Annotated in this window: 152 protein-coding genes, 1 tRNA gene and 1 riboswitch (1 of these 154 only partly in view); of the genes, 83 read left to right on the top strand and 70 right to left on the bottom strand. The window is 56.0% G+C overall.

Translation table 11 applies throughout. The annotated features are described in order from the left end of the window. Window positions 1–48 precede the first annotated feature (48 nt). The 8 genes from CQ018_RS04055 to CQ018_RS04020 all read left to right on the top strand — a co-directional run bounded on the left by CQ018_RS04055 (window position 49) and on the right by CQ018_RS04020 (window position 9,324). Window positions 49–1,050, top strand: coding sequence for an ABC transporter substrate-binding protein (locus tag CQ018_RS04055; protein WP_258142388.1), 1,002 nt, complete (start codon window positions 49–51; stop codon window positions 1,048–1,050). Then, entirely contained in the window at window positions 1,022–1,858 is an 837-nt protein-coding gene (locus tag CQ018_RS04050; protein ID WP_105548630.1) for an ABC transporter permease, read from the top strand. Before CQ018_RS04055 ends, CQ018_RS04050 begins: the two co-directional genes overlap by 29 nt. After that, window positions 1,855–2,631: an ABC transporter permease gene (locus CQ018_RS04045; RefSeq protein WP_258142387.1), complete on the top strand. Its 777-nt coding sequence runs from the start codon at window positions 1,855–1,857 to the stop codon at window positions 2,629–2,631. Before CQ018_RS04050 ends, CQ018_RS04045 begins: the two co-directional genes overlap by 4 nt. Further along, window positions 2,628–3,479, top strand: a complete 852-nt coding sequence (locus CQ018_RS04040; RefSeq protein WP_105548629.1) for an ABC transporter ATP-binding protein — start codon at window positions 2,628–2,630, stop codon at window positions 3,477–3,479. Before CQ018_RS04045 ends, CQ018_RS04040 begins: the two co-directional genes overlap by 4 nt. Beyond that, complete coding sequence (locus CQ018_RS04035; RefSeq protein WP_105548628.1) at window positions 3,476–5,068, top strand: sulfatase; 1,593 nt, start codon at window positions 3,476–3,478, stop codon at window positions 5,066–5,068. Before CQ018_RS04040 ends, CQ018_RS04035 begins: the two co-directional genes overlap by 4 nt. Window positions 5,069–5,073: 5 nt before the next feature. Continuing rightward, window positions 5,074–6,093 carry a formylglycine-generating enzyme family protein gene (locus CQ018_RS04030; protein ID WP_258142386.1) on the top strand — a complete coding sequence of 340 codons (1,020 nt, stop codon included), beginning with the start codon at window positions 5,074–5,076 and terminating at the stop codon, window positions 6,091–6,093. A 130-nt stretch (window positions 6,094–6,223) separates the two neighbouring features. After that, window positions 6,224–7,741, top strand: a complete 1,518-nt coding sequence (locus CQ018_RS04025) for an APC family permease (RefSeq protein WP_105548626.1) — start codon at window positions 6,224–6,226, stop codon at window positions 7,739–7,741. Window positions 7,742–7,908: 167 nt separating this feature from the next. Continuing rightward, on the top strand, window positions 7,909–9,324 hold the full coding sequence (locus tag CQ018_RS04020; RefSeq protein ID WP_105548720.1) for an aldehyde dehydrogenase family protein: 1,416 nt from the start codon (window positions 7,909–7,911) through the stop codon (window positions 9,322–9,324). A gap of 163 nt (window positions 9,325–9,487) precedes the next feature. Here the strand turns inward: CQ018_RS04020 and CQ018_RS04015 are convergent, their stop codons facing one another. Beyond that, complete coding sequence (locus tag CQ018_RS04015; RefSeq protein WP_258142385.1) at window positions 9,488–9,964, bottom strand: Lrp/AsnC family transcriptional regulator; 477 nt, start codon at window positions 9,962–9,964, stop codon at window positions 9,488–9,490. A gap of 163 nt (window positions 9,965–10,127) precedes the next feature. Between CQ018_RS04015 and CQ018_RS04010 the strand changes: the two genes are divergently transcribed. Next, window positions 10,128–11,369: an MFS transporter gene (locus CQ018_RS04010; RefSeq protein ID WP_105548624.1), complete on the top strand. Its 1,242-nt coding sequence runs from the start codon at window positions 10,128–10,130 to the stop codon at window positions 11,367–11,369. Window positions 11,370–11,531: 162 nt separating this feature from the next. Here the strand turns inward: CQ018_RS04010 and CQ018_RS04005 are convergent, their stop codons facing one another. The 7 genes from CQ018_RS04005 to CQ018_RS03975 form a co-directional block, all read right to left on the bottom strand. Beyond that, window positions 11,532–12,572 (bottom strand): hemolysin family protein, encoded by a 1,041-nt coding sequence (locus tag CQ018_RS04005; RefSeq protein ID WP_105548623.1) that lies wholly within the window; start codon window positions 12,570–12,572, stop codon window positions 11,532–11,534. Further along, the gene (locus CQ018_RS04000) at window positions 12,569–13,888 is read right to left on the bottom strand and encodes a hemolysin family protein (RefSeq protein WP_105548622.1); all 1,320 of its coding nucleotides are present in this window, start codon (window positions 13,886–13,888) and stop codon (window positions 12,569–12,571) included. The genes CQ018_RS04005 and CQ018_RS04000 overlap by 4 nt, the downstream gene beginning before the upstream one ends. Window positions 13,889–14,089: 201 nt before the next feature. Further along, a complete protein-coding gene (locus tag CQ018_RS03995; protein WP_105548621.1) occupies window positions 14,090–14,677 on the bottom strand; it encodes a hypothetical protein in 588 nt (195 codons plus the stop codon). A 144-nt stretch (window positions 14,678–14,821) separates the two neighbouring features. Continuing rightward, the gene (locus CQ018_RS03990; RefSeq protein ID WP_105548620.1) at window positions 14,822–15,292 is read right to left on the bottom strand and encodes a hypothetical protein; all 471 of its coding nucleotides are present in this window, start codon (window positions 15,290–15,292) and stop codon (window positions 14,822–14,824) included. Between the two features lie 123 nt (window positions 15,293–15,415). Further along, complete coding sequence (locus tag CQ018_RS03985; RefSeq protein ID WP_105548619.1) at window positions 15,416–15,853, bottom strand: hypothetical protein; 438 nt, start codon at window positions 15,851–15,853, stop codon at window positions 15,416–15,418. A gap of 137 nt (window positions 15,854–15,990) precedes the next feature. Further along, complete coding sequence (locus CQ018_RS03980; RefSeq protein WP_105548618.1) at window positions 15,991–17,370, bottom strand: aspartate aminotransferase family protein; 1,380 nt, start codon at window positions 17,368–17,370, stop codon at window positions 15,991–15,993. 44 nt (window positions 17,371–17,414) lie between these two features. Next, window positions 17,415–18,908 carry a CoA-acylating methylmalonate-semialdehyde dehydrogenase gene (locus tag CQ018_RS03975; protein WP_105548617.1) on the bottom strand — a complete coding sequence of 498 codons (1,494 nt, stop codon included), beginning with the start codon at window positions 18,906–18,908 and terminating at the stop codon, window positions 17,415–17,417. 138 nt (window positions 18,909–19,046) lie between these two features. Between CQ018_RS03975 and CQ018_RS03970 the strand changes: the two genes are divergently transcribed. Next, window positions 19,047–20,696 (top strand): PucR family transcriptional regulator ligand-binding domain-containing protein, encoded by a 1,650-nt coding sequence (locus CQ018_RS03970; RefSeq protein WP_258142383.1) that lies wholly within the window; start codon window positions 19,047–19,049, stop codon window positions 20,694–20,696. Between the two features lie 156 nt (window positions 20,697–20,852). Here CQ018_RS03970 and CQ018_RS03965 read toward each other — a convergent pair whose 3' ends face one another. From CQ018_RS03965 to CQ018_RS03950, 4 genes are all read right to left on the bottom strand, one after another. Further along, window positions 20,853–22,139, bottom strand: a complete 1,287-nt coding sequence (locus CQ018_RS03965) for a dicarboxylate/amino acid:cation symporter (RefSeq protein ID WP_105548718.1) — start codon at window positions 22,137–22,139, stop codon at window positions 20,853–20,855. A 173-nt stretch (window positions 22,140–22,312) separates the two neighbouring features. Next, window positions 22,313–24,262, bottom strand: coding sequence for an acyl-CoA dehydrogenase family protein (locus tag CQ018_RS03960; protein ID WP_105548616.1), 1,950 nt, complete (start codon window positions 24,260–24,262; stop codon window positions 22,313–22,315). Window positions 24,263–24,406: 144 nt separating this feature from the next. Next, on the bottom strand, window positions 24,407–24,919 hold the full coding sequence (locus tag CQ018_RS03955) for a hypothetical protein (protein ID WP_105548615.1): 513 nt from the start codon (window positions 24,917–24,919) through the stop codon (window positions 24,407–24,409). A 74-nt stretch (window positions 24,920–24,993) separates the two neighbouring features. Beyond that, a complete protein-coding gene (locus CQ018_RS03950) occupies window positions 24,994–25,680 on the bottom strand; it encodes a metalloregulator ArsR/SmtB family transcription factor (protein ID WP_105548614.1) in 687 nt (228 codons plus the stop codon). 95 nt (window positions 25,681–25,775) lie between these two features. Here CQ018_RS03950 and CQ018_RS03945 point away from each other — a divergent pair, with 95 nt between their 5' ends. Further along, on the top strand, window positions 25,776–26,183 hold the full coding sequence (locus CQ018_RS03945; RefSeq protein WP_105548613.1) for a DoxX family membrane protein: 408 nt from the start codon (window positions 25,776–25,778) through the stop codon (window positions 26,181–26,183). 119 nt (window positions 26,184–26,302) lie between these two features. Here CQ018_RS03945 and CQ018_RS03940 read toward each other — a convergent pair whose 3' ends face one another. Beyond that, window positions 26,303–26,797 carry a hypothetical protein gene (locus CQ018_RS03940; protein ID WP_105548612.1) on the bottom strand — a complete coding sequence of 165 codons (495 nt, stop codon included), beginning with the start codon at window positions 26,795–26,797 and terminating at the stop codon, window positions 26,303–26,305. A gap of 236 nt (window positions 26,798–27,033) precedes the next feature. Here CQ018_RS03940 and CQ018_RS03935 point away from each other — a divergent pair, with 236 nt between their 5' ends. The 3 genes from CQ018_RS03935 (at window position 27,034) to CQ018_RS03925 (ending at window position 29,645) form a co-directional block, all read left to right on the top strand. Then, window positions 27,034–27,327: a cupin domain-containing protein gene (locus tag CQ018_RS03935; RefSeq protein ID WP_105548611.1), complete on the top strand. Its 294-nt coding sequence runs from the start codon at window positions 27,034–27,036 to the stop codon at window positions 27,325–27,327. Window positions 27,328–27,525: 198 nt separating this feature from the next. Beyond that, window positions 27,526–29,196, top strand: a complete 1,671-nt coding sequence (locus CQ018_RS03930) for an MDR family MFS transporter (protein ID WP_105548610.1) — start codon at window positions 27,526–27,528, stop codon at window positions 29,194–29,196. Between the two features lie 194 nt (window positions 29,197–29,390). Continuing rightward, window positions 29,391–29,645 (top strand): hypothetical protein, encoded by a 255-nt coding sequence (locus CQ018_RS03925; RefSeq protein WP_105548609.1) that lies wholly within the window; start codon window positions 29,391–29,393, stop codon window positions 29,643–29,645. A 184-nt stretch (window positions 29,646–29,829) separates the two neighbouring features. On the opposite strand, the gene CQ018_RS03920 is transcribed toward CQ018_RS03925, so the two are convergent. After that, complete coding sequence (locus CQ018_RS03920) at window positions 29,830–31,221, bottom strand: aspartate aminotransferase family protein (RefSeq protein ID WP_105548608.1); 1,392 nt, start codon at window positions 31,219–31,221, stop codon at window positions 29,830–29,832. Beyond that, the gene (locus CQ018_RS03915; RefSeq protein WP_105548717.1) at window positions 31,218–31,655 is read right to left on the bottom strand and encodes an Lrp/AsnC family transcriptional regulator; all 438 of its coding nucleotides are present in this window, start codon (window positions 31,653–31,655) and stop codon (window positions 31,218–31,220) included. Before CQ018_RS03915 ends, CQ018_RS03920 begins: the two co-directional genes overlap by 4 nt. Before the next feature lie 317 nt (window positions 31,656–31,972). Here CQ018_RS03915 and CQ018_RS03910 point away from each other — a divergent pair, with 317 nt between their 5' ends. From CQ018_RS03910 to CQ018_RS20215, 10 genes are all read left to right on the top strand, one after another. After that, the gene (locus tag CQ018_RS03910) at window positions 31,973–33,220 is read left to right on the top strand and encodes a spermidine/putrescine ABC transporter substrate-binding protein (protein WP_105548607.1); all 1,248 of its coding nucleotides are present in this window, start codon (window positions 31,973–31,975) and stop codon (window positions 33,218–33,220) included. Continuing rightward, window positions 33,220–34,437: a PotD/PotF family extracellular solute-binding protein gene (locus CQ018_RS03905; RefSeq protein WP_105548606.1), complete on the top strand. Its 1,218-nt coding sequence runs from the start codon at window positions 33,220–33,222 to the stop codon at window positions 34,435–34,437. Before CQ018_RS03910 ends, CQ018_RS03905 begins: the two co-directional genes overlap by 1 nt. Before the next feature lie 37 nt (window positions 34,438–34,474). Continuing rightward, on the top strand, window positions 34,475–35,593 hold the full coding sequence (locus CQ018_RS03900; protein ID WP_105548605.1) for an ABC transporter ATP-binding protein: 1,119 nt from the start codon (window positions 34,475–34,477) through the stop codon (window positions 35,591–35,593). After that, window positions 35,590–36,531: an ABC transporter permease gene (locus CQ018_RS03895; RefSeq protein ID WP_105548604.1), complete on the top strand. Its 942-nt coding sequence runs from the start codon at window positions 35,590–35,592 to the stop codon at window positions 36,529–36,531. Before CQ018_RS03900 ends, CQ018_RS03895 begins: the two co-directional genes overlap by 4 nt. An 11-nt stretch (window positions 36,532–36,542) precedes the next feature. Further along, complete coding sequence (locus tag CQ018_RS03890; protein ID WP_105548603.1) at window positions 36,543–37,340, top strand: ABC transporter permease; 798 nt, start codon at window positions 36,543–36,545, stop codon at window positions 37,338–37,340. Between the two features lie 158 nt (window positions 37,341–37,498). Further along, window positions 37,499–37,972, top strand: coding sequence for a MarR family winged helix-turn-helix transcriptional regulator (locus CQ018_RS03885; protein ID WP_105548602.1), 474 nt, complete (start codon window positions 37,499–37,501; stop codon window positions 37,970–37,972). 390 nt (window positions 37,973–38,362) lie between these two features. Next, window positions 38,363–38,599, top strand: coding sequence for a 50S ribosomal protein L28 (gene rpmB / locus CQ018_RS03880; RefSeq protein ID WP_105548601.1), 237 nt, complete (start codon window positions 38,363–38,365; stop codon window positions 38,597–38,599). Further along, window positions 38,599–38,766: a 50S ribosomal protein L33 gene (gene rpmG, locus CQ018_RS03875; RefSeq protein WP_007270730.1), complete on the top strand. Its 168-nt coding sequence runs from the start codon at window positions 38,599–38,601 to the stop codon at window positions 38,764–38,766. Before rpmB ends, rpmG begins: the two co-directional genes overlap by 1 nt. 2 nt (window positions 38,767–38,768) lie before the next feature. Then, complete coding sequence (gene rpsN / locus CQ018_RS03870; RefSeq protein ID WP_105548600.1) at window positions 38,769–39,074, top strand: 30S ribosomal protein S14; 306 nt, start codon at window positions 38,769–38,771, stop codon at window positions 39,072–39,074. A 116-nt stretch (window positions 39,075–39,190) separates the two neighbouring features. After that, window positions 39,191–39,385: a hypothetical protein gene (locus tag CQ018_RS20215; protein ID WP_146111812.1), complete on the top strand. Its 195-nt coding sequence runs from the start codon at window positions 39,191–39,193 to the stop codon at window positions 39,383–39,385. Between the two features lie 472 nt (window positions 39,386–39,857). On the opposite strand, the gene CQ018_RS03860 is transcribed toward CQ018_RS20215, so the two are convergent. Further along, window positions 39,858–40,496 (bottom strand): DUF1992 domain-containing protein, encoded by a 639-nt coding sequence (locus CQ018_RS03860; RefSeq protein WP_105548598.1) that lies wholly within the window; start codon window positions 40,494–40,496, stop codon window positions 39,858–39,860. Window positions 40,497–40,637: 141 nt separating this feature from the next. Between CQ018_RS03860 and CQ018_RS03855 the strand changes: the two genes are divergently transcribed. The 11 genes from CQ018_RS03855 (at window position 40,638) to CQ018_RS03805 (ending at window position 52,957) form a co-directional block, all read left to right on the top strand. Next, window positions 40,638–41,585 (top strand): SDR family NAD(P)-dependent oxidoreductase, encoded by a 948-nt coding sequence (locus CQ018_RS03855; RefSeq protein ID WP_181149711.1) that lies wholly within the window; start codon window positions 40,638–40,640, stop codon window positions 41,583–41,585. Window positions 41,586–41,907: 322 nt separating this feature from the next. Continuing rightward, window positions 41,908–42,192: an HU family DNA-binding protein gene (locus CQ018_RS03850; RefSeq protein ID WP_105548596.1), complete on the top strand. Its 285-nt coding sequence runs from the start codon at window positions 41,908–41,910 to the stop codon at window positions 42,190–42,192. A gap of 277 nt (window positions 42,193–42,469) precedes the next feature. Then, on the top strand, window positions 42,470–43,096 hold the full coding sequence (locus CQ018_RS03845) for a hypothetical protein (RefSeq protein WP_105548595.1): 627 nt from the start codon (window positions 42,470–42,472) through the stop codon (window positions 43,094–43,096). A 63-nt stretch (window positions 43,097–43,159) separates the two neighbouring features. After that, window positions 43,160–43,765 carry a copper resistance protein CopC gene (locus tag CQ018_RS03840; protein ID WP_105548594.1) on the top strand — a complete coding sequence of 202 codons (606 nt, stop codon included), beginning with the start codon at window positions 43,160–43,162 and terminating at the stop codon, window positions 43,763–43,765. Window positions 43,766–44,037: 272 nt separating this feature from the next. Further along, on the top strand, window positions 44,038–44,595 hold the full coding sequence (locus CQ018_RS03835; RefSeq protein WP_181149709.1) for a copper chaperone PCu(A)C: 558 nt from the start codon (window positions 44,038–44,040) through the stop codon (window positions 44,593–44,595). A 5-nt stretch (window positions 44,596–44,600) separates the two neighbouring features. Then, window positions 44,601–45,821, top strand: a complete 1,221-nt coding sequence (locus tag CQ018_RS03830) for a Dyp-type peroxidase (RefSeq protein WP_219843988.1) — start codon at window positions 44,601–44,603, stop codon at window positions 45,819–45,821. Window positions 45,822–45,926: 105 nt separating this feature from the next. Next, window positions 45,927–48,056 carry a bifunctional copper resistance protein CopD/cytochrome c oxidase assembly protein gene (locus CQ018_RS03825; RefSeq protein WP_258142382.1) on the top strand — a complete coding sequence of 710 codons (2,130 nt, stop codon included), beginning with the start codon at window positions 45,927–45,929 and terminating at the stop codon, window positions 48,054–48,056. Further along, window positions 48,046–48,846, top strand: a complete 801-nt coding sequence (locus tag CQ018_RS03820) for a hypothetical protein (protein WP_105548592.1) — start codon at window positions 48,046–48,048, stop codon at window positions 48,844–48,846. The genes CQ018_RS03825 and CQ018_RS03820 overlap by 11 nt, the downstream gene beginning before the upstream one ends. A 131-nt stretch (window positions 48,847–48,977) precedes the next feature. Then, window positions 48,978–50,933 carry an NHL domain-containing thioredoxin family protein gene (locus tag CQ018_RS03815; protein WP_105548591.1) on the top strand — a complete coding sequence of 652 codons (1,956 nt, stop codon included), beginning with the start codon at window positions 48,978–48,980 and terminating at the stop codon, window positions 50,931–50,933. Between the two features lie 264 nt (window positions 50,934–51,197). Continuing rightward, the gene (locus CQ018_RS03810; RefSeq protein ID WP_258142381.1) at window positions 51,198–51,692 is read left to right on the top strand and encodes a MarR family winged helix-turn-helix transcriptional regulator; all 495 of its coding nucleotides are present in this window, start codon (window positions 51,198–51,200) and stop codon (window positions 51,690–51,692) included. After that, complete coding sequence (locus CQ018_RS03805) at window positions 51,689–52,957, top strand: MFS transporter (protein ID WP_181149708.1); 1,269 nt, start codon at window positions 51,689–51,691, stop codon at window positions 52,955–52,957. The genes CQ018_RS03810 and CQ018_RS03805 overlap by 4 nt, the downstream gene beginning before the upstream one ends. A 53-nt stretch (window positions 52,958–53,010) precedes the next feature. On the opposite strand, the gene CQ018_RS03800 is transcribed toward CQ018_RS03805, so the two are convergent. From CQ018_RS03800 to CQ018_RS03785, 4 genes are all read right to left on the bottom strand, one after another. Continuing rightward, window positions 53,011–54,006, bottom strand: a complete 996-nt coding sequence (locus CQ018_RS03800) for a hypothetical protein (protein ID WP_105548590.1) — start codon at window positions 54,004–54,006, stop codon at window positions 53,011–53,013. Window positions 54,007–54,054: 48 nt separating this feature from the next. Further along, window positions 54,055–55,806, bottom strand: a complete 1,752-nt coding sequence (locus CQ018_RS03795; protein WP_105548712.1) for a helicase HerA-like domain-containing protein — start codon at window positions 55,804–55,806, stop codon at window positions 54,055–54,057. 99 nt (window positions 55,807–55,905) lie between these two features. Then, the gene (locus CQ018_RS03790; protein WP_105548589.1) at window positions 55,906–56,409 is read right to left on the bottom strand and encodes a GNAT family N-acetyltransferase; all 504 of its coding nucleotides are present in this window, start codon (window positions 56,407–56,409) and stop codon (window positions 55,906–55,908) included. A gap of 5 nt (window positions 56,410–56,414) precedes the next feature. Beyond that, the gene (locus tag CQ018_RS03785) at window positions 56,415–58,457 is read right to left on the bottom strand and encodes an FAD/NAD(P)-binding domain-containing protein (RefSeq protein ID WP_181149707.1); all 2,043 of its coding nucleotides are present in this window, start codon (window positions 58,455–58,457) and stop codon (window positions 56,415–56,417) included. Window positions 58,458–58,804: 347 nt separating this feature from the next. On the opposite strand from CQ018_RS03785, the gene CQ018_RS03780 reads away from it, so the two are divergent. The 6 genes from CQ018_RS03780 to CQ018_RS03755 are packed head-to-tail and all read left to right on the top strand — an operon-like array spanning window position 58,805 to window position 65,225. After that, window positions 58,805–59,875, top strand: coding sequence for an amino acid ABC transporter permease (locus CQ018_RS03780; protein ID WP_105548587.1), 1,071 nt, complete (start codon window positions 58,805–58,807; stop codon window positions 59,873–59,875). Further along, window positions 59,872–60,672, top strand: a complete 801-nt coding sequence (locus CQ018_RS03775) for an amino acid ABC transporter ATP-binding protein (protein WP_105548586.1) — start codon at window positions 59,872–59,874, stop codon at window positions 60,670–60,672. Before CQ018_RS03780 ends, CQ018_RS03775 begins: the two co-directional genes overlap by 4 nt. Before the next feature lie 45 nt (window positions 60,673–60,717). Then, entirely contained in the window at window positions 60,718–61,737 is a 1,020-nt protein-coding gene (locus CQ018_RS03770) for a transporter substrate-binding domain-containing protein (RefSeq protein WP_105548585.1), read from the top strand. A 32-nt stretch (window positions 61,738–61,769) separates the two neighbouring features. Further along, window positions 61,770–62,852: an LLM class flavin-dependent oxidoreductase gene (locus CQ018_RS03765; protein WP_105548584.1), complete on the top strand. Its 1,083-nt coding sequence runs from the start codon at window positions 61,770–61,772 to the stop codon at window positions 62,850–62,852. 13 nt (window positions 62,853–62,865) lie between these two features. Next, a complete protein-coding gene (locus CQ018_RS03760; RefSeq protein ID WP_105548583.1) occupies window positions 62,866–64,272 on the top strand; it encodes an NtaA/DmoA family FMN-dependent monooxygenase in 1,407 nt (468 codons plus the stop codon). Continuing rightward, window positions 64,269–65,225 (top strand): ABC transporter substrate-binding protein, encoded by a 957-nt coding sequence (locus tag CQ018_RS03755; protein WP_105548582.1) that lies wholly within the window; start codon window positions 64,269–64,271, stop codon window positions 65,223–65,225. Before CQ018_RS03760 ends, CQ018_RS03755 begins: the two co-directional genes overlap by 4 nt. Before the next feature lie 73 nt (window positions 65,226–65,298). Here the strand turns inward: CQ018_RS03755 and CQ018_RS03750 are convergent, their stop codons facing one another. The 8 genes from CQ018_RS03750 to CQ018_RS03715 all read right to left on the bottom strand — a co-directional run bounded on the left by CQ018_RS03750 (window position 65,299) and on the right by CQ018_RS03715 (window position 71,322). Then, entirely contained in the window at window positions 65,299–66,081 is a 783-nt protein-coding gene (locus tag CQ018_RS03750; RefSeq protein WP_105548581.1) for an amino acid ABC transporter ATP-binding protein, read from the bottom strand. After that, a complete protein-coding gene (locus tag CQ018_RS03745; RefSeq protein WP_181149706.1) occupies window positions 66,068–66,733 on the bottom strand; it encodes an amino acid ABC transporter permease in 666 nt (221 codons plus the stop codon). The genes CQ018_RS03750 and CQ018_RS03745 overlap by 14 nt, the downstream gene beginning before the upstream one ends. Window positions 66,734–66,799: 66 nt before the next feature. Beyond that, window positions 66,800–67,630, bottom strand: a complete 831-nt coding sequence (locus CQ018_RS03740; protein WP_105548580.1) for an amino acid ABC transporter substrate-binding protein — start codon at window positions 67,628–67,630, stop codon at window positions 66,800–66,802. Window positions 67,631–67,912: 282 nt separating this feature from the next. Further along, a complete protein-coding gene (locus CQ018_RS03735; protein ID WP_105548579.1) occupies window positions 67,913–68,839 on the bottom strand; it encodes an AEC family transporter in 927 nt (308 codons plus the stop codon). Between the two features lie 80 nt (window positions 68,840–68,919). After that, window positions 68,920–68,990 (bottom strand) — tRNA-Gly (locus CQ018_RS03730). Window positions 68,991–69,056: 66 nt separating this feature from the next. Then, window positions 69,057–70,265 (bottom strand): cation:proton antiporter, encoded by a 1,209-nt coding sequence (locus CQ018_RS03725; protein WP_105548578.1) that lies wholly within the window; start codon window positions 70,263–70,265, stop codon window positions 69,057–69,059. 14 nt (window positions 70,266–70,279) lie between these two features. Next, the gene (locus tag CQ018_RS03720; RefSeq protein ID WP_105548577.1) at window positions 70,280–70,762 is read right to left on the bottom strand and encodes a cation:proton antiporter regulatory subunit; all 483 of its coding nucleotides are present in this window, start codon (window positions 70,760–70,762) and stop codon (window positions 70,280–70,282) included. A 68-nt stretch (window positions 70,763–70,830) separates the two neighbouring features. After that, window positions 70,831–71,322 carry an SseB family protein gene (locus CQ018_RS03715; RefSeq protein WP_181149705.1) on the bottom strand — a complete coding sequence of 164 codons (492 nt, stop codon included), beginning with the start codon at window positions 71,320–71,322 and terminating at the stop codon, window positions 70,831–70,833. A gap of 110 nt (window positions 71,323–71,432) precedes the next feature. Between CQ018_RS03715 and CQ018_RS03710 the strand changes: the two genes are divergently transcribed. Continuing rightward, window positions 71,433–73,139, top strand: a complete 1,707-nt coding sequence (locus CQ018_RS03710) for a fumarate hydratase (RefSeq protein ID WP_105548575.1) — start codon at window positions 71,433–71,435, stop codon at window positions 73,137–73,139. Between the two features lie 132 nt (window positions 73,140–73,271). Here the strand turns inward: CQ018_RS03710 and CQ018_RS03705 are convergent, their stop codons facing one another. After that, on the bottom strand, window positions 73,272–74,546 hold the full coding sequence (locus tag CQ018_RS03705) for an Nramp family divalent metal transporter (RefSeq protein ID WP_105548574.1): 1,275 nt from the start codon (window positions 74,544–74,546) through the stop codon (window positions 73,272–73,274). Window positions 74,547–74,696: 150 nt separating this feature from the next. Further along, a complete protein-coding gene (locus CQ018_RS03700; RefSeq protein ID WP_105548573.1) occupies window positions 74,697–75,530 on the bottom strand; it encodes a D-alanyl-D-alanine carboxypeptidase family protein in 834 nt (277 codons plus the stop codon). Between the two features lie 182 nt (window positions 75,531–75,712). Between CQ018_RS03700 and dcd the strand changes: the two genes are divergently transcribed. Further along, window positions 75,713–76,294: a dCTP deaminase gene (gene dcd / locus CQ018_RS03695; RefSeq protein WP_105548710.1), complete on the top strand. Its 582-nt coding sequence runs from the start codon at window positions 75,713–75,715 to the stop codon at window positions 76,292–76,294. Window positions 76,295–76,389: 95 nt separating this feature from the next. On the opposite strand, the gene CQ018_RS03690 is transcribed toward dcd, so the two are convergent. Further along, window positions 76,390–77,421: a malate dehydrogenase gene (locus tag CQ018_RS03690; RefSeq protein WP_105548709.1), complete on the bottom strand. Its 1,032-nt coding sequence runs from the start codon at window positions 77,419–77,421 to the stop codon at window positions 76,390–76,392. A gap of 78 nt (window positions 77,422–77,499) precedes the next feature. Continuing rightward, window positions 77,500–78,837: an MFS transporter gene (locus CQ018_RS03685; RefSeq protein ID WP_105548708.1), complete on the bottom strand. Its 1,338-nt coding sequence runs from the start codon at window positions 78,835–78,837 to the stop codon at window positions 77,500–77,502. A gap of 245 nt (window positions 78,838–79,082) precedes the next feature. Here CQ018_RS03685 and CQ018_RS03680 point away from each other — a divergent pair, with 245 nt between their 5' ends. Genes CQ018_RS03680 through mnhG form a run of 6 tightly spaced genes read left to right on the top strand, consistent with a single transcriptional unit; the run spans window position 79,083 to window position 85,449 of the window. Beyond that, complete coding sequence (locus CQ018_RS03680) at window positions 79,083–82,070, top strand: Na+/H+ antiporter subunit A (protein ID WP_105548707.1); 2,988 nt, start codon at window positions 79,083–79,085, stop codon at window positions 82,068–82,070. Next, window positions 82,067–82,531 (top strand): Na(+)/H(+) antiporter subunit C, encoded by a 465-nt coding sequence (locus CQ018_RS03675; RefSeq protein ID WP_105548572.1) that lies wholly within the window; start codon window positions 82,067–82,069, stop codon window positions 82,529–82,531. Before CQ018_RS03680 ends, CQ018_RS03675 begins: the two co-directional genes overlap by 4 nt. Next, the gene (locus CQ018_RS03670; RefSeq protein ID WP_105548571.1) at window positions 82,528–84,156 is read left to right on the top strand and encodes a Na+/H+ antiporter subunit D; all 1,629 of its coding nucleotides are present in this window, start codon (window positions 82,528–82,530) and stop codon (window positions 84,154–84,156) included. Before CQ018_RS03675 ends, CQ018_RS03670 begins: the two co-directional genes overlap by 4 nt. Further along, window positions 84,153–84,782, top strand: coding sequence for a Na+/H+ antiporter subunit E (locus tag CQ018_RS03665; protein WP_105548570.1), 630 nt, complete (start codon window positions 84,153–84,155; stop codon window positions 84,780–84,782). Before CQ018_RS03670 ends, CQ018_RS03665 begins: the two co-directional genes overlap by 4 nt. Beyond that, on the top strand, window positions 84,779–85,042 hold the full coding sequence (locus CQ018_RS03660; RefSeq protein WP_105548569.1) for a monovalent cation/H+ antiporter complex subunit F: 264 nt from the start codon (window positions 84,779–84,781) through the stop codon (window positions 85,040–85,042). The genes CQ018_RS03665 and CQ018_RS03660 overlap by 4 nt, the downstream gene beginning before the upstream one ends. Further along, the gene (gene mnhG / locus CQ018_RS03655; protein ID WP_105548568.1) at window positions 85,042–85,449 is read left to right on the top strand and encodes a monovalent cation/H(+) antiporter subunit G; all 408 of its coding nucleotides are present in this window, start codon (window positions 85,042–85,044) and stop codon (window positions 85,447–85,449) included. The genes CQ018_RS03660 and mnhG overlap by 1 nt, the downstream gene beginning before the upstream one ends. Window positions 85,450–85,584: 135 nt before the next feature. On the opposite strand, the gene CQ018_RS03650 is transcribed toward mnhG, so the two are convergent. Then, window positions 85,585–85,845, bottom strand: coding sequence for a DUF4235 domain-containing protein (locus CQ018_RS03650; protein WP_105548567.1), 261 nt, complete (start codon window positions 85,843–85,845; stop codon window positions 85,585–85,587). A gap of 76 nt (window positions 85,846–85,921) precedes the next feature. After that, window positions 85,922–86,043, top strand: a riboswitch (TPP riboswitch). 52 nt (window positions 86,044–86,095) lie between these two features. Between CQ018_RS03650 and CQ018_RS03645 the strand changes: the two genes are divergently transcribed. Both CQ018_RS03645 and CQ018_RS03640 read left to right on the top strand, forming a co-directional pair. Beyond that, the gene (locus CQ018_RS03645; protein WP_105548566.1) at window positions 86,096–86,728 is read left to right on the top strand and encodes an ECF transporter S component; all 633 of its coding nucleotides are present in this window, start codon (window positions 86,096–86,098) and stop codon (window positions 86,726–86,728) included. Between the two features lie 19 nt (window positions 86,729–86,747). Then, window positions 86,748–89,111, top strand: coding sequence for an ATP-binding cassette domain-containing protein (locus tag CQ018_RS03640; protein WP_374954176.1), 2,364 nt, complete (start codon window positions 86,748–86,750; stop codon window positions 89,109–89,111). A gap of 99 nt (window positions 89,112–89,210) precedes the next feature. Here CQ018_RS03640 and CQ018_RS03635 read toward each other — a convergent pair whose 3' ends face one another. Further along, window positions 89,211–89,702, bottom strand: a complete 492-nt coding sequence (locus tag CQ018_RS03635) for an NUDIX domain-containing protein (RefSeq protein ID WP_105548564.1) — start codon at window positions 89,700–89,702, stop codon at window positions 89,211–89,213. A 9-nt stretch (window positions 89,703–89,711) separates the two neighbouring features. Further along, window positions 89,712–90,587 (bottom strand): aminodeoxychorismate lyase, encoded by an 876-nt coding sequence (locus CQ018_RS03630; protein WP_105548563.1) that lies wholly within the window; start codon window positions 90,585–90,587, stop codon window positions 89,712–89,714. A 132-nt stretch (window positions 90,588–90,719) separates the two neighbouring features. Here CQ018_RS03630 and cls point away from each other — a divergent pair, with 132 nt between their 5' ends. Continuing rightward, the gene (gene cls, locus CQ018_RS03625; protein ID WP_105548562.1) at window positions 90,720–92,210 is read left to right on the top strand and encodes a cardiolipin synthase; all 1,491 of its coding nucleotides are present in this window, start codon (window positions 90,720–90,722) and stop codon (window positions 92,208–92,210) included. Between the two features lie 9 nt (window positions 92,211–92,219). Here cls and CQ018_RS03620 read toward each other — a convergent pair whose 3' ends face one another. The 5 genes from CQ018_RS03620 to CQ018_RS03600 all read right to left on the bottom strand — a co-directional run bounded on the left by CQ018_RS03620 (window position 92,220) and on the right by CQ018_RS03600 (window position 97,649). Beyond that, window positions 92,220–94,259 carry a chorismate-binding protein gene (locus CQ018_RS03620; protein ID WP_181149704.1) on the bottom strand — a complete coding sequence of 680 codons (2,040 nt, stop codon included), beginning with the start codon at window positions 94,257–94,259 and terminating at the stop codon, window positions 92,220–92,222. Further along, the gene (locus CQ018_RS03615) at window positions 94,249–94,758 is read right to left on the bottom strand and encodes a low molecular weight protein-tyrosine-phosphatase (protein WP_105548560.1); all 510 of its coding nucleotides are present in this window, start codon (window positions 94,756–94,758) and stop codon (window positions 94,249–94,251) included. Before CQ018_RS03615 ends, CQ018_RS03620 begins: the two co-directional genes overlap by 11 nt. Window positions 94,759–94,850: 92 nt before the next feature. Beyond that, complete coding sequence (locus CQ018_RS03610; RefSeq protein ID WP_105548559.1) at window positions 94,851–95,471, bottom strand: LysE family transporter; 621 nt, start codon at window positions 95,469–95,471, stop codon at window positions 94,851–94,853. A gap of 79 nt (window positions 95,472–95,550) precedes the next feature. Then, a complete protein-coding gene (locus CQ018_RS03605) occupies window positions 95,551–97,047 on the bottom strand; it encodes a glycoside hydrolase family 1 protein (protein WP_258142380.1) in 1,497 nt (498 codons plus the stop codon). 143 nt (window positions 97,048–97,190) lie between these two features. Continuing rightward, the gene (locus CQ018_RS03600; RefSeq protein WP_105548705.1) at window positions 97,191–97,649 is read right to left on the bottom strand and encodes a MarR family transcriptional regulator; all 459 of its coding nucleotides are present in this window, start codon (window positions 97,647–97,649) and stop codon (window positions 97,191–97,193) included. Between the two features lie 108 nt (window positions 97,650–97,757). Here CQ018_RS03600 and CQ018_RS03595 point away from each other — a divergent pair, with 108 nt between their 5' ends. From CQ018_RS03595 to CQ018_RS03585, 3 genes are all read left to right on the top strand, one after another. Beyond that, window positions 97,758–99,905 (top strand): efflux RND transporter permease subunit, encoded by a 2,148-nt coding sequence (locus CQ018_RS03595; protein WP_105548558.1) that lies wholly within the window; start codon window positions 97,758–97,760, stop codon window positions 99,903–99,905. 258 nt (window positions 99,906–100,163) lie between these two features. Beyond that, on the top strand, window positions 100,164–101,984 hold the full coding sequence (locus CQ018_RS03590; protein WP_105548704.1) for a DEAD/DEAH box helicase: 1,821 nt from the start codon (window positions 100,164–100,166) through the stop codon (window positions 101,982–101,984). Window positions 101,985–102,256: 272 nt separating this feature from the next. Further along, complete coding sequence (locus CQ018_RS03585; RefSeq protein WP_105548557.1) at window positions 102,257–102,736, top strand: hypothetical protein; 480 nt, start codon at window positions 102,257–102,259, stop codon at window positions 102,734–102,736. Window positions 102,737–103,531: 795 nt separating this feature from the next. Here the strand turns inward: CQ018_RS03585 and CQ018_RS03580 are convergent. Further along, complete coding sequence (locus tag CQ018_RS03580; protein ID WP_181149703.1) at window positions 103,532–104,050, bottom strand: universal stress protein; 519 nt, start codon at window positions 104,048–104,050, stop codon at window positions 103,532–103,534. A 183-nt stretch (window positions 104,051–104,233) separates the two neighbouring features. Between CQ018_RS03580 and CQ018_RS03575 the strand changes: the two genes are divergently transcribed. Next, entirely contained in the window at window positions 104,234–104,584 is a 351-nt protein-coding gene (locus CQ018_RS03575; RefSeq protein WP_105548555.1) for a hypothetical protein, read from the top strand. 288 nt (window positions 104,585–104,872) lie between these two features. Here CQ018_RS03575 and CQ018_RS03570 read toward each other — a convergent pair whose 3' ends face one another. Next, complete coding sequence (locus tag CQ018_RS03570; protein WP_105548554.1) at window positions 104,873–105,538, bottom strand: response regulator transcription factor; 666 nt, start codon at window positions 105,536–105,538, stop codon at window positions 104,873–104,875. 37 nt (window positions 105,539–105,575) lie between these two features. Further along, the gene (locus CQ018_RS03565) at window positions 105,576–106,742 is read right to left on the bottom strand and encodes a sensor histidine kinase (protein ID WP_105548553.1); all 1,167 of its coding nucleotides are present in this window, start codon (window positions 106,740–106,742) and stop codon (window positions 105,576–105,578) included. Window positions 106,743–106,848: 106 nt separating this feature from the next. Between CQ018_RS03565 and CQ018_RS03560 the strand changes: the two genes are divergently transcribed. From CQ018_RS03560 to CQ018_RS03540, 5 genes are all read left to right on the top strand, one after another. Further along, the gene (locus CQ018_RS03560) at window positions 106,849–107,628 is read left to right on the top strand and encodes an ABC transporter ATP-binding protein (RefSeq protein ID WP_219843987.1); all 780 of its coding nucleotides are present in this window, start codon (window positions 106,849–106,851) and stop codon (window positions 107,626–107,628) included. Further along, window positions 107,625–108,965, top strand: coding sequence for an FtsX-like permease family protein (locus tag CQ018_RS03555; protein WP_105548551.1), 1,341 nt, complete (start codon window positions 107,625–107,627; stop codon window positions 108,963–108,965). Before CQ018_RS03560 ends, CQ018_RS03555 begins: the two co-directional genes overlap by 4 nt. Window positions 108,966–109,080: 115 nt before the next feature. After that, complete coding sequence (locus CQ018_RS03550) at window positions 109,081–109,842, top strand: DUF4097 family beta strand repeat-containing protein (RefSeq protein ID WP_105548550.1); 762 nt, start codon at window positions 109,081–109,083, stop codon at window positions 109,840–109,842. Between the two features lie 518 nt (window positions 109,843–110,360). After that, window positions 110,361–110,696 carry a hypothetical protein gene (locus CQ018_RS03545; protein WP_181149702.1) on the top strand — a complete coding sequence of 112 codons (336 nt, stop codon included), beginning with the start codon at window positions 110,361–110,363 and terminating at the stop codon, window positions 110,694–110,696. Beyond that, a complete protein-coding gene (locus tag CQ018_RS03540; protein WP_105548549.1) occupies window positions 110,671–110,997 on the top strand; it encodes a CopG family transcriptional regulator in 327 nt (108 codons plus the stop codon). The genes CQ018_RS03545 and CQ018_RS03540 overlap by 26 nt, the downstream gene beginning before the upstream one ends. Before the next feature lie 50 nt (window positions 110,998–111,047). On the opposite strand, the gene CQ018_RS03535 is transcribed toward CQ018_RS03540, so the two are convergent. From CQ018_RS03535 to CQ018_RS03520, 4 genes are all read right to left on the bottom strand, one after another. After that, window positions 111,048–111,431, bottom strand: coding sequence for a hypothetical protein (locus tag CQ018_RS03535; RefSeq protein WP_105548548.1), 384 nt, complete (start codon window positions 111,429–111,431; stop codon window positions 111,048–111,050). A gap of 218 nt (window positions 111,432–111,649) precedes the next feature. Beyond that, window positions 111,650–111,934, bottom strand: coding sequence for a putative quinol monooxygenase (locus CQ018_RS03530; protein WP_105548547.1), 285 nt, complete (start codon window positions 111,932–111,934; stop codon window positions 111,650–111,652). A 394-nt stretch (window positions 111,935–112,328) separates the two neighbouring features. Further along, window positions 112,329–113,333 (bottom strand): SDR family NAD(P)-dependent oxidoreductase, encoded by a 1,005-nt coding sequence (locus tag CQ018_RS03525; RefSeq protein ID WP_105548546.1) that lies wholly within the window; start codon window positions 113,331–113,333, stop codon window positions 112,329–112,331. A gap of 6 nt (window positions 113,334–113,339) precedes the next feature. Continuing rightward, window positions 113,340–114,506: a glycosyltransferase gene (locus tag CQ018_RS03520; RefSeq protein ID WP_181149701.1), complete on the bottom strand. Its 1,167-nt coding sequence runs from the start codon at window positions 114,504–114,506 to the stop codon at window positions 113,340–113,342. Between the two features lie 62 nt (window positions 114,507–114,568). Here CQ018_RS03520 and CQ018_RS03515 point away from each other — a divergent pair, with 62 nt between their 5' ends. Further along, window positions 114,569–115,243, top strand: coding sequence for a response regulator transcription factor (locus CQ018_RS03515; protein ID WP_105548544.1), 675 nt, complete (start codon window positions 114,569–114,571; stop codon window positions 115,241–115,243). Then, window positions 115,240–116,589: a cell wall metabolism sensor histidine kinase WalK gene (locus CQ018_RS03510; protein ID WP_105548543.1), complete on the top strand. Its 1,350-nt coding sequence runs from the start codon at window positions 115,240–115,242 to the stop codon at window positions 116,587–116,589. Before CQ018_RS03515 ends, CQ018_RS03510 begins: the two co-directional genes overlap by 4 nt. A gap of 242 nt (window positions 116,590–116,831) precedes the next feature. Here the strand turns inward: CQ018_RS03510 and CQ018_RS03505 are convergent, their stop codons facing one another. After that, window positions 116,832–117,938, bottom strand: coding sequence for an ATP-binding protein (locus tag CQ018_RS03505; protein WP_105548542.1), 1,107 nt, complete (start codon window positions 117,936–117,938; stop codon window positions 116,832–116,834). Between the two features lie 426 nt (window positions 117,939–118,364). Then, a complete protein-coding gene (locus CQ018_RS03500) occupies window positions 118,365–118,922 on the bottom strand; it encodes a dihydrofolate reductase family protein (RefSeq protein ID WP_105548703.1) in 558 nt (185 codons plus the stop codon). Between the two features lie 214 nt (window positions 118,923–119,136). Between CQ018_RS03500 and CQ018_RS03495 the strand changes: the two genes are divergently transcribed. After that, window positions 119,137–119,337 carry a hypothetical protein gene (locus tag CQ018_RS03495; protein ID WP_105548541.1) on the top strand — a complete coding sequence of 67 codons (201 nt, stop codon included), beginning with the start codon at window positions 119,137–119,139 and terminating at the stop codon, window positions 119,335–119,337. A 38-nt stretch (window positions 119,338–119,375) separates the two neighbouring features. Here CQ018_RS03495 and CQ018_RS03490 read toward each other — a convergent pair whose 3' ends face one another. Both CQ018_RS03490 and CQ018_RS03485 read right to left on the bottom strand, forming a co-directional pair. Beyond that, window positions 119,376–120,161 (bottom strand): GNAT family N-acetyltransferase, encoded by a 786-nt coding sequence (locus CQ018_RS03490; RefSeq protein WP_105548540.1) that lies wholly within the window; start codon window positions 120,159–120,161, stop codon window positions 119,376–119,378. A 454-nt stretch (window positions 120,162–120,615) separates the two neighbouring features. Further along, the gene (locus CQ018_RS03485; protein WP_105548539.1) at window positions 120,616–121,116 is read right to left on the bottom strand and encodes a hypothetical protein; all 501 of its coding nucleotides are present in this window, start codon (window positions 121,114–121,116) and stop codon (window positions 120,616–120,618) included. 438 nt (window positions 121,117–121,554) lie between these two features. On the opposite strand from CQ018_RS03485, the gene CQ018_RS03480 reads away from it, so the two are divergent. Continuing rightward, a complete protein-coding gene (locus tag CQ018_RS03480; protein ID WP_146111809.1) occupies window positions 121,555–122,529 on the top strand; it encodes a hypothetical protein in 975 nt (324 codons plus the stop codon). 85 nt (window positions 122,530–122,614) lie between these two features. On the opposite strand, the gene CQ018_RS03475 is transcribed toward CQ018_RS03480, so the two are convergent. Together CQ018_RS03475 and CQ018_RS03470 are read right to left on the bottom strand one after the other, a co-directional pair. Beyond that, window positions 122,615–123,106 carry a hypothetical protein gene (locus tag CQ018_RS03475; protein ID WP_105548537.1) on the bottom strand — a complete coding sequence of 164 codons (492 nt, stop codon included), beginning with the start codon at window positions 123,104–123,106 and terminating at the stop codon, window positions 122,615–122,617. 173 nt (window positions 123,107–123,279) lie between these two features. Next, window positions 123,280–123,786 carry a GNAT family N-acetyltransferase gene (locus CQ018_RS03470; RefSeq protein ID WP_105548536.1) on the bottom strand — a complete coding sequence of 169 codons (507 nt, stop codon included), beginning with the start codon at window positions 123,784–123,786 and terminating at the stop codon, window positions 123,280–123,282. Window positions 123,787–124,227: 441 nt separating this feature from the next. Between CQ018_RS03470 and dnaK the strand changes: the two genes are divergently transcribed. The 5 genes from dnaK to CQ018_RS03445 all read left to right on the top strand — a co-directional run bounded on the left by dnaK (window position 124,228) and on the right by CQ018_RS03445 (window position 129,299). Further along, on the top strand, window positions 124,228–126,072 hold the full coding sequence (gene dnaK, locus CQ018_RS03465; RefSeq protein WP_105548535.1) for a molecular chaperone DnaK: 1,845 nt from the start codon (window positions 124,228–124,230) through the stop codon (window positions 126,070–126,072). 14 nt (window positions 126,073–126,086) lie between these two features. Next, window positions 126,087–126,644 (top strand): nucleotide exchange factor GrpE, encoded by a 558-nt coding sequence (locus CQ018_RS03460; protein ID WP_105548534.1) that lies wholly within the window; start codon window positions 126,087–126,089, stop codon window positions 126,642–126,644. A gap of 169 nt (window positions 126,645–126,813) precedes the next feature. Next, window positions 126,814–127,785, top strand: coding sequence for a DnaJ C-terminal domain-containing protein (locus CQ018_RS03455; RefSeq protein WP_105548533.1), 972 nt, complete (start codon window positions 126,814–126,816; stop codon window positions 127,783–127,785). A 117-nt stretch (window positions 127,786–127,902) separates the two neighbouring features. Next, window positions 127,903–128,334: a heat shock protein transcriptional repressor HspR gene (locus CQ018_RS03450; RefSeq protein WP_105548532.1), complete on the top strand. Its 432-nt coding sequence runs from the start codon at window positions 127,903–127,905 to the stop codon at window positions 128,332–128,334. A gap of 50 nt (window positions 128,335–128,384) precedes the next feature. Continuing rightward, on the top strand, window positions 128,385–129,299 hold the full coding sequence (locus CQ018_RS03445) for an alpha/beta hydrolase (RefSeq protein ID WP_105548531.1): 915 nt from the start codon (window positions 128,385–128,387) through the stop codon (window positions 129,297–129,299). A 72-nt stretch (window positions 129,300–129,371) separates the two neighbouring features. Here the strand turns inward: CQ018_RS03445 and trmB are convergent, their stop codons facing one another. Both trmB and CQ018_RS03435 read right to left on the bottom strand, forming a co-directional pair. After that, window positions 129,372–130,229: a tRNA (guanosine(46)-N7)-methyltransferase TrmB gene (gene trmB, locus CQ018_RS03440; RefSeq protein ID WP_105548530.1), complete on the bottom strand. Its 858-nt coding sequence runs from the start codon at window positions 130,227–130,229 to the stop codon at window positions 129,372–129,374. Window positions 130,230–130,254: 25 nt separating this feature from the next. Then, on the bottom strand, window positions 130,255–131,751 hold the full coding sequence (locus CQ018_RS03435) for a polysaccharide deacetylase family protein (protein WP_181149700.1): 1,497 nt from the start codon (window positions 131,749–131,751) through the stop codon (window positions 130,255–130,257). A 196-nt stretch (window positions 131,752–131,947) separates the two neighbouring features. Here CQ018_RS03435 and CQ018_RS03430 point away from each other — a divergent pair, with 196 nt between their 5' ends. The 3 genes from CQ018_RS03430 to clpB all read left to right on the top strand — a co-directional run bounded on the left by CQ018_RS03430 (window position 131,948) and on the right by clpB (window position 135,800). After that, on the top strand, window positions 131,948–132,355 hold the full coding sequence (locus tag CQ018_RS03430) for a YccF domain-containing protein (RefSeq protein ID WP_105548702.1): 408 nt from the start codon (window positions 131,948–131,950) through the stop codon (window positions 132,353–132,355). Window positions 132,356–132,618: 263 nt separating this feature from the next. Next, window positions 132,619–133,086: a VOC family protein gene (locus CQ018_RS03425; protein WP_105548528.1), complete on the top strand. Its 468-nt coding sequence runs from the start codon at window positions 132,619–132,621 to the stop codon at window positions 133,084–133,086. A 116-nt stretch (window positions 133,087–133,202) separates the two neighbouring features. After that, entirely contained in the window at window positions 133,203–135,800 is a 2,598-nt protein-coding gene (gene clpB / locus CQ018_RS03420; RefSeq protein WP_105548527.1) for an ATP-dependent chaperone ClpB, read from the top strand. An 80-nt stretch (window positions 135,801–135,880) separates the two neighbouring features. Here clpB and CQ018_RS03415 read toward each other — a convergent pair whose 3' ends face one another. Continuing rightward, window positions 135,881–136,477: a septum formation family protein gene (locus CQ018_RS03415; protein WP_105548526.1), complete on the bottom strand. Its 597-nt coding sequence runs from the start codon at window positions 136,475–136,477 to the stop codon at window positions 135,881–135,883. Between the two features lie 195 nt (window positions 136,478–136,672). On the opposite strand from CQ018_RS03415, the gene CQ018_RS03410 reads away from it, so the two are divergent. The 3 genes from CQ018_RS03410 (at window position 136,673) to CQ018_RS03400 (ending at window position 138,490) form a co-directional block, all read left to right on the top strand. Continuing rightward, window positions 136,673–136,900 carry a DUF3073 domain-containing protein gene (locus CQ018_RS03410; RefSeq protein ID WP_105548701.1) on the top strand — a complete coding sequence of 76 codons (228 nt, stop codon included), beginning with the start codon at window positions 136,673–136,675 and terminating at the stop codon, window positions 136,898–136,900. A gap of 139 nt (window positions 136,901–137,039) precedes the next feature. Continuing rightward, window positions 137,040–138,008, top strand: a complete 969-nt coding sequence (locus CQ018_RS03405) for a Sir2 family NAD-dependent protein deacetylase (RefSeq protein ID WP_258142379.1) — start codon at window positions 137,040–137,042, stop codon at window positions 138,006–138,008. Between the two features lie 149 nt (window positions 138,009–138,157). Beyond that, on the top strand, window positions 138,158–138,490 hold the full coding sequence (locus tag CQ018_RS03400; RefSeq protein WP_105548525.1) for a hypothetical protein: 333 nt from the start codon (window positions 138,158–138,160) through the stop codon (window positions 138,488–138,490). 152 nt (window positions 138,491–138,642) lie between these two features. On the opposite strand, the gene purM is transcribed toward CQ018_RS03400, so the two are convergent. The 6 genes from purM to CQ018_RS03370 form a co-directional block, all read right to left on the bottom strand. Further along, complete coding sequence (gene purM, locus CQ018_RS03395) at window positions 138,643–139,782, bottom strand: phosphoribosylformylglycinamidine cyclo-ligase (protein WP_105548524.1); 1,140 nt, start codon at window positions 139,780–139,782, stop codon at window positions 138,643–138,645. Between the two features lie 17 nt (window positions 139,783–139,799). Further along, entirely contained in the window at window positions 139,800–141,350 is a 1,551-nt protein-coding gene (gene purF, locus CQ018_RS03390) for an amidophosphoribosyltransferase (protein ID WP_105548523.1), read from the bottom strand. Between the two features lie 63 nt (window positions 141,351–141,413). Continuing rightward, complete coding sequence (locus CQ018_RS03385) at window positions 141,414–141,740, bottom strand: hypothetical protein (RefSeq protein ID WP_146111808.1); 327 nt, start codon at window positions 141,738–141,740, stop codon at window positions 141,414–141,416. A 13-nt stretch (window positions 141,741–141,753) separates the two neighbouring features. Beyond that, window positions 141,754–142,131: a sterol carrier family protein gene (locus CQ018_RS03380; RefSeq protein ID WP_105548521.1), complete on the bottom strand. Its 378-nt coding sequence runs from the start codon at window positions 142,129–142,131 to the stop codon at window positions 141,754–141,756. 12 nt (window positions 142,132–142,143) lie between these two features. Next, entirely contained in the window at window positions 142,144–143,148 is a 1,005-nt protein-coding gene (locus CQ018_RS03375; RefSeq protein WP_105548520.1) for an asparaginase, read from the bottom strand. A 9-nt stretch (window positions 143,149–143,157) separates the two neighbouring features. Beyond that, window positions 143,158–143,772 (bottom strand): bifunctional 2-polyprenyl-6-hydroxyphenol methylase/3-demethylubiquinol 3-O-methyltransferase UbiG, encoded by a 615-nt coding sequence (locus CQ018_RS03370; protein ID WP_105548699.1) that lies wholly within the window; start codon window positions 143,770–143,772, stop codon window positions 143,158–143,160. A gap of 110 nt (window positions 143,773–143,882) precedes the next feature. On the opposite strand from CQ018_RS03370, the gene purD reads away from it, so the two are divergent. After that, complete coding sequence (gene purD / locus CQ018_RS03365; protein WP_105548519.1) at window positions 143,883–145,169, top strand: phosphoribosylamine--glycine ligase; 1,287 nt, start codon at window positions 143,883–143,885, stop codon at window positions 145,167–145,169. Then, complete coding sequence (locus tag CQ018_RS03360) at window positions 145,170–146,075, top strand: phosphoribosylaminoimidazolesuccinocarboxamide synthase (protein ID WP_105548518.1); 906 nt, start codon at window positions 145,170–145,172, stop codon at window positions 146,073–146,075. Window positions 146,076–146,164: 89 nt separating this feature from the next. Here CQ018_RS03360 and CQ018_RS03355 read toward each other — a convergent pair whose 3' ends face one another. From CQ018_RS03355 to CQ018_RS03340, 4 genes are all read right to left on the bottom strand, one after another. Then, window positions 146,165–147,973, bottom strand: coding sequence for an ABC transporter ATP-binding protein (locus CQ018_RS03355; RefSeq protein ID WP_105548517.1), 1,809 nt, complete (start codon window positions 147,971–147,973; stop codon window positions 146,165–146,167). Between the two features lie 5 nt (window positions 147,974–147,978). Further along, the gene (locus tag CQ018_RS03350; protein WP_105548516.1) at window positions 147,979–149,799 is read right to left on the bottom strand and encodes an ABC transporter ATP-binding protein; all 1,821 of its coding nucleotides are present in this window, start codon (window positions 149,797–149,799) and stop codon (window positions 147,979–147,981) included. A gap of 90 nt (window positions 149,800–149,889) precedes the next feature. Further along, entirely contained in the window at window positions 149,890–150,852 is a 963-nt protein-coding gene (locus tag CQ018_RS03345) for a metallophosphoesterase (protein ID WP_105548515.1), read from the bottom strand. Next, window positions 150,845–153,139: a transglycosylase domain-containing protein gene (locus tag CQ018_RS03340; protein WP_105548514.1), complete on the bottom strand. Its 2,295-nt coding sequence runs from the start codon at window positions 153,137–153,139 to the stop codon at window positions 150,845–150,847. Before CQ018_RS03340 ends, CQ018_RS03345 begins: the two co-directional genes overlap by 8 nt. On the opposite strand from CQ018_RS03340, the gene CQ018_RS03335 reads away from it, so the two are divergent. Genes CQ018_RS03335 through CQ018_RS03325 form a run of 3 tightly spaced genes read left to right on the top strand, consistent with a single transcriptional unit; the run spans window position 153,138 to window position 154,803 of the window. Further along, window positions 153,138–153,332: a hypothetical protein gene (locus CQ018_RS03335; RefSeq protein ID WP_105548513.1), complete on the top strand. Its 195-nt coding sequence runs from the start codon at window positions 153,138–153,140 to the stop codon at window positions 153,330–153,332. The genes CQ018_RS03340 and CQ018_RS03335 overlap by 2 nt on opposite strands. A 21-nt stretch (window positions 153,333–153,353) precedes the next feature. Next, window positions 153,354–153,830: a RidA family protein gene (locus CQ018_RS03330; protein WP_105548512.1), complete on the top strand. Its 477-nt coding sequence runs from the start codon at window positions 153,354–153,356 to the stop codon at window positions 153,828–153,830. A gap of 37 nt (window positions 153,831–153,867) precedes the next feature. Beyond that, complete coding sequence (locus CQ018_RS03325) at window positions 153,868–154,803, top strand: NUDIX hydrolase (RefSeq protein WP_105548698.1); 936 nt, start codon at window positions 153,868–153,870, stop codon at window positions 154,801–154,803. An 87-nt stretch (window positions 154,804–154,890) separates the two neighbouring features. On the opposite strand, the gene CQ018_RS03320 is transcribed toward CQ018_RS03325, so the two are convergent. Further along, window positions 154,891–155,568, bottom strand: a complete 678-nt coding sequence (locus tag CQ018_RS03320) for a Crp/Fnr family transcriptional regulator (RefSeq protein WP_105548511.1) — start codon at window positions 155,566–155,568, stop codon at window positions 154,891–154,893. A 206-nt stretch (window positions 155,569–155,774) separates the two neighbouring features. Between CQ018_RS03320 and CQ018_RS03315 the strand changes: the two genes are divergently transcribed. Further along, window positions 155,775–156,959 (top strand): MarP family serine protease, encoded by a 1,185-nt coding sequence (locus CQ018_RS03315; RefSeq protein ID WP_105548510.1) that lies wholly within the window; start codon window positions 155,775–155,777, stop codon window positions 156,957–156,959. A gap of 149 nt (window positions 156,960–157,108) precedes the next feature. On the opposite strand, the gene CQ018_RS03310 is transcribed toward CQ018_RS03315, so the two are convergent. From CQ018_RS03310 to acs, 3 genes are all read right to left on the bottom strand, one after another. Further along, complete coding sequence (locus tag CQ018_RS03310) at window positions 157,109–158,122, bottom strand: DUF2332 domain-containing protein (RefSeq protein ID WP_105548509.1); 1,014 nt, start codon at window positions 158,120–158,122, stop codon at window positions 157,109–157,111. Between the two features lie 70 nt (window positions 158,123–158,192). Then, entirely contained in the window at window positions 158,193–158,645 is a 453-nt protein-coding gene (gene aroQ, locus CQ018_RS03305; RefSeq protein WP_105548508.1) for a type II 3-dehydroquinate dehydratase, read from the bottom strand. A 142-nt stretch (window positions 158,646–158,787) separates the two neighbouring features. Beyond that, complete coding sequence (gene acs / locus CQ018_RS03300; RefSeq protein ID WP_105548507.1) at window positions 158,788–160,773, bottom strand: acetate--CoA ligase; 1,986 nt, start codon at window positions 160,771–160,773, stop codon at window positions 158,788–158,790. A gap of 373 nt (window positions 160,774–161,146) precedes the next feature. Here acs and CQ018_RS03295 point away from each other — a divergent pair, with 373 nt between their 5' ends. Beyond that, window positions 161,147–161,481, top strand: the beginning of a protein-coding gene (locus CQ018_RS03295) for a hypothetical protein (RefSeq protein WP_146111807.1). Its footprint extends 1,420 nt past the window's final position; only the first 335 of its 1,755 coding nucleotides appear in the window; the start codon lies at window positions 161,147–161,149; its stop codon lies off the right edge, out of view.

The raw sequence follows: 161,481 nt of genomic DNA, 5'->3' as shown, positions 1-161,481 counted from the left end.
CCCGCGGCACCGTCGTCGTGTTCCCCCCCCGCCCTTGCAGGAGCAAATATGAAAACTCTTATACGATCACTGACCGCCTTGGCAGTTGGAACCCTCGCGCTTTCACTGGCTGCCTGTGGCAGCGCAAACACACCGCAGGCCTCCTCGGTCGATGGCCTGAGCACGTTGAAAGTCGGAACCATCGGCATCACCTCCGATGCGGCCATCGAACTTGCCAAGAGCAAGGGCTTTTTCAAGGACGAAGGGCTCAACGTAGAAACCTCGGTGGTAGCCAACCCACCGGCGGGCGTCGCAGCAGCACAGAGCGGCCAGCTGGATTTGACCTATGCCCCCTCGATTCCGATGCTCAACGCCCTAGCCCAAAGGGTTAGCTTAAAAGCAGTTGCAGCGGCCGACGGTTATAGCGACGACGCCATGGGCGCCAGCGATCTAACCCTGATCGATGACACGGCATTGATCGTGGGCAAGGATTCGCCGATTACCTCGGTACGCGAGTTGGAAGGTAAGACTATTTCCCTCCCGGCCCGCAAGGCTCAGCTTGAGGTAACGATTGCCAGCGCGGTGAAGAAGGCCGGCGGAGACCCAGGCAAAGTCAACTGGATCGTGCTGGATTTCAACTCGGCAGTCCAATCCCTAGCCCAGGGACGCATTGACGCCGCGGGTCTGGTGGCTCCATTCACCAGCAAGGCCGTCGAAGCAGGAGGCAAGGTCGTTTCCTCGCCGGGCATCGAATTCTTTGAAAAGGGTGCCGTGGGTCTGTGGCTTGCCGGAGACAAAACCGCCAATGACAAGCCCGAACAACTACAGGCATTTGCGCGTGCGATCCATAAAGCTAACGCCTACGCCAATGAGCACACCGATGATGCACAAGAACTCGCCGCCAAAATCACCGACACCCCCTTGGACATCGTAAAGAACTCGACCATGACGTACTGGCCAACCGAAATTCGCCTCGAAGATCTCAAGCGCGTTGATAGCTCGCTCGCGGAGCTTGGCTACCTAGACAAAGAGGTGAACATCGATGACAGCCTCATCTTCGGTAATAAATAACCGCATCCCCGCCGGGGTACTGGTACTACCCAAGAGTGTCTCGCGTAGGGTCCAAGCAGCTTGGGGCATCGTTGGTGCACTGATCATGCTGGGCATCTGGCAGGTAGTTGCCATGGCTCAGGTCTTTGGCACGGCGGTACCAACTGTCGTTGCAACATTCGCCGAACTACTCTCCTTGCTAGGTACCTCGGCATTCTGGTCCGAGGTGGGAATCACGGTGCTGATCTCACTGGCCGGATTGACCTTTAGCGCAGTGCTGGGCATCTTGTTGGGAATCCTGATCGGAACCTCACCCGTGATCCGCGCCCTCAGCCTAGCCATCTTCGAGTTCCTCAAGCCGATTCCGCCAATCGTCATCCTTCCCCTGGCCGTGATGGTGCTGGGCCCAACCTGGCCCATGGCATTTGTTCTTGTCGCCTTCGGTTGCTCGCTGGCCATCGTCATGCAAACCGCCTCCGGGGTACAAGATACCGACCCGGTAGCCCTTTCCACCGCGCGTTCCTACGGAATGAAAGCGCTGGAGATCAAAACCCGTATCGTGCTACCCAGCGCCAGCCCCTACATTGGCACCGCGATGCGCGTTGCCGCCCCCACAGCACTTGTCATTACCGTGGTGGCAGGGCTCCTGGGTGGGGCACCGGGACTTGGCAAATCGATCTACCAAGCGCAGGCGGCAGGTAACACCGACACGCTCTTTGCGCTGGTCACGGTGCTGGGTCTGCTCGGACTGGTATTCCATGCGGTAAGCACCTGGACAGAGGCCAAGGCCCTGCATTGGCATCCATCCCATCGGGAGGTTTCACTGTGAAAAGCAAACTAGTTTTGATCATCCTTGGCGTGGCCAGTCCGCTGGTTGCCTTGGGATTGTGGTGGAGTGTTTCGGAGACCTCGACCAACAGTTTCTTCCCACCCCTGAGCCAGATTATGACCCGGTTTTCAGATCTGTGGCTCTTTGAGCATTTCCAGTCGGATGTGCTGGTGAGTATGGGCAACCTCTTTGCCGGATTCCTGATTGGTGGGTTGCTAGGCATCGTCATTGGTTTTGTGTTGGCGATGGTGCCGCTCTTGCGGTGGATGTGTGAACCGACCATTCACTTCTTCCGCGGGATCCCTCCGGTGGCGCTGATCCCGATTGTTATTACGTTGATTGGGTTTGGTTCCGAGATGCGCATTGCCAATATTGCCCTTGCCGCTTTCTTCCCCACGCTGATCGCCGCCATGGACGGGATCCGTGGCATCGACGGATCCCTGAAGGATGTCTGTTCGGTCTACCGGCTGACCCCCACCGAACGCATCACCCGGGTCTACTTGCCGGCCGCCGGACCACAGATCTTCTCCGGTCTGCAGGTCAGCTTGCAGGTGAGCTTCGTGGTCATGATTGCCTCCGAAATGCTTGGCTCGTCGCAAGGCATTGGCGCGATGACGCTGCTGGCCCAGCAATCATTCATGTCGGCAGATATGTGGGCAGGGATTCTCCTCCTTGGCGTGATTGGGTTCCTAGTCAATATTGGCTTTGAAGCAATCAAGAGCCGCGTCTTGAGCTGGCACCTTGGTTCGAAGCGATTGGAGCGTGCGGCATGAGTTCACTGCTTACCGATTCAACAACTATTTCAACGACTCGTCCAGGTTCGGAGGAACCCTTGAGCACTACCACCACCATCCCGCGCCTTGAAGTACAGGGTTTGGCCAAGAGCTACGGCTCGGGAGCCGCAGCGGCCCACATCATTGGTGACCTGACCTTCTCTATCAGTGCCGGAGAAGTCGTGTGCATCGTCGGTCCTTCCGGCGTTGGCAAGACCACGTTGCTCAAATGTCTGGCAGGGCTGCACCCGAGCACCGGTGGAAACATCAAGATTGATGGCAAGGAGATCTCCGGTCCACCGGCGGAAATGGCCTTGGTATTCCAGGACTACTCGCGTTCGCTCATGCCCTGGCTCAATGTACGCAAAAACCTTGAACTTCCCCTGCGGCACCTCAAGCTTCGGGCAGCGGAACTTGAAGAACGGTGCAGTACGGCATTAAACGCCGTGGGTCTGGCCGGTGCCGAGCACAAGTACCCGTGGCAGCTTTCCGGTGGCATGCAACAGCGCGTCGCCATTGCGCGCGCGCTGGCCTACCGCCCCGAAATCCTGATCATGGATGAGCCGTTTGCCTCGGTTGACGCGCAAACCCGATTCGAACTCGAAGACCTCTGCCTGAAGATTCGTGAGGATTTTGGCATGACCATCTTATTGGTCACCCACGACATCGATGAGGCAGTTTATCTTTCGGACCGTATCGTGGCCATTGGGTCCAAACCGGCACGCGTGCTGGAAGTCATTGATGTAGATCTGCCCGGCCCGCGCGAACAGATTGAAACCAGGGCGTTAGCGGAATTTGCTCAGCTGCGTACCCGCACACTGTCGCTGATCAGGCAGGAGCAGGCATGAAACCCAAGCAACCAAATATTGTTTTTATCATTGCCGACCAGCTACGCGCCGATCACCTAGGATTCTACGGAAATACCGAGGTACGCACCCCTCATTTGGATAAGCTTGCCCAAAGCGCCCAGGTCTTTGACCGCGCATTTGTGGCAAACCCAACGTGTATGCCAAACCGGGCAAGCCTGCTGACCGGCCGCTGGCCATCGGTTCACGGCACCCGGTGCAATGGCATCCCGCTGGATCCGGAAAGCTCAACGTTTGTGCGGTCACTGGCTCTTGCCGGGTACAACACCGCTGCGGTGGGCAAACTTCACCACCAAAATATGGGCTGGGACTTTGAGGAAGAACAAAGTGAACAAATTCAGTCGACAGATCCGGGATTACTAGATCCGAGCGTTGAACGTGCCTACGGTCGTGTCCGTGAAGCGGGCTGGGATCAGTGGGAAAACCGTGAGCGCCACGAACGCGGGCACGTGCAGATACCCGATGATTATTATGGGTATCAGGAGGTGGATCTGGTCATTGGGCATGGCGATGCACCGGGCGGTCATTGGGTGCACTGGGCCAGAGCACAAGGTGTTGAGCCGCGTGAACTCGGCGGACCACTGGCCAGCGAGCAACCCCCAACCGGGTGGGATCAGATCTACACCTCCTCGATTCCTGCACACGCACACCCAAGCACCTATGTGGGAGAACGTGCCTCCGAACGCATTATCGAGGCAGTGCAGGCCGAAGATCCGTTCTTCCTCTTTGTCTCCTTCCCGGATCCACACCACCCCTTCGCACCGCCCAAGGAATACGCGCAACGCTATAACCCCGAGGAGCTAACGATCCCGGTGGGATTCACCCAAGACCACAGCGCATCACCGGAACATATCCGCACCATGATCCACTCGCGCGGCACTCCAAACGACGATGCAACGATGGCCTTTGCCGTCTCGGAGGACCAATACCGGCGTGCCGCTGCCGCACAATTCGGGCTGATCGAGCTCATGGATGAGCAAATCGGTAAGATCCTTGACACATTGAAGCAGACGGGTTTGGAAGAAGACACGATAGTTGTTTTCACCGCCGATCATGGGGACATGATGGGCGCCCACGGGCTGATGCTCAAGCACTTTGTGCACTATGAATCGGTGACTCGGGTCCCGCTGGCTATCCATATCCCGGGTAAGAATCCCCACCGGCATGCGAAGGCACTAGTATCTACCGCAGATTTAGCCCCAACGATGCTTGGACTGGCGAAGGTACGTCCCTTCCATGGGATTCAGGGCAAGAGCCTGCAACCACTTCTTGCCGGGGAACGCGATACCGTCCGGGACGCAGTGCTGATTGAAGAAGATCAGCCGTTCTCGGTTCAGGGGTTACCCGCCCCGGTACGGATGCGCAGCGTGATCACCGCACAGGGACGATTGACCCAATACTTTGGGTCTGGGATTGTTGAGCTCTATGACCACAGAAACGATCCGGAAGAATTACACAACCTTGCAGCGGCTCCGGACGCGGCGGGACTCCAACGAGAACTTGAACAAGCGCTCCTTGGAGAACTGGCCCAGCTGTGTGATTCTGCCCCGTCACCAAGCGCAGCAGCCTAGCCAGCATGGAAACTAACCGCCAGCCGGGATCAGCCGGAACCGCAAACGGATGCTGTCAGCCGCAGCGTCCATCAGGTGTCCAAACAGCCAACAATCTAGATTCGATGCCCGAACAGCCCGGCAACGTTCCGGGCACCGTTTTCTTGACTGAAGTCAATCATGGGATTGAGCAAGCGCTGGTGCCCGGCGGTAGTTTCATGATGGGCGATAGTTTTGCCCAGGGGTATATTGCCGATGGCGAGATGCCGGTACACCGGGTACAGATCACCGCATTTGAGATGGATGCTGTAACAACCACCAACGAACAATTTGCTGAGTTTGTTGCCCAGACAGGCTATGTTACCGAGGCCGAACGCTTTGGTTCTTCGGCAGTATTCCATCTGGAATTAGGCGACGAGGAATCATGGCCCGGCGGCAGTTGGCGTTTGGGCGAAACTCCCTGGTGGGTCGTTGTCCCCGATGCCTCGTGGCGTCATCCCTTGGGCAATGTATCCAGCGCACCAATCGAACACCCGGTGGTGCACGTGAGCTGGAATGATGCACTTGCCTATTGTGCATGGGCGGGCCGAGCGCTGCCCACCGAGGCACAGTGGGAATACGCTGCCCGGGGTGGTCTGGAAGGAGCTCGCTATCCGTGGGGAGATGAACGTGAACCGGGAGGAAAGCACATGTGCAATATTTTCCAGGGTGTCTTCCCACGAGAAAATACTGCTGCGGATGGTTACGCCTCTACCGCCCCGGTGCGTTCCTATGAACCCAACGGGTATGGACTGTGGCAAATGGCAGGGAATGTGTGGGAATGGTGTGCGGATTGGTTCCTGCCGCGCTACTACAAACGCAGCGCTCTGGAGGATCCCGCGGGGCCACCCTTTGGTGAGGGACGGGTGATCCGTGGTGGATCGTTCCTGTGTCACGATTCTTACTGCAACCGTTATCGGGTTGCTGCACGGAGCAAGAACTCCCCGGATTCCTCGAGTAGCCACTGCGGGTTTCGTACCGTTGCAATCGATACGGAACGAGGCTGAGTCGAAGATGTGAGCCGGGCAATAACTCTGCACGATTTGCCAAGCACCAAACACGCAAAGCCAAGCCACACACGGCCCCACTAGCGCACGCTGGAAGAACACACATTCCAACGAGTAGGGAAACACCATCATGGCTGCACCCCCGCAATCCACGGCCGCTCAGGGATCGAGCCTGGGTAAACGCCGGCTAGGCGTACCCGCATTGGTCTTTATGATTATTGCGGCCTCGGCACCGCTGACCGTCGTCGGCGGCGGCGTGACAAGTAATTTCGCGGTAACCGGGGTGCTAGGAATCCCGTTATCGTTCATCGTGCTGGGCATCATCTTGCTGGTCTTCGCCGTGGGGTACACCGCCATGAGCCAGCACGTGCAAAACGCCGGGGCTTTCTATGCGTATGTTTCCCGTGGGCTGGGCAAAGCCGCAGGTGTTGGTGCAGCTTGGGTCGCACTGATTAGCTACAACGCCATGCAGATTGGCATCTATGGGATGTTCGGTTTTGCCCTAGCTGATTTCTTGGCAACCGACTTTGGTCTCAGCATCCCCTGGTGGGTGTGCGCGCTCTGTGGTTGGGCCATCGTGGGAATTCTTGGCGTGAATAAGGTCGACTTTTCGGCCAAGGTGTTGGGCATCGTCGTTGCCCTAGAGTTCCTTGTTGTGATTGTCTACGATGTGCTGGCATTGCGTGAAGCACCCGAAGGCATTTCTGCCCAGTCATTGGAACCAGCCAGCTTGTTCACCGCTGGTGTTGGTGCTGCCCTCGCCTTCAGCATTGCAGCGTTCATGGGCTTTGAATCCGGTGCCATCTACGGTGAAGAGGTCAAGGACCCACAGACCACGGCTCGCCGTGCAACACTCATCGCGATTTCTATTATTGGTGCTTTTTATGCGTTCTCTGCATGGTCGATGACCATAGGTGAAGGAGCTAGTGCCGTGGTTGAAAACTCTGCCGATGGACCGGGGATGGTCTTTGGTTTCCTCGCGACGCATACTCCCAGCTGGTTTGTCACCATGGGGAACCTGCTCTTTGTCACTAGCCTGCTGGCGGCCCTGATTGCCTTCCATAATGTTGTTTCACGGTATTTCTTCTCCTTGGGACGCGAAGGCGTCTTGCCGGAAGCATTGGCCAAAACCAATCCACGAACCCATGCCCCAATGATGGGTTCATTGACCCAGAGTGCACTGGCACTGGTAGTCCTGCTGGTCTTCGCGATTGCCGGTGCCGGAGCAGATGTCATGTTCCCAGTCTTTACCCTCTTTACCTGGCTGACCAACACCGGTGCCTTTGGGCTGGTGATGCTGATGGCATTGACCTCCTTTGCCGTCATTGGCTACTTCCGCCGCGAATCTCATGGGTTATCGACATGGACCACAACCATTGCACCGCTACTTTCCGGAGTATCCTTGGTGGTGCTCTTTGGCGCTATCGTGATGAACTTCGATGTGCTGATTGGACTTGAAGAAGCAAGCGCGCTGGCCTGGATTTTGCCGGCCGTTGTGCTGGTTCCGGGACTTGCGGGGGTGGCCTGGGCGGTTCGGCTCAAGACGCTGAAGCCCGCGGTGTATGCGCAGGTGGGCCGCGGCGGGGAGCCGCCCGAAGCTCAACCAGAGCCCCACCTCGATGAGGAACCCGAACGCATGAAGCGTTAAGCAGCAACGCCGCAGCTCTCAGCTGCGCAACCAACGAACGTGCGTTGCACCCCGCCGTCCCTCTAGCGAGTCTCTTGAGCAACCCGATAGCCTCGCGTGTGGGGGGCGCTTCTGAAATGTAAGAACAGAAAAGGAAAGTATCTGCCATGAGCACCGAAACGAACACCGTGGAAACCTACGCCACTGCCGAGGAACTTCTTGCAACGATCCAACCGGAAACCGGTGGCCGCGAGATGCTGGACCCGGCAACCGGGGAAATTGTGGGCCGCGCGCCGGAACATACAGTTGCCGACCTTGAAGCGGCAATCGGTGTTGCCCACGCGGCTCAGCCCGCCTGGGATGCACTGGGGCACGATGCACGCCGTGAATTGATGAACAAGGCCGCAGATGCCATCGCCGCAAACTCGGAGGCACTTGCCCATCTGCTTTCAAGCGAACAAGGCAAACCGCTCAACGGTCCCAACGCTCGTTTTGAGGTGGGCGGGGCCGAAGGCTGGTTGCGTGCCGCGGCAGCTTTTGACCTTGAAGCAGAGGTCATTGTTGATGATGGCACCACCTATGCGGAAATGCACTACCGCCCGTTCGGCGTGGTGGGTGCGATTGGCCCATGGAACTGGCCAATGATGATTTCCGTGTGGCAGTTGGCTCCGGCACTGCGCATGGGCAACACCGTGGTCATGAAGCCCAGCGAGTACACACCGCTGAGCGTGCTGGCTCTTGTACATATCATCAACCAGGTGCTGCCCGAAGGCGTACTGCACGTTGTGGCCGGCGGACGCGAAGTCGGAGCGCTACTGAGCACCCACCAGGATATCGACAAGGTCATGTTTACCGGGTCCACCGCTACCGGCAAGGCGATCATTCGTTCCTCGGCCGATACCGTGAAGCGCCTGACCCTTGAACTGGGCGGCAATGATGCTGGAATCGTGTTGCCCGATGCCGACCCGCAGGCGATTGCCGAGGGATTGTTCTGGGGCGCATTCATCAATACCGGGCAGACCTGCGCCGCGCTTAAGCGTCTCTACGTGCATGCCGACATCTACGAGGACGTCTGCACTGCCTTGACCGAGGTTGCCAAGAACATGCCCATGGGCGTGGGACTTGATGAGGCCAACGTCTTGGGTCCGCTACAGAACAAGGCACAGTACGACATCGTTGACGCACTGGTCAAGCAGGCAACAGGCTCGGGTGCCCGTGTGCTTATTGGTGCAAACCCGGTCGCCGAACAGCCTGGCTACTTCTACCCCACGACGTTGATTGCCGATATTGCCAGCGACAACCCGTTGGTGGTTGAGGAACAATTTGGTCCGGCGCTGCCGATCATCAAGGTTGACTCGATTGAGCAGGCCTTGGAGCTTGCCAATGCCGCGGATGTTGGTTTGGGAGCTTCGGTGTGGTCTGCCGACCGAGCTGCGGCGCGCAAGGTGGCAGCCCGCATGCAGGCAGGTACCGTGTGGATCAACAGCCACGGCGGTGTTGACCCACGCATTCCGTTTGGTGGGGCCAAGCAGTCGGGCTACGGAGTTGAATTTGGTGTTGATGGACTCAAGGCGTTGGGCCAGCCACAGGTCATCAACGGCTAACACAAATCCAAAAAATTGAGAGGACCGGGTTCTGGGAAATTCCCCCGAACCCGGTCCTCTTAGTTGTTTGCAAGGAAGCTGGACGGAAACTGACACGGGTGGCATCGGGCACAGAGCCGAAAGCTGTTCACGCTTGCCAGCTCGTGAGAAACGCTGAACACGATTATTGGGCAGGTTTAAGCAGGGCCCGCAGCAGCGGCTGAATCCGATAGGGGACGTGTTCCTTGAGAGCCAGCGATGTTTCGCTGCGAACCACCCCGCGGATTCGCAGAATGGATCTCAGGGTGCGGTGCAGATCTTTGGTGTCTTGAGCCACGACACGGCACCACACGTCCCCGCGTCCAGAGATCTCATGGACTTCAAGTACTCGATCCAGGGATCGCAACGCGGTGAGTACCGGATCGAGTTCCCGGTGTGCCACCTCCAGCGTGAGAAAACCCAAAACATCGAATCCGAGAGTGCTCAAATCCACGTCACGTCCACCGGAGCGAATCACATTCCGGCTCTCCAAACGGCGCATGCGTGAAGAAACGGTATTGCGTGCCACCCCCAAGGAATCGGCAATGTCGCCAATCTGGGTGCGCGGGTCCTCAAGCAAATGAAGAAGGATCCCGACCTCGATCTCGTCCAGTTCGTTCACGCTGCATCCCTTCAAGCTGATTCGGGAACAAAGTTTGATCATGGTGATCAGTAGTTACCCATTAGTTGAATTATAGGCATCAAGTTCTGCCAGAATTTCTGTGACAGTGCGTTGGGTGATCCTCAACGTGTGGTGCGCGAGCCAGAAATCCAGGAGAAGCGCAATGACGGTATTTAGTGAACTTGCCATGCGTCCACAGGCAGATATTTCCGCGGTCCGGGGTTGGAATGCAAGCATTCCTAGCCGACTGGTCCTGACAATCAGTGCCACGGCATTGTTGTTGGTGGGAGCGAACCTGGCAACACCTTTATATTCGTTATTGCAACAACGACTGGGGCTGGGTCCCTTTGCAGTGACCCTCACCTTTTCTTCCTACGTGATGGCCCTGATCTTGGGACTTGTGCTCTTTGGCCACTGGTCGGATCATCTGGGCAGGCGTGCTGCCTTGGTGCTTGCGGTTCTCGCGGGACTGGGCGGTGGCATCATCTTTGCAACAGCCGACGGACTGGGCGCGCTGATGGTTGGCCGTTCCCTGCAGGGCGTTGGGGTAGCCCTGGCCATTGGTGCAAGTGGTGCTGCTTTGCGTGAATTGTTACCCCGGCATCCGCGCTGGGCAAGTCGATTCACGTTGCTCGCTTCAACCGGCGGTGTTGCACTCGGCCCCATCATTGGTGGTTTCCTTGCCGCATACGGTGAGCCAACACGTACACCCTTCATCGTGCATGCAATGCTCATGGTTTTGCTGCTTATTCCGCTGTGTCTGGTTCGTGCGCGACCCGCCATAGCACCGACACCCGGTGAATTTGCAGTATTGAAACCGCAAAAACCGCGGCTGAGCCAAGCGGTCCGCTCACAATTTTGGGTAGCCTCGCTGGTTGGATTCCTCAGTTTTGCGCTCTTTGGCTTTTGCCTCTCGCTCGGCCCTGGCTACTTTGCCCAGTCAACCGGTGTGCACTCGGCCTTGGGCACCGGGACGCTGGCCACCCTGGTGCTGTTGGGATCTGCCGGAATTCAATTGCTGGCCCCGGCCCGTGCCGCAGCACTACCCGCAGCACTGATGCTGATGGCCGTATTTTCGGTACTCGTTGCTGTCGCTGCCAATTCCGGGATCTTGTGGATACTGGCTTTGGCCATGGTGGGTGCGGGATGCGCACAAGGGATTGCGTTCCAATCCGCCTTCCACCGGCTTTCGGCGAGTTTGCCCGCGCGGGAAAGCGCACGGGTGTTTAGCTCCGTCTACGTAGTGACCTATCTTGGTAGCGCCGTTCCTGTCGTGGGCCTTGGCGCTTTGACAGGGATTTTGGGCATCTCGGTTGCGGCATCATTGTTTATTTCCGTGGTGGCAGTCGGGTGCATGGTGCTAGCCGTGGTGGCTTGGAAAGTTTCTAAAACATCCCGTGCCTAGTTCAGCATGCTGCCGATTTTTTCTGCACACCTGCTCCTGCTTAAGCGGGGCAAGACCTCACTTCTGAAGCGCCTTCGGCTTCAAACGGCAAGCGGGGTCGGGCCGAGGAATTTCCCCGAGCTGACCCCGCTGTGGCAGTTTTAACTGACGTGTGCTGGATTCTTAGACGCTTGTAGCGTCCTGGACCTCGCCGACTAGTTCCTCAATGATGTCCTCTAGGAAGAGCACACCGGTGGTTTCTCCGTTCTGGTTGTGGACCTTGGCAACATGAGAGCCGGTGCGGCGCATGACCGCAAGGGCATCCTCGAGCTCACTAGAGCCCATGGTGGAGGCCAGCGCACGGATGCGTTTGGCTGGCACCGATTGGGTGAAGAGGCCTGAGCCCGTCAGATCCATGACATCCTTCAGGTGCAGGTACCCGGCAAGCTGCCCGTCCCCGGTAGTGAGGATATAGCGCGAGTATCCGTGCGTTGCAACTGCCTTCTGAATGTCGGCAGGTGTAGCATCGTGCGGCAGCAACACCATGTCCTTGAGGGGAACCTCAACATCGGCAACCTTCTTGGCCGTGAATTCGAAGGCGTTACTCAGCGTCCCGCTGGCATCGGTGAGCACACCGTCGCGGGTTGACTGTTCAACGATGCTTGCCACCTCGTCGAGCGTGTAGGCGCTTGTTGCCTCATTCTTGGGCTTGACCTTGAATAGCCGCAGCACTCCATTGGCAATGCCATTCAGCGACCAGATCACTGGCTTGACGATGCGGGCGACCAGCACCAGGGGTGGCGCCAAGATGAGGGCGGCGCGGGTGGGCACCGAGAACGAGATGTTCTTGGGAACCATTTCGCCGATCACCACGTGCAAGAACGTCACCAGCAGCAGCGAGATCACGAAGGAAATGATGCCGATGGCTTCGGCAGAAAGCGCCGTGAGTCCCAAGGGGATGGTCAGCAGGTGGTGAATCGCCGGTTCGGAAACGTTCAGGATCACTAAGGAACATACAGTGATGCCCAGCTGGCTGGTGGCTAGCATGAGCGTTGCATGTTCCATGGCCCAGAGCGTGGTCTTAGCTGCCTTGGAACCGGCCTCTGCCTTGGGCTCAATTTGTGAACGGCGGGCCGAGATCACCGCGAATTCGGCACCCACGAAGAACGCATTGATTGCCAAGAGCACCACCAGCCAGATGATGCCGGGTAGGGACTCGCTCATCGGGTGCTCTCCTGTGCGTTGGTGATCTGGGCGGGGGTGAATTTGAGGCGTTCAACGTGCGTACCAAGTACGCGTTCTACGCGTAGGGTTCCGTACTCCAGGGAAACCTCGTCACCGAGTTCCGGAATACGGTCCAGTTGATCGCTAATGAATCCGGCGAGGGTTTCATAGTCTTCGCCGTGCGGAACCTCAATGCCCGTGCGATCCAGGAGTTCATCGGGGCGCAGCGCGGCATCGAAGGTCATTGACCTGCCAGTCTTGATGACACCCAGTGAAATCTTGTCGTGTTCGTCCTCGAGTTCACCGACGATTTCCTCGACGAGGTCCTCCAGGGTCACGATGCCTGCGGTGCCGCCGTGTTCGTCGAACACTATGGCGATTTGCAGGCCCTGTTGGCGCAATAAGCCCAGCAGCGAGTCAACGCTTTTGGACTCCGGGATGCGCAGGGGAGCAACCATCAGCTCGCGTGCCAGAACGCTGGAGCGTTCCTCCGGGGTGATCGCGAAGGCCTGCTTCAGGTGCACCACTCCCAGCACGTCGTCGCGATCCCTGCCAATGACCGGGAAGCGGGAGAAACCGGAGGTGGTTGCGAGTTCGATGATCTCCTGTGCGGTTGCCGTACCGTCGATGGCGATCATGCGCACTCGAGGTGTCATGACGTCTTCTGCCGTGTGCTCGGAGAAACGCAGCGTGCGGCTCAGCAATGTTGCGTGGTCTTCATCCAAGACTCCCTCGAGTGCGGATCTGCGCACCAACGAGGAAAGCTCCTCCGCACTACGAGCGCCGGAGAGTTCTTCCTTGGGTTCAATACCGAAGGAACGGATGATGTTGTTCGCCGTGTTGTTGAACAGCAGGATCACCGGTTTGAAGACTGCGGTAAATAAGGCTTGGAAGGGAACCACAACTTTTGCTGTGGCTAGAGGGAGTGCCAGAGCGAAGTTCTTGGGTACAAGTTCACCGATGATCATTGAGAAGATCGTGGCCAGCAAGATGCCAATCACGGCGCCAACACCCGGCACCAACGATTCGGCAAGACCGAGGTCTATCAGCGGTTCGCGTAGCAGCGAGCTGATTGCCGGTTCGAAGGTGTAGCCGGTGAGCAGCGTGGTGAGGGTGATCCCCAATTGGGCACTTGAAAGATGCGTTGAAGTGATCTTTAAAGCCTTGATGGTGGGGCCCAGACGTTTTTCTCCGCGTGCCTGGCGTGCTTCAAGTTCGTGGCGGTCAAGATTGACCAGGGCAAATTCGGAAGCTACGAAGAGGCCGGTACCTACGGTGAGCAGCAGACCGATGCCGATCATGATCCACTCATACATTGGGGCGCCCCTCTCCTACTGGAACCGAGATATCGGTGAGTCGGGGGAGGGGCTTGGGCATATGCGTTGGGGGGTCGTCCATAGTCAAAATAGTCTACTGGGGCAAAACATGTGATGAGAAGGATATTACTTGTCCGAATGCTGCGTATTTGCCGTGAAGATTATGAGAATTAGGTTAACAACCCCGCCGGGCGGCAGGGCTTAGGTATCTTTGGAACGCTCGGCAAGGATGCCATCGGCAATGGTCTTGGACTCCGGGGTGTAGGCGTTCAGTATGCCGTCTTGTTGGGATATCCACCATTTGCCGCAAAGATGCGTGGTCTTGGTTTCCTGTCCCGTGGGCCACCAATCGGCCGAGAGTAATGGCGTCTCGTATTGGTTCTTCATGTATTCGGTCAGGTCCTTGTCCACTGCAATACCCTCGATCTTTAGCCCGGCGGCGATTTCTTCGGACGTTGGTTTTCCGGGTCCTTCGATGGTCTTGCATGCGGAGGGAATGGCACCGGCATAATCCATGCGGATCATGCGTTCATTTCCGGTGCTGCGGATAACTTCCTTGATATTGGTTGCCTCATCCGGGACCCAGCGGGGAAGCACCTGTTGTTGTTTCCCGGCAGCCCCGGAATCGAACTCATGGGTTGCTGTTTTATCGTACTTTGGACCAAGATCGATGGCACCACAACCGGTGAGTGCGAGCACGGCAAGTGCTGTTACCGAGGCAAGGAAAATGCCCTTGGCCTGGGTGGGACGAACTGAAGCGGCTGTTGCTGGGGTTGCTGTTTCTTTCATGTTTCAAGCTTATGAAGCGGGTGATCGGTGCTGCATCGGAGTACGGTCCCAGCTTGGGCGTGGGGCTCTCCGCCCACGGGCGCAGCGATGTGAGCTGGCGTGCAGTCCCACGGTAGCGGATCCGAAACCTTCGCCAAGATTGTTCTAGCGCAGTGCGATGTCTAGATCCTTTGCACTTCCAGAATCGGCATCGGCGAGATTCCCTTCAATCAATGGCTCATAGATATCACTGAGGTAAACGGAGAGGTTTTGATGTTCTACCCCGGCATCGGTGAGCAAAGTGACCTGTGCCCAGCTTCCGTTCCAGCCGGTGACCTTGACATCCTTAACCGCATACCGGGTTTCAATGTTTGTCACCAAATTGCTCTTGGAATTCTGCCACCCGACAAGCGCAATCCCCGAAGCCCCGAGAGCCAGGGCAATGCAAGCGATGCTGATGCCCGTTTGAATGCGTAGGTCTCGGCGGCGGGCGTAGGTTTGTAAACCATTGGCATCGGAACGGAACTTCTTCCATCTGAAGAATGCGCTAACTCCCATGGGGAAGGCAAAAATTACCATGATGCCGGCCACCGCCACGTAGAGCAGCGGGGTGAAGAAATCTACTGGCAAGTACATACCAATAGATTAGCCAAGGCGCAGCAATGCTACATCGACCTTTAGAAGTATTCTCGAGGCTTCGTCAAGGCTCTTGAAGAGGGATGACCGGTACCAGCGCGGTCAACGCAAGGTACGGCTCGGCTAGCCGACCGGGGCGCTGGTGGGACGGAAGCGCACCTGCCACATGGTATTTGGATCGGAACTTTTGGCAGTTGAAGAAATTGAAGCGCTAGGTAAATCCATGACGGTGGTGCTAAGGCCTGATTCACCGCAGGGGATAGATTCCTCAACCAGCGTGGAATTATCAGTGGAGATGATAAACGTTGTTTCCGCGGTGCCCTTGCAGGCGAAATCTACCGCGTACCAGCCGCCGGCAACTTCATGATTGGTGATGGTGGAACCCAGCATTCCGCCACCTCCAGCAAAATCGGCACGCCCATACTCATCGTCAAAAACCGTCTCAAGCCACTGCTGATACCCGTCGGGCTCGGCTTGTGGTTCCGGGGCACTGCAGCTTGTGAAAGTTGTTGATGCCAAGCAGAGTGCAAGTGCTGCGAGGTACCGTGAGGATTTCTTCATGACTCAAGCTAATCAGCTCAGCACGGTTTTGAACGTCAAGGACACCAGACTTAAAACGGACAGGGGGGTCCAGGTGTGAAAGAAAAAGTTTCTCTCACACCCGGGCCCCCCAAATGTTTTACCGTTGCGGTGCTCGCTTAGGCCTCGACGAAGCCGTCGGCAACCGTGAGTGCCTCATCAAGGATGGCAAGACCCGCACGCAGGTCCTCATCGGTGATGTTCAGCGGTGGAACCACGTGAATGCGGTTGAAGTTCACGAACGGCAGCACGCCGCCGGACTTCAACGCCGCGGTCACAGCGGCCATGGCCGGCGAAGATCCACCGTAGGGTGCCATGGGTTCGCGTGTTTCGCGGTTGGTGACAAGCTCGACGGCCCAGAAACAGCCCTCGCCACGCACATCGCCGACCGAGGGGTGCTTGGCCTTGAGCTCCTCAAGCGCCGGGCCGATGATATCGGTGCCCAGACGTGCTGCGTTTTCCACCATGCCCTCGTCCTTCATGGCATTGATGGTTGCTACAACCGCCGCAGAGGCCAGCGGGTGACCCGAGTAGGTCAGGCCGCCCGGGTAGACGCGTTCGCGGAAGGTCTCAAAGATTTCCTCCGAGATGGCCACGCCGCCCAGTGGAACGTACCCGGAGTTCACGCCCTTGGCGAAGGTGATCAGGTCCGGGGTGACATTCCAGTGGTTGATCGCGAACCACTTGCCGGCCCGGCCGAATCCGGCCATGACCTCATCGGCGATGAAGACGATTCCGTACTTGGTGGTTAGCTCACGCACACCCTCCAGGTAACCGGCAGGAGGTACGTAAATACCACAGCTGCCCGGAATCGATTCGAGGATCAGCGCAGCAATATTGCTTGGCCCCTCGAGCACGATGGTGTCTTCCAGGTGGCGCAGTGCGCGCTGGGTCTCTTCTGCCTCCGTGGTGGAGTTGAAGTAAGAGCGGTACGGGTAGGCCGGGAAGAAGTGCACCACGCCATCGGTGGCGTTATCCGAGGCCACACGGCGCGGGTCACCGGTGACGTTGACGGCCAGGTGGGTGCCGCCGTGGTAGCTGCGGTAGGCCGAAAGGACCTTGTGCTTGCCGGTGTGCACGCGGGCCATACGGATCGCGTGTTCGTTGGCATCTGCTCCACCATTGGTGAAGAAGATCTTGTTCAGGTTCCCTGGGGTCAGCTCCGCGATGAGGCGGGCGGCCTCCGAGCGGGCATCGTTGACATACTGCGGGGCAATGGTACAAATATTTGCTGCCTGTGCCTGAATCGCCGCAACGACCTTGGGATGCTGGTGACCAATGTTGGTGTTGACCAGTTGTGAGGAAAGGTCGAGCAGCTTATTGCCCTCGCCATCCCAAATGTAGGAACCCTCGGCCTTGATGATGGTCATCGGGTCGAATGGGCCCTGTGCCTGCCACGAGTGGAAAACGAATTCGCGGTCCAGATCGTGGGCAACCTTGCCGGCAGCAATCTGCTCGGCGGTGATCTCGGTGCTAACGGAGGTGCTCAAGTGAGTCATCCCTTTCTGAATTCTTAACGTTTTTCGAATGCTGCGCTTGGGCCTTAAGCGTTCTGCGGGAAGCCGAGGTTCAGGCCGCCGTGGCTCGGATCGAGCCAGCGTGAGGTGACTACCTTGCCACGGGTGAAGAAGTTGATGCCCTCGGAGCCGTAGGCGTGAGTGTCGCCGAAGAGCGAGTTCTTCCAACCACCGAAGGAGTAGTAAGCCATGGGTACCGGAATCGGCACGTTGATGCCAACCATACCGACCTGAATCTCGTTTTCGAAGCGGCGGGCCGCTCCACCGTCGTTGGTAAAGATCGCGGTGCCGTTGCCGTACGGGTTGGCATTGATGGTCTCGATGCCTTCTTCGAAGGAATCAACGCGCACCACGGAGAGTACCGGGCCGAAGATTTCATCGGTGTAGATGGACATATCGGTGGTGACATTGTCGAACAGGGTGGGGTTCAGGAAGAAGCCCTCGCCATCGGCATCCGGGTTGGTGATGCGGCCATCAAGCACCATGGTGGCACCTGCCGCTTCGCCGGCGTCGATGTAGCCGGCAACCTTGTCGCGGTGTGCGGCTGTGACAAGTGGGCCCATGTCGCAGCCGCGGGTTCCATCTCCCACGCGCAGGGTCTTGGTGCGCTCGGCGATCTTTGCCACGAGCTCATCGGCGATCGAGTCGATGGCTACAAGCGCGGAGATGGCCATGCAACGTTCGCCCGCGGCACCGAAGCCGGCGTTGACCGCTGCGTCTGCTGCCAAATCAAGGTCTGCATCCGGCAGGACCAGCATGTGGTTCTTGGCGCCGCCCAATGCCTGAACGCGCTTGCCGTGTGCGGTACCGGTTGCGTAAACGTACTGGGCGATCGGGGTGGAGCCCACGAAGGAAACCGAGGAAACGCGCTCATCGGTCAGCAGGACATCAACCGATTCCTTATCGCCGTGGACAACGTTGAAGACGCCGTCCGGAAGCCCGGCTTCCTTCCAGAGTTCTGCCATCCACTGTGCCGCGGTTGGATCCTTTTCCGAGGGCTTGAGTACTACGGTGTTGCCCGATGCGATGGCGATCGGGAAGAACCACATGGGGACCATGGCCGGGAAGTTGAAGGGGGAAATGATGGCCGAGACGCCCAGTGGCTGGCGGATCGAGTGGACATCGATCTTGGTCGAGGCATTTTCCGTGTAGCCGCCCTTGACCAGGTGCGGGATGCCGCAGGCGAATTCGACGACTTCCTGGCCGCGGGAGATTTCGCCCAGTGCATCGTCGAGGACCTTGCCGTGCTCGGCGGTGATGATTGCGGCGAGCTCGCCCTTGCGCTTGTTGAGCAGTTCGCGGTAGTTGAACAGGATCGATGCACGGCGGGTCAGCGAGGTGTCGCGCCATGCCGGGAATGCTGCGTGGGCTGCTGCAATAACCTCTGCGGTGGTTTCGGCACTGGCCAGGGCTACACGGGAGCTGATTTCTCCCGTGGCTGGGTTCATGACATCTGCGTAGCGGGAGTCGGCCGGGGCTTCGAGAGTGGCGCCGTTGGACCAGTGAGCGAGAGTCTGCACGAGGTGTGTCCTTTCAAGACAGTGGGGGTGGTGAAACTGTGGTTTCACGCTGGTACTGATTCAATTCTGTATCCCGCGTCACGCATGCGGCAGTGACAAGGTGTCAACTCTTTTGGCAAAGGCAATACACTGTGTCTTGTGAGTGTTGATTTGATCCTTGAAAGCCCGACTGTTCCGGGAGTATTGAGTGTTGCGCGCATTCTTGAGTTACCCGTGGTGCAGGCGGGGAGGCCAGAAGTTCTCAGTGGTCATGAATCGCTGGGGAATTCGGTGCGATGGGTCCACGTGACCGAGACAGCGGATCTTGCCGAGCTCCTGACCGGTGGCGAATTGGTGCTCAGCACCGGACTGGCCTTTGGTGAGGCGGGAACCGGAGCCGCGGCCTTCCTGGAGCAGGTGCACGATGCCGGAGCCGTGGGCATCATCGTTGAATTGGTGCCCGGGGTGAGCAGGAATATTGAGCGCAGCATTGCGGCCTTGCGCGTTGCTGCACAACACGTAGATTTTCCGGTGGTTCTTCTCCATCGGCGCGTGCGCTTTGTGGAAATTACCGAAGTGGTGCATCGGATGCTGGTCTCGGACCAGCTCGCGGCACTTGAACGCTCGCGTACCATCCATGAGGTCTTCACCGCGTTGAGCCTTGAAAATGCCACGGAAGAAGAAATTGTTGCACGAGCCGCGGAGCTCATTGGGGCACCAATCCTCCTTGAGGACGTTGCCCATCTGGTTCTAGCCTTTGCCGCCGCAGGTTCCGAAGAATCAGAGCTTTTAGGGCATTGGGCCAAGCGCTCCCGCAGGGTTGGATATCTTGAAACTACCGGGCGGGGCATGGGGGAGGAGAGCTGGCTACAAACTCCAGTGGGGGTGCGGGCCCAACGCTGGGGACGATTGGTGGCCCCGGTAAAAGTGCTCAATGACGATGACGCTGCAATGGTGCTAGAACGTGCCGGGCAAACACTGACAATTGCCAGGTTGGCCGGACGAGATCAGAAGGAACTCTTGCATCAGGCTCGGGCAGGTTTGCTCCACGAATTGCGTCAGGCGCATTCGCTAAGTGCCGATGAGGTGTTGGTACGTGCCATGGCCTTAGGACTGAATGATGTTGCCCATTATGTTCCAGTGGTCTTGCGCCTTGATACGCGCAGTGGGCAGACGCCCACCGGGTTACAGTTGCGGGAACGCGAATTACTTGATGCGTTGCTGAGCGTGTTGGATTCCGCGCGCGCCACGGCGCTCAGCGCCAGCCTGCAGTCCGGCCAGATTGGCATGGTGCTAGGAATTGACGCCCGGCAGCTTGAGGAACCGTTGTTGGAGAGAATATTTAGGCAATTAGCCAGGGAACAGATCAATGTTGACTGGTCCGTGGGTGTTGGGCACGGAAAACCCAGCGTCAAGGAGGCCGCACGTGGGCTTGACGAGGCGGTGCAAGTTGCCGAGATCGTAGCAACATTCGACACGCGGGCAAGGCCTTTTTACAGGTTTGCCGATGTCCGCCTGCATGGGTTACTTGCCGTATTGCAAGACGATATTCGAGTGAAATCGTTTGCCGAGGCCGAGCTCTCCGGGATCCTTGACCCGCTTGATGAAAGTTCCCTTGAATTACTCGAGCTCTACCTAAAGCATGGTGGCAATAAGTCCGCGCTGGCGCGGACCGGTTTTTTGAGCCGCCCAGCCCTCTACGCCCGTTTGGAGAAGCTCGAAGACAAGTTGGGTGTGAGTCTTGAGGATGCCGAATCTCGAACCTCATTGCATGTGGCATTACTTTGGCTCGGGCTGGGTAAGAAATAGTCAGGGGGGTTTCGCCGCTGGATACATTCCTAAGAAATGACTAAGGCCGTTCGGGCCACCCACATGGTGTGGGGCCCCGAACGGCCTTAGTGCTGAATCTAGCTGACCCAAAAACCCGCTAGCCTTCCTTGTTTCGGGAGGCTGAAGTGGTAAATGTTAGTTGCTTGGCAGCACGTGAGCTTCTACCTTGCTACCTGCGGCTGCTTCAACTGCCTCATCTTCCGGATCCTGTGCCTGAGTACCCAGACGACCGCGAGTGAGCTTGTTCATGATGATGGCGATGGCACCATCACCTGTCACGTTGGTAGCGGTACCGAAGCTATCAAGTGCAATGTAAGCAGCGAACATCAGGCCAACCTCGAGTTCACCGAAGCCGAGCATCTGTGAGAGCAGACCCGCTGCTGCGGCGATGGCGCCACCTGGAACGCCGGGAGCTGCGATCATCATGACGCCGAGCATCAGGATGAAGGGCAGGTATGCGCCGAAGGAAACGTCGCCGCCGGTGAGCAGGAGTACTGCGATGGAGAAGCAAGTGATCTTGACCATCGAGCCGGAGAGGTGAATGGTGGCGCACAGCGGAATCACAAAGCCTGCAACCGAGTTGGAGACCTTGTTCTTCTTGGTGGATTCCAGAGTCACCGGGATGGTTGCGGCCGAGGAAGAGGTGCCAAGGGCCGTGAAGTATGCATCGCGCATGTTCCACAGTGCCTTCAGCGGGTTCTGGCCCGACATTGCTCCGGCAATCGAGTACTGGACCAGCAGGATAACAATGCACAGGATGAACGAAACGACGGCAACAAGCAGGAACTTGGTGACGACCGTGATTGCCGAGCCACTTGCCGACAGATCCATGAAGATACCGAAAATGAACAGTGGCAAGGCCGGAACAATGATACGGCGAATGACCGATTCAATGATGGTGCGGAATTCAACTGCGCCGCGGAAAAGCACCTTGGAGTGGAAGGCCGTGAGACCAACACCAACGACGAATGCGAGTACCAGGGCACTCATGACACCGATGACCGGTGGGAGCACGATTTCTGTGGCCGAGTCGCCGGCACTGCCAACGATCGTAATGTATGGGGTAAAGCCGGAGCCGCCTTCTTCACCAAGTTCGGAAAGCCCACCGCCGGCCAATGATCCGGTGAAGAGCCAACGGCTCACGAAGTATGCGAGAAGACCCGCGATGACCGTCGAACCATAGGCGATGCCGGCCGTCACGCCGAGCCACTTGCCGGCGCCTTTGCCAAGTTCGGCGATTGCCGGCATGACAAGACCGAGAATAATCAGGGGCACGATGAAGCCCAGGAAGCCCGAGAAGATCGAGTTGTAGGTTAGGAAAACTCCGCCAAGCCAGATAGGCATGATCGGGCCGGTCAAAATGCCCAGAATGATGGCTATGACAATCCAGCCGAGCAATGGAATCGATTTCAGGAACTTCATGTGGTCCTCAAGGGTGACGGGAACAAGTACCGCTTGTGCGCGAGACAGAGTGGTGGCGCAGGTCACGCCTCAGCCATAGTAGACGCTTTGGATGATTCTCCGAAATCCATCAGGTGTTTGTGCCCGTTAGGCCGTGCCCGAGGGCTAGTCTGCACAGCCTGCGGCAGGCAATTTTATGAGCCGTAGGGACGGCGCTGATCCGGCAGATGATCTGCCGACCAATCTGCAATCCAGACTCCTGTTCCTTCGGAAGGATCGATGATTCCTTCCTCAAGCCATGCGAACTCTCCTGAAAGTACCTTCTTGGTCAACTTCTTGTCGGTCTTATCGCTATGTGACCAGAGTTCCTTGAACAGGGTTTCGCAGCGATGCTCGGCTTGTTCGCAGAAAGCAAGGGCCAAGAGTTCAGCGGAGTCTGCGTGAGCTGGATCGGTGCTGCGCATCATTTCAACCCGTGAAACACAGGCTGCCATGGCAAAAAGTTCTGCACCAATATCAACTACACGGCCCAAGAAAGCTTGGTGGGATTCCATGCCCGCCTGCCAGGTGGCCATGCCAGCAAATGTGTGGCGAGCGAGCCGACGCGATGCTCGTTCTACAAAGCGCAGTACCGGGGCAAGGCGTCCATTATCGGAATACGCGGTGGGCAACAAGCCCGATCCAATGGCCAGAGTAGGAAGCCATTTTGCATAGAAACCAGAGGCGCCAATGGCTGCCTTGGCCTTTGCCTGCAAATCCGCATCCTTGCTGGCCAGATCCCCGGCAGCCTTCAGGTGAGCATCAACTGCATCACGGGCAATCAAAAGGTGCATGATCTCGGTGGAGCCCTCAAAGATTCTATTGATCCGCAAATCCCGCAGTAATTGCTCAACCGGGACCGCTCGTTCACCACGGGCCCGCTGCGAGGCTGCGGTTTCGTATCCACGACCACCACGGATCTGCAGTAATTCATCGGCGATCTCGTAGGAAACTTCTGAAGAGAAAAGCTTGGCAAGGGCCGCCTCGATGCGTACATCTTTCATTCCGGCATCCGCAAGTCCCGCGGAAAGCTCAAATACCGCCTCCAAGGCAAAGGTGCTAGCCGCTATGTAGGCGATCTTCTTTCCCACTGCTTCATGCTTACCAACCGGCTTACCCCACTGCACCCGGGCATTAGACCATTCCCGAGCGATCTTCAACGACCACTTTCCAGCCCCGGCACACATGGCAGGGATCGAAAGTCTGCCGGTATTCAGAGTGCTCAGCGCAATCTTCAGTCCGGAGCCTTCCTTGCCTAGCCGGTTCTCCACGGGAACCTCAACATTATGGAAACGAGTTACCCCGTTCTCTATGCCTTTGAGGCCCATGAAAGCGTTTCGGTTTTCGACGGTGATTCCCGGTGCATCTGCCTCAACAACAAAGGCGCTAATGCCGCCACGGGCTATGCTGCCATCGGGTAGTTGGCGTTTGGGAACTGCGGCCATCACCACGAGCAGCTCGGCAACAACACCATTGGTGGTCCACAACTTCGCACCATTGATGCGGTAGCTTTTTCCATCCTCGGAAAGGGTCGCGGTGGTACCAAGCCGTGCGGGATCCGAACCCACGTCGTTTTCGGTGAGGAGGAATGCGGAGATCGCACCCGCCGCACAGCGCGGGAGGAATGCTTGTTTCTGTGCCTCGGTACCGAACATTTTGACCGGCTCGGGGACACCAATTGATTGGTGGGCCGAAAGAAGTGCACCCATTGACGGGTTTACGCTTCCCACCAACATCAGCGCCCTGCCATAATCGAGCAAGCTCAGTCCCAAGCCGCCGTACTCGAGGGGGATTTTCATTCCAAAGGCACCAATTTCGCGCAGCGCCGCAATGTAAGAATCGGGGATGCGCGATTCGGACTCGATACGAGCCGAGTCAAACGTTTCTAGGGTTGTGCGCAAGTTTTTGAGGAACTCGGATCCACGGGCTGCGCTGACTGGATCTGGTTGTGGGTGCGGATGGATCAATGACCAGTTGAAGTCACCCATATAGAGGCCCTTGGCAAAGCTTGGACGCTCCCAGCCTTTTTCGCGTGCGTCTTCGGCTACCTGACGGGCAACCTTTTCATCAACGTGTGCGCTGTGGGTGCGATCATCAATGCTCATGGCAGTTCCTCTTCCCAATGACGGAAGGCCTGACACTACTGGGTAACGCAGACCCTACGAGCTAGTAACCCCAGCCTAGCTTCGGAGGTCGATTGCCGGTAGGGGGGTGTGGGAGTTCCACCCGTTTGGTGCTGTGCTCAGGAACTACTCGGTGGTACCAGCCCGAAGAAGTCGATCCGCTACCAGTATGTAACCCTGGCTGCTCGGGATGAATTGCAACTCGTGAGGATCTGTCCATCCGGCTTGTTCAATGGTGGCCGCGTTGGCATCGTGGGTGTGAATTGTGGTGGCGATATCCACTATGGCAATGAGGCGATTGTCGCGACTCTGAGCATCAGTGAACGTGATTTCAACGCTTGAGTCCTTGATCTGGAAGCCTGAATCAAGATAGTCCTTGCGGGTATCACCGAAGCTCTCCTCGGCTATTGCCGCGCGGTATGTGCCTGATGACTCTGCGCTAGATGTGGTGTGTTTGCCCAAAAGCGTCTTGGCTAATTCGGTTTCGTAGTTCAGCAACTCGTTGGTGAGCTTCTTGCGCTGGGCCGTTGTGATCTCAGGAGAACTGGTGGATCCGTTGGAACCACTAGTGCAGCCGGTAACGGCGAGCGAGAGTGCAACAAGTGAGGTGAACGCGTGAAACTTGGAAGAAGCAGGCATGAACAATTCTTACACGCCGCATGATCTGTCGGGGGGGTATTGAGCTAACTCAAGGAGAGTTGGCAGGGAACTGTTTAGGCTTCGTGTGCTTGGGTCGAGAGCGGATCCAGCCGCACACAGCAGTGCCCATCTCGGCTGGGAGCTTCGAAACAGGCGGTGTAGGGGGCTTGGGTTCTTTCAACCACGGCGGTGAGTAGCTCGAGGTTCATCGTGCATACTGTGTCGCGGTAATTGGTGGAGAGCTGGTGGAAAGGGCAATCCAAGAGTCCTACCGAACCATTTTCGCGTTCCTCGGGTCGGTACCCGTGATCCGTGAGGGCTTGTTCGATGGAGTGTGCCTTGGTACCGATATCGTTCCCGGCTTCGCGGGCGACTTCCGCAAGGACAACATTTACCGGGCGGTTTTGAGCGCTCGAGCGTTCGATGGCTTTGGCCATGAGATCAGCGGCAAACGGGTATTCGCGGTGCGGAACACTTGCTGTGATTTCGCTCTGCGCAATGGAGTAAAGCTTTGAAGGCCGTCCGGAACCGGGGCCGCCCTTCCCATTGAGCCTACGGAAATCAACGGCGAGCAGGCCCTCATCGGCCAACCGATCAAGTTGAAATGCAACTGTATTGCGTGGCATTGAGAGAGCCGATGCGGCTTCGTCCCTGCCCACAGGTTCTTCTCGGGTTCGGACGAATTCGTAGACGGCATTGCGTACCGGATCGGCGAGTACAGATAGTGCGTTGAGTTCTTGACCCTTTGGAAGCAACCTCATGGAGTCAGTATAAATCTAAAACTAGTAACTGTTGACTTAGAAATTCCTGTGATTCTAAAATGAGGTATCACTACTTTAGAAAGAAGGTGTGGATCATGGCTACACACACGGTGAGTGCTCCAACGGAGGCATCCACCAAGCTCAACCACCAAGCATTCATGTTGTTGCGGACCATCTTTACGGTGGCACCGATCCTCTTCGGTCTTGATAAGTTCACCAACCTGCTGACCGACTGGACTCATTACCTCGCTCCCTTGGCCACCGATATCATCCCGGTGACCCCTCAGGTATTCATGTACGGAGTTGGCGTTATTGAAATCATCGCCGGCATCCTGGTGGCACTGCGCCCAAAGATTGGATCGCTCGTTGTTTGTCTGTGGCTGCTGGGCATCATTGTGAATCTGTTGATCGTTGGCAATTACTTTGATGTTGGGCTGCGCGACTTTGGGCTCCTTGTTGCAGCACTTGCCCTGAATCGACTCGCAATGGCGCGGGATCGGTGAGGGTAGCGAACTTTCCCGCAGCGAAAGTTTTACAAGCCAAAAAAGAGAAGAAGGTAGCTTGGTTTGCTCATTGATGAGCAAACCAAGCTACCTTCTTCTCACCCCTTGAAAGGGGCTGGCTACTTGGAGTCGCGCTTTGCCTGGCGCTGAGCGCCAGCGGCCTGGGAGGCGGCCTGGGAGCGTGGAGTTCCCGCCTTGGTATTGCGCCCAGAGACTTGTCCCGAGCTGACTCCATCGGAGTCTGAGCCTACGGAATCAGGTCCCGTTGAGTGACCAGATTGTGCCCGAGCTAAGCGTTCTGCCTTGAGCGCCTCGGCGGTTTCCTTGGCCACGGTGGCAAGTCGGTCACTGACCCGAGAGAGTGCCTCTTCGAAAATCTCGGCGCGTTGGGCGGACTTGCCGTGACGCGGCCGAGCTGCACCTCGAGCTCCTTCATCTATTACACCCGCTGCGGCCTTGCGGCGGTAATTTTTTGTGTGTTTCTTGCGAGCGCGGCGCACACGTTTGTGCAGGGCCAGTAGTTCATCTTCGTCCAGTAAAGCCAGTCGCACATCTTCGACTTCGCGGATTAGATCTCGTTCGTCGTCCTTGAGGATACCCAGAAGTGTTTCCAATTCGATGTCCTTTCCAATGCTCAGCTGAAGTAATGGGTGTGATTCAGACTACGTCGGAAACGAACAATGTATGGGATCTGGTTCTCATGTCCCACGTCATGAACGCGAGAGTTCTTGGAGCGTCGATGCGGAAGTTGTGAGGATGGAATGGAGAAGCCGTATTTACCGAGTTTCTCGGGCGTAGTAGGTCCGGGTACGTTTCTGCGCCGATTCCTCCATAAGTAAGAAGAGTAAACATGACATCTAACGCACGCACCTTGGCCCAGTCCACAATCCAAATCGATAACGAACGCGTCACCGTCACCGAATGGCGTTTTGCCCCGGGAAGCGAAACCGGTTGGCACGTTCATCCTGTTGATTATGTTGTAGTGCCAATGAGCAGCGGTGAGCTGGTGCTGGAAACTCGAGAAGAAACGGTGACCAATCAGCTCACTGCCGGGCATTCTTATACCCGTAGCGCGGGCAGCGAACATAATGTTTTCAACGCTTCCGAGACCGAATTCGTCTTCGTTGAAATCGAACTGAAGTGAGTCCCTGTATATGAGCTGTGTAGATGCTAGCCCCCGTTGTATCGAAGCTTGCGAACTGCAACTATTAGAGGGTGTTCATCAGCGGTCGCGTCAAGCGCAATACTAATCGGTGAAACCCAGATTCTCAGGATCTCTGACTGGACCCTGCACAACCTGGCCAATGTTGTGGGAACGGGAAGGGCCAAAACCATGGCTCATATGTCAGTGCAAGAGCTCAGCAGCGAAACCAGCCGCCAACGAAGCATCCTGCTGGTCTTTGCCGGCCTGATCCTGACAATGTTGTTGGCATCGCTAGACCAAACCATCTTTTCCACGGCACTGCCCACCATCGTTGGCGAACTCAACGGTGTGGATCGAATGCTGTGGGTCATCACCATCTACATTCTTGCCTCCACCATCATGCTGCCGATCTACGGCAAAATGGGCGACATCGTGGGACGCAAGGGACTATTCCTTGCCGCCATTAGTCTGTTCATTATTGGATCGATCGTTGGTGGATTTGCCCAGGACATGGATTGGCTCATTGCCGGGCGCGGTATCCAAGGTCTTGGCGGTGGTGGGCTGATGGTCCTATCGCAAGCCATCATTGCCGATGTGGTGCCGGCGCGTGAACGTGGAAAATATATGGGCATCATGGGTGGGGTCTTTGCCATTTCATCAGTAGCGGGCCCCTTGCTGGGCGGTTGGTTTACCGAAGAGATTACTTGGCGCTGGTGTTTGTGGATGAACATTCCGTTAGGGATTGCGGCCCTTGTTGCGGCAATCTTCTTCCTGCATCTATCTCCAGTTGAAAGCAAGAAACCCAAGATTGATATTGCCGGAATGCTCCTGCTCGCCATCGCTTCAACGGCCTTGGTGTTGCTGACCACCTGGGGAGGCACCACATACGCATGGACCTCCTCGCTGATTTTATCTTTGATCGCGGTAACGGTACTGGCCGGGGTGGTATTCGTAGTTGTTGAACGTCGCGCCCAAGCACCGATCATGTCGATGCATCTCTTCGCTCAATCCAACTTCATTCTCACCACCATTGCCGGGTTGATCATTGGCGTAGCAATGTTCGGGGCCCTCGCCTACCTGCCAACTTTCCTGCAGATGGTCACCGGTGCCAACGCGACTCAGGCAGGTCTGTTGATGATCCCCATGATGGGAGGCGTGCTGCTGACCTCGATCGGTTCTGGCGCGCTGGTATCCAAAACTGGACGTTATAAGTGGTATCCGGTGGTGGGTACCTTCATTGTTGCCGGGGCGCTTGCATTACTTTCAACCATGAATGCGCAATTGCCGGTATGGATCATCTGTAGCTATCTGGCCCTGATGGGCATTGGACTAGGCCTAGGCATGCAGATTCTGGTGCTAATCGTGCAAAATACGTTCCCACTGGCCGAAGTGGGAATGGCTACAGCATCAAATAATTATTTCCGGCAGATCGGGGCCTCAATTGGTACAGCAGTTGTTGGAAGCGTATTTGTCACCAACCTGGGTAACCTGTTGACCGAGCGGCTTCCGCAGGCGGCCGGAATGAATGCGGGATCCGAGAATTCATTGACACCTGGTGCCGTGCGCGCACTACCCGAACCCATTCGGAACATCATTGTTGGTGCCTATAGTGACTCACTGACCCCGGTATTCCTCTACATGGTTCCCTTGGTTCTACTTGCCGCAGTGATCCTGATCTTCCTGAAGGAAAAACCGCTTGCAACAACGCTTGATCGTGGGCGTGAAGCATTGGAGTCCGCGGAAATTGGGGCAGCGCCGAGTGCTCCAGAAACGGTTGATTTTTCCAAGGGACACACGGACAACAAGGTGCCCGACAATGAAGAATCAAAAATCCCTAAGCACCGGGCAAACTCGGAGAACGCGTTGTAGTCGCGAGTTTACAGAAGATCTTGATTTCGTGGAAGTAGCGTTCGGATGGGAGAAATGCGCTCAAATAATCGTGTCTAAGGCACTGCCGAGCTAGAAAATTGTTAGGTATCGAATAGCATGTTGACTTGTACCGTTGGTGGGGGAGTGCACAAGCGGATCCGGCCGAAAACCCATGACGAGGAGCAAAACGCACCATGGCTAAGAAACAGAAGTTTGGACCACTGGGAGTATTTTTCTTAATCCTGGCCATTTTGGTTTGCCTAACTCTGCCATTTGCCATCATGAGTGGTCTCCAAGAAGGAATATTCACCGGCTCCTTGAAATCAGCATTGAGCGGCGCGGTTCTCACACTGATGATCGGTGTGCTGTTCACCGCAATAACAATCTTCTGGGAGCCAATCTGGAATGTTCTTGTTGCAAAATTCAAAGGTGAGTCACCAGAAAAGTAGACGGCTACGCAGCGGTAATTTGTGGGCCCTATTCGAAGAGTTTCCGGCTACTAGCTGCGAAAATTCAAGGCGTGCTCGGGTCATACACTTATGGTCCAAGCACACAAGAGGGGGGCTGGGGCGAACGTGAAATAGCTAAGTCACGCTCGTCCCAACCCCCTCAAACACGGGACGTTGTCTCGGCTTAGAGGTGGTTCTCCGCCTCGGTCAGCACACCACGCAAGATCGACTCCATCTGGTCGAACTCGGCCGGACCCATGGTTAGTGGTGGGGCCAGCTGGATGACCGGGTCACCACGGTCATCGGCGCGGCAGTACAGCCCGGCATCGTAGAGTGCCGTGGAGAGGAAGCCACGCAGTAAGCGTTCTGATTCCTCGTCATTGAACGTCTCCTTGGTCTTCTTGTCCTTTACCAGCTCGATGCCGTAGAAGTAACCGGCTCCGCGCACGTCACCAACGATCGGAAGATCCTTGAGCTTTTCAAGCGTTGACTTGAAGATCGGGGCGTTGTCCTTCACTCGCTGGTTCAGGCCTTCGCGCTCGAAGATATCAAGGTTTGCCATGGCCACCGCGGTGGATACCGGGTGCCCACCGAAGGTGTAGCCGTGGTAGAAGGTAGTATCTCCGTGCTTGAACGGTTCGAAGAGCTTCTCCGAGGCGATCATGGCACCCAATGGTGAATAGCCGCTGGTGATGCCCTTGGCACAGGTGATAATGTCCGGAACGTAGCCGAAGTCTTCACAGGCAAACATTGAGCCGATGCGACCGAAAGCGCAGATGACCTCGTCGGAGACCAGCAGCACATCGTTCTCGTCGCAGATCTCGCGCACGCGCTGGAAATAGCCCGGCGGTGGCGGGAAGCAGCCGCCGGAGTTCTGTACCGGCTCGAGGAAGACGGCGGCGACAGAGTCGGCACCCTCGAACTCGATGGCCTCGCGGATGCGCTCGGCTGCCCAGAGGCCGAAGTCCTTCTCGTTGTCGGCGAACTGCTCGGGCGCGCGGTAGAAGTTGGTGTTCGGGACGCGGAAGGTGCCGGGCACCAGCGGCTCGAACGGGGTCTTCATATCCGGAAGCGAGGTGATGGCCAGGGCGCCCTGCGGGGTGCCATGGTAGGCCAGCGCACGGGAAATGACCTTGTGCTTGCCGGGCTTGCCCTGCAGCTTGAAGTACTGCTTGGCCAGCTTGAAGGCCGACTCGACGGCCTCGCCGCCACCGGTGGTGAAGAAGACGCGGTTCAAATCACCAGGTGCGTAGGCCGCTAGGCGTTCTGCTAGGTCGATTGCCGGTTCGTGGGCGTAGGACCATAGCGGCATAAAGGCAAGCTTTTCCGCCTGCTTGGCGGCGGCTTCGGCAAGCTCGGTGCGGCCGTGGCCGGCGTTGACTACGAAGAGTCCGGCAAGACCATCAATGTAGCTTTTGCCTTGGTCATCCCAGAGGGTGTGGCCCTCGCCGCGGGTAATGATCGGGACGCGGGCGCCCTCCTGCAAAGGGGAGTGGCGTGCCATATGCATCCAGAGGTGGTCGCGGGCAGCGATCTGACGATCAGTGCCACGCGGGGTGGTATTAACAATGCTCATCGGGTACCCCAGTTATATTCCTGTTTACGCAATGAGAGATACATGAACGTTTCCGTTTCGCGTACGCCCTCGATTGCCCGAATTTCAGTGATGATTCGCAATAGGTCCTCATCATTTGCGCAAATAACTTCCGCAATGATGTCCGAAGGCCCGGCGACTACAACGCAGTAGTCAACCTCCGGGAGTGCCGCGATTCGGTCGGCGGTGGCAATAATGTCACCCGTTGATCGAATTCCCAGCATGGCTTGTCGCTTGAATCCAAGCTGTAGCGGATCTGTTACCGCAACAACCTGCATGACCTTGCTGTCGACGAGTTTTTGAACCCGCTGCCGCACCGCCGCTTCGCTGAGGCCAACGGCCTTGCCAACGGAGGCATAAGAACGCCGACCGTCTTCTTGCAATTGCTCAATGATTGCCTTGGATGTTGCATCCATGGTGAATCCGTTGCCGGCGCCGGTGTGCGCGGAGTGGGTCACTGCTTATCGACCTCCTGATCGAGCGATGTGTCGTACAAAGAATGTTCAAAGTGGTGCAAACCACGTTGGTGCACCCGAGCCTATCCTGTGGGAATCAGTTGTGGAAGTGGTGTTACACGATGGATTTCGTTCTGATGGAAATTAACTCAATCGGAAACTATTGTTATGAACCATATTTTCTGACATGATCCAAGTCACACAATCGAATGTGCTGCTGGCCACGAAGCGCGAATTGTCCGGTATTCACATGATCGAAAGCTGAAGGGGAACCGGCCATGTCTAATCCAAGTCATCGTGAACTGCCTAAAGACCCAATGATTCGTTCACTGATCGTTCAAGCGCAGCGTGCACAGCTTTCACGCCGCAAGCTTCTGGCAGGTGCCGGAGGTCTGGGCTTGACCGGACTCTTAGCCGCTTGTGGAACCGGTTCAAAGGGTGCAGTCAGTGGAGGCGGCGCTACTGCTGCCGCGCCGGCTGTCACCGATAATTCGGCCACCGACAAGAACGTTTTCTGGGCCAACTGGACCCTGTACTTGGACTACGACGATAAGACAAAGCAGTACCCAACATTGCTGGAATTTACCAAACGCACGGGCATTGCCGCACACTATGTCGAAGACATCGATGGCAATGACACCTACTACGGAAAAATCCAGGGTCAGCTGGCGGCGGGACAAGATATTGGGCAGGACATTATTACCCTGACCGACTGGATGGCAGCACGCTTGATCCGCCAGGGTTACACACAAAAGCTTGATCACGCGAACATCCCCAATATTAAGAATCTGCTCCCAGCACTGAAAGATGTTGATTTTGACCCGGGACGGGATCAATCACTGACCTGGCAAAGCGGTTATGCGGGGATCGCTTGGAATAAGGCGAAATACCCCAAGGGACTACGTAACGTCTCGGACCTATGGAATCCAGACCTCAAGGGCCGCATCACTGTACTTGACGAAATGCGCGACACCATGGGGCTGCTTTTGCTAGGTGATGGTGTTGATCTTTCGGGTTCATGGGGAGATGCCGAATTTACCAAGGCCACCGAGACACTGACCAAGCAAATCAGTGACGGACAGATCCGCCAGGTCAAGGGCAACTCCTACAAGGAAGATTTCATCTCCGGTGACGCGATTGCGGGCATCGTCTGGAGCGGAGACATTGTTCAAATGAACTTTGAGAACAATGACCAGTGGGAATTTGTGCTTCCCGAAGCAGGCGGAACCCTGTGGAGCGATAACCTCATGGTTCCGCTTGGTTCACCACGTAAAACCAATGCCGAGAAGCTGATGAACTTCTACTACGAACCGGATATTGCCGCCCAGGTTGCCGCCTACGTGAACTTCATTTCCCCGGTGCAGGGCGCCAAGCAAGCGATGGAAAAGATTGACCCGTCTCTGGTAAATAATCCACTAATTTTCCCGTCCGATGCGGATCTCGCACAGGCGCATGCCTTCCGAAGCCTCAGTGCCGAAGAAGAAACCACATACAACGATCTGTTTCAAACAGCGATTGGAGCATAATGTCTCGCAGTGAGCATCAGCGTGAATCCCTACTACGTCTGAGCCGTGGAATTGCAGCAGCCCAGGTATCACGTAGGGGTGTCTTGGCGGGCGCTGGAGGGCTAGCCTTGGCTGGCCTACTTGCTGCATGCGGTACCTCTGGTGGCAACAAAGTCGCTGCACCATCGGCAGCGGCAGATCTTTCGGCCGAATCCAAGGTGGTGAATTGGGCGAACTGGACCTTGTATCTGGACTACGACGATAAGTCTAAGAAATACCCAACTCTTGAGCGGTTCAAGAAGGAAACCGGCCTCAAGGCAACATACGCCGAAGATATCGATTCTAACGATATGTACTACGGCAAGATCCAGGCCCAACTTGCCGCTGGCAAGGATATCGGACAAGACATCATTACCCCCAGCGACTGGATGTCGGAGCGACTGATTCGTCAGGGCTATGTGCAAGAACTTGACCATGCAAATATCCCAAATATTAAGAACCTGCTTCCAGAACTCAAGGATGTGCGCTTCGATAAGGGCCGCACCAGGTCATTGACCTGGCAATCAGGCTTTACGGGTCTTGCCTGGAATAAGGAAGTCTTCCCGCAGGGACTGAAGAACGTATCGGATTTGTGGGATCCGGCGCTCAAGGGCCGTGTCACGGTGCTTGATGAAATGCGTGACACCATGCCAATGCTGCTACTTGACCAAGGTGTAGATATTGCCGGGGATTGGGGACTTGACGAATACAACAAGGCCCTAGACGTCCTTGACGAGAACATTAAAAACGGACAGATCCGCCAGGTCAAGGGCAACTCCTACAAACAGGACTTCATCTCCGGGGATGCAATTGCAGGCCTCGTTTATTCGGGCGATATCACCCAGCTGAACTTTGAAGAGGGGGACAAATGGGAGTTTGTCATGCCAGAACGTAAGGGACTGATTTGGAGCGATAACTTCATGGTTCCCATTGGCTCGCCCCACAAGACCAACGCAGAGAAACTCATGAACTTCTACTACGACCCGGCTGTCGCAGCGGAAGTAGCTGCATATGTGAACTATGTGTGCCCGGTGGTGGGGGCCCGCGAAGCAATGATGGATATCGACCCAGAACTTGTCGATAACCCACTGATCTTCCCCACCGAAGAATTCCTGAATCTAGCGACCACCGAACGCGAAATGAGCGTTGAGGAAGAAACCGAATTCCAGAACCTATTCCAGCAAGTGATTGGCGCCTAACGTGAGTATCACAACCACACAGCAGGATCGAAGCGCAATGAACGTATCTTCTGGCGCCGACCTGCACCTACAAAACGTGACCAAGCGGTTCACCGAGTTCGCGGCAGTTGATGATCTAACCCTGACGGTACCCAGCGGCACATTCTTTGCCTTGCTAGGACCTTCGGGCTGCGGCAAAACCACTACGTTGCGCATGATTGCTGGCCTAGAACAACCGACAAGCGGCAGCATTAGCATCGGCGGCCAGGATGTCACCAAGCTTCCCTCGTTCCAACGCCAGGTCAATACGGTCTTCCAGTCGTACGCACTGTTTCCACACATGAGCGTGCTGGATAACGTTGCCTTTGGACTCAAACGCAAGGGAGCCAAAGACCACATGGCCAGGGCCAAGGCCGCGCTGGAAATGGTTGAGCTGCTTCATCTGAGTTCACGTAAGCCGGTTCAGCTCTCCGGTGGCCAGCAGCAACGTGTTGCGCTCGCCCGTGCCTTGGTGAACCGTCCTGCGGTGCTGTTGCTTGATGAGCCTCTTGGCGCACTAGATATGAAGTTGCGCCGGCAGATGCAGGTTGAACTCAAGGCCATCCAGACCGAGGTGGGCCTGACGTTCATTCACGTAACCCATGACCAAGAAGAAGCAATGACCATGGCCGACACCGTGGCCGTGATGAACAAGGGCAGAATCGAGCAGATGGGCGCCCCGCGAGACCTCTACGAACTGCCCCAAACGGCATTCGTTGCAAACTTCCTGGGCAAGTCGAACCTGATGCACGGTGAGATTGTTGAAGATCTTGGTGACGCAGTTGCAGTGAATGCCTCGGGGCACCGGCTTGTCATGCCAAAAAACCGTTCGGTGGCGCATAGCGGGTCGGCGATCGTGGGGGTGCGTCCGGAAAAGATGAGCATCCTGAACATGCCTGATGACTATTCACAGAGCGCCAACATGCTCACCGGCACCGTTCTTGATGCCTCATTTACGGGGGTGAGCACCGAATACCTCGTTGAGGTTCCGGGCATTGGAACCATTGCTACCTTCTCGCAGAACATGGGCCAACGTCCGGCTCAGCACGGCGATACAGTGCGTATGACGTGGGAACCAGAATTCTCCTTTGGTCTAGATGGTAGCGAAGCGACAACAGAGGGGCAGGAGGCGGTATGAGTACCACCGCTACCCGCGGCAGAAAAAAGAACGATGCCCCGGTAGATCTACGCAGTGAAGAGGAAATCGCGGCCGAAAAGCGGAAGGGACGCGTCGGCCTTTATTTGATCATCCCGGGCATGGCATTCCTTGCACTCTTCTTTGCCGCCCCGGTGTTGGTATTGCTTTCCATGTCGCTGTACAGCAAACCCCCGGGCGCGGAGATTGGTGAGTTTGTTCCTGCCCTGCAATTTAGCAACTACAGCACCGTGATTGTTGCTTACTGGGAAGTCTTCATTCGTTCCTTCGTCTTTGCCCTGATTGCCACGGTTGCAGCCCTATTGATCGGCTATCCCATGGCCTATCTGGTTGCCGTGCGATTGCGTGGACGCCAACTGATGCAAGGCATCTTGCTGGTACTGCTCATTGCACCGTTCTTCTCTAGCTTCATCCTGCGTACCCAGGCCTGGAAACAGATCCTCTCCGACGAAGGACCGGTGGTCACTGTCCTTCGAGCCATTGCGATCCTGCCACCGGATGGGCACCTGACTGCAACAGCGTTCGCCGTTGTCTGCGGTTTGACCTATAACTTCCTGCCGTTCATGATGCTGCCCATCTACGCAAACCTCGACAGGCTCGATACCAGCCTGCTTGAAGCTTCGGGAGATTTGTATGCAAGCCCGATGACAACGTTCTTCAAGGTCACCTTGCCGCTTTCAATGCCAGGCGTTTTTGCGGGAACCTTGCTGACGTTTATTCCAGCCGCCGGCGACTACGTCAACGCGGCCCTGCTGGGCAACAACAGAGACACCGCAATGATCGGCCAGATCATTGATTCACGGTTCTTCAAGGTAGTTGATTACCCGGGCGCTTCGGCTCTGAGCTTCATCTTGATGATCCTCATCCTGGCCCTTGTCCTGATCTACATCCGGCGCTTCGGCACCAAGGAACTCTTTTAGGAGGTTATGGCATGAGACAAACACTAGGACGCTGGTTTATCCCCGTCGCTGGAGGCCTAGCCTTCGTATACCTGTTGGTCCCCATCGCATACATCTTTGTATTTTCGTTCAATGATGCAGGGCGCACCAACCTCGAATGGCGTGGCTTCACCCTTGATAACTGGCAGAACCCCTGTGGTGCGCCAAACGTTTGCCAATCATTGGTCAACTCGCTACAAATTGGTGTAGTGGCAACAATTGTTGCAACGGTTTTGGGGACCTGTATCGCCATTGGTTTGGTGCGTTACAAGTTCAAGTTCCGCAATACGGCAGACCTGTTGATCATCTTGCCGCTGGCAACACCCGAAGTCGTCCTGGGTGCTTCGCTCTTGGCCCAGTTCCTGAACCTGGGATGGGAGCTTGGCTTCTCCACCATCGTGATCTCACACATCATGTTCTGTATGTCATTTGTTGTCGTCACGGTCCGGGCCCGTGTCTCTTCCCTAGATCCACGACTCGAGGAAGCGGCAAATGATCTATATGCCAGCCCGTTTATGACGTTCTGGAAGGTGACCTTCCCGCTGCTGGTTCCGGGCATCGTTGCCGCAGCACTGCTGTCCTTCGCGATGAGTTTTGATGACTTCATCATCACCAACTTCAACTCAGGTAATTTCTCGACCTTCCCGAAATTCATCTACGTTTCGGCCACCCGAGGAATTCCGGCACAGGCCAACGTGATCGGTTCGGCAATGTTTATCTTGGCCTTGGTGGTAGTTATTTCCTCGCAGGTTATTGCCTATCGTCGACGCAAGGCTCTCGCCGCAAGATAAGAGCTTGAACAAATTAGCAAGAAATACTTAAAGCCTTGGGGGAAGGGTCCTTCGGTTCGCTGAAAGTTAGCGGTGAACCGAAGGACCTTTTTTTGCAGTGAATGCAGAAACTGCTGGCTAGAGACGCTGGGGACAGTGCTTATGACAGGATGTTAGGTATGAGTGATCCGAAGTGGTTGAGCCCCGTTGAACGTGAAGCCTGGTTGGCGATGCTTTCGGTGACAACTCTTTTACCTGCAGCTCTCGATAGCGACCTTCACGTACAAGCCAAGATCACGCTTTTTGACTACGATGTGCTGGCAATGCTTTCCGAAGCCCCCGAGCGTTTTCTTCCGATGAGTGAACTAGCCTCGCGGACAAGTGCCTCACTCTCACGGCTATCGCATGTTGTAAAAAAACTTGAAGCACGCGGCTGGGTGCAGCGCAACCGATCGAAAGATGATGCCCGTGTCACCATTGCAGCGCTTACCGACGATGGCTGGGAAATGATTTACCAGTTGGCACCGCAACATGTTGCCTCGGTTCGCAAGCTGATTTTTGATGGCCTTGACGAACACGATGTATCCGAATTGGCCCGGATTGGCAGGAAAATCACTGCTCGGCTTGACCCGGAAAACTGGATTCTTCGCTGATCCACTGCGACTTCATCCACAGACGTGAGACAGATCGCAATTAAAGACACGCTTTTGGGTGCATACGATTTGGCCTCGGATGTGTTAATCGCCTAGAATAGTAAGGCGTTAAGTCGTGCATGCCCAAGTGGTGTGCGCGGTTACCCGTAAAACCGAATATCGTGGTCAATCGAGTAGGGAAAAGTACTCACCGACCACGAGGTTCACCGTCTTTCACGCTAATAAAGGCGCTTCGGTTGGTTCTCACCCAGCCTGGTTACCTTCAAAGTGTGCAGTAATAACGGTGTCACAACTGGTGGCGGGACTCTTATACGCAGATTCAGAGGCAGCAGTTTCCGCTGTATCTGTACATTGAGTACCGCCAATATTTACTACAACTGAGGAGTGATCATGGCAGCTGTATGCCAGGTGACCGGTGCAGTTCCGAACTTCGGACACAGCATCTCCCACTCGCACCGTCGCAACAAGCGTCGGTTCGACCCGAATATCCAAAAGAAGCGTTACTGGGTTCCGTCCTTGCGCCGCAATGTTACCTTGACCCTTTCGGTCAAGGGCATCAAGCTCATTGACGTCCGCGGCATCGATGCCGTAGTAACCGACCTGCTTGCGAAGGGTGTGAAGCTCTAGTGGCTAAGGATAAGGACGTACGTCCGATTATCAAGCTCAAGTCGACCGCCGGTACCGGGTTCACCTACGTGACCCGCAAGAACCGTCGTAACAACCCAGACCGTATGGTTCTGAAGAAATACGACCCGGTAGTCCGCAAGCACGTCGAATTCCGAGAGGAGCGCTAAACATGGCTAAGAAGTCAATGATTGCTAAGAACGAGCAGCGCAAGGTCATTGTTGAGCGTTACGCCGAAAAGCGTGCAGCCCTCAAGAAGACCCTCGTTGACCCGAACGCAACCGATGAGGCACGCGAAGAGGCTCGTCTGGGCCTGCAGAAGCTGCCCCGCAACGCATCGCCGGTACGCGTTCGTAACCGCGACGCCATCGATGGCCGCCCGCGCGGTACCTTCCAGAAGTTCGGTATCTCCCGTGTTCGCTTCCGCGACATGGCACACCGTGGCGAGCTTCCGGGCATCACCAAGTCTTCCTGGTAAATTCCAGAAGCTGTCAAAGGCCCCAACCGTAACGGTTGGGGCCTTTGGCCATTTAACAAGCATTCTACGGCCCAGAAACTCAACAAAAACGTACTCAAGGCGGGTATCCTCAAGGTATGGATACGATTTCCATCATCATGATCAGCGTCATTGTTCTGCTCTGTGTTTTATCCGTTGTCTACGGATTCCGCAGAAGCTTGGACCGGCGTGCAAACAAGCTCCAGCGTAATGACCCTGAGACTGCGAGGGCCCTACACGAAGCTCAACGCAATATAGACCTAGGTAAAGGCGGCCAAGGACGTCGTCTCTAAGCTGTGCAGTTCCAGCTGGGCTTTGAAGCAGGCCTCGTGCCGCCCAACGACTGTCCAATCTGCGTGAACTTGTGGAATCTGCGCGGTGTGCCTCCTACTAGACGAAGCAATATACGCTGCCGGTCATCTACAGAGTAAGCAATATTCATAGCGGTCAGCTGATATATCCGCTACGCTGACAAGATGAATTGGGCTTGGTTGGTCACCCTTGTATACGGCGTTGGAGTACTGATTAGCTGTCAACTTCTAGAGTTGAGCGGACTGCAGACCGTCAGCGTTTATGTGCTTAGCTTCATTCTCCTGTGGGCGGTCCGGTATTTTATGGAGCGTCAGATGAACGCGAAGCGGCTCGCGCACGAAGCTGCCCGGCGCGCACGGTTGAGTCTGACAGAGCTCAATATTGTGCACAACTACAAAGAATCCGCCTAGCGATCCCACCGATACCTACCGTGATACCAGCGGAAATTGGTGTTTAGCCGCGCTGGAAAAGACGCTTAAACCATGAGGCCTTGCTCGTTTTGACCTCAGTGGTGGTCGGCAAAACGGTAGCGGTTCGTAACCGGCGCCGCTGCTCCCAAGCATGCAGCTCAGCTGTAACATCGCGTAGTTTGGTGATGACCGGTGGACCGCCATTGAGCTGACGGCGGGCATTGATAATACGTGAGTTAAAATCATCGAGCAGCTCACGTACCTGCGCGGGAGAGTTCAAGGCATCCACTGTTGACTCAAGCTCCGCGTCCTCCTTACGGAGCAACAACGCAGGTGGTCCAACACCGCTAATCTTTTCTCGTTCCATCATGCCCTTGACCCACCAGTCGGGATCTTGATTGGTTCCAAGACCGGGAATCGGTTTACCCGCATAGGCCAGGTTATCGAAGTCGCCCCGAGCAAATGCCGCGTCAAGCGCGCTATTTGCCACTTCCCAGACTTCTTCTTCGGCGCTGTAATGAACGGTTGCAGGTAGCTTGTCGTTCTCCTCGGTGAAGCTACGCCCTGTGGCCTGCGCAGACTCATCTGTGGGCAGGGGAGTTTCTTCGAGTTCTCGGGCCAAACGGTATCTGGCGGCATTGAGTGTTGCATCTCGCTCGGAGTCTTTGTTCTGTGCTGCCATGATCTTTCCCCCCCTTGCTCTAAAATGCCTTGGTTTAACCCTAGCGAGTTCACGGTGTTGGGAACAATATCTGCGGCACAATCCACAGATTTGACCTACTTGAAGAGCACTCGTAAGCAAAGCCGAGTAGCTTTGTCTTTCATGAGCAACTCGTATTTCCCGCGCACAGCCCTCACCCAACCACCCCAGAATGGGGCCGGAAAACGCATTCTGGTCACCGGAGCCAACGCCGGCATTGGGTTCTGGACGAGTCTGCAGCTGGCACAACGCGGTGCCGAAGTCATCATGGCATGTAGGAATATGGAGAAGGCCGAACGCGCGGCAGCAACGATTCGCTCACTGCTACCGCATGCAACAATCAAGACGCTCAACCTTGATGTTTCAAGCCTTGAGTCGGTTGCTATCGCCGTAGATAAGTTACAAGGGCTAGAACGGCTCGATGTGTTGGTAGCTAATGCGGGCGTTGTCCATGCCCCGTCTAAGCGTAAGGAAAGCGTCGACGGGCTGGAACTTGTTGCAGCAACTAACTACTTTGGTCATTTTGCCCTCAGCGCCGGACTCTTGCCGGTACTTGAAAGAACTCCCGGTTCGCGAGTCCTAACGCTTGGATCCCTTGCAACATTATTGGTCAAACCACGCATCAATGATCTGCAATTGCGAGAAAACTATTCGAGCTGGCGGGCCTATGCACAGTCAAAAATTATGACACAATCCTTTGCCTTTGAGCTCGATAAGCGCCTGAAACGCTCGGGCAGTGGTGTGCGTAGTCTCTGCGCTCATCCCGGGTATTCGATATCGGGGCGGACCCCGTTTGTCGCGGGGATCAATGAACCAAATTCGGTCAAGCGCGTGATCGATGGCATCCAGGCTCCCTTTACACAGGGTAAAAATCATGGGGCCTGGCCAGTGGTTCGAGCGGCATTGGACCCACACACAATGGATGAAAACGGGCCAATATTCTTCGGTCCGCGGGCCCTAGTTAAGGGCTCGGCGGTGAAGCAGCGACCCGCACGTATCACCACCGATTCCGGCACCGCTCGGGCCATCTGGAGCGAAGCGGAGCAGGCCACCAAAATGAGCTTGCTCTAAGTCAGATTTTCAAAGATCTGCAGTTTTCCTGATCGGAAAATGCGATCGATCTACCGATGAATTCTGAGCAAAATGAGCCAAAAACACCGATGTTGGTTTTCCTCTCAAGGACCCTTCAAAACGTGCCATACGTCTCGCTAGGGGCTTAAAAGTTGCTGTTGAACGAGAAAAATTGGCAAAACTCAAAAAATTTCCCGGGAATTCGCCCCTTTTAGGGCGTTTCGCGGCTCAACATTTGGTAAGTTCTCACACAGAAGTCCCCGCGAATGCGAGGCGTCCTGAACCGAAACCGGTCGGGAAGAGAAGTCCAGGAGGACATACTTTGGCTATGAACCGTAGTGAACTTGTTGCAGCCGTCGCCGAGAAGACCGGCAACTCCCAGGTAGCTGTAAATGGCGTTTTGGATGCAGTGTTCGAGGTTTTCGTTGCACAGATCTCGCAGGGTGAAAAGGTCTCGATCCCGGGCTGGCTCGCAGTAGAGCGCACCGACCGTGCAGCTCGCACCGGCCGCAACCCGCAGACCGGCGAAGCCATCCAGATTCCTGCTGGCCACTCGGTCAAGCTGACCGCTGGTTCGAAGCTGAAGGCTGCTGTAACCGGCAAGTAATCTGCGACCTCGCAGAAACACTTAAGCCGCGCGTTTTTCGCCGTTTGATGACGGAGATGAACGCGCGGCTTTCGTCTTTAACACGTGAGATGAAAATCGAGACCCAAAGAAATTCTTATTCAAGATTCGAACTCATTGCGGAAATCAAGGAAGATAAGAGTCGGAAGATTCTTCCATCGAATCTCCACATAGAATTCTACGGTTCGTAGAATCGCGTAAGATGGAGCGTTGGGACGTGAAGAAACGTTCCCGCTCGAATAATTGGAAGGGATGAGGCATGAAAGATCATGGCCTGCGCATCATGCGTGGCTGGATCGGTGCGCTCATCTGCACATGCCTTGCCGCAGCCTCACATACCCTTGCCGATGGCGTTGCCCCACCCTTGGTGATCGTTGGGTTGGTCTTAGCTATCTCGGGCGTTATCTGCACAGCACTGGCGGCCGCCACATTCTCCTTGCTCCGAACCGCCCTTGCGGTACTTTTGAGCCAAGGCCTCTACCACTTAGTCTTTGGTCTTTTTGGGCATCATGCATCCGGTGGTCACGTGAGATCAATTGGTGGCACCGGGGTCCACGCAAACCATACGATGGCACTGAGCATTGAACCGTCTCTGGGTTTAAGCCCCGATCTCGGGGCCTCGGACGGACATCTCATGGTCGCCTCACACCTCGTTGCCGCGGTGCTCACCATCGCAACGCTGCGTAAAGGTGAATTAGCAGCAGCAACACTGCTAGATAGCATTTTGCTCTGTATCCCGCGCCGAATCCTCTATGCCCGGATCTGGCAACCCAGCTCCCCGCGTAGCACCCCGGTGCCAGCCTCGCCCGCCGGCATCATTCGTTTTGACTTCCTCTTCCCCGCACTGCGCAGACGCGGCCCTCCGGTAATCCTTGCCATCGCGTAATTGCCAATCGCAGGACACGACGGGATCCCCGGCTTCATGGCGGGGAGAACAGGATAGAAAACAATGAATTTTTCGACAAATCTTTCACGATCCAAGACACGTATTGTTGCGCTGATTGCCGCAGCGCTGTTGTGCATGATGACACTTTTGGGTGTCAATAGTGCCAGCGCCCATGACGAACTTGTGGCAACAACCCCTACTCAGGGTGCCGTGTTGGAGAGCTCGCCCAAGGAATTCGTGCTGACCTTTAGCGGTGCGCTGAAGCAAATCGGAACCATCATCAAGCTGCAAGATGCCAACGGGGAATCCGTTGAAACGGCTTTCACGATTGTTGGTCGAGACCTTACCGTCACACCGGTAGCTGCGCTTCCCAATGGTGAGTACTCGCTGGTGACTCGTGTGGTTTCCTCCGATGGGCATCCCATCGATAAGAAGCTGGAATTCAGCGTGAAGAACTCACAGGCTGTTACAAGCGCGGAACCAACACCTGCAGCAAACCAAGCACCGTCCGCAGAACCAACGGCGCAAGCCACAGCCGCACCGGTGGCCCCGGAGGAAGCAAAGACCTTCATGGGTCTACCCACCGGTGTGATTTGGGCTCTTGTTGGTGTTGTGGTGCTCGGCTCCGTAGCGATGGTTCTTGCCAAGACGCGCCGTACGGGCAAATAACACTCGCGCGCTTCTGGCTCGTTATCCCTCCCAAGCCCACTCACGTTGGGTCTGGGGGACTTCATTCATACCCATTTTTTGGGCGTTTCCTACGTGGACCGAATTTTCGGACTTAAAACGTACGTGAATTTTTGGTAGTAGCAAGAAATGTGCAACACCGAAAACTTCGCATGGAGAAACGACCCGACTAGCGGGTTCGGTACAAATCGCCCCCCTTGCGTGATCAAGGGATGTGGCGGCCAAACCCGCATCAATTTTCCTGGAGAATCCTCATGACTAAAAACATCATTTCAACCAAGTCCCGTTTGGCTCGCTTTGGCGGTGCTGCACTCACCGCCGCTTTGACCGGTGCACTTCTCACCGGCTGTGCAAGCACCGATAGTGCCGGAGCCAATCAGAGTGCCGGCTCGGTATCAACGGCCCCCGCAGTGCTGGTGCAGGAGGCCTGGGTTAAGGCCGGCACCGACGGAATGACCAGTGGTTTCGCCGAATTGAAGAACACCACCGAGAAAAACATGGAACTTGTCTCGGTCAGCTCGGATGCGGCAACCGATGTCGAACTACATGACATGATCGGTTCCGGCGGTGCCATGAGCATGGAGCCGCTCGATGGTCCGCTGGTGATTCCCGCACACTCGAGTGTGAACCTTGAACCCGGTGGCAAACACATCATGTTCATGAACCTCACCCAAGAGCTCAAGGCTGGTACCACCATCACGGTGGTGCTGAACTTTGCGGATCAGAGCACCCAGAGTGTTGATTTTGATATCAAGGACTTCAGCGGAGCGAAGGAATCCTACGCCCCAGCAGAAGACCACGGGAGCCATTGATCGCCGTGTCAAACAAAACAGTGAGCACTCCGGTACCCTCGCGCCGTGCGTTGCTCTTTGGTAGCGCGGCAACGGTTGCTGGAGCCGCTGCAGGTTTTGCTCTGGGCACCGGTAATGCCCAGAGCGCTCATGCGGATCAAGGCGAAGCACTCCATGGCCAACAAACCATCGAGTTCTATGGAACCCACCAACCGGGAATTGATACCCCGGCGCCGGCCTTTGTTTCATTTCTTGCCTTGGACCTGCTGCTTCCCGATGGCAGCAGCATGGTCGATCAACGCGAGATCTTGCGGCGCGTGCTCAAACTTATCAGTGCCGATGCGCATCGTTTGATGTCCGGGCGCGGCATTCTTGCCGATACCGAACCAGAACTGGCACAGAACCCGGCACGGCTGACCGTTACCGTGGGGCTGGGACCCAGGGCGGTGAAGATCATGAACGCCGCGTTGGTCCCGTCCTGGCTCAAACCGCTGGAAGCCTTTGATATCGACAAACTTGATGAGGCCTGGGGCCAAAGCGATCTTGTGATTCAGATATGTGGGGATGACAAGATGTCGTTGGCCCATGCGGCACGAGCCATCACCAAGGATGTACGCTCCATGGCCACGCTGCGCTGGGTGCAGGATGGCTTTAGGCATTCGCGGGGTTCACAAGATGAGGCTGCAACCATGCGAAACCTCTTTGGCCAGGTTGATGGCTCGGCAAATCCACGTGATGAGATGCTTGAACGGACTCTGTGGGGTGGCGAAAAATTGGAACCATGGGTTCGTGGTGGCACCTCGTTGGTCTTGCGACGTATCGAAATGGATCTGGACACCTGGGACCACGTCGATAGGCCGGGGCGTGACTTCTCGCTGGGCCGTAGACAGGACACCGGGGCACCGGTGACCGGCGGCGGGGAATTTGATGCTCCGGATCTGCAGGCCACCGATGAACTAGGCTTACCCATCGTCTCTCCGGACTCGCATGTGGCACGCTCACAGGCGCGGGAGGCCGATGAGAAGATCTTGCGGCGCGGGTATAACTACCTTGAGGGACAGCACGCGGGACTGCTCTTTGCTTCGTACCAATGCAATGTTGAGGTTCAGTTCCTGCCCATTCAACGGAGACTGGCCCAAGCGGACATGCTCAACGAATGGACTACTCCCATTGGGTCGGCAGTCTATGCGGTGTTACCGGGTTGTGTAGCCGGTTCCTATCTGGGTGCCGAGTTGTTCTCCGACTAGCAGCTGTGCCCTTCGTGGTGTGGAGAGGTGGCGTAGACCACCACCGCACCATGAAGGGTGCCGAACGGTGCGAGAATGTAGAAGCGTGGAAGTTGAAAGGACGACGTGAACAAATCACAGAACACCGAACTCCGGGAAGTTACTCAAACTGCCGGGGGTTCAGCTGGCCGAATTTGGCCACTGTTGACCCTTCCCGCAATCGTGCTGGGGCTGGTTGCCATAGTCGTTTCAAGTATCTTTGCCGGCACCGCTGCCCCCAGTGAGCTTGGTGATCCGGGAGCGTTTATCCGCTGGGCCCTACCCATCGCCAAGACCTTGCATCACTCGGCAATGTCAATCACCATTGCCGCGTTGGTCTTTGCCGCAGCAATCCTGCCCCGTTCAACTAAACCCAAACGTCCGGCAGCGGGCGAACACGATACCGATGGCGGTAAACCCCACCCGGCGTTCATTCGTGCGATGAACCTTGCCGCTGCCACCGGCATGGTCTGGACCGTCTCCGCTGCTGCAGTTTTGGTCTTTAGCTTCTGGGACCTGGTGGGTAAGCCCATGAGCTTTGACTCAACCTACACGGCAGCAATGCTCGACTTTGTCATGGAGATTTCCATCGGTCGAGCCTGGGCCTGGATGATCGTCATTGCCGCAATTACTTCCTCGCTTGCCTTTGGTGTGCGCTCACCTGCCTGGGTGGGCACCGCAGCGGCTTTCTCCCTAGTGAGCGTGCTGCCACTATCGCTGATTGGTCACGCAGCCGGCGGAGATGATCACTGGGGGGCAGTCAACGCCATGGGACTACACCTTGTTGGTGTTTCCTTCTGGTTCGGTGGCATCGGGGTGCTGGCCGCGTTGGCCCCGCTGCTACAAAACAAGGCTCCGGGACGATACAAAAAAACGGTTCCGGTGCTTGCCGGAACCGTCCTGCGTAGGTTCTCCGCAGTGGCAACGATTTCCATTATTTTGGTTGCCGGATCCGGAATTGTCAGCGCAACGATTCGCATCACCAGCTGGGACCAGCTCAATAGTCCCTATGGGTGGCTGGTCATTGCCAAGACCGTATTGACCCTTGGCCTTGGTGCGTTGGGGCTCGCACACCGAAACTATGTGATCCCTCGCCTTGAACAGGGAACCTTCTCCGTCTTGCGGGCGGCCTGGCAGGTTGTGGGTTTTGAGGCCATCTTGATGGCCGTGGTGATGTCCCTGGGCACGGTTCTTGCCCGTACCTCACCACCAACCCCGGACACCCCGCCGGAAATGCCGTCCCCGGCACGACTGCTCAGTGGCTACGATCTGCCCCCGGAACTGGTTGGCAGTAGTTGGTTGACCGTCTGGCGCCTTGACTGGTTGTGGGTAGCAGTCATCTTCTTCTTTGCGGTGCTCTACATTATGGCCACCATCAAGGTCCGCAGACGGGGGGACAAATGGCCCATCATGCGCATGGTGTCCTGGCTGGTTGGCCTGACCGCGCTGTTCTACATCACCTCCGGTGCTCCGGCCGTTTACGGCAAGGTACTTTTCTCCATTCACATGGTCGATCACATGGCATTGACCATGGTGGCACCGTTGTTCATGGTCATTGGTTCCCCGGTCACGCTGGCCCTGAAGGCATTACCCTCACGTACCGATGGCACCCGGGGGCCACGTGAATGGATCCTTGCGCTGATTCATTCGAAGTACTCGGCCGTCATCACCCACCCGCTATTTGCCGCGGCAAACTTTGCCGGATCAATCATTATTTTCTACAACACCGATATCTTTGGTTTTGCCCTGCGCCAGCATGTGGGCCACGAAATGATGAACGTACACTTCTTGATTACCGGGTACCTCTTTGCGCTGAGCATGATCGGTGCGGACCCGGTGCCGCGCCGGGCAGCCTATCCGCTGCGCCTGGTGATTCTGCTGGCGACCATGAGTTTCCATGCGTTCTACGGTGTTTCGCTGATGGGTTCAACGTCGCTGATTCAGGCCGACTGGTTTGGTAACTTGGGCCGGCCATGGGGAGATTCGGCCCTTGAGGATCAGCGCATGGGAGCCGCCGCCATGTGGGGCATTGGCGAAGTTCCAACACTGATGTTGGCCCTGGGCGTGATGGTTTCCTGGAGCCGGGATGATGCCAAGGAATCTAAACGTCAGGACCGGCAGGCCGACCGCGACAATGATGCCGAACTTGCCGCCTACAATGCAATGTTTGCCGAATTGAAACAACATGATCAGGAGATCGAACGACGTGGCCGTTAAGAGAAAGATCGGTGCTCTGCGCGCACTTGCCCTGACTGCGTCCCTGGGGCTGCTGCTTGCCGGTTGTGCGGCGGCACCCAAGGCAGGCGAACTACCCGAGGGGCATGCTCCCTTGCCCAGCAACAGCGCCTCCGCATCAGCCAGCAGCGATGGTAAGTCCGTAAGCGCCGCGCCCACTGATGAGACGGAGCTGAATGTTTCGCAGCTTGCCGTTGCCTCGGGAATTTCCATGGCAGCACGGCTGGGCTTTGATAAGGCCCGCATGATCGAGGGCGACGAACTCGAGGCACTGAAGTCGGCTCCCACCGATTCACTCAACGGTGTTGTGGTGATCCCCTCCCAGTGCTCGGAAGTCATTGAGTCGCTGAACTGGTCTCCCGTGCAAATGGGCGCCGAGGGGGCCCGCACCGATTTTATTAACGACAAGATTGCCGCCACGGGTTCCGTAGAGGTTGCAAAGATTACCGATAAGCCGGCGCTTGAGGCTCACTATGCAACGGTGCTGCGCATGCTCACCGAATGCAAGAAAATTTCCCTGCATGTAGAAACCGATACTGTCCCATTCACCGCCCAGAAACCGGCGGTCAAGGATGATCAGGCTGACTCCTCAATTCTGTGGACTCGGGCCAACCCGGGCCACGCAATGCGTCAGCAAGCTCTTGTGTTGGTGAAAACCAAGGGCGATTATGTGGCGATGGTTTCCTTCATCGCCCTTGATGGTCTCCAAGCTCTCGAATTTACGCAGATGGCTGCCGAAATTCTCAATGCAGCGCTGGCTCAGGCCCGCTAAAAGCTCTGATGGCCTGTGTGACCCGAGCAGAAAAAGTAGCATCGGGTCACGATGTCGGGTTACCGGGGCTAATGCTGGGATAATGGTATGTAGCAACAGCGTCAGCCGACAAGCTCAAGGAGTACCCCCCCATGACAGCGCCCTCGAACACCGGAACCGACTCGGTTCGCACCTCCTATAAGGTTCGTGCCTCCGAACTAGTGGGTAGAAACTGGTTGAATACCGGTGGCAAACAATTGGCCCTTGAGGACCTACGTGGCAAGATTCTGATCCTAGATTTTTGGACCTTCTGCTGTATCAACTGCCTGCACGTGCTCGATGAATTACGTCCCATCGAAGCCAAGTACTCGGATGTCTTGGTCACCGTTGGTGTCCACTCACCAAAGTTTGAGTACGAGGCAGATCCGGTGGCGCTTGCCGCAGCCGTGGAACGCTACGAGATTGAACACCCGGTGCTCGATGACCCGGAGCTTGTCACCTGGCAGGCCTACGCGGCCCGCGCCTGGCCAACGCTCGTGGTAGTTGACCCCGAAGGATACATCGTTGCCCACCTCTCCGGTGAGGGACATGCAAGTGGTCTTGAATCGCTCATTGATGAACTGATCGCCGAACACACCGAAAAGGGCACATTGCACCGCGGCGATGGCCCCTACGTGGCTCCTCCGGCACGCGAAGGAGATTTACGTTTCCCGGGCAAGGCAGTGGCCCTGGAGAACGGTAACTTCCTCGTTGGCGATTCGGGTCACCACCGCATCGTGGAACTGGGCAACGACCTATCCACGGTGGTACGCACCTTTGGGTCTGGGGTGAAAGGTTTTGCCGATGGCGATGCTTCAAACGCACAGTTCAACGAACCACAGGGTTTGACCCTGCTACCAACCGACCTTGCAACACAGCTTGGCTATCATGCTGTGATCGCAGATACGGTGAACCACCGTCTGCGTTCGCTGAACCTTGAAACAGGGATTGTTGGGACGCTTGTAGGCAATGGCGTTCAACGTCTGCTGGATGCCGATCAGGCACGTGCGGCTGCCGATGCAAGTGATGATTCGGAAGAATGGATCAGCGAGCTGGGCACCGATCCGCTGGGCACCTCGCTTTCTTCCCCGTGGGATGCCCTATGGAGTGATAAGGCTCAGGCAGTAATTGTTGCCATGGCCGGAACCCACCAGATTTTCTCCTTTGATCCGCAGACCCAGGCGGTGCGCGTCTTTGCCGGTACCGGGTTAGAGGGTCTTGCCGACGGAGCTCCGGGGGAGAGCTGGTTTGCTCAGCCCTCGGGTCTTGCCGCGGATCAGGATGGCAATATTTGGGTTGCCGACTCGGAGACTTCGGCGTTGCGCTGCCTTGTCCTTGCCGATGATGGAAGTGTTGCCTCGGTAGAATCCGTGATTGGTGCCGGCCTCTTTGACTTTGGTTTCCGTGACGGTGAAGCGAGTCAGGCGCGCCTGCAGCACCCACTGGGTGTTGCAGTATTGCCCGATCGTTCGATCGCCATTGCCGATACTTACAACGGTGCCGTGCGCCGCTATGACCCGGCGACCAGGAGCGTCAGTACGCTGGCACGCGGTCTCAATGAACCGGCAGATGTGCAGCTTGATGCCTCGGTGGAGGGCGAGCCGGTATTGCTGGTTGTTGAGACAAATAACCATCAGTTGGTGCGCCTGCCATTGCCCAAGGAAGCCCTGAATGTTGATGAGGGAGCGGCACAAACCCAGCGTCCCAAGACCAAGGTGACCGCCGGGAACCATGAGCTTACGGTGCGTTTCTCGGCTCCCAAGGGGCAGAAACTTGATGATCGTTGGGGAGACCCAACTCAGCTGAAAATTTCCTCGTCACCGGAGGAGCTACTGCTTGCCGGTGCTGGCACCTCCACCGGGTTGCAGCGCACCCTGGAACTGAACCCGCAGATCACCGAGGGCGTGCTACACATTACCGCTCGCGCCGCTGCCTGTGATGGTGAGCCCGGAGGCGAGATCCCGGATCATGCGGCCTGCCACCTGTACCAGCAGGACTGGGGAATCCCGGTAGTGATCGATGCCGAGGGCGAAAGCGAATTGGTCTTGGATTTGCGCGGCATGGACTAAAAATGTGCTGAGCAGCAAGAATAGTTGAAACGCGGCACGTGGCCCTCTGGGTCCGATCACACCGAACCAAATCGGTGAGATTGGACCCAGAGGGCCTTTGCTATGCGAAGAACGTTAGGTGTTTCACCAAAACCTATCGGGGGTATGTGACCGCGATTATGGCGGGAATATTCCGACCAAAGTATTGTTAGCAATGCTAAGTAACTAATGAGGTCGAAACCCAAGACGCCGCCCGCAGCCTAGGTGGTGCACCAAGGAGGATCCGTGAACGCACCGGATCGAGTGAACGAAACCGAGAATGAAACGAACAACGCAGAACCCGACGAAGCCAATTCGCTAAGTACCCTACCCGGAGACCTGGCAGCCGAACTACGCGTAGCTGTCATGAAAACCTCGAGGCGACTACGTCTTGAATCAAGCTCCGAAACGCTAACCCCTGCCCAGTACTCGGTGCTGGCAGCACTACGTCAGCAGAAGCACACTATTGGGGAACTTGCCCAACGCGAACAAATCGCGGCCCCCTCAATGACCCGCATCATCAAGAACCTCACCGAAGCCGGCTGGGTGACTCGAGCCGCAAACACCCAAGACGCACGCCAAGTACTGATCGAAATTAGCGCCGAAGGTACCCACACCTTTGTACAAGCCCGTGGACAACGCACAGCATGGCTGGCTCGCCGCATCGATCAACTCGACGAACAAGACCGCATGACCTTGGCCCGCGCAGCTGAACTGCTGCAAGAAATGAGTGCAGCATGAGCAAAATGTTTAGCGCACTGAAGATCCCCAACTACCGTCTGTGGACCGCCGGAGCCTTAGTCTCCAACATTGGTACCTGGATGCAACGCGTGGCCCAGGACTGGCTTGTCCTCACGGTGCTGACCAACCACGATGGAACCGCCGCCGGTATCACCACCGGGTTGCAATTCCTCCCCATTCTTTTCCTTGGCCCATTCGCCGGTGTCCTCGCGGACCGCATGAATAAACGCAAGCTCCTTGTCATCACCCAAAGCGCCATGGGATTCTTTGCCCTGTGCCTTGGCATCTTGGTCGCCACCGGAACCGCGCAGCTCTGGCATGTCTACGTCTTGGCGTTGGGCCTTGGTCTTGCCAGCGCCTTTGACGCACCCGCACGTCAAGCCTTCGTCTCCGAACTTGTCCCGTCCTCGGAACTGCCAAACGCCGTGGCACTAAATAGTGCCTCATTCAACCTGGCACGCCTTGCCGGACCTGGAGTCGCGGGCCTGCTCATTGCCGCTTTCGGCACAGCCCCAGCATTCTTGATCAACGCCGCAAGCTTTGTTGCAGTGATCTTCTCACTGGTCCGTATGCGCGCCGAACAATTCCAACCGGTCACCCTGGCCACACGCGAAAAGGGGCAGATCAAGGAGGGCGTCGCCTATGTGCTCAAACGCCCTGACCTTTTGATGATCTTTGGGCTGGCGTTTATGATCGCAACCTTTGGACTGAACTTCCAGCTCACCAACGCCATGATGGCAACGGATATCTTTGGTGTAGGCGCAGGAGAATTCGGACTACTTGGCACCATTATGGCAATTGGCACCCTTGGCGGTGCACTGCTGGCGGCGCGACGTGGAAAGCCTCGGTTGCGCTATTTGCTCGGTGGCGCGGTGGGCTTTGGTATTGCAGCAATCATTGCCAGCGTTATGCCAACGTTCTTCTGGTACGCGGTGATGATGGTTCCTGTGGGGTTGGCGTCGTTGACCTTCCTCAATAGCGCGAACACCACCATCCAACTTGGGGTCGATCCGGCCTACCGCGGACGCGTCATCGCACTGTACGTGGTAGTAGTCCAGGGTGGCACGCCGATCGGTGCACCACTTGTCGGTTGGTTGGGAACCGAGTTTGGTGCGCGTTGGTCGGTCGGTGGCGGAGCCATCATTTCGCTGATTGCTGGACTCATTGCCGTGGCGATTGTGTTGCATCAACGTCACCGCAAGCCACGCACGCGAGCCGAACTGAAACAGGCCGGCTACCGCCTAGTTCCCTCATTCGGCCACTAAAAACCTTGCGCAGGTGGTGCGTCGCCTCGATGCACCATTCGAGAGAATAATCGCTACTCGCTGGCCACCGGGGTGACCCGTACCTTCGTGGTACTGACCTTCAGGACAGCCGTAAAACCGAAAGAATCGTCAACGGACTTTTCGGTATATGCACCGGTGCGTAGATTTTGTTCGGTAAGATCCAAATGGGTTTTCACCGTCAGTGGCTTGAGCACCCAGCCACCATCATAGGAAACTACTTCTGCGGATGGATAATCGAGAATGCTCCAATGAATGGAATCCGAGTGCACTCGAGCAGACGTTGAATAACTCATGGGGCAGTTCGCTGGCATGAGCACCTGCTGGCTTGCACACGTATCTAGATATGTATTGATCTGCTTGTTGACCTCATCAAGCAGGGTCTTGGTAGGTTCGGTGCGTAGCTTCACCTTGGTGCCTTTTGCTGCAAGATCGGTCACCACAAGGCCTCGGGAAGACGCGGCAAAATGAGGGGTTTTAAAGCCCGTATTAATTACCGCCGGAGCAAAAACCGGGACAACTGCCGAACCCTTAGTCAGCGGTGCTGGAAGTGAATTGATGCTCACTTCATTTGTGGTATTTGCCGAAATTTGAACGGTCGGCAATGTTGAAGGGACAAACTCCCATTGGTCAAAGAACAACCATTGGCGCCCAGTTGAGCGCAGCTGGTAGTTGGTATGTTGTTCCACTCCATGGACCGTGTAGCTGGTGGGCACCACCACTGTATTCTCGGTTCCGGCGATTGATTCGGGCGAACCAATGGTGAAGTCTCTGATATCCGCACTTGCGGCCCGGAGCCCCGGACCATCAAGTAAGAGAGCGTTGCCCTTGGGCACGGTGGCCTGGAGTAATCCCAAGGCTTTGGCTCCATCACCGGCAACCAATTGTGCATGTAGTTGTTTAACCAGCTGTCCAGGACCAAATACCTTGTGGTTGACAAGAGTGATGACTGAAACTGCAGCCACGGCCAACAACACTAAGGTCGCTGCCCAGATGGCAGCGACCCGTGTTGGGGATAGTCGTTCGCTCATAATGCTCTAGGCTACCGGGAAAATTGGAGTATCTTGAACGCTGATGATCTAGCGGCGTCTGCGTTTCTTGGTACCGAACATACCCCGGAGTAGTTCGCTTCCAATCGCATTAGCAGCCTGCAATGCCATATCAAGCAGGGGATTATCCGGTTGTACGGGGGCCGGGGGAGTGCTCCGTTTCTTGGTCGTACCGGTCTTCTGGGTGGCCTGGGGCACTTCGAAATCGGGCATTGAATAATCCGCGGCACCGGGACCGGGCGATGTTGAGGGAAGCGAGGAGGGCTTGCCGAGAATTGATTCTTCAATCCTGCGAGCCTCTGCATCAATATCGGACTGAGTTTGCCCGGCCCCCGGAATACGGCCCCCCACCGACCCACCGGTAGGAACTGGCAGCGCAACACCTGGAAGCTGAGCTGCAGCATCGGGAGCCAACGAAGGTGCGACAGCTTTAACCGAGTTCAGCTTCTCGAAGGCAGATTCCCTGTCAACTGCCGTTCCATAGGCCTGCAGCAGTGCGGATTCCTTGATGATGGTGTTTACGGTTTCGGGGTTGGATGGCCCCATTGTTGACTCCGGGCTCCACATACGCGTCCACGCAACGGGTGTTGGTGCGCCCTTTTCATTCATTACCGTGACCACTGCTTCACCGGTGCCAGCCTGTGTCAGGGCCACCTCGAGGTCGTAGTTGCTGGTAGGGAAGGTAGAGATCGTTGCTTTCAGGGCCTTGGCATCATCAGGGGTGAAGGCGCGCAGTGCGTGCTGTACCCGATTAGCCAATTGTCCAAGGACATCTGAGGGAACATCCTTGGGAGTCTGGGTCACGAAGAAAACCCCAACGCCCTTGGACCGGATGAGACGCACCGTGGTGGTAATGGAGGTTAGGAATGCCTTTGAGGCACCACGGAAGAGCAGGTGGGCTTCGTCTAGGAAGAAAACAAGTTTGGGTTTTTCTTGATCTCCGACTTCTGGAAGTTCAGAAAACAGGTCGGCCAATAGCCAAATCATGAAGGTGGAGAAGAGCACTGGTTTTTCCATGAGCGTTGGAAGCTCAAGGCAACTAATAACACCGCGTCCATCGGGTGCAATGCGCAAGAGTTCCGAGGTCTCAAATTCTGGTTCGCCAAAGAATCCGCCCATGCCTTGGGCCTCGAGGGTGACAAGCTCACGCAGAATGACACCAGCGGTTGCCTTGGAAACCCCACCAAGGTTTTCAAGTTCGGCTTTGCCCTCATCACTTGTCAGGAATTGAATGACGGCGCGTAAATCCTTGAGATCGTAGAGCTCAAGATCTTTAGTGTCCGCATAGTGGAAGATCAGTTGTAAGCATGATTCCTGGGTTTCATTAAGCTCCATGATCCGGGAAAGCAATAATGGACCAAACGAGGAAATCGTGGCACGAATCGGTACTCCGACCCCGTCCCCACCTAGGGAGAAGTATTCGACGGGAAATGACTTCGCCGACCAATCCATTCCCACCGAGGCCGTGCGGGCGCTTAGTTTCTCGGTGGCTGTTCCCGGGGTAGAGAGCCCAGTCAAATCTCCCTTAATATCGGCAAGGAAGACCGGAACTCCATGACCGGAAAGTTGCTCGGCCATGAGCTGCAGGGTAATGGTCTTACCGGTGCCCGTGGCGCCGGCAACAAGCCCATGACGGTTCATCATGCGGACGGGTAAACGAACCTGTGCCTCGGGATAGAGCTGGTCATCGACGAGTGCCGCACCCAAATGAATTGCAAGACCCTCAAATGAGTAGCCTGCGGTGATGGTTTCTACATGCTGAGCCGGTGTCATTTTCGCCATGGTCATAGCCTACGACCGAAGATGGTTTTCCCTGCTGGGGCACGCCATATTCTGTTTTTGTGCAGCAACGTTGTCACATAATCGTGTACGTATATTTGACTAGTTCAACGATTTGGAAAAGGGCAGGTGCCCAAGGGTGTCGGGATCGGCAGCAAGATCAAAAAGTGGGGTGAAACCAGTGCGTAAATATAAGCCAACTGCCTCTGGCTGCCGTGGTCCGGTGGTCAGATAGATCCGGTCGTAACCTAGCGCCCGTGCCTCATCTTCCAAGGCAATAAGCACCTTTTGGGCCAGTCCCTGCCGACGAAATTGCGGATGCGTCCAAATGCGTTTGAATTCTGCAGCGCCAGAATCGTGTAATCGAAATGCTCCGCCGGCAATAATCTGTCCGGCACTTTGCAGTAATAACAAGGCACCGCGGGGTGCCCGAAAATCTGCTGCCGGGTAGCGAAACATTTCTTTTTGGGTGCCGCCAAAACGGTTTCCATAACGAGCCTCATACTCCGCGCTCAAACCTTCCAGGAGTGGAAGGGCACGCGGATCATCGAGAGAAACGCTGATAGTTTCCGTGCGGAGGCCACCGGAGCATGTAGCGGGGTTCATGGGAACTATCCTAAGTATCGGTGAACGGAATCTAGGCTTGCCAGCAAGGCAATAGCCGAAAGCTGTGGTGCACGAGAGAACACGGCATGGCTCTCGGGACGCATAGTGGGTTCGAGCTGTGCACCCGCCTGGGAGACCGCGGAAAGGATTTCTCGTGCCAAGGCATCGGAATCGCGAAAGGGAGCAGCATTTGAATGAGGACGCGAGAATGCTCCGGCACTGAATCCCGCAACCCCTGCTCCCACGGCGAAAAGCCAGGGACGAGTCTTACCTGCGCGGTCAATGATCCGATGGCAAGCATCAACCCGGATTTTTGTGCTATCTGAAGATTCTTGGCTAATAATTCCGCGGCGGCTCAGAGCCGCAAGCAGAGGGTCAGCGGTGGTAGCAAGGCTCGGAGTTGGCAGGCGTGCCTCGACTAACGCATGAGCACTCACGGGGTCCCCACCATATGCCGTCACGGCCGCGAATTTCCCGCTCTGTTCGTTAAAACCAAATCTAACGTCAGGTCCCAAGAACCGGATGAGCCCCACGCGTTCTAAAGCAAGCAACTGGTGTAGACGATCTGCCGGTGGACCAGAGTCCACGTAACTAAAGAATCCATGCCACCAGCCAGAAAGATCCACTCGACCGGTGGGTGTTAGCTCATCGAGTTTCACCACCTGACCCAAGGCCATATAGCTGCCAAGTAATCCCATGAAAAGTCCCAGTGTTTCCGAATGCTCACCGGAATCGCGTAACCGAAGATCGGAGTCGATGTGCTGCACGATCGTTTCATGGATGTGGGTGGCATCGGTGAACCGTGTTGTGGCAAATGGATGATCCAATGCCTCAAAATCGAGCCTGTAGCGTGCCTCAGGAATGGCCAGGATCTCTAGGTCGCTGCGTTCGCGGCTGTACCAATCCACCCGTGCAAAGCCTTCTTCGAATTCTTCCCAGCTCAAGGTCACTCGGTGTGGATGGGCAGTGAATAATTCTCGGTAATAGGAATAGGCAGCATCCTTGGCCACCAAGGGCCAGAGATGAGCACGAAAATCGAGTAGCGAATGGCTAAGCAGGAGCTCTTCGATTGCTTGGCGGGTGAGGAACCGTTGCCCGGCACCCGTTGTTCCCTGAAGGGATCCTCGAATCTTGGATCGGTAGGGAACACCGCGCCGCGAACCGACAAGTAAGCGTGGCTCGCGACCCGATGGCACATACCTCAAGGTGCCATCCGCCTGCCGATCGAAGCATCCACCACGTCCTTCGGTGAGCAGCACAAAGAGGTCAACGAATGCCAGCCCCATGCCGGAGACCAGCACGTCTTGTCCCGGTTTCAACTTCGTAAAGTCACTATCTGTTGTGTAGGCCGGAGGAATATAGGTCAATCGTTCGGGGTCTTTGGCAGCGGCGGCTTCAAGAGCCAGCGATACGGAATTAGGCCGAGCCTCAACATGGCCTTGCGCCAGCAACACGATATCTGCGCTCAAGTGTTGCCCCGAGGCCACCTCGATGAGGTGCCGATCTCCGATGTCACTTTCTAGAATATTGCTCACCGTATCCCGATGAAACTCTACGTGCAGGTGCGGATCCTTTGTAGCGATAATGCGTTCAAAGAACCACTGTAGGTAATGGCTTTGTAATCTGCGCGTGGGAAAACTATCGGCCCGCAGTGCTGTGATCTCGGTCAAAAGTTCGGGTGTATCGGCTCTGATGGCGGCGGCGCTTTGCCGATGCGATCCGGCACGTAGCTGGCAGACCCACTCCCACAGGGAAGGCCCGGGTATGGGGGGACCAGCGCATTGAACGGATTCGTCGGTAAACATGCTCACATCCATGGCCATTGAGTTCAGCTTCAGCAGCCCCGATTGTTCGGTACGCCAGATTCTTCCGGCACCTACCGGGTAGGGATCGACAAGATGGACCTGCAGTGGTGGTTGGGGGCCGGCATTGCGATTGGCAATGAGGCGCTCAAGTACCAGGGCTGCTCGTGGGCCGCCGCCGACAAACAACACGGTTGTTGGTGTGTGGTGCTGGGGGAAACCAGCAAGGTTCGAAAGACGTCCCATAAGAGTCTCCTTTAGATGGCGTAGACGCATGTTGCTCGTTGTCTCGACGTAACACTTGCGGCAATTTGTTCTCAGGTTAGGTGCCGAAATTCGGGTTATGAAAGCACTACTGTCACGAACCGTTAAGTTGTGCCACACCGTGTCACCCAACGTCATAACTCGTCATCTGAAACGGGGCACAAGGCACCAATATTGCTTCGCATGGCGAGAGGTTTCCTTCGAAGGAGCAGCGTTTGAACGCGGTTCGCGCGGGGATCTAACGTGAGGTTTCTAGAAGGCAGCGGAGCACGCTGAACTTCTTAACTCCCTGCCGGCCTGATCCGGAAAATTCGTGAAGGAGGTGGCACATGGGTGCCGCACAGCAAACCACAGAGCTAAGCGCATCGAAACAAGATGATGAGCAGGACCAAAGGTCACAGCCGCACAAGATAGCAGAGCAGCCCATCACCGAGAACACCAAAGACCCAACGGATCGTCCGGGTTCTGGTTCTTCCACCGGGCTTGAATATGCGGCACTGCGCCCGGGTATTATTCCGGCTGCCCACCCGGGTCGCTGGATTGGCACAGTAGTAGTAGGCATCGTGTTGGCAGCGATTCTTTATTCGTTAGTGACCAATCCACGCTGGGAGTGGAACGTCGTTGCCCAATGGTTCACCGCCGAGTCTGTCATCCGTGGGTTGGGCGAAACCCTGAAACTGACGCTCATTTGTGGGGCTTTGGGCTTTGTCCTCGGATTCGTCTTGGCGCTCATGCGCTTATCCGACTCCCCACTGCTCTCCTCGGTGTCATGGACCTTCTCCTGGATCTTCCGATCCACCCCGCTGCTGGTCCAACTGCTGCTTTGGTACAACCTCGGATACCTCTACGAGAAAATCTCTTTGGGCATCCCCTTTACCTCAATCACCTTCTTTGAAGTCAACACCACCACCTTGATCAGCCAATTTGCCGCAGCAGTATTGGGGCTAACACTGAATCAGGCAGCCTACTCGGCCGAAATTATTCGCGGCGGAATCCTCTCGGTTGACCAAGGACAACTCGAAGCCGCTGCGGCATTGGGCATTCCACCGTGGCGTCGCTCCACAAGAATCGTGCTGCCACAAGCTATGCGCGCCATCCTTCCCACGGCCTTCAACGAAATCATTGGCCTGGTCAAGGGCACCTCAATTGTTTATGTACTTGCCTACGGCGAACTCTTTTACACGGTCCAAGTCATCTACGCCCGAACCCAACAGGTTTTGCCGCTACTGCTGGTGGCCACCTGCTGGTACATCGCGATCACCTCCGTGCTCTCGGTAGCCCAGTACTACATCGAACGCCACTACTCCAAGGGAGCAGTACGCACTCTGCCCCTTACACCGCTACAAAAGCTGCGCCGCTTCTTCACCCTCCGCACCCAAAACACGATTGGAACCCGATGAGCACCACCACCAAAACCACCCGCGGGCTGGTCACCATCCGGGACGTCCACAAATCCTTTGGCACCAACCAAGTACTCAAAGGCATCAACCTCACCATCAACCCCGGTGAAGTCGTCGCAATTCTGGGTCCCTCAGGATCTGGAAAATCAACATTGCTGCGCACCATCAACCACCTAGAAAAGCTTGATAGCGGAGTCATCCGCATTGATGAGGAGCTGATCGGCTACAGGATTCGTGGCTACCAACTCCAAGAACTACGTGAAAAAGAGGTCCTGCGCCAACGCACCGAGGTGGGCATGGTCTTTCAAAACTTCAATCTTTTCGGGCATCTCAGCGCCCTAGAAAACATCATTGAAGCACCAATTTATGCCCAAGGTCAGAACCGTTCCCAAGCCATAGAACAAGCAATGAACTTGCTCAAACGCGTGGGACTGGCGGAAAAAGCCGATGCCTATCCACGACAGCTCTCCGGGGGACAACAACAACGAGTAGCAATAGCACGAGCCCTCGCCTTGAACCCCAAGGTAGTGCTCTTTGATGAACCAACCTCGGCGCTAGACCCGGAACTGGTAGGCGAGGTGCTCGATGTCATCAAAGCGCTCGCCGACGACGGAACGACGCTGATTATTGTCACCCACGAGATGGGCTTTGCCCGAGACGTTGCTGACCGAGTGGTCTTTATGGATGGAGGATACCTCGTTGAGGAAGGCACCCCAGCAGAAATCTTTGGCGACCCACAACACCAACGCACCAAGGATTTCCTTTCCAAGGTCATCGAACCGGCCTTCCACCTTTAACCAATGCTCGGGCACAGCACCCCAAAACACGCAAGGACTCGCACCATGAACACAGCTCCAAAACTACCGGTAACTCAGACCAAGATCGTTACGCTCGAGAATGCTGCGGCGCTGGGTCTGGCCGCGGCATTAATCCTCGGATTAGCTAGCTGCGCCGATCCCACAACAACAGCCAATGCGCAAAATCCCACTGCGGGAAGCATCGAAGGGCAAGGCACCGTTTCATACAACACCGCACCAGAGCAGGATCGTATCCGCTCAACCAAGGATAAAAAACTCGCCGCAAACGTTCCTGCACTCATCGCTCACGATGGCAAACTCACCGTTGCCACCAGTGCCGGTTCTGTTCCGCTGACCTTCCACGCAAGCGATAACTCCACGTTGATCGGCACCGAAACTGATATCGCTCAATTGGTCGCCGACAAACTCGGCCTTGAGCTGGATTTGAAACTGACAAGCTGGGAAAACTGGCCACTGCAGACAGATTCGGGGGCGGTTGAAGTGGTCTTCTCCAATGTTGGAATCAACACCGAACGAATCAAAAAATATGATTTTGCCTCATACCGGGCAGCCTATATGGGATTTGAAGCGAAGAAAGACTTTGCTGGAAACGTTGCCGGGGCTAAAGACATTTCCGGCAAAAAGGTTTCGGTGGGAGCCGGAACCAATCAGGAAAAGATCCTGATCGCCTGGAACAAGGAACTGACCGAGTCCGGAAAGACGCCGGCAGAACTTGCCTACTATTCCTCGGACGCCGATACCATCCTGGCACTATCTTCGGGACGCGTGGATCTAAACTTCGCTCCCTACCCCACCACCGTGTACCGCGAACACACCCGTGATGACACCAAAGTTGTCGGCAAGATCAATGCTGGCTGGCCCAATGAAACGTTGGTCGCCGCAACTTCTAAACGAGGTAATGGGTTAGCCGAACCAATCTCCGAAGCTATTAATTCCTTGATCGAGGAGGGCAGCTATGCCAAGGTTTTGGATCGCTGGGGTCTGAGCGAGGAAGCAATCCCCACATCGAATGCTGTCACCAAGGAAAACTACACAGGCAACTAACCCGGTTTCACCCGAGTAAAGGAGACGAAAACATGAGTACACACGATAGGAGCGACTCGTTGCTGATCCTTGAAGCTGACGGGGTCGGATCTCATCCGGCAGCGTGGCGCTACCAAGAAAACCCCAGCAACGCCCTAGATATTGTGCGGCTTGCCCGCGTGGTGCTCAGTGCCGAATCGGAGGGTTTCCATGCCGTGAGCTTTCAAGATTCGCGAGCGGTTGCCGTTCAAGGACCTAGGGGAGGCCTTGATGCGATCCAACGTGCGGCCTATCTGGGAGCGGTGACTCACAGCATTGGTTTGCTTCCGGTCATTGATGCGATTTACACCGAGCCATTCCACCTTGCCACCCAATTGGCCGGGCTGGACTCGATTTCCGGTGGTCGTGCCGGATGGATTGTCCTAGCCGAAGGCACCGAGCAACAAGGTGCTGCCGTTGGACGTGATGCGCTTGCCGTCGAACAGCTCGCCGGCGAGATTGCGGATGTGGTGCGTGTTTCGCGCAGCCTGTGGGACAGCTGGGAAGACGATGCGGTGATCAAGGATGTAGCAACAGGCCGCTATCTGGATAGAACCAAGTTGCACTATACGGACTTCATTGGAAACCGCTTCTCGGTAAAAGGGCCAGCCATCAGCCCACGCCCGATCCAGGGTCAGTTGCCGGTGCTAGTGCCCGAAACACTTGCCACCCAAGGACACGACGCTGTACTTTTCACTGCACCAGATCTTGACCAATTACTGACTGCCACAGGTGCCTCAGCGGGTGCTCGAATTGCAGAACTTGAATTTGTTCTTGACGCTGCAGGGGAATCTGCAGCCTCCCGCTTAGCTCAACTCAATGCTTGGGAAAACTGGGATAGTGAGCGCGCTCGTTTTGTGGGAAGCGCCGAAGAGCTCATCACATATTTGCGTTCCTTACTGCCGCTGGTGGCCGGGGTGCGCTTACACCCGGCAACGCTAGAGATCGATGCCGCCGAATTCTCGGAGCTAGTCCTTCCCGCGCTTCGCAGCACAAACCTATTGGCAGATCTTTCAACCGGTGCCACGCTGCGTAGCACTTTTGGACTACCACCTGCCAAAAACCAGTTCGCCCATCTCGCAACAAACGCCATCTAAAGGAGAATCCAGCATGAGTAGTCAACAGAACACCAAGCATCAGTTGCGCTTGGGAGTCTTCTTCCAAGGCGTGAATTCAAGTACCGTCTGGAAAACACCGGAGGCCGGCTCACAAACCGACTTTGCATCATTCCGCAGGCTCGTCCAAACCGCCGAACGCGGAATCTTCTCCGCCTTTTTCCTTGGCGAGGGACTGCGGCTACGTGAACACCTGGGACAGATCCACGACCTAGATGTTGCCGGACGCCCCGATGCGCAAACCATGCTCGCGGCGCTGGCGGCTGTCACCAAGAACATTGGATTGGTGGCAACACAGAACACCACTTATAACGATCCAGCAGATCTGGCACACCGACTAGCCTCACTGGATTTGATCTCCGGTGGGCGTGCAGCCTGGAACATTGTCACAACCGATAATTCCTGGACCGGGGAGAACTTCCGCCGCGGTGGATATCTAGCTCACGAAGATCGGTACACCCATGCCGAAGACTTCGTTAAGCTTGCCAAGCGCATATGGGACTCGTGGGGAACAGAATCGATTGCACGCGACGCCAAAGCTGAAGCCTGGTTGACCGGGCAGCATCCGGATCCCGTGGTGCATCAAGGTCAACATTATTCAATTCGCTACACCTCGCGGCTGCCGCGCAGCAGCCAAGGGCGCCCGGTACTATTCCAAGCTGGGGATTCGGCCGAAGGCCGGGATTTTGCTGCACGTCAGGCAGATGTTATTTTCTCGGCACACGGTGGGCTGGAGGCAGCCAAAACCTTTAGGGAAGATATCAAGGCACGCACCCTGAAGGCCGGTAGACCTGTCGGTGCTGTGAAGATCATGCCCGGTGCAGAATTCATCTTGGCTCCAACGCCACAAGAAGCCGTCGAAAAACAATGGTGGGTCAAAGAGCATCAGATCGGGCCGCAACAGGCCATCGCGTATCTTGAACAGTTCTGGGGCCAATCATTGACTCAACTGGATCCCGAAGGTCCGTTGCCGGACTTTGATCCACAGATCATCGCCTCCGATGTCACCCGAGGTAGTGGATTCCAGAATGCCAAGGCCATTGAACTGACTCGCGCCTGGCGTGCACAAGCCCGCGACGAAGGACTAAATGTTCTGCAATTTGTGAGGGCAAAGTCGGGCCGGGTGGGCGGTTCTTTTGTTGGTTCCTATACCCAGGTCGCCGAACGCCTCGAAGAATATGCCGCAAGTGGGGCGGTCGATGGTTTCAATATCACTCCATGGTTAGTCCCGACGGGGCTTGATGACGTGGTTAACCATTTGGTTCCCGAATTACAGGAACGCGGGATCTATCCAAGTGAATATGCTGGGCAAACGTTGCGTGAAAACCTGGGCCTGGCTAGGCCCGAGACTTCAACATTGCCCCGCAAGAACGGAAATACCTGGATTGAGGTTGCCGTATGAAAAGCGTCTCGACGCTCTCCTGGGGAACCACGTCACTGGTGCTGGCACTGAGTCTGAGCGGATGCTCGGATCCGGGAACCACTCAGAGTGCTGCAGCAGCCAAAGAACCTAGCGGATTCAATCTGAGCCCCGAACAACACCGCACACCCGCAGATCCGGTCCCAGCTGCGCTGGGCCGCGTTCCCGAAAGTATCAAGAAGGACGGGAAACTGAGCATTGCTGTGGCTCCGGGGTCCGCTCCACTGATGCTTTTTGCCACAGATAATAAAACTGTCATTGGGTCGGAAGCCGATATTGCTATTGGCGTGGCGCAAAGCCTCGGCCTTGAACCCGAACTTATTCCGGTGGCGTGGGCCGATTGGCCGTTGGGGCTGGAAACGGGCAAGTATGAGGCAATGGCAAGCAATATCACCGTGACCGAAGCGAGGAAGAAGAAATACGACTTTGCAACATACCGTGAGGACAAGCTTGGTTTCTATGTCCCCAAGGATTCAAAAATCACTAAGATTTCCGAACCCAAGGATGTTTCCGGGCTACGGATCGTTGTTGGCTCGGGAACTAACCAAGAAAAGATCTTGCTGGCTTCGGATGAAGAAAATAAGGCGAAGGGCCTGAAAGCAGTAGATTTCCAGTACTACGACGATGATTCGTTGGCGACCATTGCCTTGAATTCAGGGCGGGCAGATGCTTCGTTTGGTCCCAACGCTACGGGAGCGTATAAGGCAGTCACCGATTCAAAGACTCGTTTGGTGGGCCTCTTGCCAGGTGGGTGGCCACAGACAGCAAATATTGGACTGACCGTACGCAAAGATAGTGGACTTGCCGAGGCTGCCCAAGCCGGTATCGATGGGTTGATCGATGCGGGGCTGTATCAGGAAATTTTGGATAAGTGGTCCTTGGGCGATGAAAGCATCGAGGCTTCTGAGCTTAATCCAGAGGGGCTCAAGGATTAGTCAGGGGGAGTAAAACAGTGGTGGGTACCCGAAGCCGGGTACCCACCACGTGGTGAAACAAAATGAGTAGAAGTTAGAAGGGGTTAAGGAGCCGATGGACGAATTGTTGAGTGCGGATATTTTGGGGGGCTCGCAAAACAATATCTGGGTGACCTCGTTCAACAACAACACCCTGATCCATGAAGACCACCTCATCGGCAACCTCGCGGGCAAAAGCAAGCTCGTGAGTCACCAAAACCATGGTCCAACCCTCATCGGCCAATTCCTTGATCACGCGCAGGACGTCACCGACCAGTTCCGGGTCAAGCGCCGACGTTGGCTCATCAAAAAGCAGCAATGATGGTTTCAGCGCAAGTGCTCGCACAATTCCCACACGCTGTTGCTGTCCTCCGGAGAGCTGGTGCGGGTAGGCATCACGTTTTTCGGCTAATCCAACTCGGTCTAAAAGCTCGGTAGCTTCGGTGATTGCCTCGCTCTTCTTACGCTTTTGAACCTGTACGGGTCCCTCGATGATGTTTTCAAGAACCGTTTTATGTGGAAACAGGTTGTAGTTCTGGAAGACCATGGCGCTTCGCGTGCGCAAGACTTGCGCCTTTTTCTGCGTCGTGGCGGAATCAAAGGTGACGGCAGGGCCACTCTCGAAGGACACGGATCCGGCGTCGGGGATTTCAAGGCCGTTGAGGCAGCGTAGCACCGTGGTTTTGCCCGACCCGGAGGGGCCAATGAGTGCCAGGACCTCGCCCTTGCGTACGGCCAGGTCGATGGATTTGAGGACCTGATGCGTTCCGAAGCTTTTTTGCAGGCCGTCGGCACGCAGCAGTTCGGGGGTGTCTGCTGAGGGTCTAGTGTGCGACATAGCGGTCGAGCCGTCCTTCCAGACGCGATTGGCCGGTGGAGAGCACCAGACAGATAACCCAATAGACGAGGGCTGCCTCGGTGTAGATGAGCATGAATTCCTGGCTGAATGCCGCAATTTCCTGGGCCTTGCGGAAGAGTTCGGTCACTAGGATCACCGATGCCAGCGAGGTGTCCTTCACCAGTGAAATAAATGTATTGGACAGTGGCGGGACCGCAACCCGGGCTGCCTGGGGCAGGATCAGCCGACGCAGCGTCGTGGTGCGGGACATGCCGATGGTATAGCCGGCTTCCCACTGACCTTTGGGCACCGACAGGATCGCTGCCCGGATGACCTCGGCGGCGTATCCGCCGACGTTTAGCGAAAACGCGATGATGGCACTGGGCCACGGATCGATGGTGAAACCTATGGACGGCAGACCGTAAAAGATCACAAATAGCTGGACCAACAGGGGAGTTCCGCGGATCACCGAGATGTAGGCCCGGGCGATGAACGACACCACGCGGTTAGTGCTTAGCCGCATCAGTGCCATGAGTAGGGCAATGGCAAGGCCCAGAACAAAGCTGATCAAGGCCAGCGGAATGGTTCCGAGCAGTCCTCCGCGTACGATGGGCCAGAAGGACTCAAGGAACAAGTTCCAATCAATGTTCATTGATAATTCTCCTTGGAAGGAAAGATGTTCCGGGCGTCCGAGGCCGGAGAGCCGGAGAGCTGGAACCTACTTGGTGACGTCGGCACCGAAGTACTTCTCGGAGATCTGGGCTAGTGTTCCGTCGGCGCTCAATTCTTTTAGTGCCGAGTCCACGGCCTTGACTAGGTCTTCGCTGCCGGTGCGGAAGGCCGCGGCGCTCTCGGACTTCTCTGTGGTTTCGACCGCGATCTTGATGCCCGGATCATTCTTAGTCTTTTGCGAATCCAAGTAGGTCAGTTTGTCGTTGATTGTCGCATCAACACGCCCCTGTTTAACCAAGGTGACGGCCTGGGCCCAGCCCTCGACCGCTTGGACGTTGGCTCCGGCATCCTTGGCCATGGTGTTCCAGTTGCTGGTCAGTGACTGCGCGGTGGTCTTGCCTTTGAGATCGGCAAAGGAGGTGATATCGGTGTTGTCAGACTTGGTCACGATCACCCCGGTGCTCACCGTGTAGGGGGTGGAGAGGAGGTATTTGTCCTTGCGCTCGGGGGTGATGGAAACCTGATTGAAGATGGTGTCGAAGCGTCCGGCCTGGAGGCCGGCAAAGATTCCGTCCCACTGGGTTTCCTCAAACTTGGCCTCGACGCCCAGTTTACTGGCGACTGCCGTGGCGATTTCTACATCGAATCCGGTCAGCGGGCCGGTTCCGCCTTCATGGAAGGAAAACGGCTTGTAGGTACCCTCGGTGCCGATCTTCAGCACGCCGGCATCCTTGACCTGCTGCAGGGTTAGCCCACCGGCAGTTGAAGCCGAATCACCTGAACTTTGAGTGGCCGAAGGGGTTGCTGTGTTTCCGCAGGCACTCATGGTGACGGCGAGCAGAGCGGTGGAGAGCAAGGCAATGATTTGGCGCTTCATTGAGAAGACGTTCCCTTCGGTTTACAAGATGTTCGTTCCGCACACCGTGTGCCAGAGAATCTGGTGTTGGTCTTTCGTTGGTGTGTGAACCTTGAAGCGACGCTAACACGGTGATGGCACCGGCGTAAGGGTTATGTTCCGAAGTAAGACGAAACGCAAATGCTCGGTAGTACCGAGTCGAGACATATTTCGCGGTCTAGAGAATATGACTAGGCGTTTTGTGAATATTCCCCATTTTGCGTAGAGAGAATTTAGGGAACCAAAATCCTCCGGAACCCGCGGCTAGGTCAGCAGCAAGGGAACCAACATCATGGCCGGTACAGCAACAATGGTAGTAAGCAGGACCGTGTCTTTGGCCTGAATGATTCCACGTTCGTAACGTGAAGCAGTAACGAAGATGTTTTGGGCTGTTGGCAGGGCGGCCATGATCACCACGATGAAGGTGTCTGTTTCATTGAGGTCGAAAATCCATGTGGCGCACATCCACGCAACCACTGGTTGAAAAACAAGTTTCAAGGCTGTTGCTACCAAGGTATCGGCGCGCCTGCCGCTGCTGGCTTCGAGCGGTTTGGAACCTACCAGAGAGATCCCAAAAGCTATGAGCATTGCCGGGATTGAGGCCCCTGCAATGAGTTCAATCGGATCGGCCAACGGTTGGGGTAGCTGCACCTCGAACACTGCACAGATCAAGCCCGCAAGTGAACCAACGATCATGGGGTTTTTTGCTGTTTGGCTCAGCATGGAAAATACCGTGGTCCGATGCCTTGAAGTGCTTGCATCAAGGATAGCTAGGCACACAGGGGAGAATAGCGCCAGCTGCCAGAGGATCACCGGTGCCGCATATTCCATGTTTCCCAAAACATACAGAGCAATAGGAAGGCCAAGGTTTGCCGAGTTCACCGTTGAGGCGCTCATCGCACCAATCGTTGTTTCGGTCAGGTCTCTGCGCAGCCACCACCGGGTCAGCACCACAAATGCCACGGCGGTGAGTACCGAGGAAATTGCTGCAACCCCAAGATAGGGGCCCAAGACCGCAGCCGGTTCAGAATCGGCAAGGGTAGTAAATAGCAGCGCGGGGCTTGCCACAAAGAAGGTCAGGCGGTTGAGCACGTAGCGTGCATTCTCACCAAGCACCCCGGTTTTTCCCACCAAGAAGCCAACGGCAATCACCGACCAGACAACGGCAAAACCAGAGAGGACTCCACTCATCTAATAGATTCCCTCTCCCCATGTTGAGCCAAACTTAACGCGTAAGGACCCGGCCACCGGCCGGGTCCTTACTCATCACGAGCGGGCGACGGGAATCGAACCCGCGTGTCCAGCTTGGGAAGCTGGCGCTCTACCATTGAGCTACGCCCGCGATGCGCCGAGAAGCCTAATGACCGCCCGGGCTAAAACAGCATATCCCAACGTAGGGGCAGATAACCTAATCCATCAGCGGAGTGTCATCGATGGTGCTGGGAATTGGTGTTTTTTTGCTACGTAGAAATGGTTTGCTCAGCGGCTCTACAACGCGTGTGGCAATGGGCCCCAGCACCGCTAGAAGCAACACATAGGCAGTTGCCAGAGCCGCAAGTTCACCGGTAATGGCTCCCGAAGCAACGGCCAATCCGGCGATGACAATCGAGAATTCACCACGTGCAATCAAGGCAACGCCGGCGCGCAAGCGACCCGGAATACCAATTCCTGCACGTTTGGCGGCCCAAGCACCGGTGGCGACCTTGGTCAGCGATGTCACCACGGCAAGTGCTATGGCCATCGGTAATACTGCGGGGATGGTCGTTGGATCGGTATTGAGCCCAAAAACAACGAAGAACATTGCGGCAAAAAGATCGCGCAGCGGTTCAAGAACCTTGGTTGCCGAATGTGCTGTTGAACCAGAAATGGCAATGCCCAGCATGAACGCACCAACCGCTGCCGAGACCTGCAATGCGGAGGCAAGTCCGGCCACCAGCAGGGCCGCACCAATGAGTTTGAGCAGGAAATTTTCTCGGTCCGAGGAATGTATAAGCCGCGAAATTTGTGGACCAAAGCGCAACGCAGCCAGCAAGACAAGGGTGATGGTTGCCAATGCGATTCCAACGGCTCGCAAACCACCCAGGAAGCTCAGCCCGGCAAGTGTCGCCGTGAGGACCGGAAGATAGACGGCCATGGCTAGATCTTCAAGAACCAAGATGGAGAGGACTACGGGAGTTTCACGGTTACCTAAACGGCCGAGATCCGAAAGTACCTTGGCAATAATGCCCGAGGACGAAACATAGGTGACGCCACCAAGAACCAGTGCCCCGGTAAATCCCCACCCCATGATCAGGGCAAGTGCCACGCCCGGGGTAAAGTTCAGGACCAGATCCACAACACCGGCTAGCCACGAACTTTTAAGACCCGTGACAAGTTCGCGAGCGGTGTACTCAAGTCCCAGCATCAACAACAGCAATATGACGCCGATTTCACTGGCAATGACACCAAATTCCGTGATGCCAGCAAGGTTGATGATTCCACCATTACCAAAAATTAGTCCGCCGACAAGATACAGCGGTACCGGAGACATCCCAATTTTGGCCGCTAGGCGCCCTAAAAGGCCTAAGCCCAAGAATACTGCGCCCAATTCAACCAAAATTAGTGCTGTCTCATCCATTGCGCGGAGTCCGCCTATCCGTCGTTAATGAGGTGGGCGGCGTTTTCGAGACCGGCGGAGGTGCCAACGATGATCAGCACGTCCCCTGCATTGAGTTCAAAGCCGGGGGTGGGGGAGGGGAACACCCTCCCGCTGCGGGAAATTGCTACAACCGATGCACCGGTACGGGTACGCAGGTGGGTGTCGCCTAGGGTTTGATTTACATACGGGCTTTCGTGGCTCAGCACGAATTGTTGGGTGTTGACACCGGGTAGATCGCGGTGTTGGTCGGTGAGCTGGGTGACCAATTGAGGTGCGCCAAGCATCGCCCCAATGGCACCTGCTTCTTCAACGCTCAATGGGATTGCCGCAGCGCACGCATCTGGATCTTCTCGTTGGGAAATGATCAATTGCATGGTTCCATCACGCAGGATCACCACGCCCACCCGGCGGCCCGACGCAAGGGTAATTTCACGCCGGACACCGAGGCCGGGCAGCGAGGTATCTTCAAAATTCATGCCTCAACTCTACGCCTGCTCAGCGTGTTCTTTGAGACGTACGGTTGCCACGAAGTACGTGGCGGAAGTTAGGCGCTGGTGCCCTTAAAAGTTCCATCGGCATTGAAGTCTTCACGAATGGTTTTGACGCCTTCGGCATCAATCTCAAAACTCAATGGGTGGCCCGGGTTAATGACAAAGCCGGTGTCAATCAGGGAGCGAGCAATGGTGGCCCCGAGTACCTGAACTCCGTAAGGTGCGGCATCGATGTAGGTGCCCGGGATACGCGAAAGGTCGGTAAATAGGGCAATGACCGGCTGCCCCGCAGCATTTTGCAGCAACATTGGCTGGGCGTTTTTGGTTTCGCCAGTGACCTTTTCACGGCTCAGGAAATAGACCTCGGCCCGCATGAAGGAGGCGATGACCTGGCCGCTGAGGGCCGGATCGTTCTGTCCGGCACGGATCATCATCTCAAAATGGGTGATCGGTTCATTGATGTCACGGGTGGTTTGTGGCTGTGTACCGGTGATGTTTTCATCGGTGGCGGACTCGGTCTTTGAATGCTGGTTCTCTTCGCTCATGCACCCAAGCATGTCTATATTGCGGGCACCGGCGCAACCCGATGTCCGGTTGACCGTGGAAGCGGACTAAACTAGGTAGATACGTTTTGAATCTTTTGCGAGGAAGCCTCATGCCCGAATTCCAGTACGAAGACCTGCTGCCCATTGGGGCGGACGAGACCACTTACCGCCAGATTTCCACCGAGGGTGTCCGCACCATCGAGGGACCGGGCGGCCGAACGTACCTTGAGGTTGACCCCGAGGCACTTGAATTATTGGCAACCACCGCGTTGCACGATATCTCTCACTACCTGCGTCCCGCTCACCTGCAGCAGCTACGCAATATCCTCGATGATGAGGAAGCCAGCCCCAACGATAAGTTTGTGGCACTAGATCTTTTGAAGAACGCAAACATTGCGGCCGGTGGCATCCTGCCCATGTGCCAGGACACCGGTACGGCAATTGTTATGGGTAAGCGCGGCCAACAGGTTCTCACCCAGGGTCCCGATGAAAAGGACCTTTCCAAGGGCATCTATGACGCCTACACCACGTTGAACCTGCGTTACTCGCAGCTGGCTCCGTTGACCACCTGGGAAGAAAAATCCACGGGAAACAACCTGCCAGCGCAGATCGAGTTGTACGCGGACACCACCCCGGGGAACGAAAACCAGTACAAGTTCCTTTTCATGGCCAAGGGCGGTGGATCGGCCAACAAGTCGTTCCTCTACCAGGAGACCAAGGCAATCCTCAACGAGAACTCAATGTTGAAGTTCCTCGATGAGAAGCTGCGCGAATTGGGCACCGCTGCCTGCCCGCCGTACCACCTCTCCATCGTCATTGGTGGGACCAGTGCAGAATTTGCGCTGAAGACCGCCAAATACGGTAGCGCCAAGTACCTGGATAATCTGCCAACTACCGGGGCTATGACCGGACGCGGTTTCCGCGATACCGATCTTGAAGAAAAGGTCCTGGAGCTGACCCGTAACTTCGGTATTGGGGCCCAGTTCGGCGGAAAGTACTTCTGCCACGACGTGCGCATCGTGCGTTTGCCGCGCCACGGCGCCTCATTGCCGGTGGCAATAGCAGTTTCTTGCTCGGCCGACCGTCAGATGCTTGCCAAGATCACCCCGGAAGGCGTGTTCGTGGAGCAGCTGGAAACCGATCCAGCCCGCTTCATGCCAGATGAAGAGCACCCGGCCATCACCGCACACGACGATGAGACCGACGGGGTTACCGGTACCGGTGGGTCCTCGGTGGTAAAGATCGATCTGAACAAGCCAATGGATCAGATCCTTGCCGAATTGACCAAGCACCCGGTCAAGACGCGTTTGTCACTGACCGGTCCGCTGGTGGTAGCTCGCGATATTGCTCACTCCAAGATCAAGGAAATCCTTGATGCGGGGGAAGAAATGCCGCAGTACCTCAAGGATCACCCGGTCTACTATGCAGGTCCTGCCAAGACCCCAGAGGGTATGGCCTCGGGTTCCTTCGGCCCAACTACCGCCGGACGTATGGACTCGTATGTGGATCAGTTCCAGGCGGCGGGTGGCTCGATGGTGATGTTGGCCAAGGGTAACCGTTCCAAGGCAGTGACGGATGCTTGTAACGAGCATGGCGGCTTCTACTTGGGTTCCATTGGTGGCCCCGCTGCTCGTTTGGCCCTTGATTGCATCAAGAAGGTTGAGGTCCTTGAATACGAGGAGCTTGGCATGGAAGCAATCTGGAAGATTGAGGTTGAGGACTTCCCAGCATTCATCGTCGTTGATGACAAGGGTAATGACTTCTTTGCCGAAACCTCGAAGCCTACCTTTACCGGTATTCCGATCCGCACCAAGTAAGGATGCCTTGATCCGCCTTGTGGGTCAAAGCTAAATTCATAAAATTGCGAAAGGTGCCGGTTCACTTGGTGAACCGGCACCTTTCGCATGTCCAAGAATATTCTCACGGTGTACGCTGCAGCGTCCTACACCTTAGCCCTGGATCGTCAAGACAATGAGCAGCACGTTCAATGAAATCAGTGCCAACGAAACCAGCGCGCCCGCGGCAGTAGTAAACCACTTGTTAGCGTGCGCTCCCATGACGCTGCGCCGGGCCGTGAGATTCACCAGAGGAATCAGCGCAAAAGGAATGCCAAAGGACAAAGCCACCTGAGAGACGATCAGGGCGAATGTTGGATCGATGCCGGCGGCAAGAATGATCAGGGCTGGGGTGAGGGTAATAAGTCTGCGGACGAGGATTGAAATTCGACGGTGTAATAATCCATCCATGATCTCGGCCCCGGCATAGGCACCGACCGCAGTGGAGGCCAGACCGGAAGCCAGCAATCCAACGGCGAATAATGTTGCAATGACCGGGCCCAAAGCATGGTTGATTGCCGCATGGGCACCCTCAAGAGAGCCGGTACCTTCAACTCCTGCAAGGTTTACCGCTGCTAACAAAAGCATTGCCACGTTCACCGATCCGGCGATCACCATGGCCACCGAGACATCCCAGCGGGTTGCCTTGAGCAATCGGGGAATGCTGTGAGCCTTGGGAGTGGAGCCGAACCTGTCGCGAGCCAATGATGAGTGGGCATAGATTGCGTGTGGCATGACGGTTGCACCAAGGATCGATGCGGCAAGTAGCACCGAGTTTGAATCGGCGAAGCGTGGAACCATACCACCGAGTACGTGTGCGGCTTCCGGCGGGGCAATGATGACTCCGGCGCAGAAGCCCACGGCTATCACGAGCAATAGGGAGATGACTATGCGTTCAAAGACCCAGGGGCCCTTGCGTGATTGAATCAGGAGCAATCCCATGGAAATTACCCCGGTAATGATTCCCCCTAGTAGCAGTGGCAAATCAAAGAGTAGGTAGAGGGCAACTGCCCCACCAATGACTTCTGCAATATCGGTTGCCATGGCAACGGCTTCGGCTTGTAACCAGTAAGCGATACGACCAGCTTTGGTTCCGAAGCGATCTCGGAGTGCCTCGGGAAGTGATTTTCCGGTGACGACACCGAGTTTTGCCGAAAGATATTGGACCAGCCAGGCCATGATATTTCCGCTAATGACCACCCAGACAAGTAAGTAACCGTATTGGGCGCCTGCGCTCATATTTGCCGCAACATTGCCTGGGTCAAGATAGGCAACGCCGGCTACGAGAGCTGGGCCGAGAAGCCAGAGGAGTCTTTTGGTCGGGGGTAGGGAAGTGGATCCCCGCGCGGTGTCGGCGGCAACATCGGCGCCGAGAATATTTTTAGGCATGTCTAAATCGTAGCTTATTTTAGGCGTGCCTAAAACAGTTTTGCGTGGGATAATTCCTCGTACGACGCACCAGTGAAGACCAGAAATGCCCGGTACCTCAGGAGGCACCAGACATTTAAGAAGAGCTGCAAATTATCGGAATACTAAAAATTACCGTGCGAAATCGTAGCCGACAGACCAGTCGCGGTAGGGAGGCAAGAAGCGAAGCACCATGAGCGATTCCCGCTGTTCCTTGATTTGGGCTTCGGTCAACGGCTTGATTTTTGATGCCTTGACCAACGCCGCATGATAATCCTCGAAGGTCTTAGCCTGAGAACTCTTCATCGCTTGCGCGTGTTCAACGCCAATATAGCGAAGGTGCCAAGGCTCGTACTTGTAGCCGGTGGTCTTTTCCCCATCCGCGGGATAGCGAATAATAAAACCGAAACGCTGCGCATTTTCGGCCAGCCACTTACCGCCAGCTGTTTCGCCAAAGCAAGCCTTAAGATCGCATGAGCTATTGGCTAGCCCTAGGTCAGCGGATAAACCAAGCTGGTGTTCACTGGTTCCTGCCGGGGCCGAAATGCGCGTCGCATAATCCAGGCCGTAGCGAGCCTTGTATTGGTTGAATAAGGATTTTTGACGCTCAAAGGAACGATAGGCACTCAGCATAGTGAGCGAATGACCATCTTTGCGGCCAGCCTTGAGCAAATCTTCCAAGGCAGTTGCTGCTCCATTGCGCAGCTGGTCACCCGAGCCTGCAACCGTACGTAAATCCTTGGGAAGGTAGTTCTCTGGTTTGAGCGGATTGGTTCTGCTGACCAATACCAGCAACGATGCCGGATCCTTGGTGAGTTCATCGGTGGTTGGAGGTTTTGTTTTCTTATCGCTTGAAACCACTGGGGCTAACTGCACGGCTGCCTGTGCCGGTGCGGCCCCAAGGGCACTCACCAACACGGTCATACCGAGAAGCAGGGCAGGAAGGCCGCGACGTAACGAAAACACATTAACCTTTCATGTGCCAAATAAAATCAGAGATCACTTTCAGGATAGCCGTTGAACCTTTGAAAAACTGCAGAACCGGGTCAAAAACACGAAGCTAAATCCGGTGGTGTGGAAAAGTCATTTGCAGCACAACCTAGCAATGGATGCCGGTCGGTGAGCATAAATGGGATATTTTGGGAGATGTGCTGATTTCTGATGGTGATATTCGACGCGAACTCGCGGCTGACCGTATAAAGCTTGACCCCTATGATCCGGAGATGATCCAGCCGGCAAGTGTGGACGTGCGGCTCGATAGGTTCTTCCGACTCTTCGACAACCACAAGTATGCCCACATTGATCCATCCCAGGATCAACCGGAACTGACTCGTTTGGTGGAAGTCGACCCCGACGAACCCTTCATCCTTCACCCGGGCGAATTTGTTCTCGGATCCACCTATGAGACGGTGACCCTTCCGACCGATATTGCTGCGCGGCTCGAAGGCAAGAGCTCGCTAGGCCGCCTTGGCCTTCTGACACACTCCACTGCCGGGTTTATCGATCCAGGATTCTCCGGTCACGTGACCCTTGAACTTTCCAATATGGCAACATTGCCAATCAAGCTCTGGCCAGGTTCAAAAATTGGCCAGCTATGTTTCTTCAAGCTTTCTTCCCCCGCTGAACACCCTTATGGTTCCGGCGCCTATGGAAACCGTTACCAGGGACAGCGTGGCCCCACGGCCTCACGTAGCCACTTGAACTTCCACAGGTCAACTCTGGAAAACTAAACCTCCAGCGCACAATGCGCACACAAAAATGATGGCATGGGCACCGAAATCGTTTCCCATGCCATCATTTTTTGTGTTTGGAACGGCTTGCGCCGCTAAGAGATCAAGCCCAAGGAGCGAACCAAATCTCTTTCCTCACGCAGTTCCCGAAGTGAAGTATCAATCCGTGCTCGCACACCGGTGGAAAGTTCGAGGTCTTGTTCAATCTGCCACCCGGACCCGGTACTGCGTACCGGGAATGAGCTAATCAATCCGGGGTCAATGTCATAGGAACCCTCCGAAACTATTGCGGCGGAGGTCCACGAATCTGCGGTACCCCCAACCCAATCGTGGATATGATCCACCGCAGCCGCAGCGGCGGATGCGGCTGAGGATGATCCACGAACTTCGATAATCTCGGCGCCGCGTTTGGCGACTCGTGGAATGAATACTTCCTCGAGCCACTGTTCAACGGAGGCCGTACCCCCAAGCTTCTGCGCAAGAGCCTGCACCAGCGGTATCTTGTTGCCGTCCGGTTGACGTAGTAAGCCATGTGAAATATCTGGAACTTGAGCGGCCGAATGGTTTCCCCAGATAGTCACGTTAGAAATTGAGTAGACCGGCACGTTGAGCGTTGCCGCCAATTGTGCAAGGGCTCGGTTGTGATCCAGTCTTGTCATTGCCGTGAACCGTGAGGCAGGGACATCCGGAGCATGTGCCGAAGCGATCAATGCATTGGTGTTCGCGGGGTTTCCAACGACCAAGACTTTAACGTCATCGGCGGCATAATCGTTGATAGCTGCACCCTGCGGCCCAAAAATCGCACCGTTGGCTTGCAATAAATCACCACGCTCCATCCCTGGGCCGCGTGGTCGGGCACCAACTAGTAAAGCAATGTTGGTTCCATTAAAGCCGGCGGCAGCATCGGTGGTGACGGCTATTGAATCTAGGGTTGGAAATGCGCAATCCTGGAGTTCAAGAGCCGTTCCCTCGGCTGCCTTTTGGCCGGTAGGGATTTCAAGGAGTTGTAGACGTATAGGTATTTCCGGTCCCAGCATGGCTCCAGAGGCAATCCGGAAGAGAAGGGCATAACCAATTTGGCCACCTGCGCCGGTGACTGTGACAGTAACGGGGGAAGAAGGACTCATGGAATCATCGAACCATGAGCTACCCATCGATGTCACTGCTTTGGTGGTAGACGTCGAGTAGTTCCCCCTAAACGATGGCTAATTCTGGGACGTATGGCCCAGTAAACGCGGTGCGCGGACCGGCAAAAGTAGTAGGAACCCAACAAAGAGCACCGCGATAATCCCTAGGATTCCGTAGCGTTGGGCCTGTTCTACGTGCGGAGCCGCAAGAGCAATTGCAACAGCGAATAGGGTGGGGGCCAAGAAACTGACAGCACGCCCGGTGGTTGCATAGAGACCAAAGAGTTCGCCTTCTTCTCCCGCCGGGGCCAACCTTGCCAAAAATGCACGGCTCGAAGACTGTGCGGGTCCCACGAAGAGGCACAACAACAAGCCAAAGACCCAGAATCCGGTGCCTGTCTGCGAGAAGAAAACACCCATTCCCGCAATAATGAGGCCAATCAGTGAGCCACTAATGACGTTTTTCGGTCCAATCTTGTCATCTAACCAGCCGCCAATCATTGCTCCGATGGCTGCAACAACGTTGCCAACAATGGCGAAAATGATGACCTTGGTCAGCGGGAAGCCAAAGGTACCTGCGGCAATAACCCCGCCGAAGGTGAACACTGCTGCCAATCCGTCACGGAACACCGCACTTGCAAGGAGGAAGTAGAGGGTGTGCCGGTCTGTTCTCGCGATCGCTACGACCTTGCGCCATAGTTCTTGATAAGACTGCAGAATTGTAAAACGCGGTCCCCCAGGGGTACCAGGAATTTCGGGAACGGCAAAGAGTACCGGCAAACCAAAGCCCAGGAACCACACGGCAGAAAATACCGCTACCAGGCGCAGGTTCAAGGCGTTCTCTTCTGAGGCTCCAGCCCAAGGGAATAGGGGAGTGACAAGTGTGAACAGGACTATGGCCAAGGCAACAATGCCGCCGAGATAGCCCATGCCCCACCCGAAACCAGAAACCTTGCCCACGGTGGCAGGAGTGGAGATTTGCGGAAGCATTGCGTTGTAGTTCACCGAGGCGAACTCGGAGAAAATCGAAGCCAGAGCGATGAGCGTGACCCCAAAGATTAAGAATCGCGGTTCGGGAAAAACGAAGAAGCATGCTGCGGTCAGCACCGCCACGATGACAGTATTGACGCCAAGCCAGAATCTCCTCCGACCCCCGGCATCCGAACGTAATCCCATCACCGGTGCGAGCAACGCAATCGCCAAACCTGCAATTGCCAAAGCATTACCCAAAACCACCGAATTAGAATCGGTATTCCCAAATAAATCACTGGTTAAATACACCGTGAAAACAAAGGTTGTCATCACGGCATTGATTGCCGCAGAACCCCAATCCCACGAGGCCCATGCCAGTATGGTTTTAGTGATGACTTTCTGCCCGCTTGCGGGTGCTTGCGCGTTGCTTGGAAACTCGCTCATGGCTGCATCGTAGCCGTATTGGTGGCCCACAAGGTGAACCTGAGGCAGAAATTGATGCTTTTGTGTCGTAATCAAATATTTGTAAGTACGTTAACGTATGAGCGCTTCAGAGAATTCCCGCAGGTGAAAAGAGCCATTTACGGTCCGTAATTGCGCGGAAAAGTCCGTGCTGGCTGGTAAGATTGGGACTCTTACCTTGACCATTTGTTGCCAGATTTCTGGCCGCGCTGACCCCAGGAGAAGTGTTGCTCCTCGTCCTGTTCGCGCTCTTTGCCGTGGCCGGTATTGCCCCACTGATTTTCCGGAAACTTGGCCGTTCAACTTTCTATGTGTTGGCCGCTGTTCCTGCCGCTGCCTTTGTGTGGCTTTTAGTAAATTTCAAGTCATTTACCTCCGCACAGCAAACTGCTGCAAGCGGTGAACCGAATGCACCGCCTTCGGTCACGCATTCGTGGATTGGTCCACTGAACATTCACCTAGATTTCCGCATGGACGCATTAGCTGCGATCCTTTGCCTTCTGGTGTTGGGTGTTGGCGCATTGGTGCTCTTCTATTGTGCGCGGTACTTCAAGAACGAAGACCCACACATCGGTACCTTCGGTGCCCAACTTCTTGCCTTCGCCGGTGCCATGTTTGGTTTGGTGACCGCCGACGACATGATCATGTTGTTCATCTTCTGGGAAATTACCACGATCCTTTCCTACCTGCTTATCGGATTCAACAGAACCCGCATGAGCGCTAGGCGTTCGGCGCTGACGGCCTTGATGGTCACCACCTTTGGTGGGCTGACAATGCTCGTTGGTTTGGTCATGCTGGGTGAGGCCGCAGGAACCTATAGGATCTCCGAGATCTTGGCCATGGCGCCGGAACTCGTGGCAACCGGGACGTTCATTGACGTTGCAATTGTTTTGGTCTTGGTTGGTGCAGTCTCCAAATCTGCGCTTGTCCCATTCCACTTCTGGCTCCCGGGCGCGATGGCAGCACCCACCCCGGTATCTGCATATCTACATGCGGCGGCCATGGTCAAAGCGGGCGTATACCTAGTAGCCCGTTTCGCACCAGGGTTCAACACCACCTCCTACTGGGAACCCATGCTGCTGGTGCTGGGACTTGCCACGCTGCTCATCGGCGGCTGGCGTGCCTTGAAACAACACGACCTCAAACTGGTGCTGGCCTACGGGACCGTGTCCCAACTTGGTTTCCTGATCCTGATCATGGGGCTCGGAAACGCTAACGCAGCACTTGCCGGCATGGCCATGATGCTGGCGCACGGCTTCTTCAAGGCAACGCTGTTCTTGGTAGTTGGCATCATTGACCACAAATCCGGAACCCGTGACATACACCAGCTCTCCGGGCTCTATAAGAGTTCCCCGGTCTTGTTCGTCGTTGCTGCGCTGGCCGCAGCTTCAATGGCCGGGGTCCCACCCATGCTTGGTTTTGTTGCCAAGGAATCGGTCTACGAGGCACTGCTGGAATACGCGCATGGTCATGGAGTCTTAGGCAATGTCCTACTGGTTGCCGTGGTGCTTGGCGCCATCATGACCTTCGCCTATGCTGCACGCTTCCTCTGGGGAGGCTTTGCCAGCAAACCAGGAATGAGCCCAACCCCGTTCCCCAAGGTCCCAGCACTTTTCTTGGCCCCGCTGGTAGTCCTTACCGGCGCGACAGTTATTTTTGCGTGGATTCCGCAGGTACTGGAAAACATCATTTCTCCCTATATTGGGCTGTTCCCACCCGTTGAAAAGTCAATTCACTTAGGTCTCTGGCACGGCTTGGTCCCGGCCTTGGGACTCAGTGTGCTGACAATGATTGCCGGTTCTTTGCTCTTTATTGCCAGAGAAAAGATTTTTGCTTTCCAAAGCAAGCTTCCTGCCCTCTTTGATGCAGAACGGGATTACAAACACATAGTCAATGGCGTGGATAACCTGTCTATTTGGCTTACCGGTCGCACACAGCGTGGTTCACTTTCCTTCTACCTTGTCGTGATCCTGAGTGTTGCCTTGCTGGTTCCTTCGGGAGTTTCGCTCTGGTTCAGCACCCCGACACCCGGAAACTTTATTCCCTTTGATACCCCCGCCCAATTAGTGATTGGTGTCATCATCATCATTGGTGCCATTGGTGCGGTGCAGGCAAACCGAAGATTCCTTGCCGTGCTCATGGTGTCGGTGACCGGCTATGGAATGGCAGCAATCTTTGCGCTTCAGGGCGCACCGGACCTTGCCGTCACCCAGCTGCTTGTAGAAACCATTGTGCTGGTCGCCTTCGTGTTGGCACTACGAGCCCTGCCTGTTGAATTGTGGGCCAAGAACCCCACCGGTCACCGGCTAGGCAGAGCCCTCATTGGCATTGGCTTTGGTGCCTCAATGGTTTACATTGCTGCAACTTCAATGGCTTCACGGGTAGCCGATCCAATCTCCCTTGCTTATCCAGAACTTGCCTACACGGGTGGTGCGGGCAAGAACATTGTGAACGTCACCCTCGTTGATATGCGTGCTTGGGACACCTTTGGTGAAATTACGGTACTTGCTGCAGCGGCCACCGGTGTTGCCTCGCTGATCTTCGTCCGTGGACGTGGAGACTTTAGGCAGCGTGCATCAAATGTCGCCGAAGGCTCCGTTGACCATGGCTCCGAAGCCATCGGTACCGACGGCCGCAGCCGTGCGGGGCTGGCAGTTGCCCGGAAATTTGCAATCTCTTCGCGTGAATCTTGGCTTGTCGCCGGCCATACACTGGCACCGGAACGCCGCTCGATCACCTTTGAGGTTGTCACCCGGTTGCTCTTCCACACCATCCTTTTGGCCTCCATTTACGTGCTACTGACCGGGCATAATACCCCGGGCGGTGGTTTCGCCGGTGGTCTGCTTGCCGGGCTGGCGCTGACCATGCGTTACCTTGCCGGAGGCCGTGTAGAACTTGCCGAATCCACACCCATTAGCCCCGGCACCATGATGGGCTTGGGCTTGGGTCTGGCTTCGCTTAGCGCGGTGGCACCGTTGATCTTTGGTTTCCAAATGTTCTCCTCGGCGGCCATCGAATTCACCTTGCCATTGTTTGGCACCCACAAGTTTGTCACCTCAACAATCTTTGATATTGGCGTGTACATGGTGGTGGTGGGCCTCGTGATAGACGTGCTGCGCTCGCTCGGCTCGGAAATCGATGACCGTTCCGAGGGCCGGAGTCCCACAGATATTCACGACACAGTTTCAGGCGCCGATACGGGAGTAGGACGATGAGTACAAATGTCACCCTGCTCATAGTGATGGGCGTGCTCTTCGCTGTGGGAATCTACCTGTTGCTAGAACGCAGCATGACCCGGGTCCTGTTGGGCATTGTGCTGCTGGGTAACGGAGTGAACCTCCTACTGCTCTCAACCGCCGGAGCGCGCGGAAAGGCACCGATCTACGAACCGGGAATTGATCCCGGAGATTACACCGACCCGCTACCTCAAGCGCTCACGCTGACGGCGATTGTTATTACCTTCGCGGTCACTGCGTTCATGCTTGGCATCATCTATCGTTCGTGGGTGCTCTCCAGCGCCGACACCGTTGAAGATGATGATGAGGACTTGCGCGTTGGTCAGCAGTCGCCGTTCGACTTTGAAGAAGACTCACCAATCCCGGAAGACACTTCCGAATTCGATGGTGATGAGGACACTCAAGCAACAACTAAGAACCCAGGGGAGGCACGCGCATGATCGATGCACCATTGAGCGCAGTGTCATTTGCGCCGCTTGCTGTTGCTTTACCCATCTTTGGCGCGGCACTTGCCTTTATTTTGCGTCGCCACAAACGTAGCCAACGCCTCGTCACCATCGGGTTTTTGGTCATCACGCTGCTGCTTGAAATCTGGATGCTGGCAACGGTTTGGGATGGCGGCACCTACTCGATAACCCTGGGCGGATGGGCGCCACCCTTTGGCATTTCCATGGTTGTTGATGGTTTCTCTGCATTCATGCTTGTTGTCTCATCCGTGGTTTCCCTTGCGGTGCTGCTGTATGCAACAAGCCAAGGCATGGCGGACGGGGATGAAGACGGACCGGTTTCCGTCTTCCACCCCGCGTATCTGATTCTGGTTGCCGGAGTCTCTAATGCATTCCTTGCCGGAGACCTCTTCAACCTTTATGTCGGCTTTGAAATTCTGTTGACCGCCTCCTACGTGTTGCTCACTTTGGGTGGCACCAACGAACGAATCCAGGCGGGCACCACCTATGTGGTGGTATCCGTGGCATCCTCGGTGCTGTTCCTGATTGCCATTGCCATGATTTACGCGGCAACAGGAACCGTGAACATGGCCGATCTGGCGGTGAAACTGCCAGAAATTTCTGCCGGTACACAAATGGTGTTGCACGTGATGCTGCTGGTGGCCTTCGGTATTAAGGCGGCAGTCTTCCCGCTGTCCTTCTGGCTACCGGACTCCTATCCGACGGCTCCGGCCCCGGTCACCGCCGTGTTTGCCGGGTTGCTGACCAAGGTTGGCGTGTATGCAATCATTCGTACCGAAACATTGCTGTTCCCCGGTGGGGATTTTTCAACGCTGCTCATGGTTGCCGCGGGGCTCACCATGCTTGTAGGAATCTTGGGTGCAGTTGCCCAGACCGACATTAAACGTATGCTTTCTTTCACCCTGACCAGCCACATTGGTTTCTTGATCTTTGGTATTGCGCTGGGTAGCCAGCTGGGTATGTCGGCAACCATCTACTACGTGGCACACCACATTGTTGTGCAGACCTCGTTGTTCCTGGTGGTCGGGCTCATTGAGCGCCGTGCGGGAACCTCAAATATTGATCGGTTAGGTTCCTTGGCAAGGCTTTCGCCGATCCTGGCGGTGCTCTTCTTTATCCCGGGCATGAACCTTGGCGGTATCCCACCGTTCTCAGGTTTCCTAGGAAAGCTGGGACTGGTACAGGGCGGTGCCGAGCTGGGCAGCCCGTTGGCGTGGACCCTGATCGGGGTATCGCTGCTCACCTCGCTGCTGACCTTGCTGGCCATCGCCCGTGTCTGGAATAGGGCATTTTGGCGCAGGGCAGAGGACGCAACGGATCCAGATCCATTGCTGTTGGTCGGTGTTGAAGCGGCCCGCGGCGCAACCTACGACATCGTTGCCGATGAACCGGCAAGCCGTTATAGCGACCGCGGCAACACGGCACTGCTACCCAATGGCATGGTAGCCATGACCGCAGCATTGGTTGCTGTGGGTCTTGCCCTGACAATCTTTGCCGGACCATTGTTCGCATTCAGCGATCGAGCCGCGGCCGAAATCATTAACAGCGGAAACTATATTGAAGCAGTGCTTGGATCAACATCTCAGGAGGCACGATGAGCCCGGTAGAACGACTCAGTGATGCTAAAAATGAGAGTGGCCAACGTCAGCGCGCGACGCTGCGCCAAGAACTGCCGTTGCTGCTCTGGATGGTTCTTGTCTGGGGCGCGCTCTGGCAGGACTTTAGCCCGGGAAACTTGGTCTTTGGACTGATTCTCTCGCTCATAGTTGTCAACGTTTTTCAGCTTCCGCCGGTGATCCTCTCGGGCCGATTCAATATTTTTAGGGCAGTGACGTTTCTGGGACGTTTCCTCTGGGATGTTGTACTCGCAAGTTTTGAGGTCATGTACCTTGCAATCTTCCGTGGCCCAAAAACCAAGAGTGCGGTGATCGCGGTGTGTTTGCGTACCGAATCCGATCTCATCATGACCGGTGTAGGTCACGTACTGACGCTGGTGCCGGGCTCTTACGTTGTGGAGGTCGACCGACGTTCCTCGACTTTGTATTTGCATGTGTTAAACGTCAATGCGCCAGAGGATGCCGAGCAGGCTCGCCAGGACGTCATGGACATTGAAGCACGCTTAATCCGCATGATGGGAAGCAAAGAAGAACTTGAGGCCTTGAACGCTGAACCCAAACACACAAAATCTAAGACTAAAAAAATCAGCGAGGAAGGAAAACCATGAGTGTAGTCTTATGGATTTGCGGGACGATACTTTCAATTGCCGCGTTCCTGACAATCATCCGGCTGATTAAAGGACCTTCGATTCTTGAACGTGTGATTGCCACCGATGTCCTCTTACTCATTGTTTCGGCAGCGTTATGCATTGACATGACCGTCAACAAACACACAAATAACTTGGTCTTTGTGGTCCTTGCTTGCCTGGTGGGGTTCATTGGTTCGGTAACCGTCTCACGGTTCGTCACGGACCGGAGGAACGCCTAATGTTGGACACCATTATTGACGTTATAGCCTCGATTTTTATGATCCTTGGCTGTTTGATGTCCCTGGCCGCGGGCATTGGTATGCTCCGCTTTCCAGATCTACTCTCGCGGATGCATGCGGCAACTAAACCTCAGGTGCTAGGACTCTTCTTGCTGCTCGCCGCCTTGGGCCTAGAACTACGTAGCTGGGTGATTGTTCCGGTGCTGGCCTTGGCATGGATTGTTCAATTACTTACCGCACCGGTATCTGCTCATATGGTGGGCCGTGCCGGGTATCGAACCCGCCACTTGAAGCGGGAGACCCTGCTGACCGATGAGCTGGCAACTGTTGTTGCCGCAGCCGCGGCACGCGAACGCAAAGAAAACGGTGAAGACACCGAATCGAATCGTGCGGACTTCATCGACTAAAACAAGTTGTTGATTGTGCAGCGCGAAGGACAATTCAATGCCTGCGACAATAGATGCTAGAAATTCAGATTATGACGTTTTATGGAGAAGGACCCGAAGTCGCTTCGGGTCCTTCTCCATAAAATTGGGCGTGTGCTAGGAGTTCTTGGCGAACTTGGTGATTGCCTTTTGAGCTCCACGATCGGTTAGCACCTGAATGATCGCAGCTGTCACCGCCGAAAGGACGGCAAAGCCAATGGCCTGGCGCATTGTGGCCTCGGCTTGGGCTTCCTTGTTTCCGTGCTTGGGCGGTTGCTTACCGGTGAAACCAATCCAGACCTTGTCAACGATCTTGCCACCAACAAATCCTGCGGCGATAGTAATCGCCGGGCCGAGTAGTTTCATCAAGCTATTCATGGAGGTTCACTTTCGGTGTTTTGCGGCAACGTTACAGACCCAAGCATAGCGTGATGTACCATGACAGGACTGAAACAAATCACGACAGGGGAGCGCCGCGCGGTGAATTACCGCAAACGGCGCTGAGAGTGCGGAAGACCGCAGACCCTCGAACCTGCCCCGGCTAGTACCGGCGAAGGAAGTCGAGTTCTCAGGGGTGCGCACCATGCGTTTTCCCTTCCCCTCCTTGTATCCAAGGAGGATCAACACCATGAACACCATCACTCAGCCCCACGGCGGTAGTGCTACAAAACCCAAAAACAACAGCTGGCGTGTTGTCGACATCGTCATTGCCGCGGTCATCGCCGTGTCATCCGGTGTCATCTTCTGGGCCTGGAACAATACTCACCACGTCTTAGATTTCTTGTTCCTCGCCTTTCCGCCATCTTCGGCACTCCTTGCCGGCATGTGGCTCTTCCCCGCAGTTCTGGGTGGGCTGATTATCCGCAAGCCAGGTGCCGCACTTTTCTGCGAACTTGTTGCTGCAAGCGTCAGCTCCCTACTGGGCTCGGAATTTGGTCTCACTGTTTTTGCCTCGGGAATCATTCAAGGCCTGGGTGCCGAGGCAGTCTTTGCCGCGTTTAGATACCGTCGTTGGAACCTGCCGGTAGCCCTGCTTGCCGGTGGACTGACCGGACTGCTGGGCGGCATCAATGACGCATTTATCTTCCGCTGGTTCCCCGAATACACCATGAGCATGCAGCTGACCTACGTTGGCTTCATGACGGTTTCGGGCATTGTAATTGCCGGCTTACTTTCCTTCTTTGCTACCCGGGCATTGGCCAAGACCGGTGCACTTGCGGCCCTGGCTAGCCGCAAGGCAGCAACCGAATCTTTGCTGTAAAGGGAACCGAGCTAAATAAATGAAACCTACGTCAATGCTTAGTTCATCAATCGATCAGCAATCGAGCGCGGTAGGCCATGCGATTGCTATTAGCGCCACCAACTGGGGATGGCGGCATGCCGATCGCACTACCGCGGCACTTGCCGGACTGAATCTGCAGATCCCCGCGGGGCAACGTGTCCTGCTTGCAGGTGCCTCGGGTGCCGGAAAATCAACGCTGCTCTATGCACTGGCCGGGGTGCTGCACGAGGATGATGACGCATTCTCCACGGGTGAGTTGCTTATTGATGGGAAGAGTCCAGCACAGGGCCGGGGACTGGTGGGACTGATGCAACAAGACCCAGAAACCCAAGTGGTTCAGGCCCGCGTGGGTGATGATGTTGCCTTTGGTGCCGAAAACCTTGCAGTTCCCGCGTCAGAGATTCAACGACGTGTCCTTATGGCGCTTGATGCCGTGGGTCTAAAACTTGATCTGGATCATCCAACAAGTGCCCTCTCCGGAGGCCAAAAGCAGCGCTTGGCCTTAGCCGGGATTCTTGCGATGGGCCCGGGACTCGTCCTTCTTGATGAGCCTACCGCCAACCTCGACCCGGAAGGCGTGCTGGAGGTTCGTGATGCGGTGATTGCTGCTGTTGAAGCAACGGGTGCAACGCTGTTGATCGTTGAACACAGGTTGGATGCTTGGGCACCATATATGGACCGCGTACTTGTGCTAGAACCCGGCGGCGGAATTATTCATGATGGCACTCCGCAACAGCTATTTGCCCCGGGATCAGTGCGTGAGCAGCTCATCGAGGCCGGGGTATGGGTGCCCGGGTATGTACCGCAACTAGAACCACTTCCACCGCTTGATTCGCATGCCAAGGAGACCTTGATGCAAGCAATCGAGGTCTCGGTGAGTCGCAACAAGGGCTCCAGCGTGGCAGCTCAGGACATGAATCTTGAACTCGTTTCCGGCAGTGCATGGTGCATCCGGGGAGCCAATGGTGCCGGGAAATCCACTTTTGCGCTGACCTTAGGTGGTCTACTACCGCAGGCCTCAGGAAGCATTGCGGCCACAGAAAAATTAGGTACCGGTGCCAGTGAGGCCCGACCCTACGATTGGCGTGCCACCGAATTGGTGGGCAGGATCGGATCGGTATTCCAAGAACCCGAACACCAATTTGTAACTGCTTCGGTGCGTGAAGAACTTGCCTTTGGCCCACGGCTTGCCGTGAAACCCGGGACCAAGGAAACACTGTTTAGCCCCGAAGAAATCGAGGCACGTGTAGATGAGCTGCTGCGTAGATTACGCCTTGAACACCTGGCCGAGGCCAACCCCTTCACCCTCTCGGGAGGAGAGAAGCGTAGGCTTTCGGTGGCAACGGTGCTTGCCTCCTCACCGGCGGTGCTCATTTTGGATGAACCAACCTTTGGCCAAGATGCTAATACGTGGCGTGAACTTGCGTTGCTTTTACGTGAAGAATTGGCTCGAGGTACAGCAGTGGTCGCCGTGACACACGATCAGGCCTTTGCCCAGACGCTGGGTGCCGCCGAGTTCTTCATTAGCCCCGCACCTCGAGGCGCAAAAGAAACGCAAGGTAAGAGCGGCCTACTAGAGGCCGATATACGTGGTGGAACAAGTTTTCTCGGAACGGCTAACCCGCTAGCCAAACTTGTGGCGGTGGGCCTTGCAACGATTCCCTTGATTGCCAGCATGGACTGGGTCAGCAGTTCTCTGGTGGTTGTGGTGACACTCTTACTGCTTCCCTTGGCTGGATTGTCATTGCGCCGGTTCTTTTCTCGCGCCTGGCCACTCCTCGTTGCAGCACTTTTTGCCGCGTGGGGGACTGCCCTGGTAGGCAATGATTCGGGTGCTGTCTTAGTGAACCTTGGACTATTTACCATTACGGAAGGTTCCGCGGCCTCGGGAGCGGCTACGGGTATGCGTGCCTTTGCCATAGCCATCCCTGCGGTGCTGGTGCTTTTCACCACGGATCCCACCGATCTTGCCAACGCCCTTGCCCAAAAAGCCAAGCTGCCACATCGATTCGTACTTGGTGCTCTGGCGGGTATGCGGTTACTGGGACTCTTGATTGAGGAATGGACAACCCTGGGGATGGCTCGCCGAGCTAGGGGAGTGGGTAGTCGTGGTTCTGTGATTCAACGACTCAAAGCTAACTTGGGTCAGGTCTTTGGGCTCTTGGTTCAGGCGATTCGGCGAGCCTCTCGTTTAGCCGTGACTATGGAAGCCAAAGGTTTTGGTACAGAGTCACGAACGTGGGTCCGTGATTCGGTGTTTACCTGGAAAGATCTTTGGATCGTGGTATTTGGGGCGGGTTTAGCCACCGCGGCGATTCTCGCCTCGGTGCTCAGCGGGTCATGGAATCTTGTCTGGGGTTAGACCTCTGGAGTACCTGATTTAGCGAATTTCATCATGACGGTGGGGCCCGAAACAATGGCATGGTTGCTATTGTTTCGGGCCCCACCGTTCGATGAATCCTTAGTCGGTGAATCCAGAAGCACCGATGGGAACGAGCCTGCCATCTCGGTATCCTTCAAGAACTAGTCGTTCATGATCCGGGACCAGATCAGGCAACGCATCAAGGGTAAACCAGCGCAGATCCGCGCACTTTTCGGGTTCTTGGATGTGTGCGGTGCCGGTCCACCTGGCACAGGTGAAGAAGAAATCGACCCGTTGATCGATGAGCCGATCCCCACCGTTGCTCCGGTGCAAGGTCGTTAACGGGATAAGCGCGTCCAAAGCAATACCGATGCCTAGTTCTTCCCTGGCTTCGCGTATTGCCGCACCAAATACTGACTCTCCGGGTTCAACGTGACCTGCTGCCGCACAAGCCCAATACCCATCCATGAATCCGGTGTTCTGTCGGAGTTGTAGAAGCACTTGATCTTCGTGCAGCAAAAGAACATAGGCGGCAGGAACCACCGCGAAACTCCTCGCGTTGGTTCCTGCCGCCGAGATTTGTGAGCTCATGAGGTGGCGCTAGCCAATCGCATTAACCATTGCGGTGAGTTCGGCATGAAGCTGTGCATCCCGATTGATGGTGGTCCGATCGATCGAGTTCACCGGGGTCAGTAGTCTGACACTAGAGACAAGCCAAACGCCCTCGGCGTCCATGAGGTGCGCCGGGGTCAGCGGGCCGTAGCCTAACTCCCAGCCCGCAGCCTGAGCAGCTTCAAAGATGGCACCCTGAGTGGTGCCGGGAAGGATCCCGGTTTCCAAGGTGGGGGTGATCAATCGCTTGGCTGTACCATCACGGTGCGCGAGCAATACGGTAGAGGTGGGACCCTCAAGGACAATGTCATCACTGGAAATAAAGATGACGTCATCGGCACCGTTCTTCTTTGCATGACGCAGTGCAGCCATATTAACCGCATAGGAAAGAGTTTTGGCACCCATGAGCAACCAAGGAGACCGTTCGGCAACCGTCGAATCGTAGCCACGATCCAACAAAATGACATCGATGCCACTTTCGCGCTGGGCCCGTCCCAGCGCCGGGGCCTGAGAAACGGTGACCCAGCAGGTACCAGAATTATTTCCCTCATTGCCACGGGTAGCAATCAGTTTGACTACTGCCTCATCGCAGGGAATTACCGCGTCGAAGGCTTCAATAGCCGTGTTGATTGCCGCACGCCAAACAGCTTCCTCGGGGATCACCAGATCACAGGTGGCCGCGGAGACACGCAAACGGGCTAGGTGTGCATCGATCTTGCGGACTACCGATCCGGTATAGAGAGCGGATTCAAACACACCGTCTCCACGGGTGACTCCCTGGTCCAAGACCGAGAGCTGTGGGATTGTTGCATCGGCAACTCGGCCGGCGGGAAACTCGGAATCAAGGAACACAAGAGCAGTCATAAATACCAGATTACCCGTGGCTGCCAGCCGACACCGTGAAGCGAACCGAGTATGTAGCAATAAAGGTGCTGACAACCGGCCTACGGGTAAGCTGAGCTTCAAGTGAAAGCGCGCTTTGGCAAGGAGAACGTAATGGAGTTCGCAGGCAGCGCCCTGAGCATTGGTGCTGTCCTCTGGTCGGTCGCGGTAACACTCGAGGTGATGGTGCGCATCACCATGATTGGTATTGTTCCGGGCAACCGCAGACCCACAACCGCCATGGCCTGGCTCTTGGCGATATTTTTCATCCCGTTTGTGGGCCTGATCTTGTATTGGCTTTTTGCGAATATCAAACTTTCCAGGCGGCGTACCGAACGCCAAAAACGTGTCAACGATTCAATCCTTGAGGCAACCCAACATCTAGTGGGTGATGATGTGGTTCCCGATGCCCCAGAATGGGTGCTCTCGGCAGTAGCGCTGAATAAGTCACTTGGAGCCTTGCCGCTGCAAGAAGGCAACGCCGTTGAATTCATTACCGGGTACGCCGAATCCTTTGATCAGATGCGCCTAGAAATTGATCGTGCGCAACGTTATATTCACATGCAGTTTTACATCATGGGTGATGACCCACTCTATGTAAGTCCCATCATGGAGGCCCTAGAACGTGCCGTGGCCCGCGGCGTCAAGGTCAGGGTACTCTTCGATCATTTGGGGAGCATGCGCGTCAAGGGATATTTCCAACTGACCCGCAGGCTCACCGATGCCGGGATCCACTGGCGTCCCATGCTCCCGGTGGCTCCCTTTAGGCGTCAATGGCGCCGCCCAGATCTACGCAACCATCGAAAAATCTTGGTGATCGATGGGCAGGTCGCGTTCACCGGAAGCCAGAACATGATTGAACCCGGTTATAAAAGGGCCTCGGCGCACAAGATCGGAAGGCAATGGGTTGAACTGATGATTAAGGTCCGTGGCCCCTTGGTCACAAGCCTTGACGTTGTCTTTGCCACAGATTGGTCCCAAGAAAGCGATGAAGACCTGCTCCACGATTTGGCCGAGGTGGAACTTGCCATGAGCCAGACGCCCAACGCCGGCGAAGACATTGGACAGCTGGTTCCCAGTGGACCGGGCTTTGAGGCAGAAAATAATCTGCGGCTGTTCAACACCCTGATCTATTCGGCAACCGAACGGCTTTCAATCACCAGCCCCTACTTTGTTCCAGACGATTCGCTGCTCTATGCCATCACCACTGCTGCCCAACGCGGGGTAGAAGTTGAATTATTCGTCTGCGAAAAAGGAGACCAACCGCTGGTGCACCACGCACAACGCTCCTACTATGAGGTGCTACTGAAATCAGGGGTAAGAATCTACCAGTACCCGGCACCCATGGTGCTGCATTCAAAATGCTTCACCGTTGATGATGAGGTAGCGGTCATGGGATCCTCAAATATGGATATGCGCTCTTTTTCGCTAAATCTTGAAATCACCATGATGTTCTTGGGCTCGGACATAGTCAATGAGCTTGGAAAAGTTCACGACGGATACCGGGCTGTCTCCAAGGAACTCACGCTCACCGAGTGGGATAAACGCAAGCCCTTGAGCCGTTGGATCGATAACGCTGCACGGCTCTCCGCAACACTGCAATAGACTCCCTGATCAGGCAGGGAAAACCGAACCCAAGGCAGAGAGCACACCGAATGCCTTGGTACGTACCTCATCCCATTCTTCCTGGGGGGAAGAATCCGCGGTAATTGCCCCACCGACCCCAAGACTCAGATCCCAGGTGTCGGTTTCCTTGGCATGAGACATCACCAAGGTACGAATCACCACCGATAGATCCGTGGCACCGGTGGCAGAGAAATATCCAACTGCACCGGAATACAGGCCACGAGTTCGCCCATCTTCAAGCTCGTCAAGAATCCGCATTGTTGAAATCTTTGGTGCCCCGGTCATCGAACCGGCGGGGAACGCGGCAGCAATGGCCTCGGCACGCGAAGCACCGGGAAGCAACCGGGCATCAATCGTTGAAACCATCTGATGCACTGTCGCATAGGATTCAATGGCACATAAGCGGGGAACCGAAAGTGTCGCAGGATCGGCAAAGCGCGATAAATCATTGCGCAAAAGATCCACGATCATGATGTTCTCCGCACGATCCTTGGCTGAAGACTCAAGTTCTTGGATCAGTGCAGCATCTTCTGCGGCGCTCTTGCCCCGTGGCCGGGTTCCCTTAATGGGTTCGGCACGCATCCATCCATTGGCCGCAATAGACATGAAACGTTCGGGGGAAGTACTGGCTGCCGCCATGTTTCCAAAGCGTAGATAATGAGCGAATGGAGCGGGATTTGCGGCTCGCAACCTCACATAGTTCTGCCACGGCTCGCAGCTAATATTCTGGGCCCGCAGGGACGTGGTTAGACAAACTTCATAGCTATAGCCCTGCCGGATCTGTTCCTGTGCGGCGCGTACCTTAGCCAGATACCCATGCTGGTCATCATGCGATTCAAAGATTGGAGCCGGAAGCAACGGCCGAGGTAGTTCAACAGCGGCTGGCAACTGAGCCAACACCTGTTGAACCTGGCTGCTGAAAGCCTTCGGATCACCATCAGCTGCACACAAAAGATGCACCATCCCCACCTGATGATCAAGGATGATGACCTGGGCGGGACGGATTAGCGCGGCATCGGCAATGCTGCCACCGGCGGATGCCGTCGGGACGATATTTCTTCCCCCGGTTTCTCGTTTCAGCTCATACCCGAGATAGCCAAGCCACCCCGGAACAAACGGTAGTTCTAAAGTATCGGGTAGGAAGGCGCCGGTGTCCCATTGCTGAGCCAAGAACTCAAAAAATCCACCGGGTATTCTGGCGGTGGCCGTACCTTCGCGCAGGATTCCCTGCCCACCAGTATGTTCAAAGATGGCGCTCGACTCGGTATTTGCGGCACCCATAATACTGAAACGGTTTCGTTGCCGCGGGTCGCTAAAGGCAAGGTTGCTTGATTCGAGTAACACCGCGTAGTGGGAATCCTTGTAGAGCGCTTCAAACAATGCTGCCGTATCCGGAGAACCCTGAATTTGCTGGTGCACCGGTAGCTGTGCCGAGGCCACAGCACGTTCGAGTGCCAAAAATCTGTAGGCATTAGGTAGCGCACTTAGCGCTCGCAGGGCGTGGGGTGCTGCGCTCCCATCTGCACGGTTGTTCACTACAATATCTGCCTGTTGGGGTACCTGGTCCATGGATAGATAGGCATCTTCTTGGGCCGCCCAGCGATCCCAGTGTGCGGCAAAAACCTCGCCGTCGCGGTCTAAGGCACGGGATTTTCGAGTGTCATCTGGAACCTCAACCCAGATCAGGGCATCGAGCATGTCGCGCGCTGCTGCGCAGCCAGCACCGACACCTTCGATGATGATCACGGGTGCTGGTGGCAGGGTGGCTTCGGTCCCGGGAATGCTCTTGACCCAATCCCAAGTGTCCCATGTTGCGTGCTCGCCGCGGCGTAGTGGAGCCAAAACATCGGAAACGTAGGCGGCGGAGCCTGCTGCAAGGCCGTCCCATCCGGGATAGATGTCTTCGAGGTGGAAGATGGCTACGTCTCGGTGACGGCGTAGTTCGGTAGCGAGTTCCACGGCAAGCGTGCTTTTTCCAGCGCCGGAGCGACCGTCAATGCCGAGGATGAATGCGGGGTTAGTTGCCACGTGAGGGCATGGTGTGGGCGCGCACGTAGTCAAGTACGCCCGGTATTGCTGAGCTGATCATTTGCCAACAGAGCCGGAAATCTGCCGAGTCACCAAACCACGGGTCGTAGATTCCTTGTTCTTCATGCGTTGATTTGGCCAAGGACGCGTCGAAGGAACGCATCATGCGTAGTTCGGGGCGTTGCTCCGGAGCAATAGATTGGAGCATTTTTTCTAATGCGTGGTGGTGGTCCTCGTCCATGGCCAAGACCAGATTCATGCCGGTGAGTTCCTCGGGTGTGAGGAGCTGAGCAACATGTTCTTCGGCGTTGATTCCGTGGGATTGGAGGATCGCGGCGGCGCGCGGGTCAATGGGCTTATCGACTTCCCCATTGCTGGTGCCTGAAGACGAGACCATGACGTCGCTGATTCCTGCATCGCGCAGTGCAGTGCGAAGCATGTACTCGGCCATGGGAGAGCGGCAAATGTTGCCTGTGCACACTGTCATTATCCGAAACATGAATTCAGTCTAGGACGCTTGAGCCCCTAGTGACAGGCTCAAACGCGCCGGAAGCCGAAGGTTATCGGATTGTGCCCTGAAGTAGTTGGTAGTTAGTGAATAAATACCAGTAGCGCTGCAACAAAAATGAAGAGGGTGCCAAAGGAAAGGTTGAGGATTCGTTGACCGCGTTCTGTAGCCGTAAAACGGCTGAAACTCTTGGCCGTTGCCGCAAAAAAGAACCACATGACCAAAATATCGACAACAACGATTGTTCCAATAAAGACCAGGTATTGGGGGAGTGCTGGTTGATCTAACCTGATGAATTGAGGTGTAAATGCCAAGAAAAAGACAACTGCCTTGGGATTGAGCAAATTGACCCAGAGCCCGCGAGTAAACATTTTTAGTGCTGGCTCTTGCCCACCCATGGAAATTTCTTCGGCACTTTGTGGCTTGGCAAGGATCAACCGAACGCCAAGATAGACAAGGTATGCGGCACCGGCATAGCGGATTCCGGTAAAGATGATGGGGGAACGTGACACGAGTAGTCCAACGCCTGCTGCAACAATGACAACATGAACCAACAGCGCAGCCTGTTGGCCTAGAATTCCCCACATGGAACGCCTGAAGCCAGAGTTCAGCGAATTGGTCATTGTATTAATGGCGCCGGCACCCGGGGTGAAGCTAATGAGTGTGGAAGCGCCAAGCAGCGAAAGCCAGAGGGAAAGAGTCACCGCAACAGTTTATGTGAGCCATAACTACAATCTTGAATGCTGACATTTAGTGTCCCATCACGTGAGACATTCGGTGAGATTACGCAGGGGGAAGTAACCGGTGGGAACCTGCAATCCGGGAATACCAAAGGGCCGAGGCCTTGGGGATGCGAGCCAATGATTCGTAGTCAACGCGAACCACACCAAATCGTTTCTCATACCCCCAGGCCCACTCGAAATTATCCAAGAGGGACCACACGAGATAGCCGCGAACATCGGCACCTTGTTTCATCGCCCGGTGAGTGGCACGTAAATGTGCTTCAAGGTAGGCACCACGAGTGGTCGAATCATCAACAAACCCAGATTCGTCGGGCACATCATCGTAGGCCGCCCCGTTCTCGGTGATGATCATATGAATGCCGGCGGGTCCCACGTACTCGTCCTGAAGTCGCAGCAAGAGCCTTTCAAGCCCCTCGGGCTGTACTTCCCATCCCATTGCCGTTACTGGCAAGTCCCTTGCAATGGTGCGCACACGCTCGGAGCCCACATAGGGGCTGCGCCGCGGAAGCCCGCCGGGACCGGTTAGGAAGAGATCCTTCTCGGGTAGCAATGGTTGGATGGGTGCGGCGACCAGCATCCCGTTGTAGTAATTCACTCCCAGGACATCGATGGGTGCGCTAATGGTTTCAAGGTCACCAGACCTAATCCAAGCCGATAGTCCCGCAGCGTTCATATCGGCAAGGACATCCTTGGGGTAGCTGCCACGGAATATCGGGTCAAGGAAGACTCTGTTGAACGCTCCATCGATTGCCCGGGCAGCATCAACGTCCTGAGCGTCTGTGGGGTCGGCCGGATCTGCAACGGTGAAGTTCAAAGTGATGCCCAAAGAATGCTCACGACTGCTGAGTTCGCGCATGCGTTGTGTGGCTAGTCCATGGCCGAGGAGTAAATGGTGTGCGGCGGCAACTGCTTGGGACGGATCGGTGAGGCCAGGAGCATGTTCGCCGGCCGCATATGAAAGGAATGAGGAACACCACGGCTCATTAAGGGTGGTCCAATGCTTGACTCGGTCCCCGAGGGCTTGGAAAACTTCAACGGCGTAGTCGGCAAAGCGGTAGGCGGTTTCACGGTTGGCCCAACCTCCTGACTCTTGGACGCTTTGGGGTAAATCCCAGTGGTAGAGCGTGAGCCAGGGTGTTATTTCTTGCTCGAGTAACTCATCAACAAGCCGGGAATAGAAGTCAATGCCCAACGGGTTCAGCTCGCGATCTCCGGGCTTGATCCGTGCCCATGAGGTAGAGAACCTGTAAGTATCAAGGCCCAGCCGCTTCATTAATGCAACATCCTGCGGCATCCGGTGATAGTGATCTGCTGCTATTGAGCCATCATGGCCGCCGGAGATCGCTCCGGGAACTTTGCAAAAGGTATCCCAGATGGAATCTTCGCGGCCGTCCTCGGTGCTTGCGCCCTCGATTTGGAAAGCGGCGGTAGCCGACCCAAATCTGAAATCAGCTGGGAATTCCAACGTGGTGGCGGTTTTGTAACCGTAGGTCAGGGCGGAAAACCCGGCTGGCGGGGGAAGGCTGGAATCGGTCACGAGCGGTTCCTCACTTGTCCTGCACTGCCCGGGGCTGTTGGGCAGGCTTCTACCCTGAGCCTAGTACTCGTGGCGGATTTGAACCATGAAGAATCGGAAGTGAAAAAGAGTTCCCTGGGGGATGTTGGAGGGATACCCGGGCGTTATTCGCCCACTTTGCTCGCATTGTCCACGCCGGAGATGGCTTCGGTCATGAACTTGGTAATTAAGGCTATGTCGGACTCTGCGTAATTTGCGATGATTCCCATCATGCTTGCGGCAAGCGGAGCGAACATGAGTTGTCCTTCCGTTTTGGCTTTCTGGGTAATGCGTATGCGCACCACGCGGCGGTCATTATCGATCCTCAGGCGTTCAACGTGACCACTGCGTTCGAGTCGCTCGAGTAGCGCGCTGGTCGCTGGGGCACTCAAGCTGAGTTCACGCGAGAGCTCTCCCGGGGTTGGGGCATTCCCTGCCAGCATGAATCGGATGATGATTGCAATCGCATTCATATCGGTGCGATGGAGGTGATGCCGAGTTCCTGTTGACTCCACATACCGGTCGGAGGCCTGCACAAACTGCTGAAGCAGCAACAGCAAAGCGTGGGCCGAGGAAGAATTCATAAAGCCAATCATAAGTCCGAGGTTGCGGTAGTTCCATGATGGAAATATTATTTAGGGCAGGTACTTTGTTTTCATCTCGAGAAGTTCGCCATCGCGAAAAGGGAAACCATGGAGAAGCACGTTGCGGAACCAGTCGTAGCCACGACTCAGCCAGATTCATCCGGCAAGAACAAATTGGCGGTGAGCGGCAAGGCGCGTGCCTTAGTTGCGGTAGTTCTGGTCCTCGTATGGCTCGGTGTTGCCGGGGTGGGTGGGCCAACCTTCGGAAAGCTTAGCGAGGTGCAGACCACCGATCAGGCGTCATTCCTGCCAGCCTCGGCCGAGGCCACCCGGGCACTCGAATGGCAAGCAAAATTCCGCACCTCCGATGCGATTCCAGCAGTCGTTGTCATCGCTGGCGATACGGCCCTGGACCAGGCTGCCATTGCCAAGGTCGCCGAGTCGCTGAAAGACCTTCGGGATCTCGACGGTGAAATCATCGGGCCCTTCGCCTCGCAAGACTCACTAGCCGCCCAGCTGTTGGTGCCACTGAGTACATCCGGTGAAACCAAGGAAGCTGTTCAGGCGCTGCGCACCGAGCTTGATGAGCGGATCCCCGAGGGCACTCGCGCCTACGTGACGGGGCCTGCCGGGTTCAACGCGGACCTGGTGGAGGCATTCGGCGGCATTGACGGGGTGCTGCTGGGCGTGGCACTCTCGGCGGTGCTGTTGATCTTGTTGCTGGTCTACCGCTCGATCCTGCTGCCCTTCGTGGTCCTATTCACTGCCGTCGCTGCGTTGTGTGCGGCCATCGTTGCCGTGTACTTCATGGCCAAGGAAGGTTGGATCCGGCTGGACGGGCAAAGCCAAGGAATCCTCTCGATCCTTGTCATTGGAGCCGCCACCGACTATTCGCTTCTGTACGTTGCAAGGCACCGCGAGGCGCTGGCCCACGGGGCAACCCGTTGGGAGGCCACAACCATTGCCTGGAAACGTTCGGTCGAACCAATCCTTGCCTCCGGCGGCACCGTGACCGTGGGCCTGCTGTGCCTGCTGTTCTCCGACCTGAACTCGAACAAGGCACTGGGGCCCATCGGCGCCAGCGGCATTGTCTTTTCCATCATCGCGGCGCTGAGCTTTCTGCCCGCTGCACTGGGGCTGTTGGGGCGTTCGGCCTACTGGCCGTTCATACCAAAACCCGCCCGTCCATTGGGCCCCGAGGAACTCCCGGATGGACTCTGGGGAAACCTCGCAAGATTCGTGGGACGCCATCCGCGCCCGATCTGGATCATTACAGCGATTCTCCTGGTGGCTGGTGCCCTAGGAGTGACCCAGTTCAAGGCATCAGGGGTCCCGCAAAGCGACCTTGTCTTAGGGCAAACCGATTCTCGCGACGGACAAGTGGTCCTGGGCCAGCATTTCCCCGGTGGCACCGGCAGCCCGGCCTTCGCCATCGTTGGTAGCGGCACCGCCCAGGAAGCGCTTCCGAAAATCGAAAAGCTTGACGGGGTAGCTTCCGCCTATATCCAGGCCCCGGACGGGGGACCGGCGCTGGCGGATGCGGGGCGCAAACCCCAAGTTGTTGAGGGTAAATCGCTGATCTCGATCACCCTTGATGATGCCGCCGACTCGGATGCCGCCAAGGCAACACTTGTCGAGCTCCGAACCGCCATCCACGGAATGGACCCGGAATCCCTGGTCGGCGGCACCACGGCAACACTTAGCGACACGGCGACAACCGCCGAGACCGACCTAGTGAAGATCATCCCGCTGATCCTCGGTGCCATCCTGCTGATCCTGATGTTGTTGTTACGCTCCATCGTTGCCCCGGTATTGCTTGTGGCAACCACCGTGCTGTCCTATGGAACGGCGATGGGCATATCGGCCTGGGTATTCAACGGAATCTTCAAATTTTCTGGTGCAGATCCCTCGGTACCACTCTTTGGCTTCGTGTTCCTCGTTGCTTTGGGTGTTGACTACAATATCTTCTTAATGACCAGAGTCCGCGAGGAGTCAATGCTGCATGGAACACGAGCCGGCGTGCTGCGTGGGCTTTCGGTGACCGGCGGTGTGATCACCTCGGCCGGTGTGGTGCTTGCCGCAACATTCGCCGCCCTAGGCATCATCCCGATCATGTTCCTAGTTCAGCTCGGATTCATCGTTGCCTTCGGTGTCCTGCTCGATACCTTGGTGGTCAGATCGTTCTTAGTTCCGGCTCTCGTTTATGACATCGGCCCGAGGGTGTGGTGGCCAAGTGAGTTGGGAGCTAAAAGGTAACGGATCTCTCGTCCGGTCAACCTTGGTGTACTGATAAGATTGAAACTTGTGGATCGGTAATTCCTAAAGATTAGTTTCCTAGGGGTTCAGCGGTCCATGCGTCGACAGATTAGATTTCCCGGTCCGCCGTTCGATACATCTTTCTCTTTGAATGATCACGGTGTGCACCATGTGCGCTTTGCGCCATCTTGGCTCTCTCTTTCTTCGGCGACCACGCGCGCCGAAACCGTCGTGCGAAGCTTTGAGAGAAAGAACCACGTGAGTCCTTCATTCACTTCCCTTGGTGTGCCCGCAATCTTCGCCCAGGTCCTTGCCGACCAGGGAATCGAAACAGCATTCCCCATCCAGGAAGCAACACTTCCAACCACCCTCAAGGGTGGCGACGTCCTAGGTCGCGGACAGACCGGCTCGGGCAAGACCCTTGCCTTCTCGCTTCCCGTTGTCGCCCGACTGGCCGCTAACCCCAAGCCACGCAAGGCACGTTTCCCCCGTGCCCTGATCATGGCACCAACCCGCGAACTGGCAACCCAGATCGCCAAGGTTGTTGAGCCAATGGCCCAGGCAGCAGATTTGCGCACCGCAGTGGTCTTTGGTGGCGTCTCCCAGCTACGCCAGGAAAAGGAACTCAACGCCGGCGTTGACATCCTCATTGCCTGCCCGGGTCGCCTCGAAGATTTGCTCAAGCAACGCGTTGCAGATCTTTCCCGCGTAGAAATCTCCGTCCTTGACGAAGCCGATCACATGGCAGACCTTGGCTTCCTTCCGGTCGTCAAGCGCATCCTTGACCAGGCTCCGCGCGGTATCCAGCACATGCTCTTCTCCGCGACTTTGGATAACGGCGTGGACAAGCTGGTCCAGCGTTACCTGGATAACCCAACCGTGCATTCGGTTGACGCTCCTTCGGCCTCGGTGAACACCATGGAACACCACGTGTTCATGGTTTCAAACGACGACAAGAAGGAACTGGTCCGCACCCTGGCCTCCGGCTCCGGTCGTCGCATCATGTTCATGCGCACCAAGCACCACGCCAAGAAGATGGCCGTCTGGCTGTCCAAGTGCGGCATCCCCACCGTTGATTTGCACGGCAACCTGAGCCAGAACGCTCGCGACCGTAACCTTGCCGCATTCTCCGCAGGCGATGCCCGCGTACTTGTGGCAACCGACGTTGCGGCCCGTGGCGTACACGTTGACGGTGTTGAACTTGTTGTTCACATCGATCCACCGGCCGAGCACAAGGCTTACCTGCACCGCTCGGGCCGTACTGCTCGTGCCGGTTCGGACGGAACCGTTGTCACCATCGCCACCCCGGATCAGCAGAGCGATGTTAAGTCACTGTTGAAGGCAGCCGGCCTGAAGGTGCCGATCGTCAAGGTAACCCCAAACGCCCAGATCGTCTCCGACGTTGTTGGCGAGCGCGCAGAGCCGGTTGCTTATGTTGCACCGCAGCTGCGCAGCACTGCCACGGTCCGCAAGGACACCTTGAACGATTCGGATGCCGCGGGGGGCCGTGGCCGTCGTCGTGGCGGTCGTGGAACCTCCAAGAGCAATGCTCCGGCTCGCAGCAATTCCTCAGAAGCCCCGCGTAACCGCGATGAAAATCGTGGCGAGCGCCGTGCTGAAGGGCGGGGCTACGCGGCAACTTCAACCCGTAATAGCGTGTCCGAACGTCGCAGCGAAGGCCGCAGCGAAAACCGTGGCGAAGGTCGCGGCTATGCAGCACCGGGTGCTCGCACCGGGGAACGCCGCAATGATTCACGTGGCAACGGTTCGGCGCCTCGTGGTGGCGAACGCCGCGAAGACAGCCGTGGGGGCAACCGCTCGGATCGCCGTGCTGATATGCGCCAGGACGATCGCGATGTGGCTCGTCGTGGTGCCGGACGCGGTAACGCAACCGCTCGCAACAATGCGGGCCAGCGTCAGGGGTCGGGCGCAAGCTCACGCCCACGCGGTGGAAATACAGTTGGCGAAGCCCTAGGTGCTTCAAAGGTTGAAGCGGCGAACGGTGCAAGCCGTGGTGGCGGCCGCTCACGCGGTCCGCGCCGTGCCTCGGCACCGGCCTCGAACGGCCGCAGCTACTAAGACTTCAGCGTCTGGGCTTGAAAGTAACTAGCCCAAAAGCATGAGACCTAGTGGGTCGCGTGTACAAGGAAACTTGTGCAGGCGACCCACTAGGTGTTTAACGCCAATGAGTAGGGGCGAATCGACTCATCCGTTTGTATGAAGTGGGCCTTGTTGTCTGCCTTCGATCTCATCCGCAAGGGCCGGCAGGGGAGCGGTGCTTATTCATAGGCTTAGGTGTGTAAAGAGCCGACGGCAAAGAATTTGCCGACCGACCGAATTGGAATCACACAATGATCGAATCAGTACAGGACTTCGCCGCAACATTCCCGCCAGCACTGCAGTGGGTTGCAGTCATTCTTGCGGCAGCCATTCCCTTCATTGAGTCCTACTTTGGATCCGTCATTGGTGTGGTGCTTGGTATGAATCCGGTGCTTGCCATCCTTGCTGCAGTCATCGGCAATGTCGCTTCAATGCTTTTGCTGGTCAACGGCGCTCACTTGTTGCGCCGTTCGGTCACCAAGGGCAAGGAAGAAAAAGAATCAAAGCCAAAGTACGTGAAGCTTCGCGCCGCTTTTGACAAGTACGGGGTTGCTGGAGTGAGCCTCTTGGGTCAGGCGATCTTGCCGAGTCAGATCACCTCTGCCGCGTTGGTTTCTTTCGGCGCTTCGAAGAACCAAGTGATCTTCTGGCAGATCATTTCCATCATTCTGTGGGGTTCAGCTTTCGGTGCCCTTGCCTACTTTGGTATCGATGTAATGCTGGGCCGCTAGAACAAAATGCTGCACTATGGAAAAATAGCGCAGCTTATTGGTGCCCGAAGCACTTGGCTAAACTCTTTCAACGAGGCATCAGCAGTTGTCATTTTTAGGGACTAAATAGTGTCCCAGTTAGCGTACCTTCACCGGGCATTTTTGCGGGCGGGGTATACGGGACAGAAAAAATATCTAGTTTTCAAAGGAGCAGGTCGACTGGAGTTTTGCCCGCAAGAGGACCGGCTTGCGGGACACTCTCAAACAAACCCCGCAGAAAGTCACATTGCCACAGTCGAGCTTACTTTTGCTCGCAATTGGATAGGCTACTGCAATGAAATCACTATCGATTGGTGCAACTGTCCTACTCCTAGTTGCTGCGGGTTTTGCTTTTCCAGTCAATCCACTATGGGGTGTACTTTCGCTTGCTGCTGCGGTTTGTTCAGCTGCTACCTATCTCGTATACAGAAAACAGGCAAAAAGCACCCGCTAATTCTAGACTTCTCGATGCATTGGTCCCAGTGAGGGTTCCGCTTGCGGAGCTGTGTCCCCTTTCAGGGCAACCGACATCGAGGTGCGGTCAAAGGCAGCCGACGCCGTTTCTCAGCCCGCGTAAGTTCGGTCGACGGCTTCCTGGGCGCTTTTGTCTGGGGGAAACTCGATCTGAACACGATCTTCCGATGCTCGTGTTCCGGGTTTCCGCCGCGCAAGGCCGGAGCCATGATCAGGACCAGTTTTTCTGCGGCAAGATGCTGATTTATCCCGGAGATACAAGCATGAGCCCACAGGTTGGAAACCGTCAGTGGGTTGGAACAGCTATGGAACAGCTGAAGATGGAGGTGTCTTCGCGCTAGATGTCGGGACCAATACCACTGGAACCTGCGGATGGAGTAGTGCTCGCAGGACCATTGAGTTATGCCTGAACTGACCCAAGTTCCACGGAGTCCTTTTCTGATGGGCCCCGATAACCAATAGGGTCGCTTCAAGACGCTCGGCCACTTTGGCAAGTGCCCGTGCAGGATCTCCATAGGCTATCTTCAGGACCCACGGAACAGGTGCTTGAAGAAGTACATCCTCAAGACGCTGTTGCAAGTCGTCGACTTGTTTTCCGCCGAACTCATCGCGTTCTGTCTGGGGCAGACTGAAGAAATCCGTGTCATCGTCAACCATCTGTTCCCCCAAGGCAGGACACGAGATCACATAGACGCACACTAGATACTGCTTCAGCTCAGCAGCAAGCCGCACGCCCATCGAGAGCACACGCGGGTGTTGATGCGGTCGAACTCCAACCACTATCGCTCCGTGCAACAGGCCGTTGCCGTGGAACGTTGACATGCTCATCATCACCTCGTATTCGGCGGCTCGAAAAGCGAAGGGAAATCTGGCTCAATTCTCCTAGTGCTGGGTGCAGGTTGGCAAGGAACGGCCGCTGCCACTCGGTCAGCGCAGCGTTCCTTGACGGTGTTTACACCAGACGAGAAAATTGAGAGAAACGGTTCCTCTTGAAGGAGACTCGTCATGAAACAGAAACGGCGAAGAACGAATAGGTACTACGTTCAGCCTTTCTCACTCGGGCAGAACGCATGGCCTTTGACGATCAGGGAAATCCTTCGCATGTTCCAGTACGTGGGTATTGCCTGTTGGATCACCTTGATCCTGGTATTGGAGATATTTGCCGATCTTCACCCTGACTCTGCTGCCGCGAGTTTCGTGGGGTTCTTTGTCTTCATTCTATTATTGGTGCCGACGCTCCATGCGATACATCGACTCCTCCGGCCCTCCGACACGGAGATCGGTGAACGTTGGGCCTACATTTTGTCCCACCCGCAGGAGTATCCCGGTGAAGCGTCCGCCAACAGCCCGGATTGATGAGTCTTCTCTGAAGCAACCGAAGAAGTCATCACCTGCCTCTCCAAGTTATGTACCGTCAGTTCGACAATGTCGTGTCATGGAGAGTTCGCTCAGAGGAATCGGGAATCCCGCCGATGCTGAGTCCCACAGAGCCTTCCTCTTCTGAGAACGGGGGAGTTGTGCTGAAAACTTCTGTCAGTGACATAACTTGCAGAGTACTTCGTGGGTTAGCCAAGCTTCCAGGAGCGCCTTGTGCAGGCCACTGAGACGCTTAAAAAACAACCGGGATTACTTGGAGGAGCCGACCTAGTTGTATTCGAACCAGGTCAGGATCGCCTTGACCCGGCGGTTGTCTTGGCCAGGTGGCATCCCCAGTTTGAGAAATACGTTCGCCACATGCTTACTTACCGCAGCAGCAGAGAGAAAGAGTTCCTCGGCAATTTCCGCGTTGGATCGTCCCTGAGCCATCAGAGCCAAGACTTCCAATTCACGCGGAGTCAGCCGTGCCAAGGGGCCGTCTTCGGTGGCTGAATGGGTGATGTATTTGATGACCTCCGGATCAATAACCACCCCGCCTCCCGCGACCGTGTCCAGCACACGAAGGAAGTCCGCAATGCGACCCACCTTTTCTTTCAACAGGTAGCCCACTGCCCCGTCCGCGCCCGGACCTTTCAATAGTTCGCGCACATAGGGTCCCGTGACGTATGCGGAGAGTACCAGGATGGGCAGCCCCCGATGCCGGGAGCGCAGGTCGATTGCCGCGCGAAGTCCATCGTCGGTGTTGCCCGGTGGCATCCGCACGTCGGTCAGCACCAGATCCGGCAGTTCCGCATCGCGCGCGAGTGAATCGACGGCAAGGATGAGCTCCGTTGCGCTTTCACACTCACGAATCACCTCGTGACCGTTGGAAATCAAAATTTCTCGAATGCCGGCCCGCATCAACAGGCTGTCATCAGCCAACACAATTTTCATGAGGACATCCAAGATAGCAGGAACAAAGTCTGTAAAGTTACCAGGTGGGTTCGCACGGTGCCGAGACTGTCACTACCGTACCAGCGCCTGGTGGGCTGTTGATTTCGAGTTCCCCACCGATGCTGTGCATCCGTTCCCTGAGTCCCGCCAGACCCGATCCCGCAGCAATATCGACTCCACCGGAGCCTTCATCGCGCACCTGGGCCCAGACCCCAACGGCCCCACAACGCAATTCAATCCGGGCTTGGTTTACTTCCGCATGCTTGGCAACATTTGTCAGTGCTTCCGAGACGGAAAAGTAGATTGCCGCGGCCGTGGGTGAAGACAATAAGGAATCCTCGCCCGTTGCAGTGAATTCGATGCGCAGCGGGGAGCGTGCGGCGAGTTCTTCAACTGCGACTTTCAAGCCGAAATCGCTGAGTTCTCGGGGATGGATGTCACGCACCGTTTGTCGCAGGCGTTCTAACGCATGCTCGGCTTGCTCTCTTGCATTCGTGGCCTGAATGGCCAGGGAGCTTTCTTCCCGGGCCAAGGCCGCGGCCTCCAACATTCCCAGTCGCATTACGACCGCCATAAGTTCTTGTTGCGCCCCATCGTGAAGATCGCGTTCGATTCGTTGGCGTTCGGCTTCGAATGCTTGAGTCAATGAGGCCCGACTGCTGCCTAATTTCTCGAGTTTGGCGATCAAATCTTGCTCCGAGGAACTAAGGAACGCCTTGAGGCAGGCATCGCGTAGCCACGAAATTGCGGTCAGGATGACCACGGTTACGACCCCGAGAAGTAGACCTACCGGTACCGCGAGCCAGGCCTGTTGCGTACTGCCCGGCTTGAATGGTCCAACCATTGCTTCGATCCCAAAGGCCCAGAGCACCGGATTGAAAATGAGCACCGAGGTGCTGATGAATCCGAAGAACGAGACGATCAAGGAAATGGCGCACAATACAAGCGCGGTAAGAAAGATGGGCAGGTCAGTGCGCCACAGCGCCCAAACTCCTAGGCGATCCCGGATCCACGATCTCCAGCTTTGCCCAACCGGGCGCAGCGGCATGGCCTGGGCACCGCAAAATTGGGCACGATGTCGGTCGGCCTCGGCTACGGCGATTGCTGAAATTGGCAGGACGAGCACGCCGGCGAGTAGCACCGGAAAAGCCGCACCCGCAATGATCTCCGTGAGCACACGACGGCCCGAATGAAAGTGCGGCATTCACTCATCCTATCGACAAGCTCCCTTACTGAATGTAGAGCTAGCTCTACCGCCCTCGGGAGCTAATACCCGTGCCCTGACCCTAAAAACAGCGTTAGATAAGAACATGCCACAAAACTTTAAGTCACTGACCCCGTGTATAAGTTTGCGCGGGGTCAATATGGGGTTTCCCTCACCCGGACGTCGCCGGGAGACCACTCAAGTCCTTCACGACATCAGCTTGGACATTCCCGAGGGGCGCCTCACCGCGATCGTGGGACCTTCCGGCTCGGGCAAATCCACGCTGCTTCTGTGTGCTGCGGGACTTGAACAAGCAACCTCCGGGTCCGTCAAGGTTCTCGGCACCAACATCCTGGAACTGAACCCCCGTGAGCTCGCCGCGTTTCGCAGCGAAAACATTGGCTTCGTCTTTCAGGAATACAATCTCGTCAGCTCGCTGAGCGTCGAAGACAACATCGCACTTCCGGCACGATTGGCGGGCCACCGAATCCCACGCGCCACCGTCGCTGAGGCCATGAGCCGACTTGGCATCAGCAAGCTTGCCCGTCGCCGACCCGACCGTTTATCGGGAGGTGAACGTCAACGCGTAGCCATCGCACGGGTGGTGGCAAATCAGCCGCGGATTGTTTTCGCTGACGAGCCAACCGGTGCACTGGATCTCAAGTCCGGCCATGTCGTGCTTGACTGGCTGCAGGCATTGCCTGCCCAAGGGACATCGGTGCTGATGGTCACCCATGATCCCCACGCCGCAGCCCGCGCCGACCATGTGGTGGTTTTGGGCTCGGGCCGGGTACACCGGATACTCCCGGGTGGAGATGCCCAGGCAGTGGGCGAAGCTGTACTCGCAGCTCAAGCCGAGGACGAAACAGTTGGATCCGGCTCATGATCCGTTTGGTCCTTGCCGATATTCGCATGCAGGCGTCCATGTGGTTGTGGGCGCTACTGTGCGCAGTTGTTGGTGCTGCATGCGTCGCTGGCTCCCTCATTGCCATGTTCACGTCTATTTCTGCCGCTCAAAGCGCCGGCGATTCACGAGTAGTCTCGGCTTCAATTGCGCTGGGGGGAAATATAGTTTTCTTCACGGTGATTGCCGCCATGGGGATCATTTCTTCAACCGTCGGGCTGACCTTGACAACTCAACGCAGGGAGCACGCGCTGTGGGTGATCTTGGGGATTCCGCGCCATCGGGTCAAAGCAATTCTTCGCATCGAGCTCATAGTGTTGGGGCTTGTCGCCGGCACGCTGGCCATTGCGCCGGCGTATCTGGTCGCTGGCATCACGCTTAAACAATGGGCCGTAACCGGGCTCGATCTGAACAACGCCTCCGTGGCATTCCACGCATGGCATGTTTGTATTAGTCTGCTCGCCGGGATCATCCCTTGTGTGCTCGGTGGCTGGGGCGTGAGCGCAAGGGCTGCACGAACACCCGAAATGCGCGCTTTCCGTGACGCAACCGATTCAGCCGCCAAGCCCGGGATCGCACGCAGCATCTTCGCACTGTGTCTCCTTGCCGGTGTCGTTGGCATGTGGATTCCCGGGCTCGGACTGGAGCTCGTTGGTGGCTTGGCTCAACGAACTGCATTCGCCTTCGCCGGGAATTTGTTCCTTATTTGCCTCCTGCTTCTCATGGGTCCTTGGGTACTCACGCCCCTGATGAAGCTGTGGACCGCTTTGGTACCCTCGCGAAACGTGGCATGGCATCTGGCCGTGCAGTCGTGCCGAGCCCGTGCCGCACGAAGTGTCACCACCGTCCTGCCTTTCGCGCTCTCCCTTTCCCTCGTGGGGCTTTTCATCGTGATGGGAAACGTGATGCCAAACAGCACCGCAGGGATGGGGGATGTCTTGGTCGTTCTGGGCTGGGTCTTCGTCGTGGCCTGGGTCGGTGGTCTGGCAGTTATCGCTTTGGTGGGAAAGGAGCGAGGACGTGACTCGGCATTGATCAGCGTCGCCGGCGCCGGCCCCGGCGTCATTGCGCAATCAGCAATCCTTGAAGGCGTCATCTACGCCGGCACTGCCATAGCCTTCGGCGCGCTCACGCTCACCATCACCGGCTTCACCATCGCCGCAGGTGCCCGCATCGATGCCTTGAGCCTATTTGCAGGGATCCCATGGATCATACTTGGCACTCTTGCCCTGGCAACGCTCGTCACGACCTGCCTAGCCCTGGCAATCCAATCCGCACTAGCCACGCGAACTATCGCCGTACGAGCTCTTCGCACTTGAACCCCTCCATTGCGCGATGTTCAATGGCGAGCACGGTGTCGCAAACCATAACTCATCTCAAAAAACCACCCCCAAGATTCGTTTCACGAACTCATAGATCCAAAGGACCACACACATGACTAATCGATACCGAGCCCTGACCGCAATCCTCGCGGCCTGCACCATCGCACTGACCGCCACCGCGTGCAGCAGCGGTGATGATCTCGCCAATGCGCCCAAGGATTCAAAGACCTTCGAATTCACTGGCACGATTCTCACGGTTCAGTCCAATGCCGCGGAGCTAGAGCTTGTTCCGGCGGATATTGACGAGATCCAAGTGGAACGACAAATCAGTGGCTCTGTCAATGGCAACGCCCCCGCCTCGGACTGGGACATCGCAGGAAACAAGCTGACGCTTACGGCTGACTGCGCAGGGGTCTCTATCGGCTGCAAGGCCCGCTACTTAGTCAAGGTGCCCCGAAACACCGTGATCAGTGCCGAAAACACCAACGGCTCGATCAAGGCTTCCGAAATCAGCACAGATCTTATGGCAACTACGGGCAAGGGAGATATCCAGTTGAATAACTTCAGCGGCCAGAAGCTTGAATTGATCAGTGACAATGGAAATATCTCCGGAGACGGTGTCTTGGCACCTTCCGTGAATGCTACCTCGGAGAATGGTGACATTCAGTTAAGCTTCGGTGCCGTACCGGAGAACCTCGGAGTGAAAAGTAAGGACGGAAACGTCAAACTAGCCCTTCCTGAATCGGATTACCGGGTGGACACGAGGACAAAGAGTGGCAAGGTGACCGTAGCCGTCGCCGAATCCAGCGCGAGCCAGCATGCCATTGCGGTGGAGACTCGCAACGGTGACATCTCCATCAAGAGCGGCAAGTAAAGTTCACCCGCCCCTACCCCCCCTCCGCCTGTCCCGAAACTTCACCGCGCAGGCGGAGGGGGGGTAGGGGCGATGTCCATCCTCTTATAAGGGTGATCGTCAGCTCTTACACGATGCGAACCGTGGCTTAAGCGGATTACTGGGTTCCTGAGGAGCCCGGGAAGATGATTCACGAGGGAACGATTTTGTACTATGACGCATCCCCACCCGGACTGTCCGTAGAGGGTTTCGCTAGCGGGCGTATCAATCGAATCAAAAAGCTTTGATGGTTGTGCACTTGTCGTGACCCTATGCACATACCCTTCTTCTCAGCAGAAACTATTTGTCCCGCGGGGGCATCGGGACTTGTCATGTTCGAAGCAAGATTCCTCTGGTCAGAGTCGAAACTCTTAGCGATACTTGCCGCACCGTTCATTCTGAACCCCGGCACGTGGCCGTCTGTGAAAGATTGCTCATCTGACGACTAACCGCGAATATTGTCTTGCAATATTGCAGAGTATTGTGCGACAACATTAAGTATGGCGCTGATTTGGACACCCAGTGCGGCAAAGCATGGAATCGCACGAGAAGATGCGTTGCCTGCAATCTTGAACTACCAATATCGCGTCGAAGAATTCGATGAACCTCGAGCGGGTTCATCGGGCCGTCCTGACCTCTTTATTGGGAAAACCCGCGCTGCTTCCATGGTCCTGGAAGTCATGGCGGTCATTACCCCACCGGACGGTTTCGTTATCTTCCATGTCTTGAAGGCTAGAGATAAAATTCTGCACATTGCCGAAAAGGAGGCAAATGATGAGCACCAAGAAGGCCGCGGGCAGCCACGCAGACATGACTGCGCCAAACCAGCCAACTGACTACGAAGCACTTGCGACCTGGGCAGAAAATGCTGAGGTTTCCCCCAACGCACGCCTCACTAAGGCATCAGGGCCAGAAGCCGGGATGGCTCTCTTGGAAGCCGCCATGGGATCGTCTACAGCCGTGCGACGTGCTGTAGGTAAACCGTCTTTGAGCGAAAAGGGATCTTCGCCTTCTCGCTCCGTACGGTTGCCAGCAGACATGGATGCCCAGCTGGTAACCTTTGCCCAGCAGGCTCACATGAAGCCAAGCGAAGTCATTCGGCGGGCACTGAGTGAGTATCTGGCCAAGTCCTCATGATCTTCCTCCCGCGGAATGGGAACCGTGGAGTTGCCTTGTAGAAATGACAATCAGTTCACGGTCATGTGCGGAACGACGACGACCTGCACCGCATCTTCATAGATGACTCGCCCGGGATCCTCGCTGATCAGTCTTACAAACTGCACATCATGCCGCCTCAGCATTTCCAAGTACGGTTCGATGCGTTCAAGCAAATGCGTGGCGGTGTCCTTGAACCATGCCGCCGCTTGCGGGTTTACCTGCGGATCATAGACACTGGGATTTGAATCGGACGGATCAGGGTAGGCCAAATTGAACCAGTCGTTTCCAGCCCTCCAAGCGGTCCGTTCTTCGTCGTTCAGTTTTCCTCCGTGAGCGAGCCCGTTGGCAAGCCCAAATACACCGGTATGGAGCCCCTGGCGGTTGGGGACGTGCGCTTGGTACCGAACAAACACCTAGTTACCTCGATTTCTCTTATTCGCCTAAGTGGGGTCCTCTCAGACAATCAGATCCAGAAACCAAATGGCTGTGGTGAAACACAACTACTGACCAAGGTCCAGTCAGAAGCGACAGCCTTGCTTTGGCCGTCCCATTGAAGAATCCACCTACGGGACCGCCCACACGTCGTCCACCATTACTCCGCGATAGAAACAAACGCCGGTAGCTTCGTGAACTAGACCGCGCTGTTGAAGATCAGGGCTGGCGCTGCTATCTCCAGAGTTTCGAGCTTGTGCATGGCCTCAATGAAATGATCGGTCCGTGTGTGCGCGTCTAAATGCTCCTGCGAGAGCCACCGTTCCGCAAGCATGAGTTCACAACGATCATCACGAAGCTGAAGGAGCTCGTAGCTCACGCACCCGGGCTCTTTTAGGGTCGCGGCGACCAATACTTCGTAGACGGTGATGACCTCTTCGAGATTCTCGGCCGCAACCGAAGATCCCACCAAAACACTGATCATTCTTCTCCTACGTTCAAGGAAGTTAAGGGATGATGGCTGGTACATTCAGCCTTGCACAAGGCTACCAATAATGAAGTTGCCCCGATTGCATCTAGTGAGGTGTTCCTACCTCATCGATTTGGCCCGCCAAGAGAATTCTGTCCCGCAGAGCCTTCCCCCGTGCGGACGGGCAAGCACGGTGCAGTCGACTTCGAGTAGGCGATTAGCTGTGTAGGCGCTTTCACCTATAAACCGCGCTCCTGCTCAATCATTCTGTTCCCGTGGGGAAACACCCCAACAAGGCCAACGGCTCAGAATCAAATCCTTGATCGAGCCCGACCTCGCACGGGTGTTTCCCCGCGCCCACCATCGTTAGAGCTCCGGTAGCAAGAGCCAGCACGTCGGTGGAAGATCTCTAGGTGGCGTAGGAACTGGTGTTTGCCGCCGAGAGATTGTCCTTGATCCAATCCGAAGTCAACTGCAGCCCTTCGGAGAGGGTCACTTGTGGTTCCCATCCGGTGAGCCGACGAACCTCGGTATTATCCGAAATCAGGCGGTGCACTTCGCTTTTCTCCGGGCGGATCCGGGCTTCCTCCACCAAGATCCGGGCGTTGCTTCCGGAAACCTCGATAAGCTTTTCCACCAGTGCACCGATGGCGATCTCGTTTCCGGTTCCCAGGTTCAAGACCTGCCCGTTGGTTTCTCGCGATGCTCCGATTGCCATGAAACCCCGGGCGGTATCGGTGGCAAAGGTGAAGTCCCTGGTGGGGGTGAGCGAACCGAGACGGATTTCCTTTGCGCCGCCGTGCAGCTGCTGTAGCACCGAGGGAATGATGGCCCGCGCCGATTGTCGTGGTCCGAAGGTGTTGAACGGGCGGCAGATGGCGACCTCGGCTTCGAAGCTGTTCCAGTAGGACTGAACCAGCATGTCGGCGGCGATCTTCGAAGCCGAATACGGGGATTGTGGTTGAAGCGGGTGGACTTCATCGATTGGCGCGTACCTAGCCGTTCCATAGACCTCTGAGGTGGAGGTGTGGATCATCCTGCTGTTGAAGCGTCGGCACGCCATCAGGACATTGTGCGTTCCCGTGACGTTTGTCTGCACATATGCTTCGGGTGCCGTGTAGCTGTAGGGGATGCCGATCAGCGCGGCCAAGTGGAAGACATGGGAAGTGCCCTCCACCGCATCGAGCACACAGCCGCTGTCGCGGATGTCACCGGTGAGCAATGTGACCTGCGGGTGCTCCTGGTATGCGGCGAGGAAGCCCTTTTCCGCGTAGGGCTTGTAGTGGGTGAAAGCGCGCACATGTGCTCCTGCTTCCACGAGGAGATCTACCAGGTGTGAGCCGATAAATCCTTCGGCACCGGTCACCAGGACCGTACGGTTCTCAAAGGCCTTGGAGTAGTTGCTGTTGTTCATGGAGTTCTACTTTCGGTTGGAATGGTTCTTGATGAGGCTCAGTGCCCAGGTGGCCATATTTTGTGCTGCATGGCGGTGTTCGTCGGTTGAAGCCCGGGCCGACAGTGACCGAAGTGCTTCGGGTACCGAGAGTAGGTCGTCAATCAGGAGGGCCAGGTTTTTCCCGTCAATCTCGGCGTCCGCGACCATCACGGCAGCACCTTTGGCCACCATGGCTTCGGCGTTGTGTCTTTGGTGGTCATCGGCCGCCCACGGGTACGGGACCAAGATCGATGGCACGGCGTTTTGCGAGAGCTCGGCGATGGAGGCGGCCCCCGCCCGGCTGACGAATAGGTCGGCGGATTCATAGGCGTCGGTCATGTCTTCAATGTGCGCTATCAGATGCACCTTGGCTCCGGCGGGAAGAGCCGCAAGTTTTTCCGTTGCCCTATCGAAGTCCTTGCCACCGGTTTTAATCAAGAAGACGGTGTCGTCGGCCGTGATGCAATTTGAGGCCGCTTCCAGTGCCGCATTCGTGAGATTGACGGCACCGGCGCTTCCTCCGCTGACAACAATTAATCGGTCACTGGATCGCAACCCCAGACGATCCCGGAGTGGGTCGCGGCCACTTAGGGTGGCGGCCGGTGCGAGGTCTCGGATCGGCAGTCCGACGACTCGAACATCGTGCTGGGCACCTCGATTGCGTTCTTCGACCTCGGCGAATACCACTCCGAGGTTCTTGGTAAACGAGAGCGCAAATTTATTGGCCTTGCCAGGTATCGCGTTTGACTCGTGCAGCAACCGGGGAATGCCCGCGAACCGGGCCCCAAGCACCGCCGGCATGCTGGGGTAGCCGCCCATACCGATCACCAGATCCACCCGTTCCCGTCGAAATTTCACGGCACTTTTGACCGCGGAGGAGAGCAGGATGAAGGGAACCAGGAATCGCTTCCAGCCTTCCTGGCGGCTAAAGGGAATGACCTTGACCGGGGCAAAGTCATACCCGTTCCGGGGGATGAGCTCAGATTCCATGCCGCGAGTGGTCCCCGAGAACGTGATCCTGAGGTTCGGGTCAAGTGCACGCAGCTGATCCGCGATAGCCAAGGCTGGGTAGATGTGGCCACCGGTTCCGCCTGCCGCCATGACGACATGGATCGGCTGGCCGGATTCTGGTGGGTCGGTGAATTGATTCATGCTCATAGCTTGGCGACCAAATATTAAGAGTTTCTTAAATCGGCCTCGCTAAGCTGGGGGTTATGCAGAAACCGACAGTAGTGATGATTGTTGACGACGACGCAAGCGTGCGAAGTTCAACTAAGGCGTTGTTGGAAGCAGAGGGGTATGGCGTTCATACGGCCACCGACGGGCTTGATGCACTCAATCAGTTGAAGGATACCGACATTGATTTGCTCGTCGTGGATGTCACTATGCCGGTGATGGATGGTCTGGCGTTCTGCCGGGTATTCCGCGTAACAGGTTCCAGAACGCCGATATTGTTGTTGACCGCACGCTCGGAGATTGAAGACTGCGTTGCGGGCCTCGACGCGGGCGCCGATGATTACCTGACAAAGCCCTTTGACGCGCAGGTCCTCACCGCGCGGTTGCGTGCCCTGGGCCGTCGTTTGCCGCCGGTCATAGGTCCGCCTGCAGGGCTACGTCTGGACGAATCCACCTACACCCTTGAACGCGGTTTGCGGGTGATGAGCCTGAGCCGGACGGAGTTCGCCATCATCTCGGTGCTCGCGGAAAACCACGATACAGCCCTCTCACGAGCCCAGATCGGCGACGCCGTCTGGGGATACGATCTGGGGCCAGCTTCCAACACCATCGAGGTCTATATCAGTAGCCTGCGCCAAAAGCTTGAGGCGGACGGCTCACCGCGCATCATCAAGACCATCCGCGGTGTCGGTTACATGCTGAGTGAAAAGTGACGCTTCGGACCCGGATCGCGTTGGCGGTTGCCGCGGCCGTCGCCTTGGTGTCGGTGGTGCTTGCCGGTGGGGTCTATTGGCTGGCCTCCCATGAGATCCGGACAAACCAGGATGTCGCCCTTCAACGCGAATCGGCCAGGGTACTGGAGAACTACTATGCCACCGGGAAACTCGACGAAACCGAGGCCTGCAAATGGTTGACCTCACCAGCCTGCGCCGTGATCATCAGTCCAGATGGCACCCAGGAAAGTGCGGCAGGACCGAATTCCACGATGGTGCTCAACGACCAGATCCGCGACGCCGCCCGCGGAACCTCGCCGCGCTTCTTGAACACCCAGTCCTCGGAGGGAACGAAGCTCAGGGTCTATGTCAGGGAGCTCCCGGGCGAACGCGCGCTGGCGGTTGGGATGCGGGATGACCGCGTCCAAACGAGCGTGGAGCGGCTGGCCTGGTTCCTGACATTTCTCTGTTTGGGTGCCACCCTCGCGGGTGCAGGGGCCGGCTACCTGCTGGCCCGCCGGGGCATGAAACCCATCCAACGGCTGACTCGGAACGCCGAGGAAGTGGCGCGAACCAAAGACCCTACGGCGATCATCGATGTCACAAGAACTGATGAAGTGGGACAGCTGGCACTAGCGTTTGCCTCAATGCTGGGGGAACTCAAGCAATCACAGGAGCAACAAAAACAGCTCATCGCCGATGCATCCCATGAGTTGCGGACTCCGCTGACATCGCTACGCTCTAATGTTTCACTGTTGCGGCAACAACCACTATTTAATGATGAGATCTTCGTGGCCATCGATAACGAGGTGCTCTCCATGCAATCGACCGTGGAAGACATCATTGATTTGGCCCGGGGAGAGGACTCACTCTTCTTCACCGAAGGAATCCTGCTGGCCGAACTAGTACGGCATTGCTTAGAACTTGCCCGGCAACGCTTCCCCGACATCAGTTGGTCGCTCGAGATCTTGCCGGAGGCTGAGTTGTTCGATATTGACGGTGACCGAGCACTGCTGAGCCGTGCCATGGGGAATCTGCTTGAAAATGCGGGGAAATACACTCCGGGTAACGGTCGGGTGGATGTAGGACTTCGACTGGTTGGTGATGTCTTGAAATTGACGGTTTCAGATTCCGGGCCCGGAATAGCCCAAGAGGATCTCAAACGCGTGTTTGAACGTTTCTATCGTGCGCCAGACGCAAGGAAAACCGTGGGGTCGGGGCTGGGCCTTGCCATGGTGAAAGCGACTGCGCTACTTCACCATGGAGAAGTTGAAGCGATTTCGAGTACTTCGGGTTCTACGTTCGTGATAAGCATCCCGCGGTTCCTTTACTCGGATGTGCACTAAGACCGGATTGCCGCCGAACATGGTTTATCGCGCATCGGTGTCGCGCAAGACGATCCTGTTTCGGATGGAAGACCAGAGGTGCTTCTACGATGAGAGCCAAAGCGTTTATATTTGGATCGGTCAGTCAACGTGAGGAAAACGAGCACCCCGTTTACCAGCCGAGACTGGTCAAAAGACATTCTTGATACCATTTCAATGCGATCGGACCCTAGATAACGATTGGTTGCCAGCGAGATTTAGCATCAAATCCCGGCGATATACTCACGCAGGCCTGGGATAGCGAAGTCAATCAGTCCACGACCGGCAGGCTGGATAAGCCCAGCGTCGATGAGCCTAGCGCGATAGTTGCCAATGGTATTTTTTGCGTCTCCAAGTCGCCTACCGATCTCAGCAGTGTTTGACGGCCCAGTATCTTCAGACATTGCCTGCAAGAATTCGACATCTTTGGGCGATGCCGTGGCCAATGCCGCAGCTAGCACTACGCGAGTGTTTTTTCGATGCGCGGCAGCTAAAGCTAGATCAACGCCAGCCTCTGTCAGTGGAGTTTCTTTTGATTCTGCTACTTGCCATAAGTGGTATCCCACCAGTTGGATGAGGAATGGGTATCCTCCGGTGGACTTGGCTGCTTTCCGAATAAGTTTCGGAGAAATTGGGTGTTCGAGGCTTGCGAAAGTTTCTTGGTACGAATCCTCAACTTCGCGGATTGCCGTGGCATGCAAGTCGATTCGATCGGCTCTGCGGAGGAACGTTGCTACACCTTCATTGAGTAGATCGGATACTGCGGCAGGCAAACCGGCAAACAACAGGGCAATCGGCAGCCCTTGACGGATAAAGTGCTGAACGAAGGCGGCAAGCTGTGCAAGCTCATCGCGGTTGGCACCGTGAATCTCATCGAGGGTGATAACCAGCCCGGTGCGCTTCTCATCCAGTAACTGCAAGAGCTGTTCGCCTATTTGCCGCCAGCCCAATTGCTGTTCCGGAGGCAGCTGTGAAGTGATCGAGAAGCCGGCGGCTCCGATGCCGGTAATTCTCCGGCCTTTCGGCCCGTCACCGAGCTCTTCGGTTGCTGAGCGCATGGCTTCACCGATTCGGCCCATGAAACCTGTCGTTGCAGTCTCTGAGACCACCATCCATCCTCGAGCGCGCGCGATATCTTCGGCTTCTCCGAGCATGACGGTCTTGCCGATGCCTCGGGCTCCGGTAAAAATGGTGAGCAAGCCAGGGGCCCCGGAGCGGATCTGCAGACCATAGGAGAACTCGTCCAATAGTCCGCTTCGGCCGATGAGCTGTGGTGGCTCGGCTCCTGCTGTAGGACGGAAAGGATTCTGAGTTACTTGCTGACTGGTCACGACTTCTCCTGTGAATAGCTATGTACTCAGTGTACCTCTGTGTACCTTGTGTACTTCTGTGTACAAGGTGAGTAATGGTGTACTTACCGGTTCCATAAGTGAGGTTTGCTAGATAGCTCCAAGGGAGCGCTGACGCGGACAGAAAGGGCCGGTTGGAAGATTTTGCTCGAGGCATCCAGATAGAGTCAGACAGATCAGTTTCGGACGGTTATCCCAATGGCTTTGGGGGCTGAGGATAGCTCGGCCCCGTGCACATGACGTTGGCGAATACCCACGATCTAGATGTATTCCCAAGGCCAAGCGAAGCTCAGTAACCAGGTCTCATCCGAAGTTACTGGGGGGATATCTCGCCCGCTACCTATCTACCGTTCGCTTGAGGGGCCCAGAATGCTAGGACTAACAGAGTAAATCTGGTCGAGCCGACCCTCAGATGGGTCGGAACCGTAGGGCTGATACTCCCGAGCGGAAATCACGGCGATCCACGAGCTCGAGGCGAATGCGCTCGCGCAAACCGTGCAGCAACGAGGGCCCGTGTCCGGCGAGGACTGGTTGTACGAGGAATACATACTCGTCAATTAACCCCAGATCTGCCAAGGCCAGGGGGAGCGTCACACCACCTACGAAGAGCCCTTTACCGGGTAGTTGTTTGAGCCGTTCAACCGCTGGCCCTAACTTTCCTTGCACCAGCTCGGCGTTCCAATCGGCATCGTTCAACGTGCTGGACACGACGTACTTCTTCGCCCGATCTATGGTCTCGGCAAATGGGATCTCCCACTCAGACATCCAATCGGGCCATCTACCGGTGGGCGGCTTCCGCCATGCCGATTCCATCATCGAATAGGTTGTACGACCGAATAGCAGTGCATCTGCCCGCGCGAGTTCTGCGGTCCAATAGCTCATCGATTCCTCGTCCGGAGGAAGGCCCGCCTCGTGATGGCAACAGCCATCGAGCGTGATATTGATGGAATACCTCAGTTGTCGCATCTTCTTGTTCTCCCGTCGAAGTGCGCGGCGCGGCGGTGCATATTCGTCGCAGGTCCAGCACCAGCTTTGAGCAATATTCGATTCCACTTCAGTATCTCCGCTTGGCGTGCGCGCTGTAAACGGTAGTTTCAGGAGTGCTTGAGCCTCAGTCGTAGCAAAGAGCCCTCTACCTGACGCACAAACGTAGGGGGGTAGGGCAATCTTCTGGGATATCATGATCCGGCACCACGGGGGGCGCTACGACGGATGTCTATCCAAGCGTGGCTTCAAAAATCCTTGCGGCCGTGATGGGCAGATCCTTGCTGACTACTACCCACGGATCCGTGTTGTCGTGATGTCACCAGCAGGACCGGTGAGTATTCTTGCCGGTGAGCTACTGCCGCTTGCCTATGACTACAACTCCGAGCAGCACTAGTTTCGAATCAAGACTCGACGACTAATCCATGCACGATCCTATGGACGCCAGTATGAAGTGGTTGTAGAAATTTTGAGCAGACCGGAGCGTTCCAATATCGGCCGAGAAAATTCGGATGATTCACTATGCGCGAGGGTCTTGCCTTGGGCAATGGCCGATTGGGCTCGGGCAGCTGTCAGTGCCCGGTAGATTCCGCGTCCACGGTAGGGACTGAGCATGGCACCACCCCAGAAGCCCGCGAAGTCACTGTCTGGCACGGGTTCAAGGCGCCCACAGCCAACAATCTTCCCATCGGTTTCCGCCACCCAAAGCTCCATCCCGTCCTTCCGCGCCAAACGCTCCAGCATGGCATCGGCGGTGCGCAAATCGGTAGGCTCACCAAATGCCTCATCAGCCATGGCGCATGCGGCTCTTACATCTTCCTCAGACGTGACTTTCCGTAGCGTCACGTCCTCGGGTTCCGGGACATTGGTGCATAGTCCTTCTAACTGACCAACCATGATGGATTCTTGCGCACCGGGGGAGAACCCCTGCTGTAGCAAAGCCTCGATGAGCCCTGGCGTCATATCGTGCTGGCGAACCTTCCATAAGATCTTGGAGATCTCTGGATCGGTACCAAAATACTCGATGGCTCCGGTCACCAAACTAGACATGCCCTGAGATACGGTGTTGCTCAAATCCCGGTAGCTAACAAATCCGAGACCACCGGCAAATGTGGATAGACGTAGCTGACCGAGTCGTGTCATACGCAGTGCTGCCGGTGTTTCGGCATCAGTTCGTAGCTGTTCATCGTAGGCGCGGAGGTATTGCTTCCGGAGTGTCATTTCTGGAGCTTCTCAGGACTGTCAATTAGGTGCAAGAGCGTTCGAAAGCGGAGTTTCCTAGTGCCGGTGTATCTCCAAGCCTCTGAATGTTCGCATGGACCGAAAACAGGGTTCGCAATGAACCGACTTCCGTAAAGAGTTAACGTGACGAATTATTGGCAGTGGACCACTGTCTGATTGCAGAACGGCCAGAAGGAACGCTACGACCTTCTATCGGACCCCTCAGCGATCCAACGCGACGTTCAAAGTAAAAGCAACGATGAGGCTCAGAATGACGATCAGCTTTGGACTCATGTGATTAAGCGCGTCAGAACAACGGCTCCGAGGACAAACAGGAGCGCCCAATTACCTGCCTTTGACGACACCTTATGCGCAACCCGATGACAGACCCAGGCAGCGGTTTTGAATCCAGAAGATACTCCGCGCTCGCCATGTTCGTAGGTTGGGTGCCTACTTATGGTGCAATGTCTGTTGAAGACGACTGTGATGCCGGGTGTTCGGGCATTTCCGGGTATAGCTCGGGCGGCAGGCCAATGGTGAATCCGTCATCACGGACCCAATTGCCGTCCACTTTGAGCCAGTGAGCTTCGTCCTGGCTGCCGTCCGTCAAATGGACGGTCAGGTGGCTTCCAAACTGTTCACCAACCATTACGGTTACATTTTCTGGGGTTATACCGCGTTCGGCCAGCATCTTGCGCGTATTTGTAACCATCGAATCGTCCAGAGTTCCTCCAGGGAAAGGACTTGTAACGCGGCATACTCCATCTCGATCCGCGTCATAGGCGGCGGTCACCAGTCCCTTGCCGGCTTGTTCCATGGAATCTACTGGTTTGCGACCGTCGCAGGTATCGCCCGAGTAATCTCGGAACACGGAACACCCTGCTAAGAGACCGGCACATAACACTAGGCCGACTGCACCAATTCCAACCGACTTGTACTTATCCAATAAACTCATGCCCCACCGTTTACGTTCGATCGTCCAGATCATTGTCGCAGAGCCGCAAACTTTTTACCTCACAACCTTCGATACCTGACCTTACTTACTTCATCATTTGTTGGGGATCTTCACATGAGCGTTCTGATTTCTTCCTGTGTCTAAGTATTCCTGCGCACAAGTGGGGGAACGTTCTCTCTTGCAGGCCATTTTGCCTTAGAGCCGTGGACATCGAGAGTCTTGGCAAGCAGGTAGGTGAGGACTAACGTTGAGGTCAACACGTCATTCGATAGCTGTTGGAGATGGACTAGCGGGGTCGAACTTCGCTAAGACCCGAACCCAACTGCAGATCACGGAACTGCGTCATGCCGGTTGTTTCGGCGGTGGCAGTATTCGAAACAGAGTGGGGGAGCAGGCCAGACGATGCCCTACGGCTGGTACAGAGGTCGGGAGGATAACGTGAACAAGTTTGATCTGCGCCCGGACGCGAGCGGTGGTTTCGATTTTATGGTTGACGGCAAGTTCGTCAGGGAGATGGTTTTTGCTGATGAGGATCTAATACACCAGAACATCACGTTGTTGCGTCGTGGAATCTTTGACGGTGCAATACAAGAACAGCTAAGCGCTCTGAAGGGCGAGTTACCGGGAAAGTTCTTTCCGGAAAGGGTCTGGCTCTATTTTTGTCCGCAGTGCTACGACGAAGGCTGCGGCGGAGTCAGCGTAAATATCCACGTCGGAGTCGAACACGTGGTGTGGAGCGATTTCCGCTACGACGGCGAAGCAGACACTGTTGAGGAATCACAGTGGTTCGAGGAAGAAGACTCCGTCAAGGGTGTTGGACCATTTACTTTTGACCGAGCCGAGTACGAAGCTGCCCTCAACCGAACGGCTGATCAACTGAGTCGTGCCGGGGCGGCTTTCTGGCGTAGCACTGCCGAACTGGATCAAGTAAGCCTCGGATTGGAGCATCTGGTTTCTCGACGGAAACAACGAAAATCTCCGCTGGATCCGAAAGAAGGATTGCAGTGGACCATCGATGGCCGCCCACTGTGGAAGATCCTGGACGAAGCGGGGGAGAAAACAACGAGCCAGATCTGCACTATGCAATCTAGTCTGAGAAATTCCGTGGTTCAGGAACAGGACGGAGACTTCGTTGAGCAAGGCAGAAATATCATCCGGATCCTGCTGGGTGAAGAACTAGGGAACGAAGTTTCTCACCGGGTGCCACTGTTCGTTGGTGCCAGCCTTGATATTCTGAGCGGGGCTATCACCACCTGCGTTCAGCGCCATGAACAAAACGTCATCTGGAGTGATTTTAGGATCCACAGAGCAGGGTCAAGTGGTGATGTCCTTCGTTATAGTCCCGGCCTGATCTTTACTTTCAACCGCCAGCAGCACGATGCTGTGCTCAAGCGAATTCTAGAAAGCGTTTAGTTTCTAGGCGCGGCAATTCTCAGCGAGCTTTAGTGTACTGATAGATCCAGCACTGTGCCAAAACGGCTACCTCGTTGTCATCGAATTACGCGACCAGTGGTTTTCGTGCCGCTGCTTTGGCTTTGGTCATCACCGTGATGAAGGTTCCGAGTAGGAGCAAGACTGCGATTCCGCTTGCTATGTATAGCGGTGCTTCCAAGGCAAACGCCGCCTCGGAATTCCAGTCGTAGTAGGTATCGCCCACCGACATCATGTTGCTGAAAGAGGCAAAGAAATATGCGGGTGTACCCAACATGATGATGGCGGCCCACAGCGATACGCCTGCCCAAGCAGGCAAGGGGGATTTGCGAAATAGCATGAGGGCGCCCCAGCCAAGCGCAAGAAGGGTGCCTAATATTGCAAAGATTATTCCGGGTGTGGTGCTGTAGGGCTGATTTGCTGCCTGTATATCGGCGATCGCCGTTGCAATGGGAACTTGGCTTGCTGCGGCCACTGCCCAGTTGCTCATCAGCATTGCTCCGAAAACACCGTAGGCAATGATGATTATGACACCGAGGCCGGTTAGAAATATCCGCATTAAGAAAGGCTAGCAGTGGCGGCCTTGAAGTTTCCTAGTGGGGGGGATTGAGCGCGAGCCGACTAATCGGTTCTCATTGCAGGTATCCACCTGGTCACCTAGCTTGCTGGTCATTACCCAACCAGCAGGTGTCCTATGTAGGGACTCATTCTGTGTCAGGCCATGAACCCTGTTCACAGCGCAGTACTCCCATCAAACTCATACTTTCCGCGTACCCAAGCATGCTCTCGTTGATGTCCCTCTACTACGAAGCCCGCCTTTTTATAGGCGCGGATTGCCCTGAGATTCGAGGCAATGCATTGGAGATGAACGCGGAGTAAGTTACAATGCACGAAGGCAAATTCAATCATCTGTGAGATGGCGGCCGTTCCGATTCCTCTGCCTCGAGCCTCGGGAGCCAGAACAATGCCGATTTCGGCGTGACGAGCAAGATCGTCGAACTCGAAAAGTGAAATGCTGCCCACCGCAATACCTGCCACATCGATCACGAAGCGTACATTTTTGCTCGTGGTATCCGTATTCGCCCGGGTGAAGCTGGTCATGAAAGTATCCTTGGCCAGTGGCGCCGGAGAAGCGGGGCTGCGCTCTTCCCAGGTATTCAAATCGGCCGCGATGTGAAACAAGATTTCGGTGTCGGCTTCGGTGACGGCTCGAAGGGTGAATGCTGGTGGGTTGGACATGCTCAGGAGCGTACCAACCGATACCAATGATCCGATAGGGGCGGGCAGGGCGCAGTGGCACTTAATCGGTGATCTACCGAGGGCATATTTTTTGAGTGTTCAAAGCATGCATGAAAGCTAAGGATAGTTTTTTGAAGTGGGAGCGCTAGAGACTAAAAACCACGAAACCCGGTGGCTTGGAACACACTCTGCGAGGCCCTGCACTTCAATCTCTCACAGCGAACAGCGCTCACAGCAACTTCCAAGAATGCCGGAATCATGCGGTTCCTAAGGTTCAAAGTTGGTTGTTTTTTGCCAAAAGCAGCAAAGTTGAGTCAATTGCACTCAACTTTGAATTGACAGGATTTTGCCGCCGAGTAAACTTGAGTACAGAACGCTCAACCGGCCCATCCGGAGAAAAGCGTTGGTTCATATTCCCAGCATGATAAAAGGAGTACCCTCATGTCACGTGCCGTAGGTATTGACCTCGGAACTACCAACTCTGTTGTATCCGTCCTCGAAGGTGGCGAACCAACGGTTATCGCCAACGCCGAAGGCAACCGCACCACCCCGTCGGTCGTTGCCTTCTCCAAGGGTGGCGAAGTCCTGGTTGGCGATATCGCCAAGCGCCAGGCAGTTAACAACATCGATCGCACCATCGCCTCGGTTAAGCGCCACATGGGCACCGACTGGTCGATCGCCATCGATGACAAGAACTACACCGCGCAGGAAATCTCCGCTCGTACCTTGATGAAGCTCAAGACCGACGCCGAGTCCTATCTGGGCGAAAAGGTCACCGACGCGGTCATCACCGTTCCTGCATACTTCAACGATGCAGAGCGTCAGGCCACCAAGGAAGCCGGCGAAATCGCGGGCCTGAACGTCCTACGTATTGTCAACGAGCCGACCGCAGCTGCTCTTGCCTACGGCCTGGAAAAGGGCAAGGAAGATGAGCTCATCCTAGTCTTCGACCTAGGTGGCGGCACCTTTGACGTCTCCCTGCTCGAAGTTGGCAAGGACGAAGACGACTTCTCCACCATTCAGGTACGCTCCACCGCAGGAGACAACCGCCTCGGCGGCGACGACTGGGATCAGCGCGTAGTTGACTGGCTACTGGCTCAGGCAAAGCAGAAGGGTGCGGATTTGTCCAAGGACAAAATCGCCCTGCAGCGTCTGAAGGAAGCGGCGGAGCAGGCCAAGAAGGAACTTTCCTCGGCTACCAGCACCAACATCTCGCTGCAGTACCTCTCGGTTACCCCGGAAGGCCCAGTTCACCTCGACGAGCACCTCTCACGTGCCAAGTTCCAGGAACTGACCGCCGATCTGCTCGAGCGCACCCGCAAGCCATTCATGGACGTCATCGCCGAAGCCGGCGTGAAGGTCTCGGAGATCGCACACGTGATCCTCGTGGGCGGCTCGACCCGTATGCCAGCAGTTGCCGAACTGGTCAAGGAAATGGCCGGCAAGGAAGCCAACAAGGGTGTTAACCCGGATGAGGTTGTTGCAGTTGGTGCAGCACTTCAGGCAGGCGTACTGAAGGGCGAGCGCAAGGACGTTCTGCTCATCGACGTCACCCCGCTGTCCCTGGGCATCGAAACCAAGGGTGGTGTGATGACCAAGCTGATCGAGCGCAACACCGCGATCCCGACCAAGCGTTCGGAGACCTTCACCACCGCCGAGGACAACCAGCCTTCGGTTTCCATCCAGGTCTTCCAGGGCGAGCGCGAGTTCACCCGCGATAACAAGCCGCTGGGCACCTTTGAGCTGACCGGTATTGCTCCGGCTCCGCGTGGCATCCCACAGGTTGAGGTCACCTTCGACATCGACGCCAACGGCATCGTGCACGTTTCGGCCAAGGACAAGGGCACCGGCGTTGAGCAGTCGATGACCATCACCGGTGGTTCCTCACTGTCCAAGGACGACATCGAGCGCATGGTCCGCGAAGCCGAGGAGCACGCAGCCGAGGACAAGGCCCGCCGCGAGGCAGCCGAAATCCGTAACGCGGCAGAGCAGGCAGCTTACTCGGTTGACAAGCTCATCAAGGACAACGAGGATAAGCTTCCCGAAGAGGTCAAAACCGAGGTTCAGGCCGACGTTGACGCCCTCAAGAAGGCTCTCGAGTCGCAGGACAACGATGACGAGGTCAAGGCCGCGTACGAGAAGTTGCAGGCATCGCAGTCCAAGCTGGGCGAGGCAATCTACGCCAACACCCAGACCGAGGGCGCGGCAGCCGATGGCGAGCAGGCACCTAACGCCGAAGAAGACATCGTCGACGCCGAGGTCATCGACGAAGACGAAAAGAAGTAAGGGGCGCATCAACCATGTCTGAGCAGAATCACGACGAAGGCACCTCAAACGAAGAGGTAACCCCCGTTGACGAAGCACATGACTCGGGTGACGCGTTGAGCCAGGCCGAAGCCATCCTCAATGAGGCTGGCGCCGATACCGAGGCACCTGCGGCAAGCGATCTGGAAGCCGAGCTACGCAATGACCTGTTGCGTCTGCAGGCCGAATACGTCAACTACCGCAAGCGCGTTGAGCGTGACCGCGATGTTGCACGAGATGTCGCTATCCAGTCGGTGTTCTCCAACCTGATGCCGGTACTCGATGATATCGATGCCGCCCGTGCACACGGTGATCTTGTCGAAGGTCCCTTCGCCTCGATCGCCAACAAGCTCGACGCGGTGCTCGAAGGCCTTGGCCTGGAACGCATCGCCGAAGCTGGTGTGGAGTTTGACCCGAACATCCACGAGGCGCTGATTCAGCAGCCACACGCGGAAATTCCCGCCGATCACGTGGCTCAGGTGCTACGCACCGGTTTCAAGAAGGGCGATCGCATCCTGCGTGCAGCCCAGGTGATTGTTTCCCTCGGGGAGTAATGACCACCTAGGGTAGGTGCACTAGCACTACCTAGCTCCACGTTCTAACGGCGGGTCACCGATTGGTTCCTTGAATAAGGAATCACCGGAGGCCCGCCGTTGGGCGGTTGGGGCATAACCCCTAAAGACTTTTAGTATTGAAGAATAAACAAGAAAAAGGAGGCGCCTGATGGCAAGTCAGGACTGGGTCGAAAAGGATTTTTACGCCATCTTGGGCGTCTCCAAGGACGCTAGCGATGCCGATATTAAGAAGGCATACCGCAAGATGGCACGCAAATATCATCCGGATACCAACTCCGGTGATGAAACTGCCGAACGCAAGTTTAAGGACATTACCGAGGCCAACTCGGTGCTTTCTAACGCCGAAGACCGTCAGCAATATGACGCAATTCGTGCCATGGGATCCGGGGCGCGTTTCAGTGCCGGCGGACACGGTAGTGGTGGACAGACCAACGGAGGCTTTGAAGACGTCTTCTCCAACCTCTTCGGCGGCGGCGGCGGACATCGCGGTGCTCAGGGAGCACCTGACTTCTCCGATCTCTTCGGTGGCGGTGGCAGTGGCGGAGGCTTTGGTGGCTTTGGTCAGCAGACCCCACGTAAGGGAGCGGACCGCACCGCGAGTACAAGCATTTCCTTTTCTGGTTCCATCAACGGAACCACCATTGGTTTGCGCGAAGGCAATGGTGAAGTCATTGACGTACGCATCCCGGCAGGAATTAAAGATGGTCAGTCGGTACGCGTGCGTGGCAAGGGATCTCCTGGTGCCGCGGGTGCTGGGGATCTGATCGTCAAGGTCAGCGTGAAACCGCATGCGGTGTTCATCCGCGAAGATAACAACATTCGCATTCATGCTCCGGTGACTTTTGCCGAGGCAGCACTCGGTGGCCAAATCGAGGTTCCCACGCTCAGTGGTGAAAGCGTGAAAATGAAGGTTCCTGCCGGTTCGGCCTCCGGACGTACCTTGCGTTTGAAGGGCCGTGGCGTCAAAACATCAAAGGCAACCGGAGACATGCTGGTGACCTTGGACGTGGTGGTTCCGCAGAACCTTTCCAAGGAAGCCAAAGCAGCGGTTGAAGCATTCGCCGAGGCCACTAAGGAAGAATCTCCACGCGATAGCCTGATGGCGCGCGCCACGCTCTAATCTTTAACGCGGTGGGTTGCCAAACTTTCGAGTCATTGGTACCCACCGCGGCATGATTGAATCAAAGCAACCGGGTTTGATTTCGAGATTTTTAGGGCACGGAAGGATAGAAACATCATGAATAATGAGCGGCTCAGGCCAGTGTTTGTTATTTCCGTTGCCGCAGAACTTGCCGATATGCACCCACAAACCCTGCGCCAATACGATCGCATGGGACTTGTCTCGCCTTCACGGCAGGGTGGTAAACAGCGTCGCTATTCCGAACGCGATGTCGAATTATTGCGTGAGATCCAACGATTGTCCAAGGACGGGGTATCCCTTGAGGGGATCCGTCGAGTCTTGGCGTTAGAAAATCAGGTTGCCGCACTGCAATCGCGCATTAGTGAACTTAGTAAGGAAGTCTTTGCCTTACGTAGTGCCCACCAGAGCGCAGGACTGGGGCGTGTGTTTGCCGCGGGCACTAGTGGAGATGTTGTCTCCCTAACCCGTGGACAGCGTCCACGGGGACGCAGTCAGGCCCTAGTGATCTGGAACCCGCGCAACAAATAGCTCGATAGCCGCGTTGCCAGCTATTCGGGCAAGAATGGGAGGATAAAAAGTTGTTACCGCTTCCCTCCAGCTATGCCCGGCTACACGAACACGCCTTATTCCAATTTGATGCTCTCTGCACTATTCGTGGACGGCTACGTACAGCCCACCGTCAAGCCTTAGACGGTGCCGCACACGCACTACGACCCGGTTCCATGGAGCCGGCCATCCCACCGCGCAGACTGCTGTATCTAGATTTTTCGGGGTGCGAGCCACTTGCCGCAATTGCAGTTGGCGACCTTGATACCGCAACGCATGTGACCTGGCAGCTTTCCGGAACCGGCATCCGTGCCCGGAATGCCTTATGGGGCAGTGCCCGGGAAGCCGGTGAACTCTATCTTGAACAACGCAAGGTGGGAATTGATGCCCCGGCCGTGGTCGCATGGTTGGGATACCGGAGCCCAAACCTAGGTACCGCGTTACTCAACGCTTCGGCACGGCGCGGGGTCAAAGTTCTCTCTCGTGATCTAGAAATCTTTGCGGCCCTGCGAGGCGATCAACCACATCTGGCTCTTGAGGCGCACTCCTATGCTGCCTCTATGGCAGCTCAGGCCCTTGATGCTCGGGCGGATTTTGCGCATCGGGTAGATGCCTTGGTGACAATCGGGTCCGCTGGTTTCCCCAGCTACCTAACCAAGGACATCGGCAGAGTCGGGGTGCCAGCAGAACATCTATATACAGCGATTGCATCCCAGGACAGTCTGGCACGTTGGGGGCGGCTACTCTCGGGACGAAAACATCTTGCTGCCCAATGCTTTGCCGTCACAGCGCGTGAAGATCTAGGATTGGCGGGCGTAAGCGGACATAACACTTCACAATTCATTGCCGGTGATCCGCACTCTTTGCACGGGTACCGTGACCCCGGCACCACGTCGTTACGCAATATTGCGCTGATTACCACCGGGCAAATCCCGCTTGGGCCATGAAAAGCCGTTTAAACGTTCGTGTCCTCCGGGCATGAATGCTAGGAGGACACGATGATCAGACGCTGCGGTACGTTAGGAGACCTTGCGGTAGGTCAGATCGAAGATCAGACGCCCGGCCTTCAATGCCTTGGACTCAAAGCTGGTGAGCGTGCGTCCCACAAAACGTGGCGCCCAACCACCAAGCTCATCGATAAAGTCCGGATCCTGCTCATCTTTTTCCAAACCTAAGCGGCGGACCTTGGTCAGGTTGCTCTCTTCCTTAGCGAGGTTGCCCGGGTGCAGGTTTTCAAAGCTATCCGAGGCGTCAAAGATTTCACGCATTTGTTCGGCATAGTTTGACCAGTCGGTGGCCAAGCGGATGATGCCACCGGGAACCAAGACTCGCTCTAGCTTGGGTAGGAAATTTTCCTTGATCAGGCGGCGCTTGTGGTGACGGATCTTGTGCCACGGATCGGAGAAGAAGATCCAGATTTCCTCGGCGGAGGCTTCAGGAAGTAGCTTATCCAATGCCTCGGGTGCATTCGCCTGCACGGCGCGGACATTGTTCAGTTCACGGTTTTCAACGCGGACCATCAATGCTGCAAGGCCTGGACGGTACACCTCAACTGCGAGGAAATTCTTTTCTGGATTTTCCTCGGCGGCGTGTGCAACGGCTTCGCCGAGCCCCGAACCAATTTCAACAATGAGCGGCGCCTTGCGGCCATAGACGGTTTCCAGATCCAGCACGTTGCCTTCGGCAACCGAGGTATCTGTGCGATCTCGTGGTGGATCGATGATGAATTGATCTGACACACGCTCCCAGGCGTCTGCACGGCGCCCCTGCAGACGACTGCCACGGCGAACAAAGGAGACCGGTTCTACCTGGTAGAAGCTGGGGTCTTCGGCGGCGCGCCCGGTGGAGGGCGTCTTACGTTCTGCGGGAATGCTCATGGTTCAAGGTTATCGAACTTAGCGGCTACTTTTTCCCGCCGTTCTTGGCAGAGCCCTTCCCCGTCGAGGGAGCACGTGAGTAGGTTTCACCGGATTTGAGGTTTTCTTTGCCCAAGAGTTCACTGACGGTGACGAAGGTGTAGCCCTTGGCCTTCAGCTGGCTCAGAATGCGGGGGACCGCTGCCACAGTGCTTGCATGAATATCATGCATCAGCACTATTGAGCCGGGTCTCGTCTGGGAAATAGTCTCGGCAACAACCTTATCGGCGTTCCGATATTTCCAATCGAGGGTGTCTACATCCCACAGGATTACCGGTGCCTGAGCGAGCCTGTCGGTAATGGAATCGTGTGCTCCATAGGGTGGGCGCAGCAGGGAAGCCGGTTCGCCAATTGCCGCCGCGATAGCCTCGTTGGTGCGGTCAATCTCACTGCGGATCTTTGCAGAATTCAATGAAGGCAGTGAACGGTGATTCCAAGTGTGGTTGCCTACTTCATGTCCCTCGGCGATCATGCGCTTGAGAATTTCTGGTCGGTTCTTTGCATTGGGACCAACAACAAAGAATGTTGCCGGGGCATTTGCCTTCTTCAAATCGTCAAGCAGTTTTCCGGTTTTGGGCCCCGGACCATCATCAAAGGTCAACGCAACACATTTTGCCTTGCTGCAATCAACACGTTCGGTCTTAGCCGGCAGTGGGGGAGAAACACTGGCCGGTGATTCAGTGCTTTGCAAAGTCTCTAGCAGTGGAGCAACCGAGGAGATCAGCGAGCGCGGTGCGGGACTCATTGCGGCGTTTCGTGCCAACACACCGAGGGGCGAGAGCAGCGGCACGACGTTCTGCGAGGGGACCGTGACGGTTAATGATCCAGCCGAGCCAGGCGCGATGCTGTAGTCGTCGAAATCAATTGTTGCGTTTCCCTGAGCATCAAAGTTCACCGAATCTAATAGTTCGTTACTCATATTGACGAGATCTTCGGCAATGACCTCGGGATTTTTGGTTGCGGCAAGGGCTACGTATTCACGGAAGTCGTCCCATTGCTCTTCGCCAGCAAATAGATCACGGCTGCTGTGCATCGTGTTGTTGCTGGTATCAAACCATTGGGTGATAAAACTGTTTCCACCGGATGCTCCGGCAAACTCATAGGTTATGGTTTTGATGCCAATGATGTGTGTGGAGACTGCGCTGAGGTAGCTGCGAATATTCAGTTCGCCCGAAATTCCAGAACCTGCCGAAACGTCTTGAATATTGTTGCGGTCAAATTCGACCCTTTTTGATTCGATGAGTGCACGTTGCGCCTCGCCAACCGACGAAAGGGAGGCGACCTCGAAGTGCCGGGTGAAAATGTGGTGGTCTTCATCCGACTGATCAACCGAGTGCAAATCCGGAATCAGCGATAGCGGCAATGAATCTTTATATTGTTCATTTTCCGGTGTGGGGAGCACCCCCTCAGAACTTGAAATATCCAAGGGGGTAGTGGGAGAACCGGCAATTGGGGCGCATCCCGTGATGAGTGAAAGAGCCACGAGACTCGTAAGAATTTTGAAAAAGTTTTGACCAATTGCGTTCCGCATCCAACAAGCTTGCCTGCAATGGATGCCAGTCGACGAATCGAGAGGCCCCTCCGGAGCAAATCGTTATTAACTGTTATCAGGAAGGTCGGGGATGATTCAGGGTCATACCCCATAGCGCGGGAGGCCTCTGATGCGTGATGCTAGGTATATGCGCAATTCTCTTTCGACAATTCTCAACGTTATCTGGCTTGTCTTCGGCGGTATTTGGTTGGCTGCAGGATACGTGCTGGCCGGCATCATCTGCTGCCTCTTGATTGTGACAATTCCATTCGGGATCGCTTCCTTCCGCATTGCGCTTTATGCCCTATGGCCCTTTGGCCGGACAGTTGTCGATAGGGGCCCCGTAGGTGCGATGTCAACTATTGGAAACGTCATCTGGGTTCTTGTTGCCGGTATCTGGATTGCGATTGGTCATGTACTGACCGCCATCCCGATGTTTGTGAGCATCATTGGTATTCCACTGGGCATCGCAAACCTGAAGATGATCCCGATTTCCCTGATGCCGCTGGGTAAGGTCATTGTGCCTTCGGACCAGTACTTGCCACGTTATCGCTAAGACCCGATGTTCAATCCATTGATGCCCGATCAATAGCGGGTAGAAGAAACTATAAAGTGCCGCTGCCATAATTCTCCACGAGAGAGTTTGTGCAGCGGCACTTTGTTGTGTTGCAACATTCCTGCGCTCGAAGTGCTCATTCGTTGAATGCTCGCCGCGAAGACACAGGCGAACTGCCGCCGATAACCCCTTGTATGTGGCTCCGTAGGTTCATAGTCTGACCGTGTGCAAAGCGCACATTTTCGCTGGAGGTTGGCAAAAAGATGAAAAAACTAGTCACCTGTCTGTGGTTTGATCAGCAGGCGCTCGAGGCCGCACAGTTCTACACCCAACTATTTCCCAACTCCTCACTGTCAACCCAGGTGATGCTGGATGCGAATGGAAATCCCTCAGAAGCACCGCTGACAGTTGAATTTACGCTGAATGGCAACGACTTTGTGGGGCTAAATGGTGGTCCGATCTTTAGGTTTAATGAGGCTGTTTCCTTCCAAATCCTCTGTGAAGATCAAGCCGAAATTGATCATTATTGGGACGCGCTGACCGCTGATGGTGAAGAGAGCCAGTGCGGTTGGCTCAAGGATCGCTTTGGGGTCTCCTGGCAGGTAGTGCCCTCACGACTTCCCGAATTGATGAAACAAGAGGACCCGGAAGCCGCACGACGTGTTGTCGAAGCCTTCATGCCCATGAAGAAGTTGGATATTGCCACCCTAGAACGGGCCGCCCTTGGCTGAGATCTAGAAAGTTAGAGAAAATTTCTGTCATCGTGGGAATAGGTTCACCCATCCCAAAGTTGAGTTAGGTAGACTCAAGTTTGAGTTGACACTCCACTTACAGTGAAAGGAATAGTGTGGACACTAAATTTACAACCAAGAGCCAGGAAGCACTCTCCGCCTCCGGCATGAATGCCTCCACCGCAGGAAACCCGCAGGTGGAGCCCGTTCACTTACTCAAGGCCCTGATTGATCAGCGCGAATCCGTTGCTGTTGCCCTCCTCAAGGCAGCCGGAATTGATCCGGAGCAGGTCTCGGTTCAAACAAGCGCCGCCATCAAGGCACTTCCCTCCTCATCGGGAAGCTCGGTGGCCCAAGCCCAGTATTCCCGTGGCATCTTACAAACCATCAATGCGGCACAGCAGGCAGCCGAGGCGCTGGGAGATAGCTATGTCTCCACCGAACACCTGTTGCTGGGCCTCGGCGACGATACCGGAGCCGCGGGTAACGTATTGCGCGGTTTGGGTGCCACCCGCCAGGCACTCGAAGCCGCACTGCCCGGGATTCGTGGAGACCGCAAGGTCAACAACCCCGATCCAGAGAACACCTTCCAAGCCCTGGAAAAGTTCGGCACCGATATGACCGCGATCGCACGCTCCGGCAAACTGGACCCGGTCATTGGACGCGACGCGGAAATCCGTCGTGTCGTCCAGGTGCTTTCACGCCGTACCAAGAACAACCCGGTACTCATTGGTGAACCTGGTGTTGGTAAGACGGCAGTGGTCGAAGGACTCGCCCAGCGCATGGTCGCCGGGGACGTCCCCGAATCACTACGCGGCAAAACATTGATCTCCCTAGATTTGGGAGCTATGGTCGCCGGAGCCAAATATCGTGGCGAATTTGAGGAACGCCTCAAGGCGGTCCTAGAAGAGATCAAGGCTTCCGACGGTCAAATAGTTACGTTCATCGATGAAATCCATACGGTAGTCGGTGCCGGCGCCTCAGAAGGGGCAATGGATGCCGGAAACATGCTCAAGCCCATGCTTGCCCGCGGTGAACTGCGCCTCATTGGTGCAACGACGCTCGATGAGTACAGGCAAAACATTGAGAAGGACCCGGCCCTCGAGCGTCGCTTCGCACAGGTCTACGTGGGGGAGCCAAGCGTCAATGACACCATCGCCATCCTGCGTGGGCTCAAGGAGCGCTACGAGGCCCACCACAAGGTCACCATCGCCGACTCCGCACTGGTTGCCGCCGCAACGCTTTCCAACCGCTACATCACCGGTCGGCAGCTTCCGGATAAGGCAATCGACCTCGTCGATGAGGCGGCAAGCCGACTTCGCATGGAAATCGACTCAGCCCCCGAGGAAATCGACCAGCTGCGCCGATCCGTCGACCGACTCACCATGGAAGAGCTGGCACTTGCCGGAGAAACGGATCCTGCTTCGGTAGAACGCCTTGAAGCGTTGCGCGCCGATATGGCAGATAAGAAGGAAGAGCTAGACGGACTCAATGCTCGTTGGGAAGCCGAGAAGGAAGGGCTCAACCGCGTAGGTGAACTTAAGGTTCGCCTGGATGAGCTGCGCTCGCAGGCAGAAAAAATGCAGCGTGAGGGCGATCTTGAACGTGCTTCAAGACTTCTTTACGGGGAGATTCCCGCCCTTGAAGCCCAGCTTGCGGAAGCGGCAAAGGCCGAAGAAGAAGTTGGTGCCCGTGAACCCATGGTCGCCGAGGATGTCTCCGCCGATGACATCGCCGAAGTGATCTCCGCGTGGACGGGTATCCCGGCTGGTCGCATGCTTCAAGGTGAAAGCCAGAAGCTGCTGGACATGGAATCCTTCCTGGGTCACCGACTCATTGGTCAGCAAAAGGCGGTAACAACTGTCTCCGACGCCGTACGCCGTGCCCGCGCCGGAATCTCTGACCCCGATAGGCCCACCGGCTCATTCCTGTTCCTTGGTCCCACGGGTGTTGGTAAGACCGAGCTGGCCAAGGCGCTCGCCGATTTCCTCTTTGATGACGAACGCGCCATGGTACGCATCGACATGTCCGAGTACGCCGAGAAACACTCGGTGGCTCGACTCGTGGGTGCACCTCCGGGCTACGTCGGCTACGAGGAGGGCGGACAGCTCACCGAGGCCGTACGCCGCCGCCCGTACTCGGTGGTGCTGCTCGATGAGGTGGAAAAGGCTCACCCCGAAGTCTTCGACATCCTGCTGCAGGTGCTCGATGATGGACGCCTGACCGATGGCCAAGGACGCACCGTTGACTTCCGCAACGTCATCCTGATCATGACCTCCAACCTCGGATCCCAGTTCCTTGTGGACCAGAGTCTAGAAGCTGAAGCCAAGACCGCTGCGGTGATGAACATCGTCAATGCATCCTTCAAGCCCGAGTTCCTGAACCGGCTTGATGATGTGATCATGTTCGATCCACTGTCGCTCGATGAGCTGGGTTCGATTGTCTCGTTGCAGGTGGACACGCTCGCCGACCGTTTGGCTTCGCGCAGGCTGAACCTGGTGGTCGATGAGGATGCCCGCGATTGGTTGGCCTTCACCGGATTCGATCCGGCCTTTGGTGCTCGACCCTTGCGCAGGCTCATCCAGCGAGAAATTGGTGACAGGTTGGCCCGCGAACTACTTGCCGGTTCCATTCAGGACGGTGACACGGTAGTTGTAGGTGTCAACGAGCTCAACGATGGGCTGGTGCTTAGTTCCACGGGCGGACGCCAGTAGCTCCTGTATCTAGAAATGGTGCCGGGAATAGGGGAAAACCCTTATTCCCGGCACCATTTCGTTTGTTCATGGAAACTTCGCTAGGAGGTGATGCCCAGGGCATCGGAGGGAAGTAAGGAATTTTGAACGGTTCCTTCATTCAAGGCCAGGAAACAGGCTACGGTTCGGTCCCCGGTCTTCCACGTTTTTTCTGAAGGTCGAGAAAAATGGTACGACCAGGAAGCATCAATGCCACTTTTCGGGTCCAAGACAATTGCCTTGCACAGATCCTCGGAGCGACGCATCAAGGCGTCCGCTCCCGGGAACTGTGTTTCGGTTACTTCAAAGGAACCAATCATTTGAGCGTTATGAGAGGTGGCACAGGTAACGACCGTCACCGGGGCTAAGGCCGTGGCAAATCCTTGTAAGCAGTCACCGGTCTCTAATTGCTCCGGTGGAACGTCTAAAGCAATGACACCGTCGATACCGGGGTTTGGGTTTCTGCTCACATTTGGGGTGGGGTCCTGAGCCTGATTTGCTCCAAAGAATTTATCTGCCCCGTAGAGGACTATCAGCAACACGCCCATGGCACCAATCAACGCCCAAAGCGTTGTTGCCTGCCACCACGCGCGTTTTTGTGATTGGGCGCTACGGGGCGGAAGGGCTGCTTTTCCCTCTGGAAATGGCGGAACAGGCAAGCAAGCTCCCTTGCGGGTGGCAGTCGACTTGGTGGACAAAATAATACTCTACCGGCAGAACGGTGGTTCCGTGCAGGCACCCGCCGCGGAATCATGTTAACCTTGAATCACGAAAGAATTAGTCACATATTCTGGGGCCTCCAGCCTATTAAGGGTGGACCACCTCCAGATCTACTGAAAAAAGGGGGTCACGCCATGGGGCGCGGCCGTCAGAAGGCAAAAGCGACACGACAGGCTCGGGATATTAAGTACTATTCCCCAGCCACTGATTTGTCAGCCTTGGAACGCGAGCTTGGGAAGAACCGTGGTAATAATGCCGCGAGTCCAAGCCCTGCCGATGTACCTTACGAATCCGATTATTCGGATTACGAAGATAAGTACGCGGACGAGGAAGATGAGGACGACCAACGGCACATCTCTTGATGTGCCGACTCCCTGAAGTGACCGCAAAAACATCAGCGGTTGTGGTTTTTCCAGTAAGTGAAGACAAAGGCCGTGGCCATCGCGCAGGAAATGCGTTGGTGACCGCGGTCTTTGGCGTCGCTAAAAGAAGGCGGTAACTATGCTTCACGAAGGAAAACTCGGCATCGAGATGGCGCACCGCTCTGCCATTCGTTCCATCGAACGTGTGGTGGGGGAGAGCGCACCGCTTCAAGATCCAGACTTCGCCAGAGCCGGTATCCGCACCATGCTCGAACACGGCTCGGTGTTAGTGCTCACCGGGGCCGGAGTTTCAACTGACTCGGGGATCCCCGACTACCGCGGACCCCAAGGTTCACTGCACCGCCACCGACCGATGACCTACCAAGAGTTCCTGCATGAACCCTCCGCCAGACACCGGTATTGGGCGCGCAGCTTTGTGGGCTGGCGTCATATGACCCAGGCGGCGCCCAATCCAATTCACTATCGGCTGGCCCAATGGGAAGCCGAGGGCAAGATCAGTGGAATTGTTACGCAAAATGTTGATGGCCTGCATCTAGCCGCGGGCTCACGAAACGTGATCGCTCTGCACGGGGACATGGAATCCATTTCCTGCTTGGACTGTGGAGCCACCGAGGGGCGTTTGTCTCTCGATGCACGCCTTCTTGCTGCCAACCCCGGATATCTTGAGCGCGTGGATTTAGATCCCAGTCTGGTTAACCCCGATGGTGATGTGTCTCTTGATCAAGCGCATGTTGATGAATTCAGCATGGTTGGCTGCCTAAATTGTGGCTCGGTCGCGCTCAAGCCAGGTGTCGTCTACTTCGGTGAAAACGTGCCAGCGGAACGCAAGACACGTCTCAAGGAGCTGGAGGGCGCCTCCAACGCACTTCTGGTCATTGGTTCATCCCTTGCCGTCATGAGCGGGTACAAGCTGCTGCTTGACGCACGTAGTGCCGGTAAACATGTGGGGCTGATCAACGGGGGACCCACACGTGGGGATGCCAAAGCGGATTTCCGCTGGCGTACCAATATTTCCCCGGCGCTCGAAGAACTCGATGAACCAGTTGTTCTGGATACCGCGGCGCAACAACGTCAGCGGCCCATGTAACAAGAACCTTAGTAGGCCTTGCTGACAAGCAGGAAGTTCGTCAGCCCCCCGTCGCGTTGGTGCGGTTCTAGACGTTAAAAAGCTGAATGGCGGATGCGCAGCATGGGCCGAACCGCGACGAAAGAACACCATGACAGGGGCGATAACTCATGATCAACGACGAATCAGCGTCTCAGCTTAGATTCATTATTTTTTGCCTCAGAGCAGCAAAAATTACGCTCATCATCGGAGCTATCCTCTTCCTCATCGCCGGTGTCTTCGGGTTTTCTTCACCCGATATACGGAAAAGTATGATGAGCATTGCAACATATATTCTTATCCTCCCGATGGCGTTCGGAATGGGAGCCTTGAAGCTCTCCTCATCAATTGACGAAGACTCCTACCGAGATACTCCGCTTGATACGTCGTGGCGCTGGAAGCCATGGTCCATGGCCGGAATAGGCTTTGTTCTCGTCTTGGCCTCGGCCGGTTTTTCCGTGTGAATTAGCGTAAGAGAGCTCTTCTTCTCCAGCACCAAGGATTCTGCAGCGCACTCTTTGCTCGGTTGGGCTCCCGATATTCAAGGCATTAAAGACGTGGTGGTCTGCACCCAAAAGGATGCAGACCACCACGTCTTAGTTTGTGCGGGTATTAGCTATGCGAATGCGCCGCGCATCAGCACGCCGCCGCCATCAACACCCTTGGCGCCCTGGACGTAATCCGGACCAGCGGTCTTGGCGTCATCGGTGATGGTACCAACGGTGCCCATAACCCAAGAGTTCATGCCACGTGCGTTCAAGCGGGTGATTGCTGCATCGGCGATCGACGCATCAACGATCGCAACCATGCCAACACCCAGGTTCAGCGTACGCTCCAGGTCCGGCTGTGGAACCGAGCCAAGTTCGGACATGACCTTGAAGACCGCGGGAAGTTCCCAGCTATTACGCTCAACGGTGGCCATCAGACCCTGTGGCAGCACGCGTGCCAGGTTGGCCGCCAGGCCACCACCTGTGACGTGGCTGAAGCCATGTACCAAGATGTTTCCATCAACGTTGAAAGCACGGATCAGATCCAGGCAGTCCATGGTGTAAATGCGGGTTGGCTCCAGCAACTCTTCGCCCAGGGTGCGACCGAACTCCGGTACGTGGCGATCAAGTGCCCAGCCCGAGTGAGCAACAATGCTGCGCACCAGTGAATAACCATTTGAGTGGATACCCGAAGCTGCCATACCAATGACGACGTCACCGGACTTCACCCGCTCCGGGCCCAGCAGGCCATCTGCCTCGACGATGCCGGTAGCGGCACCTGCGACATCGTATTCGTGCTCGCCCAGCAGACCGGGGTGCTCTGCGGTTTCGCCACCGACAAGTGCGGTGCCGGCAATGGTGCAACCCTCGGCGATGCCGCGGACGATGTCAGCGATGCGCTCCGGAACTACCTTGCCGCAGGCAATGTAGTCGGTCATGAACAATGGCTCGGCGCCGACAACAACGATGTCATCGACGACCATGCCGACCAGGTCCTGGCCGATGGTGTGGTGGATGTCCATGGCCTGGGCAATAGCAACCTTGGTACCCACACCGTCGGTGGAGGTCGCCAGCAGTGGCTTCTTGTAGGTCAGGAACTTCGAGGCATCGTAGAGGCCGGCGAATCCGCCAACCCCACCAATGACATTTGAGTTGTGGGTTGCCTTAATGGCACCCTTCATGAGTTCGACGGCACGGTCTCCGGCCTCGACGTCAACACCGGCCGAAGCGTAGGTGATTCCAGAATTCTCAGGGGTGGCGCTTGTCATCTCTGATGGTCCTTTACTTAGTTGCGCGGTGTTTTGTCTTCGGCGGTCAGCGTGGACTCGAATTCCGCATCCGGGCCCGGCTCACATCCCGCCTGGTTGCTACGTTCAAGCAAGTTTTTGCCCCGAAGTGCGGTGCCCGGCAGGGGGATCGGGTATTCGCCGGTGAAGCAGGCCGTGCACAGACGCTCACGCGGCTGGTGGGTGGCGCCGATCATGCCGTCTTCGGAAATGTAAGCGAGAGAATCGGCGCCAATCGACTTGCCGATTTCCTCAACGGCAGCGCCGTTGGCCACCAGCTCGGCGCGAGTGGCAAAGTCAATGCCGTAGAAGCAAGGCCACTTTACCGGTGGGGAGGAGATCTTCACATGGATCTCCGCGGCACCGGCTTCACGCAACATACGCACCACGGCGCGCTGGGTGTTGCCACGCACGATCGAGTCATCGACCACGACCACGCGCTTGCCCTTGATCACCGGTTCCAGTGCGTTGAGCTTAAGTTTGATGCCCAGCTGACGCAGGGTCTGCGACGGCTGAATGAAGGTGCGGCCCACGTAGGCGTTCTTGACGAAGCCGTGTGCGAACGGGATACCGGACTGTTCGGCGTAGCCGATGGCTGCCGGGGTACCTGATTCGGGGACCGGGATGACAATGTCTGCCTCGGCGGCGTTTTCGCGGGCCAGCTGACGGCCCATCTCCACGCGGGATTCGTAGACCGAGCGGCCGTTGATTGCGGCATCCGGGCGTGCGAGGTAAACATATTCAAAGACGCAGCCGGCCGGAGTTGCCTCACCGAAGCGCTGGGAACGCACACCTTCTTCATCGATGGCAATAAATTCGCCGGGCTCAATTTCACGAATGAAGCTTGCGCCAACCGTGGCAAGGCCAGCCTGCTCGGAGGCTACAACCCAACCGCGTTCCAGACGGCCAAGCACCAACGGGCGTACACCGTGGGTGTCGCGTGCCGCATAGAGGGTGTGTTCGTCCATGAAGACAAAGCAGAAGGCGCCTTGGAGCTTGGGCAGAAGTTGGAGGGCTGTTTCTTCAAGGGTTTGGCCCTCGCCGCCGGAAAGCAGTGCCGTGACCAAAGCGGTATCTGTGGTGTTGCCCTGCGCGATTTCGCCGCGGACCTTTTCACCGGTTTCTGCCTGCTGGGTCTTGACCATCTCCATGAGTTCTGCGGAGTTAGTCAGGTTACCGTTATGAGCCAAGGCTACCGAGCCGGCGGCCGTGGGGCCGAGGGTCGGCTGCGCATTGGCCCAGTGGCTTGCACCCGTTGTTGAATAGCGGCAGTGGCCTACTGCCAGGTGGCCGGTCATCGAGTTTAGGGTGTTCTCATCGAACACCTGAGAGACCAAACCCATGTCTTTGTAGACATTGATTCGTGCCCCGTCACTCGTGGCCAAGCCAGCCGATTCCTGCCCGCGGTGTTGCAGCGCATACAGACCGTAATAGGTCAGCTTCGCTACTTCTTCGCCGGGAGCCCAGACACCGAAGACACCGCATTCATCCTGCGGGCCCTTCTCGTCGGGTAAAAGATCATGATTTAGGTTTCCGTCACCACGCGCCATAGACATTATTCTCTCATGGTCCAAGGGTCTTCAAGAGCGTGAAGTGCGCTCAAAGACATGCTTCTAGGCGTGTTCTGAGTCACCCGTCGGGGTGGCGAGGCCGCGACGGCCACGCTTGAGGGTGACGCGATCCACAATGAGGAAGATGATTCCCGCAAGCAAGACACCAACGACGGCGAACGCTACGCCAAGGAAACCGGCCACCGAGCCTCGAGTGAATTCGGCTTGTTCCGGGCCCATGAAGGCCGAGAGAACCCCGATGATGATGCCGATTGCTGCACCAACACCCATGAAAGGCCAGAACTTCGGGGATGAATGAACCACCACCTCAATGTTCTGTGGGCTTTGGGGTGTGGGTGTGGGTTCTGCTGGTTGCTGCATCGGTTCCATACCCTCAAGGGTACTAAACCAGCGGCAACTGCGCGGACAGGTCTGCCCGGAGCCCCGACGCGGTGACCTTTCCCGTGGCGAGCGCGGCTTCCCAAGAAATTTTTCCACTCACCAAGGTCAGCCAGATTTCCGCAGGCAGCTCAATAACGTTCGGGGGAGTGCCGCGGGTATGCCGCGGGCCGGCAATGCATTGGGTGACCCCAAAGGGAGGAACCCGTACCTCCACCGAGTTACCTTCGGCTCGGCTTGCCAGTTCCTCGAGCGAGTATCGCACCGCCATGGCGAGCACCGGGCGGGGCAACACTTCGGAGGGGTCCTGCTCGTAGGCGATCATCCAGCGTTTTAAGGCTGTGTGTCCCTCTGTGGGATTAATGCGTCTTTTGATGGCCATGAGAGTCGGGTCCTAATCCAGCAGATCCATCACTGTAGAGGAGAGGCGAACCGAACCGACGGGCACCCCACCGCCCAAGATCGGACGCGAAATTTTGCTCAGGATCGCTTCGAGCTGTTCGGTGCTAAGCGCTCCGGTGTGTGCCAAAAGGGTGAGGCCCAGAAGGTCCGCGCCGCGCCCCGATCCATCGAGCATCTTAATGGCGACCGCTGTTCCATTGGGTGCCCCAAGAACCAGGACGCCCTCGGCACCAAGCTTGGCAATGACACCCACATCTTCCATTACTACAGTGTTTGGCAGGCCGTGACCCTGAACCGCCCAGGGGTAGTCAAGCATGGCCGTGGCAATGGTGGTGGCCCGCGCGTTTGAATTCTTATTGCCGGGGCAAAGGGCCAGCTTGGAAACGGCGCGCGCCAACCCCACCAAAGAAATCACGGGTACCGGTGCCCCACACCCATCGACGCCTAGATGAGAAATCTTTTCGCCCGAGTACTCCTCAACAATCTCAATGACTCGCTTCTGGAGCGGGTGCTCGGGCGAAAGGTAGCTTTCGGTGTCCCAACCATTTTCCGTGCAGGCCCACAAGAATGCTGCGTGCTTGCCCGAACAGTTAAACGCGAGTCGTGACTTTGGCTCACCCTTGCGGATCATTGCGTGATAGGTCTCTTCATGTGCCGGCCACGCGGTGGGGCAACGCAAATCTGCTTCACTCAAACCCGCCTTGGCCAGCATTGCGGCGGCAATATCAAGATGCTCCTGGCTGCCAATATGGCTGGCACTTGCCAACGCCACTTCCGCTCCACGTAAAGGAACACCGCTTTGCATCGAGGCAAGAGCCTGGAACGGCTTAAGCGTGGAGCGCGGGTAGATGAGCCCTTGCGCATCCCCTAACGCTGTAAGGATTTGCCCGTCAGCGTTAACGACGACCGCGGCACCTCGGTGTCTTGACTCGATGAAGCCATTGCGTTCAACAACAATCAGGTCCACGGTCTGGGAAGCAAGTAAAGTTTCGGGCATTTACTCAGCTTAGTGTGCGTTGCGGCTCAGCAAAGCAACAATGAAATCCGAGTCTTCGCTGAACTCCCGCATATCCCAGGTGGAAAAGCGTGCAACGAAACCAAGCTGTGCGGCTTCGAGGTCTTTCTCAAATTGGATCAGAGAGTAAGTCTTTTCCAAAGAAAACCCGATCACGAGGCGCCCATCCTCAGCTAGGTGCCTTGCGAGGTTTTGCACTACAGCTTCGGAAGTTCCCGGAGCCAGGAAGGGCAGTACATTGCCGGTACAGATGATTGCCTCGAATACTTCGGGCTCAAGATCGTTGTCATTGAGTTCGAAGGTGGAAAGGTCCTGGTGTACCCAGCGGCTATCCGGAAAATCCTCGCGCGCCTGGGTCAATAGTTCAACATCAAGATCAATACCAGTGACACGATGAGAGCGCCGGGCAAGTTCGCCGCCCACGCGTCCGGTGCCACACCCCGCATCAAGAACACGTGCGTTGCGTTGAAGCAAGGCATCTACAAAGCGGGCCTCACCGTGCAGGTCTTTGCCCGCGGTCCTTAAGGTGGCGAAGGCCTGAATGTAATTCTTGGCTTGTTGCGGGTTATTGCGGGATTGTTTTTGCCAGAGGGTCTCTTCACTCATGCTTTGAGCATAGAACCGAAGAGCAAAGCATGGGAAAGCCATGAGTAATGAGTCGTACCTAATACGTATGCGAAGCCATGGCGCGTAGATAACCGGTAGGCTTAAGCCTCGTGAAGGTACTGGTTATTGGCCCCGGCGGCCGCGAACATGCACTGATCCGCGCACTAGCTGCGGACCCCTACGTCACCGACTTACATTGCGCACCGGGTAATGCCGGAATATCGCGCGATGTAACAACTCATCAAATCGATGCTCAAGACCCCGCAGCAGTGCTGGGGCTGGCTCGTGAACTGGGTTCGGATCTAGTTGTTGTTGGCCCCGAGGCGCCGTTGGCAGCGGGTGTTTCAGACGCGCTGATTGGTGCATCGATCCCTGTCTTTGGTCCTACCAAGGCGGCAGCCCAGCTTGAGGCCTCGAAGGCCTTCGCCAAGAACGTGATGGCGGAAGCCGGCGTTCCCACGGCCATGGCACGGGTTGCCACTAACACTGCCGAAGCAGCAGATGCCCTTGATGCATTTGGCGCTCCCTATGTGGTGAAGGATGATGGTCTTGCCGCGGGCAAGGGCGTTGTCGTCACTCATGACCGCGCCGAGGCACTTGCCCACGCCGAGACCTGCTTCGAGGCAGGCGGCACCGTGGTCATCGAGGAATTCCTTGACGGCCCGGAAGTTTCCCTCTTTGTTATTTGCGATGGCACCCACGCGGTTCCGTTAGCCCCGGCCCAAGACTTCAAGCGCATCTTCGACAACGACGAAGGACCGAACACCGGTGGCATGGGTGCTTACTCGCCGCTGCCATGGCTACCGGCAGGCTTCGTGGACGAGGTCATGGAACGCGTTGCCTACCCAACGCTGCGTGACATGGAATCCCGTGGCACCCCATTCACCGGTGTGCTCTACTGCGGGCTTGCCATCACCACCCGCGGTATTCGCGTGATCGAATTCAATGCACGCTTCGGTGACCCGGAAACCCAGGCAGTGCTTGCACGCCTGAAGACCCCACTAGGTGCCCTGCTTTTGGCTGCCGCTAAGGGCGAACTCGATGATGCAGAGCAGCTGCACTGGCGTCCAGAGACGGCTGTTGGTGTTGTCATGGCCGCAGAGAACTACCCGGAAGACCCCATTAAGGGCGCAACCATTGTGGGCATTGAAACGGCCGAAGCACTCGAGGATGTTTCAGTTCTTCACGCGGGCACCTCAACGAATGAGGCTGGTGAGGTCATCGTCGCAGGTGGCCGCGTGCTTGCCGTTGTTGGTTTGGGTACGGACCTACACGCCGCGCGCGATAAAGCATATGCCGGTGTTGCCGCAATCTCCTGGGATGGTGCCCAGCACCGCACAGATATTGCTTTGAAGGCCGCTAACGGCCTGATCACCGTCTCGGAAGGAACTAAGTAAATGTCAGGTTTGCAAACCGAAACCCTAGAGCTTGAGGGCTGGACCCACTTCTATTCGGGCAAGGTACGCGACCTGTATGTTCCGGAAGGTTCCTCATTTGAGGAGACCGACCGTGTGCTAGTTGTCGCCTCGGACCGGATTAGCGCCTTTGACTTTGTGCTGACGTCAGAGATTCCGGATAAGGGCAAAGTTCTAACCCAGTTGAGCCTGTGGTGGTTTGAACAGCTTGCTGAGATTCCTAACCACGTGATCTCCACCGATGTTCCGGAAGCCGTTGCTGGCCGGGCCATGGTGTGCAAGAAGCTTGATATGTTCCCCATCGAATGCATCGCCCGGGGTTACCTGACGGGTTCGGGTCTTGCCGAGTACAAGGTCAGCCAGACGGTCTGTGCCCTTCCATTGCCCGGTGGCATGGTTGATGGATCCAAACTGGATCCGGCAATCTTTACCCCTTCGGCCAAGGCTGAGGTCGGCGAACACGATGAGAACATCACGTTCGAAGAAACTGCTGCACGCATTGGTGGCCAGCAGGCCGCCGATCTGCGTGATATCACCCTTGGCCTATACCTCCGTGCCGAAGAAATTGCTCGTACCCGTGGCATTATTCTTGCCGATACCAAGGTTGAGTTTGGTATTGATGGCTCCAACGGTGAGATCACCTTGGGTGATGAGGTGCTGACTCCGGATTCTTCACGTTTCTGGGATGCCGAAACTTATGCACCGGGTCAGGCACAGCCGTCCTTCGATAAGCAGTATGTACGCGACTGGCTCACCAGCGCCGAGTCTGGTTGGGATAAGAACTCCGGGGAAGAACCACCGGCCTTACCGGCAGAGATCATTGAACGTACCCGTGAACGTTACATTGAAGCATACGAGCGTCTGACGGGCCTGAACTTTACTGCCTAAAGAACTGCGGCTCACAAAAATACCCTGTGATGATTGAATATCATTACAGGGTATTTTTGTATCATTCGGAATTTTGAGTTCGCTGGGGCTTAGACCATTGAGTCACGCCATGCCTTGTGTAATGCGGCAAACCGGCCTTCGGCACCGATCAGCTGTGCAGGGCTACCATCTTCAACAACATTGCCGTCGTGAACCACGAGCACCCTATCGGCGATCTGCACCGTGGAAAGACGGTGTGCAATGATCAATGCCGTGCGGTTACCCAAGAGCGTTTGCAAACCGCGCTGAACAGCGCGTTCGGAGGGGATATCAAGTGAACTTGTTGCCTCATCGAGGATCAGCACGGCTGGGTCGGCAAGGAAAGCACGCGCAAAGGAAATTAACTGACGTTGTCCGGCAGAGACGCGCCCACCACGCTTATTAACATCTGTCTCATAGCCATCGGGAAGCGCCTGAATAAATTCGTGGGCACCCACCGCGCGAGCTGCAAGAATGATTTCTTCGATACTGGCCCCGGGCTTACCCAAGGCAATGTTTTCGGCAACGGTCCCGGAGAACAAGAAGGATTCTTGGGTGACCATCACAATGTGGCGCCGTAGATCATCATTTGCCAGCTGGTTAATGGGTACCGAATCAAGGGTGAGTGTTCCGGAGCGTAAGTCATAGAATCTGGCGATGAGTTTGGCAAGCGTCGATTTTCCGGCACCCGTTTGGCCAACCACAGCAATGGTTTGACCAGCGGGAATATCTAGATCGAACTTATCCATGACGATTGGTCCGTCTCCATAGCCAAAGACGGCATCCTTGAATTCCAGATGGCCCGTGACCTTGCCGAGGGCACGTGGGGTTGCGGGTTCAACGACCGTTGGTTCTTCTTCCAAGAGCCCGGAGACCTTTTCCAAGGCGGCGGTTGCTGCCTGCAGGGATGAATAGAACATGGCAATGTTTTCAACGGGTTGGAATACCCGCTTGGTAGCCAAGAGCAAAGCAACAAGAACACCCACGGCAAGGGTGCCATCGAGAATACGGAAACCACCCCAGGCAAGTACCGCTGCAACGCTGAGGTTACCTACCAGGACTAAGCCCGGCTGCAAGACTCCGAACAGGTTGATGGAACGGATGGAGTTGTCGCGGTATTCACCGGCAACGTTTGCGTAGTTTGTATCGTTTGCTGCTTCCTTGCGGAATGCCTTGACCGCGCGGATACCGGTCATGGTCTCCACAAAGGTACCGATCAGCCGTGCGGAGACCACACGGGATTCACGGTAGACGGTTTCCGAGCGGCGCTGGTACCACCTGAAGAGCAAGGAAATGGGGATCAGCGCCAGAATGAGCACCGCCCCGCTTTTCCAATCAAGGACAAAAATAGATATCAGTGTGAAGGTAACAAATACACACGAAGAGACCAGTTGGGAGATGCCCTGGTCTAAAAGCTCACGCAAGGTTTCTAAGTCCGAGGTTTGACGCGAGATAATGCGCCCCGAGGTGTAGCTTTCGTGGAATTCAAGACTTAGACGTTGGGTGTGCCTAAAGACGCGCAGGCGCAGGTCTAAGAGCATTGCCTGAGAAATCTTGGCGGTACAGAGGATGTACCAGCCCATGAGGCTTCCGGCGAGAATGGCGCTGATCAGATAAACGCCACCGGTGTAGCCCAAGGCAACAAAGTTGCCCTGCTGAACTTGTGGCAGACCCCAGTCAATGGCCCACGCAATGATGATCGGAAATGAAGCACTTGCGGCATTGGAAATGACAACTAATAGCACCGTGAGTGCAAGCATTGGCTTTTGCTTGCTGGCCAGTTGGCCTAAAAGCTTCCAGGATCTGGCGCGTACTCGGGTGCGCTCAGATTTGGAAAGAGTGATTGCGTCTTCGTTGGACACACCCATATTTTGGCTCATGTCCGTTACGCTCCCTGAATCACGGTGTCGGCGTTTTCTTCTTCAAGGCTTGCAATGACAAACCTGTAATGCTCGTTGCGTTCTAATAGCTCCGAGTGTGTTCCAACATCATCAATGATTCCCTCGCGCAATAAGGCAACGCGGTCCGCCAGGGCCACAGTCGAGGGGCGGTGAGCCACAATCAGCGTGGTGGTTCCGGCAAGGGTGATGCGTAAGCGTTCGGTCACGGCTTCCTCGGTGCGTACATCTAGTGCCGAGAGCGGATCATCAAGTATCAGCACCCGTGGTTTTGCGGCGATGGCACGAGCCAAGGCGATGCGTTGACGCTGTCCACCGGAGAGGGAAAGGCCTTCTTCTCCAATCACCGTATCCAGTGAGTCGGGGAGCTCGCGGGCGAAGCCCGCCTGGGCCGTATCGATTGCCTCATCGAGCAATGCGATGGTTTCCTTCTCGGTTAGCTCCGGGGCTCCGAGCAAGACGTTGTCGCGGATGGAGGAGGAGAAAAGGATGGTGTCTTCAAAGGCGACTGCTACCTCACGGCGTAAGGCAGTCAAATCCCACTCACGGGTATCGATTCCATCGATAAGTACCGAGCCGGAGGTGACCTCGTAGAGCCGGGGGATCAGGTGCAGGAGTGTGGATTTTCCGGAACCTGTCATTCCCACAAGCGCCATGGTTTCGCCGGGGATAATATCCAAATTGATGTTTTGCAAGATGGAGGTGCTATCGGGTTTGGCATCGGGGAAGCGGAATTGCACATCGCGTAGTTCCAGGTGGCCGCGCGGTTGTTCGGGTGTGCGGGCGTTGGCGGGTGAAGCGATGGTGTTTGGGGTATCCATCACTTCAAAGTGTCTATCGAGTGCGGTCTTAGTTGTCAGTGTCATACCCAGTAGCATCCCGAGTCCCTCTACGGGCCCGGCAAGGACTGCTGCTGTGGCGAAGTAGGCAACGAGTGCGCCGACGCTCAGCTGGCCTTGTGCGGTCAGCCAGAGCCCGGCTACTAGGCCGGCGGCGAGGGTAATTTCTGGGATTGAAACGACGAAGAAGACGAAGTTTCCAAGTGTCCTAGCCTTGACGATCTCTGTGTCACGTAATTGTTTGGCCCGATTTTGGAAACCGTCGTACATGTATTTGCCGCGGCCAAAGGCCTTGATGACACGAATTCCGTGAACGGATTCCTCGACCGCGGTTGCCAAGTCTCCTGCCTGATCTTGGCTCAGACGGCTGGCCGCGCGGAAGGTATTGCGGAAATAGAAGGCCCGGATGGTGATGGGGATAGCCCCCACTAGGTAGATGGTTCCTAGGATCCAGCTACTTGAGAACATCAACACCAGGCCGGTTATGACGGTGACGGTAGCAACGATCAGCATCAATGCACCGAAGGCCAGCCAACGGCGCAGCAAGCTCAGGTCTGACATCGAGCGGGACAGTAGCTGGCCGGAGCCCCAACGATCATGGAAAGCCACGGGTAACTGCTGAAGGTGGTTGTAGAAACGCACGCGCATCTCTGTTTCCAAGCGTGCCGCGGGAGTGATGACGAATTGGCGGCGCAGGAACACCAATACAGCTTCGAGGATACCCAGCCCACCAACAAGTGCGACTGCTAACCAGACATCGCTTCCGCGTCCATCGGCATGTAGCACGTTGTTGACCAGCCAGGCAAGAACCTGCGGGATGGTCAAGGCAATAATGCCAGCGCTCAGTGCGCAGAGGAAGCCAAGGCTGAGCCGCGGCAGGATAGGTCTAACGAAGGGACCCAGCCGGCTTAGCGTCTGTCGTAGGGTCGGCACCCCGCTTTCGGGTGCATGTCCTTGTTGTATTGCCACGTTTCCGACCCCGCTCCAACCTCATCATCACCGAACAACAGTTACGTTACAGTGCGTGGTTGGGATTATTCAATCGGAGTCGGAAGCTCGTTATGCTTTGGCGGTCAGCGTCAGCAAAATTGCTTCGGGTGGGCAAGCAATACGGATTGGCGCAAAGCGTGAAGTTCCGATTCCGGCCGAAACATTCAGCGGAGCCGTGCGTCCCTCAAAATCCCAGTAGGTCAATCCGCGGGCACGCCACGTGGGTAGATCGCAGTTACTCACCAGTGCTCCATACCCAGGAATACACACCTGTCCGCCATGGGTATGGCCGGCAAGAATGATATCTGCTCCGGCCCCGGTGAACGCATCAAGAGTGCGTTGGTAAGGGGCATGGGTTAGCGCTATGCGAAGGTGCGGTGCCTGATCGGAGGTTGCCGAGCCGGCTGGCCACCCAGCAAAACGATCCAATTCAAGGTGTGGATCATCGACCCCGGTGAAATCTAGGCGGGTTCCGTGCAGTGGCATCGAATAGTTGCGGTTGGTCATATTGATCCATCCGGAAGCACCAAAGGCTGCATGCATCTGTTCCCACGGCAGCTTGTATTTAGGTGAGTTGCGTGGAACGTCGGTTCGTTTGGTTAGGTAGCGCAGCGGATTCTTGGGACGAGGTCCAAAGTAGCAATTTGAGCCAGGCACGAAGGCGCCGGGGAAAGCCATCAACGGCTTCAAAGCCTCAAGCAAGGAATCTAAGCCTTCAAGATGGCCGAGATTGTCGCCGGTGTTGATCACCAGATCAGGCTTTAGATCCGCAAGCGAGTGCAACCACCTGCGCTTGAGCTCCTGATTGGGAGCCATATGGATATCCGAGATATGCAAGACCCTGATCGGGCTCGAGCCTGCGGGGAGTATCGGCAACGACTCTTCACGGAGCCCAAAACGTGTGGCCTCGCTCATCCCGTAACCAATGAGTGCTCCGGCTCCGGCAACTGTGGCACCTACCGCCAAAGCGGCCCCACGCAAGGTGCGTGAAGCCGCTTCGGCTAGGCGATGTGTATCCGCCAATTTAGTCATCACTCTTCTTCGGCTTGGCTGGTTCCTTCTTAGCCGGCTTCGAATCCGACTTAGACTTCGATTTTGAGTCCGACTTAGATTTCGAATCGGACTTCGACTTCGAGTCCGACTTTGAATCTGACTTCGAGCTGGAATCCTCGGACTTCGGCTCAGCCTTAGGCTTTGGTGCCGACTTTGCAGAGCCGAATGACTTGCGCTCGTATTGCAAGACTGCTTCTTCCATGAAGTTCACCCACAGAGGGGCAGCGTAGGTTGAGGAATCTACTGCGTAAGGAGCACGTTTGTTATTGATCATGCTGCTTTGAAGCGTGTTCTTCTTTTCGGCTGCCTGGCTGTTTACACGACCGACCCATGACGCCGTCGAAATGCCAGTTGAATAACCAACAAACCAAGTTGAGGTGGAGTAGTCGTTAGTGCCAGTTTTGCCAGCAATTGGACCGGCAACGCGGCCCTTAGAAACACGGTTTGTCGCGATCTTTTTTAGAGTGCCGTTCAAGTCAGCAACAATCTGTGAGTCAACTTGTTGGCTGCAGGTTTCCTTCTTGACTTTATAGTTGTTGCCAGCTCTGTCGGTTACTGAAGTCAGCGCACGAGGTTCGCAGTACTCACCCTTATTTGCGAACGCAGCAAATGCTGCTGCTTGTGAAAGCGGCGTGATCTTTGAAGACCCAATGACAAAAGCTGGAGCTGTTGGCTTGAAATCTGCGGGAGTGAGGCCTTCGCCGGCTTCCTGATCCTTGACGCCGAGCTTATTGATGTAATCGGTGATGTTGCAGAGATCTACTCGTTTGGCTTCCTGAATAGTCGCAGTGTTAATTGACCAGTAAAGGCCAGTATCTACGGTCATCGGCCGATAGAAACCAGGTGAAGCGTTTTTTGGTGTCCAGGTGCCACCGATTCGTGTTGCACCGCCCGGCAAGCAAGAAGCCTTCCAGCGATCAGAAGAAGTAAAGGTTTCCTTCTTTGCATTGATCGTGTCGTACATATTGTGGCCTTCGTGCAACCACGCAAGCGTTGTGTATGGCTTCATCGTTGAACCGCCCTGGAAGCCACCTGCCCCGCCCAATGACTTTTCTACAGCGAAGTTCAGTACTGTATTTCCGAGTTTTTTCTCAGGATCGTAAGTGGTGTTCTGAGCCATGGTTAGAATATTTCCGGTCCCTGGTTCAACTGATACAAGGGAGGAGAACACGTCGGTATTGGACTTTGCCAATGGATCGATTGACTTACGGGCGTCCCTTGCCGCCTTCTTGTTCAGATCGGCGTTCAATGTTGTCTTGATCGTCAGACCGCCGCGGTACAGCAGATTCTCTCGGTCCTTCTTGGTCTTGCCGAAAGTATCATTCGTGGTGATCAGTCGTGTTACATAGTCGCAGAAGTAAGCATTGTCACCTGCAGCGATGCACCCGGACTTGACGTTGGTGGGCTTGATCCCAAGGTCGGTTTTTACTGCCTTGTCATATTCGGCCTGAGTGATGGCACCGGTACGTAGCATTTGGGCGAGCACCGTGTTACGTCGCTTGAGTGTGCGTTCCGGATACAGCTCGGGATTGTAAGCGGTAGGCAGCTGAACCATACCGGCAAGCATTGCCGACTGTTGAATGTTTAGATCTTTGGCATCAACCGAGAAGAAGCGTTGGGCAGCAGCCTGAATTCCATAGTTTCGGCCAGAGAAAAGAACGAGGTTGAGGTAGCCCTCAAGGATTTCGTCCTTAGACATTTTCTTCTCAATTGAAATGGCAAGCTTAGCTTCGCGTGCTTTATCAGCTAGATCTTTGGTTCCCGAAAAGGTGATTTCGGACTTATCGACTCCATTGATGGAGGCCGAATTGATCAGCAGGTTATTGACGTACTGCTGGGTCAACGTCGAAGCGCCCTGTTGGGATGACGAAGTGAAGTTATTAACCGCGGCACGCAAAATTCCACGCATATCAACGCCGTTATGCTCATAGAATCGTTCATCTTCGATCGAGACGATCGCCTTGCGCATGATCGGGGAAATCTGGTCCAACTTAACGGGTTGGCGATTTTCGGCATAAAACGTGGCAAGCGTGGTGCCATCCGCTGCCAAGACCTTCGACGGTTCGGAAATCGCCTCTTCCTTGAAATTGGCAGGAAGGGCGTCAAAGATCTCGCCCGCCGCCTTCGCGCCAGTGCCGGCAAATGAAGCGACGGGGATCATAAGTCCCGCCGCAAGGACGCCACATAAAGCGCTCACCCCAAAGAAGGCAACGATCTTGCCGAGGGTGGTAGCCGTGTCAAAAAAAGGAGATTTCTTAGCTGCCATGCAGACTAGTTTACAAGGACGCGCTAACGTATCGGTTATGACCAAATGGGAGTACGCGACTTTACCGCTAATTATTCACGCCACAAAGCAGATTCTGGACCAGTGGGGAGACGACGGCTGGGAGCTTGTTGCAGTCGTCCCCGGACCAAACGGAAATGCACCAGTGGCCTACCTTAAGCGCCCCAAGGCCTAAGCACAGAAACGAGATATACCCATGCAAGAACAGAGAATTTCAGCAATCGAAGCTCGGTTAGCGGAGCTTGGTTACGAGCTGCCAGCAGTCGCAGCACCTGTCGCAGCCTACGTCCCAGCCATGGTGACAGGAAACCTGATTTACACTTCCGGTCAGCTGCCGTTTATTAACGGGGAACTCACAGCGACAGGAAAGGTTGGAGCCGCAGTTTCGGCCGAAACCGCTGCCGGTCAGGCTCAGGCATGCGCACTAAATGCGTTGGCTGCAATCAAGGCCGAAATCGGTAACCTTGATCGCATCACCCGTATCGTCAAGGTTGTTGGCTTCGTGGCCTCCGATCCTTCCTTCACGGGCCAGCCGGTTGTCATCAACGGAGCTTCCGAGTTCCTTGGCGCGGTCCTGGGCGATAAGGGCATTCATGCTCGCTCCGCCGTGGGCGTAGCGGCATTGCCACTTGATGCGCCGGTTGAAGTTGAACTGATTGCAGAGTTTGAATAACCAGCACGAAGCAAATGGCCCCGTGAACGGTGTTCCAGTGATTAAATCGCTGAGCCCGGCCACGGGGCTTTTGCGCAGGCTTTTTCCGTTGCCGCCCGAGCAACGAGATGCAGCGGAAAATTGGGTTACCTATGGCAGCCGCACCCCGCGAGCAGCTCGCAGGGCCTCTTCGGTGGTGCTCATCAGGGACTCCCCAAACGGTGTGGAAACCTATCTGGGTTATCGAAAAGGCGGTTCACCGCTCGGGAGTGTCGCATTTCCCGGTGGCAGCCTAGAAATCGATGATGAAGAAGGTATTCCTTGGTACGGGCCTAGCCTTTCCGATTGGTCAAAGCGCCTTGGCATCCTTGATCAACGATTAGTCCGCGCCCACATTGTCTGTGCGATCCGCGAACTCTTTGAAGAAACCGGAGTACTCCTTGCGGGAACCGACGAACTTTCGGTGATAGAAAATTGCGTCAATGAAGATTGGATGACGGTTCGTGAAGCAGTTGCCGGCCAGGATAAGAACTTCATTGATGTGTTGACCAAGCGTGGTCTGGGGTTACGTACGGATTTGTTGCGCCCTCTTTCGCATTGGATTTCCCCAAACTTCGCTTTGCGCAGGTTTGATACTCGTTACTTTGCAGCTGCCTTGCCGGTGCGCCAGGAACCTTCGCTGTTGCAAGGCAAAGGCCAGTGGGCAGGATGGCTCGTTGCCTCAGAGATCCTCGGGGCGCGGGACACCCATGTACTGGGGGACAGCGTGGGAGCAATAGACACCGTGGGGCTGCCTTTGAGCATGATCACAACCCCAGCGGTAGAAGTGATCTTAGAAAAGATTGCCTCAACGCGTGGCACTGTCGCTTACCTATCGGTGCGCCGTGAATTGAAAAGCTATCATCCGGAATTGGTCCGGGTTGGTGAGGACTTTTTCCTTGACGTCACAACCACCACTGCTGCCGAAGGCGGCGGAGGGGGTCGCGGGCGCTAAGCGATAGCGCAAACAGGGTTTTAACGAAGTAGGGCGGTGTTTCTAGGTTTTCCCTAGATACACCGCCCTACTTACGTACCGTGGAGCTTAGCGTGAGCGCTGGCGCAAACGCTGAATGTCCAAAATCACCACTGCGCGTGCTTCAAGACGCAACCAGCCACGCTGTACGAACTCGGCAAGTGCCTTGTTCACGGTTTCGCGCGAAGCGCCAACCAGCTGGGCTAGTTCTTCCTGAGTCAGTTCGTGGGCAACCAAGATGCCGTCGGTGGCCGGGCGACCGAAACGGTCGGCCAGATCCAACAGAGCCTTGGCAACACGGCCCGGAACGTCAGAGAAGACCAAGTCGGCAAGCGACTCGTTGGTGCGACGCAAGCGTGAAGCCAGTGCCTGCAACAACTGAACCGAAACTTCCGGGCTGGTCTTGATGACCTTGCGAAGGTTTTCGTGACGCAGGCCAGCAAGGCGAGTCTCAGAGACTGCCGTTGCCGTGGCGTTGCGTGGGCTCGGGTCGAATAGTGCCATTTCACCGAACAACTCGCCGGGGCCGAGCACCGCAATAAGGTTTTCACGACCATCGGAAGACGTACGGCCCAGCTTGATCTTGCCCGAAACAATGAAGTAGAGCTGATCGCCCTGGTCTCCCTCGCGGAAGACCGAAGCGCCTCGTGAGAGGTCCACTTCAGTTAGTTCTTCAGTCAATGCAGAGAACACCTCGTCGCCCAATGAAGCGAAGAGTGGTGCTCGGCGCAGTACCTCGATGTCCATAAAATCTCCTGTCAACTGTCTTTAGCGCTAATCCAATTGTGCCGTACACATTGCCCATGTGACAGCTTCCACACGCGTTTTTGCCCTAAATGTGGTTAGAATCGCGGGGAACTGTCAGAGACGACGGTTAGACTCGGGTCGTTGACCAGTGGCCTAGGTGCCGTTTTTAGGCGTACTGCATGTATGAGAGTGGGAGTCCAAACGTAATGTGGGGAATGACGTGGCTGGATTTTTTGCTCATTATTTCGTTGATCGGATTCTTAGTTTCCGGTCTACGTAAGGGCTTCTTTGTCACACTTGGCGCGATTATTGGCTTCTTAGCCGGTGGAACTGCGGCGTTCTTCGGTATCCCGTTGGTCTCAACCTGGGTATCAAATCCGGGCTGGAGAATCTTCTGGGTTATTACCGCCGGAGTAGTTTTCATTTTGATTGGCCAAGGCATCGGCATGGCCATTGGAGCAAGAATCCGCTTATGGCTGAACTTCCCCGTACTGAAGAAATTTGACCGTCTTTTGGGCGGTGTTGCCAACACTGTGATGGCTTCCTTGGTGATTTCGGCGATCGCATTCTCCGCTGCCACCATGGGTATTCCCTTCGTCACCCAGCAGGTAGCAAGTTCCAAGGTCATTGGAAACATTGAAAAATGGACGCCCGAACCGGTGCGAAACTTTATCGAGTCCGCTCGTTCAACTGTGATGGGTCAAACGATCCCCGAACTTCTAGAACCCTTCGCGCCGCAACTTGAAACCGAAGTTCCCGAAGAGTCCTCGCTGAGCGATGAAGTAAACGTTGCGGCTAAATCCGTCGTGAAGATTATTGGTACCGCATACGCCTGTGGCGTTAACCAATCGGGGTCCGGATTTGTCATTGCCCCGGAACGCATCATGACCAATGCCCACGTGGTTTCTGGAATCACCGAACCCGCTGTCACCACTCGAGACGGAGATGTGCTTTCGGCAAAGGTCGTCTACTTTGACTCGGTCGCTGACATTGCCGTCTTAGATGTTCCTGGACTGGACGTGAAGCCGCTGGTGCGCGGTGGGGAGCTTGGCCGAGGAGATATTGCGGCATTCCTTGGCTTCCCCGGCGGAGGCTCGTTCAAGGCTATGGGGGCCGTGATCGAATCCTTGAGCACCATTTCGATCCAAAACATCTATGGGGCAGAACCTACACCACTGCGTATTTACCAGTTGGCAGGTGACGTTGAACAAGGAAACTCGGGCGGACCGCTTGTGGATTCCAAGGGCAACGTTGTTGGCATGATCTTCGCTAAGGCCAAGGGCGGCACCCAAGTGGGATACGCACTGTCCCTGACTGAAATCGATAAGGCCTTCAGCAAGGCTTCAATCTTCACGGAACCGGTTCCAACCGGGGCCTGCTCACCGCACTAAACCGCTGAGTAAGGCCAACGCATAGAGTGCTAAACACCTAGCGGGTTGGAGTGTTCTTGCTTATGTTCTGTGGAACGTCGCACATAGATGCTCAGATGATCGATACGTTCAATGCTCACGAGCTCCGGAGCGGGAACGTTACTCATTTTCTAGGTGCTTGCTTGTTGTGTCATCCAATGAAGTTCGGCCCCGTGCTGCCCCGTGTGCGCGAGCGGAACCCCATTGAGTGCAAGGACGAAGAAGCCAAGTGCTGAAGATTGTTGGGTATCTCCGTCTAGGTCCATAAAAAAGTTTTCGTTCGACACCCAATGGCAGTCCAAGCCCGAAACAGTCGTGGCAAAACGTTGCCGCGCGGACGGGTCAAGATATGCCAAGACGGCCGAATGGAACACCACAGGAACCGCACCGGCAGGAACGGCAGCCACGAGGCTTGCAATCCGATCGTTGAGATCCCCGGTCATTAGATCAGGGATCCCGGCAGCACTTTCAATAACACCATTTTTGAGGTCGTTGAGCCTTTCTAAGGCCTTGTCGAGTTGTTCCAGTCTGCTGGTTTCTCCCGGCCACACAAGGGCACGTAACCATCGAATGGTATCCGGGTCCGTCCCGTCCAGCGGGTTAAGATCGACTCCCGCGCGCCACAGAAGCTGCGGCAAAGAGAGGGGCAGCGGTGGATTTCCGGATGTTGCACATTTGAGCAACGGGGAACCCGAACCAATGGGGGAGGCACCGTCGTAGGAATACGAGTACAAGTCCGGAAGCAAACACAATCCAGCCGAAGGTCCGACCTCGATCAGTGCCAAGGGACGTTGCTCCTGCTGCGCAATCATGGAAAATACCGGAAGCAGGGTTGCGCAGCGGCCCGCCTCATTGGTCTGGGTGCTGTGCGAGAGCATTACTGCACGTACCTGTTGCCAGCGCTGGACAATAAATGCGGCAGCTTCCTCAAACTCGGTATCCCCACTGCCCAGGAACCTTATGGCGGCAAAGAGCAGATTTGGCTGTTGCTTAGCCGTGGGCATGGACGCTAAAAGATTGAGAATCGCTCGGTTACCTGCCACGCCATCGGCCCACCGCACATAGAGCTCGCTATGCCCATGAAACCAGTGCGCCGCGTACTCTTTGTACACTTCAGCAATGCGTGCAGCCGCCTCGGTGCTCATGAAACAACCTTCCTGAAGGGGAATTTTGTGCCGCGGAACCAACCGGATGTGCGGGGGTTGGCAAGAGTGTTTAGCGGTTATCCAAGTGGATGAGTTGCTGAACTGCTAATACATAGCCATTGACCCCGGCACCAACAAAGATTGATGCTGCCACGGGTGAAATATAGGAGTGATGACGGAATGCTTCGCGCTGGTGCACATTTGAAATATGTACCTCAATGACTCGGGCCTCGGTACCGGAAATGGCATCCGCCAAGGCAACCGAGGTGTGGGTGAAGGCTCCGGGGTTGAATACGATACCTGCAACCTTGCCGCGTGCTCCATGGATTGCGTCAAGAAGCACACCCTCATGGTTTGACTGTAAAAATTCGGTTTCGTAACCGGCGGCAGCTGCGGCTGTGGCACAGAGTTCCTGAACATCAGCTAGTGTCTCGTGCCCGTAAATACCAGGTTCTCTGGTTCCCAAAAGATTCAGGTTGGGACCGTTGAGGACAAGAATTTTCTTGGATGTATTTTCACTCATGCTCCCACTCTAATCAGCTAGTCATGCAGAGACACAGTAGGTGAAGTAATCATGCTTAAGCACGGTGGGTGGGTTCGCCAAGTAAATTTCTTGGACCAACCCACCCACCGGGTGTTGCTAAAAACCATTGCGTAGCTAAAACCTACTTGCGCATCGAATCCGCGATCTGTGCCATGACCGTGTTATCGGCCAAGGTAGTGGAATCTCCAACCTCGCGGCCTTCGGCAACATCCTTGAGCAGGCGGCGCATGATCTTGCCCGAACGAGTCTTGGGTAGCTCCGGAACAACCAAGATGTGGCGCGGCTTGGCGATCGGGCCAATATCCTTACCCACGTGGTTGCGTAGCGTTGCCACAACGTCCTCGCCTTCGGCCGGTTCGATCTGCAGGATCACAAAGGCGACAACTGCCTCACCCGTTGTTTCATCCTTGGCGCCAACTACGGCTGCCTCGGCAACGTAGGGGTGAGCAACCAGCGAAGATTCAATCTCGGTGGTGGACAGGCGGTGACCGGAAACGTTCATGACGTCATCGACGCGGCCCAGCAGCCAGATGTCTCCGTCCTCGTCCTTCTTGGCACCATCTCCGGCGAAGTACATGCCCTCAAAACGGGACCAGTAGGTGTCCTTGTAGCGGTCCAAATCGCCCCAGATACCGCGCAGCATGCCCGGCCATGGGTCGCGGATGACCAAGAAGCCACCCTCGCCGTTGCCCACCGATTCGCCCATCTCATCAACCACGTCAACCGTGATGCCGGGGACCGGGGTTTGCGCTGAGCCCGGCTTGGTAGCCGTGACGCCCGGGAGCGGGGCAATCATGTGTGCACCGGTCTCGGTCTGCCACCAGGTATCAACGATTGGGGTTGGCTGATCCTTGCGTTCACCGTTCTTGCCATTGTTGGTTCCAATGACGTCGCGGTACCACATCCACGCCTCTGGGTTGATGGGCTCGCCCACCGAACCGAGCAGGCGCAGCGAGGACAGATCGTAGGAATCCGGGATCTGCCGGCCCCACTTCATGAAGGTACGGATGGCGGTAGGTGCGGTGTACAGGATCGTCACACCGTACTTTTCAATGATTTCCCACCAGCGTCCCTGGTGGGGGGAGTCTGGGGTGCCCTCATACATGACCTGAGTGGCACCATTGATCAAGGGTGCGTAGGTGACGTAGGTGTGTCCGGTAACCCAACCAATGTCCGCGGTGCACCAGAACACATCGGTTTCCGGGTGCAGATCAAAGGTATCGCGGTGGGTTGCCGCGGCCTGAGTCAGGTAGCCGCCGGTGGTGTGCACAATGCCCTTGGGCTTGCCGGTAGTTCCAGAAGTGTAGAGAACAAAGAGGGGGTGCTCGGAATCGTGGCCCACTGCCGTGTGATCGGTCGAAGCGGTTTCAACCGTCTCATGCCACCACTTATCCAGCGAATCGTTCCACACGACATCTTCACCGTTGCGCTTGACCACCAGCACGTTCTGTACCGTGTGCCCCGGCGCAACAAGTGCCTCATCAACGGCTGGCTTCAGCGAAGACGGCTTACCGCGGCGCCAGGTGCCATCAGCTGTAACAACCAGTTTGGCCTCGGCATCATCAACGCGTGAACGCAGCGCGTCAGCGGAGAAACCGCCAAAGACTACCGAGTGGATGGCACCAATGCGGGCGCAGGCCAGCATGGTAATGACTGCCTCGGGAATCATCGGCAGGTAGACGGCAACCCGGTCGCCCTTGGAAACGCCCAGGGATTCAAAGGTGTTTGCCGCCTGCTTCACCGCATCGGTGAGCTGGACGTAAGTGTAGGAGCGGGTATCGCCCGGTTCGCCTTCAAAGTGGATGGCTATGCGGTCACCAAGACCGTTTTCTACGTGACGATCAAGCGCGTTGTAGGCGGCATTGACCTTGCCACCGCCAAACCATTTGGCAACCGGTGCTTGCGACCAGTCAAGAACTTCCGTGAAATCGGTATCCCAGGTGAGGTTCTTGCGAGCCTGATCGGCCCAGTAGCCCAGACGATCCGCGGCAGCCGCCTCATACTGTTCTGGCTTAGCTATTGCATTTGCCACGAACTCTGCGCTCGGGGCGAACGCGCGTGTCTCATGAGAGAGGTTATCTAGGGTTGTTGTGTTGCTTTCCGGCACCGGGTGATCCTTCCAACGGCTGAGGGTTTCCTGTGAGTCAGATTACATCCTTGCGGGAGGTGCTCGTGCGGCTCATCACAATTATGGCAGTAGGGGGCATGAATTGTGCGCTAAGCGGTAAATTGTTCCGTCAAATGGTGTGGGGTCTGTGTGGTGCTGGCCTACAAAGCCGGAAGCTTCCGCTGAATGTTGGCTGATTACGACACCACCACCGCATAAGCGGCATCAACGAGCTATCTAGGCTGTACACGCAGATAGGCTATAAGAAGAGAATTTGATTCATCGGTTGTGTTGTTGGTTCAACACGCTACCGGTGGTCCTTAGATGATTGCTTGAATGTGCAGCGACGAGTAGCAGAAGCGGGGTTCCCCTCATGGAACAAGTGAACGTTGAAACTCAAGGCGGTAAAACTGCCACCGAGCTCCAGGCCTTGGTGGGGCCGCTGACCCTGCGCGATGCAATAGTTATTGCCGGTGCGATCTTGATTTTGGTGGGTTCCATGATCCCCATTCCGTGGACCAAGACGGCAAACGTGAATATGTGGATTTTCCCCGGTCTGCCCTTCCAGCTACTTGTTTCACTGCTCTTGCCCCTTGGCGTGGGTGCCGGCTTCGCCTGGCGCCGTTTGACCGGGCGAAGCCGCGTACGTGTTGGTTCTTTGAGTCTTGACCAATTTGGTTCCATTGCGGCCCTAATTTCCGGTGCTTT

It is taken from the genome of Arthrobacter sp. MYb227 (genome assembly GCF_002975435.1).
Taxonomy (GTDB): Bacteria; Actinomycetota; Actinomycetes; order Actinomycetales; family Micrococcaceae; genus Paeniglutamicibacter.
The sequence above is the reverse complement of the archived record's forward strand: the minus strand, read 5'-3'. Positions and strand labels throughout refer to the sequence as shown.

Bases quoted from the DNA above. Each gene is read 5' to 3' on its own strand.
- CQ018_RS04055 (WP_258142388.1), top strand. From the start codon at position 49: ATGAAAACTCTTATACGATCACTGACCGCCTTGGCAGTTGGAACCCTC.
- CQ018_RS04050 (WP_105548630.1), top strand. From the start codon at position 1,022: ATGACAGCCTCATCTTCGGTAATAAATAACCGCATCCCCGCCGGGGTA.
- CQ018_RS04040 (WP_105548629.1), top strand. From the start codon at position 2,628: ATGAGTTCACTGCTTACCGATTCAACAACTATTTCAACGACTCGTCCA.
- CQ018_RS04035 (WP_105548628.1), top strand. From the start codon at position 3,476: ATGAAACCCAAGCAACCAAATATTGTTTTTATCATTGCCGACCAGCTA.
- CQ018_RS04030 (WP_258142386.1), top strand. From the start codon at position 5,074: ATGGAAACTAACCGCCAGCCGGGATCAGCCGGAACCGCAAACGGATGC.
- CQ018_RS04025 (WP_105548626.1), top strand. From the start codon at position 6,224: ATGGCTGCACCCCCGCAATCCACGGCCGCTCAGGGATCGAGCCTGGGT.
- CQ018_RS04010 (WP_105548624.1), top strand. From the start codon at position 10,128: ATGACGGTATTTAGTGAACTTGCCATGCGTCCACAGGCAGATATTTCC.
- CQ018_RS04005 (WP_105548623.1), bottom strand. From the start codon at position 12,572: ATGAGCGAGTCCCTACCCGGCATCATCTGGCTGGTGGTGCTCTTGGCA.
- CQ018_RS04000 (WP_105548622.1), bottom strand. From the start codon at position 13,888: ATGTATGAGTGGATCATGATCGGCATCGGTCTGCTGCTCACCGTAGGT.
- CQ018_RS03995 (WP_105548621.1), bottom strand. From the start codon at position 14,677: ATGAAAGAAACAGCAACCCCAGCAACAGCCGCTTCAGTTCGTCCCACC.
- CQ018_RS03990 (WP_105548620.1), bottom strand. From the start codon at position 15,292: ATGTACTTGCCAGTAGATTTCTTCACCCCGCTGCTCTACGTGGCGGTG.
- CQ018_RS03985 (WP_105548619.1), bottom strand. From the start codon at position 15,853: ATGAAGAAATCCTCACGGTACCTCGCAGCACTTGCACTCTGCTTGGCA.
- CQ018_RS03980 (WP_105548618.1), bottom strand. From the start codon at position 17,370: ATGACTCACTTGAGCACCTCCGTTAGCACCGAGATCACCGCCGAGCAG.
- CQ018_RS03965 (WP_105548718.1), bottom strand. From the start codon at position 22,139: ATGAAGTTCCTGAAATCGATTCCATTGCTCGGCTGGATTGTCATAGCC.
- CQ018_RS03960 (WP_105548616.1), bottom strand. From the start codon at position 24,262: ATGAGCATTGATGATCGCACCCACAGCGCACACGTTGATGAAAAGGTT.
- CQ018_RS03955 (WP_105548615.1), bottom strand. From the start codon at position 24,919: ATGCCTGCTTCTTCCAAGTTTCACGCGTTCACCTCACTTGTTGCACTC.
- CQ018_RS03950 (WP_105548614.1), bottom strand. From the start codon at position 25,680: ATGAGGTTGCTTCCAAAGGGTCAAGAACTCAACGCACTATCTGTACTC.
- CQ018_RS03945 (WP_105548613.1), top strand. From the start codon at position 25,776: ATGGCTACACACACGGTGAGTGCTCCAACGGAGGCATCCACCAAGCTC.
- CQ018_RS03935 (WP_105548611.1), top strand. From the start codon at position 27,034: ATGACATCTAACGCACGCACCTTGGCCCAGTCCACAATCCAAATCGAT.
- CQ018_RS03930 (WP_105548610.1), top strand. From the start codon at position 27,526: ATGTCAGTGCAAGAGCTCAGCAGCGAAACCAGCCGCCAACGAAGCATC.
- CQ018_RS03925 (WP_105548609.1), top strand. From the start codon at position 29,391: ATGGCTAAGAAACAGAAGTTTGGACCACTGGGAGTATTTTTCTTAATC.
- CQ018_RS03920 (WP_105548608.1), bottom strand. From the start codon at position 31,221: ATGAGCATTGTTAATACCACCCCGCGTGGCACTGATCGTCAGATCGCT.
- CQ018_RS03915 (WP_105548717.1), bottom strand. From the start codon at position 31,655: ATGGATGCAACATCCAAGGCAATCATTGAGCAATTGCAAGAAGACGGT.
- CQ018_RS03910 (WP_105548607.1), top strand. From the start codon at position 31,973: ATGTCTAATCCAAGTCATCGTGAACTGCCTAAAGACCCAATGATTCGT.
- CQ018_RS03905 (WP_105548606.1), top strand. From the start codon at position 33,220: ATGTCTCGCAGTGAGCATCAGCGTGAATCCCTACTACGTCTGAGCCGT.
- CQ018_RS03900 (WP_105548605.1), top strand. From the start codon at position 34,475: ATGAACGTATCTTCTGGCGCCGACCTGCACCTACAAAACGTGACCAAG.
- CQ018_RS03895 (WP_105548604.1), top strand. From the start codon at position 35,590: ATGAGTACCACCGCTACCCGCGGCAGAAAAAAGAACGATGCCCCGGTA.
- CQ018_RS03890 (WP_105548603.1), top strand. From the start codon at position 36,543: ATGAGACAAACACTAGGACGCTGGTTTATCCCCGTCGCTGGAGGCCTA.
- CQ018_RS03885 (WP_105548602.1), top strand. From the start codon at position 37,499: ATGAGTGATCCGAAGTGGTTGAGCCCCGTTGAACGTGAAGCCTGGTTG.
- rpmB (WP_105548601.1), top strand. From the start codon at position 38,363: ATGGCAGCTGTATGCCAGGTGACCGGTGCAGTTCCGAACTTCGGACAC.
- rpsN (WP_105548600.1), top strand. From the start codon at position 38,769: ATGGCTAAGAAGTCAATGATTGCTAAGAACGAGCAGCGCAAGGTCATT.
- CQ018_RS20215 (WP_146111812.1), top strand. From the start codon at position 39,191: ATGGATACGATTTCCATCATCATGATCAGCGTCATTGTTCTGCTCTGT.
- CQ018_RS03860 (WP_105548598.1), bottom strand. From the start codon at position 40,496: ATGGCAGCACAGAACAAAGACTCCGAGCGAGATGCAACACTCAATGCC.
- CQ018_RS03855 (WP_181149711.1), top strand. From the start codon at position 40,638: ATGAGCAACTCGTATTTCCCGCGCACAGCCCTCACCCAACCACCCCAG.
- CQ018_RS03845 (WP_105548595.1), top strand. From the start codon at position 42,470: ATGAAAGATCATGGCCTGCGCATCATGCGTGGCTGGATCGGTGCGCTC.
- CQ018_RS03840 (WP_105548594.1), top strand. From the start codon at position 43,160: ATGAATTTTTCGACAAATCTTTCACGATCCAAGACACGTATTGTTGCG.
- CQ018_RS03835 (WP_181149709.1), top strand. From the start codon at position 44,038: ATGACTAAAAACATCATTTCAACCAAGTCCCGTTTGGCTCGCTTTGGC.
- CQ018_RS03815 (WP_105548591.1), top strand. From the start codon at position 48,978: ATGACAGCGCCCTCGAACACCGGAACCGACTCGGTTCGCACCTCCTAT.
- CQ018_RS03805 (WP_181149708.1), top strand. From the start codon at position 51,689: ATGAGCAAAATGTTTAGCGCACTGAAGATCCCCAACTACCGTCTGTGG.
- CQ018_RS03800 (WP_105548590.1), bottom strand. From the start codon at position 54,006: ATGAGCGAACGACTATCCCCAACACGGGTCGCTGCCATCTGGGCAGCG.
- CQ018_RS03795 (WP_105548712.1), bottom strand. From the start codon at position 55,806: ATGGCGAAAATGACACCGGCTCAGCATGTAGAAACCATCACCGCAGGC.
- CQ018_RS03790 (WP_105548589.1), bottom strand. From the start codon at position 56,409: ATGAACCCCGCTACATGCTCCGGTGGCCTCCGCACGGAAACTATCAGC.
- CQ018_RS03785 (WP_181149707.1), bottom strand. From the start codon at position 58,457: ATGGGACGTCTTTCGAACCTTGCTGGTTTCCCCCAGCACCACACACCA.
- CQ018_RS03780 (WP_105548587.1), top strand. From the start codon at position 58,805: ATGGGTGCCGCACAGCAAACCACAGAGCTAAGCGCATCGAAACAAGAT.
- CQ018_RS03775 (WP_105548586.1), top strand. From the start codon at position 59,872: ATGAGCACCACCACCAAAACCACCCGCGGGCTGGTCACCATCCGGGAC.
- CQ018_RS03770 (WP_105548585.1), top strand. From the start codon at position 60,718: ATGAACACAGCTCCAAAACTACCGGTAACTCAGACCAAGATCGTTACG.
- CQ018_RS03765 (WP_105548584.1), top strand. From the start codon at position 61,770: ATGAGTACACACGATAGGAGCGACTCGTTGCTGATCCTTGAAGCTGAC.
- CQ018_RS03760 (WP_105548583.1), top strand. From the start codon at position 62,866: ATGAGTAGTCAACAGAACACCAAGCATCAGTTGCGCTTGGGAGTCTTC.
- CQ018_RS03755 (WP_105548582.1), top strand. From the start codon at position 64,269: ATGAAAAGCGTCTCGACGCTCTCCTGGGGAACCACGTCACTGGTGCTG.
- CQ018_RS03750 (WP_105548581.1), bottom strand. From the start codon at position 66,081: ATGTCGCACACTAGACCCTCAGCAGACACCCCCGAACTGCTGCGTGCC.
- CQ018_RS03745 (WP_181149706.1), bottom strand. From the start codon at position 66,733: ATGAACATTGATTGGAACTTGTTCCTTGAGTCCTTCTGGCCCATCGTA.
- CQ018_RS03740 (WP_105548580.1), bottom strand. From the start codon at position 67,630: ATGAAGCGCCAAATCATTGCCTTGCTCTCCACCGCTCTGCTCGCCGTC.
- CQ018_RS03735 (WP_105548579.1), bottom strand. From the start codon at position 68,839: ATGAGTGGAGTCCTCTCTGGTTTTGCCGTTGTCTGGTCGGTGATTGCC.
- CQ018_RS03725 (WP_105548578.1), bottom strand. From the start codon at position 70,265: ATGGATGAGACAGCACTAATTTTGGTTGAATTGGGCGCAGTATTCTTG.
- CQ018_RS03720 (WP_105548577.1), bottom strand. From the start codon at position 70,762: ATGAATTTTGAAGATACCTCGCTGCCCGGCCTCGGTGTCCGGCGTGAA.
- CQ018_RS03715 (WP_181149705.1), bottom strand. From the start codon at position 71,322: ATGAGCGAAGAGAACCAGCATTCAAAGACCGAGTCCGCCACCGATGAA.
- CQ018_RS03710 (WP_105548575.1), top strand. From the start codon at position 71,433: ATGCCCGAATTCCAGTACGAAGACCTGCTGCCCATTGGGGCGGACGAG.
- CQ018_RS03705 (WP_105548574.1), bottom strand. From the start codon at position 74,546: ATGCCTAAAAATATTCTCGGCGCCGATGTTGCCGCCGACACCGCGCGG.
- CQ018_RS03690 (WP_105548709.1), bottom strand. From the start codon at position 77,421: ATGAGTCCTTCTTCCCCCGTTACTGTCACAGTCACCGGCGCAGGTGGC.
- CQ018_RS03685 (WP_105548708.1), bottom strand. From the start codon at position 78,837: ATGAGCGAGTTTCCAAGCAACGCGCAAGCACCCGCAAGCGGGCAGAAA.
- CQ018_RS03675 (WP_105548572.1), top strand. From the start codon at position 82,067: ATGAGTACAAATGTCACCCTGCTCATAGTGATGGGCGTGCTCTTCGCT.
- CQ018_RS03670 (WP_105548571.1), top strand. From the start codon at position 82,528: ATGATCGATGCACCATTGAGCGCAGTGTCATTTGCGCCGCTTGCTGTT.
- CQ018_RS03665 (WP_105548570.1), top strand. From the start codon at position 84,153: ATGAGCCCGGTAGAACGACTCAGTGATGCTAAAAATGAGAGTGGCCAA.
- CQ018_RS03660 (WP_105548569.1), top strand. From the start codon at position 84,779: ATGAGTGTAGTCTTATGGATTTGCGGGACGATACTTTCAATTGCCGCG.
- mnhG (WP_105548568.1), top strand. From the start codon at position 85,042: ATGTTGGACACCATTATTGACGTTATAGCCTCGATTTTTATGATCCTT.
- CQ018_RS03650 (WP_105548567.1), bottom strand. From the start codon at position 85,845: ATGAATAGCTTGATGAAACTACTCGGCCCGGCGATTACTATCGCCGCA.
- CQ018_RS03645 (WP_105548566.1), top strand. From the start codon at position 86,096: ATGAACACCATCACTCAGCCCCACGGCGGTAGTGCTACAAAACCCAAA.
- CQ018_RS03640 (WP_374954176.1), top strand. From the start codon at position 86,748: ATGAAACCTACGTCAATGCTTAGTTCATCAATCGATCAGCAATCGAGC.
- CQ018_RS03635 (WP_105548564.1), bottom strand. From the start codon at position 89,702: ATGAGCTCACAAATCTCGGCGGCAGGAACCAACGCGAGGAGTTTCGCG.
- CQ018_RS03630 (WP_105548563.1), bottom strand. From the start codon at position 90,587: ATGACTGCTCTTGTGTTCCTTGATTCCGAGTTTCCCGCCGGCCGAGTT.
- cls (WP_105548562.1), top strand. From the start codon at position 90,720: ATGGAGTTCGCAGGCAGCGCCCTGAGCATTGGTGCTGTCCTCTGGTCG.
- CQ018_RS03615 (WP_105548560.1), bottom strand. From the start codon at position 94,758: ATGTTTCGGATAATGACAGTGTGCACAGGCAACATTTGCCGCTCTCCC.
- CQ018_RS03600 (WP_105548705.1), bottom strand. From the start codon at position 97,649: ATGAATTCTTCCTCGGCCCACGCTTTGCTGTTGCTGCTTCAGCAGTTT.
- CQ018_RS03595 (WP_105548558.1), top strand. From the start codon at position 97,758: ATGGAGAAGCACGTTGCGGAACCAGTCGTAGCCACGACTCAGCCAGAT.
- CQ018_RS03585 (WP_105548557.1), top strand. From the start codon at position 102,257: ATGATCGAATCAGTACAGGACTTCGCCGCAACATTCCCGCCAGCACTG.
- CQ018_RS03580 (WP_181149703.1), bottom strand. From the start codon at position 104,050: ATGTCAACGTTCCACGGCAACGGCCTGTTGCACGGAGCGATAGTGGTT.
- CQ018_RS03575 (WP_105548555.1), top strand. From the start codon at position 104,234: ATGAAACAGAAACGGCGAAGAACGAATAGGTACTACGTTCAGCCTTTC.
- CQ018_RS03570 (WP_105548554.1), bottom strand. From the start codon at position 105,538: ATGAAAATTGTGTTGGCTGATGACAGCCTGTTGATGCGGGCCGGCATT.
- CQ018_RS03565 (WP_105548553.1), bottom strand. From the start codon at position 106,742: ATGCCGCACTTTCATTCGGGCCGTCGTGTGCTCACGGAGATCATTGCG.
- CQ018_RS03560 (WP_219843987.1), top strand. From the start codon at position 106,849: ATGCCACAAAACTTTAAGTCACTGACCCCGTGTATAAGTTTGCGCGGG.
- CQ018_RS03555 (WP_105548551.1), top strand. From the start codon at position 107,625: ATGATCCGTTTGGTCCTTGCCGATATTCGCATGCAGGCGTCCATGTGG.
- CQ018_RS03550 (WP_105548550.1), top strand. From the start codon at position 109,081: ATGACTAATCGATACCGAGCCCTGACCGCAATCCTCGCGGCCTGCACC.
- CQ018_RS03545 (WP_181149702.1), top strand. From the start codon at position 110,361: ATGGCGCTGATTTGGACACCCAGTGCGGCAAAGCATGGAATCGCACGA.
- CQ018_RS03540 (WP_105548549.1), top strand. From the start codon at position 110,671: ATGACTGCGCCAAACCAGCCAACTGACTACGAAGCACTTGCGACCTGG.
- CQ018_RS03530 (WP_105548547.1), bottom strand. From the start codon at position 111,934: ATGATCAGTGTTTTGGTGGGATCTTCGGTTGCGGCCGAGAATCTCGAA.
- CQ018_RS03525 (WP_105548546.1), bottom strand. From the start codon at position 113,333: ATGAACAACAGCAACTACTCCAAGGCCTTTGAGAACCGTACGGTCCTG.
- CQ018_RS03520 (WP_181149701.1), bottom strand. From the start codon at position 114,506: ATGAATCAATTCACCGACCCACCAGAATCCGGCCAGCCGATCCATGTC.
- CQ018_RS03515 (WP_105548544.1), top strand. From the start codon at position 114,569: ATGCAGAAACCGACAGTAGTGATGATTGTTGACGACGACGCAAGCGTG.
- CQ018_RS03500 (WP_105548703.1), bottom strand. From the start codon at position 118,922: ATGCGACAACTGAGGTATTCCATCAATATCACGCTCGATGGCTGTTGC.
- CQ018_RS03495 (WP_105548541.1), top strand. From the start codon at position 119,137: ATGATCCGGCACCACGGGGGGCGCTACGACGGATGTCTATCCAAGCGT.
- CQ018_RS03490 (WP_105548540.1), bottom strand. From the start codon at position 120,161: ATGACACTCCGGAAGCAATACCTCCGCGCCTACGATGAACAGCTACGA.
- CQ018_RS03485 (WP_105548539.1), bottom strand. From the start codon at position 121,116: ATGAGTTTATTGGATAAGTACAAGTCGGTTGGAATTGGTGCAGTCGGC.
- CQ018_RS03475 (WP_105548537.1), bottom strand. From the start codon at position 123,106: ATGCGGATATTTCTAACCGGCCTCGGTGTCATAATCATCATTGCCTAC.
- CQ018_RS03470 (WP_105548536.1), bottom strand. From the start codon at position 123,786: ATGTCCAACCCACCAGCATTCACCCTTCGAGCCGTCACCGAAGCCGAC.
- dnaK (WP_105548535.1), top strand. From the start codon at position 124,228: ATGTCACGTGCCGTAGGTATTGACCTCGGAACTACCAACTCTGTTGTA.
- CQ018_RS03460 (WP_105548534.1), top strand. From the start codon at position 126,087: ATGTCTGAGCAGAATCACGACGAAGGCACCTCAAACGAAGAGGTAACC.
- CQ018_RS03455 (WP_105548533.1), top strand. From the start codon at position 126,814: ATGGCAAGTCAGGACTGGGTCGAAAAGGATTTTTACGCCATCTTGGGC.
- CQ018_RS03450 (WP_105548532.1), top strand. From the start codon at position 127,903: ATGAATAATGAGCGGCTCAGGCCAGTGTTTGTTATTTCCGTTGCCGCA.
- trmB (WP_105548530.1), bottom strand. From the start codon at position 130,229: ATGAGCATTCCCGCAGAACGTAAGACGCCCTCCACCGGGCGCGCCGCC.
- CQ018_RS03430 (WP_105548702.1), top strand. From the start codon at position 131,948: ATGCGCAATTCTCTTTCGACAATTCTCAACGTTATCTGGCTTGTCTTC.
- CQ018_RS03425 (WP_105548528.1), top strand. From the start codon at position 132,619: ATGAAAAAACTAGTCACCTGTCTGTGGTTTGATCAGCAGGCGCTCGAG.
- CQ018_RS03410 (WP_105548701.1), top strand. From the start codon at position 136,673: ATGGGGCGCGGCCGTCAGAAGGCAAAAGCGACACGACAGGCTCGGGAT.
- CQ018_RS03405 (WP_258142379.1), top strand. From the start codon at position 137,040: ATGCTTCACGAAGGAAAACTCGGCATCGAGATGGCGCACCGCTCTGCC.
- CQ018_RS03400 (WP_105548525.1), top strand. From the start codon at position 138,158: ATGATCAACGACGAATCAGCGTCTCAGCTTAGATTCATTATTTTTTGC.
- purM (WP_105548524.1), bottom strand. From the start codon at position 139,782: ATGACAAGCGCCACCCCTGAGAATTCTGGAATCACCTACGCTTCGGCC.
- purF (WP_105548523.1), bottom strand. From the start codon at position 141,350: ATGGCGCGTGGTGACGGAAACCTAAATCATGATCTTTTACCCGACGAG.
- CQ018_RS03385 (WP_146111808.1), bottom strand. From the start codon at position 141,740: ATGGAACCGATGCAGCAACCAGCAGAACCCACACCCACACCCCAAAGC.
- CQ018_RS03380 (WP_105548521.1), bottom strand. From the start codon at position 142,131: ATGGCCATCAAAAGACGCATTAATCCCACAGAGGGACACACAGCCTTA.
- CQ018_RS03375 (WP_105548520.1), bottom strand. From the start codon at position 143,148: ATGCCCGAAACTTTACTTGCTTCCCAGACCGTGGACCTGATTGTTGTT.
- CQ018_RS03370 (WP_105548699.1), bottom strand. From the start codon at position 143,772: ATGAGTGAAGAGACCCTCTGGCAAAAACAATCCCGCAATAACCCGCAA.
- CQ018_RS03360 (WP_105548518.1), top strand. From the start codon at position 145,170: ATGTCAGGTTTGCAAACCGAAACCCTAGAGCTTGAGGGCTGGACCCAC.
- CQ018_RS03355 (WP_105548517.1), bottom strand. From the start codon at position 147,973: ATGAGCCAAAATATGGGTGTGTCCAACGAAGACGCAATCACTCTTTCC.
- CQ018_RS03345 (WP_105548515.1), bottom strand. From the start codon at position 150,852: ATGACTAAATTGGCGGATACACATCGCCTAGCCGAAGCGGCTTCACGC.
- CQ018_RS03335 (WP_105548513.1), top strand. From the start codon at position 153,138: ATGCAGACTAGTTTACAAGGACGCGCTAACGTATCGGTTATGACCAAA.
- CQ018_RS03340 (WP_105548514.1), bottom strand. From the start codon at position 153,139: ATGGCAGCTAAGAAATCTCCTTTTTTTGACACGGCTACCACCCTCGGC.
- CQ018_RS03330 (WP_105548512.1), top strand. From the start codon at position 153,354: ATGCAAGAACAGAGAATTTCAGCAATCGAAGCTCGGTTAGCGGAGCTT.
- CQ018_RS03320 (WP_105548511.1), bottom strand. From the start codon at position 155,568: ATGGACATCGAGGTACTGCGCCGAGCACCACTCTTCGCTTCATTGGGC.
- CQ018_RS03315 (WP_105548510.1), top strand. From the start codon at position 155,775: ATGTGGGGAATGACGTGGCTGGATTTTTTGCTCATTATTTCGTTGATC.
- CQ018_RS03310 (WP_105548509.1), bottom strand. From the start codon at position 158,122: ATGAGCACCGAGGCGGCTGCACGCATTGCTGAAGTGTACAAAGAGTAC.
- aroQ (WP_105548508.1), bottom strand. From the start codon at position 158,645: ATGAGTGAAAATACATCCAAGAAAATTCTTGTCCTCAACGGTCCCAAC.